Source organism: Lachnoanaerobaculum sp. OBRC5-5 (assembly GCF_000296385.1).
In the GTDB taxonomy this organism is placed as follows: domain Bacteria; phylum Bacillota; class Clostridia; order Lachnospirales; family Lachnospiraceae; genus Lachnoanaerobaculum.
Genome location: NZ_JH815185.1, coordinates 2154952 through 2344935, shown reverse-complemented (window position 1 = coordinate 2344935; position 189984 = coordinate 2154952). Strand labels below are relative to the sequence as shown.

Below are 189984 nucleotides of genomic sequence, written 5' to 3'. Positions count from 1 at the left end.
GGTTAGGTCACTGACTTCGGGCATTGATGACTCCCATGGTGTGACGGGCGGTGTGTACAAGACCCGGGAACGTATTCACCGCAGCATTCTGATCTGCGATTACTAGCGATTCCAGCTTCATATAGTCGAGTTGCAGACTACAATCCGAACTGAGACGTTATTTTTGTGATTTGCTTGGCCTCGCGGCTTTGCTTCACTTTGTTTACGCCATTGTAGCACGTGTGTAGCCCAAATCATAAGGGGCATGATGATTTGACGTCATCCCCACCTTCCTCCGGATTATCTCCGGCTGTCTCGTCAGAGTGCCCATCTTACTGCTGGCTACTGACGACAAGGGTTGCGCTCGTTGCGGGACTTAACCCAACATCTCACGACACGAGCTGACGACAACCATGCACCACCTGTATCCCTTGTCCCGAAGGTCTAGCTCCATTACAAAGCTATTCAAGAGTATGTCAAGATTTGGTAAGGTTCTTCGCGTTGCTTCGAATTAAACCACATGCTCCACCGCTTGTGCGGGTCCCCGTCAATTCCTTTGAGTTTCATTCTTGCGAACGTACTCCCCAGGTGGAATACTTAATGCGTTAGCTTGCGGCACCGAAGAGTTTACCTCCCCGACACCAAGTATTCATCGTTTACTGCGTGGACTACCAGGGTATCTAATCCTGTTTGCTCCCCACGCCTTCGAGCCTCAACGTCAGTTGTCGTCCAGTAAGCCGCCTTCGCCTCCGGTGTTCCTCCTAATATCTACGCATTTCACCGCTACACTAGGAATTCCGCTTACCCCTCCGACACTCAAGCTATACAGTTTCCAAAGCAGTTCATGGGTTGAGCCCACGCCTTTCACTTCAGACTTGCATTGCCGTCTGCGCTCCCTTTACACCCAGTAAATCCGGATAACGCTTGCCCCCTACGTATTACCGCGGCTGCTGGCACGTAGTTAGCCGGGGCTTCTTAGTCAGGTACCGTCATTTTCTTCCCTGCTGATAGAGCTTTACATACCGAAATACTTCTTCACTCACGCGGCGTCGCTGGATCAGGGTTTCCCCCATTGTCCAATATTCCCCACTGCTGCCTCCCGTAGGAGTTTGGGCCGTGTCTCAGTCCCAATGTGGCCGTTCACCCTCTCAGGCCGGCTACCGATCGTCGCCTTGGTGGGCCTTTACCTCACCAACTAGCTAATCGGACGCGGATCCATCTTATACCTATAAATATTTTACCCCTGCACCATGCGGTGCTGTGGTCTTATGCGGTGTTAGCGGAAATTTCTCTCCGTTATCCCCCTGTATAAGGCAGGTTATCCACGCGTTACTCACCCGTCCGCCACTAAGTCTATTAAAATTCCATCCGAAAACTTCCTTTGGGTAGCTTCGTTCGACTTGCATGTGTTAAGCACGCCGCCAGCGTTCATCCTGAGCCAGGATCAAACTCTCATATAAAAGTTTAATCTAGCCTTCTCGCTAGCTTGCATCTGTTTTCACAGATCTACTGTTTTTTAAAGGTTTTAAATTCTGTTCGAATCTAAACGTTGTTATTACTGAAATCTCATTACATATTATATGTAACACCATCGTCTCGCTTTGCTCGACGAGGTGCGCTATTTTTCTAAACTCGGACTTCGCTTCGCTCGTTCTCGTTAAGAAAAATATGTGAATTTTCAGGGTTGTGTGTACTGTTTAATCTTAAATTATCAAGGTTCGTTTGCTTTGCTGTTTGAAACAGCTTAGCTATTATATCAAGCTCATTTCATCTTGTCAACAACTTTTTTAAATTTGTTTGAAGTTTTTTTGAACTTTTTCTGCTCGTTTTGAGCAGCTTTGATATAATACCAAACTTTTAAATTCGTGTCAACACTATTTTAACGACTTTTTTATATATGTATATCCTTATATTTTTCAAGACTTTTTACTGGTGGCTTTTTTCTATTCATGTTATAATCATCCTCATGAAAGTATTAAATAATGATTTGAAAACTTCCACATTCAAAGGCATTTATGTACTATCAGGTGATGATGAATTTTTAAAAAACAGCTATAAAAAAAGATTGAAAACGGCTATTGTAGGTGATGACCAAATGAACTATGCCTATTTTGAAGGAAAGGGGATAGATGTAGACGCTATTATTGACTTTGCCAATACGCTTCCGTTCTTTTCAGAATACAGATGTATTCTTATAGAAGAAAGTCAATGGTTTAAATCCGGAAACGATAAGTTTTTAAACTATATTTCAGATAAACCCGATAGTACAAAAATTATTTTTGTAGAAAAAGAAATCGATAAGCGTTCAAAACTCTACAAAAAGGTCAAGGATATCGGATATATCGCAGAACTCAATCATCCTACAGATGACGAGCTGAAAAATTGGGCAGGAAATATCATAAACAAAGCCGGCAAAAAAATCACTGTTTCCAACATGGATTTTTTTATTGCCAGAGTTGGAAATGATATGGAAAGAATAAAAAGCGAATTGGATAAATTACTCTCCTATACTCTTGACAAAGATATTATAGAAGAGGAAGATATAATAGCGATAACAAGCATCAGTCTGACCAACAGAATCTTTGAGCTGGTAAAAATGATTACCAACAATAAAATCAAAGAAGCTTTGGATATATATGAGGACCTGGTAGCTTTAAAAGAGCCGTCACTAAAAATAATGATTCTTATCACAAGACAGTTTAACCAGCTGTTGCAAATCAAAGAATTGATGTCTGCAGGTTTTAACGAAAAGGATATAGCATCAAATCTGAAGCTTAATCCCTATGTAGTTAAAAATCTTATGCGTCAAGCCCGTGGTTTTGACATGGCATTGCTTTTATCCTATGTCAAAAACGCAATCGAGTTGGAAGAAGCTATAAAAAAAGGTAATATTAATGAGAAATTAGCACTTGAGTTGCTAATGCTTACACGTTAGTGTAAGTAGTTGTTGTGTATTTTCAAAAAGAGAGAGGATTTTCATGAAGTTATTAGAAGAGCGTATCAAAAAAGATGGAGTAATCAAAGAAGGTAATGTAGTAAAAGTTGATTCCTTTTTAAACCACCAAATGGATGTGGAACTCTTTTTAGAAATGGCTAAAGAGTTTAAGTCAAAGTTTGCTTCACACAATATAAACAAGATTTTGACAATAGAATCCTCAGGTATAGGTATTGCCGCAATAGCAGGACTTGAATTCGGAGTTCCTGTAGTATTTGCAAAAAAATCAAAATCAATCAATATAGACGGTGATATGTATACCGCAGAAGTTGAAAGCTTTACACATAAATGCAAAAACCAGGTAATAGTATCAAAGAAATTTTTAAGTGCTGATGACAGAGTTCTTATTATTGACGATTTTCTGGCAAACGGATGTGCGCTGCAGGGACTTATCTCTATAGTAAATGAGTCGGGCGGAACAGTTGAGGGCATAGGTATTGCAATAGAAAAAGGATTCCAAAGCGGTGGACGTACTATAAGAAATCTCGGTTTCCATTTGGAGTCACTTGCAATAATTGATTCTATGGATGCCGCTACACAGAACGTAGAATTCAGACAACAGGAGGACTAGGTCTTAGACCTTTTATTTATGAAATATTTTTTTGCATCCGATATACACGGCTCGGCTTTCTATACAAAAAAAATATTAGAAAAGTATAGAGAAAGCAATGCCGACAAACTTATACTGCTCGGTGACCTCTTATATCACGGTCCAAGAAACGATCTGCCAAGAGACTACTGCCCTAAGGAAGTCTTTGCAATGCTTAATGAACTTAAAGATGACATCATTGCGGTAAGAGGAAATTGTGATTCCGAGGTCGATCAGATGGTACTTGAATTCCCAATGCAATCCGATTATTGTATCGGGAATTTTAATGACATTTACTTTTTTATAACTCACGGACATGTTTATGGAGAGGAGCATCTGCCGAAACTGCCAAAGGCGGGTGCATTCATATACGGGCATGTACATCTTCCTATAGCAAAAAAAGTCGGAGATGTTTATATATTAAATCCCGGATCTGCGTCACTTCCAAAGGAACAAAATCCAAACTCCTATGCAATACTTGATAATGACCTTTTTTCTATATATGATTTTGACGGCAATGTATTAAAGGAGATAAAACTTGAGAAAAATATTTGAACTGTACGCACCATGCCACTTCGGTCTTGAGGCCATTCTAAAAAGAGAAATCATAGATATAGGCTATGATATTACAAGAGTAGAGGATGGAAGGGTATATTTTGAAGGTGACGATGAAGCTATTGCCAGAGCCAATATGTGGCTTCGCACTACAGAAAGAGTACTGATCAAAGTTGCGGAGTTTAAAGCCACAACCTTTAGCGAACTCTTTGATTCCGTTGCCGCAATACCTTGGGAAGATTATATCCCTGCCGACGGTAGATTCTGGGTGAGTAAGGCTACTTCTATAAAAAGTAAACTCTTCTCTCCTTCCGATATCCAGTCCATAGTCAAAAAGGCTATGGTTGAGAGAATGAAAAAAATTTATAAAAAGGAATGGTTTGAAGAAACAGGCGCCGATTATCCGCTTAGAGTTTCTTTAAATAAAGATATTGTTACCATAGGACTTGATACCACCGGAGTATCTCTTCATAAAAGAGGTTACAGAACTATGACCGCCAAGGCTCCTATTACAGAAACTTTGGCTGCCGCCCTTATTATGCTTACACCATGGAAAAAAGACAGAATACTTGTCGATCCTTTCTGCGGTAGCGGTACTTTTGTAATAGAGGCTGCTATGCTGGCTGCAAATATTGCTCCCGGACTTAAAAGAGGTTTCTTAAGCGGCAAATGGTCAAATCTTATAGACAAACAAGTTTGGGATGATGCTTATGAAGAAGCAAGAGAAACGGTAAGTATCGATACAAATGTAGATATACAGGGATATGACATCGATAAATCCGTTGTAGAAGCTGCCAGAAGCAATGCAACAAGAGCGGGTGTTATAGATATGTTACATTTACAATGCAGAGATGTGGCATCACTTTCTCATCCGAAAAAATATGGATTTATTATTACAAATCCGCCATATGGTGAAAGATTGGAGGAAAAAGAAAATCTTCCGGCCATTTATAAGAGTCTTGGGGACAGATATGCAGCTCTTGATTCCTGGTCACTATATCTTATCACATCGTATGACGATGCCCAAAAATACATCGGTAAAGAAGCCGATAAAAACCGAAAGATATACAACGGTATGATGCAGACAAGGTTCTATCAGTATATGGGGCCAAAGCCACCTAAGAGAACCGGACGGGAATAACAATGAAAAAAATCATTTTTGCAACCGGAAATAAAAATAAACTTAAGGAAATCAAAGAAATTTTGCCGGGTTTTGATATCATATCCGCAAAGGATGCCGGCATATCTATTGATGTGGAGGAGACCGGAACAACATTTAAAGAAAACGCCTATATAAAGGCAAAAGCCATTTGGGATATCACCGGAGGTATTGTTCTCTCTGACGATTCCGGTTTAGAGGTGGATTACATAGGGGGAGAGCCGGGAGTATATTCTTCCAGATATATGGGAGAAGACACTTCATACAATATAAAAAATCAAAACATTATATCCAGACTGCAAAATGCGCAGGGTAATGAAAGAAGTGCAAGATTTAGAGCATGCATCTGTGCTATACTTGATGACGGTACAACTGTATTTACAGAGGGAAGTATGGAGGGACTTATAGCTCATACCATATCGGGTGAGAACGGATTCGGATATGACCCGATACTTTTTCTGCCCGAATATAATAAAACAAGTGCCGAAATAAGTCCTGAAGAGAAAAACAAGATAAGTCATAGAGGAAAAGCACTTATGGCAATGAAGAAAAAGCTAGAGGAATTTTATGAAGATACTGATTGTTAGTGACACCCATAGAATGGATGATATACTGAAAAAGGTAATCGGTAAAGAAAAGCCTTTTGATATGTTAATCCATCTTGGTGATATAGAAAGCAGCGAAACAAAAATAAGTTATATGATTGAACCTGACTGTGCCTGCCATATGGTACAGGGTAATAATGACTTCTTTTCACAGCTTCCAAGAGAAAAGGAAGTAAATATAAAAAATCACAAGGCCCTTTTGGTTCACGGACACCAGTACGGTGTAAGTATGGGTGTAGATATCTTAAAAGATGAAGCTCTTTCAAGAGGATGTGATTTTGCAATGTACGGTCATACACATAGACCGTTTTACAAAACTATTGACGGGGTCACCATATTAAATCCGGGCTCTCTCGGATATCCCCGACAGGCCCGACATACTCCAACTTACATGATAATGGAAGTAGCCGACAACGGTGAGTTCAATGTAGAAACAAAAGAAATATTCGGAGCATAAAAACAGGGGCTGTGAAATAAGTACCTAAAAGAAATAGGACCATTCGATCATGCGAAAGGTCCTATTTTTGTGGTAAAATTAACTTGCAATGAAAAATTTACACACTAATTATTGTAATTCAAAACAAGGATATTTACCACTGTTTCTTTCAGATTGTTTGGATCTGCTGGATCCTGTTTTAACATTTGACAGATTGATAGGAGGAATCGATTTAAACAAGTATCTGACGGATATTCCGGAGTACACAACCGGACGACTCAGATATAATCCGGTCAACATGTTAAAAACAGTACTTTTCGGATTTATGACTAGCGGTTACTGCTCTCTGAGAGAACTTGAAGACAACTGCAAAGTTAATATCAGGTTCATGTATCTAATGGATCACCGGACTCCGTCATACAGAACCTTTGGATATTTTATCAACGAAATACTTCAAGATAAGATTGAAAACATTTTTAACGACATCAATCATGCTATCTTTAACGAGGAGCATGTAGATCTGCAACATCTCTACATCGACGGCTCCAAGTTTGAAGCAAACGCAAACAAGTATACCTGGGTATGGAAGAAGGCTACGGAAAAGTTCCGTTACAAGCTTTACGAAAAAATCACTGCGGAGATTGAGGAAATTAATGCAGAAATCGCATGGAGTGGGGTGCAGATCACAACAAATACAGAGTATGTACCGGATTATCTGAATGAAATCGTTGAGCAGCTGGTACTTTTTTGGGAGCTGGATACAAGTACATTTGTTTACGGAAGCGGAAAGCGAAAATCCAAAGAACAGCGTCATTATGAACACTTGACTACTTTCTGTCAGAAACTTCAAGAATACATACAAAAAATTGAAATCTGTGGTCCTGACCGAAACAGTTACTCTAAAACAGATAACTCGGCTACCTTTATGCGTATCAAAAAGGATTACATGGGCAATGATCAGCTTCTGCCGGCATATAATGTACAGATTGGTGTAGCAGATGAATATATTGCAGTTGTTGACGTGAACCATTATCGTTCAGATATGGATTGTTTCGTTCCTTTGATGGAGCACTTCAAACAAACTTATGGATTCTATCCCAAATATCCTGTGGCAGATGCCGGATATGGCTCATACAACAATTATATTTTCTGTGAACAGAACGGAATTGAAAAGTATATGAAATTTCCAATGTTTAAAAAGGAAACTAAGGATCGGAAATATCATGAAGATCCATTTCGTGCAGTTAACTTCAGAATCGATGAGCAAGGAGTCATGAGATGTCCTAACGATAAAGCATTCCATTTTTTATGCAGAAAAGATGTGAGGGGAAATCAGTACGGACGCAAGGAAGAACTGTATGAATGTGAAGACTGTAGCGGATGTCCATATGCAAAGAAATGTAAGAATACAGATAAGAATAGAACCGTTCGGATCAATCAGGAACTAACTTCCATGCATCAGGAAGTAATTGAAAACCTAGAAAGTATCCATGGTGCGTTATTACGAATGAACCGTTCGATACAAGCAGAAGGCGCTTACGGAATTATGAAAAACGACCGTTGGTACAAGAGAATTGTCCGAAGAGGTATTCATTCAGTCAAACTGGAAGTTTTACTCGTGGCGATAGGACATAATTTATATAAATATCAGAAAAAAAAGATGAGAAACAGAACTGCCGCATAGATTCAAAAAAAGAATTTCTATGGGGTAGGGGAAGTGCGCTTTTTTCGCGTATGATTTCAGTCAACTATACACAATAAATGTAAAAAGGGAGATGCGAAAAAACTCAATCGAGTTTTTTCACATCCCCTTTACTTTTATTCTTATTCAAGAGTCACACTTGTGATAACCTTATTGTTTACTTTAATCTTGTAGTCTTCTCCGTCTCTCTTTGTACCGCTCTTTACAATAGTTCCCGAGTTACCGAGTAATTTCACCTGATAATTTGAGTTAGGAGTTGTGATCTTCCATGTAGTCTTATTATCCTTTTCTTCTACAGAAGCCACATAACCTGTCATTGTAAGAAGCTCTCCTACAGTTCCCTTATATACCAACTGATTGTCATTGCTCTTATCAACTACGACAACCTCATATTTGTCATACTGATCAGCCTTTATATTGAGTCCTGCGATATAGAGTCTTTCATCCTTTATACCGTTGAATCCGCTTCCCTTATTTGATCCGCCTTCCTTAAAATAGAAAGTTCTGTCTTCTCCGTCAAGCTTAACAGTCTGCTTTCCGTACTTCTGAGCACCGTCCTTACCGTCTCCAAAATACATCATGCGATACTTTCCTGAAAGGAAATCACTGTAATGAACCTTTCCTATAGCATCCACAAACTTTTCCTGTGTAGAATAAGGAACCGCTTTGTTTCCTGAACCGAGTTTATCTACAAACTCTGTAGTAGAATATTTTCCGTTATCAAGAAGCTTCATCTCAAACAATCCAAGTCCTGATATCATACCGCCCTTATCATCAAAAGCATACTTCTTTCCGTTAATGCTCTTTATCTCATTTGCACTGATATGACCTTTTCCGTCAGCATAGTACCAAGCCGTTCCGTCCTCTTCCCATTTACCTTTGTTGAGGAAGTATCCCGGAACCACCTTGAACCATCCCTTGGTAGACTTTGCTCCGTCCTCAGGTGTAGCGAAGTACATAAAACTCTCTGTATAGTCAGCTCTTGCCGATTTTGAAACTGCTGTAGAAGGTGTAGCTTCTGTATACCAGCTTGCAATCATTCTGCCGTACTCATCAAAACCGTACTTCTTTCCATTGATTGTCTTACCGAGATTACCGGTTTCCTTTTTGCCTGATTCCTTAAAGTAGAACCATCTTACCTGATCTGTATCCCAGTAATCTATATTAGGCTGCTCTTCCATTGTTCTCGCATTATCATCATGAACAAGTATCTCTCTCCAGCCTGTAGTCATAGCTCCGTCATTCTCATCACCGAAATAGTACTTTGCATTCTGCCATGCATCCTGATCTGTCAATCTTTCACCCTGTAAAACCCATCCGTAAAGCATTCTGCCTTCAAGATCAAAAGCATATTTCTTTCCGTTGATAGTTTTTAATGTAACATCACTTGTTGTGGAATCACTTCTCTTAAACGCCTTACCGTTTTCTCCAAAGTAGTACCACCACTGATCAGGTTCGTTTTCATCGTAGTCATTGGTATTCGGTATAGCCACCCATCTGTTCTTTACCATTGCACCGTTGATATCTACATAGTATGTAGCATTTCCGTCATCGATAAGAGCATCTGTTGCCATATCTCCCATATCATCAAGGTAATACCAATACTCCCCTGACTGCTGCCACTTCTGGGATACTTTTTCTTCGTTCTTATCATAGTATACCCATGTACCGTTTTCCTGCTGCCAACCTGTTGCGGCAAAAGATGTCATTGCACCTGCAATACTCATAGCGCCCACAAGTATCGCCAGCTTTGTCCTCTTCCCCATTTATTTCTCCCTCATAATCTATTGATATAAGTTCATATGCCAATGTACACATTCGCTTAATCTGTTTTTATTTTATCAGATGAAAAAGAAATTTTAAAGCTTTTTTGTAAAATTTATATATATTTTTATGTATTTTATTAATTTTATACAAGTACTCATGTTTTAAATTTATTTTTTCAAGTTGTATACAGGTTTTCTGTCTTTTAATCTGTATTTATTTGCTTAAAAAATATATATTTTGTATATGGAAAGCAACTTTTAGCATTCTTAAGTTAGTAAAACCTAACCAAATTACGAAAATCTATACACTCGTTTACTTTAAATCCCTACATTTACATAAAAAAGAAGAGAGCACTAACCTTTCACATTAATGCTCTCTTCAAAATATTCCTGGTTCCATCGATTAATCCTCGCTTCCATAAAGAACCTTTTTTCTATATTTCTGATGTCCTACCACGATTTTACCGGACATTCTATATAGATGTTCCTATTCAGTTTTTAAGTTTTATCCCTCCTATAAGCTTCCTTTCACATCTAATACATGGTTGTTATCAATCTATCTACACGGTCCATCTCTCATTCAAATTCTACTTTCTCGTCATAAAACTTGTATGAGTACTATCCTAACCGATTTTTCAGATAGTAACTTTTAGAGTCTTCAATAATATATTATCTCATCAATCTTCTTATAGGTTCCGGATTAGATCAAAGTCTAATCATTACTTAAGTTTTCTTTGGACTGTACCTCTCTTTCTTAAATTTCCACTTTTAAAGTCTTTCTACCTTTTCCCTGTGGATATGCATTCATCAAACTTTTAAGAATATATTCTCTCTTTGTTTATGTCTACAGTATATCAGATATTTTATTTATGTCAATACTATTTTCTTATATTTTTGATATTTTTATCATTTTATTTTATTATTTACTTTAAATAGCCGTTTTAATCTGTGTTAATTGTATATATTGTTTTAATTATCTGATTATTATGTATAATTTAAATAACTCTTTAAAGCAAAAAGAGCCTCGGAAAACTTAATTTCCAAGACTCTCTTTTTCTAAAAATCTTCCCTTATTATATCCCACACAGCTTCTATACTATGCTTATTCTTCACATAATCATCTGCCGCCTTGCTCATAGCTTTAAGGGCTTCTTTGTCATTATAAAGATTCACACACTTTTCTACAAAATCACCCGGATCATCTGCGACAAGCATTTGATTATATGAGTTGTCTATACCCTCTGCTCCGACACCTGTGGTTATTACCGGATCATTATAGTATAGAGCCTCTATTACCTTGCCCTTTACTCCTGCTCCGTATCTTAGAGGTACCACAACAAGTCTTACCTTCTCATACAGTTCTTTCAGCTCTTCTTCACTGACAAAGCCTTTAAATATAATTCCTTTAGCTTCATTGTGAAGAGCCTTTATCTCGTCCGTAGCATTGGAACCGACTATATAAAAAGGTGCTTTTATCTGTGCATAGATTTCATCCCACATATTATCAAGGAAATACTTCAATGCATCTGCATTTGGCGGATGTGAAAATCCTCCCACAAACAGTACACCTTCTCTGATATCGGGATTGTAGTCAATATTGCCAAACTTTTCAAAAACATAGGCTGTAATTGCTTTGGCATTTATCTTCTTGTCAAAGGTATGTATATAGTCCACCTCAACATTTGAAGGATAATAGCTTATGCTTGCCTTTCTCATCAGGTCAAGCTCCATACTCTTCCAATATGCACTGGCATTTTTTCTTTCCACATCACCTGTAAGCTCATACTCTCTTCTTTCACGCAGAAAATGTAAGTCATGACCGTAATATATTACCTTGATATCTGTTTTTTCTTTGATGAAATCAATATACTTTGTAGCTATATGCGGTCTGTTAAGATATGCAATATCAATATTTGACTGATTGTTTTCGATCCATTCAAATATATTTGTTCTCATCTCATTACCGTATAGCACCTCTACGCCCATTTGTTCAAGTATGGAAGTATATGGCTCGGACTTGGCAAAGTTATCCGGCAAAAACTTGACCACATAACCTCTTTCTATAAACATCTTTATATACTGGAAGGTGGTCTTTGAACCTGCGTCCTTATCAAATGTCGGAACATAGTGATCCACAAAGAGAATGACCTTTTTACCTCTGCTTCTTTCTCTGGCTCTGAATGCATTCGGTACACCGACATTGTCGTACTGGTTTTTGAACTCCTCACTCCATTTTTCCTGAAGCTTTTTATTGTTCTCTACCTGATATCTCTTAAGACCTGTACCGTTGACATCCGTACCGTTTGATACTCCCTCAAAGTGAGTTACCACACTGAGCGGCTGATATACCACTCTTAAGCCTCTTTTTCTCACTTCAAAGGCAAGATCGGAATCCTCACAGTATGCAGGTGCATATCTCTCATCAAATCCTCCGATTTCTTCCCAGAGTTTTCTGCTAAGCATTATTGCGGCACCGGATATATAATCCACATCTCTTACATAATTGTACTCAGGCTTATTCGGATCATCACATCTTCCATAGTTCCAGCCGCTGCCGTCACTCCATATGATTCCGCCGGCCTCCTGCAATCTGCCGTCAGGATATATAAGTTTTGAACCTACCATCCCTATACTCTCATCAGACTCAAGCAGTTTTATCAGAGGTGGCAACCAATCCTTTTGTACGGTTGTATCATTGTTTAAGAAGAATATATACTCGCCTCTTGCCTTTTTTGCGGCATTATTGCAATTCTTTAAAAATCCCTGATTGCTTTCATTTCTTGCAATTACAAGCCCGCTTACGAATTTGTCAATTTCCTTTGTCGCATCTGTGGATACATCATCTGCAATAATTATCTCATAGTCAAAGCTTTCAGTATTTTCAAGAATTGACACCAGACAGGCATAGGTATAATGTATTTGATTGTATACCGGTATAATAATACTTACCTTAGGATTTTCCACATATGGGAAGTTTATCTTACCCTTTTCCCTGTATAGATCACCTATCTTAAATTCACCCTCTATAAGGTTTCTTCCCTGTTCCGAATGGGTCAGCTTAAAATACTTTATAGGGTGGAAAATACTCATAAGTCTGTAGTTCAACTTCTTTCTTTCCACGCTTCCTTTAGGATATTTCTTATTATAAACAGTACTTAGCTTTCTTCTTATCCTAAACGGAATAGAGAGATTGTTATTATAAACATTTAATGTCTTTGCAAGCTCTTCATTCTCATGCCTTAAATTATCTATTATGATGCCCAGATTGTTTACATGATTATCTGTAAGTGTCTTAAGCCTGTTCATCTCTTTGATGGCAAGCTCTCTGTCCTTATTGATTTCAGTAAGCTCATTTATCTTATTTTTTGCATGTGGCAATTCGGCAAGTGCTACCAATCCATCGTTTAGAGTTTCATGGCTTACAGTCTCTACAAAGTAATTATCCAGATAAACCTCTTGGTAATCTCCATGTATATAATCCTGGAATCTTCTTTCGATAAAGTCCATTCCGTCAATATCATCTATACAAAAACTTGCCATAAAATCAGTTTCAGTTAAACTGAATTTATCCTGAATCTTATTTGAATTGTTTTGATAGAAGCTGTGTAAAGCGCGATATTTTATAAAGAGTTCTCTATCCTTTATAAAATCCATTGACTCGTCAAATATCCACTCGCAGTCTATCGCTGTAAGTTTATCGCCGTCCAATATAAAATTATCAAATATTGCATCCAGATTAAGAGCATCCTCATCCACTATCTTTTTAAGATATTCTTTAACGCCTTCTATAAATCCGTTAATATCTTTTCTTATACAGTCCTCACAAAGCCTGCTTAAAGACTTTCCGTTTATAAACGGGAAGTCTATTTCTCCGGCATTTTTAAAAGTTCCTTCAAGAACTGTTACGCTGTCATTTTTAATAAGCTTTGCGCCGTCATACATACCCAAAATATGTGGAATACCCTCTTTTTTCAAAGCGGACTTTACAACATACTTTTTACCGTCTCTAAGTCTGATCTCCGTCTTTATCTGATACTTTGGAAGTCTGGTTCTGTTGTATTTGATATAGACATTCTCCTCATTTCCACCGGCAACTATAATATATGAGTTTGCAAAGCTGTCAAAATCTCCTGTTTTTGCAGCCTGTGAAAATCTTTCTCCGATATCTTTCAGTGCAAATCTTGGATAATCATATGCCTTTATCTGTGAAAACTCACCTGCTCCCGGCATCTCCTTATCTGAGAAGAGCTTATACACATACCTGTAGTTCGGATATGGATAGTATGTAGAATGCTCACCTACCCATTCTCTTACTACTTTTACACTTAAAGCTTCTTTGTCTCCAAACTCTTCTTCAAAGTAGTTCATTCCGTATTTATTATCAAATATCAAAACCAGCTTTGTGTTCGGCTTTTCTCTTTGCATTAACTTAACTACCATATCACTGCCATAGGCAATCACGGTATCAAAATCATTAAGCTCTATGCTCTCAAAATCGGTTATATATTCTATATCAATGCCGAAAACAGCCTGCACACTTCCAAGCCTTTCCATATTGTCTTCATAAATATATACTTTTGATTTTTTACATAAATCATCCAATATAGCTATTTGACTTCCTAAGAATAATGTCTTACCCTTTATATCTATCCATTCCGTGTTTCCAAGAGATAGTGATGAAAAGAAAGACAAATTTTCCAAACCGGGATTTTCTTTCAAAAGACTATATTCATCTTTTCCATACTTTTTTGCAAGTTCTAAAAGACTCATTTTCTCTCCCTTTTAATTACTCGTTTGCGTAAGATTTACCTTTGATTCCATATCATAAACACCCACAGTATTCTTATTTGAAATAACTGTTATGAATGTAACATCATAGAGTCTGTGATATACAACATGTGTACCGTTTTCAAATCCTGTACAGCTCATACTTAGAAGATACTCTCCACCCTGTAGAGTCATTTTCTGCTTGAATTCCACAATCGCTTCATCACCCGGCTTTACAGGTTTTACTTCCACGCCTTCAAACATTGTATTGGTACCGCTAAGTTCCGTTCCTTTTTTATCTTTAATGGTGAATGTAAATATAGGAGATTCGATATTTGCATTAAATCTTATCTTCTCTCTGATGGTAAACTCTTCGCCCTTCAGCAAAAGATTGGTAAGCTCTCCCTTGGAATCTAAAAGTCCCAAATCATATATTTCCGCCCTGCCGTCACCATACTCTGTTTTATTCGGATTGATGGAAATCTTATCCTTCATAAGACCATGATATTCTTTTGCATGCGTCTTATTTATATCATTGTTTAATTCCATCATATCTGAAAAATTACTGTCAAGTCTCTTTGCAAGATCGGCCTCCAGATCGTCCATTCTGCCTGCCAGAATCTTTTTATACAGATCCACCATTTCTCCTGCAGGACCTTCCGCCAAAAACTCTCCCTTGTTTAAAAGTATTACCTTGTCACAGTACTTTATTACGCTTCCCATATCATGGGTTACCATCAATATGGTAGTACCGGTTTTTCTTATCTCTTCCATCCTTCTGTAGCATTTTGCTTGGAAGAAAACGTCTCCTACCGAAAGCGCCTCGTCAACTATCAAAATCTCAGGCTCTACGTTTATTGCAAGTGCAAATGCAAGTCTTACAAACATACCTGATGAATATGTTTTTACAGGCTGATACACAAAGTCACCTATATCGGCAAACTCCAAGATTTCAGGAAGCTTTGCCTCCATCTGCTCTCTGCTAAAGCCCATCATGGTTCCGTTCATATATATATTTTCAATGCCGGTATAGTCCATATTAAAGCCTGCACCAAGCTCCAAAAGTGCGGAAATATTTCCGTCCACTTCCACACTTCCTGTAGTGGGATTTAATACTCCGGTTATTATTTTTAATATAGTTGACTTTCCCGAACCGTTTGTTCCTATAATTCCAACCGTAGATCCTTTTTCTACACTAAAGGATATTTTATCCAAGGCAAAGAATTCCTTGTGATATTTTTTATGTGTAAGGGAAATACTCTCCTTTAACCTGTCTATAGGCTTATCATACAGTCTGTAGATCTTGGTAACATCACAGACATTTATCGCTAAATTGCTCTGCATACTTCTCCTTATAATACATCTGAAAAATGTGGTCTTAACTTATTAAACATTCTAAGTCCGATAAATAACAGTATTACCGTAACAACCCAAAAATACACTGTAAGTCCCGGTCTTTCAAAGAAAAAGTTTCCTCTGAGTATGCTGTCTCTGTATCCGACCACAATATAATATACAGGATTTAATTTCATTATCTTTTCAACCTTTGCCGGGAAATATGAGAACATTGTAGGGTCCCACATTATAGGTGTCATCCACATTCCGAACTGTAATGCAATTCCCACTATCTGTGACATATCCTTAAAGAATACATTTATTGCACAGGTTATATATATTATTGCAAGTGCAAATATTGACAAGCAGAAACTGTAATACACTATTCCTATCCAACTTACCATAGGTAATCTGCCGAATGCCAAAGTCATGGTTATCATTATCACAACAAAGATTCCATGTACTATAAGGCATGAAATCACCTTGATAACGGGCAGTATTGATACATTAAACACTACCTTCTTTACAAGATAATTGTATTCTGAAAGCACCGAGGTTCCGAGGTTTAGAGTCTCCGCAAAGAAAAACCATGGCACAATGCCCGGAACCAGCCAAACCACATATGGAACTCCGGGTACAGGAGGTGTACTCTTAAATCCCATCTGGAAGATCAAAAAGTATATAAGTACGGTAACTACAGGCTGAACAAACATCCATGCAATGCCAAAATAGGACCCGACAAAGCGTTTCTTAAAATCAGCCTTTGCCAAATCCCATATGATTGCTCTTGATTTTAATATTTCTCGTATAAGCGATATTATATTCATATCTTTTTCCATTCATTATTTTTTACAAAGTTTTATTAATAAATATATCAGGATTCCCGTGAACTCACAGGATTCCATTATTAAAATCAATCAAACTTAAATGTTTCTTTAAGGCCTTTCCACTTTGTATCCTTATCAGACATTATCAGCTCAATTCCGTCTACAGGCCAGTCAATTCCTATATCCGGGTCATTGTATATAAGACCGCCCTCATCATTTGGATGATAGAAGTCTGTACATTTGTATGCAAACACCGCCTCATCTGAGAGTACTACAAAACCGTGTGCAAAACCCTCAGGTATATAGAACTGCTTTTTATTTTCATCTGAAAGACGTACTCCGAAGTACTTTCCGAATGTCTTTGAATTCTTTCTAAGATCCACAGCAACATCATAAACTTCACCGCTCAAAACTCTTACAAGTTTGCCCTGTGGATGCTCCTTTTGGAAATGAAGTCCGCGAAGCACTCCCTTTGATGACTTTGACTGATTGTCCTGTACAAAGACCATATCAAGTCCCGCTTCTTTGAAGTCGTTCTGATTATATGTTTCTACAAAATATCCTCTGTCATCTTTAAATACTGTAGGAGTGATTACACATAACCCCTCTATTTCACATCTCTCTACTGTGATTTTTCCCATATTAATACACCTCATTATTTTATGCTTTATTTCTGTTCTAAATTATACTTCACAGTAGTATTTCCGTCAAATATGAACGCAAAAAAAGCCATGACACGGGTCTTTGACAGTTTGTTTACCTAAATAATCATAAAAAAGTCCTACAACCCGCATATATCCTACATTTCTCAGTTGAAATTTTTGTTAAAACATTAGTTTTAGTGTATAGTATTTTATGGTATGATAAGAGCTGGGGGTTATCTATGAAAGTTACTACATCAAAATAAAAAAATGCAGAGTCCTTCTATATTTCCAAAAGCTTTATAAATGACAAAGGAGTTAGCACATCTGTAACTGATGATGGTGAAAAAGCAAATGTACATAACTTTCTTAATACAAACAAAATAGATGAGGAGGCAAAGTATGATGGTATGTATGCCGTCTCAGCAGACCTACTTGACGATAATGTAAGTGAAATACTAAATATAAGTGAAAAGCGTTGGCAAATATAAGAATGCTTTAGAATTATGAAAACTGAGTTTGAAGCAAGACCGGTATTTTTACAAAGAACTGATAGAATTACTTCTCACTTCTTAACCTGCTTTTTAGCCTTGATTATTTACAGATATCTTGAAAATTTTAGACCACAAGTATACGTGCGAAGAGATTCTAAAGACCTTAAAAAATTTTAATTTTGCATATAGGTTTCATACCTCTATATAAACGAACAGAGCTCACAGATAAACTACATGAGATTTGTCATTTTAATACAGATTTTTAATTTATAACAAAAAGTCAAATGAGAACAATACAAAAACAAAGTAAAGGAAAATAAAATACTATTTTTTTAGTTTCAAAACGAAACAAAAATGCCCTCAAAGCCGGTAAAGCACTGGATTTAAAGGGCATTTTAACTTTTAAAACTGTCAAAGACAGGGATTATACCATGAATAAGTAGACATTTCAATATTTTGTTCTACAAGTAACTATACCTTTGTATTTGCACAAGAACTAATCAATTTTCTTCCAATATCTTAAATGGAATATCTTTTTTCTTTGGTCTCAAAACACCATTATTAATTTCTAAATTTCCATATGATTCCAATACATCAATTTCTCCGTTTTTTTGTTCCCCTGCGATCACTTCCACATTACCATTGTTCTCTCTTATAAACATATCTAGTGACCCCATCTGTTCATATTGAGTTTTGCATAACATCACCATCTCTTTTGGATTATACTTAAAAGCAGATAATGTTATGATATAGCGACCAAAACCATAGCCTAGACGCGTAATTAATTCATCTTCGCCATCAGAATCTATATCAGAGATTACAAATTGATCATAGTTAACTAATATAATATTGTTGTATTTATCAATTATAAGCTTTGCTGGTTCAATTTTATCTGTGTAAACATAAAAGCCTCGCAGACCTAATTTTGTAGTGGCCTCAGAAATATCATATTCAGAAATAGCATATATTACATCATCCGAAAAAAAATCTCTTATAATATCTTCATATTTTTTGATATATTCAAATGAATTATCTCTTTTCCCATTATAATAATCAATGACAACTTCTCGGTTCCCCACATCATCTATTTTACTGTCTGTTATTACAAGACCGTCAAATCCGTTAAAATACATAGAAACAGGAGAACCTGATGTTGCCGGTCTTAGTACCTGCCAATTGCCTTCTTTTAGTTTTTTATAATATTTCTCAAGGTTTTCGCTATCTGTTGTTATTAAACTAATCTCATATTTTGTACTGCTGATAATCTTACATGAAATTTCCGGAACTGGAAAATCAAAATCATCCGACTTTAATGTGTGCTCAAAATTATCTGTTGAAATATCACTTGTTTCTAATACATCATGATTTTGTACTTCTTTTTTATGTGTAACACTCCTACACCCTGACATTATAAGTATCACACAAAAAATACATATGATTCTCATATCTGCTTACTCACTTTCTTCAAAGATATTTACACAATGTCTATTTTTAAGTAAAATCTAAATACATCCGCTTTTTTCTAAATTTATAATTTGCAGTAAATACTTTTTACTTATTCTCTTTTGGAAAAAAGTAGAAGATTTAAACCACTTTGTCCAAATAGAAAATTTTAATATTGTTTGCTAGAAACACAATGTATGGTATATAATTTAAATCATATTTTGCTATACATTCAGTGCTTAATATTTAGATTATGTAGATTGCTTTTGAAACATTAAGAGACGATGACAAAACATCGTCCCTTAATCAAAGCTCATTTAATACTTTCTATTTTCTAGTCACCATCAAGTAACCACCCCATTTAGAGTAGTTTAATGTATCATGAGCATCCGAGAAATAACCATAATTTCTATTACAGGTTCTTGGATCAATAATATAATTTCCTGAGGCATCCAAATTTGTTGCACTGCCCCATCCTTGTTTATGTGACCAATATCCATTACTGTTTTGAGTATACCAATGATAATCTGTTAGATTTCCTGATGTATCTAATACTAGTGCAACTTTATAACTTTTTGAAGTTGAAGTATCATTTTTACTAGAATTCCTAATTGTTCTTCCATTTCCTAGATACGGTCCATCCTTTTTTGCCGCTGCAATAATGCTTGCTGCTGTAAGTTTTTTATATGTAGCACCAGCCAAAGAACCTGGCTGCAATTTTATTTCATTAGCACAAATTACATCCATTGCATATGCATAGCAGTTTGCCTTTCGTATTCTTGATGAATCATTCCAATACGAAGGATTGTAGACTGCTTCACCACCACTTTTGGGAAGTAATGCAGAAACAAAAACTCTATCCATCCCTGATTCTGCCTCTAAAACTTTGATATCCTCTTGTGATTCTAATACACGTAACTCATATGGAACATGGCTGAGCATAACCTTCGCTAGCTTTACAAAGAAATTCTCTAAATAAACAACTATTGCTTAGCTACTTCTAAACTCTTTATACGATGTAATACCTTACTGCAATCAATGTACAGCAAACAATATCACTCCCTTTAATGTTCTGAGCCAGAAATGTTACATACCTCCTGTCTATAAAGATAATACCTCAATAAACATTTATGTCCTAAGTATTTTCCTACGAAACAATCCACTCAATTTGGCAAGCAATGCCACTATATGCCATATTTGACATAGTTTCCACAAACGCACATCAATCTTTTATCATTTATCACTTTTCATATTTATTCTAGGTAATATTTACTTTTCAAGATTCACCCAACTAATGAATCTTAGTTAGATGACTATAATTACAAGAGCTTATTAAAATTAAATATGTAACAAATTTAATAACACCTCAACACATGATTTACATTTAAAGCAAAGCCTTTACTGTCTCCATTCTTGTACCTTGCTATATTACAAAAAAAGATTCTTTGGTTCCTAATAAATTCCATACAACCTCCTTTTTGTCTATAATCAGTATATTACTTTTCATAGAAATTATAGCAAAAATAACAGTATTAGTCAATTTCTCTCCCTTCCCGTACAGGACAAACGCATGAGTCCAAACGCATGAGTAAATAAATTATGAACAATCTCTTTTTTATGATATATTGTGAGAAAAAGGGGATTGTACAATGAATGAGATGTAACATTTAAAGAAGATGCAAACAGAACATTGGATAAGAGGGCAGCTGAGAACCTGAATATTATTAGGAAGTAGTGTCTAAGCATATTAAAAACGGTGGAGATATTCCGTCCTAAATTATCAATGAAAAAGAAAAGATTTGTTATTAGTATGAACCCTTCAGAATTTTTAGATCAAGTACTATTATCCATTTGGATACCCCTTTGATATATTTATTGGTTGGCGAACCTTTAATATTATATCAAATTTGGGGTTTTTTACATTGCGCTAAAGCTCTATTTCAACCACCCGCATAGCAGGTGATTTATTTGTTCTCTTGCGAGAACAGGGCCTTGCCCTAACAAAAAAGCCACGAGTCAAAAACCTCGTGACCTTTCAGTGCAGCCATACTCATATATGACCGCTATTATATTATTTACCATGTGACTTATATGTTACTATTTGTTCATTGCCGCATCAAAGGCTTCCAGCGCTTTCTTTTGTTCATTTGTAAGCTTTGTAGGTACTGAAACCACCAAAGTAATATAGTGGTCACCTCTGTTATTTTTATTTCTAAGGAAAGGTACTCCCTTACCCTTTAATCTTATTCTTGTATCTGTTTGAGTTCCGGCCTTTACCGCTACTTCCACTTCACCGTCTACAGTCTTTACTCTGATACTGCCGCCAAGTGCAGCCTTTGCAAAGCTTATAGGCACCGTTGAGAAAATATTGGTATCCTGGCGCTTAAATATAGGATGAGGACTTACAACCGCCTCTACAAGCAGATCTCCTCTCGGACCGCCGTTTATTCCCGGTTCTCCGCCTCCTGCCATTCTTATAGACATACCGTTATCTATACCTGCAGGTATATCCACCTCAAAGCTCTTCTTCTTTTGAATATATGCCTTACCGTTACAATCAGGACATTTATCCTTAATAATCTTTCCTGTACCGTTACATTCAGGACATGTCTTTACATTCTGCATAGTGCCAAACAGAGTCTGCTGTGAATATATTACCTGACCCTTTCCGTTACACTTAGGACATGTGGTAGGTGATGTACCCGGCTTTGCTCCCGAACCGTGACATGTTGCACATTCTTCTTTGAAGTTTACCTTGATTTCCTTCTTACATCCGAAAACACCCTCTTCAAAGGTAAGTCTTACAGATGCTCTTACATTTGCTCCCTTCATCGGGCCTGTTCTTGTGGCTCTGCTTCCGCCACCGCCAAACATGCCTCCAAAGAGATCTCCGAAAATATCATCACCGCCAAAATCAAATCCGGAGAAGCCTCCGAATCCGCCGGCTCCGGCTCCGGCACCTGCTCCACCATCAAAGGCAGCATGACCGAATTGGTCATACTGTCTTCTCTTATCAGGATCGCTTAGCACTGAATAGGCTTCACTGGCCTCCTTGAACTTCTTTTCAGCCTCAGGATTATCAGGATTTGAATCCGGATGATATTTTTTTGCCAGCGCTCTATATGCCTTTTTTATTGCAGAGTCATCAGCGTTCTTATCCACGCCAAGTACTTCATAGTAATCTCTTTTACTCTCTGCCATCAGTTGCTCTCCTTATTATACCTCTTTAAAATCACCGTCTATAACATCGTCATTTGAAGATGTACCTGCATCCTGTGCTCCTGTTGTATCAGCTGTTGCACCTGCATTCTGTGCCGCACCGGCCTGCTCATATACCTTTGCAAAAAGCTTCTGAGCACTTTCCATAAGCTTCTCTTTGCCTGCCTTGATATCATTTATCTGATCATCTGTCATAGCATCGATAGGTGCTCTGTTGATAGCCTCTTTCAATGCAGTAAGATCAGCCTCAACTGCAGCCTTGTCATTTGCATCAAGATTGTCACCAACCTCTTTTAGAGCATTCTCTGTCTGGAATACTATAGAGTCGGCTTCATTTCTTGCATCAATGCCTTCTTTTCTCTTCTTATCCTGTGCCTCAAACTCTGCAGCTTCTTTTACAGCCTTGTCGATATCACTGTCTGACATATTTGAACCTGCAGTGATTGTGATATGCTGCTCCTTACCTGTTCCAAGGTCTTTTGCAGATACATTAACGATACCGTTTGCATCAATATCAAATGTAACCTCTATCTGTGGAACACCTCTTCTTGCAGGTAAAATACCGTCAAGTCTGAACTGTCCTAAAGTCTTGTTATCTCTTGCAAACTGTCTCTCACCCTGTACTACATGGATGTCAACAGCTTCCTGATTGTCTGCAGCTGTAGAGAATATCTGGCTCTTCTTTGTAGGTATTGTAGTATTTCTCTCGATAAGTCTTGTAGCTACACCACCCATTGTCTCGATTGAAAGTGAAAGCGGAGTAACATCAAGAAGCAATACATCTCCTGAGCCTGCTTCTCCGGAAAGCTTACCGCCCTGAATACCTGCACCGATTGCAACACCCTCATCAGGGTTGATGCTCTTTGAAGGCTCCATACCTGTAAGGGCTTTTACCTTCTCCTGTGCATTGATCATTCTTGTAGATCCACCTACAAGCAATACCTTTCCAAGATCGCTTGCTGTAATACCTGCATCCTTAAGAGCATTCTGTACAGGTACAGCTGTTCTTTCAATAAGGTCAAGTGTAAGCTCGTCAAACTTAGCTCTTGTAAGAGTAATATCAAGGTGCTTCGGTCCCTCTGCTGTTGCAGTGATAAACGGAAGGTTTATATTTGTTGTTGTTGCTGTTGAAAGCTCTTTTTTAGCCTTCTCTGCAGCTTCTCTAAGTCTTTGAAGTGCCATCTTATCTGTTGAAAGATCCACACCCTCTGCCTTCTTAAACTCGCTTACAAGCCAATCTGTAATCTTATTATCAAAGTCGTCACCACCAAGATGTGTATCACCGTTTGTAGCCAAAACTTCTATAACTCCGTCACCGATCTCAATAATTGAAACATCGAATGTACCGCCACCAAGGTCATATACCATAATCTTTTGCTCAGCATCATTGTCAAGACCGTAAGCAAGAGCTGCAGCTGTAGGCTCGTTGATAATTCTCTTTACATCAAGACCTGCAATCTTACCTGCATCCTTTGTAGCCTGACGCTGTGCATCGTTGAAATATGCAGGAACAGTGATAACAGCCTCTGTAACCTTCTCACCTAAATAGCTCTCAGCATCAGCCTTAAGCTTCTGAAGAATCATTGCTGAAATCTCCTGTGGTGTGTATGACTTACCGTCTATAGTTACCTTATAATCTGTACCCATATGTCTCTTAATTGAAGAGATTGTTCTGTCTGCATTTGTAACTGCCTGACGCTTTGCAGGCTCACCTATAAGTCTCTCACCTGTCTTTGTAAATGCTACAACTGAAGGTGTTGTTCTTGAACCTTCAGAGTTTGGAATAACTACAGGCTTTCCACCCTCCATAACTGCTACACAGCTGTTTGTTGTACCTAAATCTATACCAATAATCTTACCCATTATTTTATCCTCCTAATAAATCAAAATTTGTATTTTTTAAATCTATATAAAATATTTCACTCTGCTTAAACAAAGCAAAATATAGTCTCAAAAATTAATTAGCAACCTTTACCATGCTATGTCTAAGAACTGAGTCCTTGTACATATATCCCTTTAAAAGTTCCTCAGCGACCACATTTTCACCTAAGCTTTCGTCTTCTATATGCATTACCGCATTATGTAAGTTAGGATCAAATTCCTTACCTACACAATCAATCGGCTTAACTCCCAAATCCTCAAGAGTCTTTGTCATCTGATTGTATATCATTGCTATTCCGTCAGCAAAGGCTTTGCCTTCACCCTCTGAAGGTGTTGCAAGCATTGCTCTTTCAAAGTTGTCAACTACCGGCAAAAGTTTTTCCGCCACACTTCTTGCTCCCATATCAAACATGGTAGCTTTTTCTTTTTCACTTCTTTTTCTGAAATTATCAAACTCCGCCATGCTTCTTTTAAGTCTGTCTGTCAAATCCGCAATGGCAAGGTCTTTTTTATCAGGCTTTCCTTCAAGATTTTCATCACTGAAAGCTTCCTCCACCTCAGCCTCCATAGCTGCAGCCTTTGCCGCCGCCTCCTCAGGTGTCTCTTCGGCTTCCTCAACAAATTCCCCTGTCTCTTCGCCTTCTAAAACCTCTTTGTTCTCTTCCTGTTCTCTTTTTAAATCTTTTTCTTTCACAGCCCTCTCCTCTATTCATCATTTTTAAACTGCTCATCAAGCGATGCCATTACAGTTTTTATAGTTTTTAATACTTTCTCATAGTCCATTCTCTTCGGTCCTACTATACCTATAGAGCCTCTGAGTCCTTCGCCTATTTCATAATTGGCTGTAACTACGGAAAGATCTCTCATATCTGAAATCGGCACTTCATTTCCGATATATACTCTGATACCGTCACTATCATCATCATTTACCCCTGCAAGTATTTCCTTAAGCTTATCCTTTTCTTCAAAAGCATTTACAAGCTGACTTGCCTTCTCTCTGTCGGAGATCTCAGGGTACTTGAAAATATTTGTGGTACCGCTTGTATATATCTCAAGGTTGTCGGTAGCACTTTTAAACACTGCCGCTACTTCTCGTAAAACCTTATCCACTATATCTCCATAAACTCCCGCATCCGTTCGTAACTTATTCATGATGCTTAAGTTTATCTCTTCCACGGTAAGTCCGTTTAATGAAGTGTTTATAAGCAGATTCAAGTTTAAGATTTCACTCTCCGATATTTCGCTGTCGATATCTATTATCTTGTTATTGATAATATTACCTTCCGCAACCGTAACCAAAAGGAGCTTGAACTTATCTATCTTTGAGAGTTGCAAAAACTTTACTTTATTGGAGTGTATACTCGGCCCTGATATCATCGCGGCATAATTGGTGTCTCTTGCAATGATCTTTGCCAATTGCTTTAAGACATTTTCCAATCTGTCCACTTTTTTAAACATCAGATCCTTAAATGCTTCAGTCTCTATCTCCTTTTCTCTCAAGATCTCATCTACATAGAATCTGTATCCCTTATCTGAAGGTATACGTCCTGCAGAAGTATGGGGCTGTAAGATATAACCCATATCTTCCAAATCGCTCATTTCATTTCTTATAGTAGCAGAGCTCAAATTTAACTCAGGGAGCTTTGAAATAGTTCTTGAACCTACCGGCTCCCCGGTTTCCATATAATTCTTTATAATAGCTTTTAAAATAATCGCTTTCCTGTCCTCTGAATCCATTCGCTCCTCCCTTCTTTATTTGTTAGCACTCATTTATCTAGAGTGCTAACTCTATTAGCTACTATATTCCATATGGGAATATTTGTCAATAACTTTTTTAAATTTTTTATACCGATAAAATACAAAATAAAAAACTCCCAAACAAATGTCTGAGAGTTTATATTTTTTATTATAGCCTTATCAACCTATTCCTCCATAGAATGCACCTGCTATAAGTGCAAGCAATGCAAGACCTGTATATACATACTTACCTAAGAAGAACCAGATTTCTCCTTTCGGTCTCTTTGCACCTGCATTTACAGCTTCCATGGTATACTTCTTTCCGAATACGAAGAACAACATCACTGATGCCAGTACTGCACCTATCGGGCAAATATAGATAGATACCGCATCCATCCAGCTTCCTACAATTCCCTGTATAAGAACTGCAACAACCACACCGATTGCTCCGATAATTCCTACAGACTGTACTCTGCTGAGTTTAAACTGCTGCTGCAATGTAGCTACAGGCGCCTCATAAAGGTTTACAAGTGAACTGAGTCCTGCAAATGTAACACATACAAAGAATATAATTCCTACAATCATACCGCCCGGCATCTGATTCATTATATTTACAAGGTAGATGAACATAAGTCCCGGACCGCCTTCACTGAGCTCCGCTCCCGATGTAGCCATAGCAGGTATAATAACGAGTGCTGCAAGAAGTGCCGCACAGGTATCAAATATAGCTATGTTCATTGCAGAGAAAGGTACATCCTCTTTCTTACTGAGATAGGAACCGTAAACAACGGTACCGTTACCTGCAATAGAAAGTGAGAAAAATGCCTGTCCGAATGCAAATATCCAAAGTCTTATATCCTTTAATCCTTCAGGATTTACAGTAAAGATATACTTGTATCCGTTTACTGCACCCGGCTGTATTCCTATATAAACAGCAAGTCCGATCATCATTACAAAAAGCAGAGGCATCATAAACTTATTTGCTTTCTCTATACCGTCAGCAACTCCTAATGCCATAATAGCAAAGTTTACAATGAGTGCTATTATTATCCATGTATTATTTCCGAATGCTGTAGCTGTGGATCCGAAAGTTCCACCTATGACATCCATGTTTGTTCCCATTCCAAAGAGCTTTCCTGTAAATGCCATTACTACATATTTAAATATCCAACCTACTACACATGAATAACCTATTGCAAGAGCTAAAGAACCTATTGTAGGTATAATTCCTATGCTCTCACCTACTTTTCTGCTCTTTCCGGCATGAGCCATAGCAGCACCGAATGCTCCTATAGGACCTTTTCCTGTGCTCCTTCCAAGTGCGATTTCTTCCACTACTCCTGTACTGCCTATCAATATAACGAATATAAAGTAGGGAATCAAAAAAGTCATTCCCCCCCAGGCTGACACAAGCACCGGAAATCTCCACAGGTTTCCCATACCTACAGCTGAACCTACACATGCTATAATAAAACCTATTTGTGAGTTAAAACCATCCTGCTTTACAGGCGTATTATCTGAACCCATAAACTTCCTCCATCTTGCCAAAAATGCAAGTACCCCTTAAAGCAGTCCGGTCTTTAAAAAGACCGGCTGCCAATATGTCTTATTTATTTTCCCAGTATTCGTAATTTCCTTCATCACACATCTCTTCTTTGCTTGGAGCATATGGCTCTGCCCATGCATGGAAATGTCTCATAGGTAATGTATGACCGAATGTAATCTTTAAATTAGGAACCGTATCTCTGTCTTTATAAAGTTGTGTCAATGCTGCAATAATATAATCCATATGCTGTTTGCTGAACTGGCTTCTGTTGATAGCCAAACGAACAACATTACATACTTCCTTTTGCTGCTCAGGAGTCTTTAAATCATATTCCATAGAGAAATCACCAAGCTCTGAACAACGAATACCGTAACGATGGATCATCTCTAAAGAAAGTGCCTGTCCTGCAAAGCTCTCATGACCTCTCTTATAGTTGAAGAATTTATCAACATCAATATAAATTCCGTGTCCGCCTGCAGGCTGTACTACAGGAACACCGTTTGCTGTAAGTCCGTCTGCCAGATACTGACACTGTCTTACTCTCTCATCCTGATAATCAAATCTTGCCTCTTCATACATACCCTGGCAAAGAGCCATGATATCATGTCCCGACATTCCGCCGTAAGAATCATTACCGTAAGCTGATATCTGACGAACCTTTAAAAGATGTCCGATATCTGTCTTTACGCTGCCGTCCTCATTAAACTCCGAGAACTTCTGCCAGAAAAGACCTTTGTCACGGAAAGCCAAAACTCCACCCATATTTGCATGTCCGTTTTTCTTAAGTGATGCTGAAACAACATCAAAGTAAGAGAACATCTCTTTAGCTATTTCACAGATTGACTTGTCGGCATAACCCTCTTCATTCATCTTTATGAAGTAGCAGTTCTCTGCCCATCTTGCACCGTCCATAACAAAAGGAATATTGTACTTATGTGCTATCTTTGAAACTTCTCTGATATTCTTCATAGAAACAGCCTGTCCGCATACAGAGTTGTTTGTTACTGTAGAATAAATAAGCGGAACATTCTCAACACCTACCGCTTCAATAAGCTGATTGAGTTTATCTATGTCCATATCTCCCTTGAAAGGATTCTTCTCATACTTTCCGCTCTCAGGTACCTCAAATAAAATCTCCTTATGGAAAAGGTTTCTAGGTACATTACCCATCTGCTTGATATTACCTTCTGTAGTATCAAAGTGAGCATTTGACGGAATAGTAAATACTTTACCCGGCCATCTCTTTGCAAATAACGGCTTTAATACATCAAATAAAAGTGCCTCCGCACAACGTCCCTGTGGAACGATAAATGTGTTAGGTCTTGAAAGCTGATACTTACCGCCATTGATAAATCCACCTTCATAGTCAACCAGATAAACCTCGTTCATCATCTTCTCTACATCATCCTTGTCTACGCCCTCTTTGATGTAGTTGATAAGTCTCTTCTGATCGTCTCCTCTTTCCCATACATCTCTGAATGCATCCAAAAGAACATAATATCCTTTATTTCTTCCGTAAGACTCGTCTGCAAGGAACATAGCCGACCATTGTGTGTCTGTCATTGATGTAGTACCTGAGTCTGAAAGGCAGTCGATATATAAAAGACCTGCAGGAAAAGCAAACTCATTATAATGAGTCATCTCAAGGGCTTTCTTTCTTTGCTCCTGTGTAACTGTAGGAACTTCTCTCACTACATGTGTCCATGACTTCGGTGCCTCTACACCTAACATCTTCTCATACTCCATTTTAATACCTCCAAATACAAAAATATATTTTGATACCCCGGTCATCGTAAGTAACGACTGGCGGACGGTATTACAATCCCATTAAGCAATAAATATATCTCATCTGATTATCGAGACTATATGCATTTAATCTCTAAAAGTTTTATATATAAGTGAAATATTGTCTAAATATTGCTATGAGAATAATTTATCACCTTTTTAGAATATTGTCAATATTGTTTAATAAAAAGCTTGTTGCGGTTTATTTTTGGTATATTTATGTGCATTTTGCATTAAATTTTTATTTTAAGATAATTCTTTGGAAATAAACAAATTGCTATTTGATAAATTTATCGGGATTTTTCTTAACTTCGTCTTTAAGCAGATATACAGATATATAGCTAAAAGCCCTTTATTTTCATATATATTTTTAAAGTCAATATTATTTGAGAATTTTTGTGAGAATTTTTTCTCATTTTCTTTATATCAACTTCTTTTTGATTAATTTGTCATTTTCGTGATTTTGCTTAAAACTTAAATTTTATATCATAATATTTTAAGTTTTGGTATAATAATAACAGATATTTCTTCAAGCTTTAATATGACGGTACAATACAAATATGATTTGGAGTATTTATGAATGAATTTGAGATAAAGCGATATATTGATTTTTCCGATTTTTTGAGCACTCTGCTGGGTCCCGACTATGAAATCATACTATATGATCTAAAATATATAATATATATAATAAACGGAGATATAAGCGGCAGGCAAACAGGTGATGTGCTCAGTACAACGATGAAAACCCTATTACAGAATAAAGAATCCGCTGATAAGAAATGGATATCAAACTATAGAGCTCTTTCAGCCAACGGCAAGATTCTAAGATGTTCTACATTTTATATAAAAGATGAAAAAGGCAAACCTGTAGGAGCACTCAATATAAACTTTGACGACAACAGGTACAGAGAACTTTCAAACCTTGTATTTTCTCTATGTCATCCGGATAATTATGTATCCAAAAATATTTCTATTGAAATAAAGGGAAACGATGACCAGGCAGTTTTTTCCGAAAACATTTCAAATACGATAGATGAAGTATTAAAAAGGATTGATAAGTCTCTTCCCTTCAGCAAGCTGAGCCATTCAGAGAAGCTTGATATAATACGTCAGCTCTATCAAAAAGGTATTTTTTCTATGAAAGGTGCCATAAAGACAGTAGGTCTCAAACTGTCATGCTCTCCTGCAAGTATGTACAGATATCTGGAGACAGTAAAAAATGAGTGATAATAAACTTTTACATGTGTTTAAAAAAGTATATATTATCTTTAATTAAAAGTAATATTAACTACTCAATTTATGTGCTACAATAGTATGAAAGATATGTCTCTTTAAAAAAGAGACGTGAAAAAAATCCGGTATAAAAGAAAGGAATTTTATGAAAAAACTGATTTTAATTTTATCACTGCTTTTTTCACTCTTTATGAGTATGTCGGTATTTGCTGCCGACTATAGTATAGGTAGTGCGTCATGGGATGTAGGAAGCAAGGCGTTGGCAACTTGGGATGAGACCGAGGACAAGACAAAGTACAAAGTACAGTTGTACAAGGGCAACAAAAAAGTCGGCTCAAACAATGCTGCAAGCTCCGAGAAATATGATTTTACAAAACTTATCATAGACAATGGTGCAGGAAACTACTCATTCAGAGTTTATCCGTTAAAAGGCGGTCCTTCAATGACAGTATCATCTGAGATTGAGTATTTTGATTATGATACAATCGCTGAATTTAAGAAAAGCCGTGGCGGTTCAACTCCAAACTCTACTTCTACAAGTACAAGCCAGGCAAATACAGGAACAACCACAGGTTGGTATCAAACAAACGGTATTTGGCATTACAGAAAAGCTGACGGTACACATGCCACTAACTGGTTTATGGTAAACAACCTTTGGTATTTCTTTGATGCTAACGGAAATATGCTTACAGGATGGATTGAGAATAACGGTAACAAATACTATCTCAATCAGCCAAACGGTGATATGCCTGTAGGTTGGGCACTTATCAATGATAAGTGGTACTATTTTGAAGAATCAGGTCTTTATAAGAAGGGGTGGATCGAGTACAACGGACATTGGTATTACCTTGATACCAACGGACAGATGGTTACAAATACAACTATCGACGGATATAATATAAATCAAGACGGTGTTTGGGTTCAATAATAAAGGAGATTTTAATATGCTGAAAAAACATCAATTTTGGGCAATTGTAGCGGTTGTCGGACTGGTAATGTGTTTCATCACAGGACATGCTATGGTAGCAGGACATAAGCCAAAAACAGTTACAGAATAAAGAGATTAGAAAAGAGCAGGGACTTGAGTGAGTCACCTGCTCTTTTATTATTAGAATTTAATAAGCATGCTCTTTGCTATAAATGCCGCACCTCCGAAAATAAGTACCAACATAACTACCCAATCAAAAAGTGTCAGATACTGAATATAAAATCTGGTAGACTGAATGAGACTTGCTATAATCAAAAGTACACTTAGCACCATAGCAATCTTTGAACCTTTATTTGGTCTTATAAATATCCAGACTAAAGAAAAGATAAACGGTACTATTACCAATCCTGAACTGATGTGCATACCCATCAGTCTAATGCCGCCGCCCCAGAAGGAATTTGTCACAGTTACCTTTTGTGATAAGAAGAACAAACCTACTACCAGCATGATAAGTCCTCCCCAGAAATATAAATAAAAATCATTCTTTCTACTCATATCTTTTCTCCTCTCTATTATGCTTGCTTTTTATAGCTACTTTAGGTTTATTTTATCATATATTACAATTTATACAAATTAATTTTCATTTAAGGTTTATGTGAGGGTATGTATTAAAAATAACCGATGATGAAACGGTACAATATAAAAAGACCATATATCATGATTACAAGGATATACAGTCTTTTAATTGCTATATATACTATTTGGTATAGTATAATTACTTGTTTTAAGGATGACATATTTGACAAGGTGTATATCCTTTGGAAATAGCCTCATCTCTTGTTCCGCTAAAAGGTATCTTATTGTGTTCCCTCATCTTCTGTACTGCAGTACAGTTTGAATAATGGAATACATGGCTGTTTTTATTTAATATATAATCAGTTGCTCTGTTATTTATAGCAGTTCCTGTGTTTGAACTGTTGTTAGATGCCGATGTTGACGCATTCTGAGTATTTGATTTTGAGCTGCCTGTAGACTGAGAAGCGGGGATGTACGCGCCCGTCTGCACCTACCTGATATCCGTCTACGACAGTATTTGTAAGCATCGCACCGGTAGATCCGAGATAATAATTTCCAAACCATTGATTTGACAGCATGTATCCGTTCTCATTAAAGTAATACCATGATCCGTCTATCTGCTCCCAAACAGATACAGGAAAGCTCTTATCATCTCTTTCGTACCACCAGCCTGTATTATCCTGTTTCCATGTCCCTGCAAATACAAGTATTGTAAGTGCTGTACTGATAGCAAGAGCGGATAAAGCCAAATAAAATCTTTTTTTCATACTAACTCCTTAAAATATAAAGATAAATTTAATTATTAATTAATATTATATAATGTTTGCAAAAACTGTCAACTTAGATTATGTGTATTGAATATGAATTTCAGTAAAAAATTTGTTGGCAAATATTGAAAAGTTTTATATAATGAATACTGTATCAATAGTTTACGGGATGTGGTGCAGTTTGGCAGCACGCTTGACTGGGGGTCAAGAGGTCGCAAGTTCAAGTCTTGTCATTCCGATATTAAGAAACGGCTTAAACATGTATAGCACTTGTTTAAGCCATTTGCAGTTTTACGGATGGTGATTAAATGAAACTATATGATGAGTATGAGAGGCGTGAAGCTACACAAGAAGAATATTTGGAGCATATGAAGGAGCTTGCAGAAGAGAAAATAAAGATTTGCATATTAACTCCCGAAGAAATAGAACAACTTAAAAAAGAGGGACGTCTGAAGCCGCTTTATGAGGTTTGATCAAAGTTCATTAAGTTTATACACTCTTAAAACCCTAGTTAATACATACTTCACTTTATCTATGTTTACAATCAATTGATTTTATATTATTGTATATTTAAGTAACAGTATTCAGCTATGCATAATGTATTTACAAGAGGAGGTTATAATGGCAAATATCATTGACTATATAAAATGGCGTGGAGATTTATCTTTTGATGTTTCTCCTTTTAATGAACTTGATAATGCGATTTTTTCATTATTCTCCTATCTTGACTTAAAAGACTTGCAGAATGAAATAAATTCAATAGGCGTTTCTCTTTCAGATGCCTGCAGATACTTAATTAATCATGACTACCACTACGGTTATATGAGTGAAATAAATGTAGATTTTTTGAACGCTCTCGCAACTTCCGAGAGATTCGGTAATGTTATGATACTTGATTATATAGATCTCTATCACGAGAAAAAATACCAATTTTCATCAACAGGATTTATGTATGACGACAGTCAGATGTATATTGCATTCAGAGGAACCGATGACAGCATTGTAGCCTGGAAAGAGGACTTTATGATGAGTTTTTCAGTTATTCCGGCTCAGAAATTTGCACTGGATTTTCTAAAGCAGGTTATTTCTCGTCATCCGAATACAGATTTTATAGTAGGAGGACATAGTAAGGGCGGTAATCTTGCAATCTACTCCTGTGCAATGTGTTATGAAATTTTCAGGGATAGAATTACTGCAATCTATAATAATGACGGTCCCGACCTTTGTGACGAAGTGATCAATACCGATATAATGAATGCTGTAAAGAATAAAATAATCAAGATAGTCCCTGAATTTTGTGTAGTGGGTATGATTTTTAACAATACAAAGAATATTAAAGTGGTAAAAGCCGATAATATTGCTTTCTTACAGCATGATATACTCAACTGGAACTGTATAAGAACAAACTTTGAGTATGTTAATGATATAAACAAGGATGCAGATAAATTCAACAGTTTTGTAGACAAGGTATTGGAGAACACCGATTTAAGTAAACGCAAGGAATATGTAAATAATTTCTTTGATAAGATAATAGAATCAGGCACGACAAGGCTGCCTTGGGGGAAGAATAATCGTAATACTTAAATATAGAAGGGATTTGAATCAATAAACGGTTCAAATCCCTTTTATACTTGCGATATTTACTATTACAGTAGCTCTCTCTCCAAGTCAAAACTTAGTCCAATTTTCTCTAAACTTATTTCTCTGACACTAAGTTCCGTCCTTAAAATATCTAATACCTCGTAGTATGCCAATGCTCTTCCATCCTTAAAACTGTCTTCTCTATTCTCCCTTGATTCTTCGACCGCTTCTCTTGCTCTTTCTACTATTCTTTCTACAATATAGGATATTCCTTCAATGCTAATCTTATCTGCCATCTTTTCGTCCTTTACTCAAATATCTTTAACAGCTTCTCAATGGTGTCCGTACATTCTGCATATAGAAAAGTTTCCTCTTCAGTTCTTACAATAGTAAAAGGATTTCCATCCATTTCGCAATCATACAAATCATCCAATGGTGTTTCGTGCTTTCTACCGATACTGATATTTTTCTTTTTTAAAATACTTTGTAATTTTTTCAGCTCTTCTTCCGCCGAAATTCTCTCGTAATTCTGAAAATAAATCCTGTTTTTATCGTTTTTGAGTAAAAAAGTTTTCATTATGATATACAAACCTCCGTAAGAATTACTTTACCACCATATTTTCATCCAACTCAACGATTTCAAACATATCAGGAGGATACAAATAATCGTCACCTGAATCATCTATGGTTCTATACCAACCACGCTCTATAGATATTACATCATAAATCTTTTTATTTGTTAATACCAAAAAATCTGTTTTACCAAGCCATTTTACCTTCATTTCTTTATTCAAATAATACTTTATTTACAAAGCTCGCAATCAAGCATATAACCTGTCTCCATCTTCTATTTTTTGGATCTTCTCCCTCTTTAGGTTTAGGATATACCTCTGTAAATGTTCCTTTCTTATGCCTCAAATATATTATTCACTGCAATTTATTCTAGTAACTTACCTTCATTTTATCATCTATTCATAGTATTTCAAATAATGTTTTCTATCTTATTAACCTGTAGCTCACCCTTTACTTTGATTACATTTAATAAAAATAAATTACTGACGTAAGAATGATAGCACCTATATCATAGTCATTGTCCATTCAATAAGTAATTAAAAATTTACATAACAAAAGAGACACCTATATTAAGTGTCTCTAAACTTCCATTTTATTTATAGGAAAGTAAGTCGGAGTTGCACCGGCCTTTTCCCCGTAGGGCTGTATACCTCCTATACGATTACTTTCCAATTATGTTGATTGTCGCATATTTACGGAAATTTGTCAATTGGCCTATACATAACTTAAATTAGGAGAATGCCAAATAATTTATTTATAAAGTGGAGTCACATCAGTTTATATGTTTAAAATTCAATCTTCATATATTCTGAATACAATATTGATTCTTCCTCTCTATACCACTTTGGCTCTTCTCTCGTTATACGTATTCCTCTTTAGTAATTATATATATTTTGCCACTCAAATTAAAAAAACATCTTATACTTCATAAAGCTTTTAATGTATTTTCAATAATCTACTGACTTATCGTGTCCTCTATACGTTTCCCCCGTGACTTCCCAATACGTTTTTCCACTAGACAAACACTCTTCAAGGATTTCTATCCACTCCTTTAACGACCACGTAGATGCCTCTGTAATAAGTTCATCTCCTATCTTTTCTCTGTATTCTAGGACAAGTTGCCATAATTTTTCAACTTCGGGATCAATATCAACGCTGTCTCCTTCTAATATAAAATCAGGTATCATGTATTCTCCTTAGATTATCTAATCATCCTTATAAACTCATTATAAGCCGTAGGGAAAACCTGCTGTATATGCCGGAGTTTTTTTGTTATCATTCCTAGCAGTTGCTTCCAAAAAATGCGCAAAAGCTTCCTTAACCTAAGGGTAGTTCACAAATTAAAAACGGCTCAAAGCCTTGTAAATCAAAACCTTGAGCCTTTTCACACTAGTGAGACACCCGGGACTCGAACCCGGGACAACTTGATTAAAAGTCAAGTGCTCTACCACCTGAGCTAGTATCCCATAAAAGAATAAATGCCTTGAACCGGAATCGAACCAGTGACACGAGGATTTTCAGTCCTCTGCTCTACCAACTGAGCTATCAAGGCATAATTGCGGGGACAGGATTTGAACCTGCGGCCTCCGGGTTATGAGCCCGACGAGCTTCCAGACTGCTCTACCCCGCGATAACTGTATTCAGAATAAAACTCACTCTTAAAAAGAGTGACTGAACAATGGGGGAAGGTGGATTCGAACCACCGAAAGCAGTGCTAGCAGATTTACAGTCTGTCCCCTTTGGCCTCTCGGGAATTCCCCCAAACTTATTTAGTTCTTTACCTTTACTCCTAAGAGTAAAAGCCGATAATCGGACTCGAACCGATAACCTGCTGATTACAAATCAGCTGCTCTGCCAATTGAGCCATATCGGCATGTACACTATACTATCATATGACTAATATAATGTCAATACCATCTTTTTCCAAAGATGAATGGGACCTACAGGGCTCGAACCTGTGACCCTCTGCTTGTAAGGCAGATGCTCTCCCAGCTGAGCTAAGATCCCATATATAAACTTAAAGGCTGGAATTCTTTAAGTAACGACCCGAATCGGACTCGAACCGACGACCTCCGCCGTGACAGGGCGGCGCTCTAACCAACTGAGCCATCGGGCCATATAAAGTTATGTACCTTCAAAACTGCGTACCAAACTTAAAAAATAAATTCCTTATCCTTTTGGTTAAACCCTCGACCTATTAGTAACCATCAACTTAATACATTACTGTACTTACATCTTGGCCCTATCTACCTCGTAGTCTTCAAGGGGTCTTACTGTTTTCACATGAGATATCCCATCTTGAGGGGGGCTTCACGCTTAGATGCCTTCAGCGTTTATCCCGTCCCGACATAGCTACCCTGCCATGGAGTTACTCTCCAACAGGTACACCAGCGGTCAGTCCGTCCCGGTCCTCTCGTACTAAGGACGGCTCCTCTCAAATATCTTACGCCCACGCCGGATAGGGACCGAACTGTCTCACGACGTTCTGAACCCAGCTCGCGTACCGCTTTAATGGGCGAACAGCCCAACCCTTGGGACCTGCTACAGCCCCAGGATGCGATGAGCCGACATCGAGGTGCCAAACCACTCCGTCGATGTGAACTCTTGGGAGTGATAAGCCTGTTATCCCCAGGGTAGCTTTTATCCGTTGAGCGATGGCAATCCCACTTTATGCCACCGGATCACTAAGTCCTACTTTCGTACCTGCTCCACCCGTCGGTGTCGCAGTCAAGCTCCCTTCTGCCTTTGCACTCTTTGAATGGTTTCCGACCATTCTGAGGGAACCTTCGAGCGCCTCCGATACTCTTTCGGAGGCGACCGCCCCAGTCAAACTCCCCGTCTGGCATTGTCCCCCGGCCGGATAACGGCCGCAGGTTAGAAATCCAGCAATACAGGGGTGGTATCCCAACGGCGACTCTGCATAAACTGGCGTCTATACTTCTACGTCTCCCACCTATCCTGTACGAGTATTACCGAATCCCAGTACCAAACTGGAGTAAAGCTCCATGGGGTCTTTCCGTCCTGGCGCGGGTAACCAGCATCTTCACTGGTACTTCAATTTCACCGGGTGCATTGTTGAGACAGCGCTCAAATCATTACGCCTTTCGTGCGGGTCGGAACTTACCCGACAAGGAATTTCGCTACCTTAGGACCGTTATAGTTACGGCCGCCGTTTACCGGGGCTTCAATTCAAAGCTTCGTTTCCTGACTTCTCCTCTTAACCTTCCGGCACCGGGCAGGCGTCAGCCCATATACTTCACCTTGCGGTTTCGCATAGACCTGTGTTTTTGCTAAACAGTTGCTTGAGCCTTTTTTCTGCGACCACTCTATTAAAGTGGCACCCCTTCTCCCGAAGTTACGGGGTCATTTTGCCGAGTTCCTTAACAATGCTTCTCCCGCCGGCCTTAGGATTCTCTCCTCATCTACCTGTGTCGGTTTGCGGTACGGGTACATATAACACAATAGCGGCTTTTCTTGACGGCTCCCTAACCGACTTCCCTACTAATTTTCGGTACGCATCACGTTTTCCCCTTGTATGGTGGTTTTTCCTCCCATACAGGTACTTCGCTTGCCCCGGTTTTTGTCCTCCCGGGTTCGGTTTCAGTCTCCGTGTCCCCACAGTTCTGATTATATGTAGTACAGGAATCTGTACCTGTTATCCATCGACTACGTCTTTCGACCTTGCCTTAGGCCCCGACTTACCCTGAGTAGATCAGCTTTACTCAGGAAACCTTAGATATTCGGCCAAGAGGATTCTCACCTCTTTCTCGCTACTCATTCCGGCATTCTCTCTTCTTATTACTCCACCACTCCTTCCGGTATGGCTTCTACGCCTCTAAGAATGCTCCTCTACCAATGTATATAATACATTCCTAGGCTTCGGTGTTGTGTTTAGCCCCGGACATTTTCGGCGCAGGACCTCTCGACTAGTGAGCTGTTACGCACTCTTTTAATGTATGGCTGCTTCTAAGCCAACATCCTAGCTGTCTTCGAAATCCCACATCCTTTTCCACTTAACACACACTTTGGGACCTTAGCCGTAGGTCTGGGCTCTTTCCCTTTTGACTACCCAACTTATCTCGTGTAGTCTGACTCCCGTCAATCATCTAGCCGGCATTCGGAGTTTGATATCTCTTGGTAGGCTTTGACGCCCCCGCAAAAATTCAGTGCTCTACCTCCGGTAGACTAATAACGAGGCTAGTCCTAAAACTATTTCGAGGAGAACCAGCTATCTCCGGGTTCGATTGGAATTTCTCCCCTATCCACACCTCATCGCCACCCTTTTCAACGGATGTGCGTTCGGTCCTCCATTCACTTTTACGCGAACTTCAACCTGGACATGGATAGATCACCCGGTTTCGGGTCTACACATACAGACTTCATCGCCCTATTAAGACTTGGTTTCCCTTCGGCTCCGTATCTTTAATACTTAACCTCGCCTGTACATGTAACTCGCCGGACCGTTCTACAAAAAGTACGCGGTTCACCTTTCGGTGTTCCACAGTTTGTAAACATAGGGTTTCAGGTTCTTTTTCACTCCCCTCCCGGGGTTCTTTTCACCTTTCCTTCACAGTACTATACGCTATCGGTCACTGACTAGTATTTAGCCTTGGGGGGTGGTCCCCCCTGCTTCCCACAAGGTTTCTCGTGTCTCGTGGTACTCCGGATACTGCTGGATTCAATATATTTTCCCTTACACGGCTCTCACGCTCTTTGGCCCGCTTTTCCAAAACGGTTCAGGTAATATATCTTACTCGTATTGCAGTCCTCTACCCCGCAGTGCACGCACCACGGTTTGGGCTCTTACGATTTCGCTCGCCGCTACTTTCGCAATCACTGTTGTTTTCTTTTCCTCCGGCTACTTAGATGTTTCAGTTCACCGGGTTCCCCTCTGTACGTTATGTATTGGCGTACAGATACTTGGAGTTCTTCCAAGTGGGTTTCCCCATTCAGACATCTGCGGATCACTGAATATGTGCTTCTCCCCGCAGCTTTTCGCAGCTTGTCACGTCTTTCTTCGGCTGTCAGTGCCTAGGCATCCACCCTACGCTCTTTATGTTTAACCTCTTAAATCATTTAGATTTAGTGTTTATGTATGACACTAGCGTGTATCATACACTATATTTAAAAATTTATTTTTGTTATTAAATACTAATCACTAATTATACTTAGTAATTAGTACCTCGGATGTCTAATTATAAAATATTTATATAATTTCTCGTTTGGTATGCAGTTTTCAAGGTACATTTATTGTTAAAGCTTAAAAGCTTTAACAATGGAGATGGAGAGATTCGAACTCTTGACCCCCTGCTTGCAAGGCAGGTGCTCTCCCAACTGAGCTACACCCCCATAAAATTGGCATCCACCTACTCTCCCATACCGTCTCCAGTATAGTACCATCGGCCGACTAGGTCTTAACCATCGTGTTCGGAATGGGAACGGGTGTGTCCCCTAGACGCATCGACACCAATAATTTTATGTTTTTAGTTTTACCTTTGATAATGTAAAACTAAACAGTACTCACAACCCCTACTTTATCCTTAGAAAGGAGGTGATCCAGCCGCACCTTCCGATACGGCTACCTTGTTACGACTTCACCCCAGTTATCCTCCCTGCCTTCGGCAGCTCCTTCCTTACGGTTAGGTCACTGACTTCGGGCATTGATGACTCCCATGGTGTGACGGGCGGTGTGTACAAGACCCGGGAACGTATTCACCGCAGCATTCTGATCTGCGATTACTAGCGATTCCAGCTTCATATAGTCGAGTTGCAGACTACAATCCGAACTGAGACGTTATTTTTGTGATTTGCTTGACCTCGCGGCTTTGCTTCACTTTGTTTACGCCATTGTAGCACGTGTGTAGCCCAAATCATAAGGGGCATGATGATTTGACGTCATCCCCACCTTCCTCCGGATTATCTCCGGCTGTCTCGTCAGAGTGCCCATCTTACTGCTGGCTACTGACGACAAGGGTTGCGCTCGTTGCGGGACTTAACCCAACATCTCACGACACGAGCTGACGACAACCATGCACCACCTGTATCCCTTGTCCCGAAAGACTAGCTTCATTACAAAGCTATTCAAGAGTATGTCAAGATTTGGTAAGGTTCTTCGCGTTGCTTCGAATTAAACCACATGCTCCACCGCTTGTGCGGGTCCCCGTCAATTCCTTTGAGTTTCATTCTTGCGAACGTACTCCCCAGGTGGAATACTTAATGCGTTAGCTTGCGGCACCGAAGAGTTTACCTCCCCGACACCAAGTATTCATCGTTTACTGCGTGGACTACCAGGGTATCTAATCCTGTTTGCTCCCCACGCCTTCGAGCCTCAACGTCAGTTGTCGTCCAGTAAGCCGCCTTCGCCTCCGGTGTTCCTCCTAATATCTACGCATTTCACCGCTACACTAGGAATTCCGCTTACCCCTCCGACACTCAAGCTATACAGTTTCCAAAGCAGTTCATGGGTTGAGCCCACGCCTTTCACTTCAGACTTGCATTGCCGTCTGCGCTCCCTTTACACCCAGTAAATCCGGATAACGCTTGCCCCCTACGTATTACCGCGGCTGCTGGCACGTAGTTAGCCGGGGCTTCTTAGTCAGGTACCGTCATTTTCTTCCCTGCTGATAGAGCTTTACATACCGAAATACTTCTTCACTCACGCGGCGTCGCTGGATCAGGGTTTCCCCCATTGTCCAATATTCCCCACTGCTGCCTCCCGTAGGAGTTTGGGCCGTGTCTCAGTCCCAATGTGGCCGTTCACCCTCTCAGGCCGGCTACCGATCGTCGCCTTGGTGGGCCTTTACCTCACCAACTAGCTAATCGGACGCGGATCCATCTTATACCTATAAATATTTTACCCCTGCACCATGCGGTGCTGTGGTCTTATGCGGTGTTAGCGGAAATTTCTCTCCGTTATCCCCCTGTATAAGGCAGGTTATCCACGCGTTACTCACCCGTCCGCCACTAAGTCTATTAAAATTCCATCCGAAGACTTCCTTCTAACAGCTTCGTTCGACTTGCATGTGTTAAGCACGCCGCCAGCGTTCATCCTGAGCCAGGATCAAACTCTCATATAAAAGTTTAATCTAGCCTTCTCGCTAGCTTGCATCTGTTTTCACAGATCTACTGTTTTTTAAGGTTGTTCTATCGCACTCGTTTCACTCGTACGAAGAACTACTTTTTCACTAAGATTCAAACTTTGCTTTCGCTCGTTTTCATCAAGTGAAAAATGCATCTGAAACTTCATTGATTATTGAAATAATCAAGAATTTTTTCAGGGTTGTGTGTACTGTTTAATCTTAAATTATCAAGGTTCATTTGCTTTGCTGTTCGAAACAGCTTAGCTATTATATCAAGCTCGTTTCATCTTGTCAATAACTTTTTAAGTTATTTTTGAGAATCTTTTAAGCTTTTGCTCTTTTGGAGCAACTTTGATATATTATCATATCGACGTTATCTTGTCAAGAACTTTCTTTCAAACTTCTTTGACAAGAAGCGGAGAAGGAGGGATTTGAACCCTCGCGCCGGTCGCCCGACCTACACCCTTAGCAGGGGCGCCTCTTCGGCCTCTTGAGTACTTCTCCTCATTTGCTTTCGCAATGCCTAGACATTATACAAGAATAACTCTTATCTTGTCAATAACTTTTTTAAAGTTTTTTAACACATTTTTGTTAAATCAATAAACTACATATTTGGGGCAAAATCAATCCTGTGATTTATACTCTTGGCAAGTTCTGTCAAACTCTTTAACTTATCTGTTTTACATACGAACAATACATAACTGTCGCTGTCTATATCAATACCTGCTACACAATATCCGTCTTTCATCCATTTATTGTCCAACTCTTTACACCAAGACGGAATATCCCCTTCATCATCAAGCATACCCTCATCCACAACAAGATTATTCTCTTTTGTCAATTCTTCTATGTTTGATAAGAATTCGTCTTTTTCCTCTTTCCAATCAAGCTCTATTGCGATCCCGCTCTCAAGCATCTCATCCGCTACGGCAATCCAAACAAAGGTATCTATAGCATCTCTGCTTGTAATACCCCTATCCTCATACCTGTCCGCATTATCTTTAAAGTACTCTCTTGGATAACAAAAACACCTGTCCATATTTTGTAAAAAATCTTCATTATCCGATATTGTCTTTACAAGCTCTCTATAGACCTCCACATTAGCTATCTTGACATCCGCACTGTCAAATACAACCTCCCAGCCTGAACAGTCGGGAACTATCTCATCCTTCATCAGAAGTTGAACCATATCCGTTACCTTATCTTTGGCAAATCCTTCCTTTCCATAGATAATAATGTTGTCGCTGTCATTAATATCCGATGTGCTTACTTCAAAATGATAATTCTCATCATCTTCATCTTTACATATCTGTACGAAATTCAATCTTCTGTTATTTACATCAATCTTCTTTGCCGGTGTCAATACAATAAAATATATCTTTCCGCTTCTTATAGAATCCAACAGGCTTTCAAGCTCTTGTGCTGTACATCCGCCCTTTTCTACTCCGTCAATATCAAGCTTCCAATCAGGCTTTCTTTTGTTAAAGATATTAAATAACATACTCTAAACTCCATTTTAATAATATTGCATACAAAAATTCTAAGGAAATGTAAAAAACACTTCCTTAGAAAAATTATTTTACACAATTATACCGATATGTAAATTGTAATTTCAAAATCACCATGCTATTACTCTTGTACATGTAATAATGCATGCGCCTTATGAGAAAGCGGTTTATGGAAATACTCGTCATACAGTGCAATAATATCCTTATTTTCATGCGAGTATCTTATCTCGGAGTTCTCGTCTAAGAAATAAAGCTTCTTTCCTCTGTCAAATGCAAGTTCATAGCCATCCTTTACAGGTTGTCCGCCACCGCCTACGCAGCCTCCAGGACATGCCATTACTTCGACAAAGTCATATTTTGCTTCGCCTCTCTCGATCTTATTCAATAGCTTTCTTGTATTACCGAGTCCGCTCACTACAGCGATATTCAATTCAATATCATCAATATTAAACTTAGCCTCTACAGTTCCGTCATTCTCCTGGAATGTTTTACTTCTCACAGGTTTAAATGCATCTGCAGGAGGATTCTCTTTCTTTATTATACTGTATGCGGTTCTAAGAGCCGCTTCCATTACTCCTCCGGTAGTACCAAATATTACACCCGCTCCTGAATAGTCACCCATAGGTCTGTCTGCTACTACGTCCTCAAGACTCTTAGGATTTATATGAGAAGCTCTTATCATACGGGTAAGTTCTCTTGTTGTAAGAGCAATATCTACATCATGACCGGCATACTCCCCGTGGAAGAGTTCCATTTCTCTTTCACCCTTTTTAGCTACACAAGGCATTATAGAAACAGATACCATGTTCTCAGGTTTTACTCCTATTTTTTCAGCAAAATAAGACTTCATTACAGCACCGAACATCTGCTGTGGAGACTTTGCTGTTGAAAGTGACTTTGTCATTCTCGGATATTGTGATTTTACAAATCTTACCCAGCCCGGACAACATGATGTAAACATAGGTCTGTCGCCGATAAGTCCGTTTGTATATCTGTGTACAAACTCATTTGCCTCTTCCATAATTGTCAAGTCTGCTGAGAATGAGGTATCAAACACATAGTCTGCACCCATCTTCTTTAATGCATCAACAATCTTTCCTACAGTTGCATCCTTATCCTTAAGTCCGAAAACCTCACCCCATGCTGTTCTTACAGCAGGTGCAATCTGAACAACAACCGTCTTCTCAGGATCGGCAACAGCTTCCCAGAACTTTGAAGTATCATCTCTTTCACTCAATGCACCTACAGGACAATGTGTTATACACTGTCCGCAAAGCGAACAGTCGGCTTCTTCAATCTTTTTATATCCGGTTACGTTTACCGTAGTTCTTGCTCCTGTACCGTGGAGATCCCAAACACTTAAAGTCTGCATCTTATCACAAACCTGTATACATCTCATGCACTTAATACATTTGGATGAATCTCTTATAAGTGGGAAATTTTTATTCCACGGCTGTTTTTCAAGCTCAACAGCAAACGGTATCTCAAGTATATTTAGGTCATTGGCAACTTTTTGAAGTGAACAGTTGCCGCTCTTAGCGCATATAACACATCTGTTGTCATGCTGTGAAAGTATCAGCTCTACAGTTTTTCTTCTGTCTCTGATTACTTTTTTACTGTTTGTAAAGATCTCCATGCCCTCTTCACACACATTATTACATGATGTGATAAGTTTATCTTTACCCTTTAATTCAACGACACATACTCTACATGCCGCTATTTCATTCAAATCCTTCAAGAAACACAGTTTCGGAATATTTATATCTATTTTCGCAGCCGCTTCCATAATAGTTGTATTTTCTTTTACGGAAACAGGTATATTATCAATAGTTAAGTTTACCATATACTCTCCCTACCTCCTTTGAAAATACCGAAGCCGAAGTGGTCACATCTTAAACATCTGCCCGCCTCTTGCTTAGCTTCTTTTTCTGTCATGCAATTTTCAACGCCGTCAAAATCGAGGACTCTTTCACAAGCTTCTCTTTCTGTAAGTTCAACTCTACCGCAAGGACTCTTATCTTCAAGACTCGCCTCAGGAATTTCCACATCTACACTTATCTGATGGTGATAACCTAAATACTCGTCAATATTTGCAGCTACTACCTTTGCCGCACCGATAGCCTTGATAACTGTAGCCGGTCCGCTGGCACAGTCTCCTCCGGCAAATACTCCCGGCATATCCTTGAATGCGCCTGTAGAATCTGTAATTATCTTTCCGTTAGATACAGGGATTCCCGCTTCCTCAAAATGCTTTGTCTCTATATTTTGACCGATTGCAACTACAAGTATATCGCAAGGAATATAAACATCTTCCTCGCCTGTAGCCTTTACACTTGCTCTTCCGTCTTTAATAGAGCTGATCATCTGAGGTTTTACATATATACCCTTTATATTATTGTTCTCATCAACATCTATAGCGGATGGTGCCATAAGAGTTCTAAGCTCAATGCCCTCTGCAACCGCCGCCTCTATCTCGGCAGGTAAAGCTGTCATATCGGCAACTCTTCTTCTATATGCAATACTTACTTTCTTTGCACCCATTCTCTTTGCGGTTCTTACAGCATCCATGGATACATTTCCGCCACCGATTATACAAACATTTTTGCCTGTAAGATCTTTTATAATATTCTTTCCTACATCACGCAGGAATTCTACAGCAGATACCACACCGTTTGCATCTTCATGCTCAAGTCCAAGTTTCTTATCTGTACTTGCACCTATGGTTATAAGCACCGCATCAAAAGCATTTCTCAAGTCGTCCATTGTAATATCTTCTCCAATCTTGAGACCATGCTTAACTTTTACACCTGTCTTTAAAATAGCCTTGATATCCTCATCAAGTCTGTCCTTCGGTAATCTGTAATTCGGAATACCGTACCTTAACATACCTCCAAGCTCAGGCAGCATCTCATATACAGTTGTCTGATGTCCCATAAGCTGTAGGAAATAAGCCGCACTAAGTCCACCCGGTCCACCACCGAGTATTGCAACTTTTTTACCTGTAGACGGAGCACATTTTGGAGGATCGACTTCTCCCGCAAAATCTGCCGCAACTCTCTTTAAACCACGAATATTTATAGAGTCGTCCACCATATTTCTTCTACATCTTGCCTCACAAGGATGCTCACAAATAAATCCGCAAGTAGTAGGGAAAGGATTATCTTTCCTTATCAATCTTACAGAGTCTGCATATCTGCCTTCCTTTATAAGTGCAATATATCCCGGTATATCCACCTGTGCAGGACATAAGTTTACACAAGGTACAGGCTGATTGTATGAGCATGTACATCTGCCATGTGCTATATGTTCGATATAGTCATCTCTATATCCTATAATACCTTTGTAAACCATATTTGCCGCTTCATAGCCTATGGCACAATCTGCCGATTCCATAATACTGAGGGCTGTCTTCTCCATTAATTTCAAAGAAGCCATACTGCCCTTACCGTCAAGCACGTTCTCGATCAGCTTTTCAAGCTGTCCTAATCCGATTCTGCATGGAACACATTTACCACAAGTCTGAGCGTGAGCCAACTCCAGAAAAGCTCTGGACATATCAACCGGGCAAAGCCCCGGAGGAGATGCCTCGATTCTTCTTTCCAAATTTTTGTATAGCTCCTCCATAACAATTCTGGCTCTACTTGGGGAGACTATTTCTAATCTACTCATACCTCTTACTCCTAGAATTATTTCACCGTTTTACCGGTAGATTAATATATGTAAATGAACTACATATATAGATTTTAAATTGTCTATTTCATGAAATAATAAGAGCACATATCTTTATATTTATTTGATACGAACTTTATGCATTCATTATATACTTTTTTTATAAATATTGTAATACTTTTCTGAAAAGTATTTTATTTAACAAATATGTTTGTTATTTAACTAGCGTTACATGCTAATAATCTCACAAAAAAGACACTTCCTTGAGTGTCTCTAACTCATAGAAGTGTCTTTTATAACATCTTTTATTTTTTGATATTTGAATCCCTGTCTCATTACAGAGGCAATTATCTTTTGTTTTTTATCAGGTTCCTCAGTTTCAAAATAATGTTTTTTATTAAGAAGCTTTTTTATCATAGGCTCTTCATCTACTGTAAATGATTCCAGTGCATTATCAATAATCTCCTTGTTTATGCCCTTTTCCAGCAGCTTGTATTTTAATTTCATTTTGCTGTACTTATCTTTATATGTATTGATATATCGCTCGGCATATCTGTCATCATCTATGTAGCCGAATTTTTTTGCCTTTTCTATAGCCTCTTTGATGGCCTCATCAGGGTAAAATGAGAGCTTCAGCTTTTTTACTATATCGTTTTCCGACTTAAAGGATTTCTCAAGTATATGCATCAGCCTTGCAAAAGCTCTCTTTTTTAAAACCGGATAGATGGTTGTATAATATTCCTCTTCATCTATCTCTCTTCCCACAGCAATATCCAGTCGTCTGATTTCGCCGTTATATAGGGCCAGACTTTCTCCATCCTGAAATATAACTTTGCTTTTTTTGGTATTCAGAGGAATAACTTCACTTACAATCAATCTTCTTCCTCAAGCTCTATGCCGCCGGCTTCATCCATATCATCCTCTATAGGTGAACCGTCAAACTCTTCGTCATCATCATCTACAGAGTCATACTCTAAAGTTTTTCCGTTCTTTTCAGCTTCAAGTACAAACTTTTCTCTGATTTGCTCTTCTATTTTCTCACAAATCTCAGGATTTTCCATGAGGAAAGTCTTTGCATTTTCTCTTCCCTGACCGATCTTGGTTCCTTCATAAGAGTACCATGCACCGCCTTTTTCCACAACATCACTTGCAACCGCCAGATCAAGTATCTCTCCGGACTTTGATATACCCAGTCCGTACATTATATCAAACTCGGCCTCTTTGAAAGGAGGTGCCACTTTGTTTTTAACAACCTTTATTCTGGTCTTGGTTCCTATGATTTCACCGCCCTGCTTAATCTGCTCAACTTTTCTAACATCAAGTCTTACAGATGCATAGAATTTTAAAGCTCTACCTCCGGTGGTAGTCTCCGGACTTCCAAACATTACACCTATCTTATCTCTGAGCTGGTTGATAAAGATAACTATACAATTACTCTTACTTACTATACCTGTGAGCTTTCTGAGTCCCTGGCTCATAAGTCTTGCCTGCAAGCCCATATGAGAATCTCCCATATCTCCTTCTATCTCGCCCTTTGGCACAAGTGCCGCTACAGAGTCGACTATTATAATATCAATAGCACCGGATCTTACCATAGTCTCCGTAATCTCAAGCGCCTGCTCACCGTTATCAGGCTGTGATACATACAGCTCGTCTATATTTACACCTATCTTATCCGCATAAACAGGATCAAGCGCATGCTCCGCATCTATAAATGCCGCAATACCTCCAAGCTTCTGAGCTTCGGCTACCATATGAAGGGCTACGGTTGTCTTACCTGATGACTCCGGTCCGTATACCTCTATAATTCTTCCCTTCGGAATGCCGCCTACACCTAATGCTATATCAAGCCCCAGTGAACCTGTAGGAATGGTCTCTACAAACATATTTGTATTTCCGTCTCCCAGCTTCATCACCGAACCCTTACCGTATGCCTTCTCTATCTGTGTCAAGGCAGACTCAAGTGCCGCCTGTTTCTCACTTTTTTCCATTACTCTTTTAACCTGTTGTGCTGCTTTGGAACTTTTTTCCTTCTTCATAACAACCTCCATCGAATGTATGTTCTTGTTTTATTGTATATGCTTCTCTTTTATTTGTCAACAATGATATAAAGGGAATTAAAATTAAGACATTAAAACTAAGAATATAAAATAATTATTGAAATTTTTGAAAAATATAATATCTGCCATGTAATATGATTGTAACATAAAAAATGCAGGATTGCATCAATTTATGCATCCTGCTTTAATATATTATTTATCCTTAGTATTTGCGGTAATTTCACCTTCTCCGACGCCTTCTGTCGACTCTTTCATAAACAAAACTTTAGGTGTCAAAACTATCAAGATAAGGTCCATCCATATACTGTAATTTCTTATGTAATGCAGATCAAGCTTTAATTTATCATATGGTGTTGTATTGTACTTGCCGTGAACCTGTGCATATCCTGTAAGTCCCGCCTTCATTTTAAGTCTCATAGAAAACTCCGGAAGCTCTTCCATATACTCTGCGGCAATCTCCGGTCTCTCAGGTCTTGGACCTACAAGACTCATTTCACCCTTTATTATATTAAAAAGCTGAGGAAGTTCATCCAATCTGGTAGCTCTTAAGAGCTTTCCGACTGCTGTGATTCTGTCATCATCTTCTCCGGCAAGCCTTGCTATACCGTCCTTTTCCGCATCTTCTCTCATAGTTCTGAATTTATATATTTCAAACAGCTTTCCGTCAAGTGTAAGTCTGGTCTGCTTATAAAATACCGGACCTTTGTCTGTAAGATGTATTGCCGCACCAAACATGACAAACAGAGGCAGAGTAATTATTATACCTATTACGCTGACTACAACGTCTATGATTCTCTTTACCAGCATCTGATCGGCCTGAAGTCCCTCATTTCTTGAAAGAAGAATAGGTGTATCAAACAGATTCAGATTTGTGGAAGTTCTTATCAATATATCGCTTATCTTGGGTATCATATATACTCTGATACCTGCATCATAACATTTCTTTAAAAGCAGATTTCTTTCATGTGAAGGTATATCTCCTACAACCATACCTTCAAACTCCTCTGCTCTTTTCATTATTTCATCAATACCGACTTTGGTACTTATTACTCCGCCTATTATATACTTGTCATCTCTGGCACCTATTTTTTCCATTATGGAAAATACCGGTCTGTTTCCATAGACTACCAAAAGTCTTCTTGGCGGAAAGAACACACTGTATATCCACTGAAACAAAAACACCCAGGCACATACCAATGCGGCATCTATAACAGTTAAAATTATAAACGGTGTCGGTGCATGAAATCTTTTATCCACCAATGCAAGTATAATATATCCTATTACATTGGCTATCAAAAGCGATAAAATATGAGAATAGATTATATTACCTCTTTTTAAATAACCTATTTTTAAACCGCCGTATGTCTGCAGAAAGAAAAACAGCAACATTCCGTACATTGCAGCCAACAGCCAGATTCCTCTTCTCCAGAATCTTACCTCTATAATAGTATTCAGATGAAAATACCATAGCGCCCAATAAAGCCCTATTTCTATTAGCAATATGATAGCTGCCGAACCGAATTTTACAATTCGTTTATACTGTTCCTTTGTATTCATATCTCCTCCAATACCTCTCACTCCGATACTATTGTAGCATATTTTTAATATATGTATTAATAATTTTGTATTAAGAGATAAAATCTTTTATACTGACCTTAACAGTCTTTCAAGTTCATCATATCTTTCAACATGATTCACCCTATCCCTAAGTGCCGATGAGCCCTTCATACCATGTGTGTACCATGCAACATGTTTTCTCATCTTTCTTATAGCCATAATTTCATCATCATATTGCATTTGCAGTTTACAATGTTTGAGTATCATATCCACGATTTCATCTTTCTCGGGTTTTTCTATGATTTCCCCATTCAAATACCCTCTGATTTCTTTGAATATCCACGGATTTCCTCTTGCCGCTCTTGCAATCATTATCCCGTCACAGCCCGTATACTCATACATTTCTTTTGCACTTTTGCCGTCCACCACATCTCCGTTTCCAATTACCGGAATGCCGAGATTTGACTTTACAGCCTTTATAATGCTCCAATCCGCCTTACCCGAATAGTACTGTTCTCTGGTTCTGGCATGTACGGCAACAGCACTTACACCTGAAGCTTCGGCTATTTTTGCAATTTCCACCGCATTGATATTGTCGTCATTGAACCCTTTTCTTATCTTTAATGTAACAGGCTTTTTTACACTCTTTACAAGCTTTGTAAGTATCTCTTCTACAAGTTTCGGATTCTTCATAAGTGCCGAACCTTCACCGTTATTTACTATCTTCGGTACGGGACAACCCATATTAAAGTCGAATATATCAAAATCTCTTTCTTCTATACTTGCTGCCATTTGTGCAATTATATCGGGGTCCGAGCCGAAAAGCTGCAGCGCAATCGGATGTTCCCCTTTATCTATTTTCATAAGCGGTTCCGTATTTTTGTTTTTAAAATAGATAGCCTTTGCACTCACCATCTCTGTAACAAGAAGTGAAGCACCCATTTCTTTGCATAAATGACGAAATGGCAAGTCACTTACACCTGCCATTGGTCCTAGGCACAAACCGCCTTCTATATTTATATTTCCGATTTTAAAATCTTTTAGCATTATTCCTTATTCTTTCTAAAAATAAACAGCTTTGAAAAAATATAATTAAGTATAACTACGACCACACTTGAGACTATTTTTGCAATTATCCAGTTTCTCTTTAATAAGTCTACTCCAACAAACATAATTGCCGTATCCAAAAAACCTGTAAACAATCTTGCCGTAATAAAGCCTGACAGTTCAACTGCCAGTTTTGAAAACTCAAAGCTTTTACTTTTAAATACCCATATTTTATTTGTTATAAAGGCAAAAAGAACGGATAATATCCATGCAATCGTATTGGATACCAAGTTCGGAAATTGGAGCTTTGTATAGCAAATATGGTATGCCGCAAAATTTACAAGAGTGGTCAGTACACCGAAAATAAGATACAGTAATACACTCTCATATTTTTTTATATAATATGATATTTTTTCAAGCATAATTATTCTGCACTCTCTCCCAATATCACCACTTTATAAAACAATTCCAACTGTGACAAAAGCTCTTCTTTTTTTCTTTGGTATAAGCTTATCTTCAAGCCGCTCTCTATCTCGTCAAAATAAAAATCAGCATCATCAACTCTTACACAAAAGCTCAAATTACCGAACTTATCAAACTCCATAGTAAGTATGCCTCCCGCCTCTTCGGCAAAAGACACACACATTATTTTAAGCTCGTTTTTTATCTCATCCGGCAAAAGCTTGAACTTTTCATTGAAATAATACTTCTGAACATATGAGCTGGCACCACATAGCACCATGTTTTCACTGTTTGTCCAATCGTAATTATATCCGTCTATCATTTCAGGCATATTATCTTACCAAAAGCTTGCTTATTCTGAATTGATCTTCCGGTATATCCTTAGTCATTGCCAGTGCTTCCTGAATATCAAAGTCAACATACTCACCGTTTTTGTATGCAACAAGTCTGTTTGAATGACCTGCCAATAAAAGCTCTACAGCCTTTGCTCCCATAATTGAAGCATAAACTCTGTCCTTACATGTAGGCGCACCACCTCTTTGCATGTAACCTAAGATTGTAGCTCTTGTCTCGATTCCTGTAGCAGCTTCTATTCTCTTTGCCATGGAAGTTGAATGTCCGATTCCCTCTGCATTGATTATAATATGATGCTTTTTTCCGCGCTTTCTGTTTTCAATGATTCTGTCAATCAGCACCTGCTCGTTTCCGTCATATCTCTCAGGTAAAAGCACATCCTCTGCACCGTTTGCAAAGCCGCACCAAAGTGCAATATATCCTGCATTTCTACCCATTACCTCAATTATTGAGCATCTCTCATGTGATGTGGAAGTATCTCTTACCTTATCAATAGCTTCCATTGCGGTATTTACCGCAGTATCAAATCCTATAGTATAGTCTGTACATGCTATATCAAGGTCGATAGTTCCGGGTATTCCTATAGTATTGATTCCCAGTGCTGAAAGCTTTCCTGCACCTTGGAACGATCCGTCACCACCTATAACGACAACTCCGTCTATACCATGCTTCCTACAGATTTCGGCACCCTTTTTTTGTCCCTCTGCTGTAGTAAACTCCTGACATCTTGCGGTATAAAGAATTGTACCGCCTCTGTGAATGATTTCAGACACGCTGGTACTGTCCATATCTACTATCTCTTCCTGTAAAAGTCCTGCATAGCCTCTCATGATTCCCTTTACATTTATTCCGTTATGTATTGCTGTTCTAACTACCGCTCTGATAGCTGCATTCATTCCCGGTGCATCGCCACCACTTGTCAAAACACCTATAGTTTTTATTGCCATATATTTCCTCCTATTTTAAAAAACGGATCTACTCTTTTTCTATATGTAATTTATATAGGATATCTCGGTACGAATATACATATATAAATATCTACATCATTTTATATTAATGAAAAACATTTTTCAATAGTCTTGTCATGGAATTAACAAATTCTAATTTTAAAATGCAAAGAGCATTATCAAAAAATCTAAAACAGATTTCTTAATAATGCCCTTTTATATGCACGTCTTGCTTCGAATGCCATTCACAAGCGTTACAAAAGCAGTTAGCTCTGCGGCGGCTATCTCACGGCACATGAAAGGTCTTCCTTAGTGCTGCTACATTCCTGTCCTGACACGGTTCGAAAGTTTCCATTGCGTGGGGACCCCCGCTTCAACACCACTTACTCCAGACTGCCAAGCAAATGAACACCCTAGGCAAGACATCACCCCTACTAAAGCGGATTGTAGGTACAGGACACCGCTATCTTCCCGGCTGTGCATTAACAAGTATACTTGCAATGATCTATATTTGTCAAATGATTTTTGATGTGCTAAAACAATTGCTCTTTCATTTTCTCAAGCAAACTTATAGTAAATTCCATCCTGTCCTCGGTTGAGATTTTCTCCTTATCCCTGTATTCCCAGTTCAATACCTTGTCATATTTTACAGTTAAATTCTTTCCGAAGGACTTTAAGAAAGCATCGAGGTTATCCGTTTTTATCTCTTTATTTTCTCTCATTGTCCACTTTATCTGCAACTTATTCACAATAATATCGTTAATAAACATACTACTTGCCAAAGCCTTTATTCTTGCAACATACAAAAGATTGGCAACAGACTTCGGCATCTCACCGAATCTGTCTATAAGCTCATCCTGCATATCAAGGAAATCCTCCTCGGTCTTCACCAATGCAATCTTTTTATATATCTCAAGTTTTGTCTCTTCATTGGAAATATAGCTGCTTGGAATATAGGCACTGCTGTCTATCTCAACACTTGCCTCCACTTCTTCTTCCACAGGCTTTCCTGTCTTTAAAGCTCTGACCGCAGTGTTTAAAAGTTTCACATAAAGATCGTATCCGACTTCTTCCATATGACCATGCTGAGTTACACCCAGTACATTTCCGGCTCCTCTTATCTCAAGATCTCTCATTGCAATCTTTATTCCGGAACCGAGTTCCGTAAATTCTCTTATTGCCTTAAGTCTCTTTGAAGCTTCCTCGGACAAAAGTTTATTTCTCGTATACATAAGGAAGGCATAGGCACTTCTTTTGCTTCTTCCGACTCTACCTCTGAGCTGATAAAGCTGTGAGAGTCCGAGCCTGTCCGCATCATGAACAATTATGGTATTGGCATTCGGAACATCAAGACCTGTCTCCACTATGGTTGTGGTTACCAATACATCCACATCACCATTGATAAAATCTACCATTCTTTCTTCCAAATGTCTCTCATCCATTCTTCCATGCACATATTCCACATTTATATCAGGTAATAGTGCTCTGACATGTGCGGCAACTTCTTCTATATTGTTGACTCTGTTGTAAAGATAATAAACCTGACCGCCTCTGGCAACCTCTCTTCTGATAGCCTCTTTAACCGTCTCATCATGATACTCCATTACATAGGTCTGTATCGGCTTTCTGTCAACAGGCGGCTCTTCCAATACCGACAGATCTCTAATACCTGAAAGTGACATATGAAGAGTTCTCGGTATCGGTGTTGCGGTAAGTGTAAGCACATTTACATTTTCACAAAGCTGCTTTAATTTCTCCTTATGTCTTACACCGAATCTTTGCTCCTCATCCACTATCACAAGTCCGAGTTTTTTAGGTGCTACATCCTTTGATAAAAGTCTGTGTGTTCCTATCACTATATCCACAAGACCTTTTTCCAGATCACTGACAGTCTGATTCTGCTCCTTCTTTGTGTTAAATCTGGAAAGTAAACCTATTTTTACAGGAAAGTCTTTCATTCTCTGAACAAATGTATTGTAATGCTGTCTTGCAAGAATGGTTGTCGGAACAAGGTAAAGTACCTGATATCCTTCCTGTATTACCTTAAAAGCAATTCTTAAGGCAATCTCAGTCTTACCATATCCCACATCTCCGCATATCAGACGATCCATTATCTTTCCGGTCTCCAGATCTCTCTTGGCATCCTCTATGGCTTTTATCTGATCATACGTCTCCTCATACTCAAACATTTCTTCAAACTCTCTTTGCCAAAGAGTATCCTCTCCATAGAATACACCCTGTCCTTTAAGTCTGCTTGCATAGAGTTCCACAAGCTCTTTTGCCATCTCTTCGACTTCCGTCTTTACTCTTGATTTGGTCTTACTCCACTCCACTCCGCCAAGCTTATTGAGTTTAGGCTTTTTTATTTCTCCGCCGCCGTATTTTTGTATTCTGTTCAGCTTTGAAACCGGTACAAAACAATTGTCACCGCCCTGATATTCAATCTTTACATAGTCCTTAATTACATCGTCTCTTTCTATCTTTTCTATACCCTTATAGATTCCAAGGCCATGGTCTTCATGTACGATATAATCGCCTATATGCAGTTCGCTTAATGAGGTTACTCTGTCACCCTCATATTCTTTTTCTCTTCTCTTTTTCTTCTTCGGAGTTTTAAAAATATCGGTTTCCGAAATCAGCGCAAAATTGATTGCAGGATATTCAAATCCCGAGTGAATATTTCCTACAAATATTGCAATCTGCCCCGGAGCGATACTTATATCTTTTTCACCTTCAGAAAAGAAAGCATCCAAGGAATAATCATTTCTAAAGCTGTCCGCAAGTCTCTTTGCTCTGGTCTTTGATGCACAAACAAGAGCAACTCTGGTTTTGTCAGCTCTGTATTTTTTCAAATCGTCCACAAGATTTGTAAAATCTTCATGGTATACTCCGCTCATTCTTGAAAACACGGAGTACATTGCTTTAATTTCCAATTCCTTTATTCTGTTATCAAGTCCTGTAAGTGCAATACTCGGTGCTTTATTCAAGCTGTGAAACACCTCATCGGCTCCGAATATATCGGGAATATCTTCTTTTTTGTACTGTCCGGATTCTATTCTTCCGGCTGCACTTTGATTATATTCATCTTCCGTTTTTCTTGCCTTGTCCATGGTTCTTGCAGGCTCATCAATATATATAAGGGTATTATTATAATCAAAATATCTTAAAAATGACTGCTCACCGCCAAGTACCTTTTCTCTTGCCGGATAAATATTTACATAATCCAGCTCATCAATCGATCTTTGACTTGCCGGATCAAAACTTTTCATAGCATCTATTTCATCATCCCAAAGTTCTATTCTTACAGGATATTCTTCAGTAAGCGGAAAAATATCCATTATTCCTCCTCTTATTGAAAACTGTCCGGGATTACTTGTTTCAAAACTTCTCTCATAACCTATATCCGTCAGCTTTTTTGATATCTTTTCTATATCGATAATATCTTCTTTTTTAATCTCCAAAGTGGCTTCACAAAACTTATGATAATCTTCAAGTTTATCCATAAGAGCATCCACCGTTGTTACTATGACACCGCTCTTATCCTCTCTTAAATGTTTCCATACTTCCACTCTTTTGGCTGTTATCTGTGAGGATCTTATATCTGCCGTAAAAAACAAAAGATCCCTTGCAGGATATAGATAAACCTCGTCCAAAAAGCAGCCTATATCTTCATATAGCCTGCTCGCATTGTCCTCATCATATGATATAACAAGTTTCCAAGCCTTTTCTTCTTTCATCAGCTCGGAAATCAGATGTGCTTTTCCCGGCTCGGACATATCACTTACCTGTACCGGGAATTTTTCTTTTTTTATACTTTCTTCTAAAGATTCAAAATCCGCTAATCTTTTTAAGGGATTTTCAAATAAACTCATAATCTTCCTTACTTTGTCTTTTTGGTATTGTATCTGTTCATTGCAGTATCGTACTGACCGTCCACCATCAGCTTTATCACTTCTATGGCATCGGATGCCGCCTCATCAAGCAGTTTCTTGTCAGTATCACTGAATCTTCCAAGTACATGATCAGCCAGATCCATCCTCGCAGGCTTTTCACCTACTCCCACCTTGACTCTCGGAAAATCTGATGTTCCCATATGTGCAATCAATGACTTGATACCGTTGTGACCGCCTGCACTTCCCTTTAATCTGATACGCAAATTTCCGGGCTCCAGGTTAATGTCATCATAAACCACTATGACATCTGCCGCCTCTATCTTAAAATAATCCATAAAAGCTCTCACAGATTCTCCGCTATTGTTCATATAAGTCTGCGGCTCTAAAATAATTGCCTTTTCATTCCCTATTCTGACCTTTGCAAAAAGTCCCTTATATTTTCTTTCGGATATTTCCTCGCCAAGCTCATATGCAAGTTTTTCCACAACATAAAAACCCGCATTATGTCTGGTATTTACATACTCTCTTCCGGGATTTCCCAAACCAACTATTAACTTCATTTTACTTTCTTTTCTATCTTTATCAAATAATCTCTTTAGTATACCAAGTAATGCCATTGTAAAATTATATATCCAAACTATAAATCTTTCCCCTGATATTGCCGGATACTTTTATATCACTGTAATTTGACGGATACATTCTTGTAGACATCACCTGTTTTCCGTCATTTACAAACACTTCCACTGAACTTGCATCAATCATAAGTCGTATATTTTCTATACTCTTGGTTCTTAAAAATCTTTTATCTCTGCCATATCCGTTTGCAATAAATGAAAGCTCCAAGTCTCCTCTATTTGCATCAAAATCAAGCTTTAGAGTATCAAATATTTCTATCTCAAACTTATCACCGAAGTTTTGAAGTTCCAGATCAAATGCTCTTTTCTCATCAGAAACCTTATAAGAAGTATTTTCTTCGTCATACTCAAACTCAAACTTTCTTAGAGTCTCCAGCTCCTTAACAGGCTTCATATACAATGTATTACCGGCAAAATCCAATTCTCTGAATACACTCATACAATGTTGATATCCGTATTCAACAGTAGGATTTGTATACTTTGCATCAGGCATACCCATCCATCCAAGTAAAAGTCTTCTACCCTCATGTACAAATGTCTGTGGTGCGTAAAAGTCAAATCCGAAGTCGGCTTCCTTATACTCCGTTATAAAGCCGTTTGTTCTGAAATCACCCTCTATAATAAAGTATCCGCAGGAGTAAATATTCTGGAATTCATATTTTCCTCCCTCAAGTCCCTGTGGACATGCCATAAGGATCCACTGTCCGTTTATCTCAAAAAGATCCGGACATTCCCACATATATCCTATTTTTGCCATGGTTTCAAAGGTACGGATATGCTTCCAGTTATCGAGATCCTCCGATTCAAAAACCAACACCTCTCCCTTATCTTCCATAGTTCTTGCACCGATTACCATATAGTATTTGCCCTCGTATTCAAATACCTTAGGATCTCTTACATGCAAAGACAGTCCTTCCGAATAATCCTTATTGTACATAACAACCTTCCCAGATTCTACATTTATTCCGTCTTCACTTGTCACATGAACTGTATTACTCTCTCTACCTGCATATATATAGTCAAAATCTCCGGCTTTTTTCACATTTCCGGTGTAGAAAATATGCATGGTATCATCCTTTATAAGAGCAGAGCCTGAATATGCACCGCTTTTATCATACTCATGTTCCGGCGAAAGGAATATCGGTGCTTCCTCCCAGTGTAGCAAATCCTTTGACTTTAGATGTGCCCAGTATTTATTTCCACCATTCGGCTCATAAGCATACTGATAAAACACATGGTAATATCCTTTAAAAAAACAAAGTCCGTTAGGATCGTTCAGCCAACCGCTCTTTGGCTCTATATGATATTTTTGTCTCCAATTATTCATTTTATTTCCTATCTATTGATTATCACTTACCTGTCTGTTACTGATTTCAAGAAGCTTGGTTCTCATTTCATTTTCTATATTCCTTAGCTCGGCTTCCGCTTCTTTTCTCTTTTTTCTACCCTCATCCTGTATCTTTATAACTTCATCAAATGTGGATATAAGAGTTTTATTTGTGCTCTTTAATGTCTCGATATCTATTATTCCACGCTCCGATTCTTTGGCTGTTTCTATGGTGGCGGCCTTTAAGCTTTCGGCATTCTTTTTTAAAAGCTCATTGGTCATATCGGACACTGCCTTTTGTGCCTTTGCGGCATCGGTGGAATGCTTTAATCCTATAGCAATTACCATCTGATTTTTCCAAAGAGGAATTGTGTTTACAATGGTTGATTGTATCTTATCAGACATCATGGAATCATTGTTTTGAATAAGTCTTATCTGAGGTGCCATCTGTAATGATACTGTCTTTGTAAGCTCCAAATCATGTATCTTCTTTTCAAAACGATTTATCATTTGTGAAAAGTCTTTAGCTTTTTGTGTGTCCTCAGGCAGTCCGCTTTCATCAGCTTTTTTGATAAGTTCCGGTAATTCTATATTGTTTGCTCTCTCAAGTCTTTTCTTTCCTGCCATAATATACATTGACAGTTCCTTGTAGTAGTTCATATTGAGCTCATACATCTTATCAAGCATCAAAACATCTTTCATCAAAGTTACTTGATGATCCTCTAAAGCTTTTGAAATATTATTGACATTTACCTCTACCTTGTCATACTTAGCCTTCATATTTGCAAGCTTATTTCCGCTCTTTTTAAACAGTCCGAAGAACCCCTTGTCCTCTTCATCAATCTCCAAAGAACGAATCTCACCTACCACTCCGGCAAGCATATCGCCTATCTCACCGAGATCTTTAGTCTTAACTCTCTCAAGTGCATTCTCTGAAAACTCCGCAATCTTTTTTTGACTTCCGACACCATATGTAAGTACAGCCTGTGAATTGCTTATATCTATTTTGGAAGAAAACTCCTCTACAAGTCTTTCTTCTTCAGGGGAGAGTTTTATCTGAGGTGCACTCTCAGGCTTTGCAGTCTCCACTACAGCGGTTTCAGGTGCCTTCTCCTCAATATCAAATGTCAGACTTGGACCTTCCTTTAACATATCATCCAGTGAATCCATATTTATTTCATTGTTCTTTAATTCATTATCATTCATAGTCTCACCTCTCATCTTCTTCCATTCCGCCACATATTAATCCTTCCTTTGCAAGCATAACTTTTAATAATGCCGCATCGGTGTCCGCATCAAATGCGGTATCCTTAAAAAGACGGTTTTGGAATTCTCCACAAGCTTCATTTATAGAATCTATTGTCAATTCAATCTCTTTTTTAGTATTCAAAATATCACTGTCCGGTGAAATAACATTATCAAAATCGGAATATGTCTTTATGAGCTTTACAGTTGTAGGCAAATAATACTTCATAAGCTTATAAAGCTTCTCTGTTTCCTTAGGCTCCTTTTCCACCCTGTCAAATATTGCAGTAAGTATAGTCTCAAGCTTTGTAAGCTTGGATGACATAGGCTCCTTTATTATTCCAAGATGCAACTCTTTAATGGATATAATATACTCCCTGCCCTCGGATATAAGACTTCCGTCTTTAATATCAACCTTTTTCTCAATGATATCATTCTTTCTTTGTTCCGATTTTCTTTGCTCCTCCAGCGCCAAATAGCCCTTATATACATCATAACTTAACATAAAGCATTTATTTTCTTTATCCAGATGACCCTGTGTGAAAATCTTTTTGTCTATCATTTTCTTTAAGTTTTTTACCACAATTTCAGGACTTTCATTTGAAATCATAGCAATATCTTCTATGTTCATATAAGTCCTATTATTCATTATACGATAATATCTGTCCGCCTTTTCAACCAGACTAAGATTACCGATTGCCGGAATTGCAAGAAATGCTCCTATTCCGAAAAAAGGTATAAGCGCAATCATCGGCACAACCCATCCGGTAAATGAAATAGGAAGTACGGTCAGTGTAAGTACAAGTATCGGAATACCGAAAAATATCATCATAGGTACTCCGACAAATATCCTTATAAACAGATCCGATCTGTTGGTCCTTAAATAAATACTTGTCCTATTGCTTTTATTTACCTTTACACTCACTGCATTCTTATTATAATTTTCCTTTGTAAGATTGTTAACTTCCCTCAGGCTGTCAACAACATTGTCTGCAAATTTCTTTGCACTGTTTCCTATATCCGTTTCATCAAAAATATGATCTATATAACCTCTGATACCGTTCCAATCCTTTTTTTCCTGCATACTCACCTCGTTAATACTTCCTGATATTTTTATTATCCCACATCTTTACTTGCATATCAATATTAAACACATTTTACTCTATAGTAACATATTCATCCATACAGGCTTTCTTTTATATAATATATTTTTTGCTTAATTCTTTTTGAACCTGTTAATATTAATTATATTCATTGATATCCATCTTTATTAGGAGTATAATATCTATGAATAAATATAAATATATTCATAGAGTACCGAATTTGAAGGAAGAGTATGGGAAAAGCATTCAGTGAAAAAGAAAAGGAAAAAATAAAAGAAAATATTATGAATACCGCCATTGAGCTGTTTCATAATAACGGGACAAAATCTTTAAGCATTTCGGAATTGACCAAAAGAGTCGGTATTGCACAGGGCAGCTTCTATAATTTTTGGAAGGATAAGGATTCACTTATTATTGATCTGGCGACATATAGATCCGGTCAGAAATTAAAAGCTCTTGAAGAAAATTTTTCAAGCTCAATTAAGGATCCTGTGGGATTTTTAACTGATGTCATATACAAATATTCTTTGGATTTGATGCAAAAGATAAAAGCACAACCTGTATATGAAGAGGCATTTAAAATACTGAAAACAAAGAAATCTGATGAGATGAATCAGATAGAAAAACTGTATGGGGAGTTTTTAAAAAAGCTTGTAAATTACTGGAAGGAGAACTCTGTAGTAAAGACTGCCGATGAATGTGGTCTTGCCAATGCCTTTATAGGAAGCTTTTTACTATGTACAGACTACTATCTTTTTGATGAGAAATATTTTGAAGATATACTTAAAACTTATATATCTGCAATAGCCACCAAGTATATAAAGGTTTGATATTTTAAGTTTCTAAATCTTTACATACTTTTTGCATACCACATTTTTTTAATGAAATAGGGGGGAATATGATACTTGATTTTATTGATATTAAAAAAGAAGATATATCACTTGCCGGTGGAAAAGGGGCAAATCTTGGAGAGCTGACTTCTGCTAAAATAAATGTTCCAAAGGGCTTTGTAATTACAGCAGATGCCTATAAAGCTTTTCTAAGAGAAAACGGTATAGATAAAATTATAGAAAAAAATTTGAAAGATGCATCATTGGATGAGAGTACTTTATTAAAAGCCGCCGAATACTTTCGTAAGCTTATAATATCAGGAAAGTTTTCAAAAGAAATGCAACAACTTATAACAGATAATTACAGAAGTCTCGGTGAAAATATAAGAGTTGCAATCCGCTCATCTGCTACCGCTGAGGATCTGCCTGATGCCAGTTTTGCAGGACAACAGGAAAGCTATTTAAATGTACAGGGTATAGATGATGTTCTCTATAAGATACTTAAATGCTATGCCTCACTTTGGGGTAACAGAGCTGTAAGCTACAGGCTTCACCAAGGCTATGATCAGACTTGTGTGTCTATTGCCGTAATTGTGCAGGAAATGGTGGAAAGTGAAAAGTCCGGAGTACTCTTTACAATAAATCCGCTAAGTCAAAACTCAGATGAAATGCAAATAAATGCAAGCTATGGTTTGGGAGAAAGTGTTGTAAGCGGCAGAGTAACTCCTGACAGCTATATTGTCCAAAAAGACGGCAAACTTCTTGAAAGCACCATAGGTTCTAAAAAAACAAAGATAGTGTATGGAAGCAAGGACACTGTGGAAATAGCTGTAGATGAAGATAAAAGAAAAGCAAGAGTTCTAAATGATAATGAACTATCAGAACTTGTAAACTGCGGTCTAAAAATAGAAAAGCATTACCATATGCCTATGGATATCGAATGGGCTGTCAAAGATAACAAAGTATATATTTTACAGGCAAGGGCTATCACCACATTAAAAAATGATAATGAAAAAGCCCTTATAGACAGTTACTTGAAAAAAACAAGACCAAATAAGAGTATGCGTAAAAAAATGGCATTTCAACTTGAAAAAATGCCCTTTGCCTACAGAGCTTTGGATTATGATTTTATAATGGCAATCAATAATCAAAAGTCCAAAATATTTGCAGAAGGAGGCATAATCTTTGACACCGATCCGCAGATAGATAATGACGGCATACAAACTCTTCCAAAAGGTAAAAAGGGAATCACCAAAAATATTTTTCATATATTTAAAGTCCTAAAACAAATCAGAGACTTTAACAGTTGTGCCAAAATCTGTGAGCAGTTTATGGATAGATATGAGAAATATATCTCAACACTGAAATCCAAAGATTTTGAAAATATGAGCCTGACAGAGTGCAGAGAGTTTTTAGAGTACAGTTATAAACTGACTAAGGATCTTTCCTATGACAGATTTAAATATGCTCTATTTCCTACAATGCTTGTATTTGATAAATACAGTAAAATCCTTAAAAAAATAAATCCCGATTACACTGCCTTTGATCTTTATAAAAACTTGGATAATAAGACTTCAACTGTAAATAATGATATCTCCAAAATGGCAGAAAAAATATCAAAAAACAATAATTTAAAGGAAGCCGTTCTTTCCGGCGAAAGCTACAAAAACTTATATACTGAGTTTGATGATTTTAAATCTATGGCTGATGACTTTTTACAAAAAAACGGTTTCAAATCAGACTATAACTGCTACTGTCTGGAGGCGAAAACATTTATAGAAGATCCTGACAGACTCATTAATATTTTAAAACCTATATTGGCTTCTACTTTTACCAAAAATGAAAAAACAGAAAGTTCTGATGATTTAATGCTGAAGCTAAAGTCAGTTTATGGCAATAAATATAAGTACATGGAAGCCGATATTAACAGCCTTCGATATTTCCATGTGGTTAGAGAAGAAAGTCAGTATTTATGGGAAAGCTTATTTTACTATGTCAGAAAATGTGTGACTAAAATAAATATGCTTCTACTTGAAAATGAAAATTATAAAACCGGTATATCAAATCTTTTCTTTAATGAACTGATAGAAGCTATGAAGAGAGGATATCTGAATAAGAAAGACCTTGAAAATATCAAAAACAGGAATGAAAAATTTCCACTCTCAATAAAAGTATGGCAAGCCTCAAAGTTGCTTATCTTTGATGCGAAAGGTGATAGTTTAAAAGGTGTAAGCGGTAGTGTGGGTAAAGCAGTCGGAAGAGTTTGCATTATTCAAAGTCCTAAAGAGTTTTATAAAATGAAAAAAGGTAATATTTTGGTTTGTCATCTTACAGATCCCGAATGGACTCCTCTTTTTAAGCTGGCAAGTGCTGTTGTGGCGGATACCGGTGCAGCACTGAGTCATGCCGCAATAGTTGCAAGAGAATATAATATTCCGGCAGTACTTGGTGTGGGTTTTGCAACAACAAAATTTAAAGACGGCGATATGATACAGGTAGACGGCGATACCGGAATTGTCAGAGGATTGTGATATGAACAATGAAATAAGAAGAAAGGCTATTTTAAATGATGCTCTGCTGCCATTGCTGATAAGAACCTCTATTCCGACTATTGTCGGCATGCTTGTTATGGTAATCTACAATCTTACAGATACCTTCTTTGTCGGTATCTTAAATAATAAATCTATGACCGCCGCAATAGGTATAGTATTCAGCTTTATGAGTTTTATACAGGCAATTGGATTTTGGTTCGGCTATGGAAGCGGAAATATAATGTCAAAAAAGATTGGTGAGCAAAATGAAAAAGAAGCTAAAAGCTTAGCTTCCATCGGCATATTCTTTGCAATATCAATCGGCATAATTATAGCTTGTTTATCATGGATTTTTATTATTCCGCTCTCGAAATTTTTATCAGGCAATGCTTCAGATGATTTGCTTAAATTTACCGTAAAATATTTAAAAATAATTATTTTAAGTATTCCATTCGGACTTTATTCGCTTACTTTATATAATCAGCTTAGACTTTGTGGAAATGTAAAAGAGGGAATGACAGGTCTGCTCTTTGGTATGATTACAAATATGATTCTGGATCCTATAATGATGTTTTATTTAAAATTCGGATTTACAGGAGCAGGCTATGCCACTCTTCTAGGACAAATAACAGGTTGTTTTGTGCTGACATATTTCTCTTTAAAATCCGGAAATATAGCTTTTAATTTAAACTTTACTAAAGATAGTATATATCATATTTTAGCAGGAGGTATGCCAAATTTTTCAAGGCAGTCCATTACAAGTATTTCAATGATATTATTGAATATAGCTGCTGCAAAATACAGTGATTCTCTTATAGCGGCTTTGACTGTAAGCTCAAAAATATCAGCACTTTCATTTATGATAATGATAGGCTGGTCTCAGAGTTTTCAACCCATATGTGCCATGAATTATGGAGCAAAGCAGTATATTAGAGTGAGAAAGGCTTTTTGGCTTACAGTAATTATAGGCAGTATCTTTTTATTTTTATCCGCAATACTTTTATATATTTTTGCAAAAGATCTTATTAAAACCATGACCTCTGACAGCGAGGTTATTTTATCCGCTGTAAAGCTTTTACATATGCAATGTTTAACACTACCTATTTTAGGATTCTTTGCAGTAAGCTGTATGCTTTTACAAAATACAGGAAAATACTTTATGTCCTCACTACTTTCTGTTTCACGCCAGGGACTCTTTTTTATACCTCTATTATATATTCTATCAAAGCTGTTTGGGCAATTCGGCATATATATTCTACAGCCTTTTGCAGATATACTCTCATTTGCTTTAGCTGTTTTTATGGTAAACCATATTAAAAAATTCTTTTGCTAAAATGCTGTACAAAGAAAATACTATATAATTGAATAAAATCTGATTATATGAGAAAATAATATTCTATACTTTAAGTTGTAAAACACCACATAAAATGGAGTGTATATGAATATTTTAGTTGTTGAAGATGAGGTATTACTTGCCTCATCTCTTAAAGAAATTTTAGAAGAATATGGGCATGATGTAGTATGTGCCTATGACGGAATGGATGGTCTTGAACTTGCCAGATCTTCGCATTTTGATTTATTGGTACTGGACCTTATGCTCCCAAAATTAAACGGCTTTCAGGTAGCCAGAACTCTTCGGAAAGAAAAAAACGGGCTTCCTATTTTGATACTTACTGCAAAATCCGACATTCTTGACAGAGTGGAAGGACTGGATTCCGGTGCGGACTATTATCTTACAAAGCCTTTTGACAGAAGGGAACTTTTAGCCTGTGTAAATGCTCTGCTTCGCAGACAAGGGAAAGAGGTAAACCAGATAAGTTTTGGAAACACCACTCTTGATATAGACTCATCAGAGCTTATATCCGGTGATAATTCCATTCGCCTTTCATCAAAAGAATTTCAAATGATGAGGCTTCTCTTAAAGGAAGGAAAGAATAATATTTCTAAAAATTTTTTACTTGAAAAAGTTTGGGGATATGACAGCGATGCTACAGAAAACAATGTGGAGGTATATATCGGATTTTTAAGAAAGAAGCTTAAAACACTGTATTCAGATATATCCATAGTAGCCAGCAGAGGACTTGGATATCATTTGGAAGTAAGAGGTGAATAATGATTGAGAAATTACAAAAAAAGCTTACATTGCTTTTATCATCAGTAAGTATCTTTTTACTGTTATTTATGCTCATCTTCCCATTTCTCTTTAACAGAAACAGTATTTACAGCGGTATGAGGTCTACTCTTTCTTCCGCAATAAATACACCCATGTATCAGGATTCAGTATCAACTTCATATGCTGTTTTTCAAATTATGTTTGACTCTGAGGGAAATATAATTGATACAAATGGTGTCGATTTTTTTCTTGATAGTGATACAAAGGAAAAAATAATATCAGATGCTCTAAGCAAGATAGATGACAATACCGATAAGTTTTATTCATCTATAAAATCCGGCACTTTGCAATATATTTGTGAGGTCAATTCTCCTCCCGATCACTTAGGTGAAGAAAAGCACCATAATAACAAACCACCTACTTTGTACCGTGTCGCCGTTACAGATTTCAGTAAAGAAATAAAAAACTTGAATAATCTTTCGGTTTTGCTTGTACTGCTTTTTTTTATACTGTCTACAGTGATAATACTTTTCTCCAAATACTTTGTAAAAAAGAGTATTCGACCGGTAAGTGATGCTATTGCTTCACAGCGACAGTTTATTTCAGATGCATCACATGAGCTTAAAACACCTCTCACAGTTATCATAAATAATGTGGGAAATATTCAAAAAACTATATCAAAACATTCTTTCCAAGCGGAAAATATGGATTTACTTAAGAAGAATATTGACGGTATTGATGAGATGAGTGAAAGAATGAAGCATTTGACACAGGATTTGCTTGATCTTAGCAGACTGGAAAACTGGCAGGATAGAAAAGAGCAAATGGGAAAAATAAATTTATCAGATATAGTTACTAAAGAATGTCTGTTTTTTGAACCTTTATTTTTTGAAAATTCCAAAGAACTGAATTATGATATAGAGAATAATATTTCTGTTTTGGGAGATACAAATAAAATAAAGGATCTTATCTCAATCCTTTTAGAAAATGCCATGAAGTACTCCGTATCACATACCGCTCTTACTCTTACTAATAAAAAAAACAATATTGTTTTATCAGTGGAAAATGATGTGGAAAAAGAACTCTCAAAGGAAGATACGGTCAATATATTCAAGCGTTTCTATAGACTTGATGAATCTCACTCAGGTACCGGTTATGGACTTGGGCTTCCTATAGCAAAGGAAATCGTACTTATGCATAGAGGAGAAATAAAGGTATCAAGTAAAAATAAAAAAATATGTTTTGATATATATTTTCATATATAATTAATTGCAAAAAGTGCCACTCCGAACTTTCCGGTGTGGCACTTTTTTACTAAGCACTTAGCAGTTTTGATCTTTATTAACTCTTGCAGTTATCAATACAATAGTAGCTATAATACAAAGTAAACTTCCTATTATCAAATAAACCTGTTCAAAAGTTCCGCTTGTACCGTAGATTTCCAATACACCCTTGTATATTGAACCTACTGTAAGTGTTGCTATACCACATTTCCATGGCAGTGTAACATTATCAGTAATCTTTCTTTTTAAAATAAGATTGTTTAAAAGACTTGGAATAAAAAGTCCTATAAAAGGTATCAAGAATGCAAACATCATATAGCTTGAATATACACCATGTGAAAAGTACTCATATATCTGTCCGAATATAAATACAAATATTGAGATTCCAAAATAGATCAATGACTTCTTCATCAGTTTTCACCTCCTATATATACTATATCACTGACAGATCTTTCCTGATTTGAGTGACCGTTTGTAGTAGGATTATTTATGATCTCGCCCTTAAAAACCATTGTAGATGAACCTCCTCCGTCAAGATTATATGCATCAACTACACCCAGTTCTTTCATAAATGTTGCAAGTTCATAAAGACTTAATCCTGCACTCTCGCTTGTTCTTCCGTCTGAAACCACGAAAACATAATGATTATTTCCAAGGTAACCTATAGCTGTTCTTGGATTGCTTGCCATTGCCATTCCTACTTCATCATTTTCACCTACAGATATTTCTCCGTCATCTAAAAGTACGGGACCGAATGACAATACCTGATATGCTCCGCTTTGTAAAAGTTCTTCTGCACTTGTCTCATTCTCTGAAACAAACTCAAACTCACCGGTTTTAGTTATAACCAAGGCATCTCTGTCTCCGGAAGTATTTCTGTAAAGATTTCCGTTTCTTATAACATATCCTGCCTGTCTTGCACCATAGTAATCTCCATTGATAGCCAGAACGGCATTATTCTCTTCTGCCATATTTGAAGTTGTATCGGTAATATTTCTTCCGTAAGTATTATTTGCAAGTGCTGTCTTTAAAACGGAAACATCACTTACCGTTACATCAGCCACATATATCTCACTGTCATATGCTCTGTACTGTTTTAATGTAATACTTGTATTGCTGTCTGAATACTCTCCTATAACAGTTCCACCTTCAACAGTCTCTACATTAGTCAATGAAGTACTGCTTGTTGTACCCGTATTTTCAGCTGTAGTGCTGCCTGATGTTAAGTTATTATCTGCTGTGGATGTGTTCCCGGTTGTATTTCCGTTAAGCTTTTCTTGTATGGCAGCCTCTACGCTTTCCTTTATACTGCTGCTTGTAGTTTGTGCAACTACATTTGAAGCCATTACACTTTGCATCGGATGCGGTATTACAAATGTATCTAAAAGCGCATATGTACTGAATGAAAATAAAAGTACACCATACAATACGCCTAATCCCTTATTATTTAATTTCTTCATATAATTACCTCATTATTTAAACATCTATTTTAAAGAAGCTGCATAATCGCTTTCTCTTACAGTTTTCTTTGCAAATACCAAATGTCTTTGCACAAAATATGATACTGTAAACAAAACTGCTTCTGTTATTATCTTAGCCAAATATGCATTAATATTTAATGCTTCCACCATTCCTCGAAGAATCAATGTATTCATTAAAAATATAAATACCGCAAGCCCCAAATATGAAATATATTCTTTGGCAAGATTCTTCTCATCTTTTTTATAATTTTTAAAAACAAACTTTTTATTTACCAAAAAGTTGAAGTGCAGTGATATAATGCGGGCAATCGCATTTGAGAGTATTATGCTTCCTGATAAAAAGAAGCATACTGTGTAAAGTAAAAAATCTATAATAAAGGATAGGATAGAGCTTCCACAAAACTTAATGATTTGGCTGTATATTCTTGCTGAATCCTTTATAGTATCAAAGTGGCTTTCCTCATTGTCATTGATATATATTGTTTCAATTGTGTATTCCTTCATCCTTATACCTTTTCTTGCAAAATCAAGTAACATATTCATCTCATACTCATACCTCTCTCCCTTTATTTTGAGAAGTTCCGGTATCATACTTTTATGAAATGCTCTCATTCCGGTTTGAGTATCTTCAATATTTACTCCTGTTGAAAAATAAAATACTTTCTTTGTGATATAGTTGCCTATTCTTGATCTGAGAGGTGAATCCTTTGATTGCTCTCTTGATCCAAGTATCAAGCTGTCTTCACTTTCCATGGATTTATCAAGCAGGTATAATGCATCCTTTAGCGAATGCTGACCGTCTGCATCTAAGGTTATTACTGTAAAATCATCATCTATTTTATTTAAATAGGACAGTCCTTCCTTTAACGCAGCCCCCTTTCCCTGATTTACATAAAAGTGAATGACCTTTGCTCTGCTGTTCTTTTCAAGTTGTGAAAAGAGGGGAAGATATTCTTCCCCTGAACCGTCATTCACCACTACTACCTCTATCCCTCTTGCTTCAATGGACTGCACAAAATATATCAAATTTTCATTTGGCTTATATGCCGGTATTAGGGCAAATTTTCTTTTCATTACTTCTCCTTTCCGGATGTATCTCCTGTCTTTTGATTACTTTTTTGCTTATTCTTTTTCTTCTTAGAATCAGTTTTATTTTTACTGCTCTGATTGTTTTCATTCTGTGGCGGCTGACCCATTGGTGGCTGACCTTGATTATTTCCCTGACCTCTTCCCTGTGAGTTGCCATTTGGTCCTCCCTGCGGTGGCTGGCCCATTGGTGGTTGTCCTTGGTTGTTTCCATAACCTCTTCCCTGTGAGTTACCATTTGGTCCTCCCTGCGGCGGTTGGCCCATTGGTGGCTGACCTTGATTATTTCCCTGACCTCTTCCCTGTGAGTTGCCATTTGGTCCTCCCTGCGGCGGTTGGCCCATTGGTGGCTGACCTTGATTATTTCCCTGACCTCTTCCCTGGAAGTTGTCGTTCATCTCCGGTGGTTGGCCCATCGGCGGTTGTTCCTGGTTATTTCCCTGACCTCTTCCCTGGAAGTTGCCATTCATCTCCGGCGGCTGTCCCTGTGGTGGTTGGCCCTGATTATTTCCTCCCATTCCACCCATTGGTGGATGACCGAAGTTTCCTCCCTGTGAGTCTCCTGCAGTAACAGAACCCTCACTGTCTCCTACACTTACCTTATAAGTTTTTCCGCTTTCAATCTCAGCACTACTGTATAAAACGGCATTATAGCTCTGAGTCTGATCTGCTGATGAGAAGATTTCCTTTCCTGATTCATCACTGATCTTTATAGTAGCTCCTGTAGCCGCATTATTATCCAAATAATAGATAATGCTTGACTGACCCTGATTATTTCCGTTAAATCCCTGGAACATTCCGGAATTACCTGTTGCAAGTATGCTTCCTCCTGTAATAGTACCTGTTCCGTCATAGTCAACAGGTGCATTTCCACCATTTGAAGGTCCGTCTACAACTATATTTCCTCCTGAAACATTCAAATCTCCGTTAGAGTCTATACCGTCACCACCCGGAATTATCTTTATATCTCCTCCTGAGATATTGATAGCATAACTAAGCTGTGATCCGTCCTCAGAATCTCCTGCTGCATTGATCCCGTCATCGGTAGAATTTACAAGAATATTTCCACCTTCAATATTTACCGTCACTCCTTCCAATCCTTCATTTGAAGAATTTATATTTATCTTTCCGTCTTTAACAGTCAATGTATTATCGGCATGTAATGCGTCATCACCTACATTTATATTTAATTCACCGTTTTCAAAAGTAACATCACCCTTTGAATGAATTGCATCCTCCACTGTTGTAATATCAAAACTTCCGTTCTTTACAACAAGAGTTTTCTTTCCGTTTAAACCATGATGTGAAGCTGTAATGGAGTAGCTTCCGCTTTCAATATTTAAATTGGATTTTGAATGAATAGCATCCTCATATCCACCTTCCACTGTAAGCTTTCCACTTCCTGTAATGTTTATATCCGCTTCAGCATAAATTGCAGCATCATATGCCTTTGTCTCATTTGAACTGTTCTCATCCTGAGTGTTTGCAGCTCTGGTATCGCTTATCTTATTATCACTACCGTCAACAAGGTTGATATTTATATTTCCGCTCTTTCCGACTATCGGAGCATCTGTTGAATTTGATATTGTAAAATTATCAAGGTTTAAGTTTACATCTCCGTCTGAATCTACAACTATCTGTCCTTCATCAAGCTTTCCGCTTAATCGATATGTTCCGGCCTTGCTTATTGTAATGACCTTTCCCTCAATGCTTGCTCCGTCTCCGTTTATTGAAACTGTATTATTATCAATACTTATACTTGTTTCATTTCCCTGAGTTTTTTGAGTTTTATTACTGTTTACATTTGCACTTACAGTTGCTGCACTTGCATCCTGTGATGCATTGCATGCTCCTAAGCTAAGCATCAGTCCCATTCCCATCAATGAAAATGCAATATTTTTATTAATCTTCTTATTCTTATCTGTTGTCTCTCTTTTCATAAGCTCCTCATTTCTCTTATATTCAAATTATTTTTAAAGGAATGTTTTCCTTTCATGCCCTAAGAATACACAAGTAAACTGAAATGAAACTGAAAAAAACAGGCTAATTTGTGAAGAATATGTGAAAAAAAGCCTTACAAACAAGTTTAACTTGAATGTAAGGCTTTTTATATTTACTCAAATATTTTATTTTATCTCCACTTGACAGCTTCTCAATGTTTCCAGTGCGGCATTATGCTTTTCAACAGTAACTCCGGCACAGCAATTTGAATCAACTGAAATTTTTACTTCCGGCAGAAATGCTTTAATTAAAAGTGCATTTGATACAACACATATATCGGTGCAAAGTCCTACCAACTCTATTTCAATATCTTCCTTTTTTGATATCTCAAGCATCTTATTTGCCAGATCCACACTTCCGAAACTCGGTTTTTTAAAGATATTTTCCGGATCAATAAGCTTTGATATATCCGGATGCAACTCCCAACCATTAGTATCTTCTATACAATGCTCTACCGGAAGATTCTTACCTTCCTGACTTTGAAGATAACTGTCTTTATGAGTATCCATAGTCGCAAATACATCTTCTTTTTTGTACTCCTTGATTTTATCTGTTACACCTTTTACAATGGCCTCCGCTTCCTTTGTTCCAAGGCTCCCGTCAATAAAATCATTTTGCATATCTATAACAATCAATATCTTTCTCATATAACCTCCACTGTAATATTTTATTTAAATTCCTAACACAGCTCTTTTGTCTTTCGTATTATAACACATGTCTTTATTGACATTAAACCTAAAAATACAAACCTGTAATAACCATTGTACTATGAGTATCTTGATAAATTGTTGATAAATTGTTAAGATTTTGATATAATTGTCGTCAGTGATACTTCACAATTTTTATTTTTTGGAGGAACGAAAAGTGAGAACATTTTTGACAATACTTATTGTCATACTCGTTATATTACTTGTCGCCTTAGTTGCACTATACTTCTTCGGAAGAAAAATGGAGACAAAACAAGTAGAATCCCAGGCCGCTATGGAAGCTGCCAAACAAACTGTTTCTATGCTTATTATAGATAAAAAGAAACTGAAGATAAAAGAATCAGGTTTGCCGAAAATCGTTTATGAGCAAACCCCATGGTACCTCAAATGGTCTAAAGTGCCTATTGTAAAAGCAAAGGTAGGTCCGAAGATCATGACATTGATGGCAGATGAAAAGGTATTCGCATCTATACCGCTAAAGACAGAAGTAAAAGCGGTAGTAAGCGGTATTTATATCTCAGATATAAAGAGTGTAAAGGGCGGTAAAATCGTAAAAGCCGAGCCTAAGAAAAAAGGCTTTTTTGCAAAACTTTTCAAAAAATAATAAAATGCAGATGTCCCCGCTAATCCTAAGATTAGGGGGACATTTTTTATTTGGTAGTCAAACCGATTTGTATCTTTTCATCCTCAGTAAGTATTCTTCCCGAAAGAATACTGTCTATCTCATTAGCTACCTCTTCTTCATTAAGTATCTTGTACACTGTTGACTCGATATATTGATTGTTTTTTCCGGCATTGAAATCATAATCAGCATAATAATTTTGATCTACAGCTATCATCTTACCGTCAGAAGAAATATGTCCGTTTACAGCATATTCTTTCAATGTGGAGTTAAGAGCCATCTTGAGTCTTCCTGTTGAAAAATCCACTACATAGCATTTTCTTTCAGTATCATTATTTCTGATCATAAGCAATATATCGGCATTTGCATTATACAGATTGACATCTTTAAGACTCAGAGGTGTTTGACTGCAGGCCTCATCCATTTCCCATGATTTCAGTCCTGTTTTACTGCTCCAGGTAAATGCCGTATTATTTTGTATTCCCTTTGCTCTTATTTCACCTGCACCGTTTTCTACGTATAATACTTCTCCCGGTATATCTTCTATATGTTCACCGGTCTCAAGATTATATATCGAAGAAATTCCCGAATATTTATTTATAACAAATATCTTTGAATCCTCCGACAATTTTATATTTCCTGAGCTTTCCTTTATATCGTTGTAATTTTTTACTTTCTCAAAAGAGTCTGTACTATATACATTCAGACCTTCTACAGCGTCAAGTACAAATATCTGCTTTGAATCATTGCTAAATGACAGTATTGAATCCATTGCATTTATATATATATTGTTGATTGTATCATTTTCAATATCATAAATACTTAATGTAGGCTTTTTATCCGGCGTATCCTTATCTATTCCCAAAACAGTGTAATATCTTCCGTCATTTGATATCTTTTGATCTTTGAAAGTTGCTGCTATTCCATATGTAATATTATTGTTAAAAGGTATTTTCTTGCTCGTTTTACCGTCATCTTCCGATATAAATACATCATTCCCGTCAAACAAAAGCATTTTTGAAGAATCATTTGAATTTGACACTATTCTTGCATATATGGAATCCGAAGATATTCTTGACTTTAAATCTATTATCTTTATTGTCTGACTGTCATGAGAACTTGCCAATACTTTGCTTCCGTCTTTTAAAAATATATATTCTATCGGCAATATTCCGCCATAATTTAAATTACTGTCAGTTATAGCTCCATCCTTCCATACAGAATAATTTCCGTTTTCCGAAAATCCGACTACAGTATTTGTATTGCTGTTGTAAGTATAATACTTTAAGTCCTGAATATATATTTTATTAATTGTCTCTCCGGTTTTTCCATCCAGAATATATACAGTATTATTTGATTTTATCGCTATTTTATCGCCATTCTCACTTTCATATATTACCTTGGGATCATTAAAGTTAATAGATATCTCCTGATGAAATAATTCCCTGTTATCATATTTGACTTTTATTAAATCATTCTGTGTATTTAATAAAATACTTTCTCCGTCAGCTGAATAGGCTGCCGTTTTGTACTGTTTATTTTTTATTACTCCGGGTTCCACCGTATTAACTGTAAGACTTGGAATAACTTCTATTATACTTCCGTCTGTGAGACTTCTTCTTGTTATCTGATCGTCACTGTCCGGATTTGTAATTATAATTGCCTCACTTGCATCACTCTTTATATCGGCATTTTTTATAAGAGAGTCAATTACAAATCCTCCTGTCTGCTTCCAGTCAGCGGTGTCATATAAATAGAAATTGGTAGAGGTATTATTATTAAATGTAATAAGTGTCAGTTTTGAATCATCTTCTGAAAATCTGACAAGCATAGGTACACCCTCGGTTTCTATCTTTGCCCTTTCTTCACCTGTTTCAACATCATATATAATACATGTATTATCAAATGAAAATGATGCCAGATATCGATTGTCATTAGAAAATCTCACCACCTTCACCTGCTGAGTATGTCCCGGCAAGATTTTTAATACTTCTCCGTTATCTACACTTGCAATTGCCGTATAATTGTTATCAAATCCGTAAGCTACATATTTTTCATCCTTACTTACATCCATATATGTAAAGATATTTTTAGTAGATATGGAAGTCAATGTTGAAGCTCCGCTGTGATATATCATACTGTTGAATATCGTATCCTCTTCAGCCTTCAAAGTATCATAATATTTCATATCAGGTTTTATAGACTTCATGGCTTCCTTTGCCACTAAAACAGCCTTGATAAAATCTCCCTCTTTTGTAAAGTCCTTAGACCTTTTCATAAGTATGCTTGCATTTGACTGTACCGCCTCCTGCCTGGCAAGTTCCGCCTTTTGATAAGCATTTGCCATAAACAGACCGAATATCAAAAATACCACTCCCGATAAGGTGGAAACAGTCAAAATTCTCTTGTTTTTTCTCTCCTTATCTCTTTGCTTTAAATCCCCGAAGCTGCAGCCAAGAACAGTGGCCATTATCCTGTATTTTTCAGTTTTTAATATGTCTAAAGATTTCTTTGTAAGCTCTTTTAACTTTGACTTATCACTCTGTTGCAGTTTTTCATACCCTGAAAAATCCGTTTTAAATATATCATCAGGTCTTATATCTGCAGCCAGTATCTCATGTCCGTCATCTTTTTTCATTTCTTTAAGAGGTAAAGGAAATGCTTCATCAGGTTCACCCTCTATAAGTACAGGTATTATCCTCTCCTCACCGTGCAAACTCTTAAATATCTCTATCTCTCTTTGACACCACTCTGAAAGCGGCGTTCTCTTTGAACATATAACAATTAAGTATCTGCTTGTTGCAAGCGCTTCTTCTATTGAAGCACTTAAATCTCTTGCAGCAAGCTCCTCTCTGTCACGAAACACTCTGAATGTAGGCCTTTTACCGTTTTGATAAAATTCCTTAGGTGCTTTAAATGTCTCTATTAATTGGTGAACCTGTTTAGCTATACTTTGATCAGGCTCCACATGTCTATAGCTTATAAAGGCGTCATACTTATAACTTTTCTCTTTATATTCATTTGCCGCCTTTTGCATTTCATCTACATTTTGCCTGTGATTTTGTTCTTTTTCCATTCTCAATCCTCTCTCTGAAATAAAGTAAATACCGATAATAAATCATATTCCGGATGGCAGGTGTCAAACTTTTCACCTATTATTATTTTCCAATCATCTATCAAACATGGATGTGTCTTTAGGTTCTCATCCTTCTTTTCACCATACTTAAAGTTCATAGCATAATAGCTGTTACACCATCTCTTATGTTCAAGTCTTGATAAGAAATCAAGTACGGGAGCATTTTTTAGATATTCACAAAACTTTTTCTTGAACTCTTCATTATCAACTTTTCTGATTTCCTGCAGTGCACTGAATTCTTCAAACTTTAAATTCAGATAAGCTTTTATCTCATCCTCAGATTTATCCGAAAATATCTTTCTTACTATCTCTTCCTTTACCCTGTCATGTGCGGCAGATAATCTTGACGATGTCTTCTTCACATATGAGAGCTCATTCCATTTCTGTCCGTCTCCCATACCTGCTGCCGCTGAAGATATGTTATAGCTGTCATTAAACTGCTTTGCTCTCTTATCAAGTGCCGCCCTTATCATAACATCTTCTGTCATAATCTGCGAAACATCTCCGAAAATTTTTATATTATCATTATTTTTAGGTAATACATAACTTAAATCTATATTTGATACATTTCTTATTATCTTCGGAACACCTTCAAAATACCGGTTTAAAAGCTTCAAGTTTTTAAGACTCTTAACGATATCTTCGTTCATCAAAAAAACAAGAGACAGATCCGTTTCGTTTTTTATACTTTTAAGATAATCATACATCATATTTCTTTCAGAGCTGAGACTCATTATCTGTATATCCAAAGAATTATTTAAGCCCTCATTGTCCACCAGGAGCTCTTTCATCTTCCTGTCCGCATCCCTGTCTATGATGCTTACCCTTGTATTTTCCTTTAACGACATGGTCATATCGTTTGAAATAAACTTTAATAATGTAGAAGTCAGCTCATTTATACCTATTATTAAAATATGCATCCTTTTGATATTTTCATCAATCAGCTCAGGAGTCACTGCATCACCTATACCGGAGAGGGCCTCTACATTACTTGATATACTTTTGCTTACACATTTATCCGATATAAGCATTCTTACAGTCAGATCTCTCTCATCAAAATGTACTGTATCTATATTTTTTAGACTCTCTTCTTTTTTTCTTTCCTGAGCTATCATATCCTCTATATATGAGGACACTGTTTTTGACTCACATTTTACATAGCATGTAATATGTCTTTGAGGTTTTATTCTCTTTATAACATTTGTGTACAGAGCATAATTTTCAAGATCCGCATCGGCACAAAAAAACATATACTTTGCCTTATTTATATTGAGTGCGGCAAATAGCTCTCTTATCTCATTTCTGTCACTGTTTTCAAAATCCGTCTGATAAACGGCAATGCCCTTTTTCTCATACTTGTTTTTCATATTGTCATCTATGAAATTCTTTGAAATAAGTGATATCTTATATGAACTTTTTTCATCTATAAGATTATTTATCAATGTTTCACCCATAAGAGAGTTCTCAAATACCAAAATATGATTTCTGCTTATCTTATTTACAACTATGTTTTTCATATGTAAAAGAGTATTTGAAATTTTGGTAAATACAAAAGTGGACGTAAGTATCGGTGCAGTCCATTTTGCAATCTCATAGAAAATATTTGTTTTATCACTTGGTGAAATCGGAGGTGCAAATAAAAACAGTTTTATAATGCCGTATAATACGGCAGAGATCAGTTGGAAAGGATCGTCTATCTTTGAACTGTAATATTCATACATCCCTTGAAATCCGAAAAGAATTGTCATAACAAGTATGACAAGATATATTTTCTTTTTGTAATAGGTTTTATTTTCTCTCATACTACCACCTTTTTTAGTTGTTAAACCTTATAAAAATGTAAGGCATCGCACTAATTATATCTTATCAGTGCAATGCCTTACAACTATAGTTTATAACAACAAACTTAATGATTTATAAAGTATTCCGGATTATAAAGTTTTTACAAATCTGTCAAATGCTTCCTGACCTTCACTCGTTCTCTTATAAACACCCGCACATTCCAAAACCTTTACAAAAACTTTGCTGATTTCATCCTGTACAATACCGTGAATATTTTCGGAATTGATATTGTATTTATCAATCCATCCGTCTACCCAGTCCGCATGCTTTTCCAATTCTTCACTGCTTCTTAAATCCTTTTTTGAAAGAATATACTCCTCAAGTAGTGCCATTTCTTTTTTAAGTCTTGCAGGAAGTACCGCAAGTCCCATTACTTCAATAAGACCTATATTCTCCTTCTTGATATGATGAAGATCCGCACTTGGGTGATACACCCCCCATGGGCTTTCATCAGTTGTGATATTATTTCTAAGTACAAGATCTATCTCATACAAATCTCCATTCATTCTTGCAATCGGTGTAATTGTATTATGAGGAGTTCCGTCAGTTTCTGCAAATACAAATGCATCCTTATCGGTATAAGCCCTCCAGCTTGATAAAATATGATCGGAAGCCTCCACAATCCTGTCTATATCCTTACCTTGAAGTCGGATAACCGACATAGGCCATTTTACAATACCTGCTCTAATATCCTCATATCCGGGAATCACAAAATTTCTGTCATACCCCGCCTTTGCCATAGCAAACACATAGCCGCCGCCCTGGAAATGATCATGGCTTAAAATAGAGCCTCCCACTATAGGAAGATCCGCATTTGATCCTGCAGTATAATGCGGAAACAGCTTTACAAACTCTAAAAGCTTTTTAAATACCGCCTTATCTATCTTCATAGGTTTGTGCTGTTTATTAAATATTATGCAATGCTCATTGTAATACACATATGGTGAGTACTGTAAAAAATAATCCTCTCCGTCAAGAGAGATAGGAATTAATATAAGATTCTGTCTTGCCGGATGCGAGAAATGTCCTGCATATCCCTCATTTTCCATACAAAGCAAACAGCTTGGATATCCTGATTTCTTTGCCTGTCCTGCTTTGGCTATATCTCTCGGATCCTTTTCAGGCTTTGAAAGATTAATAGTAATATCTATAGGTCCGTACTCCGTTTCGGTAACCCACTTTTCATCCTTTGCAATTCTGTCTGTACGTATATAATTCGTTCTCTTGCTGAATTTATAATAATAATCAGTAGCCAGTTTACTGCTTATATGATATATCTCTTTAAACATTCTTCTTACGGTTGAAGGCATAGGAGTAAGCTGTCCCATAATTTTTGTATCAAAAAGATCTGTCATTGTTACGGTATCATCCTCAATAATACCCTTTTCATAGGCAAACTTACACATATCGGAGAGTATATCCACAAGCGCTCTTTCCTCAGTCACCTCTTCTTCTTCAAACTCTATCTGACCGAAAAGATCCAGCAATCGGTTTGTAACATATACTCTGTCATCTTCATCCACAAGATACTCTCGCATACCGTAAGCCATAAGTTCATTGATAAGCCTGTTAATCATTTTTTTGCTCCCTAAACCAATTCTTTGTTTTTTCACATATAACACTCTGCAAGTTAATTATCAATCAAGAAATCCACAATTGCAATAGATAAAAATTTCAATACTAACGAAAATTTATTCTTTTTAAAATAAAAGAGCTGTTGACAAACATTTATGTTTGCAGCAGCCCCTATCTTTATTGAAATATTATATTGTAGAACAGATTCAATACTCCCGAGAGAAGCATTACCGATATAGGATTCTTATTATACTTTACCAAAAGTACTAAAGATATACCGAATATAAAAACCATATGTAGCCTGATATCATCTATTTTTAATCCGTTAAATCCGAATGCTGACTGTAATATCTTTATTCCCGATATTGCAATCAAAACTACCACAGCCGGTCTTAATACGGAAAGTATTGTTTGCAGTATTGTGAGCTTTTTATATTTCATATACATCCATGAAAGAAAAATAAGTAGTACGCTTGACGGAAGTATACAACCGAAAGTGGCAACTATTGCACCCGGTATACCGCCTATTCTGATACCTACAAAGGTAGCCGAATTCACTGCAATAGGACCCGGTGTCATCTGAGATATGGTAATGAGATCTGTAAACTCCTCAGGTGTAAGCCAATGGTATGCATCTACCACTTCACTTTGAATGATAGGCATTGCCGCATAACCTCCACCAAAACTGAAGGCGCCTATTTTTAAAAAACTTATAAACAATTTTAGGTAAATCATTTACTTTTCTCCACATTTTTTGATATAAAGGTCTTTATAATTCCAACCAAAATGCAAATTAATATAATATATATCACATTAACTTTAAAATAAAAATTCAAAACAAAGGCAGCCAACATTATAAGGATATTAAAAAAGCCTTTCTTTACTACACCTACCCCCATCTGAAAACTTACAGAAGCAATTACCGCACCCACTCCCGATTGCATACCTTCAAGCATAAAAGCAATATATCTGTTTTCTCTAAACAAAATATAAAACATTGATATAATAGAAATTATTAAAAAAGGAGGAATGACAGTGGCGACTATTGCCACAATAACTCCTAAAATTCCTGCAATCTTATATCCGACCACTATGGCTCCGTTTACTGCAATTGCTCCCGGTGCCGACTGTGCAATAGCTACCAAATCAAGCATCTCATCATTTTCTATCCAATGATACTCATCCACAAACTTTTTCTTCATCAAAGTAACTATGACATAGCCGCCACCAAAGGTGAATGCACTCAAATAAAGCGTTGAAATAAAAAGCTTAATAAGAATTTTCCTATTCATATGCTTTTACGATTTCATCAATCTTTTTTAATTCTTCTTCACTGAATGAAGTATTTTCTATAGCTGCAATATTATCAAGTACCTGTGAAGGTTTGGATGCACCTATAAGTACCGATGTCATAACATCATCCTTAAGTACCCATGAAAGTGCCATCTGTGCAAGACTTTGATTTCTCTCTTTTGCGATATCATTTAATTTTCTTATAGCTTCCAGTTTCTTCTCCGTAAGATTATTCTCATTTAAAAATCTTCCGTCGTTTGCTACTCTGCTGTCACTTGGTATACCGTTAAGATATCTGTCACTCAAAAGTCCCTGTGCCAAAGGACTGAAAGATATAATACCCTTCTTTAATTTGCCTGCCATATCCTTTAAACCGTTATTTTCAACAGTTCTGTCAAAGATTGAATATCTGTTTTGATTTATTATAAAAGGAACTTTAAGCTCATCCAAAATCTTTGCAGCCTGCTCCAAAGTCTCTCCGTCATAGTTTGAAATTCCTACATATAATGCCTTACCGCTGTTTACTATCTGCGCCAAAGCACCACAGGTCTCCTCAAGCGGTGTATTCTTATCCATTCTGTGGTGATAGAATATATCCACATATTCAAGTCCCATTCTCTTTAAACTCTGATCAATACTTGCTATCAGATACTTTCTGCTGCCGAAATCTCCGTAAGGACCGTCCCACATTGTATATCCGGCCTTTGTACTGATTATCATCTCGTCTCTGTACTTTCCAAAATCCTCTTTTAATATAATTCCGAAATTCTTTTCGGCACTTCCGGGTGCCGGACCATAGTTGTTTGCAAGATCAAAATGAGTGATACCGTTGTCAAAAGCTGTAAACAAAATATCCTTCATACTTTCAAGATTGGAATGGTCTCCAAAATTATGCCAGAGTCCAAGAGATACCAACGGCAATTTTAATCCGCTGTTCCCACAATAAGCATATTTCATTTTCTCATATCTGTCTTCCTTTGCAAAATACATAAAAACCCCTTTCAAATATCAATTTTCAAATTCCTTGAACATCATTAAAAAAATCATTGTAAGCATTCCTGCCGCAATCAAAATAGCCTTTTCATTAAAAAGCCCTACTGCAAAATATCCTAAAGCGGTACCGGCTATAAATATCAATATACATATATAATAATATAAACCCTTCTCTAAAGACAATTTGTCACCGGTACTGATTCCACGATAAAGATTCTGCGTTCCGCTCTTTAAATTTCCGGTACACATTGTAGTTGCTATTACAACATCTCTTATTTTAGGGAATGTGGCAAACTGCACTCCCGATACCAAAGATATTATGGAATTGGCAATTTGGTTCATATCCTGCGGCAAAAATGCCACAACTATAAATGCTGCTATTTCAAGCAGTAAAGGAATCTGCCTCCAATGTATCATATCAATTTTTTCTTTTCTACGCTTTATTATTTCAGATATAGCCACTCCTATGGCAAAGGATGTTATAGGTATAATATAATTTACCGATTCTAAAAACTTTCCTTCACATATCTTTAATGTCATCAGTATAATATTACCTGTCTCGGCATTGGCAAAAACCTTTCCACGGTTTATATATGAATAAGCATCCATAAATCCTCCGGAAAGTGCCAAGAACAACCCGACCGTTATGGACTCTGAAGTCTGCCATCTTTTCATTTTATCCCTCTTAATCTAAAAGAATACCTTTTTATTTTAAACCATTACATCGATAAATTAAAGCAATAAAAAAAGTATAGCCTATATTTTTATATAAACTATACTCTTAAAATTTACTTCAATGATGTAAATGCATCCAAAGCCTTTTGTGCTTTTTCTTCAGAAGTACTGCTCGCTGTAATAATTGCCATGAAGTTTCCGGACTTTATATAGATCTGCTTTCTGTACACGGTATAATCACCGCTTGTATCCGTAGCACTCATTGCTATGGTTTCTCTACCGTTAAACATTGCCTTGGCACTCTCCACACTGACATTTACCATACCTGAAGCTTTGTACTGCTCCTGGAGTTTGGCTACAACATTTTCCAATTCGGTTTCAGTCTCAAAAGGTGTACCCATCTTTTCTATGACAACATTTACATTGCTGACCCCTGTACCGTTCTCACTGGTAGCGTATAAATCCATATATATACTTTCATCCGCTTCTTCCTGTGTCATACCGGCTTGCTTTATAAAAATATCTCTCATCTGAGCGATATTATCTCTGCTTTCCATCTTGTAATTATTTGCAGGCGCATCAAACCTGATATTAAAAACTTCATTTGTATATACTGAATCTTCTTTTCTGCCTCTGTAATATTGTATATCATCTTCGGCATGTGTCTCTTCCTGTATAACTTCGGCCTGTGTTGTGGTTTCCTCTGTAGTAGGTACTTCGGTAGTAGTATTGGCTACAGTTGTTTCCGCCTGAGAGGCAGTTGTCTCGGCATTAGTTTTGCCGCTACATGCAGTCATCACAACCGATAAAAACAATATAGGTATAAAAATATTTTTCTTCATTGTCATCACTCCGTGTAATAAATAATTCCCGAGTATTCTAGAATCCATCTGTGACTAAATTCTGATAAGATATTACAACAATGTGATTAAAATGTAAATATTTTTTTAAACTCTCTTCTGTAATCATTAATAATTAGCCTAATTCTTTTTATATAAAGGCTCTTGTTTCATCATATTACTTGCAAAATCTGCCTGTTTTAAAGTGGCAAAATCCAGATATACCACTTCTCTAAGCAAATCTCTGCAGCTCTCATAAACACTCTTATAGTATTTTCTTACATCTTCATCATCTATATCCATTATTATAAGATATGATTTTGTACCTGTCTCATCCACCCTAAGCATCATGTCTATTAATTTTATCTCTCTATGAGCATTTCCAAAGGCAATTAATCTCTTTTTTATAGCTGATACTTCTTCATTATCTGAGGGATACACCAAAAGATTTTCCTCACCGGCTTTTGTAACCTTTTTTTCTATAACTGCCTCTCCAAATTGGCTTTGATACCCCGGTGAATTAACTATACGGTTGATACTTTCCTGATTCATATAAAAAGACGTAGGACCGTAAGGATTAATAATAAATCCACCGTCATTCTTTAAACATCCTAAAATATCGGGGAATCTTACAATGATTGTTTCCCGTTTCCAGTTTGCAGGTCCTTTATCCGCCCAATTTTTCAAAGCAGCCCAGTCTGTAAATACCAGAAGTGCAGTTACTCCACCTTCAAGATTTATACCGTAAATATTTATTTTTGTACCTTTTTTTAAAACAGTCTCTCCGCTGCCCTTAAAATCTCCCGACATATGTATGGGCAACAGATAATGTGCACTTACCATCTCACGGAAAAATAGATTTACAAAATCTTCATCCTTATAGTAATTATCATATTCATATAAAAGCCCAAGTATATATGGATTTTCCACCGCCTTATTCACATCGGATTCTATCTGAAATTCTATATTTGTAAGTAAAGCGTATTTAAAATCATCCGACTCGTCTATATGTTCAAACCATATATTTGCATACGAATCTTTTATTACTTCCAAATCATTTCCTGCACCGTCTGTAATCTTTGCAATTTTAAGATGAGATACTTTACCGCTTTTAAAAAGTACGGTTACTTCCTCTTTACTTACCGTACCTTGCACATATCCTTCAAGTACTATACTTCCCGTATCTTTACAGCTCTTTACCAACATGGTAAATCTGTTTTTAACTGTTTCAACCGATTTATTTTCTTTATTATCAATACTTTTTTTAGATGAAAAAGCATCTTTTATCTTATCCCAAAACATAGTTACTGCGCTTTTGTAAAGGCGTTCAAACAGTCTTTAACAACCTTTTCGTCTTTAGCATTTATAACTATAACTGATACATCCTTTCCCGACTCTAAAAACACCTGTGTATGATACTGTGTAACACCGTTTGCGGTTAACTTTGCATTTATACAAGGAGCATCCTGACCCAAAAATTTTATAGTTGTACTTTCCGCCTTAATATCTCCCGCACCCTCACTATCCTTATTGATTTTCGCTATATTTCCGTCTATATATGCCTTTAAATCCGAGGTTATATTTACAAGTCCGAATAATACAGAGCTGCTGTTTGCAGTGTCATGTGCATACATTTTTAATGTATCATCATGTGTCTTTTTTTGCATATCACTAAGATCCTCGGTACTTACCATCTCCATATTTACAGACTTAGCATCAAACTTTATATTAAACACTTTATTGGTATATATACTGCCGTCATATGTACCGTTCATATCTTCATTGTTTGCGCGCTCAGCAGTGCTTTCTACAGTACTTGCAACAGAACTCTCTGTCTTACTTTCAGCTTTGTTATCGGCCTTGTTACCTCCACAAGCAGTTATGGAAAGAGCAGACAAAACTACAATACCCGCCATTATAAGTTTAATATTCTTCTTCATTTTTCCTCCATAGTACAAAATATACTTTTTATTTGAGTATATCACTTATTAAAATAAAAATAAATTGTTCAACCAAAAAAGCACACCTTTTTTATCAAGGTATGCCTTTTATTATAAATAATGTTTACTCCGCCTTTGTAAACATATCAAGTCCTTTAGAGCTTTCTTCAGCATTTGTTGTTATTGTCGCAATTGTATATATTCTTCCTCCAACCTCAACAAAAGCCTGAGTTGTATACTGAGTTACTCCACCCATAGTTAAATCTGCAACTATAGCAGGTACATCCTTGTCCATTAATTTTGTTGTAGTGCTTTCAATCTTTAAAGCATCCTTTCCTAAGGATTCATTATTTTTCTTTGTTGTCTCAATATACTCATCCATATAGGTCTTTAAATCTGTACCTTCATCCAATATGCCTATCATAGCTATTTTAGTATAATTATTGTTGTAAGCATAAAGTTCCAATTTTCCTTCAGACTGGATTCCCATAGCTTCAAGCTCAGCTTGATCTGCTATTCTCATATCATTGGCTGTGGCATCAAACTTCAAATTCAAAGCCTTATTTGTATAAACATTATCTGCAGTAACTCCTGCAAAATCCTCTGCAGGGATATCGGCTTCACTTGAAGCTTCTGCGCTGCTTTCTTCTTTCTTTTCTTCAGTAGCTGCTTCTGCGCTTGTTTCTTTACTTTGTGCTTCAGAAACACTTTCACTTCCCACTGTTGCTTCAGCCTTTTTGTTACCTCCACATGCGGTTACAGCCAATACCGATGCTATAGCCAATACCGCCAATTTAAAACTTCTTCTCATAATGTCCTCCGTTTTATATAACTTTTTTCGTACTGATTATACAAGACAGAACATATAAAAGCTTTAGGATTTGTATTAATTTTTATTTAAGATAATTTAGGTTTAATATGATTTATTCGTATTTCTGAAATAAATCAAGTCCGGCCTGTGCCTCTTTTTCATCCTTTCCACTTGATACTATAATCATCATGTAATCATCCTTTACTACAAAGAGATATTTCTGACACTGTTTTGCAACTGTTGTATCCACATAAATATCCAAACATGATAATTCCTTACCGAGAAAATATGCATCCGATTTCTTTACCTCTGAACTTTTTAGCTGATCTTTAGGGACTTTACTAAGTTGACTTTCCATTATCTCTTTTTGTGCATCCAAATATTCGTCCATAGGCATTAACACATTATTTTTTGCCAACGAAACACTGATTCTCTTTGTAGTATCGGTATTGTCGACTGCAAACATATCTATAAATGATTTGCCGTCTTCAATATGCTTCTTTACGGCAGCTACATCCGATCTTTCTATGCCGTCATTTCCCATATTTTTAAGTCCTTCATCGCTTACAAAATCAAGACCTGTTTTGCTTATATCAAACTTTATATCAAGCATCTTATTTGAATAAACTTTATCACTTATGCTTCCAAGCACAAGAGTACCCTCAGAGTCGTTAACCTCAGTCGTATCCTCAACGGATTCTTTATTTGTATCGGATTTAAATGACTCTTCGGTTTCACTTGTTTTTCTACCTGCTTTTATACCGCATCCTGAAAAACAAAGTGATAAAGCAGCAGCCAGTATTCCCAATTTAAAAATTCTCTTCATAGTCTCCTCCAAATATTTTTATTCCTCAATTTTACTAATTGCATCAATCATTTGTTTTGCTGATAACTCATCACCGGCAAATGCATATATCTCCGCAATATAATTCCCAACTTTTAAATATACAACTCTTTTATATAAGCTCTGCCCATATTTTTTTATGTGTATAATTATGTATGGTCCGGTTTCTCCCAAAAATTCAGCTTCATCTTTTTTTACTTCTGCGTATGTACCATTCATATCATATCTATCTTTGAATACAACCACTTGCCTGTTTATATAGCTGTCAAGATCCTTTAGCATATCCTCCTTTTTTATCATAACAACTAATATACCTCCATTTTCAATATCTGCACGCATATCTACAATATCTATCACCACTTTCGAGAAGTTCCAATACCTCATCAATATCCCACTTTTTTTCATAGGTACTATAAAATCTATCATTTTCTTCTTCCCTACTTTTTATCTTCATGCCAAGTGATTTTTCATCAAATCTGATTCCGAACATCTTGTTTATGTAAATACCGTTGTTTATCTCACCAATAGAAAACTTAAAATCATTATCAACAATTTCCGCACTCTCATCATTCTCATTTATACTATCTGAAGAATCAGTCACTTCATCACTATCAATCTCAACTTTATTATCTAATACTTCAAATTAATTTAAATCCGTCTTTTGGTGCCGATGAATATTCTCCCCCTGAAGAAATAATGGTTATATATTTTCCTCTTTTTATAAATGCTAAATCTATGGTTGCTGTTCCGTCATAATAAACCTTTTTAAATTCTATACCCGGAACCTCTTCTCCAAATAACTCTATTGTTTTCTTTTTTGAATCAAAGTCTTTTTTCAGTTTATTAAGTTCTTTTTCAAGGAATGTATTCAAATCATATTCGGATTTATAAACAAATATTGAAATAGCTAATTTATTATCAGGTGTAGTAGCATGCATATCTACAAAATAATCACCTTTATTTAAAACCTCTTTTACAGACTCTATATCTGCTCTGTCAGAATCATTATATCCAAACTTCTTTTTAATTTCCTCATCATTTCTAAACCTTAAATTATTAGCTTTACCGTCAACTTTTAAGTTAAGCATCTTATTTGTATATATACCGTTTTCAATTTCACCGACGGTGAACTTTACATTTGCATCTAAATCAAAAATATATTTTGGCTCTACATGCTCTTCATAATCCGGAGCTACAAACATACTCAAAACTTCCTGAATATCCTTGCTGTCTTTGCCCTCAACTTTTATCTCAATAAAATAATCATCAACTTTCATATATAAAATACTTTCAGCATATTCTATTCTTTCTCCGTTTAAGCGAATATCTATGCTCTGTACTTCTTTATCCGACAATGTTTGCGTTGACAATTTCACTTCAGCATTATCATATTCTCCTTCATATTCTTTTTTTGTTTTTGGAGCTCAGCTTCAATATGTTTTTCCATGCCTTTTTCTTCGATTTCTCTATATATCTTTATACCGACATATCTGTTTGCATCTGACTTATCTAAGGCTTCCATATCATTTATATAATTTCTCTTATCTTTACCGATCTGTGTAGAGTCCGTATCCGAGTATTCTTTCATACCTTCTATTTCTTCTCTGCCGAGCACATACATATTATGTATTTTACCGTTAAGTTTTAACTGAAACATTTCATTTATATATACATCTTTACGTACTTCTCCAATATAATCATCTGAATATTCCGTATCTGAGTATTTTAAATCCTGATGTTCTGAATCCAAATTTTCTACATTTTTTAAATTATTTCTACAACCTGAAATCAGTAATATAATTACTGCAATAAACCATATAATTACTAATTTTAAGGTTCATTTCATAGACTCCACCTCATGTGCAAAATACAAACCGGAACATATAAAAGCTTTAGGATTTGTATTAATTTTTATTTAAGATAATTTAGGTTAGTAAATATTATTTCTCAAGTTTTGTAAACATATCTATATATTTACTTGCACCTTCTTCACTGTCTGCATATGATGTTATCTCCGCAACATAATTTCCTACTTTAAGAAATACAATCTTTTGATATGCTGTATTTCCATTATCGGTCGCTCTTACAGTTACATAAGGCATAGTTTCACCTATGAACTCACCACTGCCTTTTTGTGTTTCAACCTCCATTCCCATTCTCTCCATACCTTGTTTTATTCCTACTACAGCTCTGTCCGCATAAGTATCTGTATCTTTTATATTTTCTTCCTTTTTTATCATTACACTTACAGAACCTTTTTCACTTACGGCATGCATATCCACAAATTTTTTGCCCGTATCAAGATATTCTGTTACCGCTTTAATATCAGATTCATTTTTTCCTGTATCATAGAAATTTTTATTTGCCTCTTCCTTATTCGCAAATATCATATCATTTGACTTTCCGTCAAAATATAATCCAAACATTTTGTTTGTATAAATATTATTTTCTATCTCACCTATTTGTACTTCTACATCTTCACTTGCAGTTTCTGTACTTTCAGCAGTACTTATTACTTCATTTGAATTGTCTTTTGTTTCCGCATTTTCTAATTCTTCCTGATTGTCCAATATTTCAATTGAATCAAAACCTGTCTGTGGAGCGGCTGCATAAATTCCACCGGAGATAATAACCATTACATATTCTCCTCTTCTTATAAAGGCAAGTTTCTGATATACTTTTGAATCTTTTCCGTTTATTGTGTATCTTATGCCTTTAACTTCTTTTCCAAGGACATTTACAGTCGTCTTACTCGCATCTAAACTTGGATCTAAATCCGATAATTGTTTATCTAAAAAAGTATCAAGGTCTGAATCAGACTTAAGGATCATCACTGAAACAGCCCTTTTATTTTTTGGTGTAGTCGCATACATATCTACAAAGGCATCACCCTTATCCAATACCTCTTTTACCGAATCAATATCAGATCTGTCTGAATCATTAAATCCGAATTGATTTTTGATTGAATCATCATTTTCAAAATTATACTTATTTTCTTTTCCGTTAACTTTTATATTGAACATCTTATTTGTATATATGCCGTTCTCTACTTTTCCAACAGAGAATTCTTTATAAGTATCTGAATCTACAACATAATTTGATTCAACTTTTTTTGTAGCTTCTACTTTTTGTTCAAAATCTTCACTTTTTTTACCGCAGGCATTCATAGATAACATAGATACAGCCATCAAGCCAATAACAGAAATTTTAAATATTCTTTTCATTTTTCCTCCTTATGTGCAAAATACAAACTCCAACAAAAGTTCTCTATTGCTCAAATACATTTTAATAAAATTATATTCTTCATTCAGCCAAAAATATATTATGCACAATAACGAAATTATGTCCTTTATTTTATACAATATTACTTTAACAATTTCTAAGTACAGCTTATTGCATAATTTTTAAAACTTTAAACACAAAAAGAGCACACCCTGTTTCCAAGGTATGCCCTATAAACTTTTTTATAAAGTTTTAATTACATCATTCCCATTCCGCCGCCTGCAGGCATTGCAGGTGCGTCTTCTTTTATATTGGCTACTGCCGACTCTGTTGTAAGAAGTGTAGATGCAACCGAGTTTGCATTCTGAAGTGCAGATCTTGTAACCTTTGCAGGGTCCAAGATACCTGCCTTAACCATATCAACATACTCTTCTCTGAAAGCATCAAATCCTACACCTTCACTTGACTCTCTTACCTTGTTTACAACAACGCTTCCCTCAAGTCCTGCGTTCTCTACTATTCTGAAAAGCGGTGCCTCAAGTGCCTTAAGTATAATCTTAGCACCTGTTCTCTCATCACCTTCAAGGGTAGCTACAAGCTTCTCAACTTCTTTACTTGCATGGATATAAGCTGAACCGCCTCCTGCAATGATACCTTCCTCAACAGCCGCTCTTGTAGCGTTGAGTGCATCTTCCATACGAAGCTTTGCTTCCTTCATCTCAGTCTCTGTAGCCGCACCGACTCTGATAACTGCTACACCTCCTGAAAGCTTAGCAAGTCTTTCCTGTAATTTCTCTTTATCAAACTCGGATGTAGTTTCTGACAGCTGTGCTTTAATTTGAGCGACTCTGTTGTCAATATCAGCCTTTGAACCCTGTCCGTCAACGATAACGGTATTCTCTTTTTGAACCTTAACACTCTTTGCACGACCAAGGCTTGCAAGTGTAGCATCCTTAAGTTCAAGTCCGAGTTCCTCACTGATCACTGTACCGCCTGTAAGAACAGCGATATCCTTTAACATATCTTTTCTTCTGTCACCATATCCCGGAGCTTTTACAGCTACAACATTGAATGTTCCTCTAAGCTTATTTACTATAAGAGTTGTAAGAGCCTCACCCTCTACATCCTCAGCTATAATAAGAAGCTTCTGTCCTGATTTAACAAGCTCCTCAAGTACAGGTAAGATGTCCTGAATATTTGAAATCTTCTTATCTGTAATAAGTATATACGGATCATCAAGATTTGCTTCCATCTTCTCCATATCTGTACACATATATGCAGAAACATAACCTCTGTCAAACTGCATACCCTCTACAAGGTCAAGCTCTGTCTTCATAGTCTTTGACTCTTCAATAGTGATAACACCCTCGTTTGTTACCTTCTCCATAGCATCTGCTACAAGGCTTCCAACCTCATCATCACTTGCAGATATAGCTGCAACTCTTGCAATCTGGTCTTTTCCCTTTATAGGCTCACTCATCTTTGCAATAGCCTCTACTGCCGCATCTGTAGCCTTCTTCATTCCCTTACGTAAAATTATAGGATTTGCACCTGCCGCAAGGTTTTTCATTCCTTCATTTATCATTGCCTGTGCAAGAACTGTAGCTGTTGTTGTACCGTCACCTGCCACATCATTTGTCTTTGTAGCAACTTCCTTTACAAGCTGTGCACCCATGTTCTCAAAAGCATCTTCAAGCTCTACTTCTTTTGCAATAGTTACACCGTCATTTGTGATAAGAGGTGTACCGAATGATTTATCAAGTACAACATTTCTTCCCTTAGGTCCCAATGTAACTCTAACTGTATCAGCCAGCTTATTTACACCGGCTTCCAATGCTTTTCTGGCTTCAACGCCATATTTAATATCCTTAGCCATATTTACCTCCGTCTAATCTATATAAAATTATTATTCAATTACTGCCAAAATATCATTCTGCTTTACAACGATATATTCTTCCTTGTCAAGCTCCACCTCTGTGCCTGCATACTTGGAATAAATAACCTTGTCGCCAACCTTGACCTGCATCTTTATTTCTTTTCCGTCTACAACTCCTCCCGGACCTACTGCAACAACCTCTGCCTGTGAAGGCTTCTCCTTTGCCTGTCCCGGAAGTACAATACCTGATGCTGTTGTCTCTTCAGCAACCAATTGCTTTAAAACTACTCTATCGAATAAAGGTACTAACTTCATTTTGTATTCCTCCTAAATGTTTATAAACTTAACTATGAAGTTTTATACCACTTTTTATTAGCAGTGTCAAGGTTTGAGTGCTAATATTCTTAATAAATTAAAAATCAGCCTCAACTTTAACAGTTTATGGCTGATTTCTTTTATTTCTTATTTTAAAAACTTATCATATATTCCAAATACGAATATAAATAATACTATTATCGGCAATATAAATGTAAGGTAGAATCTCATCCAGTTCTTCATCTTAAGACCTTCACCCTTATTACACTCCTTGAGATAATTATCCCATCCCCATCCGTATCTGCTTACACAAAACAGTAGATATACCAAGGAACCGAGCGGCAAAATAATATTACTTACAAGGAAATCCTCAAGATCAAGTATTGTTCCTCCAAAAGGCTTTAGCCAATCAAATGCCCATGCACCAAAACCTAATACACATGGTAATGAAAGTACTATTATTAATATCAAATTAAAAAGACTTACCTGTTTTCTTGACTTCTTTGTAAGGTCCATACCGCATGAAACTATATTTTCAAACACCGCAAGTACTGTAGAGAATGCGGCAAATGACATAAATATAAAGAAGAAACTTCCCCATAGTCTTCCAAGAGGCATCTTATTAAAGATATTCGGCAAGGTGATAAATATAAGTGCAGGGCCTGATGTCTGATCCACACCATATGTAAATGTAGCCGGGAAGATAATAAGTCCTGAAACTATAGCTACGAAAGTATCAAGTATAACTATTGTCACAGACTCTCCAAGCATACTTCTGTCATTACTTATATAACTTCCGAATATAAGCATTGCACCTATTCCAAGGCTTAATGTAAAGAATGCCTGATTCATAGCACCGGTTATAACATTACCTATACCTGTTTCTTCTATTCTGCTTATGTTCGGTACAAGATAATATTTAAGTCCTTCTGCAGCACCTTTTAAGAAGAATGAATTTATTGCAAGTATAATCATTACCACAAGCAGTGTAACCATAACTATTTTTGTAATATTCTCAAGTCCCGCTTCAAGTCCTCTTGATACTATAAACATACCTGCAACTACTACCACCACCATCCAAAAGATCATGATGGAAGGCTGTGAAAGCATTGTATTAAATACATTTAAAACTCCGTCCGAATCCAGACCTTCAAATCTGCCTGTTATAGTCAGGTAAAAATAATGAAGCATCCATCCTGTTACAGTGGTATAAAACATCATCAAAAGATAATTACCTATAAATGCCACTATTCCGTGTATATGCCATTTACTTCCGGCAGGTTCCAACTTTTGGTATGCAAGCACCGGACTCTTTCTTGCAGCTCTCCCTATTGAAAACTCCATAGTCATTATAGGCAATCCCAGCATAACCAAAAATAACAAGTACAACAGTACAAAAGCACCGCCACCACCTTTTCCTGTCATATATGGAAACTTCCATACATTACCGATACCTATCGCACATCCGGCTGAAATGAGTATAAACCCGAGCCTGGACTTTAACCTTTCTCTTTCCAAAATATCCTCCTAATAAACCTTTGATATTTTTGAGGATTGCGAGAACATTGTGTAAAGCAATCCGACATAAAGGTAAAACACTTTACCTAAATGACTTGATAAACTGTAGTCAATCAAATGCAAAACATTATAACACAATTAATTAAAAATTTCTATCTTATACCTTAAGTATATCCTTTATATTATTGTATTATTCAAAAATTAATTAATCATATTTTGACAAATCATAACCCAAGAATTATTTCTATTTTGATATTTAATCTTATATTAAATTTATAAATAATCTTTAACTTAAGGTATTGACTATTACATTGCGTCATAGTTTATACTTATCCTTGTTAGGAGGTTTTCAAATGTTTTTAATTAAAAAGGTTAGTGAAATAAGCGGTGTATCGGTGCGCACTTTACACCATTATGATGAAATAGGTTTGCTTTCACCTAAAAAAAATGAAAACGGGTACAGATATTATTCCGAGGATGATATGTCTTTTTTGCAAATGATATTGTTTTATAAATATCTGGGATTTCCTTTAAAACAGATAAAGGATTTATTAAAACAGGAAGATCCGGAAATACTCAATCATCTAAAGAAACAACTCGTTTTGATGCAGAAAGAAAAGCAAAAACTCTTAACACTTATTGATACATTGGAAAAGACTATTGAATCAAGAGAAAGGAAAATTACTATGTCAATAAAAGAAAAATTCAAAGGTTTTACATATCAGGATAATGAAAAGTATAAACAAAAAGCAATAGACCTTTATGGAAAGGAAGTTATTGAGGAAGCCGTTAAAAAGCAAAAAGGAAGAGAACAGGAAATTGCCGACGGTTTTAATAATATCTTTTTTGCCATATCGGATAATATGTCAAAGGGACTTAAGGCTACATCAAAAGAAAATACCGAACTGGCAAAAAAGCTTCATAAACATATTTGTGAATACTCTTTTGACTGTAGTGCGAATGTATTTTCAAGCATAGGCTATGGATATGTTAAAAATCCGGAATTTAAAAATAATATGGACAAATTCGGAGAAGGTATGGCACAGTATCTGTGTGATGCGATTCAACAGTATGTAAAAGAGATTTAATTGATAAATCTTTTTAATATATTTTCACCTCTAAGTATCGTTTTATTGTACTTAGAGGTGAAAATCAAGCATTTAGCTTTATTTAATTTGTCTTTATATCAATTTTGATATAAAATTTATGCATCGCCATATAATTTTAAGCTGTTATATTTTTTAGGAGCAAATATGAATCAATATATAGAAGTATCTTTACAGGCTGTTATACTGTTTCCCTTTGTGGTCGCTATATTTACATTGCCTTATATTGCTTATAACTACCACAAATACGGATCTGTTATAAGTCTGAAGGTTGTGATCGTTTATTCTTTTATTTTTTATATTCTGTGTATGTACTGCCTGGTGATACTTCCTCTTCCGTCTCCGGAAAAGGCTGCCACATTGCACAGTCATAAAATGCAGCTTGAACCTTTTTTATTTATAAAAGATATTTTACAAAGGTCCGACATTATTAAAGATCAGCCAAAAACATGGTTAAGTGTAGTACTGAACAAGGCCTTTCTTGTAAATATTTTAAATCTGTTTTTAGCGCTACCTTTTGGAATGTATTTACGTTACTATTTTAAAAGATCATTTATAGAAACTATTGTTTTATCATTTCTATTATCATTATTTTTTGAAATAACTCAACTTACAGGACTGTACTTCCTATATTCCGGCAGTTACAGACTCTTTGATGTGGATGATCTTATAGTAAATACTTCAGGCGGTGTACTCGGATTTTTTTTAATGAGACCGTTTATGAAATTTCTGCCTTCAAGAGATGAGCTGGATGAAATAAGCTATAAGAAAGGAATGGAAGTATCATTAACAAGACGATTTATATCATTCTTTTTTGATATGGCATTTATTGCTTTTTTGACTTTTATTTGTGAAATTTTAATACCTGAATTTGCCTTGCTGTTCTCATTTGAAGCAAGTATCTTATTTTATTTTTCTGTTTTTCCGATATTATTTAAAGGAAGAACTTTGGGAAAATTTATCACGAGTACAGCCATTGTATCTTTAAATGAAGAACTTCCTGCATTCTATTCTTATTTTTTAAGGTATATACTTTTTTACGGATTTTATTTTTTTATTCCTTTAAATATAAGAAGACTTCTTGAAAGTTTAATACTTACAAATACAGATCCTTATAAAGATATGGCATATGCAACTATTGAGCTATTAGCAGCTATTTTATACTTTATGATATTACTTACAGCTCTTATAAAATCTGCAAGACATCGCAGACTTTTATACGAAAAATTATCAAAGACAAAAATTCAAAGCACTGTCAAAGTATCATAATTATTTTATGCTTGAAATCTCCCAAATGTTGATGTAGTATTTAAATATATAACATCTAGTTTTGAAAACTACATCAAGGAGGGATACATATGAACTCAAAATATAAAGAAAAGACAAGATTCGGTGTACTTCCGGGAACTATATCCATAAAAATAAGGGAACCCGGTTCGGCACTTACTCACTTTTGTGGCCTTATTCTTTTATGGATAGGAGCAGGCCCGCTTATTCAAAGAACTATAGAGCATGGAAGCTTTTTAACTTCATTATCTATGCTTGTATTTATTATATCAACAACATTATTGTATGCGGCAAGTACAATCTATCATTCCGTAGTTTTAGACCTTAAAAAGACAATGATTTTTCGTAAAATAGACCATATAATGATTTCTGTTTTGATTGCCGGAACATATACACCTGTATGCCTTACCGCTCTTAAAGGAAAAGTCGGATATATATTACTGGCTACCATATGGACACTCGCTATAGGCGGAATTATACTGAAAATTTTCTTTGTACACTGTCCTAAGTGGCTGTCATCTTTAATTTATCTTATTATGGGATGGCTTTGTGTATTTGCATTAAAACCTATATTCAAAGCACTACCTCTAACCGGATTTTTATGGCTTTTGTTTGGAGGTGTCTCCTACACACTCGGAGCTGTAATCTATGCCTTTAAATTGAAAGCTTTTAATGAAAAACATATTTATTTCGGTTCACATGAGATTTTTCATGTTTTTATTATGATTGGAACATTTTGCCATTATATGTTGCTTTTTAATACATTGTCCTTTTATTAAATATTCTTTCAATAAAAGGCATATGTCTATAAATTACTGTTTTTATTTTATTTATTCACTATATTTATAAAAATAAAGCCGCAAACATTACATATGCTATTGAATATACCGGTATTATTATATATAATTAATATAGAGTTAATTTTGTATTTTAATGTATGTCTGTATTTTATAGGAGGTATATATGAAAAAGCCGCTTTTTTGTACTATGATGATATTTGCTACATTATCTTTAACTTCAACTGTTTTTGCAAGTCAAGGATATAAAAAACAAAGGTATGCATTAAAAGATACCTGGATGATTCATAATGATGCATGGTGTTATGTTGATTCCGAAGGAATTATTTCTACAGGATGGAAAGATATTTTAAATCATCGATTCTACTTTGATAATGAGGGAAGAATGGTGACTAATCAATGGGTTGGTGAATATTATATCGGTCCTAACGGGATGATGTTAACCGATACCACTACTCCTGACGGTTATAAAGTCGGAAATGACGGTAAAAGAATTTCTGAAAAAGTTGTGCTTGATGAGGCAAGGGCAGCCTCTACACTTGAAAAACATGCCTATTATAAATACTGTACTAAGGAACAGGCCGAACAGGCGGATGCTGTTGCAAGAAGTATTGCTACAAGAGTTTTATCAGACACCTCGCTTATAACAGATCTTGCAAAAATAAAGAAGGCTTCATCTATTATTTACAAAGAGTATATTATAGAAAGTTCACGTAAAAATGATGAAAATAAGTACTACAGAAGTCCTTATGGTGTTTTTATAGCAGGAATAAGTACAAGTGCAGGCGGTACCAGAGCACTTGGAAGAGTTCTTGATTTTATGGGGTATGATTGGGAACATGCCAATCCTAATACAAAAACTCATCAATGGTGTATCGTAAATATGGACAATCAGGCAGGATATGCCGATGCTATGGGATATGGTTGCGGATTTGGTATTCATCCTTATATTTCTGAAGATATGAGTTCTGTTAATAAAGATATTGCTAATGGTGTATATTAAGACTGTATTAAAAACGGCCGGCACTTAAAGTGCCGACCGTTTTTCTCTAAATACTGAAATTATTTTCTATCAGCTATTGCTTGAGCTAATTTACAAAAATCATCCAATGTAATCTCATCTAATAAATACTTTTGAAATATTCTTCCCATTTCCGAGATATCATTCATTGGATTAGGTGACAGCGGCCTGACTTTAAAGTTTGTATTCTCAACATACTTTCTTATAATATCAATATCAGGAACATCTATATCTTCCTCTAAGATAACATCAATTCTTGCAGGTATCTGCTTCATTGCGTTACTATATTCAATGCTCCCTTCTCTACTTGAAATATAACTTAAAAATTTCTTTGCAGCATTTTTATTTTTTGAAGCTTTATTAAGTACATACTGCCACGTTGCTATATTAGTTGCATTTTTTTTGAACATAGGAAGTTCTGCCACATGTATTCCATCTTCTCCATACTTTCCTGAATTCAAAAAGATATTTATAGCACCGCTATACATAAATACACATCCATACTTGCCGTCAATAAATTTTTGTTCCATTTGTTCGTATCTGTCTATCATTTGATTTTGAGGTGTATAACCATGTTTCAGCATATCATGCAAAAACTTAACAGCTTCCTTTGTATTATCATTATTCCAATTATAATAGTCTCCATCAAACATATTTATAAATTGTGATAAATCATTATATATATATGTTTCATCCCATGCACTTCCATATCCATACATGTTTGTACCATAATCATTACCGACAAATAATGAAAAATCATCCAAATTTTTAACTCCTTCGAGTTCTGAATATTTTATATATTTTTCATTTACCCAAAACATCATAATATCCATAAGGTATGGAACAGAATAAAAATGATTTTTATACATAGCCACCGATTCTACATAATCTTTAGGATATGATTCCACAATGTTTTTACTCATTATATCATCTAAGTTTTCAATATATCCTTTTACTTTAAACTCACTTACCATCTCATCATTAACTGAAATCAAATCAATATCTGAATTTCCTGATAAAAGTAATGTTGAAATTTCCGCCTGTCTATTATTTGCATCAGCCGGACAAGGAATTATATTTATTTTCATATTTAATTTTCTTGATACATCGTTAATATAATTTTTAAAATCAGGATTATCAGCTTCTATATGCATGATATTTAATTCAGCTTCATAATAGTTGCTTATTTCTATTTCTTCATTCTTCTTATAATTATTACAAGAAGATAGAATTAAACCGATACATAATAAAATACAAAAAATTTTTTTATACAAATCAGCTCCTATCTTGGACGCCTACCTTCTCTTCCTACAAGAGGTAAGAATGATGAATGAGGCTCTGTCTGATACCAATATGCTACACTTGCAACATCATCCTGTCTTTCAAAAAGACCTCCATGTCCAACACCGATTTGCTGTATAGTAACCTTTAAATCTTCATCAAAGCATATAGGATCCTGTATATGCCACCTATAGAACCCTCTCATCGGTAAGCAATCATCATTGTGATAATCATTATGAATCAATTCATCATGTGATGAATAGTACGGATATCCCAAATATGATGTACTATAATTTTGCTCAACTGTTTTTCCATTTATCTGTTTTGCAAAACTCCATGAACCTCCAAAATAATCTTCAGTTCCTGTACCGCAAATTGTAGGATATTCTATATCTCCGTCTATGTAAAATTTTACTTCTCCTTCTCCCCACCAGTACCTTTCCAATGTGGTCAATGCAATATATGTCCCGATATAATGTCCCTTTCCTTTTACATTGTCCAATATTACATAATCTTTACCTAAAGTTGTAACTCTTTCTCTTCTCCACTGAGCATGAAAATAAGCTATATCGTTAGGAAGATTATCTACAACACAATAATCAATCTGATAGAAAAATGCCGGTATCGGATTTGGATGCTGGTTTTCCAAAGTTATTCTTGCTCTTTTATTAAAAGGCATTTGAAAATAACTGTTCATTCCTCTATTTGGTACTACAACAATCGGCATTGAATTCACTACACATTCCCTTGCAAATCCACAACAAAAGAAATCTCCAAGTGGACTCTCTACAGAAGGAGTTTCCTCATCGTCCCAATATATCCTTATAATCAGATCACTTAAAACAAAACAATCTGCTTCTGTTGTTTTATTTGTAACCGTAATCCATATGTGATTTATTATACCCGGTCCCTCTATATCGGCAAGTGTTACATTTTCTCCACTCGGTATATCTTTTAAACAAGGACTTCCTTTTCTTGAAGGCCCCAGATTGCTTGATGCCATCCCGCCTTTACCTTTTTCTCCTGTAGGATTTTCTGCATTTACAGCTCTACTTTTTCTGTTTTTTAAAATTGCTAAATTTCCTAAACTTCCGTATAAATCATACATAAACTTAACTCCCTATCTAAATTAAGATTTAACACCACCTGCCATAATTCCATCCATTATCTGCTTTTCAAAAACAGCAACAAATAATATTATCGGTAAAAGTATTATCCATCCCATTGCACTGACTAAATCCCATGGTACACCATACATATTATCTCTTAAAGGAAGTTGAACTATCGCTACAGATAAAACCTGTATTCCGTTTGAATAATATAAAGGTGTAAAAAAATTGTTTAAACAATTTATAAAATTAATAATGCACACTGTGGCAATAGCAGGTTTCATCAAAGGCAATATTATATAAAATAAAATCTGTATAAAATTTGCTCCATCTATAGCAGCAGCCTCTTCCAGTGAAACAGGTATTTTACCGACGAAATTGTTTAATATCAAAACTGTAAACGGAATAACCGAACTTACATATAGTATTATCAAACCTTGATATGTATCGAACAATCCAACCTTTTTCATAAATTCATATAAAGGCCTTGCAGTAACCACCTCAGGTATAAGTAAAGTTGCAAGAATAAATGCAAACGCTACACTTATCCATTTTGAATTAAACCTTGAAAATCCATAAGCTGCCATTGTACATAATATTGTGCTTATTATTAATGTACTTCCTACTATTATTACTGTATTTCCTATTTTACTTAACAACCCTACATTTTCAATAAGAAATTTATAACTGTCAAGTGTCGGATTATTTGGCAAATAATCTATAGGCTTCTTAAATAATTCTCCTGCAGGAGTAATTGATGATATAAAAATCCAATATACAGGAAATAAGATAAGAAATGCAACCACTATAAATAATAACCATCTGCTTATAGATATACATTTTTTATATATTTTATATTTAGTATTACTACTCATATTATTCTCCTATCATTCACTGTATTTATTCATAACTCTTATATTAAACCAACTAAATAAAGCCATTAAAATAAAAAGCATGATAGCTAAAGTAGAAGCATACCCTATATTCAAGTTTGTAAAAGACTCCATTGCTATACGATAAGCTATCAATGATGTATCTTCTCCCGGACCACCGGATGTCATTGCATATACCAAATCAAATGATGTTAATCTCCATAATGTAAAAGGTATACATAATGTAATAATATTCCTTATAATTAAAGGTAATGTGATTTTAAAGAATATTTGAAAAGAATTTGCTCCGTCTACTTTAGCTGCCTCATAAATATCACCTGAAATGAACTGAAGTCCGGATAATACAAGTATTGCAAAAAATGGTAAATCTTTCCATAAATCCATTGCTATAACAGCACTACGAGCAGATCCGGTATTTATTAACCAATTAAATTGAAACTCCGGTATGAATCTTCTAATTAAATCATTTACCAATCCATAATCATTATTAAATCCCCATTTTGCCGCCATTCCTATAACTACAGCCGGCATAGCCCAAGGTATAAGTACTATTGTTCTTAAAAACCTCCTACCTCTGAATTTCAAATTAAGTATCAATGCAAGTATAGTACCTAATATAACATGAAAGAACATTGATACTACTACAAAAATAGAAGTAAATTCAATAGAGGAAATTACTTTATCATCTTTAAATACCTCTATATAATTTTTAAATCCTACAAACTCGTTTATACCTGACAGAACTTTAATATTATACATACTATTTTTAAAAGTAATAATTATAGGATAAATTGTGGTAAATCCCCTTATCAAAAGTACAGGTAAAATCAAAATTATAGGTATATACCTTATTGACTTTTTGCTTATGTTCAAAATAATTCCTCCTATAAATAAAATGAGTGCTACAGTAATATTATATTTATAAATTCCTATACTGTAGCACTCTTTGGATTATATATTATTTATATTTATCTACCAAATCCTGTGCTTTTTTGCAAAAATCATCTACTGATATTTCACCCTTCATACAAGACTGATAAATTGTTCCCATATCTGTGATAAACTCCATAGTTTGCGGAAGCATAGGGCGTCCCTGCACATTACATTCTGAAGCGTATCTGGTGTACATCTCCTTTGCAGGATCGCTGTCAGGAACTACCTTCTCGGCAACATCTCTTCTTGCAGGGTAACGATCAAAAGCTTTATATGAAGCTTCCATTCCACCCTCAGATGCCATATACTTTAAAAACTTTATTGCCGCTTCCTTATTTTTGGATGTAGAATTCAATACATAACTCCATGAATCTGTAAATATAGCTCTATTACCGTCATCAGTCATTGAAGGTACCATAGCCATATGAATCTTATCATCACCAAGCATACCTGCTTTCTGATAATCAGATCCCAATCCCCACATAAACCAACAACCATATTTTCCATCATTTGCCTTTGGATTCATCTGCTCATATTTATCAGCAATTTGATCAATTGGTGTTTCATTATTTTTTACCATATCATATAAGAATTGTATTGCTTCCTTATTTTCAGGTCTTGTCCAATCAAAATAATCGCCACCGAACATATTTACAAATTGTGCTATTTCATTAAACACATATGTTTTTTCCCAAGATCCACCATACCCATAAGTACCGTTTACTGAAGCAGCTGACATATATTTTTTAAAATCTTCCTTTGTATCTATAGAAGTTATTCCGGCATTATCCATTATTTTTTGATTTACCCAAAAGGCTAAATATCCTGAATATCCGGGCACTCCGATAACATTTCCTTCTTTATCGGTAATCATCTGCTCCAAATATCCCTTTGCAAATTCACCACGAATATCATCGGTCATAACTGTATCATTAAGTCCATCAAGCCAACCTGAATTTTTAAATGATGCACTCATTTCATCATTAATTTCCAATATATCTACACTTGAATCACCTGTAGAGAGTATGGTAGTGATTTTTTGCTGTCTGGTATCAGAATCTGTAGGGGCAGCAATTACATTAATCTTTAATCCTGTAGCATCTTGTACATTGTTTAACCATTCAGCAAAATCAGCATCTGTAGTATTGATACTATATAGTGTCAAATCATATTTGGAATTTCCACCGTTTTCCGAGTTTTTGCTTGCCTGAGTTGTTCCTGATCCACAGCCCGCTAACAGACCCGTTAAAAGTACTGTACTTAACATTACGCTTTTTATTCTTTTATTCATCTTTCCTCCTTATTGTCCTAAAATACTTCACTTACACATATAGGACGTATGCTTTTTGATAATTACATCATAGTAGAATTTATAATTTTCAAAAATACAATATATTATGATTCATTTATATTATTTTTGTTTATATTGTTTTGTTTTTTTTCACAGTCTATAATTGTTTATATGATTACAAGGAGGTTCTTATGCCTATTATAAGATATGTCAAAAATTTTATATTTTCAAAATATCATCATAGATTGATTTTTTCTTTTTTAATTTGTACCATACTGCCTCTTATTTTAATGGGTTCTGTATTGTACAGTATTACACATAAAATTGCCGGTGACAGTATATTAAATTCTATTATACTTGCAGATGATCAACTAAATATAAGAATCAATAACAGATTAAATCAAGCTGAAAAAGTATCTAATACTATTCAATATGATATGTATTCTTTGATGCAAAAAATGTCTGATAGTAGAGAAGATTTTGCAATAGTTTCGAATGTTAGAGACAATATTTCTCTACTTAAATCAACTTTTGATTTTTATCATATTGATATTTTTTTAGACGATAAAAATATTGCGGCTTCAGAGGGACTTTTTTTCCATCCTTTATCCGATCTAAGAAAAATAGGCCTTGAAGATATTATAAATTCCAATCAAAAATGGATTTATAAAAAACAGTACACTCTTCCTTATGTTATTGACAACACAAAAAATCCTCAAGATGTAATAGCTTGTTTTAATGTATTAAATAATCAAGTTTCAGGTAATACCGAATACGTTTATTTAGTACTCTTACGCACTGATGAGCTTTCAAAAATGCTGCAGGACAGTTTTGAAAGTGTCGATTTAACAGGCTATATAATAGATAAAAATGGGACTGTTATTTCACATACAAGTAAAGAACTCATAGGTACCAAGATAAATAACATTGATTTAAATATAAATCCTGATAATACTATAGTTGAGAACAGCAGCTTATATTATCATATAGTTGTTCTTGACAATGGTTGGTATCATATAACAGAAATTCCGAAAAATTACATTTTTAAGCATATATACACATTACTTAGAACGTTTATTATAATAATATTTTTATCTGTTCCTATAATACTGTTGGTTATTTTTTTTACTTCAATAAATTTAACAGGCAGAATCAGTAAACTGTCTTCCGCTATGGATAATTTTAAACTTGGTAATAAAAGTATTGACTTAGATTATATATCTGCATTAGATAACAGGGACTCTTTTGATGAGGTGGATAAACTTGGACTGACATTTTTAAATATGCAATCATCAATTAATAAAAATATGCAATCCATTTTGGAGCTTACTTTATCCGAAGAAAAGCTTAAGTACCAGCTTCTTCAATCCCAGATAAATCCTCATTTTTTATATAATATTTTGGGAACAATACAAACCTGTCAAACAATAGGAAAAATAGATATAGCCAATCATATGATCAGCAATCTTACTCGTTTTTATAGAATGTCACTTAGAAAATCTGATGAAAAGATAAAAATAAAAGACGAATTGGAAATTTCTAAATTATATCTGGAAATGGAACAACTTTGTCGTCAAGATACACTTAGCTGGACTATAAATGCTGAAGAAGGTATAGAGAACTTTTTAATATGTAAGTTTACATTACAACCTTTTTTAGAGAACTCAATTTTACATGGATACTCATCTGAAAAACCAAATATACATATCAATATAAATGTTTGCTATGGAGATGATGAAGTTATTATTACTATAGAGGATAATGGCTGTGGTATTCCAAATGATAAGTTAGAACAAATCCGATATAAATTAAGTAATCATATAGTAGACTATAACCAACATTTCGGCATTTGTAATGTTAATAAAAGAATTTCAAATACTGACTTTGGAAACGGTATTGTACTGATTGAAAGTGAAGAAAGAAAAGGTACAAAAATTATAATAAAATATGCTCAAATGGAGGATTTCTCTTGAAAAAAGTAGTTTTAGCCGATGATAATTATATTGTCTCAGAAGGTATAAAATTAAATATTGACTGGAATGAATTAAATGCAGAAATAGTTTTAATTGCAAAAAACGGACAGGAAGTACTTAATTATATAATTGAAAATCATGTTGATTTAATAATAACCGATATTGAAATGCCGAACTTAAACGGAATATCTCTAAGCCGCGAGGCTATAAAAATAAATCCTTATATTAAAATAATACTAATCAGTGCATATGATAAATTTGAATATGCAAAACAGGCTGTTAGTATTGGAGTTTGTGATTATATTGAAAAGCCTATAGATTATGATTTCTTATATAAAAAGATAAAAAGTTCTTTTGAAATAATAGATAGGGAGCAGCGTAATCTGTCTATTGTAAAGGAAAGCAGACAACTTATGATAACCAAATTTTTCCAGGAGTTACTATATTTCTCAACTGATAAAACATTAGAATATTTTGATAAATATATAAGCTATCTGGAATTGGATATAAGTTATTCGCATTTTAATATAATCAAAATGGAAATTGAAAGTTCTTCTATGCTTGAAGAAAATAACGGGATTTTAACATTTCAAACGGAAATACTAAATATATCGGATGTATTCCTAAGTAAATGTAAAATTTTTGATAATGTCTATTATATACAGGACTTAAATAATTTGATCTTTATAATAGCACAAAACAGTAAAACACCTGCACATTTTCAGTATGTAATCCATAATGTAATTTCATCTTTTATAGATAATTATAAATCTCCAATATTAAATATAAATGTTGGAATTGGTACTATTGTTGATAGTATATCAAAGCTTCATGTATCATATGAAAATGCATGTCATGCTCTAAAATATAGGTTTTTTTATCCTAACCAAAGTATATTTGATGCAGTTGAAGCTACCGGTAAAGAATTCAGTTTATTATCAACATCAGATTCAGATGATGATGAACTTATCGGACTGCTATGCAAAAAAGATAATTCATCAATTGAAGAATGGCTTAAAAACTTCTTTGATGATTTATCAACAAAATATAAAAACAAAAATATTATGTTTATACGTATATATTCTCTGCTTGGCAAAATATTGAGATTTCTATATGAAATAAATATTGATACTAAGGACTTGGAAGAAAGAATAATATCTGTATATAGCCGTTTTGATACATTTCACACATATGAGCAATTTTTATTATGGATGAGAGAACTTTGCAATTTGGTATGTGATAAACTAAATTTTTCTCTAAAATCCTACCATGAACACACATATGAATTGGTAGATAATTATATTAAAAATAATTTTGAAGATAACACTCTCAGTCTGAATGACATAGCAAAATATGCAAATATGAGTCCGTCATACTTAAGTGCATTGTATAAAAAAAATAACAACCAAAGTATAAGCGATACTATTACATCATACCGCATTGATGCAGCAAAGGAATATTTAATTAAAACAAACTTATCTCTAAAAGAAATAAGTATTAAATGCGGTTACACAAACCAATATTATTTCAGCACAAGTTTTAAAAAACAATTAGGCATATCTCCATCCGGCTACAGAGAAAAGTATTCATCATTATAAATTTATCAAAAGATTATGGAGGAGTGACTCTTTTTGAACCACTCCTCCATCTTTCATGGCTGCCATTTCCCGACAGCCCCCGTTTTTTCTATTATTTATAATTTACAATCTTTCCGAAATCCGGCTTAAGGCTTGCTCCACCTACTAATCCGCCGTCGATGTCAGCCTCTGCAAAAAGCTCTGCCGCATTAGCTGCATTAACTGAACCGCCGTACTGAATTCTGATCTTTTCGGCTACATCGCTTCCATATACTTCTTTGATGCACTCTCTGATAGCCTTGCAAACTTCCTCAGCCTGTGCTGTTGTAGCAGTCTTACCTGTTCCGATTGCCCAGATTGGCTCGTAAGCGATAACAGCATTTGCAGCGTTCTCTGCACTTACATTCTGGAATGCAATCTTTATCTGTGTTCTGATAAAGTCTATTGCAATACCCTGCTCTCTCTGTGTAAGAGTCTCACCGCAGCAGATGATCGGTGTGATACCGTGCTCAAATGCCTTAAGTACTTTCTTGTTTACAGTCTCATCTGTCTCTGCAAAGTATTCTCTTCTCTCTGAATGTCCGATGATAACATACTTAACACCTACATCTGTAAGCATATTTGGTGCGATTTCTCCTGTGTATGCACCGCTCTCCTCATAGTACATATTCTCTGCACCGATCTGAATATTGCTTCCTTTTGCAGCCTCTATTGCCGGTATTATATCAATTGCCGGTACACAGAAAACAACATCTACTTCGTCATTTGCAACTAAAGGCTTTAACTCATTGATTAATGCAGTTGTCTCTGAAGGAGTTTTATTCATCTTCCAGTTACCTGCAATAATTTTTCTTCTTGCCATAATATTCTCCGTTCTTTTCGGGGAAGCCTTGGCATTCCCCTATATTTAAAAATTTTATCTGTTGTCAGCTGCCGCTACACCAGGTAATTCCTTACCCTCTAAGAATTCAAGAGAAGCACCGCCACCTGTAGAAATATGTGTCATCTTATCTGCAAATCCGAGTCTCTTTACCGCATTTACAGAGTCTCCACCACCGATAACAGTTGTAGCATCCTTAAGATCTGCTACGGCTCTGCATATTTCAAGTGTTCCCTCTGCAAACTTCTCAAACTCGAATACACCCATAGGTCCGTTCCATACTACAGTCTTTGCGCCCTCAAGAGCCTTCTTATAGTTCTCTATTGTCTTTGGTCCGATATCAAATCCTGACCATCCTGCATCTATAGTATCAACTACCTTAGATTCTGTATCATTTGAGAATTCCTTACCCTCTACATGATCTACAGGAAGTAAAAGGTTTACGCCTCTTTCCTTAGCCTTATTTACCATCTCAAGTGCGTAGTCAAGCTTATCCTCTTCACAAAGTGAGTTTCCGATTTCCTCTCCCTTTGCCTTTAAGAATGTATATGCCATACCGCCACCGATGATAAGTGTATCTACCTTCTCAAGAAGGTTGTTTATAACATTGATCTTATCTGAAACCTTAGCTCCGCCAAGGATTGCTACGAACGGACGAACAGGATTCTCTACAGCCTCTCCGAGGAACTTGATTTCCTTCTCCATAAGGTATCCTACAACATTTTCCTTACAGAACTTTGTTACACCTACGTTTGAGCAATGTGCTCTGTGTGCTGTACCGAATGCATCGTTTACAAAGATATTGTCATCACAAAGTGCAGCAAGCTCTTTTGCATACTCTACAGCTGAATCTTCCTTACCGTACTTTGTCTCTTCAGCTCTGTAACGTGTATTCTCAAGTAATAAAACTTCTCCGTCCTTAAGTTCTGCTGCAAGCTTTCTTGTCTCTTCTCCTGTTACCTTTGGATCTGAAACGAACTTTACATTTACTCCAAGTCTCTCTGAAAGTGCCGGAGCTACAGGTGCAAGGCTCATCTCAGGTAAAGGCTCGCCCTTCGGCTTTCCAAGATGTGAGCAAAGAATAACTTTAGCTCCGCCGTCAAGGAGTTTCTTTATTGTTGGGATTGCTCCGTCTATACGATTGTAGTTCTGGATAACTCCGTCCTTTAAAGGAACATTGAAGTCACAACGAACCAATACTTTCTGACCTTTTAAATTCTTTAAATCATCTACTGTTTTCTTGTTAAGCATAGTTTCTCCTTATTAATAAAAAAGGCGGTCCGGCCCAATATGACCGGACCACCTTGGTCTCTTATACTATTTATAATTATGCTAATTCAGCAAAGTACTTGATTGTTCTAACCATCTGTGATGTGTAAGAATTCTCGTTATCATACCATGAAACAACCTGAACCTGATATAAATCATCAGCTATAGGTGTTACCATTGTCTGTGTTGCATCAAATAATGAACCATACTGCATACCGATAACATCTGATGAAACGATCTCATCCTCTGTGTATCCGAATGATGCAGATGCGGCAGCCTTCATTGCAGCATTGATATCTTCTTTTGTAAGTCCTGCCTTCTTTACAACAGCTGTAAGGATTGTTGTAGAACCTGTTGGAACAGGAACTCTCTGTGCAGATCCGATAAGCTTTCCGTTAAGCTCAGGGATAACAAGACCGATAGCCTTTGCAGCACCTGTTGAGTTAGGTACGATATTTGCAGCACCTGCTCTTGCTCTTCTAAGGTCACCCTTTCTGTGTGGTCCGTCAAGGATCATCTGATCACCTGTATAAGCATGGATTGTGCTCATGATACCGCTCTGGATAGGAGCAAGCTTGTTAAGTGTATCAGCCATTGGTGCAAGACAGTTTGTTGTACATGAAGCAGCTGAAATAACTGTATCACTTGCCTTAAGTGTCTTCTCGTTTACGCTGAATACAACTGTAGGAAGATCATTTCCTGCAGGAGCTGAAATAACAACCTTCTTAGCACCTGCTGTGATATGTGCTGATGCCTTATCCTTTGATGTATAGAATCCTGTACACTCAAGTACAACGTCTACACCGATCTGTCCCCAAGGAAGCTTTGAAGCATCTGCCTCTTTGTAGATTGTGATTTTCTTTCCGTCAACTGTAATTGAATCCTCACCTGCCTCTACTGTATGCTTTCCTTCTCCGATACGTCCTGCAAATCCGCCCTGTGCTGTATCATACTTTAAAAGATGTGCCAACATCTTAGGATCTGTAAGATCATTGATTGCTACTACTTCATATCCATCAGCCTCAAACATCTGTCTGAAAGCTAAACGACCAATACGTCCAAAACCGTTAATTGCTACTTTTACTGACATTTTAGTTCCTCCTAAAATTAGTACTTAAAATGATGTTTATCTCAATTGATAATTATTCATCAATCATTCTTAATTGTACAAAATTATAAACATAATTGCAAGTAAATCTTTAAAACTTCTTATTTATATTTCATTCTTTACATATCCCGCAATATTTGTTGCATGATCTGAGACACGCTCCAAATTACTTATGATATCAAGGAATGCGATTCCGGCCTGTGGATTACAATCTCCCTTTGACAATCTTTCAATATGTTTCTCTCTCATTTCATCCTCAAGCATATCCACTTCATCCTCAAGCTTATTGACCTTTCTCACAGCTCTAAGAGCATCACCGCTTCTTGCATTAAGTGCGATTTCAAAGGCTTCAATACTGTCTTTTGAAATTTCTGCAAGGTCTTCTTTACCGAGATCACTGAATTCAAGATCTTTGTCTATTATATACTTTGCATTTTCAGAAAGGTTATCGGCATGATCACCGACTCTTTCTATATCGGTTACCATATTGAAGAGATTGTTAATATGCTTCTTCTGACTTTCACTGAGTGAAAGATTGTCTACCTTTATAAGGAATTCCGTCAAAGCTTCCTGCATATCATCAAGCTTTTTTTCACATTTTGCAACTGTTTCTATATCTTCAAGGCTCTTATTGTTGATAGCACTCATAGCCGCATTTAAACTTTTTAGAGCAATTTCTCCCATGCGGGCAACTTCATTATTTGCAGTCTGTACAGCAAAAGCAGGGCTTAGAAGAACTCTTTCATCAAGCTGCAGTACAGGCTCTTTTACCTCTTCCTCAACTTCATCATCCTTACCTCTTACAATCATTCCTGAAAGTTTTACAAGCAATCCCGCAAAAGGATAAAGTAGTGTAGTCATTGTAAGATTAAAGAATGTATGAAATATTGAAATCTCTACCGCATTGATAGTGTGGTTTGCAAGCTTTACATTAACTGTAAATACTATAAATCCAAGTATACCGAAGACTATAGCACCTATTGTATTGAATAAAAGATGTATAGCTGCGGCTCTCTTTGCAGTTCTTGAGCTTCCCAAACTTGAAATAATCGCTGTAACACATGAACCGATATTTTGTCCTAGAGTTATATATATGGCTGCTGCAGTATTTACCACACCGTTAAATGCGAGTGTTTGCAAAATACCAACCGACGCTGATGAGCTTTGCATAAGAGCTGTTACTACAATACCTACTATGATACCGAGTATCGGATTACCACCAAGTACTCTGAACGCTTCCGAGAATATAGGAGCACTTGTGAAAGGCTTTATATTGCCTGCCATAAGATCAAGTCCCAAAAACAGCATTCCAAGTCCCAGAATTATTTCACCTATAGTTTTTTTCTTGTCGGATTTTGAAAACAGTATAAATATCGCACCTATACCAATCATTAACGGTGCATAGAATCCCGGCTGAAAGAGCTTGAGTGAATCGCCTATTGTTCCAAGTGATACTATCCACGCTGTAATTGTAGTACCGATATTGGCACCCATGATTACACCTACAGCCTGGACAAGGCTTAACATTCCGGCACTAACAAAACCTACTACCATTACGGTGGTAGCACCTGAGCTTTGTATTATGGCTGTTATTACCGCACCCAGTAAGATGGCTGTAAACCTGTTATCCGTTATCTTACTGAGGAACTGTTGCATCTTTCCTCCGGCAGTCTTTTGCATACCGTCCGCCATGATATGCATTCCATATAGGAAAAGTCCAAGACCGCCTAAGAATCCAAAGAGATATGATACATTATCAATCATTTTTGTTCTCCTCTTAAAACATACCTACTGATATCCTCTGCAGGATCAAAATCCAACAGCTATATACTGTACATTCTATCAAGTTATATTATTTTAAGCAATACAAGAATGATATTTCAACAAATTAAAAAGACACCCGGGAGTTTGACAGCTAACTACTCCCTCTATAAACCTCAAACCCTTATAAAGACTGGATTTCAGTCTTATTTTTTGTCAATTTATTCGTTATTTTATGTAGCTATTTGTAGCTATTTATAGTATAATATGAGCATGGAGGTTGAATGCTATGAAACTTACTGTAAGTAAATCAAAAAACTCTGCTACATTTTATGTTCAGAAATCTATACGCAAATCCAATGGTTCTGTCACTACAGTTACTATTGAAAAACTTGGAAATCTTGATATGGTTAAGACTAGAGCTAATGGAAAAGACCCTTACATTTGGGCTCAGGAATATGTTGATGAACTTAATCGTAAGGAATATGAGGAACAAAAAGAAATTTTAATAAAATGTTCTCCTTCAAAGCTCCTGAAACCTGATGAAAAACATTTGTTTAACTGTGGATATCTATTTCTTCAGAGTATTTACTATTCACTTAAGCTGGATAAAATCTGTTCTAAAATTTCAAAGAAGTATAGCTTTGAATATGATTTGAACGATATTTTATCTCGACTAATTTTTACTCGTATCCTTTATCCATCTTCTAAGTTGGCATCAAATCGTTCTTCCAAAATGTTTATTGAGCAGCCGACCTTTAATTTACATGATATATATCGTTCACTTTCTGTTTTATCTAAAGAAAGTGACTTTATTCAATCTGAGCTTTATAAAAATAGCCAAAGAATACTTCCTCGCAGGAATGACATTCTTTACTATGATTGCACAAACTATTACTTTGAAATCGAGCAGGAAGACGAACTTAGGAAATATGGAAAATCAAAACAACATCAACCACTACCTATTGTCGGAATGGGAATGTTTATGGATCATGACGGTATTCCTCTTGCTTTTGATATTTTCCCCGGAAATAAGAATGAGCAGCCAACACTAAAGCCTCTGGAACAAAAGGTAATCGATGATTATGGTATTGATAGTATTATTATCTGTACAGACGCAGGTCTGTCCTCAAATGCCAATAGAAAGTTTAACCACAAAACTTTATTTGGTGAAAAAATAAGAAGTTTTATAACAACACAATCTATAAAACAACTCCCAAAATATTTAAAGGAGTTTGCTCTAGACCCTGAAGGCTGGTCACTACAAGGTGAAACAGGATTATTTAATCTGAATAACCTTGATGAACAGACAGACTATAATAAAGTCTTTTATAAGGAAAGGTGGATTAAAGAAGATTTATCAGATAAAAAAGTCAAAGAAGGTAATAAAGCTCTAGAGCAACATCTTATAGTATCATTCTCCTTAAAGTACAAAAAATATCATCAGAAAATCAGGCAAAGCCAGATTGACCGTGCTAATAAGCTTATTGAAAAAGGGGAATATAAAAGAAATCAAAAAAATCAAAATGATCCACGCCGTTTTATTGCTACCGAAGCAATGACATCTTCAGGAGAAGTCTGTGACAGAGAAATCCCTTATATAGATTCGAACCTCATAGCTGAAGAGGAAAAATATGACGGTTTCTATGCCGTTTGTACTAATTTGGAGACAACAAGTGCCGAAGAAATAGTTCGTATAAACAAGAAGAGATGGGAAATCGAAGAATGTTTCAGAATCATGAAAACCGAGTTCAGTGCACGCCCCATTTATCTTCAAAGAGAGGATCGCATAAAGGCACACTTCATAACTTGTTTTGCTTCATTGGTAGTCTTTAGGATACTTGAGAAAAAACTTGGTGAACAATATACATGCGATGAGATTATTAACGTATTACGCTCTATGATGATGTATCGTCCGGGAGAAAAGTTAGGATATCTACCCGCTTATACAAGAACAGCCTTAACAGATGCACTTCATGAAGTATTCGGATTTCGTACCGATTACGAAATTTTAACCGATTTGAGTATGAAAAAAGTCTTTCGGGAAAGCAAAAAAAGTAGGTAGTTCTAGCTACACTTTTGTGAATTAAAAAAGGTCTGAAACCCTTGATATATATGGCTTTCAGACCTTTTAGCTGTCAAAGACAGGATATTATTTTAAGCAATACAAGAATGATATTTCAACAAATTAAAAAGACACCCTTTTTACGGGGTACCTTCTTAAGGATTTCTATATATAGGATTCATTGTAAGTGCTTCGTTATGATGATGTAATATTATCATACTTCTTCGTAAAAGAATTGAAATACTGTTGAACTTATTATGAATTATTTCTTAAATATGTAAACACTTTCAAATTAAATTTACTCCTTTGAGACACTCTCATTCCAGCTTCCGTCCTCTTTAAGGAGATAACCGTCCTGTGTTCTCTGGCTCTTAAGCATTCTTCCCTGTGTACCGTTAGAAACTGTATTAAAATAATACCACTTGTTATCGATTTGATGCCATCCTACACGCATAGCACCCTTGGTACCGTCAGATATAGGATTCAGATAGTACCATTCTCCACTTACATCTTTCAGCCATCCGCTTCTCATTGCACCTGAATCGTCCATAAAATACCATCTTCCGTCAACGTTTGCCCATCCGGTCACCATCTCTCCTCTATCGTTTAAAAGATACCAATTATCCGAGATATATACCCATACGGATTTTGCCCACGAACCGTCAACTTCAAGTCGCCATATATTTCCTTTCTTTTTCCAACTGCCATGATTATATACTTTACCGCCTGTTTGAATATAAGAGTAGGAATTGGATGAAGTATTGCCATTCTTTAAACCGGTACTTCTACGACTATGTGAAGAAGATCCTGAATCTCTGCTGTCGGAGCCTCCCGATCCGCCTCCTCTCCTACGCTCAGGTACTGACGGCGTTGAGATACTGTTATTATTAGTTCCGGTATTATTAGTCGCTCCGGTATTGTTCGTTGTTCCTGACTGTACCTGCAAAGTAAAATTTTGTGTACAAACCCATCCGCCTGAATCAGTTGCTACTACCTGCAAGTTAATGCTTGTCTCTGTGGACGCATCCACACTTATACCATCTTTTAACTTAAGCATACTGTCAGAACTTACTTCAAAACGTGAATCACTTAAAGTGTAGGTATGAGTATCGCCTACATTAAGATCAATAGTTGTAAGCTTTCCTACTATTTCTCCGGGACTTCCTGCATTTAGTGTATTGTTGGCAAGTGTGATTTTTTTCGGCGGCTGGTTCTTAGGCCTTGCAACTTCTATTGTAAAAGCTTTTGTAAAAGAAGCACCGAGTGCATCAGTTGAAGTTACATTGAGAGTTATAGTGTTTACAGAACCAAACGGAATATAATTTTCTCCTTTCAAACGCAGTAAATTACCATATACTACCTCAAAGCGCTCATCATCAACCGTATATGTATGTGAATCTCCTGTATCAGGATCTGTTGTAGTCAGCAGTCCCACTTCCGCCAAATATTCATCACTGTAGATAAACAAAGGGTTTAGCGTAATATCAGTCGGTGCATGATTTGCATAATTTACAGGTAGTGTAGGAGAGCTTGTTGCATCTTCTGTATTTCCGGCTTTATCAGTATACTGAACCCTTACAGTAATCTCTTTTCCTGCATCTGCCGCTGTAGGAATATAGCTTGAATTTGTCGCACCGCTAATAGCTGTTCCGTCTGCATACCACTGATAGGAAGAAATTGAAGATGCGGGAACAAGTATGGAATTATGAACATGAAGATCTCCATAATCACCGTCATATACCTTAGCATTAAGTGTTTGCCCTGCATGTGCAATACCAAGAACATAGACTGAAGCCTTAAAAGTATTATTTTGAACCGTATTACTGCTCTCTCCGGTACTGTCAATAATATTTCCTCCATATACAGTGTTTCCGCTGACTCTGACATTACTTGTTGAATAACGTCCGTTGTTGCGAAGTCTGATGCCCCAATGTATATCATTTTTTGTTATAGTTTGATCATTATAAACTTTATTACCTGTAACCAGACCGCCTTTCAATCCTACCAGGACTACTCCGCTTATATTATCACGAACAGTATTATCGGCAAATGTAATATTTGCTGCAACACTGTTTGCATACTGGTTGCTAACCACAAAACCTGTAGCGTTCCCTTCAAATAAACAGCCACGTACCTCAATATCTTTTGCAATCGGATAATCTCCCTCAGGTTCAATATCAATTCCTGCCTTTGGAGGTGTACCGTCAGAGCGTTTAAACTCCGACTCAAGTATTTTGACATTCTGACCGCCTACAATCGACATTCCCTGACGACGGTTATGATCACAAACAACTCTATAGATAGTAATATTTTTACTGTTTTCTCCTAAAAATACTCCGTCTCCCCAAAATTCACCGGCATACAAATCTTCAATAACCACATTTGTAGAATCAGTGATTCGGACACCGTATCCGGTCTGTCCAAGATTTCCGATATGATTATCACGGTCACCGATTAATCTACCTCCTATTATATGTACATTGTCAACATGTGTGATACTGAACATCTGATAGGACTTCTCTCCGTTCGGAATCGCATAAAGTGTTGCACCGCTTGCAATACGTACAATAATATTGCTTTTAAGTACCAGTCCGGCTTTCTCATAGCTGTTTCCTGTCTGATACAATGTGTTAATCATATAGTTTCCTGCCGGAATGTCTACAATTCCTCCACCTGCCGCAGAAACTGCATCAATGGCTCTTTGTATCGCCGCAGTATCATCACTGACACCATCTCCTGTTGCACCATAGGCTGCATCCTTAACATTTGCCACAAAACTTGTTACAGGATCCGGAATATAAACTCCTGTTGATGCCAATGCTCTTTGTGAAAAGATACACAGAAAACAAACCAGTATTGACATAAAATATACAGACCGATTTTTTTTTAATATCATATTAACTTATCCGCCTTGATTTCTTATCTTTTTAAAAATATGCAGATCTTATTTTAAATACTTATCCAGTATATTACAAAAATCAAAAGTTGCAAAATAGTCTTTATCAGTCTCCGCTCTTCTTATCATCTTTACACTTCCACCCTCCTGTAAGAGTAACTCCGCAGACCTAAGCTTACCATTGTAATTATATCCCATTGCAAATCCATGTGCTCCGGTATCATGTATATAGATATAATCTCCCTTTTCTATCTTTGGAAGCTTTCTGTCTATAGCAAACTTATCATTGTTTTCACACAGTGAACCTACTACATCATATGTATATTCTGCATTTTCATTTTCCTTACCAAGTACGCTAAGATGATGATATGCTCCATACATGGCAGGTCTCATAAGATTTACCGCACAGGCATCCACACCTATATATTCCTTGTGTGTATGCTTTTCATGTATTGCCTCAGTTACCAAAGCTCCATATGGTCCAAGCATATATCTACCAAGTTCCGTAAAAATAGCCACATCTTTAATACCGTTTGCTACAAGTACTTCATCATAGACCTTTTTTACACCTTTGCCTATTTCAAATATATCATTAGGCTCCTGATCGGGAGTATACGGTATACCCACTCCTCCTGACAGATTTATAAAACTTACGCATATACCGCATTCATTCTTTATTCTTACGGCAAACTCAAACAGTTCCTTTGCAAGTTTAGGGTAGTACTCATTTGTAACCGTATTACTTGCAAGAAATGCATGAATACCGAAGTACTTTACACCTTTTGACTTCATTATATTGAATGCTTCTATAATCTGATCGGGAGTCATGCCGTATTTGGCATCTCCCGGATTGTCCATTATACCGTTTGACATAGTAAAGACTCCGCCCGGATTATATCTGGCACTCATAGTCTCAGGCAATTTTCCACAAGCCTTTTCAACATATTCTATATGTGTGATATCATCCAGGTTTATTATTGCTCCTAGATCATTTGCAAACTTAAATTCTTCTATAGGAGTTTCATTTGAGGAAAACATTATATCTTTTCCGCTAAAACCGCATGCATCACTTAATTCAAGTTCTGTCATAGAAGAACAGTCCATACCGCAACCGCATTCTTTTAATATATTCATTATAAAAGGGTTCGGAGTGGCTTTTACGGCAAAGTATTCTTTAAATCCCTTATTCCAACTGAATGCTTCATTTAATTTTTTTGCATTCTCTCTGATTCCCTTTTCATCATATATATGCCATGGGGTCGGATATGTTTTTACAATTTCTCTTACTTTATCTAATGTCAAAAATGGTATTTTTTGCATTTTATTTCCTTTCTATGTATTGCTTTCCTCTTCAGATTCGGTGTTTTTTTCCTCTCTGACCTTTGCAATACTTGCAATCTTGGTATCACTTTCTCTGTCTATATTCATAAGCTTAACACCTGATGCGGCTCTTCCAAGCACTGATATTCCGCTTACTTCTATTCTGATAATGATTCCCTCTGTGGTTATAAGCAAAAGCTCTCTGTCTTCATTGACAAGTTTTGCTCCGACCAACTTTCCGGTCTTTTCATTATCTTTATAGCATATGATACCTTTACCGCCTCTGTTTTGGACTTTGAACTCGGATATCCTTGTTCTCTTTCCATACCCATACTCAGAAACAAGAAGCAAATACTCCCCTTGAGATGCCAGCTGCATTCCGATGACCTCATCATCTCTATTCAGTCTCATACCGCGAACACCGGTAGCACCTCTACCCATAGCTCTTATATCCTTATCATTGATTCTTATACACATACCGTCTTTTGAAACTATGATAAGATCGTCATCACCATGAGTTACCTTAACCTCTATCAGCTCATCATCTTCTGTGAGATTTATGGCTGCAAGTCCGTTCTTTCTTATATTGTCAAACAGATTAATCTGACATTTCTTTATAGTACCTTTCTTGGTTACCATAAAGAGATATCCGTCCTTTGACTTTGCTTCACTTGGTATAATAGCCGAAATCTTCTCATCAGGCTGCAAATTCAATAAGTTTACTATTGCAACACCTCTTGCAGTCCTTGAAGCTTCCGGAATCTTATATCCCTTTATATTATATACTCTACCCTTATTTGTGAAGAAGTATATATCGTTGTGAGTAGTTGACATAACAATGTCTTCGATAAAGTCGTCATCAATGGTCTGCATTCCCTTGATGCCCTTACCTCCTCTGTTTTGGACATTGAAATTGTCAGGACTCATTCTCTTTATATATCCAAGCTTTGTCATTGCAATGATGATATCTTCTCTTTGGATAAGGTCCTCATCCTCCATATCATCATCCTGTATAAAGCCTGTTCTTCTGTCATCCTTATACTTATCTTCAACAGTAAGTATTTCTTCTCTTATCACACCCAGAAGTTTTTTCTCGTCTGCCAATATTCCCTCAAAATATGAAATCTTAGCCAAAAGCTCATTGTACTCGGACTCAAGTCTTTCTCTTTCCAAACCTGTAAGAGCTCTAAGACGCATATCAACTATAGCCTGAGCCTGTACATCGGTAAGTCCGAATCTTTTTATAAGTTCTTCTTTTGCAACACTTACATTTGCACTGCCTCTGATAATCTTTATGATTTCATCAATATTATCAAGGGCTATAAGCAAACCTTCCAAAATATGAGCTCTTTCCTTAGCTTTATTGAGATCATACTTTGTCCTTCTTGTTACTACATCCTCCTGATGTGCAAGATAATACTCAAGCATCTGTAAAATATTAAGCACCTTAGGCTGATTATTTACAAGTGCCAGCATATTTACACCGAAAGTTTCCTGTAACTGTGTATGCTTATATAATCTGTTTAATATAACTCCGGCATTTACATCTCTTCTAAGTTCTATAACGACTCTCATTCCTTCACGGTTTGATTCGTCTCTAAGATCTGTAATACCGTCTATCCTTTTATCTTTTACAAGTTCGGCAATCTTTTCGATAAGCTTTGCTTTATTTACAAGATATGGAAGCTCGGTAACTATAATTCTGTTTTTGCCGTTTGGCATGGCTTCTATTTCAGATACCGCTCTTACCTTTATCTTTCCTCTACCTGTAGTATAAGCTTCTCTGATTCCTCTAAGTCCAAGTATATGCGCACCTGTAGGGAAATCAGGTCCCTTTATGATATCAAGCATCTCATCGATAGTAGATTCTTTTTCTTCTATCTTATTATCTATTATCCTTACTACGGCATTTATTACCTCGCTTAAATTGTGAGGCGGAATATTTGTGGCCATACCTACCGCAATACCTGTAGTACCGTTTACAAGCAGGTTCGGATATCTTGACGGCAGTACTGTAGGCTCTTTTTCAGTCTCATCAAAGTTCGGAGCAAAGTCAACAGTGTCCTTATTTATATCGGCAAGCATCTCCATTGCGATTTTTGAGAGTCTCGCCTCTGTATATCTCATGGCAGCCGCGCCGTCTCCGTCCACAGATCCGAAGTTTCCGTGTCCGTCCACAAGTGGATATCTCATGGACCAGTCCTGAGCCATATTTACCAATGATCCGTATATTGAAGAATCTCCGTGTGGGTGATATTTACCCATTGTATCTCCGACAATACGGGCACATTTTCTATGTGGCTTATCAGGACCGTTATTCAGTTCTATCATAGAAAAGAGCACTCTTCTTTGTACAGGCTTTAAACCGTCTCTTATATCAGGAAGCGCTCTTGCTGCAATAACACTCATTGCATAGTCAATATATGACTTTTCCATGGTTTTCTTTAAGTCGATCTCATTAAACTTGTCGAAAACATTTGGTTCCATATTTTAACCTACCTTTTTAAATATCCAAATTCGATACGTATTTCGCATTTGTTTCTATAAACTCTCTTCTCGGAGCAACCTGGTCTCCCATAAGAGTAGTGAATGTTAAATCTGTTTCTGAAAGCATTGAATCATCAAGTACTACCTTTTTAAGTACTCTGCGTTCAGGATCCATAGTTGTTTCCCAAAGCTGCTCGGCATCCATCTCTCCCAGACCTTTATATCTTTGTATCTTATTATTCTGATCTCTTCCGACTTCTTTTAAAATATTATCAAGTTCTTCATCAGAATATGCGTACCATACCTTTTTATTCTTCTCAAGCTTGTACAGTGGCGGCTGAGCCAGATATACATGACCTTCCTTTATAAGTTCAGGCATAAATCTGTATATAAATGTCAGCATCAAGGTATCAATATGAGCTCCGTCCACATCGGCATCGGTCATTATGATAATCTTGTTATAGCGAAGCTTACCGATATCAAAATCTTCCTGTATACCTGTACCGAATGCTGTAATCATTGACTTTATTTCGGCATTTGAATATACCTTATCAGGTCTTGCCTTCTCCACGTTGAGTATCTTTCCTCTAAGAGGCAAAATAGCCTGAGTATCTCTCTTTCTTGCGGATTTTGCGGAACCTCCCGCAGAATCTCCCTCGACTATAAATATCTCACATTCCTCAGGATTCTTACTTGAACAGTCCGCAAGTTTACCGGGTAAACTCATACCGTCAAGTGCAGATTTTCTTCTTGTAAGATCTCTTGCCTTTCTTGCCGCAGCTCTTGCTCTTTGCGCTGTAATAGCCTTATCACTTATAAGCTTTGCTATTCCCGGATTTTGCTCAAGGAAATAAGTAAGCTTCTCACTTACTATGGCATTTACCGCAGTTTGAGCCTCGGAATTTCCAAGTTTTTGTTTTGTCTGACCTTCAAACTGTGGATCCTGTATCTTTACAGAGATTATAGCTACAAGTCCTTCTCTTATGTCTTCTCCGGAGAGATTGTCCTCATTTTCCTTTAGCAGTTTATTGTTTCTGGCATATTCATTAAATGTCTTTGTAAGTGCATTTTTAAATCCTGAAAGATGAGTTCCACCCTCAGGAGTATTTATATTATTTACAAAAGTATAAATTCCCTCGGAATAGGTGTCATTGTGCTGCATTGCAACTTCCACAACCACATTTTCTTTCACACCCTCACAGTATATTACTTCATCATATATAGGTGCCTTACCCTTATTGAGATAGGTAACAAATTCCTTGATACCACCCTCATAGTGGAAAGACATTTCTTTTTTTTCTACTCTGTCATCAATCAAAACAATTTTTAATGCCTTGGTGAGGAAAGCTGTCTCTCTTAATCTGACTTTCAATATATCAAAGTCATATACTGTTTCCTCAAATATATCGGCATCCGGTAAGAAGCTTACCTCGGTACCGCTTTCACTCGGATCACATTCACCTATCACATGCATATTCTCTACGACTTTACCCTTTTCAAATCGCATATGATAGATTTTTCCTTCTTTATAAACCTTTACATCCAACCATGTAGATAGTGCATTTACTACAGATGCACCAACTCCATGCAATCCGCCTGAGGTCTTATACCCTCCACCGCCGAATTTTCCTCCGGCATGCAGTATTGTAAATACCACTTCAAGCGCCGGCTTTCCGGCTTTTTGCTGAATGTCTACCGGTATACCTCTACCATTATCTCTTACAGTGATTGAATTATCTTCATTTATTTTTACCTTTATCTCGGTACAAAATCCTGCAAGAGCCTCATCTACAGAGTTATCTACTATCTCATAAACAAGATGATGAAGACCCCTTGATGATATTGAACCAATATACATTCCGGGTCTTACTCTAACGGCCTCTAAACCTTCCAGTATTTGAATTTGGGATGCATCATACTCTGTACTCATACTATCTCCTTTAAATCATCTGAGAATACATTCTCAGGAAAATTTACTCTTAATGTCATATCGATATATTATAACATTTTTTTTGAAAATGTGGAATAAAATTACTACATATAAATAAGAAAAAAGGGGTGCCACGCACCCCTAAAATATACATTATTACAAAGCTGTTATAAAAGTCAAAAATCCGAAAACTACACCTGCCGCATTCGGTATAATAAGGATATAATCTATTTTATGTTCATTTGTTAAGCCATATATAACCCATAACAAACAAGATATTGCCGCTACAAGCGGCTGCAGCGGTTGAGATTTCTCACCACCTATATTTGCTATAATTTGCGGTATATAAGATAAGAATACTAAAACTCCGATAAATGCTCCTATAGATCCTATGAATGTATTAATTCTCTTTTTTGTCATTGAATATTACCTCCGAAATCAGTTTATAAATATACATGTGTGAATTTATGTGTGATAATATAACACACAATTTTGAAGTCTGCAAATTTTAACAGAGTTTTACGAAGATTTTAACATTATTTTTTATATATTATCATTTTTATATTCTATATTTTTATTAATTTTTAACAAGGTGTAAGTTTTTATTTTTATTTTACATCCACATAACACCACAAAAAAGAAATTTTTTGATTACTCAAAATTTAAACAATTTTATAAAATACTTGTATACAATGAGTTAATTATATTCATTTTCTTTTATTGTACCATTTGTTACTTTAAACACCTTTCCAATATCCAAAGATTTATTCAAAAAATCTTCCACACCTGTACAGGTAATCAAAGTTTGAATATGTTTTATGGATTCCAAAAGATGAGACTGTCTTTTTCCGTCAAGCTCGGATAATACATCATCCAATAAAAGCACCGGAAATTCTCCGTATCTTGATTTTATAAGCTCTATCTCGGATAATTTTAATGATAAGGCAAGGCTTCTTTGCTGCCCTTGAGATCCGAACTTTTTCAAATCCATTTCACCGTTTAGAAAAAATGAAAAATCATCTCTATGTGGTCCTACATTCGTAGTCTTATACCTTATATCACTTGTTCTTGATTTTTTCAGTTCTTCTTCAAAATCATCTTTTTCAACATTCTTTTCATATACTACATTTATCTTCTCACCACCTGAGAGTAAAGAATGTATACCGAAAATGACCCCATTTAATTCCTTTATAAAGGCTTCTCTGTAAGCAATCAAATCCTTACCGTATTTTACAAGCTGCATATCCCAGATATCCAAAGTATCCTCAACACCGCTCTTAAAACCGATTTCTTTTAAAAGCTTGTTTCTCTGATCAAGCACCTTATTGTAGGTAACTAAAGTGGAAACATAGAGCTTATTTAACTGACAAAGCTCCATGTCCACAAAATTTCTTCTTTCCTTAGGACTTCTCTTGATAATATTCAAATCTTCAGGAGAGAAAAATACAACATTACAGGTACCGAAAAGCTCACTAAGCTTTCTTATCGGAATACCGTTTATAGCAACTCCCTTAGACTTGCTCTTTTTCAAATGCATATCAAGTCTTACAGATGAGTTGTTTTTTTCTATCATCAGCTTGATATGCGATTCATTGCTTCCGAATTTTATAATATCTTTATCTTTACTTCCTCTATGAGACTTTGAAGTGGTGGCAAGATATATTGACTCCAAAATATTTGTCTTTCCCTGCGCATTGTCACCGTAAAATATATTTACACCGCTTGAAAGCTGGATATTCAAACTCTCATAGTTTCTATAGTCCTTAAGCTCCAACGATTCTATAATCATTGTTCTCGTATGTAAATATATCGCCGTCTCTAAGCTTCTTACCTCTTCTAAGCTCCACCTCGGAATTTACCAAAACCTCTCCGGCCTGTATTACCATCTTGGCTTCCGAACCCATAGATACGGCACCTGCAAGCTTCATAGCCTGCTCCAGCTTTATATATTCATCTCTAATTTTAACTTCTTGCATATTTCACCTTTATCCTACAAAATTTACCGGCAATATCAGGTAAGTGTATGAATTTTTATCGTCTCTAATAAAGCATGGCGATTTTGCGTTTGTAAAATAAATATCTACAAAATCATCATCAATTACCTTTAATGCATCCACTAAGAACTTAGGGTTAAAGGCAATCTTTAAATCACTTCCGCTTTTTTCAATATTTACTTTGGCATCCATAAATCCAAGTGATGAATTTACGAACAATGTAAGTATTCCGTTTTCTATATTAAGAATCAAAGGCTTATGTTCATTTTCCCTGATAAGTATCATAGCCTGCTCTATAGCACTTTGAAATCTGTTTCTGCTGACGGTAACCTTGGTATCATAGTCACTTGAAAGCATGGTCTCAATTCTGAAATATTCACCGTCAAGTATTCTTGACAATACAAGTGTTTTATCAAACTCAAAGAGTATATGATCCTTTGAAAAATAAATATTAACATCTTTTTGAGTATCGCTGTCAATTATCCTCATAACTTCCTGTAAGGACTTTATAGGAACCACACATCTTTGATTTTCAAAATTCCCGTTCAATTCAATATTTCTGATAGACATTCTATGTCCGTCAAGAGTAACGAATTTAGCCACATTATCTTTAATATCTATAAGCTCTCCACCCATCATTCTGTTGATATCGCTTATAGCTGTGGAAAACTCGGTCTGTCTGATAACTTCTTTTAAACTGAACTGTGAAAGCTTGATAAAATCATCCCTGTCTACCTTCGGCATCGGTATAAACTCTACGGGATCAATTCCCATAATATTAAATACAGCCTGCTCACATCTGATAGTGGTCTTGAAATCCTTATCTACATCAAGCTCTATTAAAGAATCCGTATTTTCAAACTTTCTTACAATCTCTGAGAATAGTTTTGCATTTAAAACTACTCCACCCGGATTTACTATAATCGCATCCACTTCTGTTTGAATTGAAAGTTCCGTATCTGTAGCGTCTAAAACAACTCTGTTATCAGCTGCCGTTATAAGTATTGATTCTAAAATAACACTTGAAGTCTTGGTAGATATAGCCTTCATTACAATGCTTAAAGCATTTACCAATTGTGCTTTTTGAAATTTTAAATTCATTGTTCCTCCGGTTGGCGATTTTTTACTCAGTAAGGAGCTCGCTCGCCATGATAAATAATTAAATATATTTTAGTATTAGTATTATTATAGTGTGTGGATAAGTGCAAAAGTCTTAAAAGCCTTGTAAATACTTGCTTTTTAGCTTATTTTTGTAAACATCACCATGTTTGGGAACTACCCGTATAATTTGGATTACTGTGGAGAAATCTTCTTTTTGATAGTTTCAATTGTCTGATTCAGCTCACTGTCAGAGACGATTCTCTTAGTAATTACATCCTCGGAATTGACTATCGTGGAGTGATCTCTGTCACCCAAAAATTGACCTATTTTAGTTTGAGTATCATTGGTCATTTTTCTGCAAAGATAAACTGTAATATGTCTTGCAGTTGCTACAGGCTCTTTTCTTCCCTTGGCTTTTAATTCCGCCACGGTGATATTGAAATGATCCGCTACCACAGTTGCAATATACTCTGAAGTTATTTTTGTAGGAGCATCGGGAGTGATCATATCCTTCAGTACCGTTTTTGCCAGCTCTATATCAATTTCCTGATTTTTATTAAGTCTGCTCATAGCGTAAAGCTTATTTAGTGCTCCCTCAAGCATTCTGATATTACTCTTTATATTGGTAGCAATAAATTGAATAACTTCATTATCAATGTTTTTGCCGTCTCTTTCTTCCTTACTTCTAAGAATTGCCATTCTTGTTTCAAAGTCCGGAGAAAAAATCTCTACTGCCACACCCCAGGCAAATCTTGAACGAAGTCTCTCTTCAAGGTTTTTAAGCTCCATAGGAGGTCGGTCTGAAGAAAGTATTATCTGTTTTTTCTGCTCATACAATGCATTGAAAGTATGGAAAAGTTCTTCCTGTATTGCATCCTTACCGCCGATAAACTGAATATCATCAATAAGAAGTACATCTACATTACGATATTTTGAGCGATATTCCTGTAAATTGCTGTTTTTTAGCGCATCAATATATTCATTAAGGAATTTCTCACTGCTGACATATAAAATGATTGCCTCCGGATTGTGTTCCAATATGTAATGTGCAATGGAATGCATCAAGTGAGTTTTTCCAAGACCAACGCCTCCATATATAAAGAAGGGATTGTAATGTTCGCCGGGATTTTGACTTCCCGGAGATTCTGCTACAGCTATAGCGGTTGCATGTGCCAGATCATTGCTTTTTCCTACTACGAATGTATCAAAAGTATAAAGCGGATCCAGATTTGCACTTAAAAGCTTCAGGTTGTTTACCGGATGCCGCTTATTGTCTATCAGCGTATTTGGATATTTTTTTGTTTCCTGCTCCGACTTTTCTATAAAAACGACATTACATTTTATTAAGGTAACTTCCTCTATGGATACCGAAAGGTACAGGGAGTATTTTTTTGTAACATAAGTTTTAAAAGGTTGTGAAGGAACAGTGATGACCAAGGTATAAACTCCCTTTGAATCCTTATCGATTGATGTCGGAATCATGGGTTTTATCCATGTATTGTATGATACAGGTGAGAGCTCATAATCATCCCTTAAAAACGTGATTATTTCCTCCCAACTGGATTTTATCTTATCTATCATCCTTTTTACTCCTTTAGGATAAGTATAAACTAGGTAAAGTATATCAAAAAAAGGTATTCATATCAATGTAAAGAAAAAGTAAAAAAGAAAATTATCAACATAGATATTCACAAAGTTATGGACAACGTAGTTGATTAAAAATTGTAAAATAAATTATCCATATTAAAAAATGATAAAAACAGATGTAAAAAAGCCTTATACACAGAATGTTGATAACGATGTTGACAAAAAAAAACGGCTTAAAATATAGCAAAACAAGAAATATCAACATTGAGATAAAATAAAATATCCACACACTATCAACAAAATGTGGATAACTAAAATATAAACATTTGGATTTTAAACAATGAAAATATACAGGTAAATGTGGATAATTATGTTGATAAGAATTTTAACAGTTGAAAATCCGGGGAACAATATTCTTACTTTGAGATAATAAAAATATTGATAAAACGGAGTATTAAATATATAATATTAAGTGCATTATATCCAATAGGAGTAGTAGCGAGAGGAGAAAAAAATGAAGAGAGATTCTTATCAGAAGACAAAAAGAATGGTAATCATGGCTATCTTCATAGCTATAATTATTATTCAGACATTGGTACCTATTTTGGGATTTATACCGCTTGGTATAATGAACGCAACTATCATTCATGTAACGGTAGCCATTGGGGCAATCTTACTTGGGTGGAAAGAGGGAGCAGGACTGGGATTTGTATTCGGACTTGGCAGTATGTGGAAGAATACATTCATGCCGAACCCGACATCATTTTGTTTTTCACCGTTTGCACCGGCCATAGCAGGATACACAGGCGGAATAAGATCTGTAATAGTATGTTTTGTTCCGAGAATACTGGTAGGTATAGTGGCTGCACTTGTTTTTAGAGCAATAAGAAAAACAGGTAAGGTGAAAATAGCACTCCTGGTATCAGGTGCCATGGCGGCAGTAACAAACACAATATTGGTAATGAGCGGTATATACTTCCTGTTCGGAGAGCATTATGCAAGTGCAACAGGGAGAGAGTTGACACAGTTGCCTGTTGTAATAGTAGGTATAATAGGAACACAGGGAGTAGCAGAGGCGATAGTTTCTTCAATCCTTACTTTAGCTGTAGCAGGTACATTATTAAAAATCAGTGAAGAGCGATAAAGCTATTGACTTGTATACCTTCTTTATATATAATACTAGGGTGCGTTCTTTGGAAAAGTAAAGAACATAGACTTAAAAAAGACTGGACAAACGAAAAGAAATAAGGAGGTATCAGATCATGAAGATGACATTCCAACCTAAGAAGAGACAAAGATCTAAGGTTCATGGTTTTAGAGCAAGAATGAGTTCAGCAGGCGGTAGAAAAGTTTTAGCTGCCAGAAGAGCAAAAGGAAGAGCTAGATTATCAGCTTAAAAAAATAAGGCAACAGCCGGAAAACAGATGAGTACTACATTATGTAGTAAAGAATTTATCTGTCGAAGATTACTTAGGGATAGTCTTATGACTATCCTTTTAGTTTATGGTAGTATTACATTTAATCTAATATAAGATGCGTTTTGCATTTGAGGAGTTTATGTGAAAAATTTTCCTTCTTTAAGAAGTAATGCTGATTTTCAAAGGGTATATAAGAACGGAAAGTCGTATGCCAATAAAACTCTTGTTATGTATGTATATGGAAATAATTTGGATTACAACAGGATAGGTATATCGGTTTCAAAGAAAAACGGTAACAGTGTAGTCAGACATACATTTGCAAGAAAATTGAGAGAAATTTTCAGATTGAATAAGATAGAGAAAAAGGGATTAGATATAATAGTAGTAGTACGAGTAGGTGCAGATGTAGGGGATTATCATAAATTGGAAAATGCCTATTTACATTTGCTGAAATCACATAGACTGGATAGAGAAAATGTTGAAGAAAATAAATAGCTTAGTATTAAAGGGTATGATTAAGCTTATTAGATTCTATCAAAAATATCTGTCACCGCTAAAGGTAAGAACACATTGTATTTATACTCCTACCTGTTCACAATATGCCATAGAGGCTTTAAAAAAACATGGCATAATAAAGGGATCATTACTTAGTATATGGAGAATATTGAGATGTAATCCTTTCGCAAAAGGTGGATACGATCCTGTGCCATAAGTATATTTAAGGAATTTAGTAAGTTAGAAAATCTAATGAAATTTGGAGGAATTAGCTTGGACGTTGTACTGTTAACAAAGTCATCCACACCTGTTATAGGTTGGTTTGCTGAAATACTTGGATTTATAATGAATCTGATATTTGATTTGGGAATCACAAATATCGGTGTCGCTATTATAATTTTTACACTGGTAATCAATATAATAATGATACCTTTGACTATAAATCAGCAGAAGTCACAAAAACTTATGGCTGTAATTCAACCTGAAATAAAGGCCATACAGGATAAATATAAAGGAAAAACAGATAATGAATCGGCAATGAAGATGAATGCTGAGACAAGAGCTGTGTACAGTAAGTACGGTACAAGTATGACAGGCGGTTGTCTTCCGCTTCTTATACAGATGCCTATATTGTTCGGACTTTATCAGGTTATATACAGAATACCGGCATATGTAACAAGTGTTCGCAGCGTATTTGAGACTGTGGCTACTTCACTTATGCAACAGTCTGATTATATAAATAAGATAAGTGATTTGGCAAAAGCTGTAAGACTTCCTATAGAAAATAATGACTATACGGTTACAAATAAAGTAATAGATTTATTATATAAATTTACACCTGAAAAATGGACTACATTGTCAGAGACTTTCCCTAATATGAGTAATGTCTTGGAGACAAGTATTCCTCTTATTAAGCAGATGAATTCATTCCTCGGTATTGATTTATCGGTGTCACCATGGCAGGGAATGAACAATATAAATGTAGCATGGATAATACCGATATTGGCAGGAGTTACACAGTTTATATCAACTAAGGTAATGACAACAAACCAGCCGAAAAACGGAGAGCCTGAGAATGAGATGGCAAAACAGATGCAGAGTATGAATACTGTAATGCCTATCATGTCAGTAGTATTTTGTTTTACTCTCCCTGCAGGTATCGGTATATACTGGATAGCTTCAGCACTTGCAAGAACAGTCATTCAGTTACTTGTAAACTACAGACTTAAAGATCTTGATATTGATAAGCTTGTAGAGTCAAATCTTGCAAAGCAAAATGCAAAGAGAGCAAAGCAAGGACTTCCTGCATTAAGCGCAAATAAGAAAGTCATCGAAAATGCAAAGCATATGGATGAAATTGAAAAGCAGGAAAAAGAAGAAAGAGCAAAAAAATACGAAGTGAATGCCAAGAATTTAAAGGATTCAACAGAGTATTACAATAAGGATGCAAAACCGGGTTCACTTGCTTCAAAGGCTAATATGGTAGCCAAGTACAATGAGAAGCAGGCAAATTCTAAGAAAAATAAATAGGAGGAAAGAGATGGACAGTGCTAGAGTTTCAGCAAGAAATTATGATGAAGCTTTAACCAAGGCTTTAATAGAGCTTGGAACCACAAGTGATAATGTGGATGTAGAGATAATTGAAAGAGGCACTAATGGATTTTTGGGAGTTTTCGGTGCAAAGCCATGGACTCTTAAGGTTACAATAAAGAAATCTGCTGATACAGATAAAAAGAATTCATCAGAAAAGAAACACGAAAAGCAGAAGGAACAAAAATCTCCTATTGAGAAAAAAGAAGTAGAGAAAAAGGAAACTGTAGAACAAAAGGTAGAGACTGTTGTAGAAGAAGTTACAGTAGAAGAAAAAGAGACATCTGTACAGTCTGAAGAAGCTGTAGACGAATATGCACAGTTTTACGGTGAGGAAGAGCCTTCTTATACAAGCAGACGAGTACTTACAAATGATGAGCTTGAGCAGATAAGAGATAGAGCTGATGCTTTCTTAAAGGATTTCTTTGCAGCAATGAATCTTCCTGCACATGCGGTATATAATTTCTCATTTAAGACAAATGAGCTTTCTATCGTAATAGAGAGTGAAGAAGACTTAGGCGTATTGATAGGAAAAAGAGGTCAGACTCTTGATTCACTTCAGTATATATTGAGCCTTGTAGTAAATAAGAGCAGCGAAAGCTATATAAGAATAAAGCTTGATACTGAAAACTACAGAAAAAAGAGAAAAGATAAACTTGAAATGCTTGCAAAGAATATAGCGGCAAAGGTAAAGAAAACAGGTAAGTTCACAGAGCTTGAACCTATGAATGCTTATGAGAGAAGAATCATACATGCTGCACTCCAGGGAGACAATATGGTATCTACAAAGAGTGTAGGTGAGGAACCTTTCAGACATATAACAGTTTATCCGAAGAAGAATTTTAAACAAAACAGAAGAAGCCCTAAAAGGGAAATACAATAAAAATTAGTCTTGTGAAAGAGGGCTGTTAATAACATAGTTATTGATGGTCCTCTTTTATTTCAGTAACAATATAAAGTTAATAAAATAGGATTATATAAATATGAAGAGAACAGATACTATTGCCGCTATAGCAACAGCACTTGGAGAAAGTGGAATAGGCATAATAAGAATAAGCGGAGAAGATGCCGTAAGTATAGCTGATAAGATATACAGCGGAAAGAAAAGACTGATTGAGGCGGACTCACATACTATCAACTACGGACATATATTTTTCGGTGAAGAGATAATAGATGAAGTTTTGGTAATGCTGATGAAAGCACCGAGAACATTCACAGGCGAAGATACAGTAGAGATAAACTGTCATGGTGGTATATTGATACTTGAAAAAGTATTGCATGCAGTACTGGAGTCGGGGGCAAGGATGGCACTTCCTGGAGAATTTACAAAGAGAGCCTTTTTAAACGGAAAGATGGATCTAAGTCAGGCGGAAGCGGTCATAGATATAATAGAGGCAAAGAATGAACTGGCATTAAAAGCCGGAATCAGACAGCTAAACGGAGCTGTGACAGAAAATATAAAGACAATAAGGGCTCAGATACTGGAGCAGATTGCATTTATAGAAGCCGCACTTGACGATCCTGAACATTATTCACTGGACGGATACAGTGATAAACTCAAAAAAATAGTAAAGAAATTATATACAAGAATAGAATACTTAAAGAAATCATTTAAAGATGGAAGTATTATAAAGGAAGGTATAAATACGGTCATAATAGGAAAGCCGAATGCCGGAAAATCTTCCATTTTAAATCTCCTTTCAAGAACAGACAGAGCAATAGTTACCGATATAGCCGGAACAACAAGAGATACATTGACAGAGAATATCAAACTGTCAGGTATCAGTTTGAATATCACTGATACGGCCGGTATCAGGCAGACTGATGATGTGGTGGAAAGTATAGGAGTACAAAAAGCAATAGAGGCAAGTAATAATGCAGACTTGAATTTGGTGGTAATAGACGGACTTTTACCTTTAGATAAAGAAGATATAGAGTTGCTTGAAAGTGTAAAGGATAAAAATGCAATAATACTGCTTAATAAGTCTGATAGAGAGCTGAAATTAAGTGTTGAAGATATCAAGAAGTACAGTGATAAGGATGTTATAATATTCTCAGCCAAGGAAAATATAGGAGTAGATGAATTGGAGGATATGATCAAGGCTAAGTTTATTTCAAAAGAGATAAATTTCAATGATCAGGTAATTATAACAAATATAAGACATCAGGAAATAATAAATGAAGTATCGGAATCTTTGGAAATGTGTCTTTCAAGTATCGAAGAAGGATATGAAGAGGATTTCTTTACAATAGATCTTTTAAATGCCTATGAAGCATTGGGTGAGATAATAGGTGAAACAGTGGATGATGATGTTGTAAATGAAATATTCTCAAAGTTCTGTATGGGTAAGTGATATAATTGCATACAATTAAATAGAGGTAGTTAATGAATATAATAGAAAAAGTATATGATATTGTGGTAGTCGGAGCAGGTCATGCAGGATGTGAGGCGGCACTTGCAAGCGCAAGACTTGGACTGAAGACTGTAATATTTACAGTAAGCGTGGATTCCATAGCTTTGATGCCATGTAATCCAAATATAGGTGGTAGTTCTAAGGGACACCTTGTAAGAGAACTTGATGCACTTGGCGGAGAAATGGGAAAATGTATTGATAAGACATTTATACAATCCAAGATGCTTAATGCATCAAAAGGTCCTGCAGTGCACTCTCTCAGAGCACAGGCCGACAAGCAGGAATATTCCAAAGAAATGAGAAAAACCTTGGAGAATACTCCAAATCTAACTATATGTCAAAAAGAGATAACAAAGCTTATAATAGAGGATAATGTATGTAAAGGTGTTGAAACCGTATCAGGAAGTAAGTACTTTGCTAAAGCGGTCATTTTGGCGACAGGTACATATTTGAATGCAAGATGTATATATGGAGAGGTGGCTGAATATACAGGACCGAACGGTCTAAAATCTGCAAATCATCTAACATCTTCTCTTTTGAAATACGGTATTGATTTAAACAGATTTAAAACAGGTACTCCTGCCAGAGTTGACGGAAGAACTATAGATTACAGTGTAATGCAGGAGCAATATGGAGATAATCCGGTAGTACCTTTCTCATTTGAAACCGATCCTGAGAGTATACAAAAAGAACAGGTAAAATGCTATCTTGCATATACAAGTGAAAAGACTCATGAAATAATAAGAGAAAATATAGACAGATCACCATTGTTTTCAGGTGCTATAAAAGGAACAGGTCCAAGATATTGCCCTTCTATAGAAGATAAAGTTGTAAAATTCCCTGATAAGGACAGACATCAGATTTTTGTAGAGCCTGAAGGACTTTATACAAATGAAATGTATCTGTCAGGACTTTCAAGCTCTTTGCCTGAGGATGTACAGTATGCAATGATCAGGAGTATAGAAGGTTTTGAAAATGCTGAAATAGTAAGAAACGGATATGCTATTGAATACGATTGCATAGATGCCAGACAGTTAAAAGACAGCTTGGAGTTTAGGGCTATTGAAGGTTTGTTTGCAGCAGGTCAGTTTAACGGTAGTTCAGGTTATGAAGAGGCTGCGGTTCAAGGACTTATGGCAGGTATAAATGCATCCATGAAAGTTATGGGAAAAGAACCGGTTGTAATAGGCAGAGATCAAGGATATATAGGTGTACTTATAGATGATTTGGTTACAAAAGAAAGTCATGAGCCATACAGAATGATGACTTCAAGATCTGAATACAGACTACTTCTTAGACAGGATAATGCGGATATCAGACTTTCAAAAATAGGCTATGAAGTAGGACTTATCTCAGAGGAAAGATATCAAAGGCTTCTTGAAAAAGAAAGACAAATAGATGAGGAAATTGATAGACTGAAAAATATCCATGTAGGGGCGAATGCTAAAGTACAGGAATTTTTAGTAAGAAACGGATCTACACCTCTTCAAACTTCAGCAAATCTGGCAGAAATTATAAGAAGACCTGAGTTAAATTACGATCTTACAAAAGAACTTGATGAAGACAGAAAAGAACTAAGGAAAGAAGTCAGAGATCAGGTAAATATAAATATAAAATATGAGGGCTATATAAAAAGACAGGAATCACAGGTAAAGCAGTTTAAAAAACTTGAAAACAAGAAAATACCTGTAGATATAGACTATAATAATGTAAACAGTCTTAGAATAGAGGCGGTACAAAAGTTAAGCAAAGTAAGACCAAGCTCTATCGGTCAGGCGTCAAGAATATCGGGAGTGTCACCTGCAGATATAACCGTATTATTGGTATATTTAGAGACCTATAAGGAGAAAAAGAATGTATAATGATATGGTAAAATACTTATCGGAAAGCAATATTCTTGATGTTGATATATCTGATGAGAAAAAAGAAAAGCTGTATAAATTCTATGAAATCTTGGTTGAGAAAAATAAGGTTATGAATCTTACTTCAATAACAGAAATCAAGGAGTTTACATATAAGCATTTTATAGACAGTATTGCTTTGGAAAAATCCGTAAAAGATCTCGTAAGTAAGAATTATAATATAGCGGACATGGGTACAGGTGCAGGTTTTCCGGGAATACCTTTAGCTATAGTATATCCGAATCTTAATCTGACTTTAATAGACAGCCTTAATAAAAGGATAAAATTTATAAAAGAAACCTGTGAAATATTGGATATTAAAAATGTAAATGCAATACATTCAAGAGCTGAGGATATAGACAGAAATAAAGATTACAGAGAGAAATTTGATATATGTGTATCCAGGGCTGTTGCAAATCTGGCATCACTTTCAGAATATTGTTTACCTCTGGTAAAGATTGGCGGAAGTTTCATATCATATAAATCAAAGGGATATGAAGTAGAAATTGCCGAGGCACAAAAGGCAATAAAAGTGCTGGGTGGAGAAACAGGAAATATTGAAAAGTTTGAGCTGGGTGAATATGGAGAAAGAATTTTTCTTGATATAAAGAAAATAAAATCCACACCTGATAAATATCCCAGAAAAGCCGGTTTACCGACCAAGGAACCTATAAAGTAAATATATGTTTCACATGAAACATGTATTTTATCCATACAGTAATGTTTCATGTGAAACATTATACTGTATGGATTTTTTAATTGTATATATTATAGTCATAATGTATTTTTTAACATAGCAATATTTTAAGAAAGCACATATATCTCAATGATTTTAAGTTCGGTCCTTTTTAATAATATATAATTATAAATAATTGTATAATTTATAGTGTGAAACAAAGTAATGTTTCATGTGAAACATAAAAAATAAAAATTTATTTTAATGTTATCGCATTGATTAGAAAATACTAGTATGATAAAATATAAAAGTAATTATATATCGAATGAATATAAGTACAGAATTCAATTGTCGACTTATATTGTTCTATAAAATAAGGGGTTTAAAAAGTGAAAAAATACCTAAAAATTTTAACTGCTATGGTGATTTCATCCTCTACATTGATAGGTGTATCATTATTAAATAAAATTACAAAAATTCATGCAGTTTCAAAAAATCTTCTTGAGAAAGATAAAACAAAAGAGTTTGAATGGAGATTTGGAAATATAAAGTACAGAAAAAAAGGGCATGGTAATCCTATTCTGCTAGTACACTCTTTGGAGGTGGCATCATCATCCGAGGAATGGTTCAAAGTAATAGATAATCTTGCGAGAACACATACTGTATATACTATTGATTTGCTTGGTTGCGGCCTTTCTGAAAAGCCTTTTATGACATATACAAATCATATATTTTCCCAGTTAATCTCTGATTTTATAAAGGTAGTTATAGGCAAAAGGACAACGGTAATAACCAGTGGAAACAGCTCTTCTTTTGTTATTGCGGCATGTGATAATGACAGCACATTGTTTGAGAAAATAATACTTGTCTCACCTGAAAAATTGTCAAACGGTCATCTTATACCGGGAAAAAGGGCCAGAACATATAAAGCAATACTCAGTACATCAATTTTAGGAACTCTACTATATAATATAGCGGTATACAAAATTAATATAAAACATAATATAAAACCGAACTTCTATAAAAAAGAAAAATTCACAGATGATATGTTGGATAAATGTTATGAAGCTGCACATAGAGGTTTATCACCAAAGTCACTATATTCAAGTATTGTATGTTTTTATACCAAGAAAAATATAAAGTTTGAACTTTCTCAAATAGATAACAGTATAATAATATTTGAGGGTAGATTTAATAGAGATTCTTCGGATATAACCAAAGAATATGTAAAGATAAATTCTGCTATTGAAACTGTGATAATAGATGATTCCAACAAATATCCTCACATAGAGAATGAAAAGGAATTTTTAAAAGCTTTGAATATATATCTATAAAGAATGTTTCACGGGAAACATTTATTTAAAAAGATATTATATTGGAAATTCGAAAAAGGCAAGGAAATATATAGCTCTTTTCGGACAAAATAAAGAACTGAAATAATAAGAATAAAAATGTTTCACGGGAAACATAAATATAGAAAGGACAAGCAATTGCTTGAAGGATATTATGACAAAAATTATTTCATTTGCAAATCAAAAAGGTGGTGTAGGTAAAACTACTACTGCTGTTAATCTTTCAGCTGCTTTAGCGGAGGCAGGACAAAGTGTTTTGGCAATAGATTTTGATCCACAGGGAAATTTATCAAGTGGACTTGGAATAGATAAATTAAATACGGAAAAAACTATATATGAAGTTATTATAGGTGATGAAGATATAAATGATACCATACTAAATACCGAGGTGGAAAATCTTGATATTATTCCAAGTAATGTAGATTTATCCGGTGCGGAAATTGAGCTTTTGGAACTTGAAGACAGAGAAAGAACTTTGAGAAGAAAAATCAGTGAAATATATAAGCAGTATGATTATATATTAATTGACTGTCCACCAAGTTTGAGTCTTTTGACTATAAATGCTTTTATGGCATCTGACAGTGTGATTATTCCTATTCAATGTGAATATTACGCTCTTGAAGGATTAAATCAGATGCTTAGAACAGTAAATCTTATAAGAGAAAGACTGAATCCTACACTTGAAATTGAAGGCATTGTATTTACAATGTACGATGCAAGAAATAACTTAAGCGGACAGGTTATAGAAGGTGTTAAGAGCGTTATATCTGATGAGAATATTTTTGAAACTATAATACCGAGAAATGTTAAATTGGCGGAGGCTCCCAGCTTCGGTATGCCAATAACAGAATATGACACTACTTCAACCGGAGCACAGGCATATAGAATGTTGGCATCAGAAGTACTAAGTAAAAGCGGGAGGTAAAAATGGCAAAGAGAATGGCACTTGGAAAGGGAGCTGATGCTCTTCTTAGAAATATCAACGGAACCAAAGCGGCTATTGACGAAACAACTGACAGAAATATAGAAGAAGATGCAGGTAAAGGCGCCGGTGAGTTAATGGTGAAAATCTCATTGGTAGAGCCGAACAGAGATCAGCCCAGAAAGATGTTTGATAAGGAAAGCCTTGATGAACTTGCAAATTCGGTAAAACAATATGGAGTATTACAGCCTATATTGGTGAAAAAAGTAGGTAACAGATATGAAATAGTTGCCGGTGAAAGAAGGTGGAGAGCCGCACAGGCGGCAGGACTTTCAGAAGTTCCGGTAGTTGTCAGAGATTATGATGAGCAAAAAGCTAAGGAAATTGCTATTATAGAGAATATTCAGAGGACAGATTTGAACCCTATTGAAGAAGCTTTGGCATATAAAAGTTTGATTGAGGAATATAATTTAACTCAGGAAGAATTATCGGATAAGGTGGCAAAAAACCGCTCTACTATTACCAATTCTCTAAGACTTTTAAAACTCAGTAAAAATATACAGCAGTATATGATAGACGGGCAGATATCTTCAGGACATGCAAGAGCTTTGTTAAGTCTTGAGGATGAAGGAAAAAGAGAATTGCTTGCTTTGGATATAATTAAGAGAAGTCTCAGTGTAAGAGATACTGAAAAAGCTGCAAAGGCTTTATCAAAAAAGAAAAAGGTAGATCTTGAAGAGTTAAGTAAGGGGGATGATGATACTGCAAGAGATTTATCTTTATTTTATAAGGAGTATGAAGACAGCATTCAGGGAGTTCTCGGAACGAAGGTGCATATAAACCAGAAAGATAAAAATAAAGGAAGAATAGAAATAGAATATTATTCTCAAGTAGAGCTTGATAGAATAATGGATATTTTTAAGACATTAGGATAAAAAGATGATAAATTTGACAATTGATAATAGAGTTTTGTTTGGCTTTATCCTGGTGGTGGCTATTTTTAACTTTATATTATTTATATCTATGGTAAAACATAGAGTAAAGTACAGAAGACTTTTCAAGAGTTATGATAATTTTATGGCGGGCAAATCTGCAAAGAATCTGGAGGATATTATAATTCTGCTTAGAAAAGATATCCGCAGTTTAAAAAGTGAAAGCAGATTAAACAGAGATGCCATAAGAGAGCTGAACAGACTTGAAAGAAACTGTCTGCAAAAAATGGGAATATTGAAATATGACGCATTTGAAGGGATGGGTGGTAAATTAAGTTTTGCACTCTGCCTTTTGGATTACAGAAATTCCGGATATATAATAAACAGTATTCACTCCAGAGAGACTACTTTTAATTATATAAAAATAGTTGAAAACGGTCAGACAGATCAGGTACTTACAGATGAAGAAAAAATAGTATTGGAGCAGGCTTTGGGCTATAGAGAAAGATAAAAATACGGCTATGAAAATTAAATTTCATAGCCGTATTTTTATATATTCAATTTATTCAATCTTTTACTTATCTCAGGTCCGATAATAGCTGCAACAGCAATTTTTATTGCATCTCCTATTAAGAACGGTACCACACATAATAATAGTGAAGCTATAAAGCCTTTTCCCTGTTGTAATGAAAACCACATTGTACCAAGGAAATAACAAATTCCAAGTCCGATTATCATCCCTATAATATCAAAGGCAATACCCTTCTTTAAATGAATAAAAACTGAACTTGCATATACTGTAAATAAAAATCCTATAATATACCCACCTGTAGGTCCAAGTACTTTTCCGATACCGCCTGAATATCCTGAAAAAACAGGCAATCCGAATATACCAAGTAATAAAAAGATAACTACCGATATAAGAGCTTCTACAGGTTCAAGTACATATGCAGTCAGATAGATTGCAAGTACGCCTAAAGAAATAGGTACCGGACTTATAAAAACAGGTACGGATATTGGTGATAAAATACATAGTATGGCTGTCATAAGCGATACTATAGCCATTTTCTTTATTGTAATAGTCTTTGCCATAAAAATCTCCTACTATAAAAATAAAATACAAGAAGATGATATTATAAAAAAGGATAATTGTCAACCTAAAATATAACAAAGTTAACAATTTAAACAAAACCTATTTATTAAAATGATTAATATTGAAAAAATGTCAGGTACACCAAAGTAAAGATAAATATTGATTTGATAAAAACTTTCAGTATTCTACAAATGAATGAATAGAAAATCATCACAAAAAACAGTATATGATTATTTGTAAAAACCTAAGATGAAAAATATCTGTAGTTTTTCAAATAAATAATGCTATTTGCCAAAATTTTTGAATAGGTATGAAAAGAATAGAATTCATTTCTTTAAAATGTTATGCTATATAGGTAAAGAAATGTTTTAAAGAGTTACATGTTATATAAATTTTTGCTGAAATGTAGCTCTTTATTTAATGCAGAAGACTCGGTATTTAGACTTGAAACACGGCAAATATAGGGTGATAAAATAAAAAAATATGGAGGTGTATTTTGTTTAGGATTAGTAAAAAAGTAAATATTCTAATATTTACTATATTAACGATTCTTTTTTTGATATCAAAATTCTTCGCTATAGATACGTTGGCTATGGGTGGTGGAACTTCCGCTACTACGAATATATCGTATGTTGAAGGAACTCAGACTACTTCCCTTCCGGGAAAGCCGGAATCGTATTATTTGAATGTAACTGTTTCAAGTGATACTTATATAGAACCGTATTCAATAATATATTTAAAAAGAAGTGAGTTTAATCAGCCAAGACCTGCTGATGTATCAGGCTCTCCTACTATAAAGAATGTGTCTGTGACATGGGATGCTGCATATTGGAAAATAAAAGTTGTGTATAATATACTGGCACCGGGACCGATGGTATCGAATCCGTTCAGAGCCACTATGACAAGTCGTAAGTTTGCAAATGGTGAGACAGCTACATTAGAGACCAGACTTTTTACAAAGGATGGTGTAGAGCTTGCAAACAACACAAAGCAATTTACTGCAGAAACCTATGTTATGGGTGTAAACAGCCATGATGATGGAACTATTAGAGGCTGGAGTAGAGGTGGAACAGATACAAATGTGATTATATCCGATGATGAAACAGATGCAAACCACTCACATATAAAGAATGGATTTACAGATACCTGGTATACATATGCACAAAACGGTACAAAGCATGTAAATGATACAGAAATAACAGCTAGTAACTACGGTGCAGACAGAAGAAAGACAAGAACAATCCTTACTTTGCCATCAAGTATTATATGGGATCCGAGTCTACCGGATAATGCAGACTGGACATATGACCCTGTAGCGCATACCATAACAAAAGATATTGATATGCCGCCGGGTGCAATAAGCTATTTTACAAAGTTTACTGCAAAACATGACGGTACTCAAAGCGTAAATGCATCCAATTATACAACTGTTTATATACCACAGACCAACTATCTTATAAATGATGACGGTAGTGTGGATATTAGTACTGAAAGAAAATCAAGGGTTTATAAATCCTATAGATATGCTCAAAAGATTTATCTTTTTAAGTGGAATATATTCCCTGAAACAGATTCAAGCGGTCAGAATAATAATGGTGACAGATATGTACACTTAGGAGATAATGACGGTAAAAACAAATGGATGATAAATGTATCACAGTATTGGGGTGCTACTCCTGTTACAGGATCAACAGTAAAGTTTAAATCAATACTTGATACCCCTAATGAAATGGTGGATTTTACCGGTTATGGTTTCAGAGTTTGGGAATCAATGTTTGATGCGGCAAATCTTGCAAAGTTAAATCAAAATAAGCTTATAGGAATAAATGATGACGGCAGTGAAGAAGTTATTGCTACCAATATAAATTATACTCCTGTAACAAATAAGGTTGATTACTTTAAATGGGATACTGACCATTCTATGACAGCAAAGCATTATAAAGCAGTAAGACTTGATTTCAATGATGAGATAACTATTTCAGGTTATGCAGAAAACGCTGTTGGTTTATTTTTAGAGACAAAACTTACTCCTCAGGCAGTAACAACTATTGAAAACAGACTTGCTGCAGGACAGCTCTATACAGCATATAATAGAGGAAGGGTTCTTTCAAATACAGGAGACAGTATGAGAGACGCTGTGATAAGGAGACATTATCAAAGAGATTATGCAAAAATCAGAATGGATAAGCACTCACAGAATATCAATGGTAATCCTTCTCTTACAAATGTTCAATTAGGTGATAAGATAAATTATCATGTATATACGGTTTATGATGCATTTGTCGGTGTGGATAGAACTGTGCAAAATGCAAAGATTATATTCCTTGTGGATCCGGAGCTGGAGTTTGACAGTGCATTGCACCATAATTATCAGGCTCAATATAGATTTACCCTAAATACTACACCACAGAGAGTGGATAATTATAAGGGTACCGGAAAAACAGCATATGTGTTTGATTTAGATAATTTTACACTGCCAAAGAGAACAAGTACTTTCAGTGGTGTAGATAGATTGTATTTTAACTTTAAGCCTACTACCAGTCTTGAAGGCGGTGAACACACTGTAGAGTCATTTATGACATGGGATAATAACTCAACAGATGCAAGCGGTTTTGCTCCAAATACAGTATATTCATCTTCAACAGTAGACTTCCTTGATAAGTACGATGCTAATAATAACGGAAGTACTACTGACAGGCTTTCATACCAGAGCTTTAAGTTTAACTTTATTCCGCCAAGGGCAGTTATCTTAACAAAGAAGCAAAAGCTTACTACAGAGACAAATTATAACAGTGCTATCAATGCGGAGAGCGGCGATATAGTAGAGTATAAATTATCAGCATGGAATAACTCCATAGATAATGCCAGAGAACTCAATGTAATGGATATATTCCCATATGAAAATGATAAGGAAATAGTAAAAGACGAGCACGGCAACTATGTAGCCAGAGGCTCAAAGATGTATCCTATCTTGCAAGGTCCGGTAACCGCACCTGCAGGCTATACAGTTTACTATTCTACAGACGCTCCGTCAGGAACAATAGAGGCAAATGCGGCAGCCAACTGGGTGCAGGCAGGAGCAATCACAGACTGGTCAAGCGTTACTATGTTTAAGGCTGTGATGAATACTTCTTATCAGTTGGTTCCGGGAAGTACGGACGTATTCACTTATAGAGTGAAGATACCTGAGACAAAGGAACTTGAAGCAGGTTCAAGTGCAAACAACTCGGTAGCTTCATGGTATGGAAACAATCTAAACGGTGCTTCAGAGTCACTTATCTCAAAGGTTACTATAAATAATTACATCATAGCCGGTAAGGCATACTATGATGTAGACGAAAACGGAAGCTACAATACGGGAGATATTGTAGCGGCAAACAGACCTGTAAGACTTGTAAAGGTGGACGGCGGTGTTGAGACTGTTATAGATACAATACTTACAGACAATGACGGAAACTATACATTTAAAGATAAGATAAGTACAGAGGGTGATTATAAGGTATATATTGAGACCTTAGCCGGAGATATTATCAGACCTTTAAATGCAAGTACGGCAACAATGATAGGAAATGACTTTACCAATACAGTAAGTCTTCCGTCAAAGATGAAGGAAAATCAGGTTCCTGTACCGAATGTAAACTGGGTAGAACTTGATGTTCCTCTTACAAGAACAAATACAAGTAAAATAAAGAACTTGGGACTTAAGTCTGTATATACAAATCTTGTTGTAAAGCATATAAAGAGGGAAGATAATACCGAACTTTCACCGACTGTAACAACAAGACAGCCAAACGGCACACCATATACAACAGCCCCTGTAACAGATAACTTCTATGAGGCGGAGACTCCTCTTCCAACAAATGCAAACGGAGAGTATGGACTTACAGATACCACAGTAACTTACTACTATGTAAGAAAGGCTGCGGGAGATGTGACAGTGCATCACTATGAGGAGAACTCTACAACAGAGCTTGCGACCACAGTAGTACAGTCCGGGGCAAATAAGCTTGGATTGGCATATACTACAAATGAGGAAACCATAAATAATTATGAGTTGGTAGCCCAGCCGGCAAATAAGAACGGAACCTTCACAGTGGCACCACAGACAGTGGATTACTACTATAGAAGAAAGAATGCAGGAAATATAACCGTTAAGTACTTGGAAGCAGGAACAAATACTCAGTTACATGCAGATAAGATACTGGACGGAACAAAGAAGCTTGGACTCCCATACTCGGAGAGCGCCGAGACAATAGCAAACTTTGACCTTGATACAACAAATCTTCCGACAAATGATAACGGAGTATATACTACAGCACCTATAACCATCACTTATTACTATAAGAGAAAGGATGCGGGAAATGTAGTAGCAAAGTATGTGGAGCAGGGAACGAATGTATCCTTAACAGCAGATGAGACCCAAAACGGAGCAGGAAAGCTTGGACTCCCATACACTACAGTAGCAAAAACGGTAGCAAACTATGAGTTGACAGCAAATCCGGCAAATGCAACAGGAACCTTTACTACAACAGAGCAGACAGTAACCTATGTATATAGAAGAAAGAATGCTGCAAATGTAATAGTAAAGCATCTGGAGCAGGGAAGTAACGCAGTGCTTTATCCTAATGAGGTATTAGACGGAACAGGAAAACTTGGATTACCATATACAACAAGGTCAAGGACGGCAGCCGAACTTCCAAACTATGAATTGGTAGCGGGAGTTCCTGCATCGGTAACGGGAAGCTATATAGAGCAGGCAACCCCTGTAGAGATAATATATCTTTATAAGAGACAGGATGCAGGTGATGTAACGGCAACCTATGTAGATGATATAACCGGAGATGTACTTCACGCCCCTGTAGTACAAAGCGGTACAAATAAACTTGGTCTTGCTTATGATACAGATCAAAAGAGCTTTGCAAACTATAATCTTATAGCGGTGCCTGCAAACAAATCCGGAACTTTCGGAACCGGAAATGTGCTTGTAGAATACAAATATAAGCGTGGAGATGCTGCAAATGTAAGAGTAAAGCATATAAATGCAATAACAGGAGCAAGCCTTGCCTCGGATGAAGTATTAAGCGGAACGGGAAGACTTGGACTTACTTATACAACAGCAGCAAAGACAGCTGCAGATTTGCCAAACTATGAGCTTGTAGGCGGTATGCCTGCAAATGCAACAGGAACATACCAAACAGGAGCAGAGATAGTAGTAACCTATCGTTATCAGAGAGAGAATGCAGGAAATGTAATAGCAACATATACTGATGAAGCTGACGGAAGCGCACTTCATGCTCCGGTAGGACAAAGCGGAGACGGAATGCTCGGACTCCCATATGATACGGAGATAAAGACCTTTGCAGACTATGATTTAGTATCAGTACCTGCAAATAAATCAGGCACCTTCTCAAATACAAATGTAACGGTATCATATGTATACAGAAGAAGAGATGCCGGAGATGTAACTGTAAATCATATAGAGGTTGGAACAGGTGATGTATTATATGCCTCTACAATACTTAACGGTACAAGAAAGCTTGGCTTACCATACAGTACAAACAGTGAAAACATAAATCTATACGATCTTATAACAGTACCTGCAAATGCAACAGGAGTGTTTAGTGTAGGAACACAGACAGTAAACTACGAGTATGCAAGAAAGAATGCGGGAGATGTAACAGTACATCATATATCAAAGTATGACGGAAGTGATCTTATAGCAAATGAAGTACTTGACGGAAGCAGAAAGCTTGGTCTTGCTTACAGCACAAGTATGGCTACAATACCTGACTATGAGATATTTAGCCTACCTGCAAATGCAAACGGAGTATACACAATTTCAAGCCAGAATGTAACTTATGTATATAAGAGAAAGGATGGAGGTGAAGTAAAGGCCGTATATGTAGATGAGGCGGGAGTAGAGCTTGCAAATGCTGAGAGTATATCAGGAGTGGAAAACGCAGGCCTTCCATATACAACAACAGCAAAAACAATAGCTCACTATGAACTTATAAGTATGCCTCCAAATGCAAGCGGAGTAATAACATCAAGTCCACAGACAGTAACTTATACATATAGAAGAAAGAACGGAGGAAACGTCAAAGTATTCTATGTGGATGAGGAAAGCGGAGAAGACTTGGTTTCACCAAAGGTAATAGACGGAGCAGGAAAGCTTGGCCTTAGCTATACAACAGATGTAGAAACAATAGAAAACCTTGATCTAATCAGTATGCCTGCAAATGCAAGCGGAGTATTTACTGAGGATGAGCAAACAGTAGTGTATGTATATAGAAGAAAGAATGCAGGAAATGTAACAATCCATTATGTAGATCCGGCAGGAAGAAGCTTAAGTGCGGATGATGTATTAAACGGAAGCAGAAAGCTCGGCTTACCATACAGTACAAGTGCAATAGAGATAAACGGCTATCACTTCTTAAGATCTGAAGGAAATACAGACGGAATCTTTAGAGTGGATGATCAGGAAGTAAGATATGTATACTTAAAGAATCCAAGTGTAATCATAATACCGAACCCTCTGATACCTGCAACCCCAAGCAATGTAACAATACCGGGAGACAGAAACAATGATTACATCATAAGACCGAACAGAGCGACACCGTCAACAGCAACAAGATCAAATGCAGGAAGAGGGGGAAGCGGAAGTTACGGAGGAAGTTCAAATGCAAGTATAAGAGCTGAAAGAGTGGTACAGCTTATAGACTCAGGAATAAAGAAAGAGAATCCTGAAGTTAAACCTATAGAAACTCCAAATGCACAGCTTGCAAACGTAGACAGACAGGTTGTTGAAAAAGGAAGTGCGGTAGGAAGAGAAAAGCTGCCTGTACCGAAGACAGAAGACAGAAACAATATATATATTTATCTGTTGATGCTTACATTATCTTTGACGGCTTTTGCAAAGGTAAATAATAAGGAAGACTAAATCTTTTAAATAAGTCCCGGCTGAAAGGTCGGGACTTATTGTTACATTGTAAGAAAATAGTCAGATTTATCACCGGTAAATACAATTGACAATACAGATTTATTTTAGTAGAATTAAATACTGTGTAAGTAGGCGATGATATTTGCACATACAGTGAATAGGCGATGATGTTCACTAAAACAAAAATGTAAAGCAACCAATAAAAAAGGAGGAAAAAGGAATGCCAACATTTAACCAGTTAGTTAGAAAAGGCAGACAGACTTCAGTTAAAAAGTCTACAGCTCCTGCTCTTCAGAAGGGATTCAACTCACTTCACAAGAAGTCAACCGATATCTCTTCACCACAGAAAAGAGGAGTTTGTACAGCTGTTAAGACTGCAACACCTAAGAAGCCTAACTCAGCGCTTCGTAAGATTGCCAGAGTTCGTCTTTCTAACGGAATCGAAGTAACAAGCTATATCCCGGGAGAGGGACATAACCTTCAGGAGCATAGCGTTGTGCTTATCCGTGGAGGTAGAGTAAAGGACTTGCCCGGTACAAGATACCATATTATTCGTGGTACTTTAGATACTGCAGGTGTCGCTAACAGAAAACAGGCCCGTTCAAAGTACGGTGCTAAGAGACCAAAAGATAAGAAATAAGAAAAAAGCTAGTCTTTAAAAAGAAAGCAAAGCTTTCAAATTAGATAGTGCCGATTTTTTGTTGGTTGCAAAAAATATAGGCACGAGGACGCAAAAAGCGAGTACCTGAGATCTAATTAAATATTAAGGAGGGAAGAAACGTGCCACGTAAAGGACATACACTAAAAAGAGATGTATTAGCAGATCCTTTATACAATAACAAGGTAGTTACAAAGCTTGTAAATACTATCATGTTAGACGGTAAAAAGGGTGTTGCACAGAAGATTGTGTACGGAGCATTTGATAAGGTTTCCGATAAGACAGGAAAGGATCCTGTAGAGGTTTTTGAGGAAGCAATGAACAATATCATGCCTGTACTTGAGGTAAAAGCGAGAAGAATCGGTGGAGCTACATATCAGGTTCCTATCGAGGTAAGACCTGAGAGAAGACAAGCTCTTGCTCTTAGATGGCTTACATTCTTTTCAAGAAAAAGAGGCGAGAAGACACAGATCGATCGTCTTGCAAATGAGATAATGGATGCAGCAAACAACACAGGTGCTGCAGTGAAGAGAAAAGAAGATATGCATAAGATGGCAGAGGCTAATAAGGCATTTGCTCATTATAGATTCTAATAGGAGGAAACCAATTGGCTGGAAGAGAATATCCTTTAGAGAGAACCAGAAATATTGGTATCATGGCTCATATAGATGCCGGTAAAACCACACTTACTGAGCGTATCCTATATTATACTGGTGTAAATTATAAGATCGGTGATACCCATGAGGGTACCGCTACAATGGACTGGATGGAGCAGGAAGCAGAGAGAGGTATTACAATTACTTCAGCTGCTACAACTTGCCACTGGACATTACAGGAATTTAACAAAGTAAAGCCGGGTGAAAAGGAAAATCGTATAAACATTATCGATACTCCGGGACACGTTGACTTTACAGTAGAGGTAGAGAGATCACTTCGTGTACTTGACGGTGCGGTAGGTGTATTCTCTGCAAAAGAAGGTGTAGAGCCACAGTCTGAAAATGTATGGAGACAGGCGGATACATATCATGTACCTAGAATGGCATTTATCAATAAGATGGACGTTATGGGTGCTGATTATTATGCAGCTGTAGAGCAGATTCATACAAGACTTGGTAAAAATACAATCATGCTTCAGATTCCTATCGGAAAAGAAGATGATTTCAAGGGAATTGTAGATCTTTTCGAAATGAAAGCTTATATTTACAATGACGACAAGGGTGATGACATATCTATCGTTGATATACCTGATGAGGTAAAAGACGAAGCTGAGTTATACCATGGGGAACTTGTTGAAAAGATTTGTGAGCTTGATGACGAACTTACTATGATGTACCTTGAGGGTGAGGAGCCTTCAGTAGAACAGCTTAAGGCTGCACTTAGAAAGGGAACTTGTGAGAACAGGGCAATCCCTGTATGTTGCGGTACAGCTTATCGTAACAAAGGTATTCAGAAGCTTATTGATGCTATAGTTGAATTCATGCCTGCACCGACAGACATCCCTGCAATTAAGGGTGTTGACCTTGACGGTAATGAAATTGAGAGACATTCATCAGATGAGGAGCCTTTCTCAGCTTTGGCATTTAAGATTATGACAGATCCTTTCGTAGGAAAGTTGGCATATTTCAGAGTTTACTCAGGAACACTTAACGGTGGTTCATATGTACTCAACGCTACAAAGGGTAAGAAGGAGAGAGTCGGTCGTATCCTTCAGATGCATGCAAATAAGAGAACAGAAATTGACAAGGTTTATTCAGGAGATATCGCAGCTGCTGTAGGATTTAAGCTTACAACAACAGGTGATACAATCTGTGACGAACAGCATCCTGTAATCCTTGAGTCAATGGAATTCCCTGAGCCGGTTATCGACATCGCTATCGAGCCAAAGACAAAGGCAGGTCAGGCAAAGATGATCGATGCACTTGCTAAACTGGCTGAGGAAGATCCTACATTCAGAGTTAAGACAGATACTGAAACAGGACAGACCATTATATCAGGTATGGGTGAGCTTCACCTTGAGATTATCGTAGACAGACTTCTTAGAGAGTTTAATGTAGAAGCAAATGTAGGTGCACCACAGGTTGCTTATAAGGAAACATTTACTAAGGCTGTTGACGTTGATTCCAAGTATGCAAGACAGTCAGGTGGACGTGGTCAGTACGGTCACTGTAAAGTTAAGTTTGAACCGATGGATCCGAACGGAGAAGAGACATTCAAGTTCGAGTCAACCGTTGTCGGTGGTGCTATTCCTAAGGAATATATACCTGCAGTCGGCGAGGGTATCGAGGAGGCTACAAAGTCAGGTATCCTTGGAGGATTCCCGGTACTCGGTGTACATGCAAATGTATATGACGGTTCATACCATGAAGTCGATTCATCAGAAATGGCATTCCATATAGCAGGTTCTATGGCATTCAAGGATGCTATGAGCAAGGCCGGTGCTGTACTTCTTGAGCCTATCATGAAGGTCGAAGTAACAATGCCTGAGGAGTATATGGGTGATGTTATCGGTGATATCAACTCAAGAAGAGGTCGTATAGAGGGTATGGAGGATATCCCAAGCGGTAAGCAGGTAAACGCATTTGTTCCGCTTTCAGAGATGTTTGGTTACTCAACAGACCTTCGTTCAAGAACTCAGGGTCGTGGAAACTACTCTATGTTCTTTGAAAAATATGAGCAGGTTCCAAAGTCTGTTCAAGAAAAAGTTCTTAATGATAAGAAATCTTAAAAACCCCGGTTGAGTAAGTTTATTAACTTGCTAAATCTTGGTTAATACTATATAATAAAACAAAATTTACTATTAATTTTAGGTTTAATTCAAGGAGGAATTAACAATGGCAAAGTCAAAATTTGATAGAACAAAGCCTCATGCTAACATTGGTACAATTGGACACGTAGACCACGGTAAAACAACTCTTACAGCAGCTATCTCAAAGGTTCTTGCTACAAGATTACCTTCAGAGACAAACAAGATTGTTGATTTCGATAAGATCGACAAGGCTCCTGAGGAGAAAGAGAGAGGTATCACAATCTCAACATCTCATATCGAGTATGAGACAGAGAAGAGACACTATGCACACGTTGACTGTCCTGGACACGCTGACTATGTAAAGAACATGATCACAGGTGCTGCACAGATGGACGGAGCTATCCTTGTAGTTGCTGCTACAGACGGTGTTATGGCTCAGACAAGAGAGCATATCCTTCTTTCAAGACAGGTAGGTGTTCCATATATCGTTGTATTCATGAACAAGTGTGATATGGTTGACGATGAGGAGCTTCTTGAGCTTGTAGAGATGGAGATCAGAGATCTTCTTAACGAGTATGAGTTCCCTGGTGATGATACACCTATCGTTCAGGGTTCAGCTCTTAAGGCTCTTGAGGATCCAAACGGTGAGTGGGGTGATAAGATCATGACACTTATGGATTCTGTTGACAGCTATATTCCTGATCCTGAGAGAGAGACAGATAAGCCATTCCTTATGCCTGTTGAGGACGTATTTACAATTACAGGTCGTGGTACAGTTGCTACAGGTAGAGTAGAGAGAGGTACACTTAACCTTAACGATACAGTAGAGATTCTTGGTATCCATGAGGATAAGAAGTCAACTGTTGTTACAGGTATCGAGATGTTCAGAAAGCTTCTTGATCAGGCTCAGGCCGGAGATAACATCGGTGCACTTCTCAGAGGTGTTCAGAGAACAGAGATCGAAAGAGGTCAGGTTCTTGCTAAGCCGGGTTCAGTAACTTGCCATAAGAAGTTCACAGCTCAGGTTTACGTTCTTACAAAGGACGAGGGTGGACGTCATACACCTTTCTTCAACAACTATCGTCCACAGTTCTACTTCAGAACAACAGATATTACAGGTGTTTGTAACCTTCCTGCAGGTACAGAAATGTGCATGCCTGGTGACAACGTAGAGATGACTATCGAGCTTATCCATCCTGTTGCTTGCGAGCAGGGTCTTAGATTCGCTATCCGTGAGGGTGGTAGAACAGTAGGTTCAGGTAGAGTTGCATCTATCATCGAGTAATTTAAAATAGAACAAAGGGTATTATATCGGTTATACAGTGATGTATCAGGGATGGTACTAGGTAATCTATAATACCTGCGTATAAAAAAGGGACTCCCGAAGGAGTCCTTTTTTGTTTAAATATTTATTTTACCATGCAGCCATACATTGCCTTTAAAACGTCGTCCTATTCGGGCTTCGCCCTGTAAATCATCCTTTTTTATAGCTACCGTAAATATAATATCACCGGATTCTATTTTAAGAAGCAATACACTTTCTCCGGTAATGGAATTTTCTTCCTGACTTATATCCAAAATATTGCCTATAATACTGTACATATCGGTTTCCATACCGAAGGGCATAAAGAGAGTATCCACTATACTGTAGAGGTCTTCATTTTGTATTCTTGTATTTAAAGTAGTGTAAGTGATCAAATCATCGGTGGATAGGGTATCTATAGCGGCTTCATCCCCCAGTTTTGCTGCTTCTATAAGCATATTTCTGTTCATAAGCTTCTGCTTTGAGATTTCCATCTGTGCCAAGGTCTTTTTTATCGGTAATAATATTTTTCCGTCTGCACAGAATCCGTAAAGAACGGTTGACTTTATTCTTGTACTTATATTGTCCAGATAGTCAAAGCTGTTTGAAAGTCTGAATATCAAAGACATACCAAGTCTGTTATCATCAATCATACCTGAATAAAAAGTACTGTCTATATGTCTTTCAATGCTGCATTTGGCAGTAGAACTGACAGCAGTATCTTTTATATAGGGAAAATAACCTTCTCTGACAAAGATACCGAGATTTTCGAGATAACCGAATATACAAAGTCCGAGTGAAGGAGAGATATTCTTTCGTATCTCCCAGAGTCTTTCTTTTTCAGTAGTGACTATAATCTTTGCAGATGCTATATTTTCTCTTTGAATCTTATCCAGAAGTTCCCTGACTTCCGTCTTCTTTTTATACATTGAGAAACCGATGCTTCTTATATAATTTTGCATTATATTCCCTCTTTTCTACGGGATTTTCTTATTTCATTTCGTTTTTCTCCTGCAAACCATTCACGTTTTTCTATATCGGTTTCAGGTATAAGTCTCGGTACTCTTGAAGGTTTTTCATCTTTTAATGCCACATAAACCAGATATGCCGTATTTACAAGCGATCTGTGGCCGGTGGCAAGGTCCTCAACATAGCTGTTTACTCTGACTTCCATGGTGCTGTTGCCTACATGAGTTACATTGGAAATAAGAATGGCAATATCGCCAAGGTGCAAGGGCTTGGCAAAATGTATATTGTCAATAGCAACAGTGGAAACAGGCATATTGCAATGTCTCTTTGCTGCAAGAGCGCCTGTAAGGTCTATCCATGAGAGCAAATCTCCTCCAAAAAGTCTGCCTGCCGCATTTAAATACCTTGGACTGACTTGATAGGCCTGTTCACATGCCGATTCTTTTACGGTTTTTGTAATATCACCGGGTTTTATACCGTCATTCCATGGTGAAAGATTTTGAATCATATCATCAGTTATATTTTCCATATTTACTCCTGTTTAAAATTTATAGGCTTTTAATTTATAATAAATTTATTATAAACTAAAGCCTATACTTAATAACTACGATTTATTTAATTTTTTTTCTTTATCATTTTTTCTTTTTTCAATAATCGACTCTATGACAGGAACCATGAAAATAGCTACGATACCGCCTGCAAAGCCGTTATTGTAAAGATTCAATCCCTTATAAACAATACCTACATTTAAAGCTACCGATGAATGTATAAAACCTGCTATAAGCCCTGCTATAATACCGAACTCTCCTGCAATAGGCGCCAGAGTGGTGGAAAGAAGGAGGGTAAGTGTAGGTGCCGGATCATTGATATACCATTGTTTTAAGAATGCCGAGAAGCATACACCCACCATTATAGGTAGGATATTTCTCATATGTTTACCTGCAGGAGAAAATCCTACAATTGTAAATATAGATCCGATAGTAGGTCCGTTTAAATCACCTTTTGTAAACAAGACAAATAAAGTAGCGATTATTCCGTTTGCAGCCATATTAAAGATATATACGGCATCTGAATATTCGTGTTTATAAGTTCCATGCACTCCGGTTTCTTTTAAAAGATTGAAGTATGAAGGTATTAATTTTTTGCCGTCAAGTATTATTGCAAGTATAATCATATATGAAAACAGTACAAACAGTGCAACCGCAAAAAGCGGAGTATGTGATCTGTCCCAGATAAGTCTTGTTTCAATATCTATACCGAAAGAGCGGAATATGGATACAAGCACTGTAGCTATAATACCTGATGAAAATCCTACATTGTAAAGAGAATATCCCTTATGTGAAGATTTTACATGAATGGATATAGGAAGCAATACATATCCTATAAGAAGTCCGGTAATACTTGCAATAATGATTTCAATTACAGGATTACTATGCAAGGTCTGCATTACCAAAGTAATTGCAGGTGAAAGGCTGGTTCCGTATAATCCATAATAGATATATTTCTTAAGTGAATATCCATGCAGTTTGGCATAAATAAAGAATCCGAAGAGTATCAGCCAAATATTTACCACGTTCTTTCCAAAGAGCGAGAAACCGAAAATAAGGTAAGAACTCACAACAATATGTCTGTCAAACTCTACCTTAAAATGGTGTAAAAGGAAAAGTAAAATAAGTGTGAGCGTTCCTGCATTAAAAAATGCCGCACCTATTCCTCCGACAACAATATAATCTGTAATCAAAAGGTCGGGTTGTATGATTATCTGCCATAATCCCGGTAAGATTTCATCTATCGGGGAAAAAATCAATGCAAAAACCATAAAATAAATAGGTACTGTAGAGATGAGCAAAAATCTCTGAGTATAAGTTAATGTTTTGGTGGCTCTGTAATGATCCAAAAACGCCATAAGAAACTCCCGTTTCAGGATTGCAATTAGTTATTTTTGTATGCTATCCTCTATCTTTTTTATTATAATTATAATTAATACAGGATAGTTTAGTCAAATGTTTTAGTCGGTATAAAGAAAAATATAAGAAATTTACAATATTAAAAAAGCTGCTACATAAGTAACAGCTTTACTGCGGGTGACAGGACTTGAACCTGCACGGTCGCCCACAAGAACCTAAATCTTGCGTGTCTGCCAATTCCACCACACCCGCATACTTGAAAAATTATACTTTAAAACAAAATTGATGTCAATAATAATGTAGAATATCAATCTGTATTTTTTTTAGAATTACGAATTTATTTTCAGTTTGAAAATCTCTATTTTATGGCATATCATATATGAAGATGTGTACGGGAGTATATGCGCTGCAAGACAAATGTTGATAGTCATTTTTAAATGTGGATAAGGAGACTTATGTTTTCAGGAAATGTTCAAAAGATATTTGATGAGATAATGTCGGACAAGGAAAATGAAAAATTTACAAAAGCCGGAATAGAGCCGCTGTTTTCGGCACCGGAGAATGCCAGAGTAATGATTGTAGGTCAGGCTCCGGGAATCAAAGCACAGGAGGCCGGAAAGTACTGGTTTGATAAAAGCGGTGACAGGCTAAGAGAATGGATGGGGGTAGATGAAAAGACTTTTTATGAATCTGATATCTTCGCCATTGTACCGATGGACTTTTATTATCCGGGAAAAGGTAAAAGCGGAGATTTACCTCCAAGAAAAGATTTTGCAGCCAAGTGGCATCCAAAAATATTAAAAGAATTATCTAAAGTTGATCTAATTATTCTAATAGGACAATACGCTCAGAAATACTATTTGGGCGATAAAGAAAAGTCCAATCTGACAGAGACCGTAAAAGCATATAATGAATACTTACCGAAGTATTTACCTATAGTACATCCTTCACCAAGGAATATGATATGGCTGAAGAAAAATCCGTGGTTTGAAGAAGATGTAGTACCGATTCTAAAAAATAAAATCAAAGAATATCTGAAGTAATAAATCAAATAAAACATTTCAAATTTAACAATATTTTTAGTCGAGGGAAAAATGAAAGCATATCTGATTTTGGAAGATGGAAGTATGTATGAGGGAAAAAGTGTCGGGGCTGATAAGAATGTGGTCAGTGAAATAGTGTTTAATACCTCCATGACAGGGTATTTGGAGGTATTGACCGACCCGTCATATGCCGGACAGGCTGTTGTTATGACATATCCGTTGATTGGAAACTACGGTGTTTGTTATGACGATAAAGAATCAAAGAGACCGTGGGTAGACGCATTTAGTAAGAGAATTATCTGAGTTCGCATCTAATTTCAGGAATGAAGACAGTGTTCAAAATTTCTTAAAATCAAATAATATTCCATGTATTAGCGGTATTGATACCAGAGATTTGACAAAGAGGCTTAGAGAGTATGGAACTATGAACGGGATGGTAGTATGTGAATCATCTTTTGACATGGCTCAAATCACTCAAAGGATAAATGAATACAGAGTAAAGGGAGTGGTAAAGAAAACCTCTACAGAAAAAATATATACTCTACCGGGAAATAAAAAGAGGGTTGTTTTGATGGATTTCGGAGCCAAAAAAAGTATTGCAAAAGAACTGCAAAAAAGAGGTTGTGAAGTCATAGTTGTGCCATATGATACATGTGCAGCGGACATTATAAATCTAAGACCTGACGGTATTATGTTAAGCAACGGTCCGGGAGACCCTAAGGAAAATACAGCTATAATAAAAGAAATAAAAAAGCTTTATGATACTGATATTCCGATATTTGCAATCTGCCTCGGGCATCAACTTATGGCATTGGCAACAGGTGCCGATACGTATAAATTAAAGTACGGACATAGAGGCGGAAATCATCCTGTAAAGGATTTGGAAAGCGGAAGAACATACATATCTTCACAAAATCACGGGTATGCGGTGGATGAGAGTACATTAGACAAAAATGTATGTATGCCGGCATTTATAAATGTAAATGATTCAACAAATGAGGGATTAAGATATATAAATAAGAATAGTATACAATGAAAAAGAGCTTAGAGAAACTCTTGAAAACGGACTCAGACTCTCAAGGGTAGGTCAGGTATTTGTAGAAAGATGTATTGCAGGTTGGAAAGAAATAGAGTATGAGGTAATGCGTGACGGTATAGGTAATGTTATCACTGTCTGCAATATGGAAAACATAGATCCTGTGGGAGTACATACCGGAGATTCAATAGTGGTGGCACCGAGTCAGACTCTTGGTGATAAGGAATATCAAATGCTTAGAAGCTCGGCTTTAAATATCATCACAGAGCTTGAAATTACAGGAGGATGCAATGTTCAGTACGCCTTGAATCCCGAAAGCCTTGAATACTGTGTAATAGAAGTAAATCCGAGAGTTTCAAGATCCTCAGCTCTTACAAGTAAAGCAACAGGATATCCGATAGCAAAGGTGGCGGCAAAAATTGCACTTGGATATACTTTGGATGAAATAAAAAATGCCGTAACAAAAAAGACCTGTGCGGCATTTGAACCTATGCTTGATTATGTGGTTGTTAAGATGCCAAGGCTGCCGTTTGACAAGTTTATAAGTGCAAAGAGAGTTCTTGGTACACAGATGAAGGCAACCGGTGAGGTGATGAGCATATGCACTAATTTTGAAGGTGCTCTTATGAAGGCAATACGCTCACTGGAGCAACATGTAGACAGTCTTTTAAGCTATGACTACAGCGGTTTTGATACAGCCGGTTTAAAAGAAGAGCTCAAAAAAGTAGATGATAAGAGGATGTGGGTAATTGCCGAAGCACTCAGAAAAGGAATTTCATTTGATGAGATACATAAGATAACAAAAATTGATAATTGGTTTATTTCAAAAATCTTCAATATTGTAAAGATGGAAAAGAGGCTGCCATGTGAAAGCCTTGAAAAAGAGCTTTTAAGGGAAGCAAAAAGGCTTGAATTTACAGATAAACTTATAGGAATACTTTCAGGAAAAAATGAAGAGGATATAAAGAATCTCAGGCTTAAGTTCGGTATAAGAGCGGCTTATAAGATGGTTGATACCTGCGCCGGAGAGTTTGAGGCACAAACACCTTATTATTATTCCTGCTATGACGGAGTAAATGAGGTAAAATCAAATAAAAAGAAAAAAGTACTTGTACTTGGATCGGGTCCTATAAGAATCGGACAGGGAATAGAGTTTGATTTTTGCAGTGTACATTGCACTCTTGAGTTTAGAAAAAGGGGATATGAGACCGTTATAATAAATAACAATCCCGAAACTGTAAGTACGGACTTTGATATTGCAGACAAGCTTTACTTTGAGCCTCTTACACCTGAAGATGTTGAAAGTATAGCGGATATAGAAAAACCTGACGGTGCCGTGGTGCAGTTTGGAGGGCAGACTGCAATTAAGCTGACGGAAAGCCTGATAAAAATGGGAGTAAAGATACTTGGCACAGATTCAAAGGATGTGGATGCCGCAGAGGACAGAGAGCTTTTTGATAAAATACTGGAGGAATGTGAAATACCCAGACCAAGCGGAGAAACGGTATATACGGTTAAAGATGCACTGGAGGCGGCAGGCAGACTCGGATATCCGGTGCTTGTAAGACCTTCTTATGTACTTGGAGGTCAGGGTATGCAAATAGCAATAAATGACAGCGATACTAAGGAGTACATTGATATTATAAACAGAATCGCACAGGATCATCCTATACTGGTAGATAAATATATTGTAGGAAAAGAAATAGAGGTGGATGCCATATGTGACGGAGAGGATATACTTATTCCGGGGATTATGGAACATATAGAAAGAGCGGGAGTACATTCAGGTGATTCCATAAGTGTATATCCGGTACAGACCTTAAGTCCTGCTATAAAGGATAAGATAGCTTTTTATACCGATAGGTTGGCTAAGGCTTTACATGTAAAGGGGATGATAAATATACAGTTCATTGTTGACGGTGAGAAGGTTTATGTTATAGAGGTAAATCCGCGTTCGTCAAGAACCGTTCCATATATCAGTAAAGTGACAGGTATACCTGTAATATCTTTTGCAACAGGAGTGATATGCGGGGAAAAATTAAGTGATATGGGATTTGGAACAGGGCTTGCAAAGGAATCAAAATTAACGGCTATAAAGATGCCGGTATTTTCTTTTGAAAAGATAAAGGGAGCCGATATTTCTCTGGGGCCTGAGATGAAATCCACAGGTGAATGTTTAGGTATAGGAAAAAGTTTTAATGAAGCTTTGTATAAGGCTTTTGCAGGAGCCGGAATAAGATTGCCGAGGTATAAGAAAATGATTATTACAGTCAGAGACAGCGAAAAGGCCAAAACCGTGGAAATTGCAAAAAGATTTGCCGCTCTCGGATATACGATATATTCAACAAGCGGTACGGCAAAGTTTTTAAATGAAAGAGGAATTAATGCAATTTATGTAAGAAAGCTTGAGGAGGAGGGGCCGAATATACTTGATCTTATACTAAGTCATGAGATAGACCTTGTTATAGATATACCTAAACAGGGAGTGGCAAGAAGTAAAGACGGATTTACAATAAGAAGAAATTCCATAGAGACCGGAGTGAATGTGCTCACCTCACTTGATACTGCAAAAGCGCTGGTAAGTTCATTGGAAAACAAAGAGCAAAAAACAGATGTAGTGGATATTACAAAGCTGTAAGTACACAGACGGCTTAAAGCTGTAAAACCACTAAGAGGCATTGAATAAATCAATGCCTCTTTATCTTTATCCTACTGTATTTTGGTCATTTTACCGGTGGAGTCCACATAGTAATTGTCGATCCACTGATCCACAGCTAATGTTCCATTGTCATTTAAGTAATACCAAGAGCCTGAAGACTTAATCCAACCTGTCTTCATGATGCCGTTCTTATCTAAAAAATAAGTCTGATCATTGTAACTGATAAAGCCTGTAGCGGGTTTACCTGAACCATCAACAACTTTCCACTCACTGCCTGTCTGACTCCATTTAAAGGAGTTAGCGTCTGTAATTTTCATGGCAGCATAGCCGGGTACAGCAACAGTCATGGAAATAGTGGCAGTAAGCAATAGCATAGATATAGTTTTCTTAAACATAACTGACCTCATTTTCCATCAATATATTCAAACTACATTCTTGTAGCTTGTTCTATCATTATAGCAATATTTTTTCGATTGAAAAGGGAATAAATATAATGGTAAGAAACTGTAAGAAAAAAGAAAGAGATTTCAGGGGAGTTTTTATTTTTGAATTAAAAAAGGATATACAAAATGTTACACTATACACGGGTAAACTTATGGAGTATAACACACCCTTGCTCCGGCATAATTCTTCGATGATTTCAAAGATTCGAAATTTAGTTGCAAAAATCTGCTACCACTTATAATCTCTTAAACAGCGTTCTGCTGTGTTTTTTGTGGTCGGCACTGATTTATACACTCACCTTATTTTATTGTATGATTATATCAGAAATATTGTATTTATGCGAAATTATCAACAAAGTCCACTGGTTATAAAAAAAATATGAATATTTTTTAGATATTTATATTTGGAAACACAATTCTTTCTATGTAAGCTGCCTTTGTCCCGGGTGCAAGGGCTGTTGGAGCTTGATATAAAACTCCCTATGCAGTCCTATCATCTCACTCCTTGCCTTCATCGAATGCCGATACATAAATTTATCACTGAAACTGCTTTTAAATAAAAATCTTAAAGCAAAAGCTAATATCTTAACAGGTACTACTATAAAAATATTAAGCTTCCAAGGAGAGATCTCTCCCAAATCTTTTTTCAAAAATATAAAATTTCTTTTTAATCTTTTTGCTGTTTTTTGTAGTATATTTTTTTCAAGTCCCACCTTTTTAGGACATACAGCTTCATAATATGCATCTGCAATAGGTATTACCATTGCTAAATGACAAAGTTGCCACTTATACATATCTCTTATTTCCTTATAGGGGATTTTTGATTTTTTAAATATTTTGGCAAGATATTTGCTTCTTTTGGTCTTTACACCTGTGATTTCTCCAAATGTTGTTAACTGTATAAATCTTGGAGTAAGTGAAGCATACAGTATATCATCGGTGATGCTGCCCCCTGCTCCCGGAAATGCGGGAAGTATCCTGCCCATACCGGCTATTTTCTCAAGTTCTTGATATTCAAAAAGGTTATTTACCATAGTTACTATACATTTACTTTTATTTGTTCTTAGTTCCGTCAATGCTTTTTTAAGTTGATCGTTTCTGACTGTCAGGAAAATAAAATCATAAATATCAGTATCTGAAAGTTTTGAACATAGCTTAACTCTAGCTTTTTTGATATTTTTATTTTCTAAATATAACAGTCCCTTTGATCTTAGCTTTTCTAATCTGGGACCTCTTGCATAGATGCTGACATCATAACCCGCATTGGAAAATATTACCGCATATAATGAACCTATTACACCTGCTCCATATATTAATATTCTCATACCCATATTGTTTTGATATCCTTTCCTCAATAAAACATTTGATTCAAATATATCATATAAACACTATTATTACCATTCTGGTTACCGTACACGGGTAATATATTTCCATTGTGAAAAATGCTGAAAATTATTTTTCAATTTTATTAGGATTGATTCGGTTAGTGGAGTTTTTGTCGGTAAATTTACGTAAATACAACATTTCTGATGTGAGTACATGAATCATATTTCCGGTAAGATTGAATAGTTTTTAGCCTTACAAGAAACATTATGTAAGGAAAAGGATGAGTTCTATGAGATCTTATGCAATATCAACAAGCTATGTATAAAGACGGAATAGCAACTAATAATGAACCTTGACAGCTTAATAAATACTTACAAACTCTGCCTGAGAGAAGTCCACCTACTTTTAGATGTATCATGATTGTTATAGCGTCATGGACTAAGTTTAAATATTTATATCACAGTTTTTAATTTAAATATTGTGCCGTGAATAATTCAGGTTAATGTTTAAGTCTTTATAAAATCTTCAACATATATCTATTAACTTGACAGGTAGATAAATGTTATACTATAAAATATTTTAAAGACTAAATTTAAAGGATAAAAATATGACATTTAAAATATGTATGATTGAAGATGATTCCGATCTTGCAAATATTGTAAGGGAACATCTTATAAGATATGATTTTGAAGTTTTTATTTGTGAAGATTTTAAAAATATTGATAAGTTTATTGAAAAGCACAGCCCTAATTTAATCCTGCTTGATATCAATATCCCATACTATGACGGCTTTTACTGGTGTAGCGAAATCAGAAAAGCGACCAAGGTTCCCATCATATTTATGTCTGCAAGAACCGAGGATTATGATCAGGTCAGGGCAATTATGAGCGGAGGTGATGACTATGTCACAAAACCGTTCTCCTATGAACTTTTACTTGCAAAAATCAATTCTCAACTCAGAAGAGCCTATGGCGAATACTCAGGAGGTGAATCGGCGCTTGAACTTGGAGACTGCTCCTTTAATAAGCTGCGCTTTACACTAAAATGCAAAGATAATCAGATTGATCTTGCAAAAAATGAGGCAATCTTAATAGGTATCTTGTTTGAGAGCTATCCAAATGTGGTAAGTCGTGAAAAAATACTTTCTGAAATCTGGGACAGTGATATGTTTGTAGAAGAAAACACCTTGAATGTAACTGTCAGCAGGGTAAGAAAGAAGCTTAAGGATCTGGAATCCGGACTACAGCTAATAACCGTAAGGGGTATGGGCTATAAGGTGGAATATGAAAAATAAAGATAGTTTAAAATTATTTTTTTCAGATAATATTTTACTTTATTTGATTGTATTCCTGACACAATTATTTTTCTTTGGTATCTTATTTTTTATTAAGGGAATATGGGTTGATGAGATTTTTTATTTCGGATTCTTAGTATTTTTTATGCTGAGCTTGTTTATTTTAATCAGACTTTATAAAACAGGGAGGATATATGAAAAGTTCTTACTAAAAAGCCCTATTTTAAATGATTATCTGATTGAAGAGCCAAGAAGTGAACTTGAAAAAAATTATAATCTGATGATTGAGGAAATAATAAAAAGTAGCAGCGATAAGGAAATAGCACAAAAGCAGGATAAAAGAATACAAAAAGTTATGATATACAGATTTGTCCATCAGATGAAAACACCTCTGTCTGTGCTTAAGCTTATTTGTGAAAATCACAGTGATGAGGATGATTATAAAAAGATAGTCAGAAATATAAATACTTTGGAATACAATCTGAATCAAATCCTTGATATCTACCGTTTGGATCAATTTAAAAATGATTTTGTATCCGAAAAAGTAGCTCTTAAGAGTATTTGTAAGGAATGTATCAATAGCTTAAAGGATTATTTTATAACATCTCAGATATATCCGAGGCTTGATATAAATGATGATATCTATGTGTATTCAGACTCCAAATGGTTGAAATTAGTTATTCACCAGCTCCTCACCAATGCGGTAAAATACAGTAATATCGGTCAAACAGTAAATGTAAGTGCGCAGAAAAATGGAGATAAAGTTTACCTCTCTATCATTGACCATGGTATAGGAATAGAGTCTGCTGATTTAAAAAACATTTTTGAACTGTTCTATATAGGGAAAAACGGAAGAAATAATGCCGATTCCAGCGGAATAGGACTTTATATAGTCAAAAAGGTCAGTGAATATCTGGGACATAAAATAGAGGTGAACTCGAATATAAATGACGGCACAACAATGACCATTATTTTTTAATAAAATCCATATACTGGTAATATTACAAAAATGTAAGCTTTTGTAATATTACCGGATTTTTATTTTATATTGCATCTGCTAAAATCATGGCATAGATTAAAATATTTAATTTAAAAGGACCTTGGAGAGGGTTATTAAAACTACTACTAAAATTTTTGGAGTAAAATATGATATTAAAAGTTTCAAATCTTGAAAAAATATATAAGGGAAAGATATCATTCAAAGCCCTGGAGAATATAAATATGGAAGTTTCCAAGGGTGAATTTGTTGCTATAATGGGCCCCAGCGGAAGCGGAAAAAGTACCTTTTTAAATACTATATCCACTATTGATAAACCCACTTCAGGTTCGGTTTTAATTGCGGGTAAAAATCCCTATGAAATGAATTCCAAACAGCTTTCAACATTCAGAAGAAAAGAACTGGGCTTTGTATTTCAGCAGTTTAATTTAATAAATACCTTAACAGTCGGAGAAAATATAATACTTCCTCTTACACTTGATAAGGCTGATATTAAAACAATGAAAACAAAACTTGAAGAAATCAGTGAACTTCTCGGTATCTCCCATTTACTTCATAAAAGGACCTATGAAATATCAGGGGGACAGGCTCAAAGAGTGGCTATAGCAAGGGCTGTAATAAATGAACCTTCCATACTGCTTGCAGACGAACCGACCGGTAATTTGGATTCAAAGGCGGCAAATGATGTGATGAAGCTTTTTAAAAAACTTAATGAATCCATGAATGTAACCGTTATTATGGTAACCCATGATCCCAATATCGCATCATATTCAGATAAAACCTATATCATAAAAGACGGCAATATTTATCAGGAGATCATTAACAGGAATGATGATAAAAACTATAAAAGAGAGATAATGAACACTATGAGTTTGCTTGGAGGTGATGAAATTGACATTATTTAATTTTGCATATAATAATATAAAAAGAGATTTTAAAACTTATTTATATCATTTTTTAAGCTGTGTATTCTCTGTTTTTATCTTCTTTTTATTTTCAAACCTTGCCATGCATCCGGCATTAAAAATAGTGGATTCGGGAAGCACTATAGGTATTATATTATTTATGGCAAGTATAATATCCATGCTTTTTTCCTTTGTACTGATTTTATATTCTGTGGGCAATTTTTTAAAAAACAGAAGTAAACAATTTGCAATACTGAATATTATAGGTGCAAGTAACGGGCAGTTTAATACACTGATTTTTTTTGAAAATATAATAATTTCAATATTTGCACTGCTTATCGGAATAATAATGGGATTGATTTTTTCAAAAATATTTTTAATGATTGCACAATCACTGATAGACGGATTAAATTTATACTTTTATTTTCCTCTTACTCCGCTGATACTCACTATTTTTTTAATGGGCGGATTGTTTTTACTTATATCATTGATTGCTCCTGTGATTTTAAGAAAGAAAAAAATAATAGACCTATTAAAAAAAGAAGAACTGGCTGAAAAAAATCATTTTCTGCTTTCACTGACAGCTGTTATTATTATATTGCCCATTACAATTTATTTACATATACAAAAGAATTTTTCCGGCTTTATCTATATATTTGAAATACTTGCCGGTATAAGTTTTTCATACTTTATTTATAATCTGATTTTTAATATCTATAATTTTTTTATGGAAAAAAGCGGGCGTATTTATATAAAAAATAATTTGATAAAGTTAAGTAATTTTAAGTATAAAATAAATACAAATATAAAGACCATGGCAGCCTCTATGATATTATTTTCCATAATACTGACCTCCTTTGTATATATAGTGGGTGCACCGCTTAGTATATCAAAAGATACTCAAAAGATAATGCCCTATTCATATATGTATGCAAACTGGGAAGATGAGGAAAAGGGTGCAAAAAAGGCTGAGCTGATATCAGAGGAACTTAAATCTATAGGTAGCTTTAAAGAACTTACAATATCCTATGCCAAGCTTAAAAACAAGTCAAGAACGGTAAGACATATTATTTTATCCAATACTATGTATAATGAAGTAGCTGATTTCTTAAACAGAGAAAAGATAAATCTCTCAGATAATGAATATTTCCTTATAGGCGTGGATGGCAAAAAAAATCCTGTTTTATCCGATACAATAAAGGATTTGATTTCGGGCTATGGCATCACTAAAGAAGCAGGATTCGATAAAAAAATAATTTCAATATCCGGCTATTTTACAAGTGTTACCGTTGTTTCGGATAAAAACTATGAGTCATTATCACAGGTTTTGGTAAAAGACAGAATATATGCTTTTACACAGAGTGATTTAACAAATGGAAGTATTAAAGATTTGGAGGCTCTAAAAAATATTATAGGATTTGAAGATGGGAAAGAAAGCCTGATGTCTTACAGTCTTTATTATGATATTGAAAACCTTACAAGAAGGCTGGTTTCCTATGTGGGAAGTATACTATGTATATCCTTTTTAATAGGAATAGCAAGTATTATCTACTCAAGACTTTACTCCTTTGTGGATGAAGAAAGTAAAAAATACAGTATTATGATAAAAATAGGACTTGGCAAAGCCGAGTTAAAGGATATACTTGCAAGTACATTGAGATGGCTTTTCGTTCTTCCCTTTATGACTGCGCTTGTTATATCATGGATAATTATAGGTATTATAAATCAATTGACATTAACCTCCTATACAGGTCTGGCTGTAATTTGCAGTTTTATATATCTGCTTACAGAATTGATTTTATATATAATTATAAAAAGAAAATATCAAAAGAAAATTTTTGATATAATTTATCCTGAATTATTCACGACACAATAACCAACTTGATACATCTTAAAAATGGGCAGTCTTCTCCAAGGTAGAGTTTCTGAGTGGTTATTAAGTTGTCAAGTTCATTATTAGTTACCATTTAGACTGTGTACATAGAAATTATTCTGTATAGGAAAAATATAGATACAAGCTGTTGATAACTTGGACACAAAAAATTCGGTTGGAACAGTTACCAACAAAAACTCTACGAACTGAATCAATAATAATAAAATCAAAAGGCTTTGTTAAAAGCTATAATACTTATAAATCTTATGGTATAATCGTATTGATATTTTATAAATATTTTGGTCGTGATTTTGACTTGATATAAAATTTAAGTACTTAGAATTCAGGGAGAATACTATGAAAATCAAATTGAGCAATTATATTGCTAAAAGACTTGTAGAACTTGGAATAAGCCATGGCTTCAGTGTTACAGGCGGAGGAGCAATGCATCTGAATGACGGACTGGGACATCAGGAGGGTCTTACCATTACATATAATCATCATGAACAGGCCTGTGCAATGGCGGCTGAGGCATATGCCAGAATAAATAACCAAATGGCGGTGCTATGTGTTACCACAGGTCCCGGGGGAACAAATGCTATCACAGGCGTGCTCGGTGCATGGCTTGATTCGATACCGATGTTTGTAATTTCAGGACAGGTAAGGTATGATTGGACTGCCAGATACTCGGGAACAGGTATCAGAGCTATGGGAGATCAGGAGTTTGATATTTGTAAATCAATAGAGTGTATGAGTAAGTACAGTGAAATGATAACGGAACCTATGAGAATCAGGTATCTGGTTGAAAAATGTGCCTATCTTGCAACACATGGCAGACCGGGACCGGTTTGGCTTGATATACCGCTTGATGTACAGGGAAGTATTATAGAAGAAGATGAACTGATCGGTTTTGATATCGGAAATTATGAGTCCAGTGGTGACGGTTGGGCAAAGCCCTCACCATATAAGATTGATGTTGATAACAGAACAAAGTTAGATCTCGGTAATGAGCCGAAACCTTTATCAAGGGATGTGTTTATAGAAATTATTGACAGGATAAGAAAAGCAAAGAGACCTGTATTTAATGCCGGAAACGGTATCAGAATAGGAAATGCACATAAAGAGTTTATGGAGCTGGCAGAAATTTTAAATATTCCGGTTGTGGTAGGGTGGAACTCGGAGGACTGTATAGAAGTGGACCATCCTCTATACGCCGGAAGACCGGGAAATTTCGGGGACAGACCGGGAAACTTTACTGTGCAAAACTCAGACCTTTTACTGTCGGTAGGATCAAGATTGAGTCTCAGACAGGTAGGATTTAACTATAAAGGTTGGGCAAGAGAGGCCTTTACCATAGTAAATGATATTGATAAAGAAGAATTAAAAAAGCCTACCGTACATATTGATATACCTGTTCATGCAGACTGTAAGGTATTTATGCGACAGCTTATAGATGTATTAAAAGAGCAAAAGACGCCTGTATTTGAAGGCGGTGAAGGTCTTAAAGGAATGAGCTGGAATGAAACAGTTAAGTACTGGTTAAAGAAATATCCGGTCTGCAGGAAAGAATTCCTTGAAAAGGATGACAGTAAAAAAGCTAATGTATATGCTTTTATAAAAGAGATAGGTGACAGGGCAAAAGAAAATCAGATTACAGTGGTAGGAAACGGATCTGCCTGTGTGGTTGGCGGACATTCATACATTATAAAAAAAGGTCAAAGATTTATATCAAACTCTGCGGTGGCATCCATGGGATATGACTTGCCGGCCGCAATAGGAGCATATATGGCAAATATTGAAGGGAAGAGATTTGATAAAGAGCTGATACTTATTACAGGTGACGGAAGCATACAAATGAATTTGCAGGAGTTGCAGACAATAGTGCATCATAAGGCGGATATAAAAATATTCCTTATAAACAATGAAGGATATCACAGTATCAGACAGACTCAAAATAAGTTTTTCGGTGACAAGCCTTTGGTTGGAATCGGACCTGACAGTGGAGACCTCTCATTCCCAAGTATGGAAAAAATAGCAAATGCTTACGGTATAAATTATATCGGTGCAAAGACAAATTCGGAAATTGCGGATGCTGTTGAAAAGGCCTTTAAAGCCGAGGGACCTGTAATCTGTGAGGCCTTTGTAACTACGGAGCAAAACTTTGAGCCTAAGTCATCAGGTAAGCAAATGCCTGACGGAAGAATGGTGAGTCCTCCGCTTGAAGATTTGGTTCCATTCCTTTCAGATGAGGAAATGGACGAGAATATGATAATACCGAGGATGCCGGAGTAAACTATGAGAGTACTTATTACAGGAGCGGCTTCGTTTTTGGGTAGACATTTGGTGGAATACTTTCTCTCAAAAAATGAAGAAGTACTTGCTTTGGTCAGAGAAAATGCAAGAGGCAAAGATGAGCTTTTAAAGTATGAAAAAAACAATAAATTCAAGCTTATAGTTCTTGATATGAAGGATATAGAAAAACTGGATACAGATTTTGATATATGCATACATCTGGCGTGGGGCGGAATAGGCAAGACAGGAAGAATGGATAAAGCCGTTCAATCTGAAAATATAGATTTCGCAAAAAGGCTTATGAAAGTATGTAAGGAGAAGAATGCAAAAAGAATGCTCTTTGCAGGATCTCAGGCGGAATACGGACAGACTCTGGAGGATATACAAAAAGTATACGGTAAGGATTTTGACATCAAACAAATACCTTTACAGGATGAAAACTCATCAACTTCACCAAAATCGGAGTATGGCAAGGCAAAGCTCGAATTAAAAAAAGAACTTAAAAAACTTGGAGATGATTTAGGCATAGAATATGTGCATATGCGTATTTTCTCAGTGTTTGGAAAAGGCGATCATGAGACCTCTTTAATATCTTCCTGTATCAATAATTTTAGAGAAAATATTGATGTACATACCGGGGAATGTTTACAGTCTTGGAATTATATATATATTAAAGACCTTTGTAATGCGATTTACCTGCTTTCAACGAAGAATTTAAACGGGAATTATGTGTTCAATATAGCGGGTGAAGATAATAAGCGGCTTATGGACTATGTAAAGGATATGAAGAGGATATTGAAAAGCAACAGCAATATCATAGTTGAAAAAAGAGAGGCTGCAAGTGAGGGCACACCTTTTTTAAATCCGAGTATCGGTTTATTAAAGGAAATCGGCTTTAAAGAAGCTTACGGCTTTGACGGCGGTATCAAGGATATGTGTGATATCAAAGATTAAAAGCTATAGAGGAGAATATTTTTGAAAAAATGTATCAGTTGTAAAGGTTCATTACATGAACTTATGAAAATAGAAAATATGCCGGCAAGTGCACAGGATATTCCGACAAAGGAAGAACTTGATAAAGACAGCGGTATAGAAGTATCACTATGTGTCTGTGAGGATTGCGGTCTTGTGCAGTTAAAAAATGATGCGGTATATTATTATAGAGATGTTATAAGAGCCGGCGGCTATTCCACAACAATGGAAGGCCTAAGAAAAAGCCAATATAAACATTTTATAGAGTTTGCATCATTGGAAGGAAAGAAGATAATAGAGGTAGGCTGCGGTAGAGGAGAATTCCTCGGCATGCTCTCAGACTTTCCGGTAGAAGGGTACGGCACCGAACACAAAAAGGATCTTGTACAGATTGCAAAAGAAGCAGGACTCAGAGTGGATGAGGATTTCCCGGAGAGTGAAGATCATATATTTAAGAACGGACCTTTTGACGCTTTTATGTCTTTTAACTTCCTTGAGCATCAGCCGCATCCGAGAACATATTTAAAAGCAATATACAATAATCTATGTGATGAGGGTTATGGACTCATTACGGTGCCAAGCTTTGAATATATCATGGAGCAAAACAGTTTCTATGAAATAATTCCGGATCATATAGCTTATTACAGCTTTGAAAGCCTTACACATCTTTTAAATATATGCGGATTTGAAGTACTTGAAAAAGAAACGGTAAACAGAGACACCATATCAATGATAGTAAAGAAAAGAAAACTTCCGGATATTTGCGGTATCATTTCAAAGAAAAATGATATAGCAACAGAGGTGCTTGAAACTGTAAAAAAATATGCAAAAGCGGGTAAAATAGCAATATGGGGAGCGTCACATCAGGGATTTACCCTCTGTGCAACCACAGGTATTGCAGATTATGTAGACTGTATAATAGATTCCGCACCTTTTAAGCAGGGAAAATATGCACCGGCATCACATATTCCGATTATTTCACCGGATGAGGCAAGGAAGAGAAAACTTGAGGCTATAATAATAGTTGCACCGGGGTATACAAATGAAATTGCAAATATTATAAAGACAACTTTTGAAAGCGTAATAGATATATATACTCTGATGACTGACAGGCTGAGCAGAATTTGACGGTAAAACGATAGAAGGAGTTTTAATGAAAGCTGTTGAAGTATTATTTCCGGTCTTCTTTATGATGTTTTTGGGATTTTTATCCCGAAAGTATTCGTGGATAAAGCCGGAACAAAATGAAGGGGCCAAGAAAATAGTATTTAATATATTGTTTCCATTACTGGTATATCATGTACTTGCAGAATCAAAGATTTCAGAAAGCTTTGTACCACAGATAATATATGTGGATGCGTTATGGATAATAATATATATAGTAGGAAAGATTATTGTGGGGAAGGGAGGAAAATATGCAAAGATTTCGCCATTCCTCTTACTTACCTGTGAAGGTGGAAATGTAGCATTGCCTCTATACCTAAGCATGGTGGCAAAGTCAAATGCGGTAAATATATTAACATTTGATGTGGCAGGTATTTTAATAAACTTTGGATTGCTTCCTATACTTGTTACGAGGGATCTTTCAGAAAAAGCGGATATAAGGGTATTATTAAAGAGAATAATCTTAAGTCCGTTTATGCTGGCGGTTATATTCGGAATAGTCTCCAATATGACAGATATTCAAGGACATTTGATGAACAGCGAACTTGGAAGTGTTTATACATCTACAATAGAGATGGTGATCACACCTATTACCGGAATAATCCTCTTTACATTGGGTTATGAGCTGAAGATGGAAAAATCTCTACTGCTTCCGCTTTTGAAGCTGGGTATAATAAGGATATGCGGATGTGTAGTTATAATTATAGGATTTTTTATTTTCTTCCCGACATATATGGCGGATAATATATTTAAAGCCGGAGTATTATTATACTTTATGTGTCCGACAGGATTTCCGGTGCCGCTACAGATAAAGCCGCTTGTAAAAAGTGAAGATGAAGAGAACTTTATATCGGCATTTATATCATTGTTTATGATAACAGCTTTAGTGGCGTATAGTGTTATTACATTAATATATATAAAATAAAAAACTCAAAAATATTATATAGGAGGATTTATGCTAAAAGCGGCAAAGATTTTAGCTGTATTGGCGGCAATTGAATGTTTTGGAATAATGGCTTTGGAAATGTTTTTCTGGCAGCAGGCCGGAATGAAAATCAATCCGAATATGACTGCGGATTTTCTTTCTCAGACAGTAATCATGGCTGCAAATCAGGGCCTGTATAACGGTTTTTTGGGTTTGGGTATTATCTTCGGTATGATAAGGAAAAATAAAGAAATGGTACTTTTGTCACTTTTTTGTATTATAGCGGCTGCAGTATATGGAGCTTACAGTGTGGACTTTGCCATAATATTTAAGCAGGGAATTATACCGGCAGCGGCGTTTGTATGTAACCTTATAGCCAGGGAAAAACGAGGTACATTGCGCTTTAGATAGGATAAAAACATAGAATAATATCAGAGTCGGGATAAGAAAATCCCGACTTTTTTATGCTTTAACACCGTTTAAAATCTTTAAAGTTCACATTTAAAATATATTATTGTTTTTTTAAAAAACTGTATAAATTTATTAATGATTTTTTATAAAACATATGCTATGATAATCGAGCACTGTTGATAAATGGATGTTTTAAGAAGATATTGAAGAGCTTTAATAATATGGAAAACCTAAGTGTTTTCAAAGCCCTTTGAAAAAGTCTTAAGCAACATTTTGATTGTAGAGTAAGGGGAGGTAGTCATTAAATGTACACATAAATGGTAAAGTATTGAACAGGATATAAATAGCGGAGCAATCAAAAAGAAGGCTCAATAATTTTACAGTTTTAATATTTTTACTAAAGTATATAGGAGGAATAATGAATAATTTTAGAAAGCGACTGTTAGCCGCTCTTTTGTCATTTGTGATGGTTTTTCTGTCAATGAGTGAATTATTTACAGCTTATGCGGGTCCGCCCGGCATAGTAAACGATCCGGATATTTTGGCAGAGGTTACATACGACAGAAATGTTGTCAACAGCAGAGGAAACAGTGATTTCTATGTAGGAGAAGAGGTTTCGTTCTATGCAAATATTACGATATCGTCCACTACAAGGAGTATTCCGGGAGCATATGGAGTACTTTATCTGCCAAAGAAAATTTTCCCGGTTGTAAATTCAAGTAATATTTCTACTTGGATAAACAGACCGGCAAGCAACTATTTGAGCATTGACAGTTCAGACAGCGAATTTCACAAGGTTAAACTTAAATTTATAAGCCTTGGAGGGGGTACCACTCAGACAGTACCTTTTAAGGGAACAATAAAGGATCGCTCATTGGCAAATGATGAGACCTATGTGATTCCATACCAGGTATATGATGCAAATGATACTTTGCTTGAGAGTAACAACAGTACCTTTTCTGCAAAGACATATCCGGTAGGATATACAGATGAAAACAATAATATCAGAAGAGATTACTACTATGCACAGGGTACAAGCAGTTTACAAAACAATACAACTCTGGCAAACGATTTGGCTACATATGTTCCGTTCAATACAAGAAGAACAAACTGGCCGGCAGCAGGTACATACCACGGTACAGAGACAAAGATTGTAGGTGGTGACAGAAGAAAGACAAGAGTTACCGTACAGCTTCCTGCAAATGAAAACTTTGATACTACTGATACAAGAAACAGCAGCTGGACATATAATGCTGCAGACCATACTATAAGTAAGGATGTAGAGTTTCAAAGTAACTTAAACTATACCAATGAAGGTTTCAATATCAGATATAATAATCAGACGGTAGGTACACAGGCGTCTCCTGTAACAGTGGAATTCCCTATTACATGGCAGTATGTAAATGATGACGGTTCATTGGATACGGCTTCTCTTGAGAAGTCAAAGAGCTCTGTAAGATACTGGTCCTTCCCTAGGGTTCCGGCAACTGATAGAGGATTATATATGAGTAAAAGCGCCAGTCCATGGAGATTTACTTTTACAGACAGAGATAAGACAGAGCATGTTTATAACATGGGCTTTAACTGGAACTGGTACGTAGGTAATCCTGAAGAATACCCTACTATGGGAACATACCATACAAGAGTAAGTTCTGTAGTTGATACACCGGTTACAGATATGGAGCTTGTGGGATATCAGATAAGAGTCCTTAATCCTACAGGTAAAGTTGTAGATGCCTCAGGAACTATACAGACCATACCTGCGCTTGACAATACACAGCTTGCAGCTCTTTCAAACAACAAGCTTGTAGGTGTAAAGGATGACGGCAGTGAGGAAGTAATTGCTACAAATGTTCAAATTACAAGTAATGCAGATGAGGTAAGACTTCCGACTCCTAAATTCTACAAGAAAATAGAGCTTAGGTTTACAAATCCTATAGAGATTCAGGCTCCTACAGGAAGAGTAGTGGATATAAGATACAGATTCCGTTTTGAAGAAAATGCATATAATACTGCAAAAGCGCAGTTGGCGTCAAAACCGAATAATGCAAGCAGTAATATTCAGACAAGAAATACTGCAACAGTAAACGGAGATAACGGTGCCGGAAGAACATGGACAGGTACCGGAAGTGACTATGTTACATGGACAAAGGCTTTTGCGGCAGAGTATGAGCATGATACACAGAATCAGAATCTTGGAACAAAGTATCTGAACGAAGAGTTCAGTATGACCGACAATATAAGATTCCATTACTTTTTACCGCCCGGTGGCAGAAAAATAAAAAATCCTAAGTTCTTCTTACTTGCAGATCCGGCACTTGAGTTTAAGAGTATACAGACAAGTATAGGACAGAATCCTGAACTTACACCGGCTGTTATGAGTAACTACAGAGTTGAGTATAACTTCAAGAACACAGGAAAGACAGCCTATATCTGGGATCTTCCGGATTTAAATATTCCTGAGGGAAATGACCGTTATAAGTATGTATATTTCAGCCCAAGATTTAAGACTACAAGAAATATGGCAGGCGGTCAGAATACTATCGATACATATTTGTCATGGGACAATAATGAAGAAGCTACTTCTAATGAAGTACTCGGTAAGTACGAAGATGTACTTGACCTTGATAATGACGGAAATACTACAGAGAAGTTCAGTAGCAAGAAGGCTACATATCTTTACTCACCGCCGCTTGAGTTGATTCTTACAAAGAGATCAAAGAGAGCGGATTCGGATGTTGCTCAATATTCATCGCTTACAACACCTGACAGTGAGCAGATAGTAGACTATAAGCTCAACATCTTCAATAACTCTATAACAGGAGTTAGCGGATTTACATTCTTTGATATCCTGCCACATGTGGGTGATAAGGCAATTGCACCTGATCAGCAGGGTAACTATGCTAGCAGAGGTTCAACATACAGACTTGGACTTACAGGTCCACTTGATCCTAATCCGAACTATACATATGAATACAGTACAACCCCTGTTACAGAAGGAAATATAGCTGCCAACTATGCGGGCGCTACATGGACTTCATCGGTTTCAGACTGGTCAGCGGTTACTATGTTCAGACTTAAGATGAAGCCGGGATATACACTGGCAAGCGGTGCAGCGGATGATATCACATTCAGAGCAAAGATGCCTGATACCACTCCTCTTGATACCACAAACAAAGCGGTAAATACCTTTGCAGGATTTGCCGGAGACAGCTATACAGGTGCATTTGAGGCACTCAGCAACGTTGTAGTACCGAAGAAGTATAAGATCAGCGGTAAGATCTACTATGATGTTCCACCGGCAGGCGGAAGCGGAAACGGTACATATCTTACAACTGATGATGACGTACCTGCAGCAGGCAGAACGGTAAGTCTTTATGATGCAAGCGGTAATCCGGTTCTTGATGAATCAGGTAATCCGATGACTACCACAGCCAATGCAAACGGAGATTACGCTTTTGACAACATCTCAAAAGCGGGAACATACAAAGTAGTGATAACACCGGGAATTGGAGATACCCTAAGTCCAAACCGTGTTAACTCTACATCACTTATAATAGGAAATGACTTTGCTAACGGAACTCAGGGAAGCAATCCTGTATTTGAAACAAGCGTTACACTTACACCAAGTGATGATAAGAAAACAGCAAATGCTGCGCTTGTGGCAAGTAATTCTACATTGAAAGTAAAATATGTAGATATGGCAGGAAATCCGATACCGCTTGATACCGGAAGCGGAAATGTGGCCGATACTGACAGCGTTCACGGCTTTAGAGATCCATATACGGTAACACCGCCTACAACACTTACAGGTGTGGCTAATTATGAGTATGCGGAGCCTGATCTTACAAACGGCAGACCTTTGACAGGAACATTAAATCCGGGACAGAATGTCGTAGTATTAAAGTACAAGAGAAAAACTGCAGGAAATATAACTGTAAACCACTTTGAAGTAGGTGGAAGTACACAGCTATATACACCTTCAGGAGCGGCAGCACCAAGTGCAGAAACTTATGTAGGAACGGAAAAACTGGGACTGACAGAGAATCTTACAAACAAAGAAGCAGACATCGCCAACTTCGAGTATGTAAGCACGGAAGTAACAGGAGCACCTTCAGCGACATCGCCGACAGCTACAGGTGAAACAACAGTTACATATCAAACGGCACCACAGACAGTAACCTACAGATACAAGAGAAAAGATGCTGCAAATATAACAGTAAACCACTATGAAGTGGGAGGAAGTACACAGCTTTATACACCTGCGGGAGCGGCTGCACCAAGTGCAGAGACAATCTCAGGAGCAGGAAAGCTTGGAACAACACAAAATCTTACAAACAAAGCTGCAGATATTGCAAACTATGAGTATGTAAGTACAGATGTTACCGGAGCATCAAGTGCGACAACACCGACATCGACAGGTGCAACAACACTTACTCACGGAACAAGCCCACAGACAGTAACTTATTACTATAAGAGAAAAAATGCGGGAGACGTTATAGTACATCACTATGAGCAGGGAACAACAACACAGCTTGTACCTGATGTAACATTAAACGGAACAAATAAGCTTGGATTGCCATACAACACAACAACACAGACAATTCCAAACTTTACGGTAGTAACAGTACCGACAAATCAAAACGGTACATACCAACCGGGAACACAGACAGTAACTTATTACTACAAGAGAAATGATGCAGGAAATGTTATAGTAAACTTTGTAGAGCAGGGAACAAACACTCCGCTTAAGAGTCCTGTTACAATGAACGGAGCAGGAAAGCTTGGTCTACCATATACAACAACACCTGATACATTCGCAAACTATGAGCTTGTAAGTGCAACACCTACAAACCATACAGGAAACTATCCGCCGGCAGGAAGCGATATCACTGTAACTTATGTTTACAGAAGAAAGAATGCCGGAAATATTACAGTCAACCACTATGAGGTTGGAGGAAGTACACAGCTTTACACACCGGCAGGAGCTGCAGCACCAAGTGCACAGAACTTTGACGGAAGCGGAAAGCTTGGATTAAGTGAGAACTTAACAAATAAGGCGGCAGATATTGCCAACTACGAGTATGTAAGCGTGGATGTAACAGGAGCAAGCGGTGCAAGCACACCAAGCGCTACAGGTGATACAAGCGTTACATACCAGACAGGAAATCAGGTAGTGACATACAGATATAAGCGTAAAGATGCTGCAAATATCACAGTCCATCACTACATTGACGGAACAACAACAGAACTTTACACACCGGCAGGAGCAACGTCTCCGGGACCTGAGACAATAAACGGTGGCGGAAAGTTGGGACTTACAGAGAATCTTACAAACAAGGAAGCGGATATAGACAACTATGAGTTTGTAGGAGTGGATGTAAGCGGAGCTGCAAGTGCAACAACTCCAAGTGCAACAGGAGCAACAACCCTTACACATGGAAATACAGCACAGACAGTAATCTATAAGTACAGAAGAAAGAATGCGGGAAATATCGTAGTTAACCATTATGAGGTAGGTGGAAGTACACAGCTTTACACACCGGCGGGAGCGGCTGCACCAAGTGCACAGACCTTTGACGGAACAGGAAAGCTTGGACTTGTTGAGAACCTTACAAATAAGGAAGCAGATATAGCCAACTATGAGTTTGTAAACGTTGAAGTAACTGCGGCACCGGGAGCAAGTACCCCGACAGCTACAGGAGCTACAGGAGTTACATACAGAGCAGGAACTCAGACAGTAACCTATAGATACAGAAGAAAGAATGCGGCAAATATAACAGTACATCACTACGAGGACGGAACAACAACAGAGCTTTACACACCTGCAGGAGCGGCTGCACCAAGTGCAGAGACAATCTCAGGAGCAGGAAAGCTTGGAACAAATGAAAACCTAACAAACAAGTCGGCTGATATAGCAAACTTTGAATATGTAGGAATAGATGTAAGCGGAGCACCAAGTGCAACAAGCCCAAGCAGCACAGGAGCAACAACCCTTACACATGGAAACAATGCACAGACAGTAATCTATAAGTACAAGAGAAAAGATGCAGGAAATGTTATAGTAAATTATGTAGAGCAGGGAACAAATACTCCGCTTAAGAGTCCTGAGACAAAGAACGGAGCAGGAAAGCTTGGTCTACCATATACAACAACACCTGATACTTTTGCAAACTATGAGCTTGTAAGTGCAACACCTGCAAATCATACAGGAAACTATCCGCCGGCAGGAAATGATATCACTGTAACTTATGTATATAAGCGTAAGAACTCAGGAAATATCACAGTAAATCACTATGAGGTAGGAACAACAAATCAGCTTTACAAACCGTCAGGAGCGGCAGCACCAAGTGCACAGACTTTCGACGGAACAGGAAAGCTTGGCTTAAGTGAAAACCTCACAAATAAGGAAGCAGATATAGCCAACTATGAGTTTGTAAATGTAGATGTAACAGGAGCAGCAGGTGCAAGCACACCGACAGCAAGCGGAGATACTACAGTTACATATCAGACAGGCAATCAGGTAGTAAACTATTACTACAAGAGAAAAGATGCTTCAAATATAACAGTACATCACGTAGAGGATGGAACAACAACAGAGCTTTACACACCTGCAGGAGCTGCCGGCCCAAGTGCAGAGGTCATCTCAGGAGCAGGAAAGCTTGGAACAAATGAAAACCTTACAAACAAGTCGGCAGATATAGCCAACTATGAGTTTGTAAGTGTAGATGTAAGCGGAGCGCCAAGTGCAACAAGCCCAAGTGCAACAGGAGCAACAACCCTTACCCATGGAAACAGTCCACAGACTGTTACCTATAAGTACAGAAGAAAAGACGTTGGAAATGTTATAGTTCACCATTACGAGCAGGGAACAACAACCCCTGTATCACCTGATGAGAACTTAAGTGGAGTAGGAAAGTCAGGACTTACATATACAACAAGCCCTGCAACTGTAGCAAACTACACAGTAGTAAATACAACCCCTACAGACCACACAGGAACATATCCAAATACCGGAACAACAGTAGTAACATATGAGTACAAGAGAAACGATGCAGGAAATGTATTAGTACATCACTATGAGGATGGAACAACAACACCGCTCGTACCTGATATCACAATGAACGGTACAGGAAAGCTCGGACTTCCATATACAACTACAGATCAAAATATTCCGAACTTTACACTGGTGAGCACACCGGCAAATCAGAACGGAACATATACAACCGGTAATCAGACAGTAACTTATTACTATAAGAGAAATGATGCAGGAAATGTATTGGTACACCACTACGAGCAAGGCACAACAACATCAGTAGCCCCTGATGAGACATTAAACGGTGCCGGCAAGGCAGGCTTACCATATACAACAAATGCAGCAACAGTAGCAAACTACACAGTAGTAAGCACAACCCCGACAGATCATACAGGAACATATCCTAATACAGGAACAACAGTAGTAACATATGAGTATGTAAGAAACAATGCAGGAGATGTAGTAGTACACCACTATGAAGAGGGAACTACAACACCGCTTGTACCTGATACCACAATGAATGGAACAGGAAAGCTCGGCTTACCATATACAACTACAGAGCATAGTATTCCGAACTTTACATTGGTAGCCCAGCCGACAAATAAGAACGGAACCTATACTACAGGAAACCAGACTGTAACTTATTTCTATAGAAGAAATGATGCAGGAAATGTATTAGTACATCACTATGAAGCGGGAACAACAACATCTGTATCACCTGATGAAAACTTAAGTGGTGCAGGAAAGTCAGGACTTCCATATACAACAAGTCCTGCAAATGTAACAAACTTTACAGTAGTAAGTGCGACACCGACAGGACATACAGGAACATATCCTGCTACAGGAACAACAGAAGTAACATATCTTTACACAAGAAATGATGCTCAGAGTATAACTGTAAAATATGTAGAACAGGGAACAGGAACACCTCTGGATACAGATGATGTAATGGGAGGAGCCGGAAAACTCGGACTTGCCTACACAACAACAGAGAAGAACATCCCTAACTATGAGTTGGTAGCACAACCTGCAAATAAGAACGGAACATATACAAACACACCACAGACAGTAATCTATGAATATAGAAGAATACCTGCCGGAGATGTGACAAGCGTTTATGTAGATGAGGACGGAAATGAGATAGATATACCTGAGACCCAAAACGGAACAGGAAAGCTCGGCCTTCCATACACAACTACATCAAAGACAATACCGAACTTCACATTAGTGAGTGTACCGTCTAACGCAACAGGAACATTTACACCGGGACCACAGACAGTAACCTATGTATATAGAAGAGCTGATGCGGGAGATGTAACCGTATACCACAAATCAGTATATGATAACAGCGACTTAAGCACACCGACAGTACTTGACGGAAGCAGAAAGCTGGGATTACCGTATACAACAACCCCTGAGACATACTCAGACTATGAGATAGATACAGTACCGGGTAACGCAACAGGAACATATGTAAGCGGAAGCCAAACTGTAACATATCTATATAAGAGAAAGCGCTCAGGCGGAGTAACAATAAATTATCTGGACAATCATGGAAACAGAATTGAGACACCTGATACAATAACAGGAACAGATAATGTAGGCTTGCCATACACAACAACCCCTAAGGTTATACCTAATTACACACTTATAGTAGTACCGGGTAACGCAAACGGAACATTTACAGTAGATCCGATAACTGTAAACTATATCTATAAGCGTGATGATGCGGGAGATGTTGTAGTAGAGCATATAGATGAGAACGGAAATGTACCTTTAGAGACTCCTGAGGTACTTGACGGAACAGAGAAACTTGGAGAGAACTATACAACAAGTTCAAAGGTATTTGACAATTACGATCTGATAAGTGTACCAAGTAACGCAACAGGAACATTTACAAGCGGTAGCCAGACTGTAACATATGTATACAGAAGAAGAGATGCAGGAGATGTAATCGCCCATTACGTAAATACTGCAGGAATACCGATAGAAAGTGATGAAATACTTGACGGAACAAGAAGCCTCGGCTTGCCATACGCAACAGCGGCAAAGGCAATAAACGGATATAGTTTATACCTTGTACAGGGAGCAGAGACAGGAGTATTCAGTTCAGGAAGAATAGAAGTAACATACATCTATAAGAAGGACCCAAGCGTGGTAGTAATACCGGGACCTGTAACCCCTGTAACTCCTATAAACCCAAGCCCGATAAATCCGATTAACCCGATAAATCCGATAAACCCTGTAACACCGGTAAATCCAAGTACACCGACAACACCTACCACTCCGATAAGAGTGGCAACCCCAAGCCAGATCACTATACCGGGAAGAGATGAGGATGTAGTAATCAGACCTACAAGACCTTTAGCGACCCCGTCAATAGCGACAAGCTCAAACACAAGCAGAGGAGGAAGTGGAAGTTCAGGAAGCGGCAACACAAGTGTAAGACCGGGACAGGTAAGTGTAGACAACAAAGTAACATCAAAGAATGCAATAGAAGAGCCTGTGATCTTGATAGATACCCCAACACCTAGCAAGAATCCACAGCCACAGAAAGTGACACCTGTACCAAGCAGTACAAGAGTGGCGCTTGCAGTACCGAAGACAGAGGACAGAAAGGACGTAAGAGGATATGTATTTATTCTAATGAGTTCAATCGCAGCTGCAATGGCACTGGCATTCAAGAAAAAAGAAGAAAGATAATTTTTCGGTCCCCGACTTTAAGTCGGGGGCTTTTTTTATGTAAATCGAATCTATAAAGAATTGAAACGGTGAAGTAAATATGGGATTTGAAAAGATGATAATAAAAAAGTCTGTCACTTTGTAATTTAAAAATCGTAAAGTAACAGACAATATAGTATTATTTAGAAATCTTCCCATCCGTCAATGGAAGAACTCATATTGTAACTTGTAACGGTACCTTCAAAGAAATTGGACTTAACATTGCCTTCTCCCTCGGTGTCGGCAAATCTTTCCAAATGCTTATAAGGATTTTTGGTAAAACCTGAATACAAAGGCTCGAGGCCTAAAGACTTTAATCTTTCATTAGCCAGCCATTTTGTATAACCCTCAGTTGTCTGAGAAGTTATACCAAGTACACGATTTCCTATTATATGCTCTGTCCAGTTGATTTCCTGCTCAACGGCGGTATTAAACATGGAATAGATCGTTTCCGCTGAGAAAAACTCAGGATAATCATTCTTTATTTCCTTAACAATACTTCTAAATAAAACAACATGTGAGAGCTCATCTCTGTTTATAAGTCTTATAATATCAGAGGTACCTACCATCTTATTTCTGCTTGCAAGAAGATAGAAGAAGTTAAAACCGTTATAGAAATACAGTGACTCAAGCAAGTAGTTTGCTATTATTACTTTGGCAAAGTTCTCATCGGATTGATTATCTATAAAATCCTGATAGATCTTTGCAATAAAACTGTTTCTTTCAAATAATATCTTATCATCTCTCCATTTGTCATAGATCAGATCTCTGCTCTGCTTTGGAAGTATGGACTCAATTATATACTGATAAGATTGAGAGTGAATGGACTCCTGGAAAGTCTGTATAGCCAGCAATAAATTCACCTCAGGTGCTGTTACATGGTCTGAAATATTAGGAATATTATTGGTTTGTATACTGTCAAGGAAGATCAAAAATGAAAGTATTCCGTCATATGCCTCCCTCTCAGGTAAAGTCAAATTTTCATAGTCATTTTTATCCTTGGTTAAATCAACCTTTTCCGGTATCCAGAAATTTGCCATCATAGTTCTGTAAAGATGATTGGCCCACTGAAATCTGACATTATTCAGGTTAAAAAGATTTGTTGAATTACCCTTTATAATTTTCCTTGCACTTAATGTATCATCACCTGCCGGATTAAATAATTTCTTTCTATCCACTACAGCTTTCGCACTCCTCTTTATCTGAAATAGTATTCGTATTCTTTTGAATTGTTCTTATATAATAAACACTCTTACAGCCTTCTTCCCAGGCAGTCATTAAAGTGTCATAAATATCTTTTGCTTTAATATTTTTGTTTAAGTCAAAGACCATTTCCATAGATACACCCTGCGTTATCCATGAACCTATCTTTGCCATTATCTTTACATAGCTGATAGGGTTTACATTTTTAAACTCGGGATAGAACCATGCTCTGTCCTTCAAATGCTTAACCGTTCTGGGTATTGCTCCTCTTTGATTCTTTTCAATATAAAATCTTGAGAATGTCGGAGTTACAGATGCGGTCGATCCCATTAACAAAGATGTGGAAGTATTAGGCGCTATTGCTGTAAGCTCACCGTTTCTGAGACCGTTAGCCTCAACCAGATAAAAAGCCTCATTCCATTCATCTTTGAATTTTGAATTTGCTCCATACCATTCTATTTTCTTGCCGAAGAATATACCCTGATCCCATTTAGAACCCTTAAAGGCCTTGTAAGCTCCTCTTTCCTTTGCCAGCAATGCGGAAGACTTTACAGAATAAAGCGCTATTCTTTCAAACAGCTCATTTATTTCATTTATAGAGTCTTCATAAATCATATATTCTCTTGCCAAGAAGTCGGCAAGTCCCATTGCACCGACACCTACTGTTCTGTAAAGTAAGTTATGCTTATTGGATTCTTTTAAAGGAGTAACCGTCAAATCTATAGTATTGTCCAAAGCTCTTATTGCAAGGGCGACATGCTTTTCAATCTCATCAGAGGTAAGTTCGGCCAGATTAAGAGAAATAAGGTTGCAAGTGTGAATTTCACCCATATCACTTTTTCTTATAGCCGTATTGCCGTCAACTTCTTCCTCAAAATTTAGCGTAGGTTTGAAGTTTGAAAAACTCTCCATACAGAGATTTCCGTTACCTATCATACCCATATGAGAGTTGTGATTTACCTCATTTGCTCTGTCTTTAAAGAAGATATAAGGCATTCCGGTTTCAAGCTGAGTTTTCATAATGCTCTTAAACAGATCCTTGGCATTTAAAACCTTTTTAAGCTTGATATTATCGTCCTTTTCAAGCTTTTCATAGATTGATTCAAATTCATAACCATAAAGCTCACAAAGTTCAACACCATACTTTCTTCTTATTTCATATGGATCAAGTAAAGTCCAGGATTCATTGTTTTTAACACGTTTCATAAAGAGATTGGAACACACTACCTGTGGATAGATATCATAAGCTTTTCCTCTTTGGTCACCATTTTCAGTTTGTAGTTCAAGGAATGATTCAATATCTAAATGCCAGGTATCCAAAGCTACTGTAGCGGCTCCGGCTCTTCTTCCCTGCTGGTTTACGGCAACAGCTGTATCATTTATTATTCTGATCCATGGTACAACACCGCCGCTTGCATTGTAATAACCGTTTACCATAGAGCCTTTTGCTCTTATTCTTGAAACATTTACACCGACTCCACCGCCGTTTTTACTGATTCTTGCTATAGAATCGATATTGTAGAAGATAGACTCTATATTGTCATCTATTGCTGTAATAAAGCATGATGACAGATTTCCGTCAGGGACTCTAAGGTTTGCAAGCATAGGAGTCGCAAGTGAGAGCTTTCTTAGAGATAATGCATTATAGAATTCTTTTACTATATTTACTCTTATTTCACCGGGCTTTTCATTTAAAGCAAGCATCATAGATATTGCCATAAATGTTTCCTGAGGCAGTTCATAAGTTTTGCCTTCATGCTTAATTAAATATCTGTTAACAAGCATATTTGCCCCGGCATAGTCATAGACCATATCTCTGTCTATATCTATAAGTGGGGCAATTTGATCCAATTCTTCTTTGCTATAGGTTAACAGTCTTTCATCATACAGTCCAAGTTCAACCATATGATTTATAGTTTTGGAAAAATTACCGTAAGAGAATTTTCTAGAGTGAAAAACTTCTCTTTCAGCTTCCATCATAAGCAGTCTTCCGGCAACGTATGCCCAGTCACTTTCTTCAAAGCTTGTCATAGTAACTGCGGTGTTTATTAAAGATGCCTGAATCTTTTGAGTAGTAATATTTTCCTCATAGATTGAGTCTATATTACTCTCAAGCTCAACCATATTTACTTCCAGACCGTCACAGGCCCTCAAAAGCTTTTCTCTGATTTTTTCTATATTAAGATCTTCGATTATGTTATCTCGATTGATAACTTTTCTTTTTTCGTTTGACATCAGATCACCTGTAAGAAGGCTTCCATTGAGTACACATTGTCATTATATTCCACTACAGGAGCACTCATAATTCTTGCCTTACTTGCAACTATCATAAGTGTTTTCATGTCCTCGATGTATTCGAATTCAAGGTTCTTATTTTCCAATATTCCCTTTAAAGATACGCATTTACCACAGTTTTCCTTGCCATAAACTTTTATCATTTCTAAACACTCCTTAAAATTATACATATATATTGTGAATGGATATGAAGTCAGCACAATATATTGTGCTAATAGCCTACTAATTTTATTATATAAAACCAAAAAAGTAAAGTATATATTTTGATTTTAAATAATAAAATCCGAGATTAAAAATAATTAGTGTTAAAAAAAATTTACAAAAAGATTGACTAAGAAAGATAGGATATATGTGGATTCTAGGACTTTTTTAATACTTATTTAGGAAAACAAAGTGTCAAAGTCCCGAGAACTTGCCGGCATCCGGATAAAAAGGGGCTATCGCACCAAGTAATTATCAATTGTTAAAGCGACAGCTTCTTTTTTAAAGTTTTCCTACTTTATATTGAAAGTTTAAAAAAAATATTATAAGATACATACATACGGTTGGTATGTATAGAGCCGAATTTTAAATAAGAGATACCGGAGGAGATATGCCAAGGAATAAATACCCTGAAAAAACAGTGGAGAGAATATTGCAGACATCTTATTACCTTTTTACCACAAGGGGCTATGATAATGTGTCCATACAAAATATTGTGGATGAGCTGGGTGATATAACAAAGGGGGCTATATACCATCATTTTAAATCAAAGGATGAGATCCTAAGTGCAATCTTTGATAAATTATGTGAAGAGTACAGCTTTACGAATATGATAAAAAATCATACAGGATTAAATGCATTGGAAAAAATCAGGGCAAGTTTTAAGGACGCCGCCAATGATGAGAATATCAGAAAAATGAATATGGAAACCATCCCCCTGATTCATAATCCGCATTTTTTTACTCAATTGGTTGAAACTGTTTTAAAAAATATTTCACCTCAGATAGAAGCTCTTATAAAGGAGGGGAATGAGGACGGCTCTATGAGAGTTGATCCAAAATACACCAAGGAGGCGGCGGAGGTATTCGGTCTGCTTTCAAAGGTCTGGCTTTTGCCTACACTGATAGATAACAGCATGGATGGTGCATTTAGAAAAATAGATATGCTCAAAGTGATTCTTGATGCCATAGGTATTCCGCTGTTGGATGAGGAAATGACGGAAGTTTCAAAACAATATGTAAGAAGGTTTTATATTGACGAATAAACATATGAGGTAGAACTATGGAAGAACTTATAATTGCAAGAAATGTACATAAGGAATTTCTTCTTGGGGAAGTAAAGGTAAATGCACTTGATGATGTAAGCTTTGAGGTATATAAAGGGGAACTTGTGGTTATTTTGGGACCTTCAGGCTCAGGAAAGTCCACGCTCTTAAATATCCTTGGAGGAATCGAAACTGTAAGCTCAGGGAGTATAAGCTACAACGGAATTGATTTAAGTAGTATGACAGAAAGAGAACTTACCTCCTTTAGGCGAGCAAATATAGGCTTTATTTTTCAGTTTTATAATCTGATGCCGAACTTAAATGCTCTTGAAAATGTGGAATTGGCAGCGGAACTCTCACCAAATCCGCTTGATCCTAAGGAACTTCTTACTCAGGTGGGATTATGGGATAGAAGAGATCATTATCCGGGAAAAATGAGCGGAGGTCAGCAGCAAAGAGTGGCGATTGCAAGAGCAATCTGTAAAAATCCGGACCTTTTGCTTTGTGATGAGCCTACAGGTGCTTTGGATATATCCACAGGAGTACAGATACTTAAAATACTCCTTGAGTTTAATAAAAAATATAATAAAACCATTATGATAATAACCCATAATGAAAATGTGGCAAAGATTGCAAACAGAGTCTTTTATCTTAAGGACGGCAATATCAGAAAAATAGTGACAAATGAGCATCCCATAAGTCCGGATGAGGTGGTGTGGTAATGAAATATTTTGCAAAAAATTTATTCAGATCCGCAAAAAGGAATTTGGGAACATATATAGGTGCCGCTCTTATAATGGCTCTTGGAGTTTTTATATTTGTTTCAATGAATGATACATTTATAAATCTTAAAGGGCAGGTATACAGCTACTATAAAGAAAATAATATGGCTGATATTTTTGCAAATGTTATCTCAATGCCGAAAGAAAGGTTAAAGGAATTTGAAGATTATCCGGGGATAAAGAGAGCTTCCGGTATTTTGAGCGCAGATCTAAGAATTGCCGGAGAGGGTATCGGTGATATAGCAAATCTGCATGTACTCTCCTATGATGAAGAAGCTTATTTAAACAGACCTCTTTTAAAGCCTGAGAGTCCTCCAAACAGTGAGCAGATATTTATAGGCTCAAAGATGATGAAAGCCAGAAACTTAAAAAAGGGTGATATTATAAGCCTTATACATAATGGTGAGAGCTATGATTTTATAATTGCAGGAGTTGCATCCGCACCCAATTATATATATGCCATTCCTCCCAGCGGTGCGGTAATATCTGACGGAAGAGATTATGATATTGCAATTGTAAATTCGGACAAGCTTGAAAAGATACTGGGAAGAGAAAATATAGTAAATGAAATAAGTTTTGAAACGGAAAGCGGTTATTCCTATGAGGAAGTCAGATACAGTTTAAGGGAGCATTTATCAGAGTACGGATTGCAGAGTTTTACAAATAAGGAAAAGCAAAGCAGCTACAATATGGTGGACGGTGAGATTACAGAACTTACAGGTACAGGTACTATATTGCCGGTTGTTTTTATGTCAATGTCTGTATTTATGCTGTATACGGTGCTGAAAAAAATGATTGATAATGACAGAAGTCTTATAGGAACAATGAAGGCCATGGGGCT

At 36.4% G+C, this 189984-nt stretch carries 142 protein-coding genes, 11 tRNA genes, 3 rRNA genes, 1 other RNA gene, 3 pseudogenes and 2 other annotated features (1 of these 162 only partly in view); of the genes and pseudogenes, 60 read left to right on the top strand and 100 right to left on the bottom strand.

From position 1 onward, the window contains the following. Positions 1-53: 53 nt before the first annotated feature. Positions 54-565: a sequence feature (16S ribosomal RNA rRNA prediction is too short), on the bottom strand. A 1-nt stretch (position 566) separates the two neighbouring features. Then, positions 567-1431, bottom strand: a sequence feature (16S ribosomal RNA rRNA prediction is too short). Between the two features lie 514 nt (positions 1432-1945). From holA to HMPREF1135_RS10845, 7 genes are all read left to right on the top strand, one after another. Then, entirely contained in the window at positions 1946-2914 is a 969-nt protein-coding gene (holA, locus tag HMPREF1135_RS10875) for a DNA polymerase III subunit delta (protein WP_034243151.1), read from the top strand. A gap of 43 nt (positions 2915-2957) precedes the next feature. After that, positions 2958-3545 (top strand): xanthine phosphoribosyltransferase, encoded by a 588-nt coding sequence (locus HMPREF1135_RS10870; RefSeq protein WP_007595124.1) that lies wholly within the window; start codon positions 2958-2960, stop codon positions 3543-3545. An 18-nt stretch (positions 3546-3563) separates the two neighbouring features. Beyond that, positions 3564-4118, top strand: coding sequence for a phosphodiesterase (gene yfcE, locus HMPREF1135_RS10865; protein ID WP_007595123.1), 555 nt, complete (start codon positions 3564-3566; stop codon positions 4116-4118). Further along, the gene (locus HMPREF1135_RS10860) at positions 4102-5259 is read left to right on the top strand and encodes a THUMP domain-containing class I SAM-dependent RNA methyltransferase (RefSeq protein ID WP_007595121.1); all 1158 of its coding nucleotides are present in this window, start codon (positions 4102-4104) and stop codon (positions 5257-5259) included. Before yfcE ends, HMPREF1135_RS10860 begins: the two co-directional genes overlap by 17 nt. A gap of 2 nt (positions 5260-5261) precedes the next feature. Then, positions 5262-5864: an RdgB/HAM1 family non-canonical purine NTP pyrophosphatase gene (rdgB, locus tag HMPREF1135_RS10855; protein ID WP_007595120.1), complete on the top strand. Its 603-nt coding sequence runs from the start codon at positions 5262-5264 to the stop codon at positions 5862-5864. After that, complete coding sequence (locus HMPREF1135_RS10850; protein ID WP_007595118.1) at positions 5845-6339, top strand: metallophosphoesterase family protein; 495 nt, start codon at positions 5845-5847, stop codon at positions 6337-6339. The genes rdgB and HMPREF1135_RS10850 overlap by 20 nt, the downstream gene beginning before the upstream one ends. Positions 6340-6427: 88 nt before the next feature. Further along, complete coding sequence (locus HMPREF1135_RS10845) at positions 6428-8002, top strand: transposase (protein ID WP_007595116.1); 1575 nt, start codon at positions 6428-6430, stop codon at positions 8000-8002. A 140-nt stretch (positions 8003-8142) separates the two neighbouring features. Here HMPREF1135_RS10845 and HMPREF1135_RS10840 read toward each other — a convergent pair whose 3' ends face one another. The 5 genes from HMPREF1135_RS10840 to rfbC form a co-directional block, all read right to left on the bottom strand. Further along, positions 8143-9786, bottom strand: a complete 1644-nt coding sequence (locus HMPREF1135_RS10840) for an N-acetylmuramoyl-L-alanine amidase family protein (protein WP_007595114.1) — start codon at positions 9784-9786, stop codon at positions 8143-8145. 1056 nt (positions 9787-10842) lie between these two features. Next, positions 10843-14556: a glycosyltransferase gene (locus HMPREF1135_RS10835; RefSeq protein ID WP_007595113.1), complete on the bottom strand. Its 3714-nt coding sequence runs from the start codon at positions 14554-14556 to the stop codon at positions 10843-10845. A 12-nt stretch (positions 14557-14568) separates the two neighbouring features. Further along, complete coding sequence (locus tag HMPREF1135_RS10830) at positions 14569-15897, bottom strand: ABC transporter ATP-binding protein (RefSeq protein WP_007595112.1); 1329 nt, start codon at positions 15895-15897, stop codon at positions 14569-14571. An 8-nt stretch (positions 15898-15905) separates the two neighbouring features. Then, complete coding sequence (locus tag HMPREF1135_RS10825; protein ID WP_007595111.1) at positions 15906-16715, bottom strand: ABC transporter permease; 810 nt, start codon at positions 16713-16715, stop codon at positions 15906-15908. A gap of 86 nt (positions 16716-16801) precedes the next feature. Further along, complete coding sequence (rfbC, locus tag HMPREF1135_RS10820; RefSeq protein WP_007595110.1) at positions 16802-17356, bottom strand: dTDP-4-dehydrorhamnose 3,5-epimerase; 555 nt, start codon at positions 17354-17356, stop codon at positions 16802-16804. Positions 17357-17682: 326 nt separating this feature from the next. Here rfbC and HMPREF1135_RS14465 point away from each other — a divergent pair. After that, a pseudogene (locus HMPREF1135_RS14465) lies at positions 17683-18116 on the top strand (IS1634 family transposase); the annotation flags it as partial. A 234-nt stretch (positions 18117-18350) separates the two neighbouring features. On the opposite strand, the gene HMPREF1135_RS10815 reads toward HMPREF1135_RS14465, so the two are convergent. From HMPREF1135_RS10815 to HMPREF1135_RS10780, 8 genes are all read right to left on the bottom strand, one after another. Continuing rightward, positions 18351-19295, bottom strand: coding sequence for a hypothetical protein (locus tag HMPREF1135_RS10815; RefSeq protein WP_007595109.1), 945 nt, complete (start codon positions 19293-19295; stop codon positions 18351-18353). A 325-nt stretch (positions 19296-19620) separates the two neighbouring features. Beyond that, positions 19621-20157, bottom strand: coding sequence for a hypothetical protein (locus tag HMPREF1135_RS10810; protein WP_156804109.1), 537 nt, complete (start codon positions 20155-20157; stop codon positions 19621-19623). 1233 nt (positions 20158-21390) lie between these two features. Next, positions 21391-22494 (bottom strand): molecular chaperone DnaJ, encoded by a 1104-nt coding sequence (dnaJ, locus tag HMPREF1135_RS10805; RefSeq protein WP_007595107.1) that lies wholly within the window; start codon positions 22492-22494, stop codon positions 21391-21393. Positions 22495-22509: 15 nt separating this feature from the next. After that, positions 22510-24375, bottom strand: a complete 1866-nt coding sequence (gene dnaK, locus HMPREF1135_RS10800) for a molecular chaperone DnaK (RefSeq protein WP_007595106.1) — start codon at positions 24373-24375, stop codon at positions 22510-22512. 94 nt (positions 24376-24469) lie between these two features. After that, a complete protein-coding gene (gene grpE / locus HMPREF1135_RS10795) occupies positions 24470-25087 on the bottom strand; it encodes a nucleotide exchange factor GrpE (RefSeq protein ID WP_007595105.1) in 618 nt (205 codons plus the stop codon). An 11-nt stretch (positions 25088-25098) separates the two neighbouring features. Continuing rightward, entirely contained in the window at positions 25099-26130 is a 1032-nt protein-coding gene (gene hrcA / locus HMPREF1135_RS10790; protein ID WP_007595104.1) for a heat-inducible transcriptional repressor HrcA, read from the bottom strand. A gap of 180 nt (positions 26131-26310) precedes the next feature. Beyond that, positions 26311-27657 (bottom strand): sodium-dependent transporter, encoded by a 1347-nt coding sequence (locus HMPREF1135_RS10785; RefSeq protein ID WP_007595100.1) that lies wholly within the window; start codon positions 27655-27657, stop codon positions 26311-26313. 79 nt (positions 27658-27736) lie between these two features. Then, positions 27737-29422 carry a tryptophanase gene (locus HMPREF1135_RS10780; protein WP_007595099.1) on the bottom strand — a complete coding sequence of 562 codons (1686 nt, stop codon included), beginning with the start codon at positions 29420-29422 and terminating at the stop codon, positions 27737-27739. 615 nt (positions 29423-30037) lie between these two features. On the opposite strand from HMPREF1135_RS10780, the gene HMPREF1135_RS10775 reads away from it, so the two are divergent. Both HMPREF1135_RS10775 and HMPREF1135_RS10770 read left to right on the top strand, forming a co-directional pair. After that, positions 30038-30688, top strand: coding sequence for a helix-turn-helix transcriptional regulator (locus HMPREF1135_RS10775; protein ID WP_007595097.1), 651 nt, complete (start codon positions 30038-30040; stop codon positions 30686-30688). A 151-nt stretch (positions 30689-30839) separates the two neighbouring features. Further along, positions 30840-31622, top strand: coding sequence for a cell wall-binding protein (locus HMPREF1135_RS10770; protein WP_007595095.1), 783 nt, complete (start codon positions 30840-30842; stop codon positions 31620-31622). 180 nt (positions 31623-31802) lie between these two features. Here HMPREF1135_RS10770 and HMPREF1135_RS10765 read toward each other — a convergent pair whose 3' ends face one another. Beyond that, entirely contained in the window at positions 31803-32177 is a 375-nt protein-coding gene (locus tag HMPREF1135_RS10765; RefSeq protein WP_007595093.1) for a hypothetical protein, read from the bottom strand. 425 nt (positions 32178-32602) lie between these two features. Further along, positions 32603-32965 carry a hypothetical protein gene (locus tag HMPREF1135_RS10760; protein ID WP_007595092.1) on the bottom strand — a complete coding sequence of 121 codons (363 nt, stop codon included), beginning with the start codon at positions 32963-32965 and terminating at the stop codon, positions 32603-32605. Positions 32966-33130: 165 nt separating this feature from the next. On the opposite strand from HMPREF1135_RS10760, the gene HMPREF1135_RS10755 reads away from it, so the two are divergent. The 3 genes from HMPREF1135_RS10755 to HMPREF1135_RS10750 all read left to right on the top strand — a co-directional run bounded on the left by HMPREF1135_RS10755 (position 33131) and on the right by HMPREF1135_RS10750 (position 34549). Continuing rightward, positions 33131-33204, top strand: a tRNA-Pro gene (locus tag HMPREF1135_RS10755). Between the two features lie 69 nt (positions 33205-33273). Continuing rightward, positions 33274-33438: a hypothetical protein gene (locus HMPREF1135_RS13960; RefSeq protein ID WP_007595091.1), complete on the top strand. Its 165-nt coding sequence runs from the start codon at positions 33274-33276 to the stop codon at positions 33436-33438. A gap of 148 nt (positions 33439-33586) precedes the next feature. Then, positions 33587-34549, top strand: a complete 963-nt coding sequence (locus tag HMPREF1135_RS10750; protein WP_007595090.1) for an Mbeg1-like protein — start codon at positions 33587-33589, stop codon at positions 34547-34549. A 62-nt stretch (positions 34550-34611) separates the two neighbouring features. Here HMPREF1135_RS10750 and HMPREF1135_RS10745 read toward each other — a convergent pair whose 3' ends face one another. The 32 genes from HMPREF1135_RS10745 to HMPREF1135_RS10595 form a co-directional block, all read right to left on the bottom strand. Beyond that, positions 34612-34842: a hypothetical protein gene (locus tag HMPREF1135_RS10745; RefSeq protein ID WP_007595089.1), complete on the bottom strand. Its 231-nt coding sequence runs from the start codon at positions 34840-34842 to the stop codon at positions 34612-34614. 11 nt (positions 34843-34853) lie between these two features. Beyond that, positions 34854-35123 (bottom strand): hypothetical protein, encoded by a 270-nt coding sequence (locus HMPREF1135_RS10740; protein WP_007595080.1) that lies wholly within the window; start codon positions 35121-35123, stop codon positions 34854-34856. Positions 35124-35148: 25 nt separating this feature from the next. Next, on the bottom strand, positions 35149-35328 hold the full coding sequence (locus HMPREF1135_RS10735) for a hypothetical protein (protein WP_007595078.1): 180 nt from the start codon (positions 35326-35328) through the stop codon (positions 35149-35151). Positions 35329-36066: 738 nt separating this feature from the next. Then, positions 36067-36306, bottom strand: a complete 240-nt coding sequence (locus HMPREF1135_RS10730) for a hypothetical protein (protein WP_007595077.1) — start codon at positions 36304-36306, stop codon at positions 36067-36069. A 206-nt stretch (positions 36307-36512) separates the two neighbouring features. Continuing rightward, positions 36513-36585: transfer RNA gene (locus HMPREF1135_RS10725), tRNA-Lys, on the bottom strand. Positions 36586-36598: 13 nt separating this feature from the next. Then, positions 36599-36671: transfer RNA gene (locus tag HMPREF1135_RS10720), tRNA-Phe, on the bottom strand. A 4-nt stretch (positions 36672-36675) separates the two neighbouring features. Next, positions 36676-36749 (bottom strand) — tRNA-Met (locus tag HMPREF1135_RS10715). Between the two features lie 49 nt (positions 36750-36798). After that, positions 36799-36880: transfer RNA gene (locus HMPREF1135_RS10710), tRNA-Tyr, on the bottom strand. Between the two features lie 39 nt (positions 36881-36919). After that, a tRNA-Thr gene (locus HMPREF1135_RS10705) sits at positions 36920-36992 on the bottom strand. Between the two features lie 61 nt (positions 36993-37053). Continuing rightward, positions 37054-37126, bottom strand: a tRNA-Val gene (locus HMPREF1135_RS10700). Positions 37127-37161: 35 nt separating this feature from the next. Further along, a tRNA-Asp gene (locus HMPREF1135_RS10695) sits at positions 37162-37235 on the bottom strand. Positions 37236-37296: 61 nt separating this feature from the next. Then, positions 37297-40184 (bottom strand): 23S ribosomal RNA (locus tag HMPREF1135_RS10690). 211 nt (positions 40185-40395) lie between these two features. Then, a tRNA-Ala gene (locus HMPREF1135_RS10685) sits at positions 40396-40468 on the bottom strand. Positions 40469-40472: 4 nt separating this feature from the next. Beyond that, positions 40473-40590, bottom strand: a 5S ribosomal RNA gene (gene rrf / locus HMPREF1135_RS10680). A gap of 73 nt (positions 40591-40663) precedes the next feature. Continuing rightward, positions 40664-42195: ribosomal RNA gene (locus tag HMPREF1135_RS10675) — 16S ribosomal RNA — on the bottom strand. The 16S, 23S and 5S rRNA genes sit together here with 9 tRNA genes alongside, the layout of an rRNA operon. Positions 42196-42614: 419 nt before the next feature. Beyond that, positions 42615-42702 (bottom strand) — tRNA-Ser (locus tag HMPREF1135_RS10670). Between the two features lie 100 nt (positions 42703-42802). Then, complete coding sequence (locus HMPREF1135_RS10665; protein WP_007595076.1) at positions 42803-43699, bottom strand: DUF6630 family protein; 897 nt, start codon at positions 43697-43699, stop codon at positions 42803-42805. A 128-nt stretch (positions 43700-43827) separates the two neighbouring features. Continuing rightward, positions 43828-45549 (bottom strand): [FeFe] hydrogenase, group A, encoded by a 1722-nt coding sequence (locus HMPREF1135_RS10660; RefSeq protein ID WP_007595075.1) that lies wholly within the window; start codon positions 45547-45549, stop codon positions 43828-43830. Beyond that, positions 45543-47375: an NAD(P)-binding protein gene (locus tag HMPREF1135_RS10655; protein WP_007595074.1), complete on the bottom strand. Its 1833-nt coding sequence runs from the start codon at positions 47373-47375 to the stop codon at positions 45543-45545. The genes HMPREF1135_RS10660 and HMPREF1135_RS10655 overlap by 7 nt, the downstream gene beginning before the upstream one ends. A gap of 273 nt (positions 47376-47648) precedes the next feature. Continuing rightward, positions 47649-48251, bottom strand: coding sequence for a regulatory protein RecX (locus HMPREF1135_RS10650; protein WP_007595073.1), 603 nt, complete (start codon positions 48249-48251; stop codon positions 47649-47651). Continuing rightward, positions 48248-49414 (bottom strand): recombinase RecA, encoded by a 1167-nt coding sequence (gene recA, locus HMPREF1135_RS10645; protein ID WP_007595071.1) that lies wholly within the window; start codon positions 49412-49414, stop codon positions 48248-48250. Before recA ends, HMPREF1135_RS10650 begins: the two co-directional genes overlap by 4 nt. 213 nt (positions 49415-49627) lie before the next feature. Further along, positions 49628-50992: an exopolysaccharide biosynthesis polyprenyl glycosylphosphotransferase gene (locus HMPREF1135_RS10640; protein ID WP_007595069.1), complete on the bottom strand. Its 1365-nt coding sequence runs from the start codon at positions 50990-50992 to the stop codon at positions 49628-49630. Between the two features lie 87 nt (positions 50993-51079). After that, positions 51080-52039: a tRNA dihydrouridine synthase DusB gene (dusB, locus tag HMPREF1135_RS10635; protein WP_007595067.1), complete on the bottom strand. Its 960-nt coding sequence runs from the start codon at positions 52037-52039 to the stop codon at positions 51080-51082. Next, a complete protein-coding gene (locus tag HMPREF1135_RS10630) occupies positions 52039-52461 on the bottom strand; it encodes a GtrA family protein (protein ID WP_007595065.1) in 423 nt (140 codons plus the stop codon). Before HMPREF1135_RS10630 ends, dusB begins: the two co-directional genes overlap by 1 nt. A 2-nt stretch (positions 52462-52463) precedes the next feature. Then, a complete protein-coding gene (locus HMPREF1135_RS10625) occupies positions 52464-52832 on the bottom strand; it encodes a DUF6145 family protein (RefSeq protein WP_007595063.1) in 369 nt (122 codons plus the stop codon). Between the two features lies 1 nt (position 52833). Continuing rightward, positions 52834-53802, bottom strand: a complete 969-nt coding sequence (pfkA, locus tag HMPREF1135_RS10620) for a 6-phosphofructokinase (RefSeq protein WP_007595061.1) — start codon at positions 53800-53802, stop codon at positions 52834-52836. 220 nt (positions 53803-54022) lie between these two features. After that, positions 54023-54285: signal recognition particle sRNA large type (gene ffs / locus HMPREF1135_RS13810), an RNA gene on the bottom strand. A gap of 50 nt (positions 54286-54335) precedes the next feature. Continuing rightward, complete coding sequence (gene mfd, locus HMPREF1135_RS10615) at positions 54336-57674, bottom strand: transcription-repair coupling factor (RefSeq protein WP_007595058.1); 3339 nt, start codon at positions 57672-57674, stop codon at positions 54336-54338. An 8-nt stretch (positions 57675-57682) separates the two neighbouring features. Beyond that, the gene (gene pth, locus HMPREF1135_RS10610; RefSeq protein ID WP_007595056.1) at positions 57683-58312 is read right to left on the bottom strand and encodes an aminoacyl-tRNA hydrolase; all 630 of its coding nucleotides are present in this window, start codon (positions 58310-58312) and stop codon (positions 57683-57685) included. A gap of 7 nt (positions 58313-58319) precedes the next feature. Continuing rightward, positions 58320-59657, bottom strand: coding sequence for a glycoside hydrolase family 32 protein (locus HMPREF1135_RS10605; protein WP_007595053.1), 1338 nt, complete (start codon positions 59655-59657; stop codon positions 58320-58322). Positions 59658-59669: 12 nt separating this feature from the next. Next, entirely contained in the window at positions 59670-60863 is a 1194-nt protein-coding gene (locus HMPREF1135_RS10600; RefSeq protein WP_007595051.1) for a toxic anion resistance protein, read from the bottom strand. Positions 60864-60867: 4 nt separating this feature from the next. Beyond that, positions 60868-61986, bottom strand: coding sequence for a 5-bromo-4-chloroindolyl phosphate hydrolysis family protein (locus HMPREF1135_RS10595; RefSeq protein ID WP_007595050.1), 1119 nt, complete (start codon positions 61984-61986; stop codon positions 60868-60870). A 252-nt stretch (positions 61987-62238) separates the two neighbouring features. Between HMPREF1135_RS10595 and HMPREF1135_RS10590 the strand changes: the two genes are divergently transcribed. The 5 genes from HMPREF1135_RS10590 (at position 62239) to HMPREF1135_RS10570 (ending at position 68744) form a co-directional block, all read left to right on the top strand. Further along, a complete protein-coding gene (locus HMPREF1135_RS10590) occupies positions 62239-62835 on the top strand; it encodes a TetR/AcrR family transcriptional regulator (protein ID WP_007595048.1) in 597 nt (198 codons plus the stop codon). A 68-nt stretch (positions 62836-62903) separates the two neighbouring features. Continuing rightward, on the top strand, positions 62904-65366 hold the full coding sequence (locus HMPREF1135_RS10585; protein ID WP_007595047.1) for a PEP/pyruvate-binding domain-containing protein: 2463 nt from the start codon (positions 62904-62906) through the stop codon (positions 65364-65366). A gap of 1 nt (position 65367) precedes the next feature. Then, the gene (locus HMPREF1135_RS10580) at positions 65368-66699 is read left to right on the top strand and encodes an MATE family efflux transporter (protein ID WP_007595045.1); all 1332 of its coding nucleotides are present in this window, start codon (positions 65368-65370) and stop codon (positions 66697-66699) included. A 105-nt stretch (positions 66700-66804) separates the two neighbouring features. Continuing rightward, positions 66805-67479 carry a response regulator transcription factor gene (locus HMPREF1135_RS10575; RefSeq protein ID WP_007595043.1) on the top strand — a complete coding sequence of 225 codons (675 nt, stop codon included), beginning with the start codon at positions 66805-66807 and terminating at the stop codon, positions 67477-67479. Further along, positions 67479-68744 (top strand): sensor histidine kinase, encoded by a 1266-nt coding sequence (locus tag HMPREF1135_RS10570; protein ID WP_007595041.1) that lies wholly within the window; start codon positions 67479-67481, stop codon positions 68742-68744. The genes HMPREF1135_RS10575 and HMPREF1135_RS10570 overlap by 1 nt, the downstream gene beginning before the upstream one ends. A gap of 57 nt (positions 68745-68801) precedes the next feature. Here the strand turns inward: HMPREF1135_RS10570 and HMPREF1135_RS10565 are convergent, their stop codons facing one another. From HMPREF1135_RS10565 to HMPREF1135_RS10545, 5 genes are all read right to left on the bottom strand, one after another. Beyond that, positions 68802-69173 (bottom strand): hypothetical protein, encoded by a 372-nt coding sequence (locus HMPREF1135_RS10565; RefSeq protein WP_007595038.1) that lies wholly within the window; start codon positions 69171-69173, stop codon positions 68802-68804. Beyond that, positions 69173-70222 (bottom strand): phosphodiester glycosidase family protein, encoded by a 1050-nt coding sequence (locus HMPREF1135_RS10560; RefSeq protein ID WP_007595036.1) that lies wholly within the window; start codon positions 70220-70222, stop codon positions 69173-69175. The genes HMPREF1135_RS10565 and HMPREF1135_RS10560 overlap by 1 nt, the downstream gene beginning before the upstream one ends. A 24-nt stretch (positions 70223-70246) precedes the next feature. After that, positions 70247-71317 (bottom strand): bifunctional glycosyltransferase family 2/GtrA family protein, encoded by a 1071-nt coding sequence (locus HMPREF1135_RS10555; protein ID WP_007595034.1) that lies wholly within the window; start codon positions 71315-71317, stop codon positions 70247-70249. Further along, a complete protein-coding gene (locus tag HMPREF1135_RS10550; RefSeq protein ID WP_007595032.1) occupies positions 71317-73269 on the bottom strand; it encodes a carbohydrate-binding domain-containing protein in 1953 nt (650 codons plus the stop codon). Before HMPREF1135_RS10550 ends, HMPREF1135_RS10555 begins: the two co-directional genes overlap by 1 nt. Before the next feature lie 186 nt (positions 73270-73455). Next, positions 73456-73977 (bottom strand): cysteine hydrolase family protein, encoded by a 522-nt coding sequence (locus tag HMPREF1135_RS10545; RefSeq protein WP_007595030.1) that lies wholly within the window; start codon positions 73975-73977, stop codon positions 73456-73458. Between the two features lie 217 nt (positions 73978-74194). Here HMPREF1135_RS10545 and HMPREF1135_RS10540 point away from each other — a divergent pair, with 217 nt between their 5' ends. Next, positions 74195-74641 carry a hypothetical protein gene (locus HMPREF1135_RS10540; protein WP_007595028.1) on the top strand — a complete coding sequence of 149 codons (447 nt, stop codon included), beginning with the start codon at positions 74195-74197 and terminating at the stop codon, positions 74639-74641. 46 nt (positions 74642-74687) lie between these two features. On the opposite strand, the gene HMPREF1135_RS10535 is transcribed toward HMPREF1135_RS10540, so the two are convergent. The 20 genes from HMPREF1135_RS10535 to HMPREF1135_RS10450 form a co-directional block, all read right to left on the bottom strand. Beyond that, the gene (locus tag HMPREF1135_RS10535) at positions 74688-77735 is read right to left on the bottom strand and encodes a toll/interleukin-1 receptor domain-containing protein (RefSeq protein ID WP_007595026.1); all 3048 of its coding nucleotides are present in this window, start codon (positions 77733-77735) and stop codon (positions 74688-74690) included. Positions 77736-77737: 2 nt separating this feature from the next. Further along, a complete protein-coding gene (locus HMPREF1135_RS10530) occupies positions 77738-79597 on the bottom strand; it encodes a hypothetical protein (RefSeq protein ID WP_007595024.1) in 1860 nt (619 codons plus the stop codon). 129 nt (positions 79598-79726) lie between these two features. Further along, positions 79727-81214: a UDP-glucose--hexose-1-phosphate uridylyltransferase gene (locus tag HMPREF1135_RS10525; RefSeq protein ID WP_007595022.1), complete on the bottom strand. Its 1488-nt coding sequence runs from the start codon at positions 81212-81214 to the stop codon at positions 79727-79729. 175 nt (positions 81215-81389) lie between these two features. After that, positions 81390-81947, bottom strand: coding sequence for a chromate transporter (locus tag HMPREF1135_RS10520; RefSeq protein WP_007595020.1), 558 nt, complete (start codon positions 81945-81947; stop codon positions 81390-81392). Further along, positions 81944-82504 carry a chromate transporter gene (locus HMPREF1135_RS10515; protein ID WP_007595018.1) on the bottom strand — a complete coding sequence of 187 codons (561 nt, stop codon included), beginning with the start codon at positions 82502-82504 and terminating at the stop codon, positions 81944-81946. Before HMPREF1135_RS10515 ends, HMPREF1135_RS10520 begins: the two co-directional genes overlap by 4 nt. Further along, entirely contained in the window at positions 82497-83495 is a 999-nt protein-coding gene (gene mgrA / locus HMPREF1135_RS10510) for an L-glyceraldehyde 3-phosphate reductase (protein WP_007595016.1), read from the bottom strand. Before mgrA ends, HMPREF1135_RS10515 begins: the two co-directional genes overlap by 8 nt. A gap of 18 nt (positions 83496-83513) precedes the next feature. Continuing rightward, entirely contained in the window at positions 83514-84173 is a 660-nt protein-coding gene (locus HMPREF1135_RS10505; protein ID WP_007595014.1) for a YoaK family protein, read from the bottom strand. Between the two features lie 113 nt (positions 84174-84286). Beyond that, positions 84287-85015, bottom strand: a complete 729-nt coding sequence (locus HMPREF1135_RS10500) for a hypothetical protein (protein WP_007595013.1) — start codon at positions 85013-85015, stop codon at positions 84287-84289. Positions 85016-85153: 138 nt separating this feature from the next. Beyond that, complete coding sequence (locus tag HMPREF1135_RS10495; RefSeq protein ID WP_007595012.1) at positions 85154-86314, bottom strand: SseB family protein; 1161 nt, start codon at positions 86312-86314, stop codon at positions 85154-85156. A 2-nt stretch (positions 86315-86316) separates the two neighbouring features. Further along, the gene (locus HMPREF1135_RS10490; protein WP_007595011.1) at positions 86317-86952 is read right to left on the bottom strand and encodes a hypothetical protein; all 636 of its coding nucleotides are present in this window, start codon (positions 86950-86952) and stop codon (positions 86317-86319) included. 124 nt (positions 86953-87076) lie between these two features. After that, on the bottom strand, positions 87077-87763 hold the full coding sequence (locus tag HMPREF1135_RS10485; RefSeq protein WP_007595010.1) for a hypothetical protein: 687 nt from the start codon (positions 87761-87763) through the stop codon (positions 87077-87079). A 112-nt stretch (positions 87764-87875) separates the two neighbouring features. Beyond that, positions 87876-88589 carry a hypothetical protein gene (locus HMPREF1135_RS10480; RefSeq protein WP_007595009.1) on the bottom strand — a complete coding sequence of 238 codons (714 nt, stop codon included), beginning with the start codon at positions 88587-88589 and terminating at the stop codon, positions 87876-87878. 18 nt (positions 88590-88607) lie between these two features. Beyond that, positions 88608-88946: a hypothetical protein gene (locus HMPREF1135_RS14200; protein WP_242824856.1), complete on the bottom strand. Its 339-nt coding sequence runs from the start codon at positions 88944-88946 to the stop codon at positions 88608-88610. Beyond that, positions 88930-89208, bottom strand: a complete 279-nt coding sequence (locus HMPREF1135_RS14195) for a hypothetical protein (RefSeq protein ID WP_007595006.1) — start codon at positions 89206-89208, stop codon at positions 88930-88932. The genes HMPREF1135_RS14200 and HMPREF1135_RS14195 overlap by 17 nt, the downstream gene beginning before the upstream one ends. Before the next feature lie 37 nt (positions 89209-89245). Further along, entirely contained in the window at positions 89246-89977 is a 732-nt protein-coding gene (locus HMPREF1135_RS14190; RefSeq protein ID WP_242824855.1) for a hypothetical protein, read from the bottom strand. Positions 89978-89979: 2 nt separating this feature from the next. After that, a complete protein-coding gene (locus tag HMPREF1135_RS10470; RefSeq protein WP_007595002.1) occupies positions 89980-90357 on the bottom strand; it encodes a hypothetical protein in 378 nt (125 codons plus the stop codon). Between the two features lie 190 nt (positions 90358-90547). After that, positions 90548-91831 carry a hypothetical protein gene (locus HMPREF1135_RS10465; protein WP_007595000.1) on the bottom strand — a complete coding sequence of 428 codons (1284 nt, stop codon included), beginning with the start codon at positions 91829-91831 and terminating at the stop codon, positions 90548-90550. A gap of 254 nt (positions 91832-92085) precedes the next feature. Further along, positions 92086-93705, bottom strand: coding sequence for a chaperonin GroEL (gene groL, locus HMPREF1135_RS10460; protein ID WP_007594998.1), 1620 nt, complete (start codon positions 93703-93705; stop codon positions 92086-92088). Between the two features lie 30 nt (positions 93706-93735). Continuing rightward, on the bottom strand, positions 93736-94020 hold the full coding sequence (locus HMPREF1135_RS10455; protein ID WP_007594995.1) for a co-chaperone GroES: 285 nt from the start codon (positions 94018-94020) through the stop codon (positions 93736-93738). Between the two features lie 147 nt (positions 94021-94167). Then, positions 94168-95538: a sodium-dependent transporter gene (locus tag HMPREF1135_RS10450; RefSeq protein ID WP_007594993.1), complete on the bottom strand. Its 1371-nt coding sequence runs from the start codon at positions 95536-95538 to the stop codon at positions 94168-94170. Between the two features lie 353 nt (positions 95539-95891). Here HMPREF1135_RS10450 and HMPREF1135_RS10445 point away from each other — a divergent pair, with 353 nt between their 5' ends. From HMPREF1135_RS10445 to HMPREF1135_RS10430, 4 genes are all read left to right on the top strand, one after another. Continuing rightward, positions 95892-96626, top strand: coding sequence for a MerR family transcriptional regulator (locus HMPREF1135_RS10445; protein ID WP_007594990.1), 735 nt, complete (start codon positions 95892-95894; stop codon positions 96624-96626). Between the two features lie 165 nt (positions 96627-96791). Further along, entirely contained in the window at positions 96792-97913 is a 1122-nt protein-coding gene (locus HMPREF1135_RS10440) for a VanZ family protein (protein ID WP_007594980.1), read from the top strand. An 89-nt stretch (positions 97914-98002) separates the two neighbouring features. Then, a complete protein-coding gene (trhA, locus tag HMPREF1135_RS10435) occupies positions 98003-98710 on the top strand; it encodes a PAQR family membrane homeostasis protein TrhA (RefSeq protein WP_007594973.1) in 708 nt (235 codons plus the stop codon). 184 nt (positions 98711-98894) lie between these two features. Next, complete coding sequence (locus tag HMPREF1135_RS10430) at positions 98895-99731, top strand: hypothetical protein (protein ID WP_007594971.1); 837 nt, start codon at positions 98895-98897, stop codon at positions 99729-99731. A 59-nt stretch (positions 99732-99790) separates the two neighbouring features. On the opposite strand, the gene HMPREF1135_RS10425 is transcribed toward HMPREF1135_RS10430, so the two are convergent. From HMPREF1135_RS10425 to HMPREF1135_RS10405, 5 genes are all read right to left on the bottom strand, one after another. Beyond that, entirely contained in the window at positions 99791-101023 is a 1233-nt protein-coding gene (locus HMPREF1135_RS10425) for an extracellular solute-binding protein (RefSeq protein WP_007594969.1), read from the bottom strand. 8 nt (positions 101024-101031) lie between these two features. Further along, the gene (locus HMPREF1135_RS10420; RefSeq protein ID WP_007594963.1) at positions 101032-102138 is read right to left on the bottom strand and encodes a glycoside hydrolase family 172 protein; all 1107 of its coding nucleotides are present in this window, start codon (positions 102136-102138) and stop codon (positions 101032-101034) included. A gap of 21 nt (positions 102139-102159) precedes the next feature. Beyond that, a complete protein-coding gene (locus tag HMPREF1135_RS10415; protein WP_007594962.1) occupies positions 102160-103014 on the bottom strand; it encodes a carbohydrate ABC transporter permease in 855 nt (284 codons plus the stop codon). A gap of 12 nt (positions 103015-103026) precedes the next feature. Continuing rightward, positions 103027-103905 carry a carbohydrate ABC transporter permease gene (locus HMPREF1135_RS10410; protein WP_007594961.1) on the bottom strand — a complete coding sequence of 293 codons (879 nt, stop codon included), beginning with the start codon at positions 103903-103905 and terminating at the stop codon, positions 103027-103029. 85 nt (positions 103906-103990) lie between these two features. Then, a complete protein-coding gene (locus HMPREF1135_RS10405; protein WP_007594960.1) occupies positions 103991-105256 on the bottom strand; it encodes an ABC transporter substrate-binding protein in 1266 nt (421 codons plus the stop codon). A gap of 191 nt (positions 105257-105447) precedes the next feature. Here HMPREF1135_RS10405 and HMPREF1135_RS10400 point away from each other — a divergent pair, with 191 nt between their 5' ends. Then, positions 105448-107229: a sensor histidine kinase gene (locus tag HMPREF1135_RS10400; protein WP_007594959.1), complete on the top strand. Its 1782-nt coding sequence runs from the start codon at positions 105448-105450 to the stop codon at positions 107227-107229. Beyond that, entirely contained in the window at positions 107226-108827 is a 1602-nt protein-coding gene (locus HMPREF1135_RS10395) for a response regulator (protein ID WP_007594950.1), read from the top strand. Before HMPREF1135_RS10400 ends, HMPREF1135_RS10395 begins: the two co-directional genes overlap by 4 nt. Before the next feature lie 91 nt (positions 108828-108918). On the opposite strand, the gene tpiA is transcribed toward HMPREF1135_RS10395, so the two are convergent. The 4 genes from tpiA to HMPREF1135_RS10375 all read right to left on the bottom strand — a co-directional run bounded on the left by tpiA (position 108919) and on the right by HMPREF1135_RS10375 (position 113827). Then, on the bottom strand, positions 108919-109668 hold the full coding sequence (gene tpiA / locus HMPREF1135_RS10390; RefSeq protein WP_007594949.1) for a triose-phosphate isomerase: 750 nt from the start codon (positions 109666-109668) through the stop codon (positions 108919-108921). A 54-nt stretch (positions 109669-109722) separates the two neighbouring features. Further along, the gene (locus tag HMPREF1135_RS10385) at positions 109723-110937 is read right to left on the bottom strand and encodes a phosphoglycerate kinase (RefSeq protein WP_007594948.1); all 1215 of its coding nucleotides are present in this window, start codon (positions 110935-110937) and stop codon (positions 109723-109725) included. Positions 110938-111013: 76 nt separating this feature from the next. Then, positions 111014-112045, bottom strand: coding sequence for a type I glyceraldehyde-3-phosphate dehydrogenase (gene gap, locus HMPREF1135_RS10380; protein WP_007594946.1), 1032 nt, complete (start codon positions 112043-112045; stop codon positions 111014-111016). Between the two features lie 123 nt (positions 112046-112168). Beyond that, the gene (locus HMPREF1135_RS10375; RefSeq protein WP_007594944.1) at positions 112169-113827 is read right to left on the bottom strand and encodes a Na/Pi cotransporter family protein; all 1659 of its coding nucleotides are present in this window, start codon (positions 113825-113827) and stop codon (positions 112169-112171) included. A gap of 286 nt (positions 113828-114113) precedes the next feature. Here HMPREF1135_RS10375 and HMPREF1135_RS10370 point away from each other — a divergent pair, with 286 nt between their 5' ends. After that, positions 114114-115889 carry an IS1634 family transposase gene (locus HMPREF1135_RS10370; RefSeq protein ID WP_007594943.1) on the top strand — a complete coding sequence of 592 codons (1776 nt, stop codon included), beginning with the start codon at positions 114114-114116 and terminating at the stop codon, positions 115887-115889. A 298-nt stretch (positions 115890-116187) separates the two neighbouring features. On the opposite strand, the gene HMPREF1135_RS10365 is transcribed toward HMPREF1135_RS10370, so the two are convergent. The 9 genes from HMPREF1135_RS10365 to dnaA all read right to left on the bottom strand — a co-directional run bounded on the left by HMPREF1135_RS10365 (position 116188) and on the right by dnaA (position 129198). Further along, a complete protein-coding gene (locus HMPREF1135_RS10365; RefSeq protein ID WP_007594933.1) occupies positions 116188-118785 on the bottom strand; it encodes a glycosyl hydrolase family 28-related protein in 2598 nt (865 codons plus the stop codon). Positions 118786-118833: 48 nt separating this feature from the next. Further along, complete coding sequence (locus tag HMPREF1135_RS10360) at positions 118834-120105, bottom strand: diaminopimelate decarboxylase (protein ID WP_007594932.1); 1272 nt, start codon at positions 120103-120105, stop codon at positions 118834-118836. 12 nt (positions 120106-120117) lie between these two features. Beyond that, on the bottom strand, positions 120118-122592 hold the full coding sequence (gene gyrA / locus HMPREF1135_RS10355) for a DNA gyrase subunit A (protein WP_007594931.1): 2475 nt from the start codon (positions 122590-122592) through the stop codon (positions 120118-120120). Positions 122593-122608: 16 nt separating this feature from the next. Then, entirely contained in the window at positions 122609-124522 is a 1914-nt protein-coding gene (gene gyrB, locus HMPREF1135_RS10350) for a DNA topoisomerase (ATP-hydrolyzing) subunit B (protein WP_007594930.1), read from the bottom strand. A gap of 156 nt (positions 124523-124678) precedes the next feature. Next, the gene (locus HMPREF1135_RS10345) at positions 124679-124942 is read right to left on the bottom strand and encodes a SemiSWEET family transporter (protein WP_007594929.1); all 264 of its coding nucleotides are present in this window, start codon (positions 124940-124942) and stop codon (positions 124679-124681) included. Positions 124943-125219: 277 nt separating this feature from the next. Then, a complete protein-coding gene (gene recF / locus HMPREF1135_RS10340) occupies positions 125220-126311 on the bottom strand; it encodes a DNA replication/repair protein RecF (protein ID WP_007594928.1) in 1092 nt (363 codons plus the stop codon). Next, positions 126286-126498 (bottom strand): RNA-binding S4 domain-containing protein, encoded by a 213-nt coding sequence (locus HMPREF1135_RS10335; RefSeq protein ID WP_007594926.1) that lies wholly within the window; start codon positions 126496-126498, stop codon positions 126286-126288. Before HMPREF1135_RS10335 ends, recF begins: the two co-directional genes overlap by 26 nt. Positions 126499-126507: 9 nt before the next feature. Next, entirely contained in the window at positions 126508-127617 is a 1110-nt protein-coding gene (dnaN, locus tag HMPREF1135_RS10330) for a DNA polymerase III subunit beta (protein ID WP_007594924.1), read from the bottom strand. Between the two features lie 192 nt (positions 127618-127809). Then, a complete protein-coding gene (gene dnaA, locus HMPREF1135_RS10325) occupies positions 127810-129198 on the bottom strand; it encodes a chromosomal replication initiator protein DnaA (protein WP_007594923.1) in 1389 nt (462 codons plus the stop codon). 520 nt (positions 129199-129718) lie between these two features. Between dnaA and HMPREF1135_RS10320 the strand changes: the two genes are divergently transcribed. From HMPREF1135_RS10320 to HMPREF1135_RS10260, 13 genes are all read left to right on the top strand, one after another. Then, positions 129719-130348, top strand: coding sequence for an ECF transporter S component (locus tag HMPREF1135_RS10320; protein ID WP_007594922.1), 630 nt, complete (start codon positions 129719-129721; stop codon positions 130346-130348). 118 nt (positions 130349-130466) lie between these two features. Next, on the top strand, positions 130467-130601 hold the full coding sequence (gene rpmH / locus HMPREF1135_RS10315; protein WP_007594921.1) for a 50S ribosomal protein L34: 135 nt from the start codon (positions 130467-130469) through the stop codon (positions 130599-130601). A 162-nt stretch (positions 130602-130763) separates the two neighbouring features. Next, entirely contained in the window at positions 130764-131117 is a 354-nt protein-coding gene (rnpA, locus tag HMPREF1135_RS10310; protein ID WP_007594920.1) for a ribonuclease P protein component, read from the top strand. Continuing rightward, on the top strand, positions 131098-131334 hold the full coding sequence (gene yidD / locus HMPREF1135_RS10305) for a membrane protein insertion efficiency factor YidD (RefSeq protein ID WP_007594919.1): 237 nt from the start codon (positions 131098-131100) through the stop codon (positions 131332-131334). The genes rnpA and yidD overlap by 20 nt, the downstream gene beginning before the upstream one ends. 56 nt (positions 131335-131390) lie before the next feature. Further along, entirely contained in the window at positions 131391-132647 is a 1257-nt protein-coding gene (locus tag HMPREF1135_RS10300; protein ID WP_007594918.1) for a YidC/Oxa1 family membrane protein insertase, read from the top strand. A 10-nt stretch (positions 132648-132657) separates the two neighbouring features. Next, positions 132658-133590 (top strand): RNA-binding cell elongation regulator Jag/EloR, encoded by a 933-nt coding sequence (gene jag, locus HMPREF1135_RS10295; RefSeq protein WP_007594917.1) that lies wholly within the window; start codon positions 132658-132660, stop codon positions 133588-133590. 100 nt (positions 133591-133690) lie between these two features. After that, a complete protein-coding gene (mnmE, locus tag HMPREF1135_RS10290) occupies positions 133691-135061 on the top strand; it encodes a tRNA uridine-5-carboxymethylaminomethyl(34) synthesis GTPase MnmE (protein WP_007594916.1) in 1371 nt (456 codons plus the stop codon). Between the two features lie 32 nt (positions 135062-135093). After that, the gene (gene mnmG / locus HMPREF1135_RS10285; protein WP_007594915.1) at positions 135094-136983 is read left to right on the top strand and encodes a tRNA uridine-5-carboxymethylaminomethyl(34) synthesis enzyme MnmG; all 1890 of its coding nucleotides are present in this window, start codon (positions 135094-135096) and stop codon (positions 136981-136983) included. Further along, positions 136976-137701, top strand: a complete 726-nt coding sequence (gene rsmG, locus HMPREF1135_RS10280; RefSeq protein WP_007594914.1) for a 16S rRNA (guanine(527)-N(7))-methyltransferase RsmG — start codon at positions 136976-136978, stop codon at positions 137699-137701. The genes mnmG and rsmG overlap by 8 nt, the downstream gene beginning before the upstream one ends. Before the next feature lie 386 nt (positions 137702-138087). After that, on the top strand, positions 138088-139032 hold the full coding sequence (locus tag HMPREF1135_RS10275; protein ID WP_034243131.1) for an alpha/beta fold hydrolase: 945 nt from the start codon (positions 138088-138090) through the stop codon (positions 139030-139032). A gap of 172 nt (positions 139033-139204) precedes the next feature. Further along, on the top strand, positions 139205-139975 hold the full coding sequence (locus HMPREF1135_RS10270) for a ParA family protein (RefSeq protein WP_007594911.1): 771 nt from the start codon (positions 139205-139207) through the stop codon (positions 139973-139975). A 2-nt stretch (positions 139976-139977) separates the two neighbouring features. Further along, on the top strand, positions 139978-140907 hold the full coding sequence (locus HMPREF1135_RS10265; RefSeq protein WP_007594909.1) for a ParB/RepB/Spo0J family partition protein: 930 nt from the start codon (positions 139978-139980) through the stop codon (positions 140905-140907). A gap of 4 nt (positions 140908-140911) precedes the next feature. Next, positions 140912-141415, top strand: coding sequence for a DUF4446 family protein (locus HMPREF1135_RS10260; protein ID WP_007594907.1), 504 nt, complete (start codon positions 140912-140914; stop codon positions 141413-141415). A gap of 38 nt (positions 141416-141453) precedes the next feature. Here the strand turns inward: HMPREF1135_RS10260 and HMPREF1135_RS10255 are convergent, their stop codons facing one another. Continuing rightward, positions 141454-141996 carry a biotin transporter BioY gene (locus tag HMPREF1135_RS10255; RefSeq protein WP_007594905.1) on the bottom strand — a complete coding sequence of 181 codons (543 nt, stop codon included), beginning with the start codon at positions 141994-141996 and terminating at the stop codon, positions 141454-141456. 497 nt (positions 141997-142493) lie between these two features. Here HMPREF1135_RS10255 and HMPREF1135_RS10250 point away from each other — a divergent pair, with 497 nt between their 5' ends. The 5 genes from HMPREF1135_RS10250 (at position 142494) to tuf (ending at position 153626) form a co-directional block, all read left to right on the top strand. Then, positions 142494-148937, top strand: coding sequence for a MucBP domain-containing protein (locus HMPREF1135_RS10250; protein ID WP_007594903.1), 6444 nt, complete (start codon positions 142494-142496; stop codon positions 148935-148937). A 220-nt stretch (positions 148938-149157) separates the two neighbouring features. After that, positions 149158-149577: a 30S ribosomal protein S12 gene (gene rpsL / locus HMPREF1135_RS10245; protein ID WP_007594901.1), complete on the top strand. Its 420-nt coding sequence runs from the start codon at positions 149158-149160 to the stop codon at positions 149575-149577. 140 nt (positions 149578-149717) lie between these two features. Then, positions 149718-150188 (top strand): 30S ribosomal protein S7, encoded by a 471-nt coding sequence (rpsG, locus tag HMPREF1135_RS10240; RefSeq protein WP_007594900.1) that lies wholly within the window; start codon positions 149718-149720, stop codon positions 150186-150188. A gap of 14 nt (positions 150189-150202) precedes the next feature. Next, the gene (gene fusA / locus HMPREF1135_RS10235; protein WP_007594899.1) at positions 150203-152320 is read left to right on the top strand and encodes an elongation factor G; all 2118 of its coding nucleotides are present in this window, start codon (positions 150203-150205) and stop codon (positions 152318-152320) included. A gap of 106 nt (positions 152321-152426) precedes the next feature. Next, positions 152427-153626, top strand: coding sequence for an elongation factor Tu (tuf, locus tag HMPREF1135_RS10230; protein WP_007594898.1), 1200 nt, complete (start codon positions 152427-152429; stop codon positions 153624-153626). Between the two features lie 116 nt (positions 153627-153742). Here tuf and HMPREF1135_RS10225 read toward each other — a convergent pair whose 3' ends face one another. The 4 genes from HMPREF1135_RS10225 to HMPREF1135_RS10210 all read right to left on the bottom strand — a co-directional run bounded on the left by HMPREF1135_RS10225 (position 153743) and on the right by HMPREF1135_RS10210 (position 156772). Beyond that, positions 153743-154606 (bottom strand): DUF3881 family protein, encoded by an 864-nt coding sequence (locus HMPREF1135_RS10225; RefSeq protein ID WP_007594896.1) that lies wholly within the window; start codon positions 154604-154606, stop codon positions 153743-153745. Then, positions 154606-155142 carry an acyl-CoA thioesterase gene (locus HMPREF1135_RS10220; protein WP_007594886.1) on the bottom strand — a complete coding sequence of 179 codons (537 nt, stop codon included), beginning with the start codon at positions 155140-155142 and terminating at the stop codon, positions 154606-154608. Before HMPREF1135_RS10220 ends, HMPREF1135_RS10225 begins: the two co-directional genes overlap by 1 nt. Before the next feature lie 75 nt (positions 155143-155217). Beyond that, positions 155218-156519, bottom strand: coding sequence for a DUF1576 domain-containing protein (locus HMPREF1135_RS10215; RefSeq protein WP_007594884.1), 1302 nt, complete (start codon positions 156517-156519; stop codon positions 155218-155220). Between the two features lie 173 nt (positions 156520-156692). Then, a tRNA-Leu gene (locus HMPREF1135_RS10210) sits at positions 156693-156772 on the bottom strand. 203 nt (positions 156773-156975) lie between these two features. Between HMPREF1135_RS10210 and HMPREF1135_RS10205 the strand changes: the two genes are divergently transcribed. From HMPREF1135_RS10205 to carB, 3 genes and pseudogenes are all read left to right on the top strand, one after another. After that, positions 156976-157563 carry a uracil-DNA glycosylase family protein gene (locus HMPREF1135_RS10205; protein WP_007594882.1) on the top strand — a complete coding sequence of 196 codons (588 nt, stop codon included), beginning with the start codon at positions 156976-156978 and terminating at the stop codon, positions 157561-157563. A 51-nt stretch (positions 157564-157614) separates the two neighbouring features. Then, positions 157615-158587, top strand: a pseudogene (locus tag HMPREF1135_RS13805) (carbamoyl phosphate synthase small subunit); the annotation flags it as partial. Then, positions 158586-161237 (top strand): annotated as a pseudogene (gene carB, locus HMPREF1135_RS10195) (carbamoyl-phosphate synthase large subunit); the annotation flags it as partial. The pseudogenes HMPREF1135_RS13805 and carB, both read left to right, overlap by 2 nt. A gap of 71 nt (positions 161238-161308) precedes the next feature. Here the strand turns inward: carB and HMPREF1135_RS10190 are convergent. Both HMPREF1135_RS10190 and HMPREF1135_RS10185 read right to left on the bottom strand, forming a co-directional pair. Continuing rightward, entirely contained in the window at positions 161309-161665 is a 357-nt protein-coding gene (locus HMPREF1135_RS10190; protein WP_242824854.1) for a choline-binding protein A, read from the bottom strand. A gap of 458 nt (positions 161666-162123) precedes the next feature. Continuing rightward, on the bottom strand, positions 162124-163026 hold the full coding sequence (locus HMPREF1135_RS10185) for a ketopantoate reductase family protein (protein WP_034243507.1): 903 nt from the start codon (positions 163024-163026) through the stop codon (positions 162124-162126). A gap of 608 nt (positions 163027-163634) precedes the next feature. On the opposite strand from HMPREF1135_RS10185, the gene HMPREF1135_RS10180 reads away from it, so the two are divergent. The 10 genes from HMPREF1135_RS10180 (at position 163635) to HMPREF1135_RS10135 (ending at position 183599) form a co-directional block, all read left to right on the top strand. Then, positions 163635-164321 (top strand): response regulator transcription factor, encoded by a 687-nt coding sequence (locus HMPREF1135_RS10180; RefSeq protein WP_007594867.1) that lies wholly within the window; start codon positions 163635-163637, stop codon positions 164319-164321. Next, a complete protein-coding gene (locus HMPREF1135_RS10175) occupies positions 164311-165300 on the top strand; it encodes a sensor histidine kinase (protein ID WP_007594866.1) in 990 nt (329 codons plus the stop codon). Before HMPREF1135_RS10180 ends, HMPREF1135_RS10175 begins: the two co-directional genes overlap by 11 nt. Positions 165301-165467: 167 nt before the next feature. Then, positions 165468-166223, top strand: a complete 756-nt coding sequence (locus HMPREF1135_RS10170; RefSeq protein WP_007594865.1) for an ABC transporter ATP-binding protein — start codon at positions 165468-165470, stop codon at positions 166221-166223. Then, a complete protein-coding gene (locus HMPREF1135_RS10165; RefSeq protein WP_242824853.1) occupies positions 166204-168099 on the top strand; it encodes an FtsX-like permease family protein in 1896 nt (631 codons plus the stop codon). Before HMPREF1135_RS10170 ends, HMPREF1135_RS10165 begins: the two co-directional genes overlap by 20 nt. A gap of 354 nt (positions 168100-168453) precedes the next feature. Further along, positions 168454-170388 carry a thiamine pyrophosphate-binding protein gene (locus HMPREF1135_RS10160; RefSeq protein ID WP_007594862.1) on the top strand — a complete coding sequence of 645 codons (1935 nt, stop codon included), beginning with the start codon at positions 168454-168456 and terminating at the stop codon, positions 170386-170388. Between the two features lie 3 nt (positions 170389-170391). Then, the gene (locus tag HMPREF1135_RS10155) at positions 170392-171342 is read left to right on the top strand and encodes an NAD-dependent epimerase/dehydratase family protein (protein ID WP_007594861.1); all 951 of its coding nucleotides are present in this window, start codon (positions 170392-170394) and stop codon (positions 171340-171342) included. A gap of 21 nt (positions 171343-171363) precedes the next feature. Then, positions 171364-172488 carry a class I SAM-dependent methyltransferase gene (locus HMPREF1135_RS10150; protein WP_007594860.1) on the top strand — a complete coding sequence of 375 codons (1125 nt, stop codon included), beginning with the start codon at positions 171364-171366 and terminating at the stop codon, positions 172486-172488. Between the two features lie 25 nt (positions 172489-172513). After that, complete coding sequence (locus tag HMPREF1135_RS10145) at positions 172514-173449, top strand: AEC family transporter (RefSeq protein ID WP_007594859.1); 936 nt, start codon at positions 172514-172516, stop codon at positions 173447-173449. A gap of 30 nt (positions 173450-173479) precedes the next feature. Next, positions 173480-173860 carry a DUF1304 domain-containing protein gene (locus HMPREF1135_RS10140; protein WP_007594858.1) on the top strand — a complete coding sequence of 127 codons (381 nt, stop codon included), beginning with the start codon at positions 173480-173482 and terminating at the stop codon, positions 173858-173860. Positions 173861-174278: 418 nt separating this feature from the next. Then, positions 174279-183599, top strand: coding sequence for a MucBP domain-containing protein (locus HMPREF1135_RS10135; RefSeq protein ID WP_007594857.1), 9321 nt, complete (start codon positions 174279-174281; stop codon positions 183597-183599). Positions 183600-183760: 161 nt separating this feature from the next. Here HMPREF1135_RS10135 and HMPREF1135_RS10130 read toward each other — a convergent pair whose 3' ends face one another. From HMPREF1135_RS10130 to HMPREF1135_RS10120, 3 genes are read right to left on the bottom strand one after another with little or no spacing between them, the layout of a single operon-like run. Continuing rightward, on the bottom strand, positions 183761-184795 hold the full coding sequence (locus HMPREF1135_RS10130; RefSeq protein WP_007594856.1) for a ribonucleotide-diphosphate reductase subunit beta: 1035 nt from the start codon (positions 184793-184795) through the stop codon (positions 183761-183763). Continuing rightward, complete coding sequence (locus tag HMPREF1135_RS10125) at positions 184788-187055, bottom strand: ribonucleoside-diphosphate reductase subunit alpha (protein ID WP_007594855.1); 2268 nt, start codon at positions 187053-187055, stop codon at positions 184788-184790. The genes HMPREF1135_RS10130 and HMPREF1135_RS10125 overlap by 8 nt, the downstream gene beginning before the upstream one ends. After that, positions 187055-187258: a glutaredoxin domain-containing protein gene (locus HMPREF1135_RS10120; protein ID WP_007594852.1), complete on the bottom strand. Its 204-nt coding sequence runs from the start codon at positions 187256-187258 to the stop codon at positions 187055-187057. The genes HMPREF1135_RS10125 and HMPREF1135_RS10120 overlap by 1 nt, the downstream gene beginning before the upstream one ends. Before the next feature lie 449 nt (positions 187259-187707). Here HMPREF1135_RS10120 and HMPREF1135_RS10115 point away from each other — a divergent pair, with 449 nt between their 5' ends. The 3 genes in view from HMPREF1135_RS10115 to HMPREF1135_RS10105 are tightly spaced (at most 17 nt apart) and all read left to right on the top strand, a layout consistent with a single transcriptional unit that may run on beyond the window. Then, positions 187708-188361 carry a TetR/AcrR family transcriptional regulator gene (locus HMPREF1135_RS10115; RefSeq protein WP_007594849.1) on the top strand — a complete coding sequence of 218 codons (654 nt, stop codon included), beginning with the start codon at positions 187708-187710 and terminating at the stop codon, positions 188359-188361. A 17-nt stretch (positions 188362-188378) separates the two neighbouring features. After that, positions 188379-189083, top strand: a complete 705-nt coding sequence (locus tag HMPREF1135_RS10110; RefSeq protein WP_007594847.1) for an ABC transporter ATP-binding protein — start codon at positions 188379-188381, stop codon at positions 189081-189083. Continuing rightward, positions 189083-189984 carry the beginning of an ABC transporter permease gene (locus HMPREF1135_RS10105; protein WP_007594846.1) on the top strand. The gene runs 1444 nt beyond the window's last position, so the window shows 902 of its 2346 coding nt (coding positions 1-902); its start codon is at positions 189083-189085; the stop codon falls past the right edge of the window. The genes HMPREF1135_RS10110 and HMPREF1135_RS10105 overlap by 1 nt, the downstream gene beginning before the upstream one ends.

Excerpts from the sequence above, each read along its gene's own strand:
- HMPREF1135_RS10345 (WP_007594929.1), bottom strand. The coding sequence starts at position 124,942 with ATGACAAAAAAGAGAATTAATACATTCATAGGATCTATAGGAGCATTT.
- HMPREF1135_RS10215 (WP_007594884.1), bottom strand. The coding sequence starts at position 156,519 with ATGGCGTTTTTGGATCATTACAGAGCCACCAAAACATTAACTTATACT.
- HMPREF1135_RS10430 (WP_007594971.1), top strand. The coding sequence starts at position 98,895 with ATGAAAAAGCCGCTTTTTTGTACTATGATGATATTTGCTACATTATCT.
- HMPREF1135_RS10365 (WP_007594933.1), bottom strand. The coding sequence starts at position 118,785 with ATGATATTAAAAAAAAATCGGTCTGTATATTTTATGTCAATACTGGTT.
- HMPREF1135_RS10175 (WP_007594866.1), top strand. The coding sequence starts at position 164,311 with ATGAAAAATAAAGATAGTTTAAAATTATTTTTTTCAGATAATATTTTA.
- HMPREF1135_RS14200 (WP_242824856.1), bottom strand. The coding sequence starts at position 88,946 with ATGCGTGCAGATATTGAAAATGGAGGTATATTAGTTGTTATGATAAAA.
- HMPREF1135_RS10730 (WP_007595077.1), bottom strand. The coding sequence starts at position 36,306 with ATGATACCTGATTTTATATTAGAAGGAGACAGCGTTGATATTGATCCC.
- HMPREF1135_RS10560 (WP_007595036.1), bottom strand. The coding sequence starts at position 70,222 with ATGAAGAAATTAAATAATAAGGGATTAGGCGTATTGTATGGTGTACTT.
- HMPREF1135_RS10185 (WP_034243507.1), bottom strand. The coding sequence starts at position 163,026 with ATGAGAATATTAATATATGGAGCAGGTGTAATAGGTTCATTATATGCG.
- gap (WP_007594946.1), bottom strand. The coding sequence starts at position 112,045 with ATGTCAGTAAAAGTAGCAATTAACGGTTTTGGACGTATTGGTCGTTTA.
- HMPREF1135_RS10665 (WP_007595076.1), bottom strand. The coding sequence starts at position 43,699 with ATGTTATTTAATATCTTTAACAAAAGAAAGCCTGATTGGAAGCTTGAT.
- HMPREF1135_RS10845 (WP_007595116.1), top strand. The coding sequence starts at position 6,428 with ATGAAAAATTTACACACTAATTATTGTAATTCAAAACAAGGATATTTA.
- HMPREF1135_RS10505 (WP_007595014.1), bottom strand. The coding sequence starts at position 84,173 with ATGAAAAGATGGCAGACTTCAGAGTCCATAACGGTCGGGTTGTTCTTG.
- HMPREF1135_RS10155 (WP_007594861.1), top strand. The coding sequence starts at position 170,392 with ATGAGAGTACTTATTACAGGAGCGGCTTCGTTTTTGGGTAGACATTTG.
- HMPREF1135_RS10785 (WP_007595100.1), bottom strand. The coding sequence starts at position 27,657 with ATGGGTTCAGATAATACGCCTGTAAAGCAGGATGGTTTTAACTCACAA.
- HMPREF1135_RS10815 (WP_007595109.1), bottom strand. The coding sequence starts at position 19,295 with ATGAGAATCATATGTATTTTTTGTGTGATACTTATAATGTCAGGGTGT.
- HMPREF1135_RS10825 (WP_007595111.1), bottom strand. The coding sequence starts at position 16,715 with ATGAATATAATATCGCTTATACGAGAAATATTAAAATCAAGAGCAATC.
- HMPREF1135_RS10840 (WP_007595114.1), bottom strand. The coding sequence starts at position 9,786 with ATGGGGAAGAGGACAAAGCTGGCGATACTTGTGGGCGCTATGAGTATT.
- HMPREF1135_RS10140 (WP_007594858.1), top strand. The coding sequence starts at position 173,480 with ATGCTAAAAGCGGCAAAGATTTTAGCTGTATTGGCGGCAATTGAATGT.
- HMPREF1135_RS10545 (WP_007595030.1), bottom strand. The coding sequence starts at position 73,977 with ATGAGAAAGATATTGATTGTTATAGATATGCAAAATGATTTTATTGAC.
- HMPREF1135_RS10120 (WP_007594852.1), bottom strand. The coding sequence starts at position 187,258 with ATGATAAAAGTTTATGGCAAGGAAAACTGTGGTAAATGCGTATCTTTA.
- HMPREF1135_RS10160 (WP_007594862.1), top strand. The coding sequence starts at position 168,454 with ATGAAAATCAAATTGAGCAATTATATTGCTAAAAGACTTGTAGAACTT.
- dnaJ (WP_007595107.1), bottom strand. The coding sequence starts at position 22,494 with ATGGCAGAGAGTAAAAGAGATTACTATGAAGTACTTGGCGTGGATAAG.
- gyrA (WP_007594931.1), bottom strand. The coding sequence starts at position 122,592 with ATGGAACCAAATGTTTTCGACAAGTTTAATGAGATCGACTTAAAGAAA.
- HMPREF1135_RS10320 (WP_007594922.1), top strand. The coding sequence starts at position 129,719 with ATGAAGAGAGATTCTTATCAGAAGACAAAAAGAATGGTAATCATGGCT.
- HMPREF1135_RS10525 (WP_007595022.1), bottom strand. The coding sequence starts at position 81,214 with ATGATTAACAGGCTTATCAATGAACTTATGGCTTACGGTATGCGAGAG.
- HMPREF1135_RS10595 (WP_007595050.1), bottom strand. The coding sequence starts at position 61,986 with ATGCAGGAAAAAAAGGATTGGAACGGTATCAGAGGTTATATAGATCAT.
- HMPREF1135_RS10835 (WP_007595113.1), bottom strand. The coding sequence starts at position 14,556 with ATGAGTCTTTTAGAACTTGCAAAAAAGTATGGAAAAGATGAATATAGT.
- HMPREF1135_RS10170 (WP_007594865.1), top strand. The coding sequence starts at position 165,468 with ATGATATTAAAAGTTTCAAATCTTGAAAAAATATATAAGGGAAAGATA.
- jag (WP_007594917.1), top strand. The coding sequence starts at position 132,658 with ATGGACAGTGCTAGAGTTTCAGCAAGAAATTATGATGAAGCTTTAACC.
- HMPREF1135_RS10760 (WP_007595092.1), bottom strand. The coding sequence starts at position 32,965 with ATGAAAAAAAGATTTTATTTGGCTTTATCCGCTCTTGCTATCAGTACA.
- HMPREF1135_RS10735 (WP_007595078.1), bottom strand. The coding sequence starts at position 35,328 with ATGAAGGTAAAATGGCTTGGTAAAACAGATTTTTTGGTATTAACAAAT.
- HMPREF1135_RS10640 (WP_007595069.1), bottom strand. The coding sequence starts at position 50,992 with ATGAATACAAAGGAACAGTATAAACGAATTGTAAAATTCGGTTCGGCA.
- dnaA (WP_007594923.1), bottom strand. The coding sequence starts at position 129,198 with ATGATAGATAAGATAAAATCCAGTTGGGAGGAAATAATCACGTTTTTA.
- HMPREF1135_RS10530 (WP_007595024.1), bottom strand. The coding sequence starts at position 79,597 with ATGAGAGAAAATAAAACCTATTACAAAAAGAAAATATATCTTGTCATA.
- rdgB (WP_007595120.1), top strand. The coding sequence starts at position 5,262 with ATGAAAAAAATCATTTTTGCAACCGGAAATAAAAATAAACTTAAGGAA.
- HMPREF1135_RS10255 (WP_007594905.1), bottom strand. The coding sequence starts at position 141,996 with ATGGCAAAGACTATTACAATAAAGAAAATGGCTATAGTATCGCTTATG.
- HMPREF1135_RS10770 (WP_007595095.1), top strand. The coding sequence starts at position 30,840 with ATGAAAAAACTGATTTTAATTTTATCACTGCTTTTTTCACTCTTTATG.
- mfd (WP_007595058.1), bottom strand. The coding sequence starts at position 57,674 with ATGAGTTTATTTGAAAATCCCTTAAAAAGATTAGCGGATTTTGAATCT.
- HMPREF1135_RS10445 (WP_007594990.1), top strand. The coding sequence starts at position 95,892 with ATGTTTTTAATTAAAAAGGTTAGTGAAATAAGCGGTGTATCGGTGCGC.
- HMPREF1135_RS10265 (WP_007594909.1), top strand. The coding sequence starts at position 139,978 with ATGGCAAAGAGAATGGCACTTGGAAAGGGAGCTGATGCTCTTCTTAGA.
- HMPREF1135_RS10335 (WP_007594926.1), bottom strand. The coding sequence starts at position 126,498 with ATGCAAGAAGTTAAAATTAGAGATGAATATATAAAGCTGGAGCAGGCT.
- HMPREF1135_RS10765 (WP_007595093.1), bottom strand. The coding sequence starts at position 32,177 with ATGAGTAGAAAGAATGATTTTTATTTATATTTCTGGGGAGGACTTATC.
- dnaK (WP_007595106.1), bottom strand. The coding sequence starts at position 24,375 with ATGGGTAAGATTATTGGTATAGATTTAGGTACAACAAACAGCTGTGTA.
- HMPREF1135_RS10110 (WP_007594847.1), top strand. The coding sequence starts at position 188,379 with ATGGAAGAACTTATAATTGCAAGAAATGTACATAAGGAATTTCTTCTT.
- HMPREF1135_RS10605 (WP_007595053.1), bottom strand. The coding sequence starts at position 59,657 with ATGAATAATTGGAGACAAAAATATCATATAGAGCCAAAGAGCGGTTGG.
- HMPREF1135_RS10480 (WP_007595009.1), bottom strand. The coding sequence starts at position 88,589 with ATGAAGAGAATTTTTAAATTGGGAATACTGGCTGCTGCTTTATCACTT.
- HMPREF1135_RS10400 (WP_007594959.1), top strand. The coding sequence starts at position 105,448 with ATGCCTATTATAAGATATGTCAAAAATTTTATATTTTCAAAATATCAT.
- HMPREF1135_RS10465 (WP_007595000.1), bottom strand. The coding sequence starts at position 91,831 with ATGAAAAGAATATTTAAAATTTCTGTTATTGGCTTGATGGCTGTATCT.
- HMPREF1135_RS13960 (WP_007595091.1), top strand. The coding sequence starts at position 33,274 with ATGAAACTATATGATGAGTATGAGAGGCGTGAAGCTACACAAGAAGAA.
- mgrA (WP_007595016.1), bottom strand. The coding sequence starts at position 83,495 with ATGTATTTTGCAAAGGAAGACAGATATGAGAAAATGAAATATGCTTAT.
- HMPREF1135_RS10370 (WP_007594943.1), top strand. The coding sequence starts at position 114,114 with ATGAAACTTACTGTAAGTAAATCAAAAAACTCTGCTACATTTTATGTT.
- HMPREF1135_RS10575 (WP_007595043.1), top strand. The coding sequence starts at position 66,805 with ATGAATATTTTAGTTGTTGAAGATGAGGTATTACTTGCCTCATCTCTT.
- HMPREF1135_RS10550 (WP_007595032.1), bottom strand. The coding sequence starts at position 73,269 with ATGAAAAGAGAGACAACAGATAAGAATAAGAAGATTAATAAAAATATT.
- HMPREF1135_RS10810 (WP_156804109.1), bottom strand. The coding sequence starts at position 20,157 with ATGGATAGAGTTTTTGTTTCTGCATTACTTCCCAAAAGTGGTGGTGAA.
- HMPREF1135_RS10630 (WP_007595065.1), bottom strand. The coding sequence starts at position 52,461 with ATGCTTGAAAAAATATCATATTATATAAAAAAATATGAGAGTGTATTA.
- HMPREF1135_RS10590 (WP_007595048.1), top strand. The coding sequence starts at position 62,239 with ATGGGAAAAGCATTCAGTGAAAAAGAAAAGGAAAAAATAAAAGAAAAT.
- HMPREF1135_RS10180 (WP_007594867.1), top strand. The coding sequence starts at position 163,635 with ATGACATTTAAAATATGTATGATTGAAGATGATTCCGATCTTGCAAAT.
- HMPREF1135_RS10660 (WP_007595075.1), bottom strand. The coding sequence starts at position 45,549 with ATGGTAAACTTAACTATTGATAATATACCTGTTTCCGTAAAAGAAAAT.
- HMPREF1135_RS10775 (WP_007595097.1), top strand. The coding sequence starts at position 30,038 with ATGAATGAATTTGAGATAAAGCGATATATTGATTTTTCCGATTTTTTG.
- HMPREF1135_RS10585 (WP_007595047.1), top strand. The coding sequence starts at position 62,904 with ATGATACTTGATTTTATTGATATTAAAAAAGAAGATATATCACTTGCC.
- HMPREF1135_RS10415 (WP_007594962.1), bottom strand. The coding sequence starts at position 103,014 with ATGAGTAGTAATACTAAATATAAAATATATAAAAAATGTATATCTATA.
- HMPREF1135_RS10565 (WP_007595038.1), bottom strand. The coding sequence starts at position 69,173 with ATGAAGAAGTCATTGATCTATTTTGGAATCTCAATATTTGTATTTATA.
- HMPREF1135_RS10535 (WP_007595026.1), bottom strand. The coding sequence starts at position 77,735 with ATGGAAAAAGAACAAAATCACAGGCAAAATGTAGATGAAATGCAAAAG.
- hrcA (WP_007595104.1), bottom strand. The coding sequence starts at position 26,130 with ATGGATTCAGAGGACAGGAAAGCGATTATTTTAAAAGCTATTATAAAG.
- rpmH (WP_007594921.1), top strand. The coding sequence starts at position 130,467 with ATGAAGATGACATTCCAACCTAAGAAGAGACAAAGATCTAAGGTTCAT.
- gyrB (WP_007594930.1), bottom strand. The coding sequence starts at position 124,522 with ATGAGTACAGAGTATGATGCATCCCAAATTCAAATACTGGAAGGTTTA.
- tpiA (WP_007594949.1), bottom strand. The coding sequence starts at position 109,668 with ATGGCAAGAAGAAAAATTATTGCAGGTAACTGGAAGATGAATAAAACT.
- rpsL (WP_007594901.1), top strand. The coding sequence starts at position 149,158 with ATGCCAACATTTAACCAGTTAGTTAGAAAAGGCAGACAGACTTCAGTT.
- tuf (WP_007594898.1), top strand. The coding sequence starts at position 152,427 with ATGGCAAAGTCAAAATTTGATAGAACAAAGCCTCATGCTAACATTGGT.
- holA (WP_034243151.1), top strand. The coding sequence starts at position 1,946 with ATGAAAGTATTAAATAATGATTTGAAAACTTCCACATTCAAAGGCATT.
- pfkA (WP_007595061.1), bottom strand. The coding sequence starts at position 53,802 with ATGGCAATAAAAACTATAGGTGTTTTGACAAGTGGTGGCGATGCACCG.
- HMPREF1135_RS10485 (WP_007595010.1), bottom strand. The coding sequence starts at position 87,763 with ATGAGAAGAAGTTTTAAATTGGCGGTATTGGCTATAGCATCGGTATTG.
- HMPREF1135_RS10500 (WP_007595013.1), bottom strand. The coding sequence starts at position 85,015 with ATGAAGAAAAATATTTTTATACCTATATTGTTTTTATCGGTTGTGATG.
- HMPREF1135_RS10850 (WP_007595118.1), top strand. The coding sequence starts at position 5,845 with ATGAAGATACTGATTGTTAGTGACACCCATAGAATGGATGATATACTG.
- HMPREF1135_RS10600 (WP_007595051.1), bottom strand. The coding sequence starts at position 60,863 with ATGAATGATAATGAATTAAAGAACAATGAAATAAATATGGATTCACTG.
- dnaN (WP_007594924.1), bottom strand. The coding sequence starts at position 127,617 with ATGAATTTAAAATTTCAAAAAGCACAATTGGTAAATGCTTTAAGCATT.
- HMPREF1135_RS10360 (WP_007594932.1), bottom strand. The coding sequence starts at position 120,105 with ATGCAAAAAATACCATTTTTGACATTAGATAAAGTAAGAGAAATTGTA.
- HMPREF1135_RS10135 (WP_007594857.1), top strand. The coding sequence starts at position 174,279 with ATGAATAATTTTAGAAAGCGACTGTTAGCCGCTCTTTTGTCATTTGTG.
- HMPREF1135_RS10440 (WP_007594980.1), top strand. The coding sequence starts at position 96,792 with ATGAATCAATATATAGAAGTATCTTTACAGGCTGTTATACTGTTTCCC.
- dusB (WP_007595067.1), bottom strand. The coding sequence starts at position 52,039 with ATGCTAAAAGATTTTAAAATCGGAAATATAAATATAGAAGGCGGTTTG.
- mnmE (WP_007594916.1), top strand. The coding sequence starts at position 133,691 with ATGAAGAGAACAGATACTATTGCCGCTATAGCAACAGCACTTGGAGAA.
- rfbC (WP_007595110.1), bottom strand. The coding sequence starts at position 17,356 with ATGGGAAAAATCACAGTAGAGAGATGTGAAATAGAGGGGTTATGTGTA.
- HMPREF1135_RS10745 (WP_007595089.1), bottom strand. The coding sequence starts at position 34,842 with ATGGCAGATAAGATTAGCATTGAAGGAATATCCTATATTGTAGAAAGA.
- HMPREF1135_RS10580 (WP_007595045.1), top strand. The coding sequence starts at position 65,368 with ATGAACAATGAAATAAGAAGAAAGGCTATTTTAAATGATGCTCTGCTG.
- HMPREF1135_RS10190 (WP_242824854.1), bottom strand. The coding sequence starts at position 161,665 with ATGAGGTCAGTTATGTTTAAGAAAACTATATCTATGCTATTGCTTACT.
- HMPREF1135_RS10420 (WP_007594963.1), bottom strand. The coding sequence starts at position 102,138 with ATGTATGATTTATACGGAAGTTTAGGAAATTTAGCAATTTTAAAAAAC.
- HMPREF1135_RS10455 (WP_007594995.1), bottom strand. The coding sequence starts at position 94,020 with ATGAAGTTAGTACCTTTATTCGATAGAGTAGTTTTAAAGCAATTGGTT.
- HMPREF1135_RS10270 (WP_007594911.1), top strand. The coding sequence starts at position 139,205 with ATGACAAAAATTATTTCATTTGCAAATCAAAAAGGTGGTGTAGGTAAA.
- HMPREF1135_RS10555 (WP_007595034.1), bottom strand. The coding sequence starts at position 71,317 with ATGAAAAGAAAATTTGCCCTAATACCGGCATATAAGCCAAATGAAAAT.
- HMPREF1135_RS10740 (WP_007595080.1), bottom strand. The coding sequence starts at position 35,123 with ATGAAAACTTTTTTACTCAAAAACGATAAAAACAGGATTTATTTTCAG.
- HMPREF1135_RS10385 (WP_007594948.1), bottom strand. The coding sequence starts at position 110,937 with ATGCTTAACAAGAAAACAGTAGATGATTTAAAGAATTTAAAAGGTCAG.
- groL (WP_007594998.1), bottom strand. The coding sequence starts at position 93,705 with ATGGCTAAGGATATTAAATATGGCGTTGAAGCCAGAAAAGCATTGGAA.
- HMPREF1135_RS10495 (WP_007595012.1), bottom strand. The coding sequence starts at position 86,314 with ATGTTTTGGGATAAGATAAAAGATGCTTTTTCATCTAAAAAAAGTATT.
- HMPREF1135_RS10205 (WP_007594882.1), top strand. The coding sequence starts at position 156,976 with ATGTTTTCAGGAAATGTTCAAAAGATATTTGATGAGATAATGTCGGAC.
- HMPREF1135_RS10115 (WP_007594849.1), top strand. The coding sequence starts at position 187,708 with ATGCCAAGGAATAAATACCCTGAAAAAACAGTGGAGAGAATATTGCAG.
- HMPREF1135_RS10145 (WP_007594859.1), top strand. The coding sequence starts at position 172,514 with ATGAAAGCTGTTGAAGTATTATTTCCGGTCTTCTTTATGATGTTTTTG.
- HMPREF1135_RS10870 (WP_007595124.1), top strand. The coding sequence starts at position 2,958 with ATGAAGTTATTAGAAGAGCGTATCAAAAAAGATGGAGTAATCAAAGAA.
- HMPREF1135_RS10165 (WP_242824853.1), top strand. The coding sequence starts at position 166,204 with ATGAAATTGACATTATTTAATTTTGCATATAATAATATAAAAAGAGAT.
- HMPREF1135_RS10405 (WP_007594960.1), bottom strand. The coding sequence starts at position 105,256 with ATGAATAAAAGAATAAAAAGCGTAATGTTAAGTACAGTACTTTTAACG.
- HMPREF1135_RS10830 (WP_007595112.1), bottom strand. The coding sequence starts at position 15,897 with ATGCAGAGCAATTTAGCGATAAATGTCTGTGATGTTACCAAGATCTAC.
- HMPREF1135_RS10375 (WP_007594944.1), bottom strand. The coding sequence starts at position 113,827 with ATGATTGATAATGTATCATATCTCTTTGGATTCTTAGGCGGTCTTGGA.
- mnmG (WP_007594915.1), top strand. The coding sequence starts at position 135,094 with ATGAATATAATAGAAAAAGTATATGATATTGTGGTAGTCGGAGCAGGT.
- HMPREF1135_RS10490 (WP_007595011.1), bottom strand. The coding sequence starts at position 86,952 with ATGAAGAAGAATATTAAACTTATAATGGCGGGTATTGTAGTTTTGTCT.
- HMPREF1135_RS10780 (WP_007595099.1), bottom strand. The coding sequence starts at position 29,422 with ATGGAGTATGAGAAGATGTTAGGTGTAGAGGCACCGAAGTCATGGACA.
- recF (WP_007594928.1), bottom strand. The coding sequence starts at position 126,311 with ATGATTATAGAATCGTTGGAGCTTAAGGACTATAGAAACTATGAGAGT.
- recA (WP_007595071.1), bottom strand. The coding sequence starts at position 49,414 with ATGAAGAAGGAAAAAAGTTCCAAAGCAGCACAACAGGTTAAAAGAGTA.
- HMPREF1135_RS10750 (WP_007595090.1), top strand. The coding sequence starts at position 33,587 with ATGGCAAATATCATTGACTATATAAAATGGCGTGGAGATTTATCTTTT.
- rsmG (WP_007594914.1), top strand. The coding sequence starts at position 136,976 with ATGTATAATGATATGGTAAAATACTTATCGGAAAGCAATATTCTTGAT.
- HMPREF1135_RS10515 (WP_007595018.1), bottom strand. The coding sequence starts at position 82,504 with ATGAATAGGAAAATTCTTATTAAGCTTTTTATTTCAACGCTTTATTTG.
- trhA (WP_007594973.1), top strand. The coding sequence starts at position 98,003 with ATGAACTCAAAATATAAAGAAAAGACAAGATTCGGTGTACTTCCGGGA.
- HMPREF1135_RS10260 (WP_007594907.1), top strand. The coding sequence starts at position 140,912 with ATGATAAATTTGACAATTGATAATAGAGTTTTGTTTGGCTTTATCCTG.
- yidD (WP_007594919.1), top strand. The coding sequence starts at position 131,098 with ATGTTGAAGAAAATAAATAGCTTAGTATTAAAGGGTATGATTAAGCTT.
- HMPREF1135_RS10625 (WP_007595063.1), bottom strand. The coding sequence starts at position 52,832 with ATGCCTGAAATGATAGACGGATATAATTACGATTGGACAAACAGTGAA.
- pth (WP_007595056.1), bottom strand. The coding sequence starts at position 58,312 with ATGGCATTACTTGGTATACTAAAGAGATTATTTGATAAAGATAGAAAA.
- HMPREF1135_RS10570 (WP_007595041.1), top strand. The coding sequence starts at position 67,479 with ATGATTGAGAAATTACAAAAAAAGCTTACATTGCTTTTATCATCAGTA.
- HMPREF1135_RS10225 (WP_007594896.1), bottom strand. The coding sequence starts at position 154,606 with ATGCAAAATTATATAAGAAGCATCGGTTTCTCAATGTATAAAAAGAAG.
- HMPREF1135_RS10220 (WP_007594886.1), bottom strand. The coding sequence starts at position 155,142 with ATGGAAAATATAACTGATGATATGATTCAAAATCTTTCACCATGGAAT.
- HMPREF1135_RS10520 (WP_007595020.1), bottom strand. The coding sequence starts at position 81,947 with ATGATTTACCTAAAATTGTTTATAAGTTTTTTAAAAATAGGCGCCTTC.
- yfcE (WP_007595123.1), top strand. The coding sequence starts at position 3,564 with ATGAAATATTTTTTTGCATCCGATATACACGGCTCGGCTTTCTATACA.
- HMPREF1135_RS10125 (WP_007594855.1), bottom strand. The coding sequence starts at position 187,055 with ATGTCAAACGAAAAAAGAAAAGTTATCAATCGAGATAACATAATCGAA.
- HMPREF1135_RS10655 (WP_007595074.1), bottom strand. The coding sequence starts at position 47,375 with ATGAGTAGATTAGAAATAGTCTCCCCAAGTAGAGCCAGAATTGTTATG.